At 32.8% G+C, this 163,984-nt stretch carries 133 protein-coding genes and 2 tRNA genes (1 of these 135 running past the window's edge); 55 read left to right on the forward strand and 80 right to left on the reverse strand.

Annotation, left to right across the window (positions count from 1 at the left end):
* Both ACRBBL_RS10075 and ACRBBL_RS10080 read right to left on the reverse strand, forming a co-directional pair.
* Positions 1–651 carry the 5' portion of a hypothetical protein gene (locus ACRBBL_RS10075; RefSeq protein WP_431368917.1) on the reverse strand. It extends 558 nt beyond the left edge of the window, so 651 of the gene's 1,209 nt are visible here — the first part of the coding sequence; the start codon lies at positions 649–651; its stop codon lies off the left edge, out of view.
* Positions 648–3,728: a hypothetical protein gene (locus tag ACRBBL_RS10080; RefSeq protein WP_431368918.1), complete on the reverse strand. Its 3,081-nt coding sequence runs from the start codon at positions 3,726–3,728 to the stop codon at positions 648–650. The genes ACRBBL_RS10075 and ACRBBL_RS10080 overlap by 4 nt, the downstream gene beginning before the upstream one ends.
* A 209-nt stretch (positions 3,729–3,937) precedes the next feature.
* On the opposite strand from ACRBBL_RS10080, the gene ACRBBL_RS10085 reads away from it, so the two are divergent.
* Positions 3,938–5,122 (forward strand): response regulator, encoded by a 1,185-nt coding sequence (locus tag ACRBBL_RS10085; RefSeq protein ID WP_431368919.1) that lies wholly within the window; start codon positions 3,938–3,940, stop codon positions 5,120–5,122.
* An 83-nt stretch (positions 5,123–5,205) separates the two neighbouring features.
* On the forward strand, positions 5,206–5,643 hold the full coding sequence (locus ACRBBL_RS10090) for a glycosyltransferase (RefSeq protein WP_431368920.1): 438 nt from the start codon (positions 5,206–5,208) through the stop codon (positions 5,641–5,643).
* A gap of 282 nt (positions 5,644–5,925) precedes the next feature.
* Here the strand turns inward: ACRBBL_RS10090 and ACRBBL_RS10095 are convergent, their stop codons facing one another.
* Positions 5,926–8,964, reverse strand: coding sequence for an FG-GAP-like repeat-containing protein (locus ACRBBL_RS10095; RefSeq protein ID WP_431368921.1), 3,039 nt, complete (start codon positions 8,962–8,964; stop codon positions 5,926–5,928).
* Positions 8,965–9,034: 70 nt separating this feature from the next.
* Positions 9,035–10,150, reverse strand: a complete 1,116-nt coding sequence (locus ACRBBL_RS10100; RefSeq protein ID WP_431368922.1) for a hypothetical protein — start codon at positions 10,148–10,150, stop codon at positions 9,035–9,037.
* Positions 10,151–10,372: 222 nt separating this feature from the next.
* On the opposite strand from ACRBBL_RS10100, the gene ACRBBL_RS10105 reads away from it, so the two are divergent.
* Positions 10,373–12,004, forward strand: coding sequence for a pentapeptide repeat-containing protein (locus ACRBBL_RS10105; RefSeq protein WP_431368923.1), 1,632 nt, complete (start codon positions 10,373–10,375; stop codon positions 12,002–12,004).
* Here ACRBBL_RS10105 and ACRBBL_RS10110 read toward each other — a convergent pair.
* The 9 genes from ACRBBL_RS10110 to ACRBBL_RS10150 form a co-directional block, all read right to left on the reverse strand.
* Positions 11,993–12,943: an ABC transporter ATP-binding protein gene (locus ACRBBL_RS10110; protein ID WP_431368924.1), complete on the reverse strand. Its 951-nt coding sequence runs from the start codon at positions 12,941–12,943 to the stop codon at positions 11,993–11,995. The genes ACRBBL_RS10105 and ACRBBL_RS10110 overlap by 12 nt on opposite strands.
* A gap of 55 nt (positions 12,944–12,998) precedes the next feature.
* Positions 12,999–13,307, reverse strand: coding sequence for a hypothetical protein (locus ACRBBL_RS10115; protein ID WP_431368925.1), 309 nt, complete (start codon positions 13,305–13,307; stop codon positions 12,999–13,001).
* A 2-nt stretch (positions 13,308–13,309) separates the two neighbouring features.
* Positions 13,310–13,546 (reverse strand): hypothetical protein, encoded by a 237-nt coding sequence (locus tag ACRBBL_RS10120; protein ID WP_431368926.1) that lies wholly within the window; start codon positions 13,544–13,546, stop codon positions 13,310–13,312.
* A gap of 278 nt (positions 13,547–13,824) precedes the next feature.
* A complete protein-coding gene (locus ACRBBL_RS10125; RefSeq protein WP_431368927.1) occupies positions 13,825–15,984 on the reverse strand; it encodes a prolyl oligopeptidase family serine peptidase in 2,160 nt (719 codons plus the stop codon).
* Positions 15,985–16,216: 232 nt separating this feature from the next.
* On the reverse strand, positions 16,217–16,612 hold the full coding sequence (locus tag ACRBBL_RS10130) for a DoxX protein (protein WP_431368928.1): 396 nt from the start codon (positions 16,610–16,612) through the stop codon (positions 16,217–16,219).
* Between the two features lie 174 nt (positions 16,613–16,786).
* On the reverse strand, positions 16,787–17,776 hold the full coding sequence (locus tag ACRBBL_RS10135) for an aspartate-semialdehyde dehydrogenase (RefSeq protein ID WP_431368929.1): 990 nt from the start codon (positions 17,774–17,776) through the stop codon (positions 16,787–16,789).
* 199 nt (positions 17,777–17,975) lie between these two features.
* Positions 17,976–18,386, reverse strand: coding sequence for a large conductance mechanosensitive channel protein MscL (mscL, locus tag ACRBBL_RS10140; protein ID WP_431368930.1), 411 nt, complete (start codon positions 18,384–18,386; stop codon positions 17,976–17,978).
* Positions 18,387–18,471: 85 nt separating this feature from the next.
* The gene (gene alr / locus ACRBBL_RS10145; RefSeq protein WP_431368931.1) at positions 18,472–19,581 is read right to left on the reverse strand and encodes an alanine racemase; all 1,110 of its coding nucleotides are present in this window, start codon (positions 19,579–19,581) and stop codon (positions 18,472–18,474) included.
* An 8-nt stretch (positions 19,582–19,589) separates the two neighbouring features.
* Positions 19,590–20,234, reverse strand: a complete 645-nt coding sequence (locus tag ACRBBL_RS10150) for a thymidine kinase (protein WP_431368932.1) — start codon at positions 20,232–20,234, stop codon at positions 19,590–19,592.
* 103 nt (positions 20,235–20,337) lie between these two features.
* Here ACRBBL_RS10150 and ACRBBL_RS10155 point away from each other — a divergent pair, with 103 nt between their 5' ends.
* Positions 20,338–21,165 (forward strand): hypothetical protein, encoded by an 828-nt coding sequence (locus ACRBBL_RS10155; RefSeq protein WP_431368933.1) that lies wholly within the window; start codon positions 20,338–20,340, stop codon positions 21,163–21,165.
* A 280-nt stretch (positions 21,166–21,445) separates the two neighbouring features.
* On the opposite strand, the gene ACRBBL_RS10160 is transcribed toward ACRBBL_RS10155, so the two are convergent.
* Positions 21,446–25,507 carry a gliding motility-associated C-terminal domain-containing protein gene (locus tag ACRBBL_RS10160; RefSeq protein ID WP_431368934.1) on the reverse strand — a complete coding sequence of 1,354 codons (4,062 nt, stop codon included), beginning with the start codon at positions 25,505–25,507 and terminating at the stop codon, positions 21,446–21,448.
* Positions 25,508–25,642: 135 nt separating this feature from the next.
* Between ACRBBL_RS10160 and rsmI the strand changes: the two genes are divergently transcribed.
* Positions 25,643–26,317, forward strand: a complete 675-nt coding sequence (gene rsmI, locus ACRBBL_RS10165) for a 16S rRNA (cytidine(1402)-2'-O)-methyltransferase (RefSeq protein WP_431369051.1) — start codon at positions 25,643–25,645, stop codon at positions 26,315–26,317.
* Between the two features lie 350 nt (positions 26,318–26,667).
* Here rsmI and ACRBBL_RS10170 read toward each other — a convergent pair whose 3' ends face one another.
* Positions 26,668–27,342, reverse strand: coding sequence for a methyltransferase domain-containing protein (locus ACRBBL_RS10170; RefSeq protein ID WP_431368935.1), 675 nt, complete (start codon positions 27,340–27,342; stop codon positions 26,668–26,670).
* A gap of 158 nt (positions 27,343–27,500) precedes the next feature.
* Between ACRBBL_RS10170 and ACRBBL_RS10175 the strand changes: the two genes are divergently transcribed.
* Together ACRBBL_RS10175 and ACRBBL_RS10180 are read left to right on the forward strand one after the other, a co-directional pair.
* Positions 27,501–30,077, forward strand: coding sequence for a DUF6923 family protein (locus tag ACRBBL_RS10175; RefSeq protein ID WP_431368936.1), 2,577 nt, complete (start codon positions 27,501–27,503; stop codon positions 30,075–30,077).
* A gap of 306 nt (positions 30,078–30,383) precedes the next feature.
* Complete coding sequence (locus ACRBBL_RS10180; RefSeq protein ID WP_431368937.1) at positions 30,384–32,837, forward strand: DUF4114 domain-containing protein; 2,454 nt, start codon at positions 30,384–30,386, stop codon at positions 32,835–32,837.
* 99 nt (positions 32,838–32,936) lie between these two features.
* Here ACRBBL_RS10180 and ACRBBL_RS10185 read toward each other — a convergent pair whose 3' ends face one another.
* The 3 genes from ACRBBL_RS10185 to ACRBBL_RS10195 form a co-directional block, all read right to left on the reverse strand.
* Complete coding sequence (locus ACRBBL_RS10185; protein ID WP_431368938.1) at positions 32,937–34,016, reverse strand: HpaII family restriction endonuclease; 1,080 nt, start codon at positions 34,014–34,016, stop codon at positions 32,937–32,939.
* The gene (locus ACRBBL_RS10190; protein ID WP_431368939.1) at positions 34,013–35,278 is read right to left on the reverse strand and encodes a DNA cytosine methyltransferase; all 1,266 of its coding nucleotides are present in this window, start codon (positions 35,276–35,278) and stop codon (positions 34,013–34,015) included. Before ACRBBL_RS10190 ends, ACRBBL_RS10185 begins: the two co-directional genes overlap by 4 nt.
* Before the next feature lie 156 nt (positions 35,279–35,434).
* Positions 35,435–37,504 carry a tetratricopeptide repeat protein gene (locus tag ACRBBL_RS10195; protein ID WP_431368940.1) on the reverse strand — a complete coding sequence of 690 codons (2,070 nt, stop codon included), beginning with the start codon at positions 37,502–37,504 and terminating at the stop codon, positions 35,435–35,437.
* A gap of 142 nt (positions 37,505–37,646) precedes the next feature.
* On the opposite strand from ACRBBL_RS10195, the gene ACRBBL_RS10200 reads away from it, so the two are divergent.
* The 3 genes from ACRBBL_RS10200 to ACRBBL_RS10210 all read left to right on the forward strand — a co-directional run bounded on the left by ACRBBL_RS10200 (position 37,647) and on the right by ACRBBL_RS10210 (position 40,845).
* Complete coding sequence (locus tag ACRBBL_RS10200; protein WP_431368941.1) at positions 37,647–37,925, forward strand: hypothetical protein; 279 nt, start codon at positions 37,647–37,649, stop codon at positions 37,923–37,925.
* Between the two features lie 66 nt (positions 37,926–37,991).
* A complete protein-coding gene (locus ACRBBL_RS10205; protein ID WP_431368942.1) occupies positions 37,992–39,245 on the forward strand; it encodes a sugar isomerase in 1,254 nt (417 codons plus the stop codon).
* Positions 39,246–39,636: 391 nt separating this feature from the next.
* Positions 39,637–40,845, forward strand: a complete 1,209-nt coding sequence (locus tag ACRBBL_RS10210) for a glycosyltransferase (RefSeq protein WP_431368943.1) — start codon at positions 39,637–39,639, stop codon at positions 40,843–40,845.
* A gap of 289 nt (positions 40,846–41,134) precedes the next feature.
* Here ACRBBL_RS10210 and ACRBBL_RS10215 read toward each other — a convergent pair whose 3' ends face one another.
* The 4 genes from ACRBBL_RS10215 to ACRBBL_RS10230 all read right to left on the reverse strand — a co-directional run bounded on the left by ACRBBL_RS10215 (position 41,135) and on the right by ACRBBL_RS10230 (position 44,912).
* Positions 41,135–41,656 carry a 3'-5' exoribonuclease domain-containing protein gene (locus tag ACRBBL_RS10215; protein ID WP_431368944.1) on the reverse strand — a complete coding sequence of 174 codons (522 nt, stop codon included), beginning with the start codon at positions 41,654–41,656 and terminating at the stop codon, positions 41,135–41,137.
* 279 nt (positions 41,657–41,935) lie between these two features.
* A complete protein-coding gene (locus ACRBBL_RS10220; RefSeq protein ID WP_431368945.1) occupies positions 41,936–43,165 on the reverse strand; it encodes a hypothetical protein in 1,230 nt (409 codons plus the stop codon).
* Between the two features lie 188 nt (positions 43,166–43,353).
* Positions 43,354–43,803 (reverse strand): 3-oxoacyl-ACP synthase, encoded by a 450-nt coding sequence (locus tag ACRBBL_RS10225; RefSeq protein WP_431368946.1) that lies wholly within the window; start codon positions 43,801–43,803, stop codon positions 43,354–43,356.
* Complete coding sequence (locus ACRBBL_RS10230; protein ID WP_431368947.1) at positions 43,800–44,912, reverse strand: NAD(P)/FAD-dependent oxidoreductase; 1,113 nt, start codon at positions 44,910–44,912, stop codon at positions 43,800–43,802. The genes ACRBBL_RS10225 and ACRBBL_RS10230 overlap by 4 nt, the downstream gene beginning before the upstream one ends.
* 242 nt (positions 44,913–45,154) lie before the next feature.
* On the opposite strand from ACRBBL_RS10230, the gene ACRBBL_RS10235 reads away from it, so the two are divergent.
* From ACRBBL_RS10235 to ACRBBL_RS10245, 3 genes are all read left to right on the forward strand, one after another.
* Positions 45,155–45,472: a hypothetical protein gene (locus ACRBBL_RS10235; RefSeq protein ID WP_431368948.1), complete on the forward strand. Its 318-nt coding sequence runs from the start codon at positions 45,155–45,157 to the stop codon at positions 45,470–45,472.
* Positions 45,469–46,311 (forward strand): helix-turn-helix transcriptional regulator, encoded by an 843-nt coding sequence (locus tag ACRBBL_RS10240; protein WP_431368949.1) that lies wholly within the window; start codon positions 45,469–45,471, stop codon positions 46,309–46,311. Before ACRBBL_RS10235 ends, ACRBBL_RS10240 begins: the two co-directional genes overlap by 4 nt.
* An 88-nt stretch (positions 46,312–46,399) precedes the next feature.
* The gene (locus tag ACRBBL_RS10245) at positions 46,400–46,957 is read left to right on the forward strand and encodes a YbhB/YbcL family Raf kinase inhibitor-like protein (RefSeq protein WP_431368950.1); all 558 of its coding nucleotides are present in this window, start codon (positions 46,400–46,402) and stop codon (positions 46,955–46,957) included.
* Positions 46,958–47,067: 110 nt separating this feature from the next.
* On the opposite strand, the gene ACRBBL_RS10250 is transcribed toward ACRBBL_RS10245, so the two are convergent.
* The 7 genes from ACRBBL_RS10250 to pdxA form a co-directional block, all read right to left on the reverse strand.
* Positions 47,068–48,132, reverse strand: a complete 1,065-nt coding sequence (locus ACRBBL_RS10250; protein ID WP_431368951.1) for a hypothetical protein — start codon at positions 48,130–48,132, stop codon at positions 47,068–47,070.
* Between the two features lie 267 nt (positions 48,133–48,399).
* Positions 48,400–49,749, reverse strand: a complete 1,350-nt coding sequence (gene accC / locus ACRBBL_RS10255) for an acetyl-CoA carboxylase biotin carboxylase subunit (protein ID WP_431368952.1) — start codon at positions 49,747–49,749, stop codon at positions 48,400–48,402.
* A gap of 88 nt (positions 49,750–49,837) precedes the next feature.
* Entirely contained in the window at positions 49,838–50,323 is a 486-nt protein-coding gene (gene accB / locus ACRBBL_RS10260) for an acetyl-CoA carboxylase biotin carboxyl carrier protein (protein WP_431368953.1), read from the reverse strand.
* A gap of 20 nt (positions 50,324–50,343) precedes the next feature.
* Positions 50,344–51,342, reverse strand: coding sequence for a beta-ketoacyl-ACP synthase III (locus tag ACRBBL_RS10265; RefSeq protein ID WP_431368954.1), 999 nt, complete (start codon positions 51,340–51,342; stop codon positions 50,344–50,346).
* A gap of 177 nt (positions 51,343–51,519) precedes the next feature.
* Complete coding sequence (gene rpmF, locus ACRBBL_RS10270; protein ID WP_007095829.1) at positions 51,520–51,720, reverse strand: 50S ribosomal protein L32; 201 nt, start codon at positions 51,718–51,720, stop codon at positions 51,520–51,522.
* Between the two features lie 8 nt (positions 51,721–51,728).
* Positions 51,729–52,268 (reverse strand): YceD family protein, encoded by a 540-nt coding sequence (locus tag ACRBBL_RS10275; RefSeq protein WP_431368955.1) that lies wholly within the window; start codon positions 52,266–52,268, stop codon positions 51,729–51,731.
* 74 nt (positions 52,269–52,342) lie between these two features.
* Positions 52,343–53,389 carry a 4-hydroxythreonine-4-phosphate dehydrogenase PdxA gene (pdxA, locus tag ACRBBL_RS10280; RefSeq protein WP_431368956.1) on the reverse strand — a complete coding sequence of 349 codons (1,047 nt, stop codon included), beginning with the start codon at positions 53,387–53,389 and terminating at the stop codon, positions 52,343–52,345.
* Between the two features lie 57 nt (positions 53,390–53,446).
* Here pdxA and ACRBBL_RS10285 point away from each other — a divergent pair, with 57 nt between their 5' ends.
* The 5 genes from ACRBBL_RS10285 (at position 53,447) to ACRBBL_RS10305 (ending at position 63,639) form a co-directional block, all read left to right on the forward strand.
* Complete coding sequence (locus ACRBBL_RS10285; protein WP_431368957.1) at positions 53,447–54,043, forward strand: riboflavin synthase; 597 nt, start codon at positions 53,447–53,449, stop codon at positions 54,041–54,043.
* A gap of 528 nt (positions 54,044–54,571) precedes the next feature.
* Entirely contained in the window at positions 54,572–55,720 is a 1,149-nt protein-coding gene (locus ACRBBL_RS10290) for an efflux RND transporter periplasmic adaptor subunit (RefSeq protein WP_431368958.1), read from the forward strand.
* Positions 55,721–55,723: 3 nt separating this feature from the next.
* Positions 55,724–59,005 carry an efflux RND transporter permease subunit gene (locus tag ACRBBL_RS10295; RefSeq protein ID WP_431368959.1) on the forward strand — a complete coding sequence of 1,094 codons (3,282 nt, stop codon included), beginning with the start codon at positions 55,724–55,726 and terminating at the stop codon, positions 59,003–59,005.
* A complete protein-coding gene (locus ACRBBL_RS10300; protein ID WP_431368960.1) occupies positions 58,995–60,311 on the forward strand; it encodes a TolC family protein in 1,317 nt (438 codons plus the stop codon). Before ACRBBL_RS10295 ends, ACRBBL_RS10300 begins: the two co-directional genes overlap by 11 nt.
* Positions 60,312–60,714: 403 nt before the next feature.
* Positions 60,715–63,639, forward strand: coding sequence for a GEVED domain-containing protein (locus tag ACRBBL_RS10305; protein ID WP_431368961.1), 2,925 nt, complete (start codon positions 60,715–60,717; stop codon positions 63,637–63,639).
* 263 nt (positions 63,640–63,902) lie between these two features.
* Here ACRBBL_RS10305 and ACRBBL_RS10310 read toward each other — a convergent pair whose 3' ends face one another.
* The gene (locus tag ACRBBL_RS10310) at positions 63,903–64,769 is read right to left on the reverse strand and encodes a winged helix-turn-helix domain-containing protein (protein WP_431368962.1); all 867 of its coding nucleotides are present in this window, start codon (positions 64,767–64,769) and stop codon (positions 63,903–63,905) included.
* A gap of 135 nt (positions 64,770–64,904) precedes the next feature.
* On the opposite strand from ACRBBL_RS10310, the gene ACRBBL_RS10315 reads away from it, so the two are divergent.
* Positions 64,905–65,465 carry a YceI family protein gene (locus ACRBBL_RS10315; RefSeq protein ID WP_431368963.1) on the forward strand — a complete coding sequence of 187 codons (561 nt, stop codon included), beginning with the start codon at positions 64,905–64,907 and terminating at the stop codon, positions 65,463–65,465.
* Between the two features lie 32 nt (positions 65,466–65,497).
* Here ACRBBL_RS10315 and ACRBBL_RS10320 read toward each other — a convergent pair whose 3' ends face one another.
* The 18 genes from ACRBBL_RS10320 to mce all read right to left on the reverse strand — a co-directional run bounded on the left by ACRBBL_RS10320 (position 65,498) and on the right by mce (position 83,181).
* Positions 65,498–66,736 (reverse strand): hypothetical protein, encoded by a 1,239-nt coding sequence (locus tag ACRBBL_RS10320; RefSeq protein ID WP_431368964.1) that lies wholly within the window; start codon positions 66,734–66,736, stop codon positions 65,498–65,500.
* A complete protein-coding gene (locus ACRBBL_RS10325; RefSeq protein ID WP_431368965.1) occupies positions 66,737–67,423 on the reverse strand; it encodes a CHAT domain-containing protein in 687 nt (228 codons plus the stop codon).
* A gap of 5 nt (positions 67,424–67,428) precedes the next feature.
* A complete protein-coding gene (locus ACRBBL_RS10330; protein WP_431368966.1) occupies positions 67,429–68,364 on the reverse strand; it encodes a DNA/RNA non-specific endonuclease in 936 nt (311 codons plus the stop codon).
* A 489-nt stretch (positions 68,365–68,853) separates the two neighbouring features.
* Positions 68,854–69,288, reverse strand: a complete 435-nt coding sequence (locus tag ACRBBL_RS10335; protein ID WP_431368967.1) for a JAB domain-containing protein — start codon at positions 69,286–69,288, stop codon at positions 68,854–68,856.
* Positions 69,289–69,357: 69 nt separating this feature from the next.
* The gene (locus ACRBBL_RS10340; RefSeq protein ID WP_431368968.1) at positions 69,358–70,653 is read right to left on the reverse strand and encodes a hypothetical protein; all 1,296 of its coding nucleotides are present in this window, start codon (positions 70,651–70,653) and stop codon (positions 69,358–69,360) included.
* A gap of 132 nt (positions 70,654–70,785) precedes the next feature.
* Positions 70,786–71,901 carry a hypothetical protein gene (locus tag ACRBBL_RS10345; RefSeq protein WP_431368969.1) on the reverse strand — a complete coding sequence of 372 codons (1,116 nt, stop codon included), beginning with the start codon at positions 71,899–71,901 and terminating at the stop codon, positions 70,786–70,788.
* A gap of 2 nt (positions 71,902–71,903) precedes the next feature.
* The gene (locus ACRBBL_RS10350) at positions 71,904–72,509 is read right to left on the reverse strand and encodes a hypothetical protein (RefSeq protein ID WP_431368970.1); all 606 of its coding nucleotides are present in this window, start codon (positions 72,507–72,509) and stop codon (positions 71,904–71,906) included.
* Positions 72,509–74,506: an AAA family ATPase gene (locus ACRBBL_RS10355; RefSeq protein ID WP_431368971.1), complete on the reverse strand. Its 1,998-nt coding sequence runs from the start codon at positions 74,504–74,506 to the stop codon at positions 72,509–72,511. Before ACRBBL_RS10355 ends, ACRBBL_RS10350 begins: the two co-directional genes overlap by 1 nt.
* Positions 74,507–74,665: 159 nt before the next feature.
* Entirely contained in the window at positions 74,666–75,325 is a 660-nt protein-coding gene (locus ACRBBL_RS10360) for an NUMOD1 domain-containing DNA-binding protein (RefSeq protein WP_431368972.1), read from the reverse strand.
* A gap of 45 nt (positions 75,326–75,370) precedes the next feature.
* Positions 75,371–76,807 carry a hypothetical protein gene (locus ACRBBL_RS10365; protein ID WP_431368973.1) on the reverse strand — a complete coding sequence of 479 codons (1,437 nt, stop codon included), beginning with the start codon at positions 76,805–76,807 and terminating at the stop codon, positions 75,371–75,373.
* 462 nt (positions 76,808–77,269) lie between these two features.
* Positions 77,270–77,521, reverse strand: coding sequence for a hypothetical protein (locus ACRBBL_RS10370; protein WP_431368974.1), 252 nt, complete (start codon positions 77,519–77,521; stop codon positions 77,270–77,272).
* A gap of 57 nt (positions 77,522–77,578) precedes the next feature.
* Positions 77,579–78,562 carry a DUF3871 family protein gene (locus ACRBBL_RS10375; RefSeq protein ID WP_431368975.1) on the reverse strand — a complete coding sequence of 328 codons (984 nt, stop codon included), beginning with the start codon at positions 78,560–78,562 and terminating at the stop codon, positions 77,579–77,581.
* Entirely contained in the window at positions 78,543–79,439 is an 897-nt protein-coding gene (locus ACRBBL_RS10380) for an AAA family ATPase (RefSeq protein WP_431368976.1), read from the reverse strand. The genes ACRBBL_RS10375 and ACRBBL_RS10380 overlap by 20 nt, the downstream gene beginning before the upstream one ends.
* A 123-nt stretch (positions 79,440–79,562) precedes the next feature.
* The gene (locus tag ACRBBL_RS10385) at positions 79,563–79,907 is read right to left on the reverse strand and encodes a hypothetical protein (protein WP_431368977.1); all 345 of its coding nucleotides are present in this window, start codon (positions 79,905–79,907) and stop codon (positions 79,563–79,565) included.
* Between the two features lie 191 nt (positions 79,908–80,098).
* The gene (locus ACRBBL_RS10390; protein ID WP_431368978.1) at positions 80,099–81,070 is read right to left on the reverse strand and encodes a hypothetical protein; all 972 of its coding nucleotides are present in this window, start codon (positions 81,068–81,070) and stop codon (positions 80,099–80,101) included.
* Between the two features lie 161 nt (positions 81,071–81,231).
* Complete coding sequence (locus ACRBBL_RS10395) at positions 81,232–82,437, reverse strand: tyrosine-type recombinase/integrase (RefSeq protein WP_431368979.1); 1,206 nt, start codon at positions 82,435–82,437, stop codon at positions 81,232–81,234.
* A 215-nt stretch (positions 82,438–82,652) separates the two neighbouring features.
* Positions 82,653–82,726: transfer RNA gene (locus tag ACRBBL_RS10400), tRNA-Ile, on the reverse strand.
* Positions 82,727–82,779: 53 nt separating this feature from the next.
* Positions 82,780–83,181 carry a methylmalonyl-CoA epimerase gene (mce, locus tag ACRBBL_RS10405; RefSeq protein ID WP_431368980.1) on the reverse strand — a complete coding sequence of 134 codons (402 nt, stop codon included), beginning with the start codon at positions 83,179–83,181 and terminating at the stop codon, positions 82,780–82,782.
* A gap of 179 nt (positions 83,182–83,360) precedes the next feature.
* Between mce and rbfA the strand changes: the two genes are divergently transcribed.
* Both rbfA and ACRBBL_RS10415 read left to right on the forward strand, forming a co-directional pair.
* A complete protein-coding gene (gene rbfA, locus ACRBBL_RS10410; RefSeq protein ID WP_431369052.1) occupies positions 83,361–83,753 on the forward strand; it encodes a 30S ribosome-binding factor RbfA in 393 nt (130 codons plus the stop codon).
* Between the two features lie 33 nt (positions 83,754–83,786).
* Positions 83,787–84,965: an ABC transporter permease gene (locus ACRBBL_RS10415; RefSeq protein ID WP_431368981.1), complete on the forward strand. Its 1,179-nt coding sequence runs from the start codon at positions 83,787–83,789 to the stop codon at positions 84,963–84,965.
* A gap of 205 nt (positions 84,966–85,170) precedes the next feature.
* Here the strand turns inward: ACRBBL_RS10415 and dusB are convergent, their stop codons facing one another.
* Both dusB and ACRBBL_RS10425 read right to left on the reverse strand, forming a co-directional pair.
* A complete protein-coding gene (dusB, locus tag ACRBBL_RS10420; RefSeq protein ID WP_431368982.1) occupies positions 85,171–86,163 on the reverse strand; it encodes a tRNA dihydrouridine synthase DusB in 993 nt (330 codons plus the stop codon).
* Between the two features lie 57 nt (positions 86,164–86,220).
* Positions 86,221–88,626 carry a TonB-dependent receptor domain-containing protein gene (locus ACRBBL_RS10425; protein WP_431368983.1) on the reverse strand — a complete coding sequence of 802 codons (2,406 nt, stop codon included), beginning with the start codon at positions 88,624–88,626 and terminating at the stop codon, positions 86,221–86,223.
* A gap of 157 nt (positions 88,627–88,783) precedes the next feature.
* Here ACRBBL_RS10425 and lepA point away from each other — a divergent pair, with 157 nt between their 5' ends.
* Positions 88,784–90,580 (forward strand): translation elongation factor 4, encoded by a 1,797-nt coding sequence (gene lepA, locus ACRBBL_RS10430; protein ID WP_431368984.1) that lies wholly within the window; start codon positions 88,784–88,786, stop codon positions 90,578–90,580.
* 318 nt (positions 90,581–90,898) lie between these two features.
* On the opposite strand, the gene ACRBBL_RS10435 is transcribed toward lepA, so the two are convergent.
* Together ACRBBL_RS10435 and ACRBBL_RS10440 are read right to left on the reverse strand one after the other, a co-directional pair.
* Positions 90,899–92,743, reverse strand: coding sequence for a cation:proton antiporter (locus ACRBBL_RS10435; RefSeq protein WP_431368985.1), 1,845 nt, complete (start codon positions 92,741–92,743; stop codon positions 90,899–90,901).
* A 77-nt stretch (positions 92,744–92,820) separates the two neighbouring features.
* Positions 92,821–95,238, reverse strand: a complete 2,418-nt coding sequence (locus ACRBBL_RS10440) for a helix-turn-helix domain-containing protein (protein ID WP_431368986.1) — start codon at positions 95,236–95,238, stop codon at positions 92,821–92,823.
* A gap of 220 nt (positions 95,239–95,458) precedes the next feature.
* On the opposite strand from ACRBBL_RS10440, the gene ACRBBL_RS10445 reads away from it, so the two are divergent.
* The 5 genes from ACRBBL_RS10445 (at position 95,459) to ACRBBL_RS10465 (ending at position 103,268) form a co-directional block, all read left to right on the forward strand.
* On the forward strand, positions 95,459–96,364 hold the full coding sequence (locus tag ACRBBL_RS10445) for a universal stress protein (RefSeq protein WP_431368987.1): 906 nt from the start codon (positions 95,459–95,461) through the stop codon (positions 96,362–96,364).
* Positions 96,361–98,649 (forward strand): SulP family inorganic anion transporter, encoded by a 2,289-nt coding sequence (locus ACRBBL_RS10450; protein WP_431368988.1) that lies wholly within the window; start codon positions 96,361–96,363, stop codon positions 98,647–98,649. Before ACRBBL_RS10445 ends, ACRBBL_RS10450 begins: the two co-directional genes overlap by 4 nt.
* A 152-nt stretch (positions 98,650–98,801) precedes the next feature.
* Positions 98,802–99,659: an MBL fold metallo-hydrolase gene (locus tag ACRBBL_RS10455; protein WP_431368989.1), complete on the forward strand. Its 858-nt coding sequence runs from the start codon at positions 98,802–98,804 to the stop codon at positions 99,657–99,659.
* 30 nt (positions 99,660–99,689) lie between these two features.
* On the forward strand, positions 99,690–101,312 hold the full coding sequence (locus tag ACRBBL_RS10460; protein WP_431368990.1) for a S8 family peptidase: 1,623 nt from the start codon (positions 99,690–99,692) through the stop codon (positions 101,310–101,312).
* A 189-nt stretch (positions 101,313–101,501) separates the two neighbouring features.
* Positions 101,502–103,268 carry a M1 family metallopeptidase gene (locus tag ACRBBL_RS10465; RefSeq protein ID WP_431368991.1) on the forward strand — a complete coding sequence of 589 codons (1,767 nt, stop codon included), beginning with the start codon at positions 101,502–101,504 and terminating at the stop codon, positions 103,266–103,268.
* A gap of 75 nt (positions 103,269–103,343) precedes the next feature.
* Here ACRBBL_RS10465 and ACRBBL_RS10470 read toward each other — a convergent pair whose 3' ends face one another.
* Positions 103,344–104,171, reverse strand: coding sequence for a S24 family peptidase (locus tag ACRBBL_RS10470; protein WP_431368992.1), 828 nt, complete (start codon positions 104,169–104,171; stop codon positions 103,344–103,346).
* A 247-nt stretch (positions 104,172–104,418) separates the two neighbouring features.
* Between ACRBBL_RS10470 and ACRBBL_RS10475 the strand changes: the two genes are divergently transcribed.
* From ACRBBL_RS10475 to ACRBBL_RS10500, 6 genes are all read left to right on the forward strand, one after another.
* Positions 104,419–104,574 carry a hypothetical protein gene (locus ACRBBL_RS10475; RefSeq protein WP_405303212.1) on the forward strand — a complete coding sequence of 52 codons (156 nt, stop codon included), beginning with the start codon at positions 104,419–104,421 and terminating at the stop codon, positions 104,572–104,574.
* A 330-nt stretch (positions 104,575–104,904) separates the two neighbouring features.
* Positions 104,905–105,576, forward strand: a complete 672-nt coding sequence (locus ACRBBL_RS10480) for a phage tail protein (protein ID WP_431368993.1) — start codon at positions 104,905–104,907, stop codon at positions 105,574–105,576.
* 88 nt (positions 105,577–105,664) lie between these two features.
* Positions 105,665–106,297, forward strand: coding sequence for a phage tail protein (locus ACRBBL_RS10485; protein WP_431368994.1), 633 nt, complete (start codon positions 105,665–105,667; stop codon positions 106,295–106,297).
* Positions 106,298–106,758: 461 nt separating this feature from the next.
* On the forward strand, positions 106,759–107,193 hold the full coding sequence (locus tag ACRBBL_RS10490) for a TIGR02594 family protein (protein WP_431368995.1): 435 nt from the start codon (positions 106,759–106,761) through the stop codon (positions 107,191–107,193).
* Entirely contained in the window at positions 107,180–107,620 is a 441-nt protein-coding gene (locus ACRBBL_RS10495) for a phage holin family protein (protein WP_431368996.1), read from the forward strand. Before ACRBBL_RS10490 ends, ACRBBL_RS10495 begins: the two co-directional genes overlap by 14 nt.
* The gene (locus ACRBBL_RS10500) at positions 107,617–108,213 is read left to right on the forward strand and encodes a hypothetical protein (RefSeq protein WP_431368997.1); all 597 of its coding nucleotides are present in this window, start codon (positions 107,617–107,619) and stop codon (positions 108,211–108,213) included. The genes ACRBBL_RS10495 and ACRBBL_RS10500 overlap by 4 nt, the downstream gene beginning before the upstream one ends.
* Positions 108,214–108,524: 311 nt before the next feature.
* Here the strand turns inward: ACRBBL_RS10500 and ACRBBL_RS10505 are convergent, their stop codons facing one another.
* Positions 108,525–108,839: a hypothetical protein gene (locus ACRBBL_RS10505; RefSeq protein ID WP_431368998.1), complete on the reverse strand. Its 315-nt coding sequence runs from the start codon at positions 108,837–108,839 to the stop codon at positions 108,525–108,527.
* A gap of 73 nt (positions 108,840–108,912) precedes the next feature.
* Here ACRBBL_RS10505 and rnpA point away from each other — a divergent pair, with 73 nt between their 5' ends.
* Positions 108,913–109,305 (forward strand): ribonuclease P protein component, encoded by a 393-nt coding sequence (rnpA, locus tag ACRBBL_RS10510; RefSeq protein ID WP_431368999.1) that lies wholly within the window; start codon positions 108,913–108,915, stop codon positions 109,303–109,305.
* A gap of 42 nt (positions 109,306–109,347) precedes the next feature.
* On the forward strand, positions 109,348–110,985 hold the full coding sequence (locus ACRBBL_RS10515; protein ID WP_431369000.1) for a S41 family peptidase: 1,638 nt from the start codon (positions 109,348–109,350) through the stop codon (positions 110,983–110,985).
* Here ACRBBL_RS10515 and ACRBBL_RS10520 read toward each other — a convergent pair.
* Both ACRBBL_RS10520 and ACRBBL_RS10525 read right to left on the reverse strand, forming a co-directional pair.
* Positions 110,982–111,272, reverse strand: a complete 291-nt coding sequence (locus ACRBBL_RS10520) for a hypothetical protein (RefSeq protein WP_431369001.1) — start codon at positions 111,270–111,272, stop codon at positions 110,982–110,984. The two genes, ACRBBL_RS10515 and ACRBBL_RS10520, sit on opposite strands and share 4 nt — an antisense overlap.
* Positions 111,273–111,276: 4 nt before the next feature.
* Complete coding sequence (locus tag ACRBBL_RS10525; protein WP_431369002.1) at positions 111,277–111,729, reverse strand: GNAT family N-acetyltransferase; 453 nt, start codon at positions 111,727–111,729, stop codon at positions 111,277–111,279.
* Positions 111,730–112,031: 302 nt separating this feature from the next.
* On the opposite strand from ACRBBL_RS10525, the gene ACRBBL_RS10530 reads away from it, so the two are divergent.
* Positions 112,032–115,412, forward strand: coding sequence for a hypothetical protein (locus ACRBBL_RS10530; RefSeq protein ID WP_431369003.1), 3,381 nt, complete (start codon positions 112,032–112,034; stop codon positions 115,410–115,412).
* A 295-nt stretch (positions 115,413–115,707) separates the two neighbouring features.
* Here the strand turns inward: ACRBBL_RS10530 and ACRBBL_RS10535 are convergent, their stop codons facing one another.
* The 7 genes from ACRBBL_RS10535 to ACRBBL_RS10565 all read right to left on the reverse strand — a co-directional run bounded on the left by ACRBBL_RS10535 (position 115,708) and on the right by ACRBBL_RS10565 (position 121,925).
* Positions 115,708–116,151 carry an SMI1/KNR4 family protein gene (locus ACRBBL_RS10535; RefSeq protein WP_431369004.1) on the reverse strand — a complete coding sequence of 148 codons (444 nt, stop codon included), beginning with the start codon at positions 116,149–116,151 and terminating at the stop codon, positions 115,708–115,710.
* Positions 116,152–116,168: 17 nt separating this feature from the next.
* Positions 116,169–116,615: an SMI1/KNR4 family protein gene (locus ACRBBL_RS10540; RefSeq protein ID WP_431369005.1), complete on the reverse strand. Its 447-nt coding sequence runs from the start codon at positions 116,613–116,615 to the stop codon at positions 116,169–116,171.
* 269 nt (positions 116,616–116,884) lie between these two features.
* Positions 116,885–117,340, reverse strand: coding sequence for an SMI1/KNR4 family protein (locus ACRBBL_RS10545; RefSeq protein ID WP_431369006.1), 456 nt, complete (start codon positions 117,338–117,340; stop codon positions 116,885–116,887).
* A gap of 28 nt (positions 117,341–117,368) precedes the next feature.
* Complete coding sequence (locus ACRBBL_RS10550; RefSeq protein WP_431369007.1) at positions 117,369–117,623, reverse strand: hypothetical protein; 255 nt, start codon at positions 117,621–117,623, stop codon at positions 117,369–117,371.
* Between the two features lie 387 nt (positions 117,624–118,010).
* On the reverse strand, positions 118,011–118,259 hold the full coding sequence (locus ACRBBL_RS10555) for a hypothetical protein (RefSeq protein WP_431369008.1): 249 nt from the start codon (positions 118,257–118,259) through the stop codon (positions 118,011–118,013).
* A 94-nt stretch (positions 118,260–118,353) separates the two neighbouring features.
* On the reverse strand, positions 118,354–118,791 hold the full coding sequence (locus ACRBBL_RS10560) for a hypothetical protein (protein WP_431369009.1): 438 nt from the start codon (positions 118,789–118,791) through the stop codon (positions 118,354–118,356).
* Between the two features lie 5 nt (positions 118,792–118,796).
* Positions 118,797–121,925, reverse strand: coding sequence for a hypothetical protein (locus ACRBBL_RS10565; protein WP_431369010.1), 3,129 nt, complete (start codon positions 121,923–121,925; stop codon positions 118,797–118,799).
* Positions 121,926–122,537: 612 nt separating this feature from the next.
* Between ACRBBL_RS10565 and ACRBBL_RS10570 the strand changes: the two genes are divergently transcribed.
* Both ACRBBL_RS10570 and ACRBBL_RS10575 read left to right on the forward strand, forming a co-directional pair.
* Positions 122,538–122,924 (forward strand): hypothetical protein, encoded by a 387-nt coding sequence (locus ACRBBL_RS10570; protein WP_431369011.1) that lies wholly within the window; start codon positions 122,538–122,540, stop codon positions 122,922–122,924.
* Positions 122,925–122,937: 13 nt separating this feature from the next.
* The gene (locus tag ACRBBL_RS10575) at positions 122,938–123,375 is read left to right on the forward strand and encodes a hypothetical protein (RefSeq protein ID WP_431369012.1); all 438 of its coding nucleotides are present in this window, start codon (positions 122,938–122,940) and stop codon (positions 123,373–123,375) included.
* A gap of 81 nt (positions 123,376–123,456) precedes the next feature.
* Here the strand turns inward: ACRBBL_RS10575 and rpiB are convergent, their stop codons facing one another.
* The 4 genes from rpiB to ACRBBL_RS10595 all read right to left on the reverse strand — a co-directional run bounded on the left by rpiB (position 123,457) and on the right by ACRBBL_RS10595 (position 126,427).
* Positions 123,457–123,891, reverse strand: coding sequence for a ribose 5-phosphate isomerase B (rpiB, locus tag ACRBBL_RS10580; RefSeq protein WP_431369013.1), 435 nt, complete (start codon positions 123,889–123,891; stop codon positions 123,457–123,459).
* A gap of 719 nt (positions 123,892–124,610) precedes the next feature.
* Positions 124,611–124,853, reverse strand: a complete 243-nt coding sequence (locus ACRBBL_RS10585) for a DUF2007 domain-containing protein (protein ID WP_431369014.1) — start codon at positions 124,851–124,853, stop codon at positions 124,611–124,613.
* An 88-nt stretch (positions 124,854–124,941) separates the two neighbouring features.
* Positions 124,942–125,127, reverse strand: coding sequence for a hypothetical protein (locus ACRBBL_RS10590; protein WP_431369015.1), 186 nt, complete (start codon positions 125,125–125,127; stop codon positions 124,942–124,944).
* Between the two features lie 382 nt (positions 125,128–125,509).
* A complete protein-coding gene (locus ACRBBL_RS10595) occupies positions 125,510–126,427 on the reverse strand; it encodes a diacylglycerol/lipid kinase family protein (protein ID WP_431369016.1) in 918 nt (305 codons plus the stop codon).
* A gap of 314 nt (positions 126,428–126,741) precedes the next feature.
* Between ACRBBL_RS10595 and rnr the strand changes: the two genes are divergently transcribed.
* From rnr to ACRBBL_RS10615, 4 genes are all read left to right on the forward strand, one after another.
* The gene (gene rnr, locus ACRBBL_RS10600; RefSeq protein ID WP_431369017.1) at positions 126,742–128,937 is read left to right on the forward strand and encodes a ribonuclease R; all 2,196 of its coding nucleotides are present in this window, start codon (positions 126,742–126,744) and stop codon (positions 128,935–128,937) included.
* Positions 128,938–129,363: 426 nt separating this feature from the next.
* Positions 129,364–129,678, forward strand: coding sequence for a YbjQ family protein (locus tag ACRBBL_RS10605; protein WP_431369018.1), 315 nt, complete (start codon positions 129,364–129,366; stop codon positions 129,676–129,678).
* A 152-nt stretch (positions 129,679–129,830) separates the two neighbouring features.
* Positions 129,831–130,505: a head GIN domain-containing protein gene (locus ACRBBL_RS10610; RefSeq protein ID WP_431369019.1), complete on the forward strand. Its 675-nt coding sequence runs from the start codon at positions 129,831–129,833 to the stop codon at positions 130,503–130,505.
* A 423-nt stretch (positions 130,506–130,928) separates the two neighbouring features.
* Positions 130,929–131,579 carry a LysE family translocator gene (locus ACRBBL_RS10615; protein WP_431369020.1) on the forward strand — a complete coding sequence of 217 codons (651 nt, stop codon included), beginning with the start codon at positions 130,929–130,931 and terminating at the stop codon, positions 131,577–131,579.
* A 63-nt stretch (positions 131,580–131,642) separates the two neighbouring features.
* Here the strand turns inward: ACRBBL_RS10615 and ACRBBL_RS10620 are convergent.
* From ACRBBL_RS10620 to ACRBBL_RS10630, 3 genes are all read right to left on the reverse strand, one after another.
* Positions 131,643–131,713: transfer RNA gene (locus tag ACRBBL_RS10620), tRNA-Cys, on the reverse strand.
* Positions 131,714–131,855: 142 nt separating this feature from the next.
* On the reverse strand, positions 131,856–132,215 hold the full coding sequence (folB, locus tag ACRBBL_RS10625) for a dihydroneopterin aldolase (protein ID WP_431369021.1): 360 nt from the start codon (positions 132,213–132,215) through the stop codon (positions 131,856–131,858).
* 45 nt (positions 132,216–132,260) lie between these two features.
* Complete coding sequence (locus ACRBBL_RS10630; protein WP_431369022.1) at positions 132,261–132,470, reverse strand: zinc ribbon domain-containing protein; 210 nt, start codon at positions 132,468–132,470, stop codon at positions 132,261–132,263.
* 101 nt (positions 132,471–132,571) lie between these two features.
* On the opposite strand from ACRBBL_RS10630, the gene ACRBBL_RS10635 reads away from it, so the two are divergent.
* From ACRBBL_RS10635 to ACRBBL_RS10655, 5 genes are all read left to right on the forward strand, one after another.
* Positions 132,572–133,675, forward strand: coding sequence for a helix-turn-helix domain-containing protein (locus ACRBBL_RS10635; protein ID WP_431369023.1), 1,104 nt, complete (start codon positions 132,572–132,574; stop codon positions 133,673–133,675).
* 93 nt (positions 133,676–133,768) lie between these two features.
* Positions 133,769–134,650, forward strand: coding sequence for a hypothetical protein (locus ACRBBL_RS10640; protein WP_431369024.1), 882 nt, complete (start codon positions 133,769–133,771; stop codon positions 134,648–134,650).
* A 121-nt stretch (positions 134,651–134,771) separates the two neighbouring features.
* The gene (locus ACRBBL_RS10645; protein ID WP_431369025.1) at positions 134,772–135,944 is read left to right on the forward strand and encodes a S41 family peptidase; all 1,173 of its coding nucleotides are present in this window, start codon (positions 134,772–134,774) and stop codon (positions 135,942–135,944) included.
* 144 nt (positions 135,945–136,088) lie between these two features.
* Positions 136,089–138,125: a glutamine--tRNA ligase/YqeY domain fusion protein gene (locus ACRBBL_RS10650; RefSeq protein ID WP_431369026.1), complete on the forward strand. Its 2,037-nt coding sequence runs from the start codon at positions 136,089–136,091 to the stop codon at positions 138,123–138,125.
* Between the two features lie 545 nt (positions 138,126–138,670).
* Positions 138,671–142,303: a S8 family serine peptidase gene (locus ACRBBL_RS10655; RefSeq protein ID WP_431369027.1), complete on the forward strand. Its 3,633-nt coding sequence runs from the start codon at positions 138,671–138,673 to the stop codon at positions 142,301–142,303.
* A gap of 268 nt (positions 142,304–142,571) precedes the next feature.
* On the opposite strand, the gene ACRBBL_RS10660 is transcribed toward ACRBBL_RS10655, so the two are convergent.
* From ACRBBL_RS10660 to ACRBBL_RS10680, 5 genes are all read right to left on the reverse strand, one after another.
* Positions 142,572–143,255, reverse strand: coding sequence for a LytR/AlgR family response regulator transcription factor (locus tag ACRBBL_RS10660; RefSeq protein ID WP_431369028.1), 684 nt, complete (start codon positions 143,253–143,255; stop codon positions 142,572–142,574).
* A complete protein-coding gene (locus ACRBBL_RS10665; RefSeq protein WP_431369029.1) occupies positions 143,243–144,298 on the reverse strand; it encodes a sensor histidine kinase in 1,056 nt (351 codons plus the stop codon). Before ACRBBL_RS10665 ends, ACRBBL_RS10660 begins: the two co-directional genes overlap by 13 nt.
* A 71-nt stretch (positions 144,299–144,369) precedes the next feature.
* The gene (locus ACRBBL_RS10670) at positions 144,370–145,476 is read right to left on the reverse strand and encodes a serine hydrolase domain-containing protein (RefSeq protein ID WP_431369030.1); all 1,107 of its coding nucleotides are present in this window, start codon (positions 145,474–145,476) and stop codon (positions 144,370–144,372) included.
* 261 nt (positions 145,477–145,737) lie between these two features.
* Entirely contained in the window at positions 145,738–146,262 is a 525-nt protein-coding gene (locus tag ACRBBL_RS10675; RefSeq protein WP_431369031.1) for a hypothetical protein, read from the reverse strand.
* Positions 146,263–146,347: 85 nt separating this feature from the next.
* Positions 146,348–147,274 (reverse strand): SPFH domain-containing protein, encoded by a 927-nt coding sequence (locus tag ACRBBL_RS10680; protein WP_431369032.1) that lies wholly within the window; start codon positions 147,272–147,274, stop codon positions 146,348–146,350.
* Between the two features lie 94 nt (positions 147,275–147,368).
* Here ACRBBL_RS10680 and ACRBBL_RS10685 point away from each other — a divergent pair, with 94 nt between their 5' ends.
* Positions 147,369–148,019: a hypothetical protein gene (locus ACRBBL_RS10685; RefSeq protein WP_431369033.1), complete on the forward strand. Its 651-nt coding sequence runs from the start codon at positions 147,369–147,371 to the stop codon at positions 148,017–148,019.
* Between the two features lie 67 nt (positions 148,020–148,086).
* On the opposite strand, the gene ACRBBL_RS10690 is transcribed toward ACRBBL_RS10685, so the two are convergent.
* The 4 genes from ACRBBL_RS10690 to ACRBBL_RS10705 form a co-directional block, all read right to left on the reverse strand.
* Positions 148,087–148,542: an OmpA family protein gene (locus ACRBBL_RS10690; protein WP_431369034.1), complete on the reverse strand. Its 456-nt coding sequence runs from the start codon at positions 148,540–148,542 to the stop codon at positions 148,087–148,089.
* A gap of 1 nt (position 148,543) precedes the next feature.
* Complete coding sequence (gltX, locus tag ACRBBL_RS10695; RefSeq protein WP_431369035.1) at positions 148,544–150,055, reverse strand: glutamate--tRNA ligase; 1,512 nt, start codon at positions 150,053–150,055, stop codon at positions 148,544–148,546.
* Between the two features lie 406 nt (positions 150,056–150,461).
* Positions 150,462–152,411: a T9SS type A sorting domain-containing protein gene (locus tag ACRBBL_RS10700; protein WP_431369036.1), complete on the reverse strand. Its 1,950-nt coding sequence runs from the start codon at positions 152,409–152,411 to the stop codon at positions 150,462–150,464.
* Positions 152,412–152,562: 151 nt separating this feature from the next.
* Positions 152,563–153,603 (reverse strand): alkane 1-monooxygenase, encoded by a 1,041-nt coding sequence (locus ACRBBL_RS10705; RefSeq protein WP_431369037.1) that lies wholly within the window; start codon positions 153,601–153,603, stop codon positions 152,563–152,565.
* A gap of 152 nt (positions 153,604–153,755) precedes the next feature.
* On the opposite strand from ACRBBL_RS10705, the gene ACRBBL_RS10710 reads away from it, so the two are divergent.
* Positions 153,756–154,496: a class I SAM-dependent methyltransferase gene (locus ACRBBL_RS10710; protein WP_431369038.1), complete on the forward strand. Its 741-nt coding sequence runs from the start codon at positions 153,756–153,758 to the stop codon at positions 154,494–154,496.
* Here the strand turns inward: ACRBBL_RS10710 and ACRBBL_RS10715 are convergent.
* Positions 154,493–155,320, reverse strand: a complete 828-nt coding sequence (locus ACRBBL_RS10715; protein WP_431369039.1) for a transporter — start codon at positions 155,318–155,320, stop codon at positions 154,493–154,495. The genes ACRBBL_RS10710 and ACRBBL_RS10715 overlap by 4 nt on opposite strands.
* A 110-nt stretch (positions 155,321–155,430) precedes the next feature.
* Between ACRBBL_RS10715 and ACRBBL_RS10720 the strand changes: the two genes are divergently transcribed.
* The 6 genes from ACRBBL_RS10720 to ACRBBL_RS10745 all read left to right on the forward strand — a co-directional run bounded on the left by ACRBBL_RS10720 (position 155,431) and on the right by ACRBBL_RS10745 (position 163,861).
* Positions 155,431–158,859 carry a DUF4175 family protein gene (locus ACRBBL_RS10720; protein WP_431369040.1) on the forward strand — a complete coding sequence of 1,143 codons (3,429 nt, stop codon included), beginning with the start codon at positions 155,431–155,433 and terminating at the stop codon, positions 158,857–158,859.
* Positions 158,852–159,274 carry an rRNA maturation RNase YbeY gene (ybeY, locus tag ACRBBL_RS10725; protein WP_431369041.1) on the forward strand — a complete coding sequence of 141 codons (423 nt, stop codon included), beginning with the start codon at positions 158,852–158,854 and terminating at the stop codon, positions 159,272–159,274. Before ACRBBL_RS10720 ends, ybeY begins: the two co-directional genes overlap by 8 nt.
* 48 nt (positions 159,275–159,322) lie before the next feature.
* A complete protein-coding gene (gene mnmG, locus ACRBBL_RS10730; protein ID WP_431369042.1) occupies positions 159,323–161,194 on the forward strand; it encodes a tRNA uridine-5-carboxymethylaminomethyl(34) synthesis enzyme MnmG in 1,872 nt (623 codons plus the stop codon).
* A 35-nt stretch (positions 161,195–161,229) separates the two neighbouring features.
* On the forward strand, positions 161,230–162,078 hold the full coding sequence (locus ACRBBL_RS10735; RefSeq protein WP_431369043.1) for a GNAT family N-acetyltransferase: 849 nt from the start codon (positions 161,230–161,232) through the stop codon (positions 162,076–162,078).
* A gap of 110 nt (positions 162,079–162,188) precedes the next feature.
* Positions 162,189–163,031, forward strand: a complete 843-nt coding sequence (locus tag ACRBBL_RS10740) for a class I SAM-dependent methyltransferase (RefSeq protein WP_431369044.1) — start codon at positions 162,189–162,191, stop codon at positions 163,029–163,031.
* A 305-nt stretch (positions 163,032–163,336) separates the two neighbouring features.
* Positions 163,337–163,861, forward strand: coding sequence for an OmpH family outer membrane protein (locus tag ACRBBL_RS10745; RefSeq protein ID WP_431369045.1), 525 nt, complete (start codon positions 163,337–163,339; stop codon positions 163,859–163,861).
* Positions 163,862–163,984 lie beyond the last annotated feature (123 nt).

Raw genomic sequence — 163,984 nt, forward strand, 5'->3', positions numbered from 1 at the left:
TTCAAAATCTGTGGAAATCGCAGGCATCACGTTTACCGTATATTCTTTGGAATTGAGTGCTAAACATTCGGTTGCAAGTAACATTCTGCCACTTTTTGTGGGCGAATAGATATTTTGATACGCAATTAAATTCTTTGTCTGAATGGTTTCTTGTTGCTCGTTTGCCAAAAATTGACGTTTTACAGTGACTTCTGTATTTTCCTTTACAGGATTGTCCAAAGCATCTGTTGGAATTACCACCAACATCGTAAAATCTTTTTCGCCAGCTGCAATACTTGGCGGACCAACATAGGTTTCCATGGATACAGGTTTTGCTTGTGAACGAATGCTGAATGTTCCCGAAAGTGAAGCTGTATTGTGTACTAGTTTCCAGTTGACAATTCCGATTTTGCTGCAAATTTGCGTCGGAATTGTGTATTGTAATTGATTCTCCACAACTTTCGGGGACACCAACGTAGTTCCGTAACTATTTGCGCAATACAATTGAATGGAAGCATCTTGCGTTCCCGAGAATCTCAATACAATGGTTTCACCAGCCGTGAATTCTTGTTGTGTGGTTTCTAACTGAATCGTTTCGGTTGTATTCGCACAGAGTCCATTCGCGCTTGACGCAAATAAAAAAAAGTATAGTATGTATTGTAAGTTCATCATTTTGGATTTCCGATATACGCGTTCATTTCAATTTTTACATAACTATATATTGGATGCGAAATTTTTTGCAACACGTTGTAATTTTTTCTGTTTGATAGTATTTTGGTAGCAATGTCTTCGTTTGGCAAACCATTTACGTAACAATTTTCCATGTCTGTACTAATGATTTGTATGCTGTCGTTTCCTGCTAATTCATAGCTAAATGCTTGTTTTCGCTGTTGACGAATTCCTTTGTCTAAGAATTGATGATCTACCCATAAAATTTCTTGGTTTTCATCATAATACGTAACTAATAATTGTGGAACCGTAATTTCTTGCAATCCGCTATTGAACAGGTTTCCGTTGATGCTTTTTTGATTGATATTTAGATCGCTCAATACCATATTTTTATACAAATCGGAACCTGAAACATTTCCTGCTGCTTGCAAATTGAATTTCGTTGGCTCGTCAGTAAAATTTACAGGTGTAAACTCGTCTGGATTGAAGGTTTCTGGAATGGAATCCTGTGTTTTTGACCATGCAATTCCTTCAAAGTTAATACGGAACGACGTCACTTCTTTCGGCATCAGTTTATGCTTGATATGATACTTTGCATTGTAGGTTGCCAATTCCACATTTTCATCAGTATACAAGGTTCCTTTTAGTACGACATCGGCTGGCACATTGTCTATGTTTTGCACTTCTCCTAAAATCGCATAATGTCCGTTATGCTTCACTAATTTTGCCGAAATGATTTCTAAAACAGGTTGTTTTAATACATCTTCATGATAGGTTTGTTCGGTAGAAATACGTCTTCTTCCATGATTGAAATAGGCTGTTTTATTGTTGGAAAATAATTGATCTGGCGGTAAATCGGCAGTTACCATTTCTGCTTGCAAAAACCATTTCCTCTTATGTTTTACAACTGTTTTATAGTCTGATTTTTCAATTTTTTCTAAAGGTGTAATCCATTTTGTGATGACTTTTAACGTTGCCAAACTATCCGTTTCAGTCTTCATTTCGATTTCTATCGCGTCTAGCTTTGCGTACGAACTTAGTAATCCATCTGTCGATGATATTTCTAACATGTATTGCGCAATGGTTAAGTTATTTTCAGGGTTGATAAAACTGTGTGCTTTTTCAAATTCTTTAAAATCGAGCGCATCATAATACGCTTTTACTACATTTTCTGGTGAACGTTGTGCATCATTTTTGATGTAGAATTGATAGGTGCCAAATGCTAAAATTCCAATCAAAACAATTGCCCAAATATGACTCACTTTTACAATTTTGCTAGAAAATTTCGTGTAGCTTTTGTTGAATTTTAAATATACATCTGAAGCATTTCGCTTTCGCTGGATGTATCTCAGAAAGATAGGCTGAATGTTGAGTAAAAATGCCAGCATTACAGTTAGAAACGGTACAATTCCCCATAACACTTTTTGCCAGGTTGAAACTTCTTCTTTTGGAAGAATCGACGAAAGTGGCGGAACATTCAGTTTTTCCCAAACCATAATTCCGTTTTCTAGTTGTGGTAAGCGTTGCCATCCGCAGAAATAGAGAATTGGATCGTAGAATTTATCGTTTGAGAAGATATATTTTAGATTGTATTTTTCGGGCGTTGTTAAGAATTGTTGCAACGAACCAATTCCGGCAACTCCTTTAAATTTTGAGTTTTCTAAACGTTCTATAGGTCGCGTTGTGAGTTCTGGCAAACGACGTGCTGAATGATAGTTTCCGTCAACCGTTAATGCCTTTGTTTGTGCCGACAACCAAGCCATTTGATCGCCAAAACCTAAAGTAAGGTATCGCCATTGATCGTGATCGTCTTGATTGAGAAAATTCACGATAGGCAACATCTTTATTTTTTGTGGTTGCGATGGTCTGAAATAGCCTAAACTCATTGTAAAAATGGTCATGAAGACAAATAAAGCAGCCAATCCGCCACCGATGATTCTATAGTATATGGTTCCAAATTTTTCTTTGAAAAGTGTTTTTAAATCTGCTTCTGCGAAACGATAGATGAATTCGCCAAAAATTGGTAATGACATGATGGAAGCCCACAATGTGAATCTGTCTAAGGTTAAGATATTGAAAGCAGTTTCACCCAAAATCATGCGTGGAATTGGAGTTGTTCCTCCAGTTCCTAAGACAAATAGTAAGGTGATTGATAAACCAAAAAATAGATAGCGTTTGCTGTAGTATCTATAGAAAATGTATGGTAATAGGAAGAGTAGTATTCCCCAAGGAATTAAGAAGAATACCAATCCTGATGATGTTATTTCTAAAAAGTGATCGCGTGATCCGTGTGGAATTGGCACTTGCGTGATTGGATTGTTTTTGGAGTTAATCCAATAGGGTAAAATACATCCGACAATAATTGCCAACGAAGACATTCCAAATAAAACTATTCGCTTGAAAAGCTTCTTAAAGTTTTTCCAAAAAACCAACAAAGTGATTTCTTTCATGGAAGTTACACTTTCACGAGAAGCATCCATAATGACCATTCCGATTAACGGGAATATGAAAAAGATCATTCCGAAAATTGGTGTTACATGATGTGAGGTTACCGTAACCGCAATCAGCGAAAGCGACGTAAAAAGGTATTTGTATTTCCCTGTTTTTAACCATAGATAAATCTCTGGCAAGGCATGCATCAGCACTGCAATTCCAACAATACTTGGCAATTGTCCAAATATGTGCAAGGTTTCCACAAAAGAAGAGGAGAACACTGCTAGTATAGCCGCATAACCTGCTACTCTTTTGTTTCCTGTGAGGAGCAGCGAAAAACGATATACTCCTGTTATGAATAGTATGACTGCAATGATTGCGACTGTAAATAATCCAAACTTTAAACCACCAATGAACGACAAGGCACCAATAGATTGATGTACTAGCGGCGGATAACTCATTACGGAGAATCCTGTGTACCATTTGTAATTCCAAGGTTCAAACCAACTGTCTGCGTAATGATCGGCAAAGAAAAGATGAATTAATGCATCGTAGGTAGTTTCTATAGTGAAAAAGATAGACGTACCATGAAACACAACTCCGAGAAGTAGTGCTAACAGTAATAATTTATTTGTAGTCTCTTTCATGTTTAAAAATACAGCGTTTTCGATGAAGTAAAGATAAAGTACTGTTTTTTTAATTGGACTGTAGTAAACTTCCGTTCGTCTAAAGAAATTCTCACTTTGGGCATTCTGGCGACTTTTTGCGGTGTTTGTCAACTACTTTTGACCTGTAAGTCATTCGAAAATAACATGAATGCTATTCAAAATAATACTCTAATTAAAAACACTATACGATGAAAATTTTAGCTATTGACGACCAGAAATTAGTTTTGATTCCTTTAGAAAGCAGATTGGCTGAATTAGGATACGAAGTGCTAACCGAAACAAACGCATTGAAGGGAATGGAATTGTACGATTCGTTTCAGCCAGATTTGGTGATTGTAGATATGAATATGCCAACTGTTTCTGGAATGGAAATCGTGGAACACATCCGTAGAGATAAAAAAGATGATACGCCAGTTATGATATTATCTGGAAATACCGATGATGAAATGATTACAAAAGGTTTTGATTTAGGTGTAAACGATTATATGAAGAAACCCTTGAGTTTGAATGAAGTTTGTGCTCGTGTGAAACGATTGATTGGTGTGCCTCTACATGTAGCGGTTACGAATACAAATACTGTGATGATACAGCAACGATGTGTTGGTGTTGTGATTCCTTGTTATAATGAAGCTGAACGTTTGTTGAGTACAGAGTTTACCGATTTTGTAGATCGTAATTCGGGATATCGTTTGTGTTTTGTAAATGATGGAAGTAAAGATGCAACTTTAGAAGTTTTGCACGATTTACAGAAAGGTAGAGAAGATTTTATTACCGTATATGATTGTGAAAAGAACGGTGGAAAAGCAGAAGCTGTTCGTTTGGGAATGCTACACATGGCACAACAAGACGATTTGGATTATATCGGATTTTTGGATGCTGATTTGTCTACCGATTTGGCTGATTTTGACGAGTTGGTTTCTACTATTGAAAACTCTGATTTTAAGATTGTGAGCGGTTCAAGAATTAGTAGAATGGGCGCAAATATTACGAAAGAATCTGCGCGTAAAGTAATTAGTATGACGATTAATTTAATTATCAGAACTATTTTATCGATGAATTTTAAAGACACACAATGTGGTGCGAAGATTTTTCATAAAGATGTGATTCAGTTGGCTTTTGATAAAAAGTTTATCACAAAATGGTTGTTTGATGTAGAAATTTTTATGCGAATGCGTAGACATTTCGGATTGGATAAAGCAAGAGCAATGATGTGCGAGAAGCCTTTAAAACGCTGGATTCATGCAGATGGTTCTAAGTTGTCTATGAAAGATTCTATAAAGATTATTGGTCAGTTAGGACAGATTGCTTGGTCGTATAGAAATAAAAAAAAAGTTTCAACTAATGAAGTAAATACAAATTTTGAAGTTGCTTAATATTTTAAGAAACTCCATTTGATAACAAAATAAGTTTCCCCAGATTTCCCCCTTGGTTCTCCTAAACCCTATAATATAAATACATGATGAAGATTGGAATTTTAATAGTATTCCGTAATGATGAAAGTATAATTGAAGTACAAAAGTTTATAGAATTGCTTACCGAAAAAAATAAGTTAGCGGTTTGTTTTGTAAATAACGGCAGTACAGATGGTACACTCAAATTATTGAAAGAGATTCAAGAAGAAGTTAGTATTCCGATTTCAATTATTGATGTCAAAAAAAGTCGCGGTCATAATGCTGCAATTAAAGCTGGCATTCGCTATTTGACAAGTAAAGACGATTTACCCTATACATTGTGTTTACAAAAATATACTTCACAAGATTTTTCAACGCTAAAGAAGGTATTTCGCATTATAACACAAGAGAAAGGTGTTGTGAAAGATTTGTTTAAAAAAACCAAACGCATGATTCATAAGAATGTGTTTTCGCTAAGTAGTATTTTGGATACTGCTTGTTAGGTGGTTAGACTTCTTAGACGCGTTCCCGCGTAAGTGAGAATCTCTTAGAGTCGCTTTGCTTTTGGGTATTGGATTGTTTGAAATTCTCAACGCCACATCGTAAATTTTTGTAATGAAATGAAGAAAGATTGTATTTCGACTATGCTCAATAGAACTATCGAGAGTTTTCAACTCGCGCTAGTAATCTAAAAGCATAGCGTGTCTAAAGATCTAATTAGTCTTATAAAAAAACTCCAACACTATACTAGCATTGGAGTTTTGTAAAATGTATAAATTTATTTCTTATTGTTTGATGAATTTCTGTGTAAATACTTTTCCATCAGATTCTAAACGTAAGATATAGTTTCCTGTTTGTAAGTTAGAAACATCTATTGAATGTTCTTTTAGTTTTAAGTTTAGTACTCGTTTTCCTTCTATATTAAAGATCGTAGCAATTTTTCCAACTAAGTTTACAGGACTGTTGATGTTCATTATTTTTCCAACTGGATTTGGATGAATAGCAATGCTTTCCAATGTTTCATCAGGAATACTTAAAGTTTGTCCTTCAGTAATGATATGATGTGTATTGATCGTAGGGTTAACAAGATTATCTACTGTTCCCGATGGCCAGTAAATAATAATATTATCAATAGTATCTTCCGTTCCTATCCCAAAGTGTGCATTAAGCGTACTCATAAAACGGAAACCTTCTCCACTACGTACATCACGAATTTGAACTCCAGAAGCTGTATGTACTTCTACTCTAGCTCCAATTCCGTTAATGTTACTTGCAACTCCTGTTGTGGTAATTTTTACCCAATTGTTACTGTTTGTTGTGTTAGTATATAACGTTGTTCCAGAAATTGCATCCATGAATCCATCGTTGTTTAAGTCTCCAAAAGAACCGTTGTTTCCTGATAATACATTATCGTACACTGTAAATGTCATATCTCCATTTCCAAATAGAATACTTCCGTTTGAAGCGATGTCTAAATTTCCATCATTATCAAAATCGTGTGTCGCATTTTCAATTCCTAAGTTGCTTAATGCTGGTAATATTCCTGAAGCAGCAGTAACATTGGTAAATGTACCGTTTCCGTTATTTTGCATTAATTTGTGTGTTCCGTCAGCAGTTGAACTTGCTCCAACAAAAACGTCCATATCTCCATCGTTATCATAATCTCCCCAAGCAGAAGACCATGTTTGTAACGGATCTGCTAAACCTGCAGCAGTGGCTACTTCTGTAAAGTTTCCTGTTCCATCGTTTTGGTGTAATTCGTTAATATTAATTGTACTAGAACCTCCACGACATTTTGCGATAAACATATCCATGTCTCTATCGTTATCATAATCAATCCATACAGAACCATAATTTCCTCCACCTGCAATATCTCCAAGTCCACCTTGGTTAAATACTAGGTTTCCACTTCCATCATTCATATAGTATACATTCGGATCAACATCATGACACACAAAAGCATCTAGGTTTCCATCTTGATCTAAATCAACAAAGTTTGAACGTTGTGAGAATACATATTCTGATCCTGAAATTTCTGTAAATCCAGTTCCAGTATCATTGGCTTTCATAAATGTTACTCCATTTCCTCCACCATATAATAAATCGGTAAATCCATTTTTATCAAAATCGGCAGCGGCCAAACTCCAAGAAGGCGAATTGTCTGCGTTTGTTGTTGTAATATTTGTAGCGGTAGCACTTAAACCACCTGTTGCTTGCTGGTAGAAGATATTTACATTTGTTGTTCCAATAGAAACTACATCGTCTAAAAAGTCGCCATTCATATCAACAGCAGCTCTTTGAGTTCCTGTTGTTGCAACCGTTGATGTAGTAAAGTCCGCTGGCGGTGGTGGCGCTAAGGTTGTAAAGTTTAATGGTCCGCCCCAAATACTAAAGTCTACTCCACAAATTGCTCGAACATACACCTCGTAAGCTGTTGCAGCATTAAGTGAGCTTAGGTTTACACTCGTAGCACTTGCTGCTGTTCCTGCACCTGTTGGAACTCCTGTTCCTGCTGGTTGTATTACATATTCCCAAGCAGTTTCTCCATTGTTAGCCGACCAAGAAACTGTTGCAGAGTCTTGTGTAATTGCAGAAGCATTTAAACTAGAAGGTGCAATACAGAATGATCCGCAAGTTTCTACACGTACAAAATCGATAGACATGTCTCCATGAAAACCTGTTCCTGTTCCTGTATGACTAAATTCTATATAAATTACTTGTCCTAAGTATGTGTCTAAGTTTACTCCAACAGGAACCCAAGCTTCAGATCCGCTTGTTTGTAATTCTCCTGCGAGTGAAAATACGGTTGTAAATGGTCCGGAAGCAGAAGTACCTATTTTTACGTCTAATGATCCCATTTCTGCTCCATAGGCATGTAAATAGAATGACAGTTCAGCACCATCTGTTGCAGTTGATAAGTCAATTGCTGGACTCACTGCAGAAGCTGTTGCAGCTGAATTCCCAGAAGCTTCATAGTTCATGAAGTTTCCTCCACTGAAAGCTGTATTTGGTCCTGTATTATCAGAAGTAGATCCATCTGGAATTTCCCAAGAACCATTTCCGTTATTTAAATCTCCTGTCCATCCAGCAGCTGAGTCAAATTCTTCTGTAAAAATATATGTTGATGATCCTGATCCACAAGTTACACCAGCTGGTCCTGGTGGCGGACAGTTACTTTGTGTCAATGAACTGCTATTTGTACTACAGTTTGCATCTTGATCATTTTGAATAGAAATTATAATATCCGTTGCATTGGCAAAAGGTCCAAATTGAACCGATCCTGCTGCTGACAATGATTGATTTGAACTTCCTTGGTTATCTGAAATTGTTAATGATGTTGCCGATCCTAAATCAGAAACATTAACATCCACTAAAAATCCTCCACTTGTTGCACAATCATCTACAACTGTATAAGCTACTGTTGGATTTGTACAAGTAGCACAGTTTACATCAAAATCCCAATGTACATAACCGTTAGTATCGCAGCCAATTGTTCCATCTGAATTTGCCATAACAGTAATGGTATCTCCACTTGATTGAAACGTTAAGCCTGTTAAGTCTCCATTGTTTCCATAACCATTATATAATTCGGTTCCGTCAGTATCTAAAACGATAAGTTCATCCCAATCGTTTTCTGTTTCTCCAGCGTTAAATGTTACTTGCAAATCTGATCCGTCAGAACTCACAAAAACAAAGCTAGTTGTATCATTAGTTGTATAACAATAGGTCGTATTTACAGCACCCGCGGTACAATCGACCGTAGTTTGAGCTGCTGCAAAAAAGCAAGATGCTAAAAAGCATATTAGTAAAGTAATTTTATTCATAGCTTGGTTGGTTTTTATTTTGCTACAAACCTTTGGATGAATCCGTAGCGTTAGTTTAGTTGATAGTCTTTTATTCACATTCGGTAGTGATTCCATCAATCCATTGTCCTATCATTTCGACAGCTTCTTTGTGGATAATAGTTCTTCCGAGTAATGGCATTCTAAATTCTTCTGCTTCTGTATTGAGTCTGTAATACATTACTGAACGTTCTTTTAGAGAAGGTGTAACAACTTTAATCATTCCTGGAATGGCTTCGTCTGGATCTACACAAATTCCTAAATTATTAGGGTCTCCAGATTCGCTGAAAGCAAAACGTATTGGTCTGTAAGAGCAATGTGATCCTTCTTGATGACAGTGTGCACAATTAATGTCTATATAAGAGCGAACTCGTAATTCGATTGGTTGTGTTTCATCGCTCCACTTTACCACAGTGTTTATTGTTGCAGGTAAGTTGTCTTCTAAATATCCTTCATCAATTAATTTTTGAAGTTGATTTTCAGTTCCATCTGCATAATCATACATGCTATTAAGGTTTTGTGGCTTCATTCCAATAGGAACAGAATCTTCACCACTTTTATGGCAAGTAAAACATTCTACTTCCGAAGGAATTCTGTAATTGGCGCTTTTCATTTCGCCAGCTTCCATAAAATCTACATTGGTAAATGAACCATCGAGACTAAGGGTTGCTTCTGTTTGATCATCATTCCAAACATAATCAGCAAAATACCAATCATCCGCTTTTTTTAACATTAAGCGTGTTTCTATGATTCGTGTAGTATTACCAGGTTGAACGTTATTGTAATAAAATGTTTTTATTAAAAAAGTCCCTACTGGCATATCGATTACCTCAGTATCAGAAGCATACATTGCTTGTACATCACTAGGCATCCAAATAAAACGTTTCTTTTTAGCGTAGTCGGTAAATAGTGTTGAAATAGGCTCATAAGGAATAACGCCTAGTACAGGTGCTTGATCTTTCATATCGCCTTCAAAGAAGCTGTATTCTGAAAGTGTAGCAAATGGAAAAGCATCTATGTCTAACACTACTGGCGAAGTAGGGATTGGCACATAATCATCTTCCATTGAGGTTGGTGGTGTTGTGGGGTCGTTATCATCGCTACCACAAGAAAATAATGCAGCAGAAAACACTGCCAAAATAGCAATTTTACGTAGTCTTTTAATCATGTTTTAGTTTAGTTAGTGTACTAATATAGCAAAAAAAAGAATGTTTCGTTTGATTATTAGCGAGTTACTCATTATATAAGACAACTCAAAGTCCTTTTGTCCTACCTTTTAAGTAGAATTATTTTTGGATAGTTTTAATTTTACAGTAATTTTTATTGTTTGTTGTAAATTTTGCACTACAATTTTCATTTTCTATCTTTAAAATATTGAAAGGCAGTTTTTATGGAAAAAAACAAAGCAAGTTATAATGAACTTGAACAAGAAAATAAGCAGCTCAAAGAACAGTTAAACAATATTGAAAGTTCAAAAAAGTTTCAAAAAAAAGCTGCAAAATGGACACTCAAAAAAGGTGCTGGCGTTTTCTTGGGAAAAGGTTTAAAAGATGCTATAAAGCAAACCTTAACGGAATTCAATACAGAAAAGAAAGTTTCTACAGATACTGCTTCTAATTTAGGCGCACATATTATTTGGCGCTTGACACGCATCGGTATTTTTGCAGTGATTATTGCCATACTTCCTACTTTATTCTTAATTATTCAAACAATCTATTTAGGAAAACAAAATGATAAAATAGACAAACAAAATGAGTTGATTACGAACCAAAATACACGTTTAGAACAACAAACCTATTTGCAAGAAGCTGGACGAAGAAGCTCTTTAGTTTTTCTAACAAATAATGTATTAGACAAAATGGATGATGAGCTTAAAAAAACAAAAAATAAAGATAGAAATCTATCAGATCAATTAATTGGACGTATTGTAGCACTTTCTAAAAGTTTAAAACCCTATAAATATTTAGAAAATGATTCGCTGTCTATGACGGTGAGTCCTGAACGAGGGCAATTGTTGGTTAATTTGACGAAAGCAAAGCTTGGAGAAGAAACTTATGTAAAGATTTTTGAAGATGCTGATTTTTCGTTTTCTGAGCTTTCTGATATGACTTTTGAGGATATTAATTTCGGAGACATTAATTTGTCTAACTCTTTTTTTGATTCAATAATTTTCTCTAAATGTAATTTCAATGAATCCAATTTTTCTAGTTGTACATTTGATAAAACTTATTTCAGACTGTGCTTAGGGTATTATTTGAATTTTGATAATTCATATGCAATTAATTTAGGTTTTAATTTTTCTTTTATAGAATTTATTGATTTGAGTTCCTCTTTAGTAACACAATTATCTTTTCATAATTCGTTCTCAATCAAATTTACTTTCGAGCAATCAATGGGAAGTAATCATGTTATTGATAATTCTTTTATAGGTTTTCTTAATATGGACCCTAAAAGGAAATCACCCTATATGAGATATTCTATAAATCAATATAGAGGAAAAAATAAGGTATTAAAGCCTTCTGACTTTAACAGAACAACATCCCATTTATTTAATAGGTTTAATAATGTAAAACCCAATCAATTTATTATCAAACGCCTTCGTATTAATGAAAATGCTTGTCGGTTTATCAATAATGAGAGCTATAAAAATTTTGGGATAATAGAAGTTTTTAAAAGTAAACCTAATAACTTAGTTGGTAATTGTTTTGCAAATTCCGAAATAATGAAAGTAAAAAATAATAATTTAGGCAATAAGGAATATGTAAATGATGAATTTGAAAAATCAATGAAAATTTTCATGGATATGATTGAAGATGAGAAATTTGAAACTGATTCATATTTTGTGAAAAATTTTTACAAGGATGATTATGAAAACTCTATTTTAAAAATAAAAGAAAAAGCAATAGAGATGATCCAATTCACATCAGAAAAAGATTTTAAAGATTTCATTAATTCTAGAAAGGTATTAAAAAGTCGTTATGAAACTTTCAAAAAAAGCAAACATTACAAATCAGATGAATAAAGATAACCCAACCTCAACACCATTCTCCAACACTTCCAAACTCTCAAAAAATATTACAGCTTCCTCATATTTAGCAAGCACTAAATAATGACTGCCTTTAAAATAACTTTGTTTTACTGTGACTTTGAAATCAGGGTTTTCTGAAACTTTCAGCTGGTGCGGATACACTAAAATGGTTTCTGTTAAAGTTTCCGTGTTTGGGAATAGACTCGCAGGTAATTCATTTACTTCTCCAAATAAAGAAGCTACATATTTGTTTGTTGGATTTTTGTATAACTCTTTAGAGTCGCTTTGCGCGATGAGTTCTCCCTGCTTTAGCACAATGGTAGTATCTGCAAACGAAAGTGCGTCTGTGCGATCGTGTGCAGCTACAATGCAGGTAATGTTTTCTTTCTTAAGATAATTAAACAGATTTCTACGCAACGCATTTTTTCGGAAGTTGTCAATATGACTAAAAGGTTCATCTAACAATAGTACTTCTGGTTCGCGTGCTAAGGCTTTTGCCAATGCGACACGTTGTTGTTGTCCGCCACTGAGTAGTTTTGCTTTTACATTCGCAAACGCAGACATTTCCACCATTTCCAATAGCTCGTTGATGCGTTCCTGTTTTTGTTCAGGATAGAAATTAGATAAATACGTCCCAATGTTTTCTGAAACCGTTGTGTATGGCATTAAGTCAAAATCTTGCGCAACGTATTTCATACGTTCAAAACCTGGTACTAAGTTAAATTTTGGCCCTAGAATTTGTTCATCTTTCCAGAAGATTTCGCCAGCATCTGTATCATATAAACCATAGATAAGTTTGAGTAAGGTACTTTTTCCGCAGCCACTTTCTCCAATAATTGATACATGTGTTCCTTGCGGAATTTCAAAAGAGATATCTTTTAAAATAGGCGTATTCTCCAAATAGGAAAAGGAAACGTGTTGAACTTGAAGCATGGTGTTTTTTTAGAACTGCAAAAATAGGGAGTAAAAAGATAATTTAAGTAATGAACTATTTATTTAATAATTCCTTCAATTTTTCAGGATTCATTCTATTATTAAAAAAAGTAATCAAGTATATTTTATTAGCATCAGCATCTTTTTTGTAGAATAAAGAAACATTTTTATGAATAATTACTTTGTGTATTCTAAGGCTGTGGTTTACGTATGGATAAACAATTTTATTGTTTTGAATCTTTTCTAATAGTTCGTTGGTTAAATTATTAAAGCTTACAAGCTCATTTTTTGTCCATCGTTTAGTAAGGTTTTCAAGAATTTCTATATAGGTAATCTTTGCAAGTTTCGTCCAAATGATTTCCATTTTTATATTCCATACGTTTTACTTATCTCTTCCATTACTTGCTGATGTGTAAACGTGTTTTCATTTTCAATATCTTTTAACCCAGCTTCAATAAATAATTGCTCAACTTCAGAAATAGTATTGTAATCTGAAGAATCAGAAAGTTTATTTTTTAATTCTTTTAACTTAAGAATAATAGTTTCGTCTTTCAGGTTCACCAACCATTCCATTAATTTATATTTTTCCAATTGTACATCCATAATAAAGACTTTATACTCAAAGATACTAATTTTAGATTCCTGTCTACGCAGGAATGACAATATAAAACCGCCAAACTGAATTTCAATTTGGCGGTTTTTCTAAATAAATGATAGTATTCAAAGTATTTCTCAATAGTTCTGCTGAGCTTACCGAAGCACAAATTTGTTTCACAAATTCACTCGAAAAGAAGTTTTTAATTTGAGATCCCGTTTTTCAATGGGATAGTTCAACTTACAATTTTGAGTACGCTTTGCAAACTTCTCAAAATTGAGTTTCACTAGTTCTTAAATTCTTCTAGAACGGCTTTGTTTGGCAATTCGGTAAAGCCCATATTGAATAATGTGAAACCGTACATATCTGCCGTTTGCTCAATAGTTTTTGAAATTGGCGTTCCTGCACCGTGTCCTGCATCTGTTTCAATACGAATAAGTGTAGGATTGCTTCCTGATTGTTTTGCTTGCAATTCTGCTGCAAATTTGAAACTATGTGCTGGTACTACTCTGTCATCATGATCTCCTGTAGTAACCATTGTTGCAGGATACTCAACTCCTTCTTTTACATTGTGTACTGGCGAATATCCTTTTAGATAATCGAACATTTCTTTGTTGTCTTCAGAAGTTCCATAGTCATACGCCCAGCCTGCGCCAGAAGTAAACGTATGGTAACGTAACATGTCTAATACTCCAACTGCTGGTAACGCAACTTTCATTAAATCTGGACGTTGTGTCATGGTTGCACCTACTAGCAATCCGCCATTTGAACCACCACGAATGGCTAAGAAGTCACTTGACGTGTATTTTTCAGCAATTAAATATTCCGCCGCAGCGATAAAATCGTCAAACACATTTTGCTTTTTCATTTTTGTTCCTGCATTGTGCCATTCTTTTCCGTATTCGCCACCACCACGAAGGTTTGCTACAGCGTAAATTCCGCCTTGTTCCATCCAAACTACATTTGCGACACTAAAAGAAGGTGTTAATGAAACGTTGAATCCGCCATATCCATATAGAATTGTTGGATTTTTACCGTTCATTTCAATTCCTTTTTTGTGTGTAATAATCATAGGAACTTTGGTTCCATCTTTAGATTTGTAGAATACTTGTTTGCTTTCGTATTCGTCTGGATTAAAGTCAATTCCTGGTTTTCTGTATACTTTTGACGTTCCATCTTTTGGATTGAATGTATATGTTGTTCCTGGTGTTTTGTAGTTTGAGAATGAAAAATATAATGTTTCATCATCTTTTTCTCCGCTAAATCCGCCAGCACTTCCAACACCAGGTAGTTTTACTTCACGAACTTGTTTTCCATCGTAATCATATTGTATTACTTTTGAAACTGCATCTACCATATATTCTGCAAAGAAATACCCTGAACCAGTTGATACACTTAGTACATTTTTGGTTTCTGGAATAAAATCGACCCAGTTTTCTGGAGCAGGATTAGACGCATCAACAGTAACTACTTTTTGGTTTGGCGCGTTCATATTGGTCATGATATATAGTTTAGAACCTACATTTTCTATGACGTACGAATCTGTATCTGTATTGTCTAAAATAGTAACAGTTTCACTATTAGGATCTGTTAAGTCTTTCATTAACAATTTAGTACCTGATGTTGAAACTCTCGGATAAATGAATAAATAGTTTCCATCTTCTGTAACTCCACCGCCTACATAGCGATGTTTTTCAGCTTCAGTAGCACCATAAATAACCTTGTCATCTTTTTGAGATGTTCCTAGTTTATGGTAATATAATTTGTGTTGATCGGTTTTGGCAGACAATTCACTTCCTTTTGGCTTGTCGTAGCTAGAATAGTAGAAACCATCGTTTTCTTTCCAAGAAATACCCGAGAATTTGATATCTACCAATGTATCTTCAACTACTTCTTTTGAAGCTACATCCATAATAACTATTTTTCGCCAGTCACTTCCACCTTCTGAAATAGCGTAAGCAACAATTTTTTTATTGTCAGAAAAGCTCAATCCGCTTCCCATAGAAACTGTTCCATCTTCTGAGAACTTGTTAGGATCTAAAAAGACTTCTGCTTTTTCGTCTCCTTTTTGTCTGTAGATTACATATTGATTTTGCAGTCCATCATTTTTATAAAAATATTCGTATTCACCTCTTTTTCTTGGCGCACTAATTTTTTCGTAGTTTATTAGTTTTGTGTAACGATTTTTAAGTGCTTCACGAAATGGAATACTATCTAAATAGCCAAAAGTTGTTTTGTTTTGTTCTTTTACCCAAGCTTCTGTTTCTTTAGAGCTATCATCTTCTAGCCAGCGATATGGGTCTTTTACTTCGGTATCAAAATAGGTATCTACAACTTCTTTTTGTTGTGTTTCTGGGTACGTCACTATGATTGATTTTTTTTCAGGTTCTTTCTCGCAAGAGAAAAAGAATATTGCGAGACAACTAATTTTTAGCAATTGTTTCATTTAGTAATTTTTTAGTATTTCTGCGTCATATAAAATTTACAATTTATATTTTCACAGAGGTTGGTTTACTTCAAATTTAGGATAAAAAAAACCACTTCTATCTATTGGAAGCGGTTTTTAACAAAATGCTAAGATTTTTACTCGATAATCGAGATGTGAGTCTGCGGTTTATCTCAATACTATAAGGTGAGTTCTTTCCTAATGGTAAATGAGCTTCTGCCAAAGTAGTTTACTAATAAAACAAAGGTTTAAATTGTGACCAATGTTTATAGATAAGTATAATATTTAATGTAGCAACAACGAGTGCACCAATCATTCCACCAGATAAATCTAAAAAGAAATGAAATAATAAAATGTTTACTGATATTGGAGCCAATAAGATAAGCGCGAAAGGCACCCATTTTTTAAGTATGAGCAATCCACCAATATATACTTCTAATGCACCAACAAAAGGTAAAATGTATCCTGCAGTATCAAGTGAACTCATAAATTCACCTGCTTTTAAAGGTAGTTTGGGAAGCGGTAAAAAACCTGATTCCATAAAAATCATGATAAGTTTATTAGCGCCAAATACAATGAGAATTACCCCTAATACGAAGCGAATAATTTTGGTGAAGTTGGAGTTCATATATGTAGAATTTTGAGTTAGTGTACTATCAAGATATAAAAAAGATAGTGTATTTACCAACTATTTTCGACAACAAGAACTATATCACAGATTTAATAACTTACTTATTTATAGCTGTTTGAAAATATGAAAGGGCACTTCGACTCCGCTCAGTGCCCTTTTATTTTAGTTTTGTTAGACTAATTTATGGTCTACTAAATGTTGTGCAATTTGAACCGCGTTTGTTGCTGCTCCTTTGCGTAGATTATCTGAAACAATCCACATGTTTAAAGAGTTTGGTTGTGAACCATCGCGACGAATTCTTCCTACAAAAACCTCATCTTTTCCTTCTGCATAGATTGGCATTGGATATACATTTGAATCTGGATTGTCTTGTACTACAATTCCTGGTGATTCTTGCAATAGTGTACGAAGTTCATCGACATCAAAGTCGTTTTCAAATTCGACATTTACACTTTCAGAATGTCCACCAACTACAGGAATACGAATTGCTGTGGCAGTAATAGCAATGGCATTATCGTCTAAAATCTTTTTAGTTTCATTTACCAGTTTTACTTCTTCTTTTGTGTATCCGTTTTCTACAAATACATCGCAATGTGGCAATGCATTTCTATGAATTGGATATGGATATGCCATTTCTCCTTTTTCACCTACGTACTCTTGTTCTAATTGACGTACCGCTTTTACACCAGTTCCTGTAATTGACTGATAGGTAGATACTACAATACGTTTGATTTTGTATTTTTTGTGTAATGGAGCCAATGCTACCACCATTTGAATGGTAGAACAGTTTGGATTGGCAATAATTTTATCGTTTGATGTCAGTTGATTTGCATTAATCTCTGGAACAACTAGCTTTTTAGATTGATCCATTCGCCATGCAGATGAATTGTCAATTACTGTAGTACCGACTGCTTCAAATTTTGGTGCCCACTCTAAAGAAGTATTTCCTCCAGCAGAAAACAGAGCAATATCTGGTTTGGCATCAATAGCATCTTGCATACTTACAATAGGATATGCATTTTCTCGATACGTAATTTCTTTTCCAATAGATCTTTCAGAAGCTACTGGGATTAATGTAGTTACAGGAAAGTTTTGTTCTGCTAATACTTTTAGCATTACCGTTCCTACCATTCCTGTTGCGCCTACGACTGCTACTTTCATTGTATTTCTTTTTTGTCTTTTATATATAATGAAACAAACATACTATATGTTTCGAAGTGATTATTTTTGTAAAATTAGGAATAAATACTATGCAAATCTTATAAAGTTTTCCAAATACCAAAAATTTCACAAAAAGTTATATATAACACAAAAGCCACTCTTTTAAAGAGTGGCTTTTTATATTCTATTACTGAAAAAGTTATTTTTTTAATAAGTCTCTTATTTGTGTTAATAACTCTTCTTGAGTTGGTCCTGCTGGAGCAGCTGGAGCTTCTTCTTCTTTCTTCTTTGTTTTGTTATATGCTTTGACGATCAAGAACATAATAAATCCTACAATGATTAAGTTAACAATAGAGTTAATCCATACACCATACGATATTACAGCTGCACCTGCTTCTTTTGCTGCAGCTAAGGTTTCAAATTCCTTATCACCTAAAACTAAGTAAAGGTTTGCAAAGTCTGTTCCGCCTGTAAAATACCCTACAAAAGGCATTACAATGTTGTCAACAAATCCTTTTACAACTCCGCCAATAGCGCCTGCCATAATTACGGCTACTGCAAATTCGATCACATTTCCACCAGTGATAAATTCTTTAAATTCTTTAATCATAATGTTGATTGTTAGTTATTATTGAATCTAAAAGTAGTAAAAAATATGATAGTTTTCAATTTGTTAGAATGAACTATAGGTCAAATTAACGAAGAAATACACGTTTTACTCGTTGAGAAACCGCAGTTAGAATTTCATATGAGATGGTATTTATTTTTGCCGCAAATTCTTCTGCGCTTTGTCCTTCTCCAAAAATAATAACTTCATCACCTTCATTACATCGAATTCCAGTAACATTTATCATTATCATATCCATACATACATTTCCAACAATAGGCGCAGATTTTCCATTAACAAGAACACTGCCTACACCATTTCCAAATTGTCTGCTTATTCCATCCGCATGTCCTAGTGGAATGGTCGCAATCGTAGCATAATCGTCTGCAATAAATGCGCGATTGTAACCAACGCTTTCTCCTTTTTCGATACGATGTATTTGTGAGATGACAGATTTTAATGAAGCAACAGGTTGTAAGTGTTTGTCATATTTTGAATCGTTTCCAAAACCGTACAATCCAATTCCTGTACGAACCATATCAAAATGTGCCTCTGGATAGTTTAAAATTCCAGAAGTATTTGTCATGTGCAACATTGGTTTGTAGTTGAGTCCTTTTTGAAATTTTTCACTAATTTCCTTGAAGAGTTGTATTTGATTTTGAGTGAATTCTTTTTCGTTATGATCTTCCGAAGCAGCTAAATGCGATAATATAGAAGTCACTTTTATTTGCGACAGCGTTTTTAGTTTTTGAATAATGTGTTCTGTATCTGTATGAAAAAAGCCCAATCGGTTTAAACCTGTATTAAACTTTATATGTACAGGATACTCTTTTTTTCCTTGTTTTGCAGCTTCTTTAGCAAATGCAGTAAAAATACGGTCATTATACAAACTTGGTTCTAAATTGTAGGCAATGGCGTGTTTTAAATTTACAATTTGTGGATGCAGTACTAAAATTGGCGTTGTAATTCCTGCAGCTCTTAAGTATGCGCCTTCACGAATGTAGGCTACTGCAAAATAATCAACATTGAGTTCGTCTTGTAGGAACTTAGCAATTTCTATGGCATCACTTCCGTAGCCATACGCTTTAACGACAGCTAAAATTTTAGTTCCAGTTTTGGTTTTTGATTTTAAGAATTCAAAGTTTCGTTGTAGTGCTTTAAAATTAATTTCTAAAACAGATTCTTGATTGTGTAACATTATGGTAGTTAATTGTCAGGTTGTCGTTTAGGAACGATTTCTTCCGCATCATCAACTTCAATCTCCTTCACTGATTCTTTTAGCATTGCTTTATAATAAGCGCCGCGACTTAATGGTTCGTATTCATCAGTTTCTCCTAGCAAGACCAGATCGTCGCTTTTGGATTTTCTAAAACTGTATTGTGCTAGGTTTCCCGTTCGTGTACAAACGGCATGTACTTTTGTAACGTATTCGGCTGTTGCCATAAGCGCTGGCATTGGTCCAAATGGATTCCCTTTAAAATCCATATCCAAACCAGCTACAATAACTCGAATGCCTTTATTGGCTAAGTCGTTGCAAACAGCTATGATACCATCATCAAAAAATTGTGCTTCGTCAATTCCTACAACATCGCAATTATCGGCTAATAATCTTATGTTGGCGGCGGCGGGAACAGGTGTCGAACGAATTTCGTTTGCGTCATGAGAAACTACCATTTCTTCGTCATATCGAATATCGACGGCAGGTTTAAATATCTCCACTTTTTGCTTTGCAAATTGTGCTCTTTTGAGTCTGCGGATCAGTTCTTCTGTTTTTCCAGAGAACATTGAACCACAAATAACTTCAATCCAACCAAATTGTTCTTTATGATTTACTGTATTTTCGAGAAACATTTTGTAATTTTCAAGTCGAAAACGAATTTATACTCGTTTTTGTAAAGGTGGAACAAATTTATTAAAAAAACAAAGGTTATACAACGACATTAGTTTAAAAATTATGAAGAAAAAATTAGAAGGAGATTTAGTAAGTATAGCGCATCGAATCTTAAAATTAAAAGGTAAAGAAGATGTAGTTGCATTACATAAAGAAGCGAAAGAAGTTTTTGAAAAATTGTCGGTACTCCTATTTTTTGAAGAGCAATTCAAGGATTCTGTGCCAGATTATGCCGATTCTTCTTTTTTCCAAACTTTAGAGAATGTGTATAACCATGATAAGGTAGAGCAAAATGCAGAAGATGATGCCATGACACGACACCATTTGGTGAGCGAAGATCCTGAGCAAGACGAATTGGTAGAGCCATTGATGGAAACCATTAAGAATATGGTGGCCGAAATGCCAGAAGACGATGTAGAAGAAGATTCTCTTATACCAGAAGCAACTCCAGAGCCAAAGCGTGAAACTTTGGAAGATATTTTGGCAGATGTATTGCCACAACCAACATTTGTAAAGAGTGAAGAAATTGCGGAAGTAGAAAAACCAGCACCAACACCAAAAGTGGTAGAAACTGTTACAGAAGAAGTAAAAGCTGCTGTAAAAGTAAAAACCAAAACAACAAAAACCGAAACCAAAGCTAAGTCATTAAATGATCGCTTAAATACAGGTATTTCTATTGGATTAAACGATCGTATTGCGTTTACAAAGCATTTGTTTGATGGAAATCAAGAAGATTATAACCGTGTAATTTCTCAATTGAATACGATTGAAAGCGAAACGGAAGCAAAAGCTTTTGTGTACGACATGATTAAGCCTGATTATAATAATTGGACAGGAAAAGAAGAATACGAAACACGTTTTATAGAAATTATTGAGCGCAAGTTTGCGTAGTTTTTTGAAAGGAAGATCCAAGATTTTTGGAGTCTAGAATCAAGACATTTTCTAAATAAAATCTCAATAACTTTTTTCTTTATTTCATTATGAAAAACCACTCGATTTATCGATTTAGAAAGAGATAAAATTTAGTGGTAAAAAAGTAGTGCACAAGAGTAAGAATAATTTAAAATTCAACATTTAGAATTTATCATTATAAAAAATCTAAAAGCGCAGCGATCTAAGAGATTTCCGCTTTTGCGGAAACAAGCCTAAGAGCAAAGCGATCTTTTAAATCCTAATAATTCAAATATACCCAACCAGTTTTTTCAATAGTATTGCCTTGTAATTTGAGTATGTAAAAATACGTTCCTGCTGGTAAACGCTCATTTTTATTGAGCAATACTACATTATGATTGGCTTCACCATTCCAGTTATTTGTATAGTTTCTTACTTTGTATACAATAGTTCCCCAACGATTAAATACAACTAATTCATTGTCCGTATAATTATCTAAACACGCTATTTCCCATACATCATTGATAGAATCATTATTTGGAGAAAAACCATTCGGAATTTCTAAACAATCTGGAAATGTAATTGCTGATGCTATGTTATTAGTTAGGTTTAAATCTGTTGCTGATTGATCTATAATTTGAACAATGTTGTTATAATCGTCACCATCAACAACAGTAACATTCAAGGTTAATGTCGCCGAATCTCCTGCTGTTAAGGTCGTAATTGTCCACAATTGTGTATTAGCATCATACATACCATTACTTGCAATATGTGAGACATATTGATATCCGTTTGGAAGCAATTCTTCTACAACGATATTCGTAGCATTTTCAGTACTGTTATTCGTAATGGTAATGGTAAATTGAATAGATTCTCCAATAGAAGGCATTTCGGTATCTACTACTTTTTCAATTCCTAAATCGATACAAGAAACACTCGTTATTTCAACTATTTCGCGTGCAATTCCAGGACAGTTATTTTCGTTGATGATTTCTATTTCATAAGTTGTATCAGTTGTAATACTTCCTGTTTCAAACGATGTTCCTGTAAATACAATTTGTGTAGGGTTTGATGCTTCATACCAATTATACGTATATGTTGTTGTTGGGTTGTTAATGGTAAGTGTTGTTGTATCACCAACACAAACTTCTACATCATCAATGGCAAGATCAATATCGTTGTGAATTTCAAAAACAGTTACTTGAAGTTGTACTTCGTCATCATCGGCAAGCGAATCGCCTAAATCATCTACATCAAAACTCGTATTCACATCACTATCTAAATCGACAATATTAGTCGCAGTAATTTCTGCAGTAGTTTCATATTGATTGGTACTAGCATCTATATCTAAAATAGTAGCTGTAATCTCTGCGGTGAATGTATTGTTTCCAGCTACGCTAGAAATGACAATTCCCGACAGTTCCCAAATTCCTGTTGCGCTTGTGTACGTTCCACCTGCATTATCTGAAAGATAAGTAAAACCTAAAGGGTTCAAATACTGTTCAACCGCGACATTTTCTGCATCGTCAGGTCCATTATTTGTAATTGTGAGTGTAAATATAGCTTCATCACCTTCGCAATATTCGGTTTGGTTTGGTGTTAATGAAATTTCTAAATCGGCACTTGGCGGAATAGGCAATACATTTAATGTTGCTAAAGCATTTGTTGCATCAATATTATTTAGATTCGAAAAATTAGCAAATTCGTTTGTATATAAATTGCTCGTATCTGAAGTAACTAAAACGGCAAAAATACAATTGGCAACTCCGTCTGGAATCACCAAATTGGCAATTCCCACAAAATCATCATTCGTTAACCCAACAAAATCAGCTGTAGCGCCATTACTTTGTACCCAATACGGATCGCCTGCTAAGACAATTCCCGCTGGTAAATTATCAGTAAAAGAAATTCCCGATTGCCCAATATTCCCAGGAACATTTTCAATGGTAAATGTTAATAAAGAAGTTTCTGTAGCTATAATTTCATCTGGTGTAAATGTTTTAGTCACACTTGGCGATAATACTTGAACACTGGAAATAGAAATATTGGTACTTGGATCTGACTCTGCATTGTTGGCAGGATCAGGCTGTACTTCGGCAATGTTTGTATATGAACCTCCAGAATTGGGTGCCATAACTGGAATTATAATTTGTATGGTAGCATCTGGATCTAGCAATGGAATAATTCCCGAAACTTCATTTGTAGTATTATCAACCATAAATGTAGCAATACAAGTTGCATTTCCACTTGTTACTGTACACGTTGGCGTTCCAGTAATTGTAAAAGCATTGTTTACCGTAGTTGTAAATATAGCATCGGTTGCTGTGGAACTTGTGATACTATTTGTAATATCGACAATCCAATCAAAGTTAGAGTTAACAGGTGTTGTTGCTTGTGATGGATACGTTTGAATAATTAAATCGACACAAGAAGTAAGATAACTAGTTTCTGAATCCGTTTGTGTTGAGTTATCTAAACCAATAATACTGACAGAAGCCGAATTTGTTACTGGTACAACTAAACTTGAACATTGCGGATTCCAATTGACTACAACTTCAAAAGTAACGGAACTATTCGTTGGGAGTATCCAATTTTCAGTTTCTCTAATTTCCCAGAACACCTCATCTATCATTGTTAGTGGAACACCTATGTTGGCATTAGGAATTGGAACACAATTAGCTGTTCCTGTGGTTTCAATGCACGTTACAGACTGTAAAGTTCCTGTTGCAACACTAGTACCTCCATAAACATCTACCAATGCTAAAGGAACTTCATTCGGGTTGTTGTTTGACACCGTAATATGATAGGTAATATCGCCCCAAGGAATGGGGTTTTGATCCGAACTTCCCAGTGGCAATGCAGGACTGACTTGGGTTTTTGTAATAGTTACACTATCTGGGGTAACGCAATCATCCGTTCCCATAGATTGTGGTAATACAATGGTATCGAATTCATTATTATCACCAGGAGCACAATCTACATGTTCTAACATGTTTGCCGTTGTTCTAAAAGGAGAATCAATAACAGTATCTGTTGGGCAATCGGGCTCCATATATTGTACTACCGTTTCAATAATTATAATAGCTCCTGCTGGAATAGGAAAATCTTCTACTTGCCAAAACTGTTCGTCAGTGTCAAAACTAATATCAGCACAGGTGACGCCTCCAGTAGCACTCACACAAGTAATAGAAATAAACTGCCAAGGGATTCCAAGATTTTGTAAGAAGAATTGAATTGTAGTATCTAACGGACCATTATTGGTCAATGTTGTTTGATATGTGACTTGTTGATTCCAATCGGTAAGTGGAGGGCCAGGCACTGGATCTATTTGTTCTGTAGTAATAGAAACATCGGTACATGGACATACTGTAGAATCTAATAAGTCTGTGATTTCAATATTTGACTGATTGGAAGCTGTATTAGCTTCTGTAAGTACAATCTCTGCAAGGCTCTGAACAACTATAAGCTCCGATTCAATACCGCAATCGCCTTCTGTATATTCAAAAACAGCACTAAACGTTAAACTAGACTGTGAAGGGAAAATAATTTCCTGACCGTAGTTGTATGTTGTCGTAATAGGTACTAGAATAAAAGGAATTCCTGGAAGTGGACCAAAATCTGTTGGGCAAAGAACACCATTTGTACTTCCAATGCATTCCAAAGATATTAACTGTAATGTTGCAGAACCATTTACAGAGTTAGATACCAAACCTTGAAGCAGTTGAAAATCATCAATTGGATATTGCGTATTACCATTATTAGTTATGGTAAATTCGAATGTCACTTGATCGCCCCATGCAGAAATTCCGGTTCCTGAAGTTGGATTTACTTGTTGGTACGTAACGGTAAAATCTAACGGAGTATAGGTCACATCCATGGAAATGATAGAAGTATTTCCACTAGGTGAAGTATCAGTTGTTCCAACAGGCGGATCTACTGTAGCTGTTGTAGAAATTCCTCCAGAGAATTTAGGTGCTCTTACTAAAATTCGAATTTGCACGCTTGACGCTGTGGGCAAATTAGGAAGATCGGCTGTAACAATGCCTGTATTTCCATCATATACAAAATTAATAGCGTCAGCTGCGCCACCAACTGCATTAAGACTTTCAATAGTCAACACTACAACACTTGGTGCAAATTGCTGCGAAAATGTAGCATTACTAACATCATTTCCTGAGTTACTTATGGTGGTAACATAGTAGAATTCTTCAAAAAGTACTACATTAGAAATTGGTGTTCCATTAAGGTCAGTAGCTTCAATACTTGCAGATACATCTGTGGTTTGAGCCCATCCAACATAAAAACTAAACAAGCAAAAGACGGTTACGTAAAGTTGTTTCATATTATTATAATGATGGGGGAAATCTAAAAAGGTTGCGTATATATAACAATTAAATCGTAGGAATTAAGACATTTTATGTTGTAATAGTTATTTTTGGATCGAAATGTAACGGAAATTCCAATCGTAAAAATCGTATTGATGAAACTTTATATTGTGCCAACACCTATCGGAAACCTACAAGATATGACTTTTAGAGCTATTGATGTTTTAAAAAGTGTAGATATTATTTTGGCAGAAGATACACGCACGAGCGGAAAGCTGTTGAAACATTTTGAAATTAGTACACACATGCAAAGTCACCACATGCACAACGAGCATAAAACGACTGAAGCTTTGATACAACGCATGAAAGCTGGTGAAACTTTTGCTTTAATTAGCGATGCTGGAACACCTGCAATTTCTGACCCTGGATTTTTACTAACGCGCGAATGCATTGCTAATAATATTCCTGTAGAATGTTTGCCTGGCGCAACCGCTTTTGTGCCTGCATTGGTAAATAGTGGATTGCCAAATGATAAGTTTGTCTTTGAAGGATTTTTACCTGTAAAAAAAGGAAGACAGACACGTTTTAAGCTGCTGGCAGAAGAAACACGTACGATGATTTTTTACGAATCGCCGCACAAACTCGTAAAAACTTTAGGGCATTTCTGTGAATACTTTGGCGAAGACCGACAAGTTTCTGTATCTCGCGAACTCACTAAACTCTACGAAGAAAATATTCGTGGTACTGCAAAAGAAGTCTTAGCTCATTACCAAAACAAACCTCCAAAAGGCGAAATTGTTGTTATTGTTGAAGGGAAAGGGAAATGATTTTTTCTAAAAATCTTTAGCGTTTCAAAATAGATCTCGATACAATTTTTCTTCATTTTATTACGAAAAATCACTCGATCTGACGTTAAGTGAAAGCAAACAAAAAAAGTATCTCAACAAACAAATTGCCACGTCATATTTCCTCCTTTAGATTAACAAACTAAAAACATTCGTGAATTCATGGTTGAAAAAAGAACCAGAATTTCGCCATGCTGAACTGTGTGCTGAGCGCAGTCGAAACACAGTATCACATAAGAGTGAGAAATAATTTAACATTTAACATTTAAAATAAAAAAAAGTCTAAAAGCGTCAGCGGTCTAAAGCATAGCACGTCTAACCTTCTAAGAAGTCTAAAAAACAGTATACAAAGTCGTTACAATAACACCTTTTCCTTTTTTTGGTACGATAGATACTAATTGTTTTGCTTCTTTCACTTTAAAGTCAAACGGAGAAGCCAATACATCTACTCCACTTTGCTTTTTAAGTCGAATGCCTTGTCCAGAAATAATATCTTTATTCGGGATAAAACTTTCATTAGGAATGTGTTCGGTAAGAATTACATATTGATACTTTTCTAACTTTCGTACAATACGCTCAATCTCAGCATTTGATAAATGTTGTAATACTTGTCGCACCAAAGCACAATCGCCAAGCGGCAATTCATCCACTGCAAGATCCAAACACTGAAATTCCAGATTTTCAGCCGTAAACTCTTTTCTATTATGTACAATCAAATCGTTTACAATGTCTACAGCAATATATTTTTGGGTATACGTTACCAATTCTTTCCCAACATTAAAATCGCCACAACCCAAATCGCAAACCACCAGCGGTTTTTCTACGGAAGTCAAAAAAGAACGCACTGCATGCACATACGGATGTACCAGCTCAGGAGCATGTGATCCTTCACCAGAATAAAAATCGGAAGTCGTATTTCCCCAAAGATTCAAGTCGTATACTTGCTCCATTGCATCTTTTGTAGGCCATGGTTTTTTTATCTTTTTAATTGATTTTTCATCCTTCATACAGCACAAATATAAAGATAAGGCTCTAATTATCTTCTATATCTAATTTGGTTAGTCAACAGAAAATTGCATTTCGTCTACAGTTAAACTGATCGCGCCGACGATTAGGATTTTCTCAGTTTTCAGCACATAGATTTGTGACATAAATAAAGAATATCATGAACAGACTACTACTAATCTTAAGCATGCTTACAACAACAATAGTAAGTGCACAAAACGATCCTTTCAATTGTGTATACGATGCTTATTTATTTCAATATAATGATGTGTATTCAATAGATTTAGCATCAGGAAGCTCTTATTTAGTAGCAGAAGATGTTACGCCAGGGAATATAAATGCTGCTGCATATAATCCTACAGATGGATTCATTTGGGGATCGTTAACTTCTCCAGCGAAAACAATTGTACGTATTGGACAAGATTTTCAAACAACTTCTTTTTATGTGGGCGAATTGCCTTCTTCAAATAGATATGTGGGCGATGTAAGTGCTGATGGAGTTTATCACTTGAAAGGTGGCGGAACAACGTATTATAAAATAGATGTAAATCCAGATTCTCCTACATACACACAGCACATAGGAACAGAATCTTTATCGCAAAATATAAATATACATGATTGGGCTTTTAATGCAGTTGATAATATGTTATATACTGTTGAAAAAGGCACTAATAAATTGTATCGAATTGATCCGGCAACAAACAATGTACAATCATTAGGTACTGTACCAATATTATCAGGATTAGATTATACCTATGGTGCTGTATATTTTGATCTTTCAGGACGTTTTTATGTATCTGCTAATCAAACAGGAACTATTTATGTAATTCAAAGTGTACAAGATTTAAACGGTAGTAACGGAATGGTTTCTAATTTGTTTGCTTTTGGACCTTCAAGCGCAAGTAATGATGGAGCACGTTGTCCAACTGCGCCTGTACCACAAGAAATTTGTGACAACGGAATTGATGATGATGGCGATGGTTTAATTGATTGTCAAGATCCTTCATGTTCTGGATATGGCGAATGTGAAGTAATAAGTTATGAATCTTCTGGAGGAAACGAAGGCGGATTGGAAAGCAACGGACGTTTGTCTGATGCTATTAACAAGCGTAATTACAATCGTGCAAAAACAAGCTTTAAATTTGATAGAGCAACTGCACCAAAATTGAGAAAATCACCTTCGTATGCAAAATCAAATTCAAATGGTTTCGAATTACAAGATTTTATTCCTTTAGGCATTATTAGTGAAAACGATGCTATTGAATCTACACCAGCAGATTTGGTAAATATCACAAATGCTACAGAAATTTATTCGGTAGATTATATCAAAAATAATACTTCGGTTGCTTCTATATTGGCACTAAAAACAGAAAATGGTGTGTACGAACACACAAAATATATATGCGATCGTTTGTTGGGCGCAGAATTAATTTCAGTCTCAACAATTTATATTAACGGACAGCAGTTTATTAAATCGCTCATAAAAAATACAGATAATACAGTTGAATTTGTGTTAAGCCTTTCGGCGAAAGTAACAAACGGCGATGCTAACTTTTCTATAGAAAGTCACTGGAATTTAGATAAATACGAAAGCGATGTTACTTTTTACAATTTTCAAATTTGGTCAAATTCTTTAGATGATTTATACCTTTTGGGCGAAGAAGTATTGAACTTACTAAACGTTCAAAAACCAATCTCAGATTATAACAACTCAACACCGCCAACGGTTTTTGTGAGAAAAGGAAAATATGAAAACGGTGCGCTCGATTTAGAGATTGTAAATACAAATGCAACGGCAAATGTAAACTTTGATGCAGGTTTTAGAACTACAGAAACGAGTGAATTCAACAATACAAATTCAACCTTAGACTTGAACGGAAATTACATTACCAACTTGCAAGTACCAACAGGAAACTTGTTTGATATTGGATTTAGAATTGGCGATGGCGTTGCTACTCCAGACGATTTATTTATGTCTGATGGTCCTTGGGGAATTGATGATTCGGAAACAAGTACAAGTGTCGTAAACTATTCGGTTTCTCCAAACGATTTTGAGTTTGATTCAGATGTATTTCCAATAGAAAGAAATGTATCCCTAAACGCAACAACAAGTACGTATTTTGCAGCATACAGAGCCTTAACTCCACGATTTAAAGCAGTTGATCTTACAGATTACAATGCATTTAACTTAACAGCAAGTGGAAATGGAAAACTAGAAATTACGTTTGTAAAAGAAAGCATTACCAATTGGGAAGCACAACACAAAACAATCATTATCCTAACGGATACTGAGCAAGAATTCAACATTCCAATTTCGAGTCTTTCTTCCATAAATAATACCGCTATTGTATTAGATGATGTAGTTACTATTGTATTCACAATGACTTCCGAAAACGGACAAGTAATCTCACGAACAATGAACTTATCTCATGTACACTTTTCTAGCGAAAGTACGTTAAGTGTCGTTGAAATAGAAAACGAAACAAAAAATATCTCGGCAATACCAAATCCGATGATAACACATACAAACATCCTATTTACTGCAAAGCAATCCGAGGACGCGCAGTTATTTGTTTATGACCAAGTAGGCAAGGTAGTTTATTCAATGAAGGTTAGAACTGAAAATGGTCAGAACACAATCCCCCTAAACCGAAATAACCTGCGTCCTGGATTGTATTTTTGTAAAATACAAGGCAAAACTCAAACCTATAAAACCCTAAAACTCGTGGTAAAATAATATTTCTAAGATGGATGGAGATTCCGTTCTTCAACGGAGTTAATTCAACTTACAATTTTGAATTTCATGGTGATTAAATTTGGTTAATGGTAAAAAGGCAAAAGGAGCAATTCTTTTGCCTTTTTTATGTTTCAAAAACAGTATTTAAAATGCTTGAATCACCTTTGTTCATTGACTTTATCAAACATATACAAAATAACTTATCTAAAGAAAATTGCATTTCGTCTACAGTGAATCTGATCGTGCCGACGATTGGATTTTTCGCAGTTTTCAGTCCCTAGATTTGTATTATAAATAAAGAATATTATGAAGAAACTATTACTACTTTTAAGCATATTTGCTACAGCAACTACCATTGCGCAGAGCTATCAATACTTAGGTGAATTTACTTCAAACGGAACACCTTTATATTTAGAAACTCCAGGAGATAATGTCTCGGTAGAAACACAGGAAATGATTAGCAATTCTTTACCTGAAAGTTATCCTGTTCCAGATTACAATCCACATTATATCTCATCAGGTTATGATACCAATTTAAGTATCAATCAAACAGCAGATGTTTGGGTTACTTTTATTAGTGAAGGTGCTGGTTATAGAAATGTATTAGGGTTTTATACATACGATCTTGATAATCCACCAACAACAGCACCAAGTAATGAAGACATTACGATTATCTTTCCAAATGCTTCTGCTTTAGGAAGTGGCGGCGGATTGCAAGTTGGTGACAAGGTAAAAATTGGAACTTTTGAAGCTGGTACAGGAATTGGTTGGGTTTTGTTAGCAAACGCATGGAGCTCAAGTGCTGGTACGGTTGGTACAGGTTTATGGAAACTTTATTCCAACCCAGATTTTAATCCTGAAGCTCAAGAAAATTTACGTTATCATAATGTATTATTGAATGATCCAGATAATGAACGTGTTATCCTCGGTTTTGAAGACATTCGACGCGATTATGGTTCGTGCGACAATGATTTTAACGACGCTATCTTTTATGTAACCGCAAATCCGTATACAGCACTTAAAACCACCAATTATGCCGATGTAGAAAGTGCTTCAAACGTAACCTCAGCCTATGATGGCGGATTGGAAAGTAATGGAAACTTAGCAGGTTTAATTGCACAACGTAACTTAAAAAGAACGCAAGCTGGAAACTCGAAAAATAAGAAACAATTGCAAACTTTTTTCGATAAACAAAATTATGTTACTTTAAACTCAGAGAATAATATAAGTTTAGACTCCTATTTGCCAGATACAGGCATGTTCGGAACGGAAACTCCATACATATCAAGTCCGACTGATTTACTAGGGATTACAAATGCTACTGAAGTATTTGCCTTAGATATGTATCAAGAAAATGCACGTGTTTCGGCAGTTTTAGCAACAGCAACTGAAGGTTCAGTTTATGATCATTCTAAAGTTATTTGTGATCGATTAAATAATTCCTCGTTAGAAGATGTACGAACCGTAATTGTACGAGGTCATCAACTCATAAGTGCCAAAATAGAAAGACCAACAGGCGAAACGGAATATACCTTAAGTTTTTCTGTAAAATTAGGTGATGCAGCCAACGAACTATACAGTTTTTGGAACATTGCGCAGTATCCTGAAGGCGATTATTATAATTTCCAAATTTGGGGAAGTTCTTTCTCGCAAGTATTCACAATTGGTAATCATATTATTGATACGCTTACGCTAGAAAAGCCATTGAACAGTCAGACTGTCGGTGATGTCATTCCGCCTGTATTTGTAAGTTCTGGTTACTATGCAAATGGAAACATTCATTTAAACATCATCAATAAAATAAACGCTACTTCCGTATTGTTTGATGCAAACATGGCTGCTACAGAAGTTTCTGAACGTACTACCATGACGCAAAGTGTAGCTTTAACAGGAAATTGGAATGATTCAATAACCATTGCAACAGGACAATTGTTTGATGTTGGACTTTCCATAAGTACAGACGTTTCTGCTCAGCAAGATGCTTTGTATTTGGCAGATGGACCTTGGGGAATTGATTATCAAGAAGACAATGTAATTGTAACAAATTTTCATGTAGATAATACAACTGTTGAAGATCTTGAAAATACACACGAAATTGAAAGGCAAGCAATGGTTTCTGGGCAAGTACAAGGAACTATCAATCTATTCAGGCATGTATTACCAGGCGATCAAACTTTGGATGTAAGCGAATATGATGCGTTTCAGTTCAATATTACCAACTCGCAACCTATAGAAGTGATTTTATTACAAGAAGGTTTAGACGATTGGAACAACCGTTATCGTGTAACCATTCTAGAAAATAATACTGAAACATTGTATCGCCTTCCATTCAACGAATTTGAAGATGGCAATGGAAATCCAGCAGATATAACCAATGTAAAAACCATCATATTCTCAACACAAGGCGATTATACTAGTTATCTACCCTTTAGCATACAAGTGCATAGCGCACGTTTTGGAATGGAAAACACGCTGGATGTTGCAGAATTTGAAATAGAAGCTGAGGCAAATAAAATGGTAGCGGTGCCAAATCCAATGACAACACAAACAAAAATTCAATTTACAGCAAAGCAATCCGAGGACGTGCAATTGCTAATGTATGACCAAGTAGGTAAGGTAGTTTATACAAAAAAGGTTAAAAGCAACATTGGTCAGAACACGGTTTCCCTAAGCCGAAATAACCTGCGTCCCGGATTGTATTTCTGTAAAATAAATAGCCGTACACAAACCTACAAAACCCTAAAACTCATTATAAAGTAAGATATAGTATTTATTCATGGTAATTTTATTGGTTAATTAAGAAAGGCAAAAGGAGTGATTCTTTTGTCTTTTTGTATAAAAGATAGTTTTGAAAAAAGATTATTTGATAAATCTGATTTGCAAATTGAGTTTAAAATACAATTCTCCATTTTCTTCGTATATCGTTCCAAAATTGTGTCTACTCGAACTTGCCGTTTCTAATTTTGTATTATTGAATAAGTAATCTTCAAATTCATTTTTATTGTAAATATGATAACACAAAACATCTCCGTTTTCTTTTACAATCAAATATCCGCCAGTTGCATCATACTGTCCAGTCCAAACTTTAGAAGGCATCATACCTAATGCAACATCAGTTAAAAATCGTTTTATTTTATATTCATAAAATTTGTGATCGTTAGAAATATCAAATCCTAAAGGGTTTTTAGTATTAATATTTTCTACTAAATCTGAAATGCTTGATTTGTCGCTCGAATAAAATTGATAGACAATTTCAGATAATATTTCAGGGAGTTTACTGTCAATAAGAATTAAATTATTAGCGAATATTTGTCTTTCCGTTTTTATAAATTCTAATTCCCCATTTAATTGTAAAACCTCATTAATTCTATCCATTATTTTACTTCTAGAGTCTATGGAATTTATCATTTCAATTTCTAATTTATCTAGCTTTAAATTAGGGATTTTAAAAATAAAATTTGTTGTTTTACCTGCATTTAGTAGAGTAGAAGGGCTTCCTAATTGGGATTTTATACTAAACCCTAAAGTTGGTTGTTGATTCGTTCTTTGATCATGAACAACTATTGTTATATCAGTTTTTGCTGCTGAACTAGCTTTTAAGGAAAGACAATTTATAGATTGCATGAATGCTTCTATTTCAGGAATAGAAAATGTTCTTTGTTTGTTTATCTTGATTTTATCAAGTAAGAATTTTGCTTTTTGCTTAAACTCGGGAACAGGAATTTTCAATACTTCTTCTCCACCAGAAACAAGTATAATTTCATCTTGAATTGAGTATTCAAAACTTCCATTACTTTCTGTTCTTAAAATACGTAAAATAGGATAAACTATTCCTTCTAATTTTTCAATATCTTTACTTCCAAGAAATAATTGTTTGTCTCCAAGTAATTTGAACAGCGTATAAATTTCACTCCATTCGCCTTTATTTCCTGTAATCATAAAGTTTTAAGTTTTTCTATAATCTTCTTAGCAGTAGCTTGAATTGCTGGAACCGCAACAGAATTACCAAATTGTTTGTATGCTTGAGCATCAGAAACTACAATTTTATAATCATCAGGAAAACCTTGCAATCTTGCCCATTCTCTAGGTGTCATTTTACGAATTCCTTCTTTATTAACTTCTCCCTTTATATGAGTTATTGGTGTAAAATCTTTTAATCTAAAATCGTAAACTAAATTTCTTTCTCTTCCCATTCCACCACAAACAACCGCATTTGCAATTCCATTATTTGGAATAATTTCATAGCCAAACCCATTGCCTTTACTTTCATGTCTTGCTTTATGATTTCGTAAAGTGTTTACATAAGTTTCAGATAAATAATATTTTACAGAAACCGTCTTAGCTTCTAAAATATTTTCAAGTGTTGTTTTTTTCTTTATTGGTTTTGGATATTCAAACTCTGTAACTCCCAAATCTTTTCTAAATCCAACTATAAAAATTCGTTCTCTGTTTTGAGGAACTCCAAATTCCTTTGCATTCATTATTTTCGGATCTGGTACAAAATAACCCAAATCTTCTCTCAAAACATTTAGAATTGTCGCTAAAGTTTTTCCTTTATCATGACTTCTTAAACCTTTTACATTTTCTAAAAATATTGCTTTAGGTTTTTTCTTTTTAATGATTTCCGCTACATCAAAAAATAATGTTCCTCTAGTGTCTTCAAAACCTCCACGTTTTCCTGCAATAGAAAATGCTTGGCAAGGGAAACCCGCACATAAAACATCAAAATCATTTGGAATATAATCTTTAGTTGTCTTTTTAGTAATATCTCCAAATGGGACTTCTCCAAAATTAGCTTTGTAGGTTTGTTTTGAATACTTATCCCACTCGCTTGTAAAAACGCATTTCCCTTTAATATTTTGAAATGCTAATCTAAAACCTCCAATTCCTGCAAATAGATCAATAAATTTAAATTCAGGTTTTTCAGGAGCTGGGAAAGGAATATTTTCTTGTTGAAATATTAAATACTGTAGAGCTTCTTCTGCTACAATGTTTGTGATTTTTTCTTCAGGAAATTTATATTTGAATAAAGTTTTTACATGTTCTAATGCATCTGGTTTATAAGATTTAGAAACTCCGTTCTTATGATTATGTAAGTAATGAGTAAAAGCAGCTTCTGTATCTTTTTTAGATTCAATAACTTTTATTTTGAATTTTTTTTCTCCAAAATCCTCAATTGATATTTTCTCTTTTAGAAGCACTTTTTTTGGTTTGAATTTATTGTTGCAAGTTATGAAAAAAAACCCATTCTACATTAGCAATAAGGTAATACGTGTGATAGTTCTATTTGCTTTTGTTTAGCTAATTTGTTTACTTAAACTAAGTGACTTAATATTATTGTTATAAACAAATTCCTATTACCTAACCTCAACACTCTTCCCATCAAACCACCACTTCAATCGAACACCAACCTCAGTAAACGTAAATCCGGCAGCAGTGGCAGATGCAATATTACTGCGTGTTCCAAAAATATTTACCAAACAACGATCGGAGAATTTATAACCCAATTTCCCTTGAAAACGGTAGGTGCTTTGCGAATCTTGATCCTCAATATATTGCAAACCTGTGGCAGCCGTGAGTTCGTAAAACCATTCGCTTGGTTTTGTAACGTTTTCATCTTTAATTAAGTTTAGGAAAACTTCACCAGCGTTGAATTTCTTTGGACTGAAGTAAATTGTAGGAACTTGATTTTCAAACGTAATATACTGATAATTCACTCCGACTTTTAACGATGGTTTGCTCAAAATGTTATAGTATAACGAAGTGAATAATAAATGCCTAGAATTGTTATCATTCTGAGAAGTATAATAGTATTGCGTAAACCAACCGAGATTGAAATTGGTACTTACATTATAATTTGCGTAGAAGTTGTTTTGCACAATCTCACGATCTAATAAGTCAGCATTGAAACTCTGTATTTCACGCTTGTATCCAATATCTAAGGTTTGTAATTTGAATGGTTTTATATTCAATGACAAGTCTGCCAACAACTGTGTATAATCGTTGGTTTCTGCATTTGCTGATGTAAGTCCAAAGGTTCCTTTAAACGTCATATTTGGCAGCAATTGATATTCCAAACCAGTCGAAATTGCATGCGAAGTTGCTTTGTTATTCGTAACCGTATTATTTGTAGTTCGGTATGTATAATTTCCGAGTAGTTTCAAACGTGTCGAAAACGGAAATTCAACCGCATTTTGCACCGAAAAGGCTTCGTTATCACCATTATCAAAAGTATACGCCGCTTTTCCATCATAAAAAGGCGTAAACTTCGTGTCTAACTCTTTAATAAAGTTGGTGGCATCTTTCTGATTGTTATAAAATGTCAGTGTCTTTTCTGCAGCAGCGATTGCTTCATCATAACGACCTAAAGCTTTTAGCGCATTGGCTTTTCCTAGGTTTCCATCAAACGAAGTAGAATCGTTTACTAAAATCTGATTGTAATCTGCCAAACTCTTTTTAAAGTTACTTTTATACACATTTAAAGTTGCGCGTAAGGCTAAAATCCAGTTTTCGTTTGGTTGTGCTGAAATTAATTCATCAATCAAATTAGTAGCTTTTTTATACTTTTTATTCCAAATTAATGCCTGAATGTATCTTTCTGTGGTTTGTTGAGTAATAGTAGCAGCTATATTTTCGTTCAAACTATCATATGCTAATTGACTTGTTTTCAATGCTAGTTTTTCCTTTCCTTTTAAATGTTCAATCAAAGCCCAACCATTTAACACAATTATTTTATTGGAAACATTTTTTGAACTGTTAAGCAGTGTATCATAAGTTGCTTTTGCTTTATCTAACTCGTCCATAATCAAATACAAATTCGCCAAATTCAACAAGGCATTTGTATCATTCGCAAAAAGCGACAGACATTCTTTTAATACGTTTTCTGCTTCAGCATATTGCTGCGCTTGCTGCTTTGTGTAAGCATGTCCTAAATAGATATACTTTTTTGACGTCATCGCGTTCGGATTTCCAGGAGAAATTTCCAATGCTTTATTGACATACGTTAACGCTTGGTCATATTCCTTTAAGTTCGATAAGGTATTTGCAAAACCTAATAAGGCTGGAAAACTCTTAGCATCTTCCGTTATTAATTTTTGGTAATACGCTTTCGCGAGATTGAACTCTTGGTTCCATAATAAGGATTCGCCGTAATTCAACTTCACCTCAAAATCGTTTGGATAGTCTTTTACTAAATCGGTAAAAATTGTTTTCGCTTCCGCAGCATTGCCATTCAATCCAACTGCGCGACCATAACACAAACGTGCGGTTTTATTTGTTGGATATTCCTTTAAAACTGTTTTAAAGAAGGTTTCTGCTTTTTGATACTTTCCAGTTTCCAAATACGAAAAGCCTTCTTTCATGTTCTGAGAGAAGCAAAAAACACCTATTAATAGGAACGAAAATAATACTGTATATTTTGTGTTCATGATCTTGATTTTAGACAATTGTAAGGTAAGCATAAGCTACCGATCATTCATCGCAAGTAAATTGAATCTCACCGACAACATGCCTATTTTCATAGCATTTCGAAGATATTTGTATCAATATTAATCGCAAAAACCTAAGAAAATGGCTTTACAAATCACACAACAAAACGGGACTTTTTTATTAAATGGAAAGTTAAACTCAACAACAACGAGATCATTTATCATTCACTTCGAATACATTATTGAACAATACCAAAATGTAGTTATAAATATTGATGGCATATCTGAAATTGATCACGATGGTTTGGAAGGAATTAAAACGCTAACAGCAATCGCGCTGAGAAGTCACAAAATGTTTTCGGTAATCGGAAATGGTTGCAAAGATGTATATCAAGATTTTAACTGCTCGCAAGTAGCATAGTTAGTATTGAGTATATAGAAATGAGAAGTGAGATACCTTCTAATTACCTTTTTTTAAAATAATAACATGATCGCAATCGCAAAAAAATTAAAAAGTAACCTTACTACAGCACATATCTTTATGATAAGTGGCATATTGGTGAATGGTGGAAATTATGTCTATAATTTACTATTAGGTCGGTTTTTAGGGCCTGAAAAATTTGCAGATGCTGCCGTATTGGTTACTTTTTTATTGGTATTATCGTTTGTTGCGATGACGTTTCAATTAGTTACAGCTAAATTTTCGGTATTGTTTGAAGCTGCAGTTTTCAAAACTTTTGCGTCCAATATGTACAAGAAATCTGTGATTACTGGAACATTTTTAGGTTTTTTAATTGTGTTGTTTTCGACAGAATTGCAAGTCTTTTTTAAAACCTCATCATCAAGTATGTTTGTCGTTTTCGGATTGGGAATTCCACTTTATTTCATCATGAGTGTCAACAGAGGAATTTTTCAAGGAACACAGCAATTGATATCACTTTCTATCACGTATCAAGCAGAAATGATCAGCCGATTGGGAATTACATTAGCACTTTTATATTTTCTTCAAATCGATGCTGCTTTGTTAGTTTCGTTAGGAATTATTGCTTCTTTTTTATGTGGATTGATTCCTTTTAAATTCAAAAACATTTCTTTAAAAAGTGTAAACGTACTCAACAGGAAACAAAGCAAATTGGTGCGTAACTTTTTTATCATCACCGCTTTTTATGAACTGACTCAAATCATTATTAACAACAGTGATATTTTATTAGTAAAACATTACTTTGAATCGTACGACGCAGGTTTATATGCTTCGTTGGCTTTGATAGGTCGTGTTGTATATTTCGTCGCTTGGATGTTTGTGATGTTGTTATTACCAACCGTTGTAAAACTGAAAAAAGAAGGAAAATCAACAGTTCCTATTTTACTAAAATATGTAACCTATATTGGTGGAATTGCCACTACAATTATTTTGGGTTGTGCATTTTTTCCAGAACAAATTATACACATCTTATTTGGTGAAGAATACCTTTCAATTACGCCATTATTATGGAAGTATGCATTGGCGACAGGAATTTTCGCTATCTCCAATATCTTCGCATATTACTATTTATCATTAGACAAATACATTCCTGTAGTACTTTCTGGAATCTTCGGAATGCTTCAAGTTGTATTGGTTGTTTTCTTTCACGAAAGTTTAACACAAGTTGTACATATTCAAATCATTGCGATGGTTTTGTTACTAGTAGTACAATTGTCTTTTTTCTTCTTTGAGAATCGATTTAGATCGCTTCGCTCTTAGAGCGCTAACAATGTTAGACTTGTTCCCGCGTAGGCGGAAATCTCTTAGACCGCTTCGCTTTTAGATTTTTTCTCACTGTTATGTGATTTTAATTTGTACTAAACAAATATCGAATATTATCTCTTTTATTATTTTTCACAATCGTCAAATCTAGTAGTTTTTGTCATTCCGCATTTATTGCGGAATCTACTTTGAAACACCATAGATTCCTGCCTACGCAGGAATGACATCAGAAAACATCTTGGATCTTGACTCTATATTCTTGAATCATTAAAAAAGATATCTAAACCACCTTTCCTTTCACCGAAACATACTTGCATTTCAGCACAAGTCGTCCATTTTTCAGAGGTTGAAAGTGCACATTTGTACTATAATTAAAAAACTAGATGTCATGAAGTTAGCAATCGTAACCGCATATCCGCCAAGCAAAGTAACCTTAAACGAATACGCATATCACTTAGTAAAGAGCTTTCGCCAGAAGGAAAATATTACGGAAATTATTTTGTTGACAGATGAAACTCCAGAAGCAAAAGATTTGAATTTTTCGGAAGCTGGTTGTAAAGTTACCGTAAAAGAATGCTGGAAGTTTAATAGTTATAAAAATATCTTTTCAGTTACGAAAGCAATCAACCAAACAAAACCCGATGCCGTTTTATTCAACTTGCAATTCATGAAGTTTGGAGACAAAAAAGTAGCTGCCGCTTTAGGCTTGATGCTTCCGTGGATTTGCTCAATGAAGAATATTCCAAACATTGTTTTGTTACACAATATTTTAGAAGAAGTTGATTTAAAAAGTGCAGGATTTACATCAAATAAATTATTACAAAAAGCATATAATTTCATCGGAACAAGCTTGACAAAATTATTACTCAAAGCAGATACAGTTGCTGTAACCATGCAAAAATATGTGAATGTTTTAGAGCAAAAATATGTAGCAGATAATATAACCATGATTCCACACGGAACGTTTGAAATTGCAGAAAAACCAACGTATGATTTACCAGATGGACCATTAAAAGTTATGGCTTTTGGAAAGTTTGGAACCTACAAGAAAGTGGAAACTATGATTGAAGCTGTAGAAAAAGTTCGCAAGACTTCTGGTTTAGATTTAGAAATCGTCATTGCAGGAACCGACAATCCGAATGTACCAGGCTATTTGGCAAACGCACAAGAACAATACAAACATGTTTCTCAGTTAACATTTACAGGCTATGTAGAAGAAGCTGATGTAGCACCATTATTTAATGAAAGTGCCGTTGTGGTATTTCCGTATACAGCTACCACGGGAAGCTCGGGAGTTTTACACCAAGCTGGAAGTTATGGAAAAGCAGTTGTCATGCCAGATTTGGGTGATTTAGCTTTACTTGTAAAAGATGAAGGCTATAGAGGCGAATTTTTTGAACCTGCAAATGTAGATAGCTTGGCAAATGCTATTGAAGCAATTGTAACGAATGATGCGTATCGAATTTCGCTTGGAAAAACGAATTACAAAGCAGCTACTGCATTTCCTATGAAACGAATTACGGATATGTATTTGGAACAGTTTGAAACGATTATGGCTGAGAAAAGTGAAGGTGTCTTGGAATCGCTGCGTTCTTGATTGTTAGACATGCTGCGCTGTTAGATTGCTTTGCTCTTAGACTTGTTCCCGCGTAGACGGAAATCTCTTAGACCGCTACACTATTAGATTTTTCTAAATACTCAATACTATTCCTCAGCTTGTTTGTCGGCACGAGTTGGAAAACTCGCGCTAGCGTTTGGGGACTTTTACAATGTTAAGTTCTAAATGTTGAATTTTAAATTATTTCTTACTCTTGTCTAATACTTTTTTACCACTAAATTTATTTAGAAAACATCTTCAATCTTAAAATCCTGGTTCTAACAAAAACCTACTTCAAACTAATCTTTAAATCCATTTCTTTTTTCATCATTAGCAATACCTCAGCATTTCCCATGGCATCGTCTACAGGATTGTGTGTATGAACGGTTTTGCGTAAGTGTTTCCACTTGGCAAAGGTGTCTTTTTCTAGTCCGCAGTACAAATCGGAAAGTCTTCTGGAAGAATATCCAAACGGATTTTCACCTATGAAATGATGAAAATACCAACAAATAAACATCCAATCGAAACCATTATTATCACTGATAAAAACGGGTCTTCCTTTTGAGTTTTCTTGAATCCACGTTTTAAAATCGGTCATTACAGTTTTTGGTTCGTCAAACTCCAAGGTTTCTTCACGAGAAAATCCAGATATTGCCAATGCTTCTGGATTGAATTGATCCGAAATTGGCTTTAGTTTTCCATAGAATGTTCTATCAAGTGCAGGATCTACCAAAACGGCTCCAAAACAGATCATAGAATAATCGCTAGGAATTGGTCCGTCCGATTCTATATCAACCATTATATAACTCATGTTTCTTTGTTTTTGAGGTGGTAAGATAAGTATTTTAGATCGCTATCGCTGTTAGACTTTTCTCAATATTATTCTAAATTGTTAGATGTTGAATTTTAAATTGTTTTTAGCTTGTTTATCGGCACAATTTTGAAACGTCCTTGCGAGGAGTTTACGACGTGGCAATCTGTTTCTTAAAACAACTGCATCGTCCTACTATACGCAGATTACTTCGCTATCACTCGTAATGACGAATCATAGTTTTAGTTTGGAAACTCACGCTAGCTTGAATCAAAGAAACTACTTCACAACCTCATCAAACTTCACAGATTCCTTTCCATTGGTTACTACAATTTCATAATTTCCTTTTTGCAAACCTATTACACAAACAGAATCTTTTGTGGCAGCTTCCGCAATATCAACAGGAACAGCAGTTTTGATATTTTCTCCTTTTTTGTATGCTAAAATCATTATAGGAAAATCAATTTTAATAGGTTCTAGATCAATATTAACTTGTTGATTTTCATTTGTAAAAAGCCAATTTGGTCTATTATCAATATATGTTGTGTTTGGATGGAAAACGGCAATATCTGACCAAGCTTCTCTACGCGTATATTTAAAAGGTGTATCATTTTTATCAAGCAAAACAGCAGACGTTTTAATGTCAAAAGCTTTCAACATTGGATGATTGTTCTTGGAATTTCCTCTTTCACTATACTTCACTTGATGAATTGTCAGCGGATCAATTCCTGTGTATTCTTTGAGTCTTTCTGCCATCGCTTTTTCCCAAGAACGATGTTTTCCTTCCAATACATGATCAAATCCGCAATGAATTAAAATCTTTGCTTTTGAGTCCTTTTCAAGAATTTTTTGAATGTTTTTTGCTTGCGATATTTCGCGCTGTTTACCATTTACATTGGTTGTTTCTTCATACGGAAGTACTGTAAAACCTAGTGCTAAAGCTGTTCGCACCAATGCTCCAAATTGCGGGTCTTTGATGTAATTTCCTGTTTCTTGGGCAGGATATTTTCTTGTATTTAATTCTGGATCTAAATATTTTCCATTCCCTAAAGCTTCCAACGCTACATATCGATATCCAAGATCATATAACTCTTTTAGCAGAGATTTTGTAAACATTCTATGCGCAGAATTGTGATGTGCTTCGTTGATAATTACGAGTTGATTTTTCGCTGCTTCCGAAACAATAAAATCTTTTGCATTTACAGTTTTATATAGTGCTTTTAGCGAGTCAATTTCTGAAGTTGTATAGTTTTGTTCGCGTCCGCCCATTGCCAAATCCCATTGTAATAACGCATTTTTATAATCTCCTTTTGCGGCATAATTGGCTGCTGAAATTTGATATTTCCACGCTACAGTATCTTTTTCTATTTGTTCTTGAATTTGAGAATTGAATTTATAATCTGTAGAGAATTCTATTTTTTCAATTGTTTTTGGTGCTTCCGAACAACTCCAAAAATTCACCAATAACACAGTTATGAAAAGTAATTTTACACCAATTTTTGAATACATTTTAGTCTTTTTTTTGATTGTATTCAAATATAACTAAATATTTAGTTTTAACTAATTGTTTAGTTTAAAATGTTTTGAGAGTTATTCAAGAAAGTGATTACTTCGTCATGTTTCCTCGTAATGACGTTTCAAAAAAATCCAAAAGTCTAACGATCTAAAAGCGAAGCATGTCTAAGAGCAACGCAAGTCTAAACAATCTTCTCAATCACAAACGATTGATTTCTAAAGCTTATATGATCGCCCACTTTTTTACCCAGCAATAATTTTCCAATTGGTGTATTGGTAGCAATGGCGTAGAACTTTTCGTTGTTTGCAGTAATTTCGCCAACACTTACTGAGATAAAATAATTGGCTTGCGAAGTATAGACAACACTTCCCAAACAACCTTGTGAAACCGTTGATTTTTGATCTACTTTAAATAGAATTTCTTTTACTTTTTGAACTTCCAATAGTTGATTTCCCAACTTTTCACGTTCCAGTTGCAACATTGCGCGACCAGTTTCATGCTTGTCTCCTGCCGAACTTTTGGTTTCCGACAACATGGCTTCTTGAATTCCCGCAAATGTATCTTGAATTGTCGCCTGTCGTTTATTGACAATTTCCAAACATGAATTATATAATGCTTCCTTTACACTCATACCAATTCTGCTAATTCTTTTCCTACCAAACTTCCTATGGCAACGCCCATTCCGCCTAAGCGAACGCCGCAATATACATGATTTGATACTGGTTTTACAATTGCTTTTTTCTGCGATCCAACGCCCATAATTCCGCTCCAGCGATGTTCAATTTCAACAGGTGTTTTGGGCAGAATAGTCGTTTTTAAAATTGCTGAAAGCGTTTGCTGAATGATCTCGGTTTGTGCAAATTCGGTCGTTTCTTCTCCTTTAAAATCGAGATTTCGTCCACCGCCAAATAGAATACGATCATTGATGTTTCTAAAGTAATAATAGCCTTTGTCTAAATGGAAAGTTCCTTTTATATGTAAGTTCGGAATTGGTTTGGTAATCAACACTTGTGCGCGTGCAGGCTTTACTTTTTCCTCCAATAACTGCGATGCAAAACCGTTGGTAGCAATCAGTAGTTTTTTCGTGCGAAAGTCAAAATGATTGGTGTGTACATGTACTGCATTTCCGCTTTCCGTGAAACCATCAACCGTAACAGAATTTAAAATCTGAATGTTGTTTGAAGTTACTTTTTCCAATAAGGAAAACATCATTTTACCTGTATCAATTTGTCCTTCAAACTGATTGAAAATATAGTGATTTTGAATACGTTCAAACTGAAATTTATTAGACACTTCACTAAAGACATTTCCATCAAAAACAGGAAATAACAACTGATTGATTTCATTCTTTTTCGTCAAACACGTTTCATACAATTCCGTATCGTTTTCCGTAAACAATTCATATCCGCCCAAAGCTTGATAATCGATTGTTGCATCGCCCAAAGTTTCACGAAGCAATTGCAAACCATTACAACGTCTTTTTACAAGGTTTAATACTTCTTCTTCCGAATGTGTATTGAGATCATCTAAAATCTCCGAAAGGCTTCCAAAACAGGCAAATCCCGCATTTTTTGTGCTGGCGCCTTGCGGTAGAATTCCTTTTTCTAATATGACGATTTTTGCGTTAGGATATTGCTTTCGGAGTTGCAATGCACAATTAAGTCCCACAATACCGCTTCCCACAATAGTGAAATCGACATTTGTTAACCACGATGTATATTCCCAATAGCTTAGATTCATATATATTTTCAATATTTTTAGCGTTTCAATATAACTAAACGAATACATTTGTTGTAATTGTTTAAGAAAAAGAATCAGAATTTATATAAATTAAATACCTACTCTTATAAATTATGCTACCTGAACATATATTTTTACTGATTTGGATCATACTTGCAGTTTGTCTTATTTCAATATTTTTATTTAATGGCAAGAATACCTTAAAAAAGTTTCCGAAAGTAAAAAAAGTAGAATTTGAATATATGGAAAATTGGGCATCTGGATATGCTACAACATCTTTTAAAAGGAAAACGGAAGGAGCAAGAAATATATTGCGAATTAGAGTTACAAAAAATCAGTTATGGCTTACAACAAATACTTTTATGTCATGGATGGTAGCACAGTTTGATTTGTTACATTTAATACCTATCGACTCATTAAAATCCGTCGAAATTGAAGGGAAAAAAATTTGTATTGAATTTGAGAAATCAGGAAGAATAAAAAAAATAGTATTGATAAGCAGAAGACAACAAGAACTTTATCAGTTGTTAAGTGCTAAATTGAAAATGGAAACCTTATGAACATTTTTACGTTGCCCGATTATTTAACTGCCGAAACAAAACATCCGATTCAGTTGTTTAATTATGAATCGACAACGTCAAATTTTAATAATAAGATCAATCTTACCAAAAACGCCTTTAGCTTTCTGCAAGAAGGTTTTAAAACCATTTCCACAAGTCGCGAACCAATTTCTATTGAAAATGATGCGTTCTTAATTATGAAATCTGGTCATTGTTTGATGACAGAGAATTTGTCTGAAACCCGTAATTTTTATAGAAGTGTGTTATTGTTTTTTTCGGATGAAGTATTGTTTCAATTTATTGAGAAGCATCAAATTACTAATAAACATGTTCCTGCGACAACAGCTGCAAAAGCGTGTGATTATGACGATTTTATAAGATCGTTTGTAAAAAGTTTAGAAGATATATATCAGCTTCCACTGAATGTACAACAACAGCTTTTACAGGTGAAACTAGAGGAAATTTTAGTGTATTTAGTCGCTATCAAAGGTGCTGATTTTTTACTGTTTTTAATTGCATCAAAAGACGATCAAACAAGTCATTTTATCAATGTTGTGGAAAGTAATAAACTGAATAAGTTAACTTTAAAAGAGCTGGCTTTCTTAGCAAATATGAGTGTTTCTACATTTAAACGAGAGTTTGAAAAACACTTTATGCAATCGCCCATTAAATGGTTTCAAAATCAACGATTGGAGCATGCTGCTTTCCTTTTAAAGAACAAAGCCAAACGACCTTCCGACATTTTTGAAGTGATTGGTTATGAGAATTTATCCAACTTTGTACACGCATTTAAAACAAAATTTGGTGTGACTCCAAAACAGTATCAATTGCAAGATTGAGCTTTTAGCACTACTTTTTGAACCAATGGCTTTTTCTTAAAATTGCCTGTCGCCATACATTTGTATCATAATTAATAAACAAAGAATTATGAAAAATACAAACGCATTTTTACTGTTGTTCTTATTGATTGCAACAACAGCATTTGGACAAAAAACATTTACACTAACGAGTAAAGATTTAGGCGGACAAGCTACAAAAGCACAAGAATTTGGTGGTTTCGGTTGTACTGGAAATAACGAATCGCCTCAGTTATCATGGGCAAATGCGCCAGAAGGCACTAAAAGTTTTGCCATTACTATGTACGATCCTGATGCGCCAACAGGTAGCGGATGGTGGCATTGGCTTGTGTTTGATATTCCAGCGAATGTCAATGAATTGGTCACCAATGCAGGAAACGTTTCTCTGAATCTTTCTCCAAAAGGAAGCATTCAAAGTATCACAGATTATGGAAGTGAAGGTTATGGTGGTCCATGTCCGCCAGAAGGTCACGGATTGCACCAATATATTATTACGGTATACGCTTTAAAGACAGATTCGTTAGGATTGACAAAAGATACAAACGCAGCTGTTGTCGGTTATTATTTGTGGAATAATACGCTGGCTAAAGCGAGTATTGTTGCGTATTATCAACGAGAGAAAAAGTAGGCTAAACATACTATGAACTACCGTAATTTTAATGTCAAATCGAGCGCAGTCGAGATTCAAAAGAAAATAAAAAGTTCTTTAGCTTCTCGACTGCGCTTTTAAGTGACAAATTATCTCAGCTTGGTAATACTCGTTACTTTTTTAGTTTTTTTATTAATAGCAACCATTAAATTTGACCAAGTCCAGTATTCGTTATATTCTGAAAATGAATCTTTTGCTCTTGGTGCATTGAATTCATCTTCTAGCATTTTTTGGGTCATTCCAATGATTATTTTACCTTCAAAGATTGACTGACCAAATTTTTTGCCGTATTTCTTAATTAGCTTCTGTTTCCTTTTCTCAGTGTTTTCGGCAACTTCTTCTTTCGTTAAAAAGTCATCCCCAAAAAGAAAGTGTACATTTATATCTGGAAAATATTTGTTTTTGTTTTCACTAGTCATATTGAAAAAGAACGTTTCCAATTTTTGAATTATTTTATAATTTACAAGAGGAATAGTCGCTAGTTCTTTATTTGCTACATCTATACTATGGCTAGTACTGCTGCTAGAATACTGGTGTGGTTTTTTAGGTTTATTATAGTTTTTACCTATCGCTTGTATGTGTTCTTTTAGTTGATACAATTCTTGTTCTGAATACGGCAAACTGTTTACATCTATTGTACTCAACTTTTTATATAGTTTATGGAATTCAAGTTCTGAATAAAAACTATATGCCATTTGCCCTTTGATTTTATTGATGTATTTTGGATTGATATTTTTCTCAGTTTTGAATTTTTCTAATCTTGCTATTGCATCATTAAAAGCGGTTTCGGCTTTTTCAAAATCTCTTAACCAGATAAAATGAAATGGTTTTGACAAATAAATATACCCTACACTACTAATAGCTCTATCTGGATAGTCTATATCGGCATAGCTATTATTAGCCAATGTTACGATAGTATTGTACATATCATCAGTAAAATTTTTATCTAATGCAAGGGTTGTAAACTGAGTTGCCCAAGCTGAAAGCCAATAGTTACTCGTTGGAAAATCTCTGTCTTTTATATAATCTAGAGCTTCTGTATACTTTTCCTTTTTAATCAGCTTATTGTATTTTTTTGTGTTGATTTTCTGTGCGTGTACATTTGTAAATACAAACGATGTAAGCATCATTACTAACAATAATTTTAATTTCATTTTTATAGGTATTAAGGTTTATAGGTTACTTTTTATTATCTGTGGATAAATGTAATTTTTTACATTCCTAAATACTAAAGGTGCTAGTCGGTATTTATAAATACCGAACTATTTCAAGTGTTGTAGCCTATTATCAACGAAAATAAAACGTACTCTTCCTAATGTAATACGCAGATAATGAGATAAATGAAATCAGATTTTTAAAAAAATAAAAAAAGCTCCTTAAAAATTTAAGGAGCTTTTTGCTATATTTAATTTGGTTGAAATTTACTCTGCTTCTTCTTGCATTTCGAAATCTTCCATGAATTTTGTTGTATAATTTCCAGCAACATAATCAGGATGATCCATTAATTGTCTGTGGAAAGGAATCGTCGTTTTAATTCCTTCAATTACGAACTCATCTAAAGCACGTTTCATCTTGTTGATGGCTTCTTCACGTGTTTGCGCTGTTGTAATTAACTTTGCAATCATAGAATCGTAGTTTGGCGGAATTGCATATCCAGCATATACATGTGTATCTAAACGAACTCCGTGTCCTCCTGGTGCGTGTAATGTAGTAATTCTTCCTGGAGAAGGTCTAAAGTTGTTATATGGATCTTCAGCGTTAATTCTACATTCAATAGAGTGTAGGTTTGGCGTATAGTTTTTTCCAGAAATTGGCACACCAGCTGCAACCAAGATTTGCTCGCGAATTAAATCGAAATCAATTACTTGTTCAGTGATTGGGTGTTCTACTTGGATACGAGTGTTCATTTCCATAAAGTAGAAGTTTCTATGCTTATCCACTAAGAATTCTACGGTTCCAGCTCCTTCATACTTAATGAATTCGGCAGCTTTTACAGCAGCTTCTCCCATACGTGTACGCAATTCGTCTGTCATGAATGGAGAAGGTACTTCTTCTGTTAATTTTTGGTGACGACGTTGTACAGAACAATCACGTTCTGACAAGTGACATGCTTTTCCTGAAGAATCTCCAACCACCTGAATTTCGATGTGTCTTGGTTCTTCAATCAATTTTTCCATGTACATGTCATCATTTCCAAAAGCAGCTTTTGATTCTTGTCGAGCAGAATCCCAAGCATCTTTTAAATCTTCTGGTTTCCAAACAGCGCGCATTCCTTTTCCTCCACCACCAGCAGTTGCTTTAAGCATTACAGGATATCCTGTTTCTACTGCGATTTTTTCACATTCAGCAAAGTCGGCAATAATACCTTCACTTCCTGGGACACAAGGAACTCCTGCAGCTTTCATTGTAGATTTTGCAGAGGCTTTGTCTCCCATTCTATCAATCATTTCAGGAGAAGCTCCAATGAATTTGATATCGTGTTCTTCACATATTTTTGAGAATTTGGCGTTTTCAGATAAGAAACCATATCCTGGGTGAATTGCATCTGCATTTGTAATTTCTGCAGCAGCAATAATGTTTGACATTTTTAAATACGATTCGCTACTTGGTGCTGGTCCAATACAAACTGCTTCATCAGCAAATCGTACATGTAGGCTATCTACGTCTGCTTTAGAATATACAGCAACCGTTTTGATACCCATTTCTTTGCAGGTTCTAATAACTCTTAGCGCTATTTCACCTCTATTTGCAACTAATATTTTTTTGAACATCTTTTGAAATTTTAAATTTTGAAATTAAAATCTATACCTTTTTGAGTAGCACAAATTTGGTGTACTTATAAGGTGTATTTAAAATTTCTTAGGATGGATCTACCAAGAATAATGGTTGATCAAACTCTACAGGTGAAGAGTCATCTACTAAGACTTTCACTATTTTTCCTGAAATCTCTGATTCAATTTCATTGAAAAGTTTCATAGCTTCGATCACACATAGTACACTTCCTTCAGAGATAGAATCTCCAACCTCAACAAAAGAAGGTTTGTCTGGAGATGGTTTTCTATAGAATGTTCCAATAATTGGTGATTTTATAGTAACATATTTTGAATCGTCATTTGAAGCAGCCGGCGCATCACTAGCAGCTGGTGCCGCTGGTTGTGCTACAGGAACTGGTGCTGCTTGTTGTGGAATTCCAGCCATTGGAATTTGCTGCACTACAGTTGTCATTTCGCCTTTAGTTTCTCCAGTCTTAATGGTGATTTTTACATCTTCCATTTCAAGTTTAACTTCACTTGCCCCAGATTTGGCTACGAATTTAATTAAGTTTTGAATTTCTTTTAAATCCATGAGATAGGTTTTAGTCGTTTCTAGTTAGAATTATATGCCCATTTAAGGTAAATAGCGCCCCATGTAAATCCACCACCAAAGGCAGCAAAAATAAGGTTATCTCCTTTTTTGAGTTGTTTTTCATAATCATGTAAACACAGGGGTAACGTTCCAGAAGTTGTATTTCCGTAACGTTGAATGTTCATCATAACTTTGCTTTCATCTACGCCCATACGCCTTGCAGTGGCATCAATGATACGTTTGTTGGCTTGGTGAGGCACCAACCATTGTACATCTTCATTCGACAGGTTGTTATCTTCCATTATTTTGGCACTCACATCTGCCATGTTAGATACTGCGAATTTGAATACGGTTTTTCCGTCTTGAAATACGGTATGTTGATTGTTTTTTACTGTTTCTTCAGAAGCTGGTAATATAGAACCACCTGCATCAATTTTTAGGTATTCGCGTCCAATACCGTCACTTCTTAAGTGTTCGTCTTGCAACCCTAATCCTTCTTCATTTGGTTCAAAAAGAATAGCTCCTGCTCCATCTCCAAAGATAATACAAGTTGCACGATCTTTGTAATCGATAATTGAAGACATTTTATCGGCTCCAATTAGCAATACTTTCTTATAGCGTCCAGACTGTATATAACTTGCTGCGGTAGACATTCCATATAGAAAACTAGAACATGCCGCATGCAAATCGTATGCAAATGCGTTTGTTGCGCCTATTTTACTAGCAGTATATACTGCGGTAGAGGCAACAGGCATATCGGGTGTAGCTGTTGCTACAATTACCATATCTATTTCCTTTGGATCTAAGTTTCTCTTTGCAATAAGATCTTGGGCAGCTTTAATTGCCAAAAATGAAGTTCCCGCTCCTTCTTCTTTAAGAATTCTGCGTTCTTTAATACCTGTTCGAGTGGTGATCCACTCATCGTTAGTATCAACCATTGTTTCAAGTATCTTGTTGGTTAATACATAATCAGGAACATACGCTCCTACAGCTGTTATTGCTGCTGTAATTTTGGTCATACCTTAGCGTTGGTTTTTGTTGATTTTTAACAAAAATTCATTCAAAATTAAACGAAATTACTAAAATTCTGTGATAATCTCGGCAAAATATGTCGTTTTTACATTTTTAACAAAAAAAAACGAGCAAATAAAAAACTCTCACGAAAGTGAGAGCTTTTATGACTAAACATCTATGTGTTATGCTAAGTTTTCTTCTGTTGTATTGTCAATCAATACTTTTCCTCTGTAATATAATTTTCCTTCGTGCCAGTGAGCTCTGTGATATAAGTGTGCTTCACCAGTAGTTGGGCACGTAGCGATTTGAGGAACTGATGCTTTGTAATGTGTTCTTCTCTTATCTCTTCTTGTTTTCGAGATTTTTCTCTTAGGATGTGCCATTTTCTATGTTATTTATTATCCGTTAATAGTTTTTTTAATGTATTCCAACGAGGATCTATTTCCTCTTCAGTTTCTTTTTTCTCTGTACCAGGTTGTAATTCTTCTAACTTTTCAAGTATTTCAGATTCCAATGTTCCATCTTCAATACCAGGATGAATTCTTTTTGAAGGAACTGCTAACACAATCATTTCATATATATATTGTGCTACATTGATTTCATATTCTCCATGAGGAACGATTAAAATTTCTTCATTTTCGTCGTTATACTCATTTCCAAACTTTACAATCAAGTCTAAATTTCCTTCAACTGGTTGCTCAAAAGGTTCATTAGTTACATCACAATTTACATTTACCGTACCTGAGGCATTGAACGTTAGCTCAAGCATGGTTGCTTTTTTGTGAAATCCTAATGTTGCTTTTATCGCAGTTTCATTGAATTCATCATATTCAAAAAGTTCAAAGAACGTATTATCAATTTGATAATCAAACTGGTGTTTTCCTTCTTTTAATCCTATAAAAGGAATCGTAAAGTCCTTTAGTACCATCATCTTAAACATCAGTTTCGAGCGTGCAAAGATATAAATTTTTCTTTACCCACGTAAAGTTGTCAACATTTTTTTGTTTATATCTTACTTGGCTGCTTTTTTAAGGGGTTTTTAGCAATCTCTTTATATAAGTTTCTGTTTCTAAAAATCTGTATTCCAGTGAATACTGCTTCTTTGAAAGAGTTATGATCTGCTTTGTTTTTTCCTGCAATTTCATAAGCAGTTCCATGATCGGGCGATGTACGCACTTTATTAAGTCCTGCCGTGAAGTTTACTCCTTGCCCAAATGATAAGGTTTTAAACGGAATAAGTCCTTGATCGTGATACGCTGCCAATATAGCATCAAAGTTTTTGTAATTGCTAGATGCAAAAAAGCTATCGGCTGCATACGGTCCAAACACAAGCTTTCCTTTATTCTTTATTTTTTCTAACGTTGGTTTTAAAACCTCATCATCTTCTACGCCAATAACACCATTATCTCCTACATGCGGGTTTATTCCTAAAACGGCAATTTTTGGCTTAGAAATTCCAAAATCCTGTTTTAAGGTATTATATATAATGTCAACTTTCTTTTCAATGAGTTCTGGTGTAATGGCTGCCGAAACATCTTTTACAGCTACATGATCTGTCAACAATCCAACACGAAGTGTATCATTTACCATTAACATTAAGCTATCACCTTCTAAGGTTTGTCCTAAATAATCTGTATGCCCTGGAAATTTGAAATCTTCCGATTGTACATTATGTTTATTAATAGGTGCTGTAACTAGTACATCAATAGCTCCATCTTTTAGTGCATTGGTAGCTTCGGTGAATGATTTTATAGCAAATTTTCCAACTTCTTCCGATGATTTTCCGTATTCAATATTCACAGCATCTTTTGAAATGTTTACTACATTTATTTTTCCGTCTTGTGCTTTTTCGGCACTTGGAACACCATGAAAGCTCGTATGCACATTGAAATGCTTTTTTTGAAATGATAAAATTTTAGTAGATCCAAAGATAACTGGTGTGCACAATTCTAACATCCTATTATCCTTAAAGGTCTTCAAAATTACCTCTGTTCCGATACCATTTAAGTCACCAACCGAAATTCCTACTTTTATTTTTTCCTCTTTCTTCATTTAAGTAATCAGACTTTTATTTCTTAATTTTACATGCAAATTTAACTAAATTAATAGATGTTTACAGGGATTATTGAAGAATTAGGTGTGATTACACATTTGGAGCGTGAAAAAGAAAACCTCCACATTACGGTTCAAAGCAGTTTAACCAACGAATTAAAAATTGATCAGAGTGTAGCGCACAACGGTGTTTGCTTGACTGTTGTTGATCGAAATCTCGATGAGAACACATACATTGTTACTGCCATTCAGGAAACGTTAGAAAAAACAAATTTAGGAACTTGGCAAGTAAATGATCGTGTCAACTTAGAGCGTGCTATGAAATTGGGCGATCGCTTAGATGGACATATTGTACAAGGTCATGTAGATCAAATTGCAACGTGTACTGCCGTGAAAGAAAGCAACGGAAGTTGGTATTATACCTTCGAATATGATGAGACGCTAAATAATATTACGATTGAAAAAGGTTCTGTTACCGTAAATGGAACAAGCTTGACAGTTGTAAACTCAGAAAAGAATATGTTTTCGGTTGCTATTATCCCATACACATATAGCCATACAGTCTTTCAATATATGAAAGTTGGCTCAATTGTAAATTTGGAATTTGATGTTATCGGTAAGTATGTTGCAAGACTTCAGGGGCTATCGAAGTAATTACTTTTTTACTTTTTTCCGTATACCATACAATAATCCAGCGGCTAGCACACCTACAAGACCAGCATCGATCGGGAATCCCGGTGGAGGAGGTGGTCCAGGTGGCGGAGGTTCAATTTGGGCGTGTGCTGTTGTTAAAAAGGCTACTGCCAATATAACAAAACACAACAGGGACTTTGGGTTTAATTTTGCCATAACGGTGTAAAAGTATAAAATTATAGGGTTTGACAAAATATTTTAGGTTATATCATTGTAAAAATATCTATGAAACGACAAAAAAAAGCGTCGAACGCAGATTTTTACTAGGTTTTTTTGTGCTACTCCTTTAAATAAACTACTCTTGTTTGATTCTAAATTACAATAAAAAATAGATTTACAACATATATTTTCAAGAAGAATTCTACGGTTATTGTCTATCTTATTGATTAAGATTCTAATAGATTCTAAATTTTATTAAGTTTTTTTTAAGAGTTAGAAAGTAAAGTTATGGATAAATTTGCAACTTAACCATCTAAATGATCTCACCAAATGCGAAATATTATACTTTCGATTCTTGGAGCGTTACTTATTGCTGGTGCTTTATATTTTGGAAAAATTATAGCCACTGATAAAAACAAAAAGAAACCTATCCCTAAAAAAATTGTCAAAACAATATATACAGATACAGTTCAAAATAGTACAATTCCTATTATTATTCCTGCAAACGGAAGTTTGGTTGCCAAAAGGCGTGTTGAATTGTATGCAGAAGTACAAGGTATTTTTAAAACCAATAGAAAATTATTCAAACCTGGACAAAAATACCGTCGCGGAGAAACGCTAATTCGTGTAGATGCTGCCGAATATTATGCAAGTGTACAATCGTCAAAAAGTAATTTGTACAATTCAATTGCTGCTATTATGCCCGATTTGCGATTGGATTTTCCAGATATTTATCCGAAATGGCAAAAATACCTAAGTAGTTTTGATTTGAACAAAACCACGCCTACTTTACCTGAAATGACTACCGAAAAAGAAAAGTACTTTATTACAGGACGCAGTATTGTAACTAATTATTATAACGTTAAAAACTTAGAACAACGTTTATCAAAATATACGATTAGTGCACCATTCTCAGGAATTTTAACAGAAGCCTTAGTTACCGAAGGTTCACTAATTCGAAATGGGCAAAAACTAGGTTCGTTTATCGATGATTCAGCATACGAAATGGAAGTCGCATTAAGCAAACAATATGCAAGTCTGCTAAAAGTTGGTGAAAAAGTAGCCTTAAATAATCTTAATGGAACAGAAACATTTTCAGGTACTATTTCCCGTGTCAACGGAAGCATCGATGCTACTACACAAACCATTACAGCCTATATAGAAGTTAAGGACGAAAAACTAAAAGAAGGCATGTATTTAGAAGCCAACTTGAATGCCAAAGACGAAAAAAATGCAATTGAGGTAGACAGAGGTTTGGTATTAGCTAATGATCAAGTATTTATTGTAAGAGATAGTGTGTTGGATGTGATGGATGTTACTCCTGTATATTTCTCCGACACAAAAGCCGTTTTAAAAAATATTCCTAATGGAACAGTTATTTTATCAAAATCAGTTCCTGGTGCTTATGCAGGTATGTTGGTAAAACCATTGACACCTCAAAAGTCAAAAGATACAGTTGCAACCAAAAAAGCAGAGTAAGTCATGAGAAAAATAATTGCTTACTTTATAAAACACAGCGTTGCAGTAAACATTGTTATTGCTTTATTTGTTGTGTTCGGATTTTATGGCGCTTACACTCTAAATTCTTCTTTTTTCCCTCTGGTCGATTCCAAAAATGTAACCATTAACATTACATATCCAGGTGCATCTCCACAAGAAATTGAAGAAGGAATTGTACTCAAAATTGAAGATAATTTAAAAGGATTAAGTGGTGTAGACCGTGTAACTTCTACTTCCAATGAAAATAGCGGAGTAATTAATGTTGAAATTGAAAAAGGAAGAGACATTGATTTTATGCTATTGGAAATAAAAAATGCGGTAGATCGTGTGCCTTCGTTTCCCACAGGCATGGAACCGTTGGTGGTTGCCAAACGAGAAGCCGTGCGTGAAACCATTTCTTTTGCAGTTAGTGGCGACGGAATTCCGTTAGCGACTTTAAAACAAATTGGACGTCAAGTAGAAAATGATTTGCGTGGTATAGATGGTATTTCACAAATTAATATTACTGGATATCCTGATGAAGAAATTGAAATTGCGATTAACGAAGCGAGTTTGCTCGCATACAATTTATCGTTTTCAGAAGTATCAAACGCTATCAATCAAGCGAGTTTAATTACTACTGGTGGAACCATAAAAACAAACGCCGAAGAATATTTAATTCGCGCCAACGCACGTTCCTATTACGCAGATGAATTGTCTAATTTGGTTGTAAAATCAGATGCATCTGGACGAATAATTCGCTTAAAAGATGTGGCTCAAGTACGCGATCAGTTTTCAGAAACGCCAAATGCTAACTATTTTGATGGCAATCTTTCTATCGATATTAGCATCACGAGTACCAATACGGAAGATTTAATTTCTTCCGCAGAAAAAACGAAAGAATATATTTCAACGTTCAATCAAAAATATGACAATGTAAAATTAGATGTTGTTCGCGATTTATCGACAACTTTAGTACAACGTACAGCATTGTTAACAGAAAATGCGGTCATAGGAATGATTCTCGTTCTCATATTTTTATCATTATTCCTCAACACACGTTTGGCATTTTGGGTAGCGTTTGGGTTGCCGGTAGCATTCTTAGGAATGTTTATGTTTGCGGGATATTTCAATATTACAATTAATGTATTGTCCCTTTTCGGGATGATTATTGTAATTGGTATTTTGGTGGATGATGGAATTGTTATCGCAGAAAATATCTATCAACAATACGAAAAAGGAAAATCGCCAGAAGAAGCAGCTATTGATGGTGTCATGGAAGTATTACCTGCCATTATTTCTGCCATTGTTACTACAATATTAGCCTTTTGCATCTTCTTATTTTTAGATGGTAGAATTGGTGACTTTTTTGGTGAAGTTTCTATTGTTGTAATGCTAACATTAATTGTATCATTAGTAGAAGCCTTGATTATTTTACCTGCGCATTTGGCACATTCCAAAGCATTGCGCGCTCAAAGCAAAGAACCAAAAGGCTTATTGCCAAGACTGTTTTCAAAACTACGTTACATTAATACGTTTGGCGATTATATTATGAGTTGGCTGCGCGATAAAGTATACAGTCCAGCATTGCGTTTTTCCTTAAAGCATAAATTCTTAACCTTCTCCTTTTTTATTGTCTTCTTAATCTTGACACAAGCAAGTTTTCAAGGCGGAATTATTAGAGGTGCATTTTTCCCAAGAATTGCCAGTGACCGAATTACCATTACGCTCAATATGCCAAATGGAACCAATGAAAAAGTAACGGACAGCATTATTACCTATATAGAAAGTAAAGCGAAAGAAGTTACCAAAGCAATTAATGATGAGTACATTGGTGAAAATTCCGAAAAATATTTAGTAGAAAATATAATTAAAAGAATTGGACCCGGTTCTTCAACAGCTACTTTACGAGTGAACTTATTACCTGGAGAAGAACGTCCAAACGAAATTACATCCGATTTGGTTTCAAACCGAATTAAAGATGCTGTTGGACCTGTAATTGGTATTGAAAGCTTAGTATATGGAAGCGGTGGAAATTTTGGAGGACTTCCAGTTTCAGTTTCTTTATTGGGGAATAATATTGCCGAACTCAAAGCTGTAAAAACAGAACTCAAAGAAGTACTTAAAAATAATGTCGCGTTAAAAGATGTCACTGATACGGATCCGGCAGGAATAAAAGAAATACGTTTAAAATTGAACGAAAGTGCGTATGCATTAGGTTTAAATCTTAGAACAGTGATGACACAAGTTCGTTCGGCATTTTTTGGAGCGCAGGCACAACGTTTTCAACGCGGGCAAGATGAAATTCGCGTTTGGGTTCGTTATGAAAAACAAAATCGTTCTTCTATCAATAATTTGGACGACATGCGTATCATCACGCCAAGTGGACAACGTGTTCCTTTAAAAGAAATAGCGAGTTACAGCATTGAACGTGGAGAAGTTGCCATAAATCACTTAGAAGGTCGTAGAGAAATTCAAGTTTCCGCAGATATTAAAGACACCAAAAAAACAAGCGCAACAGATGTGATGGCTGAGATTAAAAACGAAATCATGCCAGAAATTTTATCTCGTTATCCAACCGTAACACCATCCTACGAAGGACAAAATAGAGAACGTAACAAATTAATGGATTCGTTAGGACCTGTAGGTCTTACTGTATTGATCTTAATTTACATTGTCATTGCATTTACGTTTAGAAGTTATAGTCAGCCATTATTATTACTCTTATTAATCCCACTTAGTTTACCAGCCGTAGCTTGGGGACATTGGTTTCATGATTTCCCTGTAAATATCCTTTCCATGCTTGGAATTATTGCCTTGATTGGAATTATGGTAAATGACGGACTCGTCTTGATTGGAAAATTCAATAACAATTTACGTGAAGGCTTATCGTTTAATGATGCTTTGTACGAAGCAGGACGCACACGATTTAGAGCAATTTTCCTAACCTCTATTACTACCGTAGCTGGTTTAGCGCCATTAATTCTTGAAAAAAGTAGGCAAGCACAGTTTTTAAAACCAATGGCAATTTCTATTGCATACGGAATTGGTTTTGCAACAATATTGACATTAATTGTTTTGCCAATTTTCTTATCGTTTGGTAATTATGTGAAGCAACAAGGAAAATGGTTGTATTACAATAGAAAAATTACCAAAGAAGAAGTGGAACGTGTGGTACGAGAAAAACGTCACGAAGATCATCTTTTAGATGAAAAACAAAAAAAAGAATTAGCAGCAGAAACTGTATATGTCCTTAACCAACAAAACGAAGCAAATGCAGAATAAAATTTATAGCATCATCATTTTAGTTTTCTTCGGAATGTATATGAATGCGCAAGAAATGCTTACACCAGATGATGCCATTCAACTAACATTGGAACATAATTATGGAATTAAAATTGCCAATAATACGGTAAAAGTAGCCGAAAATAATACGAGTATTTTTAACTCTGGTTATTTGCCAACTGTGACAGGAAGTGCAGGCGCAACCTATAATTTAGACAATACTGAAGCCGAATTTTCTAACGGAAATACAACGATTTTAAATGGTGCCGAAAGTTCGCGTTACAATGCATCTGTAAACCTCAACTATACATTATTTGATGGTTTGGGCAGATTGTACAACTATAAACGACTCAAAGAACAATATCAATTATCTGAGTTGGAAGCACGTGAAACGATTGAAAATACACTGCTTCAACTATTTTCTGTGTATTATTCGGTGGCGCAACTTTCTGAAAATACACAAACCATTAAGGAAACTTTTGAAATTTCGAAAGAGCGTTTAACGCGTTCAGAATATCAATTTGAATATGGTCAAAACACAAAATTAGATGTATTGAATGCTGAAGTTGATATTAATAATGATAGTATCAGCATTGTAAATACAGAACAACAGCTCATCAATGCCAAGCGCGATTTAAATGTAATTTTAGGTAATAAGCTTACGCAAGATTTTAACGTTAATACGGATATTTCGTTTTTGTTTCAGCTTGATAAAGAAGATTTATGGACAAAAACGCAGGCAAACAATGTTTCATTATTGCGAGCAGATAAAAATATTGACATTAGTACTTTGGATGTAAAATCGAATCGATCGCAATATTTACCAACCGTAGGACTAACAGGAAGTTATGGCTGGAACAAAAATAATAATAATGCGGCATCATTTGTAACCGTTTCTACTAATACGGGACTTTCTGGCGGTATCAATTTAACATGGAATCTGTTTGATGGTGGAAGTACGTTAACGCGTGTAAAAAACGCGAAAATTGCTTTGGAAAATCAGCAATTGCAAAAAGAACAGATTTTAATCGATTTGGAACGAAACTTCAACAATGCTTGGGACGATTATAAGAATAAAGTATTGATCTACGAATTGCAGGAAGAAAACATTAAAACGGCGCAAAATAACTTTAGTCGTACCAAAGAGAAGTTCAAAATAGGACAAGTGAATTCTATTGAATTTCGACAAGCACAATTGAACTTATTAAATGCTGAACTGAGTAGAAACCAAGCAAAATACAATGCAAAACTAGCTGAATTGGTGATATTGCAATTGAGTGGAGATTTGTTGAATGTGAAGTTTTGATTCTCAGGTATTAGACTGCTTTGCTAGTTAGAACGTCCTTATTCTTTTTTAAACTGTGTTCAATTTAACATTTTCAACTAAAAGCTTAAATATCAACACTATATAATTAAAAACTATATAAAACCCTGATCATTGGAATAACAACGTTTTTGAAACTAATTGTAAAAGCCTTACTTTTAGCGAAAAATTGTCTAATTTCTAAGGTTTTTGTAGGGTTTTTTCTCGAGTAGCTGTTTTAATAAAAAAATATGCGCATTCGAAAAAAATAATGAATTTATATTCATTGTAATGATAATTCAAATGCCTAAAAATTTTTTAGATTTTTTTTAAAAAATAGTCTCTTAGTTTTTTAAGATAACCATATCTGACATAACAGAGCCTGCCAAATTAAAACCAATATTATATGAAAAAGTTATTACTTGTTCCATTACTTTTATGGACTTCCTTTATTTTTTCGCAAAACAATCCTACTACAATTATTCAAGGTGAGTTTTTAGGAAAAACAATGCCGCTTAGGGACTTTGTATTAAGTCAAGAGCAAACCTACAGGGTAAACGAAATACGTATCGTACCCAACAACTTAAGAGCAAATGAAAAATTGGATCCTACAGGACTTCCATTAGATGGTGTTGATCCATTAAGACAAACTAATGCTGAAAATAGTTATACGGCATCGTATGCTTTAGAAGGAAGTTTTGACGGTATTTCAGTAAATGAAGGTGGTGGTGCTACACCTCCAGATCCTACAGGAGCTGCTGGACCAAATCATTATGTAAATGCTGTAAATTCTGTTGTAAAGATTTTTGACAAATCTGGAAACACATTAGCAGGCCCAACTCCTTTAGGTACATTTTTAGGTAATGGAGCTAACAACGGTGACCCTATTGTAATGTATGATCATCTTGCTGATAGATTTTTTGTAAGTCAGTTTCAAACGTCAAACAACGCTTTAATTATAGGGGTTTCAGATACACCAGATCCGACAGGAGCTTATAACGTATATGAATTTGCTTTAGATGCTTTTCCTGATTATCCTCACTATTCAATATGGCCTGATGGATATTATTTAACTGCAAATAAAAACTCAGGTAATTCAGTATACGTAATAGATAGAGATGTGATGATTAATGGAGGTACAAATCCTCAAATTGTAGGTTTTACACTACCTGGGATCGTTAATAATCCAAATACCGTTTTCAGTCCTGAACCTGCGAACCTTTTAGGAAATATTTATCCTACTGATGTTCCTGGATATATTGTATATCTTCAAGATGATGGATGGAATCCTGGAATAACAAGTGACCATTTAAAAATATGGGAAATTGATATTGATTGGGCCACTCCTGCAAACTCAGTAGTTTCAAATCCAATTGATGTTCCCTTAGCTGCTTTCGATTCTGTATTTGCTCCTTTTGGAACAGGTGATGTTGATCAGCCAGGAACAAATCAAAAAATTGATATGATTGGTGGTGTAATATCATATGCTGCAAATTATAGAAGTTTTGGAACTCATAACTCATGGGTTATAACATTTAACGTAGATGTAGACGGTAATGATACTTCTGGTATACGTTGGATTGAATTAAGAAACAACGATACAGATGGTTGGAGTGTTTATCAAGAAGGTACGTATGCACCTGCAGATGGTCACAGTCGATTTATGGGCTCTGCCGCAATAGATTTACAAGGAAATATTGGATTAGGTTTTAATATTGCTAGTGGTACTTTACCAGTTGGTATTTCGTATACTGGTCGTTTTAGTACAGATCCATTAGGACAAATGAGTGTTGCAGAAACTACAATAGTAGCTGGTACTGGAGTACAAACATTTTCTAACAGATTTGGTGATTATTCGCATCTTACAATGGATCCTGATGGATTTACTTTTTGGCATACAGCCGAATATTTTAGATCTAGTAATACATGGCAATCTCGAATAGCTTCTTTTAGTTTATCTCCTGGTTTTGATAACGATGTAGGAATCATCGCAATTGTTAATCCTGAAAATGGAGGTTTATCAAATGCAGAAACTGTAGAAGTAACTATAAGAAATTTTGGTAACTTAAATCAATCAAACATTCCTGTAGAACTTAGAGTTGATGGTACATTAATAGCTTCAGAAGTATTTACTGGTACAATTGCTTCAGGTGATGTTGCAAATTATACTTTTACACAGACTGCAGATTTATCTAGTTATGGTCAAACGTACACACTAGAAGCAAAAACTACACTTGCTACGGACGAGTTTACATTAAATGATCCGTATAGTAAAGATGTTACTCACTTACGTAACAATGATGTTGGAGTTGTAAATATTAGTTCACCAGTAAGCGGAACTGGTCTTGGAAATGAAACTGTAACTGTTAGCGTTAGAAATTTTGGTGCTAATGCACAAAGTAATGTACCTGTACAATATACTTTAGATGGTGGAGCACCTGTTATTGAAACTATAGCTGCTACAATTAATCCAGAAGAAACAGTTCAGTACACTTTTACGCAAACTGCCGATTTATCAGCTATTAATACGTATTCAATCACAGCTTCTACAACATTGGTTAGTGATGAAGAGCCAAGTAATAACAGTACTACTATAGCAGTTGAAAATATGATTTGTGCACCTTCAGCAAACTGTAGTCTTGGTGATGGTTTAAGATTATTTTCTGTTGCTGAAATAAATAACGCTTCTGCATGTGAAGGTTATGGTGATTTTACAGATCAAATTGCAAGTTTAGAACCAGATACAACATACCCATTAACTGTTACAACAACTTATGGTAATCAATATTTAACTGTTTGGATCGATTTTGATGATAGCAACTCTTTTGAAGTAAGTGAAAAAGTAATTACTGATTATATAATTGGTGCCGGGCAAACTGGTGGTACTTTCACTGAAACTGTAGACTTGGTAATACCTGCTGGTGCAGCTACAGGTACTCATAGAATGAGAGCAAAAACAAATTGGAATGCTGTTGTTCCTGATGATGCATGTGAAGAAACTACGTATGGTGAAACTGAAGATTATACCGCAAGTATTCAAACTTTAAGTGTTGAAGAGTTTGCATTTATCAATAACTCAGATCTTAAAATTATTGAAAAAGGTGAAAATCAATTTGAAGCCGTATTAACTACTTCTTATAGTGGTGATGTATATGCTGCTATATACAATATTAATGGGCAACAACTTAAGTTTAAAGATCTATCTAAGTCATCTATCAATTCTTATGTTGTAAAATTAGATATGTCACAAGCTGCTGCTGGTGTATATACTTTAAAAATAGGAGGAACAAATATAGACTCAAACATAACACAAAAATTTATTGTGAGATAATACTGTTTGAAACGTATTTTTTAACACAATAATACATACCAAAACCATCAATAGGATCTTAAGATTTTATTGATGGTTTTTTCTTTGAGTTAAGTTTAAACAGAAGCTTATAAGAAATCTAATAATCTAAAAGCAAAGCAGTCTAAAAGGCAAAGCCGATTCTAACAATCTAACAATTCAAAAACAAAGCGTGTCTAAAGATCTAAGGAGTCTAAAAGGTGAAGCCACTCTAAAAGCGTAGAGCGTCTAAAAATCTAACAAATCTAACTTCCAAGTTCCAACTTATACCCAACTCCATGTACATTGATGAGTTTGATGCTTTCGTCTTCTTTAAGTTTTTTGCGGAGTTTGGAAATGTAGGTATCTAAGCTTCTTCCCACAATAACACCATTGTCTTCCCAAACTTTCTTTGTCAATTCGTCGCGAGTTACGACTTGATTTAAATTAGCTGCAAATATTTGAAGTAACTCACATTCTTTTTTAGAAAGGTTAATTTCTGTTGCTTGTTTTACTAATTTGTTTTGCGTAGGATAAAAATAAAAACTTCCAATGGCAGAGTGCTCAGGAGTTTCTTTGGGCATTTCCTCTTTTTTTCCCTTTCGGAAGAAGAAAAATTCCATCATCAGAAAACTTATAAAAACCAATCCATATAATATGGTTGAGATCGTAAATATAGAGCTGCTACTAGACGTAAATCGCACTTGAATGGTATAACAGCTTTTTGGTAAATATCTTCCCTTACAAGGAATAATAGTGTTTTCTTCCAACTTACTTATTTCATAACTATAGGCTACTTCTTCATCAACACATTGTAATACCTCAACCAAATAGGTTTTTGGCAATTTAGCGCTAAGGAAACTATCTTCTATAATAGAAACCATTGTGTTGGGTTCAAACGCTAAGTGACTCTTAAAAGAAAGTTCGTATTTAGAAGTTTCTATTTCCTTTATAGGTAAAATTAGTGACGTAGAATCTTTTTCAGATAATAGTAATTTATTGCCCACATCGCGCAGTGCAATTTTTACCTTTTCTGAAAACTTAGTTTTTTCGGTAGTACGTGTTGAAAATATCCAAATACTTAACACTATGATTACCAAAATACTATAAATATATACTCTCTTTTTACTCATAACAGCTGTAAATAACATACAATTTCATGACTTTTTACAAGTGTTGACACTTCTTTTACACTTTTTTGACATTTTTTAGTACGTCTTCAATCTAGTTTTACTTCGAAATTAAAAATAATCATAAAAACAAAACAGATGAAAAAATACATCCTAGTTTTCGCATTCACGATATGTTCAATAACACTATCTAACGCACAAGAACAACTTCCTATCAATACTTCAAAAAGTGAGATAAAATGGTCCTGTGATTATAGTTTCTATTTTAATGGACATTATGGCTTTGTAAATTTTCAAGAAGGTTATTTTATCAAAGCTAACGATAAAATTACGGGCGGACGCTTTATTATTGATCTCAATACCATTATGGCAACCGATATGGAAGCAGAAGGCAACAAAAACCTCACGAAACACTTAAAAGATGCTGACTTTTTTGATGTGAAAAAATATCCAAAAGCAACCTTAGTCATTACTGAAATTACCTATCATGATGCTACACATTTTGAAGCAAAAGCCAATTTAACAATTAAAGGCATTATAAAACCTATAAAGTTTCAGGCAACGCTAAATTATCAAGCAAAAACCATGACAACAAAGTTTAAAATTGATCGTACACGTTGGAGCATTAACTATAATAGTACCATAAAAGATAATGCTATTTCGGATGCTGTAGGTTTTGAAGTGAAATTAAGTTTATAAGGAACTTTTTTTTAAGTGTATAACAATACCGTTTATACTTTATTTAATTGAAATAAGGTCTTAGAAATTATTACTGAAACGTAAATATTGATTAAGCAAACGATGCTAATTAGCAAAATTTGATTTGGGCCACTTTCAAATATGATATAGCTTAAAATAATTGAAATAATGGGCAATGCTGAAAAGAATATTACATTAATTATTAGATACAACCATTTGTTTTTGATTTGATAATCTAATCCAAAAAACAAAGCTTGCCTGTCTTCAATACTAAGAGTACTTAGATTGGACTTCTCCAATTTATGTGATAATAATTTAAGATTAATTGACATGAAATAAAAGTATAATAAAATCCCTAAATTTATTAAACCACCAAATAAAACAATTTGACTTAATGAGATATTAAAGTTTATTATAGGAATTTTAATGTCTTCACCTTCTCCAATATTTTTTATTTTATTTTTTAATAACGCTTCATCTTTTTTAGCTTCTTTATAATTTATGCTAGGATTATTATCTATCGTTTTAGGAAAGTTTTTTATATCCTCTTTACTAACAATTGAAGCTTTAAAGTGATTAAATTTTGTGATTGACGTTAAAAAAGTAAATGAAATGGTGTCCAAATTTTTCACAGACCATTGCAATTTTTTCTTAATGTAATCACTATCAATTTTTAAAACTTCAGTTTTGTCAAAATGCAACATCATAACAGAATTCATCCATGAGTATGTAATTCCTTGTTTAAGACTATCTATATCGATTTTATCTTGAAAGGATTGAACATATACTAAATGCTGAAGTTCTTCCTTGCTAAGCTCATTAAAACTTTTATGGCGCTTATGACTGAATTCCATTTGTCTTAAAGCATTTAAATAATTTGATAAATTTACAGCGGCATAATCAACATAAGATTTCGAATTATTAAAAGTAGGAGTGTCAAATACTTTTTTATTTATAATTTTTAAAGTGAGCATGTTAAAACTACTAACCATGCAAATTAGACTGTAAGGGCCAGCTTGAGTTTCATTATAATCCTGAATAAAAGGTGAATAGCTATTGTATAAAACTTCAAACTTTCCCCAAAGAGAATCATTTGTAGTTTCTAATAATTGGCTATGGCGCTCTTTGTATTGTTCTAAATTACTATTCTGTTTTAGGAAAATAAAGAGTAACGTAATAATAAATATTAAAAGTATAGCACCTACATTAACAATTCTATGTCTTAGGTATTTAATCCTTTCTATATATGTATTTACTGCTAATTTTTCCATTTATTCTATAGTTTTAAGACTAGGTGTCATTACAAAATACAAAAGTCCTATTATTATGATAACCAATAGAATAAAACCAACAAGTTTCCAATTGATATTTGGTGCTACTGGTGCTGATGTTTCTTTAATAATATCTTCTTTGATTATCATTTTAAGTATGTCATCGTCTTCTTCTTGAGATAAACTAATTTCATCTTTAGCGATTTTAAAAGCGGCTTCAAAGCTTTCCCCAGAACTTATAGAGTCATAAAAAGAACTTGAAAAAATCATGGCTTTATCATTTCCTATGGATGTTTTCATACCAATCACACAATGAATATCATTTGAAAAATTTTCAATATCATTCAAACTAAAGCATGCAGATAATACCACGCATTTTAGGTATTTATTATAGTTTGCTAAGAAATCTCCTAATTGTTGAGTGTAGATAGTTTCAGAGTATCCATTTCCATCTTCAAAAACAATAGTATTATCATCATTTCCATGTCCAGAAATATGAAGAATATTTGGTTTATGCCTATTCAAATACCTTCTCATTGTTCTTTTTGTAGAAGCATCTCTTACAATTAATTTATACTTATCTTTTATTGGCTGTGAATCTAAAACATCTTTTATGATATTTATTTCATCTTTTAACCTAAGTTGACGTGTGTCTTTTGGGTTTACTCCTATAAATAAGATTCTCATACGAGTTAGAGTTTTAAATTTTTTATTTTTGGTAAAGTTTCCTCATTTGGATCTTCAGAAATTTGGCTGCTTCTATAATTTACTTCTTCTAAAATTAACCGAACCATTCTATGGTCCTTATAAACATCTTTAGCTTTAGGAAAAGTAAGCAAGGTCAAAGATTCAATAACAGAAACATCTGTTTGATATGTATCTGCATCTTTAAAATCTAAAAAGAAATCATCTTCTCCATCGGAACTTCTAGTGATTTCATAACTAGCATCTACAATACCATTGCTATGAAGCAGATTGGACTGATTTGTTATATAAGCAACTCTAGATAATTCATTATTCTTATTTAGATAATAAACAACTTTCCAAAAAACTCTTGGAATTTTAATTTGTTTACCTTCAACTTTAGTAACAAAATATGGGTCGTTATGGTTAAGAACTGGTCCTGTAAAAACACTTATTTTTAAGTTATTTTTTACACTTTCAGAATGAAGAATATAATTTTCAATCCGTCTCCATATACTTCTATTTAATCTAGCGTGTTGAGGCACTGCGTTAGTAAAAAAGAACGTAGAATCAGCGGCTTTTTTAGCTTCAAATTCATCAATTCCCCATTGTGTATCCTCTCTTTTGGTCATATGTCCTCTATCAAAATCACTTTTTTTTGCATCGTATAATTCATCACCAAATTGATGATTTAGAGGAATTCTATCATCTTTTTTAAAATCGCTTAAGCGGTCTAATTTTTCGATAAATTTTGATCCGTCAATATTAGCGGCAGAATAGTATGGGAATCTTCGGAATGGATTCTGAAAAACGGAATAGTTGGTATACTCTAAACAATAAGTATCTGGATTAAGTCCATTTTCTTCATATTCTATAATTTGTCTTTTAGAAAGGCTTGGAAATTCTATAAACGAACCTTCAATAAAATTTTTCTTAAACCCCATATTTTAATTGATTCGTAATTATAATTATCTGAATTGATTTAAGTTTTACTTACATCAAATAAGAGATGTTTCTAAACAATATTAAAAGTGTTATTAACTTACTGAAATTAGGGAAAGTAACTTTATAAAGTTACAAAAATGTTTCATTTTCTTTCGAAATTATAAAGAAATATTATAAATGAGTTATCGCAAATAGTTTAATCATAGAACAAAAAAAGATCAATGACTGTTACACTTATCAAAGCTTTCGTTTTTGAAAGTATTGTAAAGCTTAAGCTGCTTTCATTGAAAATACATTCGCAACTCATTAATGCTCCGTATAAATTTCTCGCCAAAAACTCTTAAAAACCAAAAAAGCTCCTTAATTTCTTAAGAAGCTTTCAGTTGCAAAAAGTGGTCCCACTTGGGCTCGAACCAAGGACAATACCGTACTAACAATCAAGTATTTATAATAATCATTTAAAAATTGCAACCTTAAAGTATACCTTTTCACAGTAATTTTTCATCAGTGAAACTGAAATAACCACATTTTGTAATAATCAAATGATCTATTAACTGAATGTCTAAATAGTTGCAAGCTTGTTTTAGTCTCTTAGTAATATTTTTATCTGCTCCGCTTGGTTTTAAACCTCCGCTTGGATGATTATGGAGTAGTATAACACCAAAAGCATTACATTTTAAAGCAATACTTACAACTATTTTAATATCGATAATACTACTTGTTCCTCCTCCTTTGGATAACTCATGCATTCCTAAAACAATGTTTGAATTGTTTAGTAATAGTATTTTTACTTCTTCTTGGAACTCAATTGTATCTTGATTCCACTTATCCATTGCCACCTTATAAGTTTGTTGGCTATTGGTAATTTTCACTTTGCAGTTATTCTCATTGGAATAACTTACATTGATTTCTGGTATGTTCATGATTGTTATAAATAAAAAAAGCCCCTTAAAAAAAGGAGCTTCGATTAATGTATTGAATTTTATTAGATATTATTTTGATAGGACTATGACGCTTTCCCTCATATGCCCATTAAGCTTTTGTTGACTACTAGAATTTATTACTCTAGCCATTCTAATTTCTTCTACGTTAAAATTTAAATTTTGTGCAATTTCAGCCAAAATTAAATCTACATTACAAATTTTCTTACCATATGCAGAATTAGAAACATTAATATATGCACGACCTTTATCATTTAGTTTGTTATGTATATCACTTAAAACACCCTCCATATCGTTAAAATATCCCTTTATCATATTAGGTATATTCTGATTCCACAAACTCCCATTTAAGCCCTTTAGATGCTCTAAAAAATCATCTATCTCTCTTATGTTAGGGTAATTAGTATCTGGAAGCTGTATTTGGACATGTGATGTTAATGCGCTTTTTCTAATTTCCCTTTCTCTGTCAAATTTCTTAACATATCCTAATATCCATAACTCCAACCTATACACATCAGTGTAATCTCTTGAGTTTAAATACGGAGGTGAAGTAATGACTAAGTCAAAATCATTATCTTTTAAATCTTTAATCTTGTTTCTAGAATCTCCTTGAAAATAGGTATTGAAGTTATTTATATTTCTTACAGATATTTCATTTGTTCTTATATCAATTAAGATATTATTACATATTTCCAAAAACTTAGCATGAACTTGCTTTCTAGTAAAAGTTCTTTCTTTCCAGTTCTTCCTGTAACTTAAACATTTTCCATTTCTATAAACATTACTAAATGGTATTAATATATTAGCTAAAGCTATTTCAAATAATATACTGTAATAATACTCTTCTTCTTTAAGAGTATGTATCATTTTTAAAATGTCTGCGATTGCATTAGATACATTTTTGTGAAAAATCCACTTGTCTTTACTTTCATCCTCAAAAAAAGTTTTAGATTCTAAAACAGGGAGTTTTATTCTTGATTTACAAGAATCTAGATATAGAACAAATTCACTTGTTAACTTCTGAAATTTAGTACTAGAATAGGAATATAATTTAGCTCTAGCTACGTTATAAAAAAAAGGATTACTTTCTATTGCATAACACTCTATCCCTAAATTTTGGCAACTCAAAGCGGTCGTTCCTATTCCTCCAAAAGGTTCTAAGCACTTATTAATTGTTTCTTGTTGTTCTCCTATAAGTCTTCTAACAAATTCTGACGAATAACCTTCAACAAAAGAATACCAACGATGAGTAGACTGAAATTTATTTGTCCCAAATGAAACTAAATTTGAATATTCTTCACTGTAATCTAAAAGTCTGAACTGGCTATTATTCTTAATTATATTCACTAATTTAACAATCTTACGGAGTCAAAGTTCTAAAAAGAACCATTAATTAAAACTTTCTCAAAGGTAATGTAAATCAATCAAAAAAGGAATTTTATAAAAGCTTATTATTAATTGATTAGAACAACTATTAGGTTAATTAGGGTGTGAGTTTAGAATCTTAAAGTCTTTAATTTTTTTAAACTTTGGATAATATTTTTTTAAGCTTTCATCTAGATTGGTTTCATCAAAACTTTCAACTGTATCAACTGAATTATTTGGTCTTGCATCAAAAACAGCAAGATAGCCTAATTTTATATTCTTATTTTCCTGATATAACTGTCTTATATAATCAACTGATTGTAAAACGGCATTAGGATTTATATCATCTGAAGTATATGATGTTCCTACCTTTTGTCCTAAGGGGTGAATACTAATACCAACCCATTTCACTTCAATTAAATAAAGCTCTCCAAAATCATCATTTATAAATATATCAAGCCTTTTAAAATTTTCCATTATGTACTCTTTACTTAAAACATTGGCTTTTAAATTTCTTTTTAAAAACATACGTAAATCTTCACGAAATCTATCCTCTGGCTTATTTTCTAAAAGTTGAGTATGATCTTTCAAAAATTGTTTGTAGTCATCTTGTGTGGGATCATTTTTTAAATGCTTGCACAATGACCGTTTACTACTATTTGAAACAAAAAATTTAGTGTAAGTATCCCTATCTTTTAAATGTTGACTACGATACTCTTCAAATAATTCTAAAATTTTAGTAATATCTCTTAAGCCATTATAAGAATTTAGAGCATCTGAAGTGAAAAATATGGTTGCCCCTATATCTTTACCATGAATAAAATAATGTACACCTTGAGAACTAATTAAAAAAACACAAAATTCCTTTGACAATTCTAAATAATATCTTCTGGCTTCATTATTGTCTTTCATCTCTCTTCTTTCATGATCAACTAAATCAAAACTCCTATCAAAAAGTAAATGGTTATTAATAACACAAGTATCAGAATCTAATATTGAAAACAATTTATCAGTATAATTTTCAATAATATTTTCAACTTCCTCATATGAAATTAAAAATGCTGTAAAATCTTTCAAAGGTCTGTCATTTTGATATGAAACCAAACTTCTGTGTAGATTCTTAAATTTATCTGTTTCTTGAATCCCATTTTTTGTTCTTATGTATATTTGAGATTCTTTTTCTTTTAAAAACTGTTTAAAAGACTCCTCCTTAAAATTAAATTCCCCCATTCCTATTTCTTTGTAATAATTTTACTGAATACATACTCAAAATATAATTCTAGATACTCTTGCTTACTAATTTCAGAAACATTCTCAAGTGTTTCTTCAAAAGCCGATTTAAAATCATTTAAAACTTTTACAGTTATATTTTCTGGCGAGGTATTTAATTCTTTTTGAGAATTTGTCTCTATTGCTTCTTTATATAAGGGGTCATTTATAGTGAAGCTAAATATTTTACTTTCTCCGTACAATCCAATTATGTAGACAATTATTTTCTGCCACTCAATCTTATTTTCATTTTTGCTAAATTTATAATTTTGGTCTATTAACTTAATATCTCCTTCTTGACTTTCTTCTACTGCCTCTCTTACCTTTAAATCTAATATTGATCTATTTAACAAATCTGAATAAGGTCCTGAAATACTAACTGAAAAATGATAATCTTCATATGGGTTTGTACTATTCTCATTAACGAAAGCATATAATACTTTGGTTAGATAAAACATTCGCTGAATTGATTGCTCTCTTATTGACTTCCAACCTATACTCTTTATAAGTTTCATTAAATCAATAATATCATCATTAGCTCTATATAGCTCTTCTAATTTATTTTGCATTATTTAATTCTTTTTTTAACTTTTTCATAAACAGATTTTAAAGACTCACTTGATTGTTGAATAACAGATTTTTTAGCAATGTCAAGAAGGTTAATAATTGATATTTTATTTTCTGAAAAATCAATTAAGTGATTTAAAAACTCGCTATTGTTTAGATTGGTTGTTATAATAAGTGCATTATCTTTTTCTAAAAACTTTGTAAATACCTTTGCTGCATTTTTCTCATACGAGATATCCAAACTGCTATCAGGTGTCTCTACAATATAAAATGAAGGTTTTGTATAAAAAAATGAAAGAATGCTCATCCTAAAGGAGTGATCAATAAAAAATCTTTGTGATTCTGATAATTCTTCATCATGCCTTCTAATTTTACCATTTATTACAGGGTAAAACCTTTTACCATCTCCTAAATCATCATAAGTCAAGGTACATTTCACACCTAAAAATTCAACAGCAAATTCCGAAAAGAGTTTAGAGAATTTACTTGTCACTTTTGAGACTTGTTTTTCTATTTGTTTAGAAAATTCATTGGCTTTTTCTTTTTCTTCTTTGCTTTTAAGTTGAAATTCTTCTTTTAATTCTTCTAGAGATTCAATTTCATCATAAAAAGCCTGTAGCTTATCTGGATCTTCTTCAGAACCTTCAGATAGTGCAAATTGTAAGTTTCTCAATTCAGATTGAAGATTTCTTTTTTGGTTAGATAACTCCTTAAACTCCTTATCTAATTTTTTGAGAGTTTTATCGATCTTAATTGCTTCTTTTTGAGAGTTTTGAATTTTTGTATGCTCATCTATTAATTCATTATTTATAGATTCAAATTCATTTTTTAAACTTTCATTAGTTATTTGACTTATTTCTTGATTGCATAATATACAATTGTTAGAATGATTTAACTTTTCATCAATGAACTGCTTTTCAACTTCTTTGGTACAAAGTGGGCATACATGATTTGTTTTTATACTTTGATAATATAAGTCATAATTTTTGTGAAGATGTATATATTTGTTCTCAAACAACTTATTTTCAGCAATTTTTTTAGTTTTTTCAAGATTGTCAATTAAAAGACTCAATTCATTTATTTTATTATTTATAATTGAAACTTCTGCTTCAATCTCTTTCCTAAACTTTTGCTTCTTTTTAATTTTCTTATCTAAATTTTGCAGTTCAATTTTAATCTCTAACACTCTAGAATTAATTGATTTAGCATCAACTTCACCTTCTTCATTATTTGCATCCTTTTCAACTTTGTCTAGTACTTTCTTTATTGCTCTAATATCTTCTGAACGATGTCTTGAAACACTATCAAAATATTTTGCTTGCCTGACAGCCTCTTGCCTAGCTTTATCTAACTCTGGTGAGTTAAAGTATTTGTTAAATAATTCGTATTGGACATCTGTTCCCTTATCACCATCATTCCATAAAATTGTTTTATGATCTTCGCCAAAAAATAATATTTCATTGACAAAGAAAATTAAATCATCAAATGGTAATCCTGAAGCCCTTTCAATATCATTTTCATATTTCTTTAGAAGAGAATCTTTCTTTTGGTCTTCATTTAAATTTTCATATTTTACTTGAGTAAGTACATCTCCTTCAACATTATAGTTATTAATTGAGTAGCTATTTAAAGTTATAGTTTCCAAACACCTCTCAACAGAGAATGAGTCATTCTTAATCTTAAAATCAATAGTGACTGTAGCTTTTGATTCGGTCTTTATGACCTCATCTTGCCTGTTCTTATAGTAATTAATTGGATGTAGTGTCCTCTTCTCAATTTTTCTATCCTTGTATGTTCTTGTAAAGTCAAAATCCTTTTTATAATGACCTATAATGGAATACTTAATTAAATTGACAAATGTAGTTTTACCCATTCCATTACCTCCAATTATAAGGTTCACACCATTTATAAAATCATATTCAAAATCTAAACCATTAGGGTAAAGAGTAAAGTTCTTAATTTTTATACTCTTTAAGGTTGGTAAAAAAATATTTCTCATTTTATCTAAACATTAGCCTGAAAGGGCAATTTACAAATAATATAATAATATTAGTCAGTAATATTTATACTAATTGAGGGAATCTAACTATTAATTTTATCTGTATTTGCAAAAAAAGAGAGGCAAAATTACCTCTCTCTTTATTTTTCAAATTATATATTACTTTTTATAGTTCCATCTGTAACCTCCCAAAGATTCTCTTTCTCCCCTACATACTCTTGATATAGAAGTTTTAGAAAGATTATTTTCTCTTGAAGCTTCAGAAACAGAATTATATTTTGCTAATACAGTTCCATCTAATAAACACTTCAAAACTTCCTTCTTCCTAGCGTCCTTTTGAGGCATGAATGGTTCTTTGTATTCATAACTCCAATAAAAACCTTCATACATTTTATTTACACTTAGACAGGCTCTAGAAATGTGCTGTTTTGTAACATTTACTTCTTTTCCTGCATCTTCTAAGCATTCATACTGTCCAAGAAGTTTTCCTGTAGTTATATCGTACTGATAAACTGTTTTTTTAAATCCTCCTCCAGAATCAGTATTGTAACCACTTTCTTTGGAGTCATACTGTAAAATATATACTTTTTCCTTTTGTGCTAATTCATCTGTAGAGTTTGCGGTATCAATTTGCTTCCAAGTGAAAGCATCAGCACCATAAGTGTTGATAGCTTCATGAAATTTATTGAACTCTCCTCTGTTAGCTCGCTCTTGATGATCTAACTTTCTTTGCTCAATGCTATTTGTTGTAGCACCAACATAAGATTCTCCTGTGAACTCATTTTGAGCTTTGTAAATTATGTAATTTTCTTCCTTCATTATATTTTCATTTATCATATTACCTAATATTAAAAATGTTCTTTTTTACCCTATTGAGGTATGAACTTTATGCTTTAAAATTATCCTATTCATTATTTCTGTTACTATATTCTTATCTGAAGCCTTGCAGTAAAGTGCATCATAAACATATAACACATAAATATTTAATCTATTCAGCTCTTTTATTATTGAGCTCATAATATTTACTTCTTTTTTAAATAGCCGCTTTGAGGTTATTTTGTAGCCATATCGCTTTTTATCTTGTATCAAATTTTTAAGCATTGTTTTTTCTCTATTAAAATAATATTGATACAGAGGACTTTTTTTCATATTAGCAACTTTTTTATTAAAAAATGAGAGATGCTCAATTTTAATTTCATTCAAAGGGAAATTCATTTCCTCTGCAACCTTTTGATGTGTTATTTGATACTGAGTACCTCCATAAATGAGCATTGCTATATTAGGGTGCAAAGCTTTAAAGTCTAGTTCTACAGTAGGCTCATCATCAATCTTAATCATTTTTCTTATCCATGACGGCATTAGATTAAAACTATCTACTACTCTTCCTCCAGAACTTTCTTTTCCTATTTTAGGTATCATATATTTATCTCCCGCTAAATACTTATAAAGTTTTATATTTTCTTCTACAAATGAGCGATTCTCCAAATTAGAATAATAGGATTTAGGTTTTTTATTTAAAAGAGTTAATAATTTTCTTTTTTTAGTCCTATATTTTTCTTTGACTAATTTTTTTCCTTGCTTTTCAATATCTTCATCAGTAGGTAAAATAACCTTTGGATATAAAGCTATTAGATTATACCCTATAGGGTTTTTAAGAGCAGTAGCTATATCTTTATTATGTTTTTCTTTTCGCTTTTGAATGTTATTTTCAAACTTGATATTATAAGATTTCAAATTTTGATTTATACTACTTGAATGCAACCTATACTGTTTGGAATAACTATCTTGTTGATAGGAGTCATTTCCATGTTGATTTTTTCTACACTCAATTATTGGCTCAGTAGAATCAGTAGAATAGGATAATGCATCAATAATTCTCTTATATATACGAGTATTATCTTTTCCCTTTTTAAATTGTTCATGCAATATTGTTGAGGATAAGCTTTTCCAATAATCATCTTCATTAAAAACCGTTGAAGTTAGAGTAGATATAAACATAAAACATTTCTCTATTGCAATTTCAATATCTGAGTCTATTGGCTTTAAAACTTTTTTAGGCAACCTTTTAACACGTCTTTTTAATCCTTTAGGGATTTTAATAGTTTTATAGTCTCCAAAAAATATCGGTAAAGTGACATTGTTTTCTTCCTCACTAAAAAGATAGTGACCACTTGTGTCACTAGTAAAATAAGGGTTTTTAGCAGTATCTACTTCCTGAGAGTAATCAGTAACATAATTGATAGTAGATATAGATTGGTTAGTTAGTATAAATTGATTAGATCTAGATATTTCTTTCTTCATCTTCTTTCTTCATATTTTTTGTCATTTAATACATTTAGAGTTAACGTTTTTTTTCTTTATTAACGCCCTAATACGTATTAATATCAGCAACTACCTAACTGATTTGTTAAAAAAAAATTTGAGGATAGTTTAAAATAAATATTAAGAATGGAGAGGCGTTCAAATGACGCTATAATTGAAGTCTTTTTGAATATTCCGCTTGCATTTTCTCTTATCATTTTACTCAAAATCAAATATTAATATACAAAAAATAATTGACATTTCCTAATATATATTGATATATCTTCAATAAAAATGTTAAAAAAATAAGAATAGAGCAATAAATGCATAGGATCAACCTGATTAGAAACAACACATTTTAAAAGTTAGTTGTTCATAATCTAAATTAATTGGAATTTTACTTTTCAAGAGAGTTTTTAAAGAATTAAGCCATCTCAAAATATTATATCAAATTTAATAGTATTAATCAATAAGGATATCAAAGTAATAGTAGAAGTACGCCATTCCTTTTATTATATAAACAGTCTTTAAATCATGAGTGATTTTAACCTCATCTACCATTACTTTTCGTCCTTTTTTTAACATTCCAACATCATGAATCACAGCCACTTTAAACGGGCAAACAAGTAACTTTAATATACTGTTCCAAGTCACAATATAAATCTCCTTAGAATTACTGTATTTCAATAATTCAACTAAGTCTTTGTCACTCATTATTATATATATTTTGATAGTTATTTTTTAGTATGATTTCTACATAATAGCTATGTATTATATTATGATGTAGAAATCTTTCGCCTGATTTTTAAGCTGATTTAGAATGTGAGTTGTGAACTCATGTGAATTACAGTTACGGTTTAAGAAGTTATCTATATAGCTAGATTTAGCAGAATTTGTAAATAGATTATATAAATTCCACAAATTAATTGTGCCATCAGAATTGCATTTAAAAGCATCATCATTGACATAATCTTTTACAATATTGCTTATTTGTGAATCTGTTAGTTTTAATTCAAATAGACTCATTTTATGATTCTTCTCTAAATTATGATACAACTTCATTTTACCAATAAGATGTGCGAATTGATACTCTGAAATATTGTAATTTATAAACTGCTTCATCTGCTCAATATGCTTCTGCTGACTATAATTTTGAAATAGTTTTAAAGTTTTATCTTTTAACTCATTAATACTACTAACTCTTAAATCATTTTTTAATCCATCTGTATTGATGCACAGATTCGTGCAAACCATATTTTTAAAACCAATGAAAATTTTGAATTTCTCAATGCTCTTTTTTGCATATAGATTTTGTTCTGAATAACTACGCACACCACCAATGGTTAACTTTAATTCTTGACCATTTATAACAGTTGCAATGTGTGGAATTTCAATTGTGAAAGCCATTCTTTCCCAATACTGTGTTTTTTCATGATCTAAAAGTTCTTTAACGGGCTTACCAATCGCACTTGGTGTTCTACCTTTAATTTGATGACTAACTCTAATCTCTGGTAATGAAATATCATTGTCTGAATAAACCGATTGCGCAACTGAATGCACAGTATCTATAAACTCAGAATGAGCAATTGTAGATTCTAAATCTTTAGCAAAACTTGGTATAATACAGTCCTTTTCTAAATGTTCTAAACTTACTTTTTCAGTATTGGCTTCTATAAAATTATTTGAAGTATTATTTATTACTTTTGAATGGTCTAAAACCATGTTTTGAATGTTGTTATTGGCTATCAATTCCATTGCTTTCTGTTTTTAATGGGTTTACAATTTCTTTTTGATCAATTAGTTGGCTATCTATAGTCTCTAATTCTTCTTTACGTTTTACTATTAGTGGTTTAATCTCTATTTGAACACTTGAATATTTAGTGTAAATGTGCTTTAAGCCATCTATAGAAGAGCAGCTTTCAATCTCTTTTCTAATTCGCTCTATTGATATACCTTCATTACACCAAGCAAGTAATTTCTTGCCTGTAGAAGCATTTATTACAAATTCTGGTTTATTAGTAAATAAGCCTGTTCTGTCTTTTGATGCTTTAGCTAAATGATTATCATTTATAAGCTCAAAATCTACGGTCAACTCATAGCTATAGCCTTCCCTAGTTATATCTTTTAAACCATGCTTAATAACTTTTGTTTTTCCTGAAGAATCTTTATCCATAGAATAATCCATTTTCTTTCTAACAGTAGTAATAACATGACATTTTGAATTTAAAATTGCATCCAAAAATGCTTGATGTCGAGGAGTCAATTTTGCCCAATCTTGGAATCTACCTCCTAATTGCTCATGGATTTGCAAACAGCCACCTTTTCCATTCCATTCATGAGTGATACTGTCAATAATAATAACTTCAATATTATCAGCATTTTCACACGTTTTAATAGCTTTTATATAGCGTTCTGGACTGAAAGGCTGTATTAAGGGTAAAACATTATAATTTCCTAAATGGGAGTATAAACTAGCGCTTCCATTTTCTGTATCAATTACAGCTATTTTTGACCAATCATTAGTAATTCCGTAAGCTAATAACAATGCACTATAACTCTTACCAAATCCACTTGCTCCACTTAACCCAAGTTTTAATTTTACTTGGTGGCGTTTTGCTTGTTGTAGTTTCATATCTAATTTATTTATAGGTTATATAATTTGAAAAGTGAGACTATATAAATCGCTTATATAGACAAAAAAAGCCCTAACCTAGATGGTTAGAGCTTAAGTATTTTTTTAAGTTAGTTTGATGTTCTAAAACACCTCTTCTGTTTCAACTACATTATTCTTTATAATAGTTTCAGATTCATCTATATACTCATAACGATGTGTAAGTGAAATAACTTCCCCTGTTTCTTCAATTGTATATTCGTATGGTTCTACTTCTACTTTCTGAATACTTCCTGTTAAGTCTGTTCCAATAAGGGATTCACATACAGCTTTATTAAAAGTACACGCTACTCTTGCTGTTCTTGCCGTTAAATAAGTTCTGCCTGTTTCTTGACTCTTTACAGCTTCAACTCCACCTTGAACTATTAACGTACAGAATTCTTTGCTATCATCTGTTTGATAGACTTTAAAATCAATAATTTTTACCATAGTATTATAAATTATTTGGTTAAACGAAGATTGTGGGCTACTAACCCAATTCCTATAAAGAGTGGGGGTGTTTTGTAGGTTCCTCATAAATATGATATTCTCAAATAAAATATTGGGGGGGATGTTTTTTTAAAAGAATACTTTTCCAAATAATAATGAAGTTGACTGAAAAAAATTGAAAAAATTTTACACTAATTTTTCAAAATAGTTCCATCTTCAAATACAATTTTGCTAGGGACAAACAGAATAATTAAATCACTGTAATTATTTTTTAAAGTTGACTCTATGGAACTAGAAACATTTAACCTTAAATCGTGTGGATTACTACTGTAGGTATTTATAGCTCTTATATTCCAATTATCAAGACTAGAAGCTTTTAATGGATTAGGAACTATATTTTGATTCAAAACTGAAGAATTAATATCTGTAGATAAAACATTATCCATGTTTTTGTTGTTAACGTATAATATCCCTTCAAAATATTTTATATTCTTTGATGAGACATTTTTAAATTCAAGATTAAAACCTATTGAATTATCGTAGAAAGTTATTGGTCTTTTAAAATCATATATACATCTTATTATATTATATATTTGATCATCATACTTTAATCTAGTTAGTCTAAGGTTTTCAATTTCTTGATAATATTCATCTGCTAAAAATGTCAATTGATCTAAATCAAAACTCTCATAAAATAAACTATCTAAAACATGGTTATCGAGACCATAATCATTAGTTGTCTTTATTCTCTTTAATCTTTGAGGAGTATACGGGTTGTGGTTATCATTCTTAAGTAAAAAAGCCTTTAGCGTTCCCTTTTCTTCACTATGTTTATTGATATTAGCTAATGATTTATTAGCATTTCTAATTGAAATATTGTTGAAGTATAAATTAAATTTTATTCTTATTGAGTCACTTATAATAATATTTGAATCATCTAAATATTCAAACTTAAATTTATTCTTATTTTGATTTTCCTTTTGACAACTAAAAACTAGTAAACTGATAATAAACATCTTTAAAATAACTCTCATAAAACTTGTTAGTTTAAGCTCTACGAGGTTCCAATAGAATTGTTTATAAATTGATTGAAAAGAAAAAAGGTGTGAACCTCTTGCCTTAGTGTCAGCAAAATCAGAAGTTCCGCCAGAAACTTTAACCATACCAACAGCAAAGAGATAACACACCCATTATGAGTGTGCATCTGCTCTAACTGCTCCTATAGTTAAATATTGAAATCTGGCGGATTCCTGATTAAGGAGACTTTTTAAGCAAACACTTAATTTCTATGTCTTATGATAATTATATCACTTTGTAAATGTAGCTATTTTTTTAATTTATTATTCAATTTGTTCATTTCTTCACTAACTTTCTTTTGTACTATTTTCCCATAATGAGCCTGTGTAATATTCATACTAGAATGTCCTAATAATTCAGATACTATTTCCATTGGCACATCATTATATAACAATACAGTTGTAGCAAAAGTTTTTCTAGCAATATGCGTAGTCAAATTTTTCTCAATTCCTAGAATTGAAGCAATTTCCTTTAGGAAAGAGTTATATTTTTGGTTACTTATTCTTGGAAATACATAATCATCTTCATCATAGTAATTAATAATTTCTAATGCTTTTGGCAGTAACGGAATTGATAAATCTTTCGAGGTTTTAACCCTTTTAGTTTTTATCCATTTATTACCATCAAATCCATTAATAATATGATTGTGTTTTAGATTCATTAATTCTATATATGGTAAGCCTGTATAACAACAGAATACAAATAAATTCTTCACAAACTGAAGTCTAGTTTGACTGAATTTATACTTTTCCAATAAGTCTAATTCATCCTTGGTCAAAAACACTATTTCTTTCTTTACTCTTTTAGCCTTAAATAGCATAAATGGGTCTTTATCCAAATAGTTTTCTGCAACTGCAATTCTAATAGGTTTTCTAAACCTCTGAATTACTTTGTTTATAGTAGCTTGACCTAATTTCCTTTCTGTTTTTAAATAATATTCAAAATCAGTTAAAAATTGTTGTTTCAAATCTTTCAAAGGATAATCTATTGATTTGTATTTCCATTTAATAAAGAATTTCACATCTCTTTTTACGTGTTCAAACTTTTTCCAAGTTTTCTTCTCAATATCAATCCCTACAAGCTTTTCTAGCTTGTTTAAGTAGCGATCAAAGTATTCAACAGTATTGTACTCTTTATTATCTTTTTCGCCTCTGTAAAGCCTGTATATATCATTTACATCAAAAGATTCTTTTTTAACTTGAAGCATTAAAAAAGCCTGATTAAATTTTGTCTTAATCAGGCTTAATTGAGTATTTATTAATTTACTACTTGGATCAGGTGGTTTAACAACTTGTTGCTTACTATTCCAATGTTTAGGATTCACAAATTGTCCTGTGCTAAACGTTTTCCTTTGTTTATTGTATGTTATTCTACAATAAATAGGAGCTTTCTTGTCTTTCCTTATCCTACTCGAAGATAAGATGTATAATATATTTATTTTATGTGTATTCATTGATTTTATAAGTATCTGATATTGTGTTAAATAATATGCAACCTCTAAATTTAAAACTGCAACCTTTTTTGCAACCTCTTTTTAATCATTTCTGAGAAATTACAGAAAAGTATAAGTGCATGTGAAAATTGGCTAAATAACTTGGAAAGATGGCGGTTACGGTAAAATTAGGGCACAAAAAAAGCCTTACATTTCTGTAAAGCTTTTGCAAAAAGTGGTCCCACTTGGGCTCGAACCAAGGACCCTCTGATTATGAGTCAGATGCTCTAACCAGCTGAGCTATGGGACCAATGCGGGTGCAATATTACTATTTTTTTTAATTCCGAAAAAATTTAAATTGCATTAAATTATTTCTTGGCACAACTCTATGAGCGTACCATTGGTTGATTTTGGGTGCAAAAAGACCACTAATTTATTATCTGCCCCTTTTTTAGGCGTTTCGTTTAACACTATAAAACCTTCACTTTTAAGCCGTTCAACCTCAGCGTGAATGTCCGTTACATCAAAAGCAATATGATGTACGCCTTCCCCTTTTTTAGCAATAAACTTCGCAATAGGACTGTCTTCACGAGTAGCTTCTAAAAGTTCTATTTTGCTTTCACCAAGTTGAAAAAAAGATGTTTTTACACCTTCACTTTCTACTTCTTCCATTTTGTAATGTTCTTTGTTGAATAACTTGGCAAATAATTGGTTGGATGCCTCAATGTCTTTGACTGCAATTCCAATATGTTCTATTTTATTCACGTTTTTATGTAATTTAATTGTCAACTACCGTTATAAATTAGCTCTATAAGCATGAAAAATAATATTTTAGACAAGCTTTGAGCAGTTAAATCTCAATTATTGCCTAAAGTTATTGCAATTCAGTAGTAATGTCAACGTTTTGTGGTGTTATTATTATATTTTTGCAGATTATGAGTGATATCGAAAGTAACAGACAGAAAAAAATAGCAGGTGTTTTACAAAAAGATTTGGTAGACATTTTGCAAGGTGCAGCAAGAAGTGGTGGATTAACGAACGTTATTATTTCAGTAACGAAAGTTAATGTTACGGTAGATCTTTCTGTAGCCAAAGTATATTTAAGTATTTTTCCACATAATAAAGGAAAAGAATTGCTAGAAGGAATTCAGTCGAATGCACCTTTAATTAAGCACGATTTAGCGCAGCGTGTTCGACACCAATTACGTAAAGTGCCTAATTTGACGTTTTATGTAGATGATTCTTTGGAATACATTGAAAACATAGAAAAGTCGCTAAAAGGCGAAGAAAACCCAATTGAAGACCCTGATTTATTAGATAAAAGAAAGAAATCCTAGTTGAAATTTCCTTTATACATAGCCAAGCGTTATATGCTCTCTAAGAGTTCGCAAAACGCCATTAATATTATCAACATCGTTACGAGTGTCGTAGTTGTGATTGGTGCATTGGCTTTGTTCATTGTACTATCAGGATTTGCAGGATTAAAAACCTTTAGTTTGTCATTTAGCAATGATTTTGATCCAGATATTAAGATTGAAGCGGCAACCGGAAAGTCTTTTCACGTAAGTGCACAACAACTCAAAGAATTACAAGAAATTCCAGAAATTGTATCGTTTTCCCAAGTGGTAGAAGAACGTGTGGTATTGGGTTTAAAAAACAAACATCATATTGCAAACATTAAAGGTGTTGATCAATACTTTAGAAAGGTCAATGCCATGGACAGTATTATGTTTGTAGGAAATTGGATGGATCCAAATGAATATGATAGTGCCGTTGTAGGTATTGGTATTTCTAGACTTTTAGGCTTGATTGCAGGTGATTATAGTGGTTTGCTCGAAATTATAGTTCCGAAACCAGGCACAAAAAGCATTACAAGCAGTTCTAAAAACCCGTATGAAAAAATAAAAGTTATAACTAGAGGTGTGTATCGTATTAATGAAGATTTAGATGATAAATACGTATTTACCAACCTAGAATTAGCACAAGAATTACTTGAATTTGAAGTAAACCAAATAACCAATATCGAATTTGATTTACTTCCAGAAAGTGATGAAGTTGCTGTAAAAGAAAAAATTTCTAGCGTTTTTAATGATGAAGTTATTATTAAAAATAGAATTGAGCTAAACGATGCATTGTACAAAATGCTGAATACCGAAAATTTAGCGATTTACTTGATTTTTACACTGGTATTGATTCTTGCCTTGTTTAATGTTGTTGGTGCTATTGTCATGATGATTTTAGACAAACGCAGCAATATGAAAACGCTGTTTAGTATGGGAACAACCGTAAAAGATATAAAGCGCATTTTCTTTTATCAAGGAATTATTATTACCACTTTGGGTGGATTGTTAGGAATTATACTTGGCGTGATTGCTGTATATCTACAATTGCAGTTCAAAATATTTTACATTACGTCAACCTTACCCTATCCTGTGGAGTTAGAGTTTATGAATTGCGTAACGGTATTTTTAACCATTACCATTTTGGGCATTATAGCTTCGTACTTAGCAAGTAAAAGAATTACAAAAGACTTTATTGCGAATTCTTAGGTGTTAGACTGCTATCGCTTAGATTCAGCTTTGCCTTTTAGACTTGTTCCTGTGAAGACAGGAATCTTTTAGACTTGCTTCGCTTTTAGATTGTTAGATTTCTTGGAAACGTCATAGCGAACAACGTGAAGCTATCTTTTTCTAAAGTAACGGATTATTTCGTCATGCTGACTCGTAATAACGTATCAAAATAATTCAAAAGGTTTTACACAAATTGATGATCTCCAAACTTCTCGTTTACCTCATCCAATACTTGAAAAACACCTACAGAATCATCGGTAGTGACCAAACGTTGTCTGTATTCTTTAAAATGCGGAATTCCTTTGAAATAGTTTGTATAATGTCGTCTCGTTTCAAACACACCTAAACGTTCACCTTTCCAATCAATAGACATTTGTAAGTGACGGCGTGCTGCATCTATACGTTCCTCCATGGTTGGTTTTGCTAAATGCTTGCCTGTTTCAAAAAAGTGTTTTACTTCTCTAAAAAACCAAGGATACCCAATACTTGCACGACCAATCATTGCGCCATCTAAACCAAATTTATCGCGCATCAACATGGCTTTTTCTGGAGAATCTACATCACCATTTCCAAACACCGGAATGTGCATACGCGGATTGTTTTTCACTTCTGCAATTGGATGCCAGTTGGCTTCTCCTTTATACATTTGTGCACGCGTACGTCCATGAATTGCAATAGAAGCACAACCAACGTCTTGCAAACGTTCGGCAACTTCAACAATTTTGATTGTATTTTCATCCCAACCCAAACGAGTTTTCACCGTTACAGGTAATTTGGTATGTTTTACCATGGCTTCTGTCAAGGAAACCATTAGATCAATATCTTTTAAAATTCCTGCACCTGCGCCTTTGCTAACGACTTTCTTTACAGGACAACCGAAGTTAATGTCTATAATATCAGGATTTGATTTTTCGACAATCTCAACTGACTTTAACATCGAATCTAAGTTTGCACCAAATATTTGAATACCTACAGGGCGTTCCTTTTCGTAAATGTCAAGCTTCATGGTACTTTTCGCAGCATCGCGAATGAGTCCTTCTGAAGAAATAAATTCTGTATACACAACATCTGCGCCTTGTTCCTTGCATAATGCTCGGAATGGCGGATCACTTACATCTTCCATTGGTGCTAATAGCAATGGAAAGTCTGGTAATTCTATGTCTCCTATTTTAACCACAATACGTTATTCTATAAAGATTCGGCAAAGATACATGAAAAATTGTAACGTAGTAAGTTACTCTTTCAAACGTTCTTGCTCAGCAGAAGATTTTGTGCGCTGATTGGTTTGTAGTTTTGTATTTCCGAAGTTGTAACGGAAGCCTAAACGGATGGTTTGTAAATCATAATTTGCACGGTAAAAACTGTTTTGATTAAAATATTGAACAGTGTTTGTAAGTTCTTGACCGTTTAAGATATCATTTACAGTTAAAGAAATCGTAGCTTTTTTGTTCCAAAGTGTTTTACGTAATGATAGATTCAGTGAATTTCTTGAAGAAACCTCTGAAAACCCTAAAACTACTGGTGATAAGTATAAAAAAGAAACATTTGCAGTAAGGCTTTGGTCTTTTAAGAATGTAAAATTATTATCAATCGAAGTATAATTTGCCCATTTTTGTTGCGTTACACGAACATTTTCTGCTGTTGTAAATGTATCTTCATTGTTATAAAAAGATGTAGTGATAGAAGCATCCCAATTATCTAGCACTGAGAAATAAGTAATGAAATCTATTCCATAATATCGATTATTATCTACATTAGAAGGAATGTATTGTAGAATATTATTAACATTATCTTGAATTGTTAGTTGATAAATTTCACTTTTATTGTAAATATAAAAAGCTTCAATAAAAAACTTACTGTTTATTTCTGTTCCTATTTTATAGCTATTAGCAATTGAAGGTTGTAATCGCGGATTCCCCGTTACAAACGAAAAATCGTTAAAATTATATCGGAACGGATTCAAATCATCAAAACTTGGTCGTTGAATTCTTCGACTAAAGTCTGCATAAATATTGACTTTTTCTGATACTTTATGACTGATATACGCCGTTGGAAACAATTCAAAGTAGTTTTGTGTATTTATTTGATTGGTCCCAAGTGAATTTCCTTTTATTTCTGTCTGCTCTCCTCTAAATCCAACTTTCAAGCTCCAATTTTCCCAACTTTTTGCGTAACTAACATATCCTGCATAAATAGATTCATCATACTGAAATGTATCAGAATTGTCGGTATCTAGTATAGAAACTCCATTCTCTATATCAAACTGCCACAAATTACTTTTTGTTTCTATGTTTGCAACTTTTGCTCCTGCTTCAAAATTTGCTGTCTCGCTAATAGGCAATTCATAATCAGCCTGTCCGCTCAAAATATTCGTACGCTGATAGGCATTTGTAGTAAATGCTGTAGAAAAATCAGGATTGTCTACAACTGTATAATCTGTTGAAACATGTTGATCATCTATCTTATCGTAATCTGTATAATGTACATTTGCCGAAAGCTTCTCTCCTTCTTTTTCAAATTGATGTACATAATCTACATTTAAACCTAAATTGTGTTTATCTTGATTAAACCTATTAATTGCTATCAACGAGAAGTCTTCATTCGCCACAGTTTGATCGTCCACAACCGAATTGGTGAATGTATTTCGTTTCCAATACGGCAGATATAGCAAGTTTCCAGAAAAACTTAAGGTATTTTTTGCGTCTAATTCATAATCAATATTTAAATTTAAATTATGCTTATTTGACCATTCATTTCTATTGATAAGCGAATTCCAAATAGACGTAGTGCTTGTATTATCTAAATAATTAATGTGCTCATCATTGTCTCTATTGATCTTTGAGTGCGTATAATTATAGTTTGCAAAAATATTAAACTTCCCGCGCTTGTAAAATTGATTGATTCCTGCATTATAACGCGGAAAAACACCTTGTGTAAAGTTTCCATATACACTTCCATGATACCCTAAAATCAAGTTTTTATCCATCACAATGTTTAAAATTGTGCCACCTTGCGCATCATAACGCGCTGGTGGATTGGTAATTACCTCAACCGATTTTACCGTTTCTGCAGGTGTTCCTTCAAGCAATTGATAAATTTCACTTGCAGAAAGATGTACTTTTCGATCGTTAATATAAACCGTTGGTGTGCTATTTTTAATAGATAACGTATTGTTTACTACAATAACTCCAGGCGTTCTACGCAGTACTTCCCAAGTGTTTTCTTCGGTAAGCGCTGTTCCTTGAATATTGAATACCAAACGGTCAATTTCACGCTTTAGTACAGGTTTTTTATTTGTAATAGTAACTCCATCAAGCGCTTCCATATCTTTTTGAAGTACAATAGTTCCCAAATTCAAGTCTCTTGTTACTTCAATATCTTTACTATATGTTGTATAGCCTAAAAAACTAATGCTTATTGTATAATTTCCTGGAGTAATATTCTCAATTAAAAATGTACCCGAAGTTTCTGAAGAATTTCCTTTAATCACATCGCCGTTTTGAAGTAGTACAGCATTGGCAAAAGAGATTGCCGTTTCCGAATCGGAAGCAATCAATTTACCTGAGACTTGATACGTTTCTTGTCCCAATGCAGTAAAAAATGTAAAAAACACAATTAAACTTGTGATTTTTAGGTTCATGGCTATGGTTTGGTTAATTCGGCGCAAATATATTGATTTTTATTGAACGTAGAAAAAAAGCTACATCTATAATTAAAAAAACTTCGTATCTATATCTAAAACACGTGTATTTACCTAGTAAAAAACTATATTTGCAAATTATTAGCTATAGAGATAAATGAAGCACATTAGAAACTTTTGCATTATTGCACATATTGATCACGGAAAAAGTACATTGGCTGACAGATTGTTAGATTTTACTGGATCTGTAACTGAGCGAGAAAAGCAAGATCAATTATTAGATAGTATGGATTTAGAACGTGAACGTGGAATCACGATTAAATCGCATGCCATTCAAATGGAATATACACATGAAGGACAAGAGTATATTTTAAATTTGATCGATACTCCTGGACACGTAGATTTCTCGTACGAGGTTTCACGATCCATTGCTGCTTGCGAAGGTGCTTTGTTAATTGTTGATGCTGCTCAAAGCATTCAGGCACAAACGATTTCTAATTTATATTTGGCTTTAGAAAACGATCTGGAAATTATTCCAGTATTGAATAAAGTAGATTTACCAAGTGCCAATCCTGAAGAAGTAACCGATGATATTGTTGACTTGTTAGGTTGTGACCCAGAAGAAGTTATTCACGCAAGTGGAAAAACAGGTTTTGGTGTCGACAATATTTTAGAAGCTGTTATTAATCGTATTCCGCACCCAACAGGTGTGTATGACGAACCGTTACAAGCCTTAATTTTTGACTCTGTATACAATCCTTTTCGTGGAGTAGAAACGTATTTTAGAGTCATGAATGGTTCTATAAAAAAAGGACAACTTATCAAGTTTGTAGCAACTGGAAACGAGTACGGTGCCGATGAAGTTGGAACTTTAAAGTTAAATCAAGTTGTAAAGAAAGAAATTAAAACAGGTGATGTTGGATATTTAATCACAGGAATTAAAGATGCTCGTGAAGTAAAAGTTGGTGATACCATTACAGATGCTAAAACCCCAACAACCAATGCTATTGAAGGGTTTGAGGACGTAAAACCTATGGTTTTCGCAGGAATTTACCCTGTAGATACTGAAGATTATGAAGAACTTCGTAATTCAATGGAGAAGCTACAGTTAAATGATGCTTCTTTGGTATTTACACCAGAAAGTTCTGCCGCTTTAGGTTTTGGTTTCCGTTGTGGATTCTTAGGAATGTTACACATGGAAATTATTCAAGAACGTTTGGAGCGTGAGTTCAATATGACTGTAATTACGACAGTTCCTAATGTATCATACCACTCATTTACAAGAAAGAATCCAGACGAAATTGTCATTGTAAATAATCCTTCCGATTTACCTGATCCGTCAAGTTTAGATCGTGTAGAAGAGCCTTATATAAAAGCAACTATTATTACAAAATCTGACTTTGTTGGAAACGTAATGTCATTGTGTATTGAAAAACGTGGTTTAATTACCAATCAAACATATTTAACGACTGAACGTGTTGAGTTGACATTTGATATGCCTTTGGCAGAAATTGTATTTGATTTTTATGATCGATTGAAAACGGTTTCTAAAGGATATGCTTCATTTGACTATTCGCCAATTGGAATGCGTAAATCGAAATTAGTTCGTGTAGATATTTTACTGAACGCACAATCTGTTGATGCACTTTCTGCTTTAATTCATGCAGATAACGCATATAATATTGGTAAAAAGATGTGTGAGAAACTGAAAGAATTAATTCCAAGACAACAGTTTGATATTCCTGTTCAGGCAGCAATTGGAGCTAAAATTATTTCGCGTGAAACGATTAAAGCACTTCGTAAAGATGTAACTGCAAAATGTTACGGTGGTGATATCTCGCGTAAGCGTAAATTATTAGAAAAGCAGAAAAAAGGTAAAAAGCGTATGCGCCAAGTTGGTAATGTAGAAATACCTCAACAAGCGTTTATGGCAGTACTAAAACTGAACGACTAGAAGAAACAAATTATAAATATATAAAAGCGATTGTAAGATGATTACAGTCGCTTTTTTTGTTTTAGTAGAATAGTATTTAGTTGTTAATATTGAGAATTGAGAGGTTTTAAAACGTCATAGCGAACAACGTGAAGCTATCTGCTACTTTTGAAACAGGTTACTCCTAATAATGACGTTTCAAAAAGTCTAAAAATCTAAAAGAGAAGCGCATCTAAGAGATTCCTGCCTACACAGGAACAAGTCTAAAAGCAATGAGCAAAGCAAATAGCGGTCTAACATCTGTGAGCACTTGTGCTGAGCTTGTCAAAGTAAAACGAACTATTTCATTTCCGTTTCTTCTATATCAAACGGTTTCCCTAAGTATACCAGCTTCCAGTTTTCGCCTATTTCATCAACTTCTGTATTGTATGAAGAAATAATTTTAAGCTCTGCATTTTTATCTTTTATGAATAAAGGAATAATGTACTTATCTGTATTTGTAATTTCAATTAAGCTCTTATAATGTGCTTTATCATTAATTACAATTTCTTGAATTGAAGGATATTTTAAAGTCACTTCAGTAAGTGAATTATAATCATCAGTATGTGAAAACAAGCCTTCCTTCGGGTTGTTATTTTCGTCTAGCATTTCCTCTCGTGTTACCAATCGGAATGAGCCGTTTTCTCCAAATTCCTCTCCAAACTTATCAATAGCATACTTATTAATTCCAGAGTTTCCAGTAAGTGCCATTAAATAACCAACATCGTTCAATTCTATATTATCTGTCAATGTATTAGAATAAATATCTGTGCTAATGGCTTCTAAGCCTAGTTCTTTAGCTTTCGCGATATTCGTCTGATTGCTATCAATTAAAACCACATGTCGTCCGTTACTTTCTAAATAATGCCCTAATAATCGTGATACTTTAGAAGCGCCAACAATTAAAATTCCATCCGATTTTGTCAAAAACACACCAACTATTTTAGCAAATAATCGTGCTGTAGTTGCATTGAGTAAAACCGTTCCAAGAACAATCATAAATACCAATGGTGTAATATATTCGGCTCCTTCAACACCTTGTTTTACGAGTTTACTTCCAAATAATGAAGCTATTCCGGCTGCCACAATTCCTCGTGGTCCAACCCAACTTATAAAGAGTTTTTCATTTATGGTTAATTTTGATTTTGTAGTACTCAAGAAAACACCTAATGGTCGTATGACAAACACCACAATCAAAAATAAAACAGCCGTTTCCCAATTATAAAGCAATAGCAAATCGGCCATGTTTATATTTGCTGCCAGAAGTATGAATAATATCGAAATGAGCAATACACTCAGTGATTCTTTAAAGTACAGAATTTCTTTAATGCTTTCCAGTTTTCCATTCCCTAAAACCATTCCCATTACTACAACTGCCAATAATCCTGATTCATGTGCAAACGTATCTGAAGCTACAAAAACTAGTAATACAACAGATAACGTAACTACATTAAGTAAGTAATGTGGTATGAGCTTTTTATTAATGGAGAATGCTAATGCATGTGCAAAGGTAAATCCGAAGGTAGTTCCAAATAAGATGATCTTTCCGAATTCCATCAGTGCAATTTTTGTAAAACCGCTATCGCCTTCTACACTGATAAATTCAAATACCAAAACGGCAACTAAAGCGCCTATTGGATCAATTAAAATTCCTTCCCATTTTAAAACGGTTGAAATGTCTTTTTTTAACGGAATGTTTCGAAGAATCGGCGTAATTACAGTAGGTCCAGTTACAATGATTAATCCAGAAAATAAGAATGATAAATCCCAGCTCAATCCAAACACAAAATGCGCCACAATACCAGCGCCAAAAAATGTAATAGCTGAACCGAGCGTAATCAACTTCGTAATCACAGGACCCACATTTTTAATTTCAGAACGTTTCAGTGTCAATCCACCTTCAAACAAAATAATACTAATGGCTAGTGAAACAAAATAGAACAAGCTGTCTCCTGGAAACAGTCCTTTTTTACCATTCCATATTGGTTCAATCCACTTGGTGCCATCTTCTGAAAAATATTCTGCTGCAATTGGTCCAACTAATAAACCAATTAAAATTAAAGGCAGAATTGCTGGAATTTTAAACTTCCACGCAACCCATTGTGCCAATATTCCTAAAATAATAATTCCCGCTAATTCGAGCATGTATGCTATTTTTTGAGTTGAATTGTAAATTTAATAATTATAAACTTAACCTAAGTTAGATATCGTTATATTAAAAACTATTTCTCTTCACTATATTTTACCAAGATTCGAAGTTCGTTATACGAAAAATGAGCGCCTGCAATTTCTTTAAGTTCATTTAAGCTTTCAAACGTATTTTTTTTGATGATTTCTAGTCCTTTAGCCACTTTTTCTTCTGATAGTATTTCGGTAATATCTATAATTCCTTCGCCAACATAGTGTCCTAAATGCCCAAAAATTGTAGAAGCAGCCAAAGCTCGTTTTTCTGCAATTTCTTCAATGGAGAGACCTTCTTTAAAAAAATCGAACGAAATTTCTTTGGTGTTTTTCTTCTCAACTTCAATAACGACTTCTTCTTGTTTTGGCGTCAAATTATTTTTAGAAGCATACTCATTTATGATTTCTAAAATTTCTTCACCGTATTTTTCTACACGTACTTTGCCCATACCGTGTACTTTTTTGAGTTGTTTAGAAGTACTTGGTAATAATTCGCACATTTCAAATAATGATTTTTGAGTAAATACTTGAAATGGTGGTATATTTTCAGAGCTAGAAATACTCAATCTAAACAATCGTAAGTCTTCAAATAATTCTTCGTGTTTAGTAGAGGTTGCTATTTGTCGTTTTACAACCTTAATTTCCGAAACTTCTAGGATGGAATTTGCGCGTATTTTTAAATAATTCTCTGTTGAAAAGTTGTCTGATAACGCTTCTAAAATTTTAGTTTTAATTGCCAATTTATCTTCTAAATCCTTCAATTGTCTTTCAATATCTTTTGATACGGCTTGATTGTCCGTTGTAAACGTAAACGTACTTAAAACAGTTGCTATATTTTGTTTGGTTTGATCTTTAAAATACGCAATTGCTTTTTTAAAACGCGCTTGAATGGTAGCATCTTGTTCTGGGTTTTCAACTGTTTTTGCTAAAGATTCCAATTGATTTTTGAACGAATTGTTAATCTTCAGTAAAGGAGTAATTCCTTGTTCTTTAATAGTTTTAAGTGGTTGCAGAATATTTCCGGTAAGTGTATTTGTATTTTTGTAATAAATATCGATCAGCCTTTTTATTGGATGCAAAAATGAATAGTAATCAAATACTTCACTCATTAAATCTAACTGATATGCTTTTTTAGCAGCGGTTAAATCAGCTTCGTTTGGCTCGTTTTCTTCTAATTGTTCTGTAAATGTATTTACAGTAGTATCACTAATAATACTCGCGGCTTTTATAGGTGTTTTTAATACTATTCCTTCTAAAGTTTTACATCTACTTAGCGCTACATATGTTTGTCCGTGTGCAAAAGAAGCTTCGGCATCGATAATAGCTTTATCAAACGTTAAACCTTGACTTTTATGAATGGTGATTGCCCACGCCAATCGTAACGGAATCTGCGTATATGTTCCCTCAACAGTATTAGATATTTCTTTTGTTTCTTTATTGAGTGTGTATTTTATGTTTTCCCAAGTTTCATAGGTTGCTTCAATGATATCATCTTCTGAACATTTTACAGTTATTGCATCTTCATCCAAATGAATTACAGTACCGATTTTTCCATTGTAATAACGCTTTTCAAGTGAACTATCATTTTTAATAAACATGACTTGAGTTCCTTCTTTCAGTACTAAATTTTCACTATTTGGATATATTTTTTCATTAAAATCACCCGAAATGTTAGCAACATATTCCCTTTCGTTTGTATCTAAATTGTCTAATTCTTTTTGGTTGATAGCATCTGCACGATTATTATGTGTTGTGAGTGTAATGTAGCCATCTTCTTTTGTGGGATTAAAATCTGGCTGATACTGTTTATTTAAAATTTCAGCGGAAGCGTTAGAAAGTTTATTATTACGAATTTCATTAAGAATCCCTATAAATTTTTGATTTTGCTGTCGATAAATATATTTTAGTTCAATAGCTAATATTGCTGCTTTTTGATACGCAATACTGCTAAAAAAATACGCCGTTTTATAATAGTCTTTCAATAACTGCCATTCATTTGGACGCACCACTGGCGAAAGTTGTTGTAGATCGCCAATTAATAATAATTGTACTCCGCCAAAAGGTTTGGTGTTATTTTTATACCTACGCAATACCTCATCTATACCATCTAAAACATCGGCGCGCACCATACTAATTTCATCAATAATAACAAGATCTAAGGATTTTATAATATCGATTTTGGTTTTGCTAAATTTACGTTGAACTGTAGTGTTTCTACCCGTAGCACTTGGAATAAAAGGTTCAAACGGCAACTGAAAAAATGAGTGAATAGTTACTCCTTTTGCATTAATTGCAGCAACACCTGTTGGCGCTACTACCACTAATCGTTTTAATGATTCCGCCTTTATTTTGTGTAAAAAAGTAGTTTTTCCTGTACCAGCTTTACCCGTTAGAAATAAATTTCTATTCGTTTTTTCTATAAAATTAAATGCTAAGTCTAGTTCTTTGTTGGTTCCCATGAGACATTTCTTGCTTTAAAGGTAAAAAATAGATTGTATAGGTTTGTGTTGCATTTGTACTGCTTTGTTTGACACGCTCTTTAAAAAACTAAATATATAAGAATTCAGTTATATAAAACTTACGTTAATATGTTATTTCAAACAATGAACAAATTTTGATTTATTTTCGGTTAAAAACAAAAAGTTAAGACAAGTTCAATATGATTTTAGCTTAAGACCTATGAAGTTTTCAAAAAAAGCCTATCTTTCAATTCTAATATTTAGAAACTTATCATTTTTGCATCTGAAACCTTTTCACATTATCGGAATTGGGGTTGCTTTTTCTCCTAACTTAAAAGCCAATATTAACGAATCGGCAAGACTAGCATTAAGTTTTGAGGCTACACTTGTTTTAATACACGTTGGCGAAAAATCGGCTCAAAAAGAAAAAGAACTACAAGAAATTTTACAACCTTTTGCGGCACAAAACCTTTCGTATGAGCTTGTATTTAAAACAGGAGATCCTGTCAATGTAATTTTATCAATAAGCGAAGAAAAAAAGGTCGATTTGCTAATTTTAGGAGCTTTACAACGAGAAAACTTTGTAAAATATTATGTAGGTTCTATTGCAAGAAAAATTACACGAAAAGCAAAATGCTCTGTATTATTAATGATTAAACCATCTGTAGAACGAGTTCCTTGTGAACACATTGTTGTGAACGGATTGCAAAATCAAAAAACAGAACAAACAATAGCTTCCGCATTTTATGTAGGACATAATATAGGTGCTGAAAAAATTTCTATTGTAGAAGAAATAAGACAGCAAGAAATTGCCGTTGCTATTGATGACGATAAATCACTTCGAAAAGCAAATTTGAAAAAAGAGCGCATTCGTTTACGTGAAGAAAATCGTATTAAAAAAATTGTGGCAGAAATCCCAGAAGAGCATATTGAAAATATTTCCATAAAATCACAACCTATTTTTGGAAAACGAGGCTATTCAATTGGCCACTACGCACAAGTAGTACGTGCCGATTTATTGGTAATGAATGCAGCTCCCAAGATGACTTTTTGGGATCGTTTGTTTCCCCATGATATCGAACATATTTTAACCGAATTACCAACCGATGTACTAATTATTCAATGACGCCAAAAAAAGATAGCCTTAAAGATTTTATAAAAACATTACCTAAAAATATATTTTCTGGCTTTGTAGTTAGCCTCATCGCACTTCCACTTGGTTTGGGATTGGCAATGGCTAGTAAAGCTCCACCAATTGCTGGTATAATTACTGCCGTTATTGGAGGATTAACAGTATCTATTTTAGGAGGAAGTAATGTCACTATTACTGGACCTGGAAATAGTTTGGTTGGCGTTGTAGCTGGAGCAGTATTGTTTTTTGCAACGCAAACAGGTTTAGAAGGTGAACTTGCTGCCCAACAAGGCTATTTTATCGTATTGGCAGCAATTATTTGCTCAGGAATATTACTATCTATTTTAGGTTTCTTGCGCATGGGAAAGTTAGCCAATTTCTTTCCTTCTTCTGCAATTCAAGGAATGCTAGCTGCAATAGGATTGATAATTTTGGCAAAATCAACACATACCATGTTGGCAAATCAAGATGCAACAGGTGTTTCTTTAGCTATTGGAGATTTTACATTATTTGAAGAAGGCAGTGTTTTAGGGCTTTTGTTTGGAATTCCAAAAACAATTATTGGTGCCTTTTCTTATGACAATCCAGGACTTACTTATGCAGCTATTGCGGGTGTTTTGGGTTTAATTATTATGGTATTTTATTCGAAAATTAGAAATAAATATTTACAACTGATTCCAGCTCCAATGTGGATCGTTATTTTACCAATTCTATTTAGTTATTACTATGAATTGGTTTTACAGCAACCTAATCCAATTGATCCTGGATATATGATTTCCAATATTCCAGATTTTAACGCTATTGTCAACAATTTACCAACCGTAGATTTTAGTCATATTGCAACTCCTGCGTTTTGGTCAATTGTCATTTCGCTTACGCTTATTGCAAGTATAGAATCATTGCTAAGTATAAAAGCTGTAGACAAGCTAGATCCTGAAAAAAGAAGATCTAATGTAAATAGAGATTTAAAAGCCTTAGGTTTGGCTACCGTTGGAAGTGGATTTTTAGGTGGACTGAATGTTGTTACTGTAATAGCGCGTAGTTCTGTAAATGTAAATAATGGTGGAAATAACCGCTCTTCAAACTTCTTTCATGCCTTCTTTTTAATGCTATTTATTGCATTATTTAGTACACAACTAACTCGAATTCCCTTGCCAGCATTAATGGCAATTTTGGTATTTACAGGGTACAAATTAGCCTCTCCAAATGTTGTTAAAAAAATATTTTCTATCGGAAAAGAGCAATTAATTATTTTCTTTGTTACACTCATCATTACACTTAAAGTGGGATTAATTCAAGGAATTCTACTTGGAGTATTGACAACGTTTATTATCCATATTATTATCAATAAAAGTTTTTCATTATTCTTTAGAAATTGGTTAAAACCAAATGTATTAATGTTTAAAGAAGAAGATGGAAATTATTTTGTAAGTGTAAAACATTTCTGCAGCTTTCTTAATTTTTACAAACTAAAAGATAAATTAGACGCAATTCCTGAAGATAAAGATGTAATTGTCGATTTTTCTATGTGTGAGTTTGTAGATCATACCGTGATGGAAAACCTCAACAATTACCAAGAATTATTTGCCAAACGTGGCGGACATTTTGAAGTTATTGGTCTTGATATGCACGGAACAGATTCGGAACATCCTTTTGCACTGCGACGTATTATACCAATTCCTAACTTGCTATCAAATCTTACAAAGCGACAAAAAACAATTGAAGAACTTTCTGTAGATTATGAATTAGTTTACGAATCCAATAAAAATAAAGACATTCACTTTTTAGAAGATTTTCTATTTTTTAGAACCAAACAAATCAACCATACATACAATCAACTTACAGGTGGACATGACTCCATTCGTTTATTCGATTTAGAGTTTTCTGAAGGAGAATTCATTGCCAAAGAAGTAGTGCGTACTACGATGATGTATGTATCTTTACCTGAACTAATTCCAGAGTTCACCTTAGACCGTGAAGGATTTTTAGAAAAAGTATACGGTTTTGCAGGTTTTCAAGATATTCCGATAGACAATCATACCGATTTTTCCAATCGTTTCTATTTATTAGGTGAAGATACTAAAGGAATTCAATCATTTTTTAGCGACGAATTGGTACACTTCTTTGAAAGCAATCCATATTATCATGTAGAATCGAACGGAAAAGCCTTATTAATTTTCGGAAAAGAACGCTTGGCAAACATCAAAGAAATCAAATTCGTTTATGATTTTGGTAAACGTTTAAAACATGTGCTTCATACCGAAGAAGCAACTATATAAAATGAACACTCAATAAGTAATAGAATTACAGAAAAGACTTTTCAACTATAAATCTTCAAAATATAGCGACTCTTTTCTTAATAAAACCTTAACAATTACTCATTTTTGCTTCGGTTTTGTTATTTTGCGAGATAAAATTAGAAATAACCTTTATGAAGCTGTATCCAATTGCTGCTGGAAACTTTAAATTAGATGGTGGCGCCATGTTTGGCGTAGTTCCAAAATCCTTATGGCAACGTACCAATCCAGCAGACGCTAATAATATGATCGATATTGCTGCGCGTTGCTTGTTGATTGAAGATGGAGATCGACTCATTTTAGTTGATACAGGCATGGGAAACAAGCAAACGGACAAGTTTTATGGTTATTATCACCTTTGGGGCGATGATTCTATTGAAAAATCACTCAAAAAATACGGTTTCCATAAAGATGATATTACAGATGTGTTTATGACGCATTTACACTTTGACCATTGCGGCGGAAGCATTCAATGGAATAAAGATAAAACTGGTTATGAACCTGCGTTTAAAAATGCACGTTTTTGGAGCAATGAAAATCACTGGCAATGGGCAACAATTCCTAACAGACGTGAAAAAGCTTCATTTCTAAAAGAAAACATCATTCCGATGCAAGAAAGTGGTCACCTCAACTTTATTGCACAACCAACACTAGATATTTTACAAAAATCGGCACTTGGTTTTGATGTCTTTTTTGCAAACGGTCATACCGAAAAACAGATGATTCCTATGATTCATTACAAAGGAAAAACGATTTGTTTTATGGCAGATTTACTACCAACGGTTGGACATTTACCAATTCCTTTTGTTATGGGGTATGACACAAGACCTTTATTAACTTTAGACGAAAAAGAAAAATTTCTAAAAATGGCAGCAGATAATAATTTTTATCTCTTCCTTGAACATGATGCACATCATGAAATCATCACAGTAAAACACACAGAAAAAGGCGTACGGCTCAATGAAGTACATACCTGTAACGATATATTTTAAACCCACATTTACACATTAAAAACTAAAATAATGAAATTTATAAAACCCTCAATTTTTGCTGCATCGCTGCTCGTTTTAGCAGGTTGTGGTAGCACAACAGCTCCCATTTTATCAACTCCTATTGAAAACATAGATACAACGCCTTTAAAAGAGCGTTCGCTTACTAAAGAAGAACTCAAATCTTGGGGACACAAAGATTTAGTTGCAGATACCATTCCTGGAATGAGTGTTGACAAAGCATACGCAGAAATCATTAAAGGAAGAAAAGGGAAGAAAGTCCTTGTTGCCGTTTTAGACTCTGGAATTGATATTGATCATGAAGATTTAGATGGTGTTATATGGACCAATTCAAAGGAAATTGCAAACAACGGAAAAGACGATGATAACAACGGATATATAGATGATATTCACGGTTGGAACTTTTTAGGTGATGCGTATGATGAAAATCTAGAAAAAACACGTATTGCAAAAAAAGGAACAAGTCATCCTGATTATGCAGCAGCAAAGGCTGAAATTGATGAAGAATATCAAGAAGCTGTTGGTATGAAAACACAGATGGATCAAATTGCTTCACGTATAATAAATGCCAATGCAGCATTTAAGAAATACTTTAAAAAGGATAATTATACTTTAAAAGAAATTAATGCCATTGAAGCACCCGATGAAGCTTTAGGAGAACATATTTTTATTGCAAAACGTATTTTAAGTAGTGGTCGATTTGAAAACTTAAATGAAGTTGAAGAAGAAATTAAAGATAATATTGAATCTATTACAGAACGTTTAAACTATCATTTAAATACAAACTTTAATGGTAGAACTACTGGCGATGATCCATATGACATTACAGATACTAACTATGGAAACGGAAATGTAAAGCATGTTAAGAAAAGTGAAGCACACGGAACACACGTAGCCGGAATTATCGCTGCTGAGCGTAATAACGGAGTCGGAATGAATGGTGTTGCAAATAATGTAGAAATTATGGCAGTACGTATGGTTCCTAATGGTGATGAATATGATAAAGATGTTGCCTTAGCTATTCGTTATGCGGTAGATAATGGTGCACAAATTATCAATGGAAGTTTTGGTAAATATTTTTCTCAAAACAACGAATGGGTTCGTGATGCAATCGCTTACGCCGGAAAAAACAATGTGCTTGTTATAAAAGCAGCTGGAAATGAAAACATAAACTTAGACACTAAAGCTGTATATCCAAACGATCAAACACCTACTGGAACAGAAGTATCTGATACGTTTTTAACAGTTGGTGCATTACAGAACAAATACGGTTCGCAAATGGTCGCTGGATATTCTAACTACGGACAAACCAATGTAGATGTTTTTGCACCAGGATCTGCTATTTATTCAACTTTTCCAGAAAACGAATACAAATCTATCGGAGGAACTTCAATGGCTGCTCCAGGAGTTGCAGGAGTTGCAGCATTAATCATGTCTCAATATCCAAAACTAACAGCTGCACAAGTAAAGCAAATTATTATGCAGTCGGGTCTTTCTATAAACAGAGATGTTGTAATAGATCAGTCAAAAGAAGCAATGCCATTTTCGCAAGGATCAAAAACTGGTAAAATAGTAAACGCATACAATGCACTTATTTTAGCTGATAAAGTAAGCAGAGGGAAAGTAAAGTTGTAATCATCAACTATAAATTCTAAAAAATAAATAGATGAAACCGACTTATTAAGAAAACAGGTTATCGTTTTTAATAATAAAGGTTCCATGTGACTATTGAAAAATAATACATACGAACACATGAAAATTTTTAGTAAACTAAGTATACTGCTCTTTCTGGCTGTTGTGGCATGCAAACCTCAACAAGAAACTATGAGTGGAGGAAAAAATAACACTTCTTATAGTGCCTCATCTACCTATTGGCAACAAAAGGTAAACTATGAGATGGAAATAGATATGAATGTTGATACGTATCAATATACAGGAACGCAGAAATTAGTGTATACTAATAATTCTCCTGATGTATTAAACAAAGTATACTATCATTTATATTTTAATGCGTTTCAACCTGGAAGTGAAATGGATGTGCGTTCTAGAACTATTGCCGATCCAGATGGAAGAGTTGGTAGTCGTATAAGCAAGCTTTCTGATTCAGAAATTGGCTTTATAAAAGTGAATTCTTTAACGCAAAACGGAAAGAAACTAACACATACTACAGAAGGTACTATTTTAGAAGTTACCTTGGCAAAACCTATTTTACCTGGCGCTTCTGCTACGTTTGATATGAATTTTAAAGGACAAGTTCCTGTGCAAATTCGTCGTTCTGGTAGAAACAATAGTGAAGGTGTTGCTTTGTCAATGACACAATGGTATCCAAAAATGGCCGAATACGATTTTGAAGGTTGGCATACACCACCATATATAGCTAGAGAATTTCATGGAGTTTGGGGAGATTTTGATGTAAAAATTAAGATTGATAAAAACTACGTTATTGGTGGAACTGGATATTTACAAAACCCTAACGAAATTGGTCATGGATATGAAACAGGAACTGTAAAAAGACCTGCAGGAGATAAGCTTACATGGCATTTTAAAGCACCAAACGTACATGACTTTACTTGGGCTTCCGATCCAGATTTTGTACACGATACGCACAAAGGAGCAAATGATGTAACCTTACACTTTTTGTATAAAAACGATCCAGCAATTAAAGAAAACTGGAAAAAATTACAAGGAAAAACCGCAGAGATGCTTGTATATTTTAATAAATATGTTGGACAATATCCGTACAAGCAATATTCAGTAATTCAAGGTGGAGATGGCGGAATGGAGTATGCAATGTGTACTTTAATTACAGGAAAAAGAAGTTTAAATAGTCTTATTGGTGTAACTTCACATGAGTTGGCACATACATGGTTTCAGTTTTTATTAGCAACCAACGAGTCTAAACATGAATGGATGGATGAAGGGTTTACTACCTATATTTCTAACCGTTGTATGAATTATATTATGGGTTCTAATAGAGAAAATCCAAACAAAGGTTCCTATGGTTCATATTTTAGACTAGTAAAATCTGGAAAGGAACAGCCACTTACTACACATGCAGATCGTTATGAATATAATGGAGCTTATGGAGCTTCTGCATATAGTAAAGGAGCTCTTTTCTTGGCACAGTTAGAATATGTAATTGGTAAAGAAAATGTAGAAAAAACACTTAGAAAATACTTTGACGATTTCAAGTTTAAACATCCAACACCAAACGATATAAAAAGAACTGCTGAAAAAGTATCAGGAATTCATTTAGATTGGTATTTAACGGATTGGGCACAAACAACCAATACAATCGATTACGGAGTGAAAGAAATCAACGGAAACAAGGTTATTTTAGAGCGTATTGGATTAATGCCAATGCCAATAGATGTTACTGTGAATTATGCTGATGGTTCTAGTGAAGAATTTTACATTCCGTTGCGTATGATGCGTGGTGAAAAACCATCTACAGCTACTAAAAAAGAAGATTGGGCTTGGGCATATCCAACCTATACTTTAGAAACAAGCAAAACGGTTAAAAGTGTAGTAATTGATCCGTCTGAATTGATGGCTGATATTAATAGAGAAAATAATGTTGCGCGACAGTAATCAGTGCAATTTTTAGAAATAAAAAAGCGAGATCATAAAAGTATGATCTCGCTTTTTTTATGAATCATATATGTTTTAATTTTTCTGTCGGAGTGCGTTTTCTAATAGTACAATCTTACTTTCTAAATCGTGTAGCCTATCGTAAACATCTACAGGTTCTGGCATTTGTTTAGAAGCAAACATTGTTACATACCAAACTTCCATAATTTCTTCTGCATTGATTGTATATGTTGGATAGTTTCCATCTTTATTATCAGACTTTAAAATAAGCTTTCCGCGTTCTTCTATTCTATTAATAACACGCTTTAACACAATTCCGTCATTACGACTCACAATAACGTACACACGTCCATCTTTTACGTCGTTTAAATCCTCTACATACTTTCCAAAAACTAAATCGCCATCAAAAAATGTACGTACCATAGAGTTTCCTTGTACTTCAAAACAACGATACGTTCCGTTTGTTAGATGCGGCATGCTAAACGAAGGCAGGGTTTCTATATAACCTGCATCTCCATAACCGTCTAAATAACCTGCTCTCGCTTTTATAGGTACATACACTACATTTTCTTCTCCTTCTTGGTTTACAGCGACTACTTGCGGAATTCCAGCATATGTTTGAAACTCTTTCGTTTCAGATTTAAACATCTGTGAGTTCATACCAAATAAATAATCGGGATTGATATCAAATTCTTTAATAATACTTGTTAATAAATCATAGCCTGGTTTGGTCCTTTTTCTTGACCCATCAGGTTGTGGTCTACCATTCGTAATACTATCTATAGTTGTGCTAGTCACACCAATTCGTTTGGAAAATGAATTATTATTAAGACGAAAATGATCAATGATCTGTTTTATTTTTTCATGTATTCCTTCCATAATCTCTCTAAATAATTTAAACATTTTACAAAATATTTCTGTTTTATGTTTGAAATAATCTGTAATTTGTTTATATTTGTACTGTAATTTGTTGCTAATATATGAATTATTATTGAAAATCAAACATTTGTGAGGATAAATGTCGGTTTTATTCTTCATAAATACATAAAAAGCGACAAAATATAGACTGACGGTTACGTATTTGGACACTAAAAGTCACATACGATTTTAAAAGATAGAATAGATAATAACACCTTATAATACAGCGACCATGAAACGAAGCAAAGAGCTATTAAACAAAAGAAAAAAATTCATTCACAACTACGTAGAAGACAATTCTGCAAAACAAATGAAAGTAATCATCAACGAATTGGTTGATAAACTGTTCATTTCAGAAAAGACGATATACAATATTTTAAAACAGTAATTAGCTAGTCACTCAACGCTCATTAAAATATGTATATCTGGAAAGCTCCTTTTATTTGCCAAAAAAGGAGTTTTCCTTCTCAACAATATGAATGCATCTTGCAGTGAATACAGTTATTGTTACATGAAAATAAATTCTTAGGGGTTAATCATTATTATTCATAACTACAATACGTATTCAAAAAATCCCTTCATGTAAGGGATTTTTTTGTTACTAATTAAACCACTAGTTCTAAAGGTGTTAAAAATCTATTTTGTAGGCTTATTCCTTATTTTATTCGTAAATTGAAAGTAATGTACTTCATTTTTATAAACCATAATACTTTTTATCATGAAACAATCAATACAAGCACTAAAATCATATTTTGAAACAGGAGACAGACCTACAGAAACTCAGTTTGCAAACTTAATCGACAGTTTAGCAACGCCAATGATTGGAGAAATTAAAACGGTAAGTTTTGCAGCTGTTCCTTTAGGTTGGGCAAAATGTGATGGACAATTACTAAATATTGCAGATTATGAAACTTTATTCAGTTTAATAGGTACTACATACGGCGGTGATGGTACAACAACTTTTGCCTTACCTAATTTACAAGACAGAACCATGATTCATAACAGTTCAAACTTTACTATAGGTCAAACTGGAGGAACTGCAGAAAACACGCTTACGGAAAGTCAATTACCAGGGCATAATCATGGTGTTGGAACTTTAACAGCTTCACATACCTTAACAGGAACAGTACTTGTAAATGAAGAAGATGGTGAAACAAATGATCCTCAAACAAGGAATTTTGGTTTAACAGATCCAGATACTAATAATAATTACAACTCTTCATCAAATACTACAACAATGGCTGCAAACAATGTAAGCGTTAGCGGAAACATCTCACTTTCTGGAAATACAGCTTCCACAGGAAACGCAACTCCTGTAAATAATATGCAGCCTTATTTGGTTGTAAATACAATTATTGCTTTAGAAGGAATTGATCCTTTAGCGAGTTAAAAAAGTATAATTTGTAAGTTTAAACTTTAATTTATTTGTAAATTGAAAGAATTATACTTCATTTTATTAACCGTAATACTTTTTTATCATGCAACAATCAGTACAAACATTAAAATCTTGTCTATCAAATTTAGTAGACAGTTTAGCACTTCCAATGATTGGAGAAATCAAAACCATTAGTTTTTCTACAGTTCCAAATGGCTGGGCAAAGTGCGATGGACAATTATTAAATATTTTAGACTACGGAACTTTATTTGGTCTAATAGGAACTACGTATGGTGGCGATGGAGTTACAACCTTTGCTTTGCCAAATTTACAGGGAAAAACCGTGATTCATAACGATGTAAATTATGCACTTGGTCAAACTGGAGGAACTAGCGAAAATACACTTACAGTAAATCAATTACCTACACACAGTCATGGTGTTGGAACCTTAGCTGCTTCACATACACTTAAAGGAACAGTACTTGTAAACGAAGAAGACGGTGAGTCTGATGATCCTAATGGAAGAAATTTTGGTGTAAGTACTTCCGATACTCCTTATAATGCTAGTACAAATGATAAATTAATGGCAGCTAATAATGTACAAATTAACGGAAATATTTCACTTTCGGGAACTACAGCTTCTACAGGAAATGGAATGCCTGTAAATAATGTGCAACCTTATTTGGCATTAAATACAATTATTGCTTTGGAAGGAATTGATCCATCTACAATTTGATTACTAAAATAATACTATAAAACTCTTCATAAAATCCCTTGTTCTAAGGGGTTTTATTTTCTTCTTATTTTGAGTAAAACACCTCATCATCCACTCAAAAATAGCGATTCAAACAAAAAACAGAAAAAACAATAATTATTTTGTAATATGTTTGTTTTATATTGTAATATGTTTTATATTTGTACTCGCTTTTCTAATGAACTGTGCATCATTTTGTACGATTCGTATTTTAAAAAACACTGTTGAGAAGAATCTTATACGCTTGCAAACCCTATTCTGGTTAAGAAACATAAAAAAATAGTTGCATAAGTTACAAGTTTTTTTATTCTCAAATTAAATTCCAACATTTTCATGAATATATTAATCATGCGCTGACAATTGCAGTTGCAAAAGGCGATTGTTTGCAATTTTTTTAGACAATGTACATAGCATTGTCACTTAATTACTAAAAGTTAAAAACTATGAACTTAATTCAAAAAGCATTATCACAATATGGAGTAACAGAAGTTGATGGTAAAGCAGATAATCCCCAAATTATTAGATATTTTGAAGTATTAGGATTCAATAGCAGCAAATTACACGATGAAACAGCTTGGTGTAGTGCATTTGTAAATTGGGTTTCTAAAACGGAAAACTATTCATACAGTGGAAAATTAAATGCTAGAAGTTGGTTAAATGTTGGTGAATCTACCGCATTACCTACACAAGGAGACGTTGTTGTATTATGGCGTGAATCTCCTAGTAGTTGGAAAGGACATGTCGGTTTTTTTGTAAAACAAACAAAGCGATATGTATACATTTTAGGAGGCAATCAGAACAATAAAGTTTCTATTAAAGCTTATCCTAAAAACAGAGTTTTAGATTACAGAAAACTATCGAAAAATGGAGAAAATTAAGCCTTACTTATTTTGGCTATTTGCTCTTATTGCGCCTATTGTTTCTGTAATGCTCACCGTTGCTTTTCTAATTATTGTAGATTTTATTACAGGAACCTACGCAGCAATTAAGAAAAATATCCCTATTACTAGCGAACGCATTGGTAATACAATTTCAAAATTTTTTATCTATAATTTGGTGGTTATTTCTGCCTTTTTATTAGAAAAATATATTGTAAAAGAAATTCCGTTTATGCGGATTATTGCTGGATTTATAGCTATAGCTGAAATAAAATCCATCATGGAAAATTTTAACGAAATCTATGGTATAAACCCTTTTAAAGCTTTGGTTAATTTAATCAAAAAAAAGTCTTTTGAAGATTTAGAAGAAACCATAGATGTTCTTGTAAACAACAAAGAGCAAGATCAAAAAATTCAAAAAAAATGAAACAAACATTAGAAACATTAAAATCATATTTTGAAACAGGCGACAAACCAACACAAACAGAATATGAAAACTTATTGGACAGTTTAATACATGTAAATCAGGTTCCTGTCCAGGTTCATACTGTAGAAGCATCTTCCGATTATGGAAGTGCAGCGTACAGTCCTACTCATCCATTTCGAAATATTGTACGTTTAAAATCAGGGTTTACAAATTATCACTGGCTAAGTGAGTCTGGACAAACTACCAATCAACGCCTTTGTATATATTTTGCAAATCCATGTAGTATCTCAAGATTTAATTATATAAATGCTGGACAAAATGCAACAGCAAAAGGTGGTATTAAAACCTGTAGAATGTATGGTATGACCTCAAAAATGATGTATGATACTACACATGGAACAATAGTTCCTGAAATGACCGATGTATTATACAGTGGAGACTTAGAACAATATACAGAAAGCCAGTTTGATGAAGGCGGCGTTAGTGTTGAGATTCCAAAAACACAGAAGATTTACGGAATCATTTTAGACATGGACAATAAACATACTGGAGAAGCATATATTGGATTAAAAGCAATGAGTTTTTATCAATAATTATTTCTTATTTGATGTAAACTGTATTATTCTAAATATACAATAAATAAAAAATCATCTAGAGCCTTTGCATAAAAACAGAGGCTCTTTTTAGCTTATATTATCATGAAAAAAATACAAATATCTACAGACCGAATATTACTAATTATCATCCTTATGTTACTTTGGTATAGCACTTTAATAAAAGCGTGCGAAAGTGACGTTGACATCAGTTTGCAACCAAATGTAACTATGGTAAATGATAAAATTTATACTATGGAGATAAATAACTCAGGAAGAAAAAGCAATATAAAGGCGATTAGTACTAGCTATTAAATCAAAAATACAATTGCAATAATTAATGCGATCAATATAAATTTTAATAAAAGAATAGTCTTATCCGATTTGTGAAACAACGTATTAATTTCTGTCTCAGTTTCTTCAGTTTCCTTCTCTTTCAAGCATTCATTTACATGTTCTACATACGGAAGATCTTTTTCATGAAAAAAATACTCTGTAAACTTAGAGTCAGGAATTTCCCTTTTTACAAAATGAATTTGCTGTTTCTTTAATGCATTATCAAAGAAATCTTCAGCTTTTTCATTTGTAAACAATTTAAAATAACGTTCTAATTTTACTTTCTTCATTTATGGTCCGTGTACAATAAAGATAGTAAATACAATCTTATTTTCTATTTTTACCGAGATTCAAAAAATATTTATGAATTATCGTTTTCCAAAAGAAGAAAAATTAAAAAGCAAAAAGTGTATTGAACTCCTTTTTAACGAAGGAAGTTCAGTTTCTAAGTTTCCACTAAAACTCATTTATGTTGCAACAGATTTGCCTAAAGATGTCCAAATTCAAGCAGGTGTTTCTGTAACTAAAAGGCGTTTTAAAAAAGCTGTAACACGCAATCGTATCAAAAGATTAATGCGAGAAGCCTATCGTTTACACAAAAATGACGTTTTTAACAGAATATCAACATCCTATGCTTTTATGTTTTTGTATATTGGAAAACAAGAACCAACTTTTGAAGAAATAGAAAAATCAATGGTTCGTTTGTTGGAAAAATTTATTGAAAAAACTGACGCAACAAACACACTTGAAAACTAGGTATATATAAGCTACTTTACTAGCTATTAATGAAGTATAAAGATGAAGAAACTATTCAAAAAACGAGTTATCATTCCTATATTGGCAATCACACTTTTATTTGGTGCCGTAGGTTTTAAAAGTGATTTCTTTGAAATTGCAAAGCAAATTGAAATATTCACAACCATGTTTAAACAATTAAACATGAATTATGTAGATGAAACAAATCCAGCTGAATTGATGGATGATGCCATCAAAGAAATGCTGAATGACCTAGATCCGTATACCAAATTCTATAACGAACAAGATGTAGAAGCTGCAAAAATTAGAAATGCTGGTGAATATTCAGGAATTGGTGCTTCTGTTCGTAGAAACAAAAATAAAATTACCATCATTGAACCGTATAAAGACTATCCTGCAGATAAAGCTGGATTAAAAGCTGGTGATGAAATTGTAAAAATTGGCGATATTGTTATTGCTAGTTTTAAAGAAGATACAGGCGAATTGTTAAAAGGTGCTGCCAATAGTAAAGTGAAAATTGTATACAAACGTCAAGGAAAAGAATATACAACTGAGCTAACTCGAACTAAAATTGAAGTAGATGCGGTTCCTTTTTATAAAATGATCGATGACAAAACTGGTTATATTGTATTGGCTAAATTCAACAAAAAAGCAAGTGCTCAAACCAAAGACGCATTGGAAAGATTAAAAGAAGAAGGTGCAGAACGAATTGTATTAGACTTGCGTGGAAACCCTGGAGGATTACTAAGAGAATCAATTGCAATTGTGAATCTATTTGTACCTAAAGGCGAAGTAATTGTGACCACAAAATCAAAAGTTAAAAAATACAACAGAACTTATAAAACGAAAAAGAAACCTGTAGATACAGAAATTCCGTTAGTAGTTTTAGTCAATGGAAAAAGTGCTTCTGCAAGTGAGATTGTTTCTGGAGCATTACAAGATTTAGACAGAGCAGTTGTAATTGGCGCGCGTAGTTTTGGAAAAGGTTTGGTACAACAACCTAAAAAACTAACGTACGGAACACAATTAAAAGTTACAATTTCAAGATATTATACACCTTCTGGTCGTTGTATTCAAGCTTTAGATTATTGGAATAGAGATGCCAATGGAAACGCTGTAAGAACTGGTGAAGATGATTACAATGCTTTTAAAACGAAAAAAGGAAGAACGGTTTATGATGGTGGTGGAATCAATCCAGATATTGAAATTTCTTCACAAAAAACAAGTGACTTTACAAGATCATTAATCGGAAACTTAGCTATTTTCAATTATGCAACTGAGTTTTACAATCAAAATTCATTTGCTTCTATGAATGATTTTTCTAGTGATAATATAAACTACGATGCTTTCAAAAAAAGTGTGGCGGCTTCTGGTGTAGATTATTACGAAACGAACACAGAAAAAGAACTCAAAAAAATCATGAGCACAAAAGAAGCAGCCGATTTTGGTAACAATGTTTCTAAAGAATATGATGATTTATTAGCTTCTATCAAACAAAGCAAATTAGATGCTTTAGACACGTATAAGTCGCAAATTGAAGTAGAACTTCAAAACGAAATTTTAAAGCGTTATTTCTATCGTGAAGGCTTATATGAGTATCAATTAACACATGATAAAGCTATAAAAGAAGCAACTGCTTTATTAGCAAATAAAAGCAAATACGACGGTATTTTAAACTAAGAATTTAGATTCCAATTAAAATTCAATGATCTACAATTTGGGCACGTAGTGTATTCGTCTTCATTAAGAGATTTTTGACAACGATGGCACACTTTGTATTTCGGGTTTATATGACTTATAACAAACTTTGCATCTTTAAGAGAAATAGCATGCAAAGTCCTAATTGCATTTATGGCTTGCAAAGGAGAGTCTGCATTTAATTTTTGTAACTTTTTCTTTTCTTCAAATGAAAAATCAGGAATTTTAAACGTTTCTCTTGGGTTACATCGTTGGCAATATATTTCCATAAGTTTATCCATTTCTAGTCATAGCAATATGAGGAATTTCATCTTCTAAATATCCATCTCCTACTTGTGAAAATCCGTGCGATTCATAAAATTTTTGTAAATATGTTTGCGCAGAAATTTTAATATTTCGTGTATTATAATGTTCTTGAATGGCAGCAATAGCAGCTTTTACAATTATATGACCATATCCAAATGCACGAGCATTTTTTGCTACTACTACTCTACCAAAACTGGCTTCGTTCTCAAAATATTCGCCTGCATTAAAAAGCCGTATATACGCTACAATCTTTCCATGCTCATCACTACCAATTACATGCAATGCTTTTCTATCTTTTCCATCAACATCCTGATACACACAATTTTGCTCTACCACAAAAACTTCACTTCGTAATTGTAGTATATCATACAATTCATCAATAGAAAGTTTATCAAACGATTTTACAGTTACTGTTAGCATAAGTTTTGGAAATCAATTAGTTATAAATAAACACAAACATTTTACAAAAAATAATGTAAAATGTTTATATTATTATTGTAATATGTTGTATATTTGCATTAATATTTAAGCATAAAGCTACGAAATAAAGTAATAATAGCTTAAAATATGGGTATTTTTAATTTCTTTCGAATAAATTCAAACATTTGATTGAATTATAAGTAGAATGAAAATTAGTTTTTAATCGTACAAAAGTTGAGTACTGTCATTAGAAAAGCGGAAACAGTTTATTCAAATACACTTAAACGATTAAAATCTAAAAGATGAAACAAAACATCAAAAATACATTGTACAGATTTGTAACAATGCGTGCTCCCGAATTGATTGGAGATGAAACAAAAGCATTAGGGTTTGTACAATTTCCTGAAAGTGAAACAAGTGCTTTTATAGCACCTGCTGCACAAGCAGCAACACCTGAAGCTAAAAAACAAGCTATTGAAACTGCTGTTGCTGGATATACGCCAACATATGCTTCAAAAAAAGATTTAAAAGCAGCAAATACATATTTATACGACTTTGCTACTTGGCTTACAAGTAATAGAACAAAATTTTCGTTAGAAGAAATTACAGCTAAAATTGATGCTTTCTATTTACCACAAAGCACTATTCCAAATATGGTTGAAATTTGGGATGATTTACATTATACTATTTTAACTGCTGGCGATTCATATCTAAGAGACTTATTGTTATCTTATATTGTTGCTGATTTCTTTTTAACAAACCGCGACAAAGTTGAGCGTACTGCTGAAAATTTACAAAAAGTAGCACAAGCCAGAGTTATTGTTGACAAAAACTTATTCAATTATGAAGTTTCATCAACTGAACCAAGAACGCCAAAAACTGCCGAAAAACACTTCAAAAAAGAAGTAAATGCAGTCGCAGCAAGACAAAACTTGGTAGAATTAGAAGCTGTTGCTAAGGAAGTTGCTAACGCAAGAAGTATTTATGATTCAGACAATACAAAAGCAAAAGCAGCCTATCAAAAAACCTATGATGCTTCTGTACGTGCTGCCTATGATGCAGCTACTGTAACAGAAAGAGTTGTGACAGATCCAGATTCTGGAGAAACTTCGGTTGTAAAAGAATATACCAACTTAGTTGTTCCTGATTATAATTTTTTACCAACTGATGAATTAGACAAAACAGTTTTAGCAAGTCGCTTAAGTCTTCCTGCATTACAAGTTGTAAATGATTTTGAAGCACAAAACAATGCAACTACTTTACAAGAAATTGAAGATGCTATTGCAAATGAAATTCAAACAAATACCGATGAGGTTTTTGAAAACACAAATTTCGAACAATCGCAAGTAGTAATTCCTGGTGGAATTTCAGTACCAGTATCTACCGACGCAAACCTTGCTCCTTTTTCGTACAGCTTATGTCCAAGACAAAAAATTGGAAGTTCATTATATAACTTATTATTGACAATCAATGTTCCAAATGCTTCCTATGATGTTGTGAGGACTTTTATCGAATCTGGAAACGAAATTTTTACAGATTTTACAGATTTTAACTTAGGTTCAAAAATTTCATTAGTTTTATGTAGTGAAGGTATTGATTTAAGTCAAACTTCAGAAATTGATTTGGAAATTGAATTTTCTAATGGAGAAATCTATGATGATAATGTTACAGATATTGTACCCAAAAAATGTAAATTAGGTCAATTGCAACCGGCTACTTTAGGACCTCCAACAATCGACGAAGCTCCAGTAACCTTTGGAATTCAGCGTTTGGGAATTGCTGATTACCGTAAAGTAGAGCAAGAGGTTTGCTGTTATGTACCAGGAGAGGTTTCACACATTGAAAACATCATGGCGCGTGAATACAAATCGAAAGATGTAAGACGTACGCGTCGTCAAGAAACAACAAACACTTCTTCTAGCGAAACTGAAAGAGAAAACCTAACAGAAACTACTTCAACAGATCGTTTCGAAATGAATCAAGAAATTGCTTCTATTAATTCGCAAAATCAATCTGTAAATGCTAGTGCTGGCTTACATTGGGGTAATAAATCTGGTAGTTTTGGTGGAAATGCTAGCGCAAGTTTTGCAACTAATACTTCTTCAGAAGATTCTGAAAATCAAGCTATTTCACATGCTAAAGAGTTAACTGAAAGAGCGTTGGATAGAGTAGTTCAAAAAGTACGTGAAGAGCGTGTTACAAAAATTGTAGAAGAATACTCAGAAACTACCTCTCACGGATTTGACAATCGAACTGGAGACAAACACGTTTCGGGCGTATATCGTTGGGTTGATAAAGTATACGAAAACAAATTACTGAATTATGGAAAACGTTTAATGTACGAATTCATGATTCCGGAGCCAGCTTCTTTTCACGACTTAGCAATTCAGATGTCAAGTGAAGAAGATGTCTTAGTAAAACCTGTAGATCCAAGAACGGCTTCTTTCCAAAAGATGAAAGATCATAAAGCAGTTACTGCAACGACCTACAAACATTGGGCAGCTATTTACAATGCTGAGGTTTCTGAACCGCCAGTAGAAAATATGTATGTTGGAAAAGCATTTTCGTATAAAGCCACTGAAATCATGGACGATCGCTATGAACGATATGGTGAAAATGAAGAAGTTACCATTCCAGAAGGATATTACACTACCTATGCAAAAGCATATTGGGAAGATAGTTCTGATGGATACACTCCAAATGCGACTAAAATTATTGTTGGAAGTGAAAAAATAGCAACCAAAGGTGTTCTATTTAGCATTCCTAAACACGTAGAATCAATTCCTGTATCATTTTCTTCTTTAGGACATTTATCTGGAAACTCTACCGTAAGTATTAAGGTTCAAATTTTACCTGAAACTAAAGAAAGATGGCAAATTGAAACCTTCAATACAATTATTGAAGCGTATGAAGAGCGTATGACAGAATACAATGAAAAACTGGCTGCTCAAAAAGAAATGAAGAATCAAAAAGTGGATATCAATCCAGGGTTCTTCAGAGAAATTGAAAAGACAGTCTTACGTAAAAACTGTATCACGTACTTACTTGGTCATGAAAATTTAGGGAAAGATTTAGTCAATAACAGACAATCTGTAACTGAAATTACAGCCCAATATTCAAATGCTTCTTTAGATGATTATGCTGCAAAAGTAAAATTCTTTGAGCAAGCTTTTGAATGGGATATTATGAGTTATTATTTCTATCCTTTCTACTGGGCAAACAAAGAAAAATGGGGAGAGTTATACCAAATTCAAAACAACGATCCATTATTCAAAGCTTTCTTACAAAGTGGAATGGCACGTGTAATTATTACCGTTCGTCCAGGATTTGAAGAAATGGTAAACTGGTATATTGCTACAGGACAAATTTGGAATGGTGGACAAGTACCAACACTTGACGATGAAGAATTTGTATCTATTATCGATGAATTACGTAATCCTGAAAGTGAAGTAGAAGAAACATGGGAAACTCGTGTACCAACTTCATTAACAGTGATTCAAGCAGGTTCCATCGGATTGAATGTTGAAGGATTGCCATGTAATGATGAATGTAACGATTGGTTACGATTTGACACTGACGGAAACCCAATTTCCGACAATCCAATTGTACAAAGCAACGAGCTTGTTGGAGGTACTGAAGATGGCGTTGGAAGCGATGTTGTTGGAGATACTCCCGTACTATAATGACTCATTAATCACAGATTTTTAGTAGAAAAAGTCGTCCCGAATTTGATTTGGGACGGCTTTTCTTATATCTTGTTTTAACAAATATTGAAATGAAAAAAATTAATCTTGATTAGTGATATCTGATATAGAAACTGTTTCTTTCATCATTTTTGATGTGTTGCAAAAAGAAATTTAAAACTAAGTTTTTAATCGATTAGAATCATAAATTTCTCCAAAATCATAAACCAAAAAAACCTCGCTAACAAAAAAGTAAGTTAGCGAGGTTTTTTATTATTGAATACTAAAAGAATTTCTATTCATCCAAATCTTCATCAATTAAATAGCTCACAAATTCTGTCCATGAATTTGCTATTTTCTGTGGCTCACCATAACTAAACATGTGGTAAATGCTTCCAAATTCTCCAGAAGCTAATGACATCATTAAAATACCACCGGAAGATGCACCAATATCTATACCTTTTGGAATATATCGCGCGCCACCTCTACTAGCTTGCTCATCTAATGACCCCTCTCCATTATCTAAATAATTAAAGTTATACAAATGAATATCTTCACTCACCAAAACATCTGCACTATCTGCATCAAATATAACGTAATCACCTTCGGGTGAACCTCCATTATACGTAAGTATATGAGTGCGATAATCTCTAGGTAAGTTTATCTTTAAAGCCTCTTCAAAAGTTATAAGCCAATTCTCTAGCACTCCTTCTTCTAGGTCTCTATATTTAACTCGCATTTTAAATTTCATAGTATCTAATCTTCATCAATTAAATAGCTCACAAATTCTGTCCATGAATTTGCTATTTTCTGTGGCTCACCATAACTAAACATATGGTAAATGCTTCCAAATTCTCCAGAAGCTAATGACATTATTAAAACTCCAGCAGATGAATAACCAATATCTATTCCTTTAGTAATTAAGTCACTTCCGCCCCATTCTGCTTGTTCCTCTAATTCACTTTCTCCATTATCTAGTTCATCAAAACTTTGAACATGAATGTCTTCATCTACTAAAATTCCTGCACTATCAGCATCAAATATAACATAATCTCCTACTGGGAAACCTCCATTATATTTGAGCATGTGATTACGATAATCTTTTGGCAAGCGTATTTTCAAAGTATTTTCAAACGCTGCAAGCCAATTTTCTAAGACTCCTTCTTCTAAGTCTTCGTATTTTGTACTTATTTTAAATTCCATCTTATTTATTTTATTAAATCTAGTATTATTTAAAAGATACCAAAATTACCCATATGAGATAAAGACGCCTTGTGCAATGGTCTATGCACTTAATTCAAAGCTACCTTTAGTTTGTTTTGAGACATCATCCATATGATGTAGTGTAAGTTCTAAATTCTCACTGAGAATACAACAATGATTTTAAATCGTAAACAAAAAAAACTCACTAACGAAAAGAAAGTTAGTGAGTTTTTTTTACACTCTTAAATTATCAAATACTAAAAGAATTTCTATTCATCCAAATCTTCATCAATTAAATAGCTCACAAATTCTGTCCATGAATTTGCTATTTTCTGTGGCTCACCATAACTAAACATGTGATAAATACTTCCAAAACCACCTGTAGCTAAAGACATCATTAAAATGCCTCCATATGTAGAACCAATATCAATTCCCTTTGGAATATAATCAGTTCCGCCCCAACGCGCCTGCATATCTAATGAGCCTTCACCATTATCCAAATATTTGAAAGACTTTATAATAATTGTTTCATCTACTAAAACATCAGCTATGTCTTCATCAAAAACGGCATAATTTTCTTTTATAGGTACTCCCCCATTATATCTAAGCATATGGGTACGATAATCTTCTGGTAAACGGATTTCCATAGTTTCTTCAAACGCTACCAACCAGCTTTCTATAACACCTTCTTCTAAATTTTCTGGGATGTCTGATTCAAATTTCATTTTTCTTTCTAATCCAATATATTATCATTTAAAATAACTTTCCATCTCTCTTAAGTTTTGATAATCTACGTCTTTCCTCTTTTCTAGCTTTTTCCTCTGGGGTTAAAAAATCCCATTCTAATTGATCTATTTGTTTATAAATATCATGTGCTTCCTCATAAACATGTTTATTTTCTTCAACATATCTTTGTAACTCTTCAGATGTTTTAAATTCTTTAGATGTAATTATTGTTAATTCTTTTAGTCTTTCCTTTAACTTAATTAATTCTTCTTTCTCGGTCATGTTTTTATTACTCTTTTAATATTATTTGTGTAAATTCTTTAAAAGACCATATTTCAAATTTTGCTTTTTTTACGTATTTACTATAAATGTATGCAAGATCATTACTATAATCAAGTACATCTTTTGTGATTTTTTAATAGATTGGAATTATAAATTTATCAAAAGTAATACACCAAATGATTTTAAATCGTAAACCAAAAAACCTCACTAACAAAAAAGTTAATGAGGTTTTTTGATTCTTGAATTATTGAATACTAAATGATTTTAAAAACTCTTTTTTATATTTTAGTTATTGTGAGTTTTGATTTTTCACTTTAATTAATTCATTTAAAAATTTAGTATAACTACCGCGGTTGTAATCCTTTTAAAGCAGTATCAACTAAGATATCAATATTCTTTGTATGCTTTAGGGAATAGATTTCCATTATTGATTAATAATTCAAATTCTTCAATTTTTTCTATACTTAAACCACGATCCCTACTAAGTGTTTTAAGGGGCTTTGGATTCTCTTGCATTTTTATTAAAAATTCTATTTCCATTTGATTAAGTAAGTCTAGTAGATCTTGTATAGATTCGTCTCCATGAATTATAAATTTAACTTTTTTTCTTAAGCTTTCTATAATATCAACAAACATAATAAGTTCTCTTTGACAAGAAAATATAAACGTTTTGGATAGTAAACTTTTCTATGAATTTGCTAGAGAGATTTTTCCAGAATTTTTTCCTACTTTACTCTTTTCGTTCTAAATATTTTTTTACCCAGCTATAATCAGTACCGTCTATAAAGCCCATATGATAATAATGTAGACTTTTTAAATTATTTCTTACCTTTCTTTTTGTGAGAACTTTTCTATCAGATGAAACAGTCATATCAAAATCTATATCTTCAGTTGGGTTGTAGTTCTCAATACAATTATAATATATAATATCTTTATAAGTTGCATCCAACTCTTTTCCATTATTATAAGTTAAAAATGTGAGATGCACACCATTTTCTGGAACATCATACAATTCTATTTCACATATAGGAAACTTAATATTTACATAATCTTTATCATATCCTTCATACACTTCATAAGGTGCAGGCCAAGTAAATTCACCCATTATTTCTTTTACCATCGATACTGTTATATAACTTTTTGGTATGTAATTTTCTTCATTATTCATAATTTTTAATTTTTAATTTTTATAGCAATATCGCCTTCTATTTTATATCCGTTTTGCAACATATAGTCTACTTCTCGTCCAAAGATAGTTTTTACTTTTTCCCCATCTAATCCAGTTGCAAATTCATTTATATCATCTAGCCAAACATAAATAGATTTTTCGGCTTTAGGATCAGAAACAAAACGCACATCATCTCCACGTTCTATAATATCATCTAACCAAGGTTTATTTGCTTGATTCCAAAAATCATTCGTAACATTTTGCCAATATAATTTTGGGTTGCTTAATTCTAAATGCTTCCATTTATCTTTTATTTTAAACCAAATAGGAGATGATAATAAATCTGTACCACCGATGTTTATACCTTGCTTCCATAAATCTTTTATTTTAAATCCTAGTTTCTTAATTTCTCTTACATCATTCAATAAACCTGTTATAGCAACTGTAGCATCTTTTTTCAAAAGAATCTTAGAGCTTCCATAAATTTTCTTAAAGTTTTTCCCAATTAATTCAAGTTCTTTTCCTTTAGTAAACTTAGCAATAATTTTTCCTTTGGAAAGAATACTTTGTGTTTTACTAAATCCTTTTATCACATTATTAAACGCCTCATCAACTTTATTAATATTTTTACCACCTCGTCTTCCTTTGCTAGCCCCTTTGTTAAGGTTTTCACTCATAGCATTAAAGAAGCCTTTTACATCCTCTAATTTACTTGCTAAAAAGCCTTTGCCATTATGTGTAACTAAATAACCACTATTGACTATAGCGTATTGAGGATCTAAACGATTTATACCTAAATATCTTAAAAATTCATCTCCAAAATCATCCAAAGTTTTGAGTGTATCTTCGGTAAATTTCAGTATTTGCACACCTGCGGCTTTAATATCTTTAGCAATAGCACCCGCCAATAGTTTAAATTCTTCGGCTACAATATATTTTACGCCTTCTAATTGTCCTAATAACAAATGACCCAGTTGTTTAAATTCAGGTTCTGGGAGACCTCCTATTTTTTTAACTTCATTTCCTGTGGGTTTATTGGTTTTATTCGTCTTATTGCTAGATCCTGCAGGTTTATCAGCATTTTTTAGCAATTTATCAGCTTCTCCTAAAGCACGTTTTGCAGAAGCTGAGAGACGCTTGGCAATTCCAACGGCGACATCTGTACCCAAACTGGCAAATTCCATCCACATAAATACACTAGCCAAACTTTCTCCAAATTCAGTCTTTCTAAGCTCCGTCGCTTTGAGAATAATATTTGCCGTACCTGCTGTAACTTCCATGACACCTACTGCAGAGCGTGTAATAACAAATGCTTTTTGAGCAGTTGTAGTCGCTTTAGTTAAAGCTGACAAAATTCGAAACGAACGCCATGCTGGACCCAAGCCAACAGCTACTGAAATAACATCGCCTACATATTCAGCCGTCAAGGTGACATTTTCCCAAAAAGTAACATCACTATGTGCAAATAAAGTAAAGGCAGGAATCAAATTAATTTGATCTAACTTTTTACCTGTAAAAGAAAAGCCTTCATTTGCTGCATTAGAGATAGCTATAAGATCATACGGATGATATACATATGTTTTTTCAGTATCATCTTGAGTGGTAACTTTAACTTCGATATAATCATTTTCTTTCCATGTAAAATTGGTGTTTTCATAATTAAAACTCCAACTTGTGCCCGAAGTATAGCCACAAACAATCGGATTAATGTATTCATCTCCGTTTTTATAAAATTTTCTATTACCAGGATCTGAATACGATGATTTGTTCCATTCATCTAATAACAAATAGATAAATCTTGAAAAGCTAGAGGTGTTTAATTTGTCATATAATTTAGAGAAGTAACTAGAACCGTCATTAGTTTTCTTTTTGAGTAACGTATTTAAGAAAACATCTGCAGTTTCTCCTTTTTTTCGAAGTGCGCCTAAAAGAATCAACATCACATCTTCTTCGTTAAGTCCAATATTATCAAGATTTTGCTCTAAAGCTTTCCCAACAATTTCCCATAAAACTTCTGCACTCATATATTCTAGGAAAATATCAGACGTATAATACAAAACTTCTAAAGCGTCTTCGACATTGCTTCCTCTCCATGGAATTTCATCCTCTACCATTTGTAAATATTTTGACAAAAAGTAGCTTCTAATATTCGTAAAACTATCTTCAATATAGTTAGATATGGATCGATTAGTACCATTAACACCTAACAAAGCTAAATAAGAAGCAGTTTCAGTAATATTGTCAGTAATACTATCAAGACTCAACACACCTTCCTTAAATACAGTTTGGTATAGAAATTCCATCATCGTACCCAAATAATTAAATGTTAACTGAAGATAAATTTCACTGTTTTTAAAAGAAGATTTTGTAAATCTTTCGTCGGCTTTTCTATAAGAGAGTACGTATCTACCTTGTCTATAATATATATCTGGTAAAATAAAAACATCCCCTGTTTTTTGAGTATTCTTGATAGTTACCTGCCGATTCTTTATATTTCTTTTGTACGCATCATCACTGAAAAACAAAAAACGCCACAAAGCATCCAAACCACTGTCTGCATACCCTTCATGATCCACATAATCAAGACTGTAATCAGATCCCGTTTTTATTTCTGGGATGTCTGCTGGATTGAAAAAGAATTTATCTTGAAATAGAAATGTTTTATCTAACGAATAATTAATGACGACTCTGTTAGTATTACTTAAATAATAATATCGACCTTTATCATGAATCATCGGAATAGTAATTATTTCACTTTCATCCAACGCAATCCACTGGGATAAATCAGCATAGTTTTTATACCTAACTATCTCTTGACCTTGATCATTAGTATACTGGTGACGTTGGTAATATTGAAGACTTTCTGGAGTATTGTTATCATCCACAACACGGAGGTAGATATTTTTTTGATAGATTCTCCAAGATACCGACAGTGGCCAAACTAATTTTGAAGGTTCAATATCGATAAAGTTAGGCTCAGGCTCCATATTATCGTCTTCAGTTATATTGAGCTCATTAGTACTATCATAATTTTGATCTATCAACAAAACTGATACGGTGGTATTAGCTTTTTCGGCTTCCCGCTCTCTTCTTCTTATGTTTAAATAATCCACCAAGGATTGTATATCTGCCATAAAAAAATTGTTTTTTTGAGATTGTTTTTAGTAATCTCTTGTGATTAATAATTTTTGATTTTTTGGTATGATGATACTGGCAATAGACAATCTGTTGTAGAGAAACACAGATCAACTAATGCTTTGATTGAGGTTATTTTTGCAGTAAAGAATCACAAAGATTATTGTGAATTGTTTAATCAAAAAAACATGATCATACAGTTAAATAAGGTTGTAACATATTTAGTAGAATATCAGATTTTAATAGGGTCGATGATTTCTGTTTTGCATACAGCACAAACTACCGTCAATTCATCAGTCAACTACTTCAGGGAAAGCCCACGAAGCATTGAGAGGAAAAAACAAATACATTTCGCCGAAAGTGTCGGAGCATTTAAATCTCGATTATTGAGTAAAATCTATTTAATATTACTGAACAATTACACAGCAAAAAAAGTGATTTTTTTTGTTTTTTTACTCCTAATTTTAAAATGGCTCCTGTAGTTTCAGTAATATGTTTGTATTTATAAAAACGATTGTATATTTAACATATAATCCTGGTTTGAAAAATAAAAATGAAAGATTTAAAACTAGAAAAAGTCAGTAAAAAAATAAGCCAAACAGAATTAAAAAATGTTAAAATATAAATTTTACAAATGGGCTCCTTCAACAAATGAGTATTTGAAGGTAAAAATAGAAAAACCATATGATTACCTCAGTATGATATTTGAAGGTAATGAAACTAGTAATCAAATCCAGAATCATATTAACAAAATCAAAAATGTACTGAATGGAAATCCAGATATTGACTACAGTATAGAAAATCAATCTGGGTTTATAGGGTACGCATTCGCACCAGATGATACAGAAACAGAATATCCAGAAGGAGGTTTTCAGGTATTTGATTTTTTTACTGCCGATAAAAAAGGTAATACAAAAGAATTATTCATAATATCTTTACAAGAAATATTAAATTTTCTTGAAGATTTTAATATTTTTTTGATTAAAAATAATAGATGATATATCTTCAATAATGCAAGAAGAAAAATTATACATACCAAAAAGTTATTTAACGGTACAAATAGTACGCGATGTTATGGCTGAATTTGAATGGCCAGTTTCGTATGAATTAATTGATGAAACAGAAGATTGGAGATCAGTTATAATAAAATTTGAAAACTGTGAAATTGAGTTAACAGAAGTTCCTGGTGAAGGAATACATCTTGAGTTTTTAAGTTTTAATAATGGAAAAAAATTAAATGCTAAATATGGAGAAATTATTCAATATATAGAAAATTATAATCCAAGAGAACATCTTGATTTAGAACGTAAAAGATATAATGATCGCATCCTTCATACAATTTCTGCAGTTCGTAATAAAATGAAAAACCTACAATACTATCACATGGATTTTATTACTGGTACAAATTATTCTTGGGCAGAAAAATATCTAAAAGACAAGAAGAAGTAAATAATTATAAAACCAAAAACCCGCTAACTCAAAAAGTCAGCGGGTTTTTTATATCTCTTAAATTTAGAATAATTAGAAAGCTTAACTACAAGCAATCTTCTCTACTCTACGTTGGTGTCTTCCACCTTCAAATTCAGTTTCTAAAAATGTATCAACCATTGCAATGGCTTGTGGTAACGAAGTAAAACGCGCAGGAATACTCAAAATATTAGCGTCGTTATGTTGCCTGGCAAGCGCTACAATCTCTTTGGTCCAACAAAGTGCTGCACGTACCTTTTGATGTTTATTTGCAGTCATTGCAGCTCCATTTCCGCTTCCGCAGATAATAATTCCGAAAGCTACTTTTTCGTTTTCCACATCAGTAGCAACTGGATGAATAAAATCAGGATAATCGACACTATCATCTGTGTTGGTTCCGTAGTTTTGAATTGCATATCCTTTTGCTTCCAAATGTGCAGAAATTGCATTCTTATAGTCGGTTCCGGCGTGATCGTTCCCGATGGCAATAGTTTTCATATATAATTGTGTTGTGTTTGTTGAAAACAAAGGTATGAATAGACTTTTGAACAACCGAAAAAAGTCAATGTTAATTTCATTTTACAATAGCTTAACACTGAGTTTATTATAAGTTCACATCAATTGTTAATATCTAGCGGTTAAAAACTAAGAAGAAAATTTTGTAGCTTCAGAATAATTTACAATACAAACAAAAATTACTGTTATCCAATTTATTTAGCACTTCTTTTTAGAAAACTTATTAAAAGTCGCTTTCTTGATTGTTAACAATAATTCACCAACTTTTTATCAAAAATAACCTGTGTATAAAGGTTGTTAATAACTGTTGATAACCTAGCTAATGATTCTTATATAGAACAAGTTATCCTTTTCATAAGTTGTTCATCAAATTCGATAAGAAACAAATCCTATAAAAATCTTCAAAAGTTTTGCTAACTATTCACAAGCTATAATAACCATCATTATTTTTTTTAAATTTATAAAAGAAAGAAATATATATATTATTAATGTTTATAACATTTAAGTTGAATTGATCTTTTTTAAGTGAAAATAGAGACTTAAATCTTCTATTTTTTTTCTTCTAAAAAAGTTAGCTTTCGCTAGAAAAAAAGAAGTAAGATTTGAGAACTAAGAGTCAAATTGCCTTTTAAGAATCTTTATAGTTTCAAAGTGTTTCTAAAAATATGCAATCTAAAATTGTAAATCAACAATCGTATATCTCAAACAATCCTCAAATGCGATTGCTTGCCGTAAAAATCGTCTAAAACTTGTTTGGTAAGGTCAACATCGTTTTGATGGACTTTCAACGAAATACCACCAATTGCGTTCGAATAGAAAGGGAATACACTCAACATCATGTCGTTTTCAAACACGTATTTAATTCCTCTGTGATCAAGGACAACGCGTAAAACGGCATATTCATACGAATACGTAAATGTAGCTACAGTTACAAAGTTGAGCATAAGCTGATAAAATTCATATTAAAATATTGAGAAAAACACTGAAGTATTAACATCTCAATTATCGAGTAATGTACTAAAAATAAGAAAATTAGTTTAAATAATACGTGTCAATTGCCGCATTTTTTATAGAATCATTAGGAACTTCTACAGCTCTAATATCATCTCTAAAATTGTTTTTAGTTTTTAAAGAAGAATTGATATAACTACCAAACGAGAAGAGACCGATCAAAAAGATCGATACAAATAGTAGAATAACTTTATACACTCGTTTCATGGTTGATGAAGCTAAATTTAGATTTGGCTCTTATACTATAGACGAGAGAAAAATGAATATGTTACACTTTTTTTAAGATTTCTTTAACTTTTTTTTAGAAAATGGATTTCTAAGCGTTACTTCGAGTAACAAATCTGTGATTTGGTGTATAGAAAATTACCTTGAAAATAAAAAAATAATATAGGTTTTAAAGCAGATCTCGATACAAAAAATGTTCTCATATTTTCCACTCGATCAGACGATTTGTTTTCTTATAGGTTTATAAGTTAAAGAGTTTAGCTGTGCAGTAATTTAAAATAACAAGTTTCCACAAACGTCACTTCGAGTGGTTTTTCGTAATAAAATGAAGAAAAATTGTATCGAGAAGTACTTTGAAAATAATTTATTTAGGAACCACAAATTGCAACGCTTTTGGTAAAATCTCAGCTGTAAATCCGCCAGTTCCAATCAATTCGCCATCTGCTTGAATGTATACTTCTTTCTGAGAAGTTTCAATAGTAATCAAATTGGTTTTAAACGTTTCTACTTCTTTATGATTCACAATTTTTCCATTAAACAAACCTGCAACATTTCGTACTAAAGTCCAAAAAGTAAAATGTTTAGCTACCGAAATATCAAACAATCCATCAGCTGTAGCTGCATCTTTAGTCAATTGCATTCCGCCACCAGAATACTGACAAATTCCAACAATTGTTAACAACGACTTGCTAGTTAATTTCTTCTCAACACTTTTAATAGTAAATTCAGATAATTTATAACGTATCAATCCTAAAACAGTAGAAACCAAAAAAGAAGCAGCGCCTAAAAATTTTAATCGTTCGTTGCGTTTTACCACATAACCATCAAAACCCAATCCGGCAACATTGTTAAAAAACACAGTAGTATCAACATTCAACAATGAAAGCTTTCCAATATCTTGAAAAATAGTATGTTCTTCTTTAATAATTTGAATTGCTTTGGTTATATTCTTTGGAATTTTATAGGTTTTTACCCAATCATTTCCAGTTCCTAAAGGAATTACACCTAATTTTATTTCTGATAAAGAAACAATTTTTTGTTCCATCAAACCATTTACAATATGATGTAAAGTACCATCGCCACCAATACTTACAAATTTTCGATATCCATTTTTTAAACCTTGAATCACGAGCTCGTATTCATGTTGAGGTTTTGTTGTAAATTCAAAATCGAAAGGAATTTGTAAAGCTTCAAAAGTAGCTGTAATTTTTCTCCATTTTCGTTTTCCTGAGAAGCTTCCAGAAGTCGGATTCACAATCAAAAACCATTTATCTTTACACATACATAACACGAATTTAATGCGTTGCAAAATACGAATTGTAAAATATTTGTATATTTGCATCAGAATTTTTTAATACTTCTCTCCTACTCGTTGTGTTTAATAAGAAATCGTTAATTTCTAAAACAGCAACATTCCTGACAGAATTAATTTGTACTTTTCAAGAGTTAAAAAACGCTAAACTTAGAATAGTTACATCTCGATTATAGAGTAAAATTCAATAAAAAGCAATTTCGGTATGCTTTTTTCATAATCAATAAAATAATAATAATAACAAACCGAAATATACACGAAATCGTGTAAAACAGAATGATATAATGACAAGAAAGAAAAAAAAGAAATCGCACAAGATTCCAAATCTAACAGATGCGATCCTTCAAATATTTAAAAAATCTTCCAACAAAGTTTATAACTACAAACAAATAGCTTCCAAACTAAATATTACAGATACAAGTGGAAGAAATCAAATTATAAAAACACTCAAAAAACTCAAAGCAAAACAAAAAATTGAGGAAGTTGATCGTGGAAAATACCGTGTTGTAGGAAGTACAGAATATTATACAGGAATTGTAGATATGACGTCACGTGGACAAGGATATGTAATTTGTGAAGATTTTGAAGAAGATATTTTTGTGCCAAGTCACAAAATAAACAGAGCTTTAGATGGTGATGAAGTTGAAGTATATGTATACAAACGCAGAAGAAACAATCGTCCAGAAGGAGAAATTACAAACATTGTAAAACGTAAAAAAACAGAATTTGTGGGTGTATTACAAATGCAAAAAAACTTTGCTTTTGTGGTGGTTTCCAATCAAAAAATGTATACGGATATCTTTGTTCCAAAAAATAAAATAAATCATGCACAAAATGGTGATAAAGTAGTTGTAGAAATTGAAGATTGGCCTGCTAGAGCAGATTCTCCTTTCGGAAATATAATACAAGTACTTGGAAAACCAGGGGAACACAATACTGAAATCCATTCGATCTTAGCCGAATATGGATTGCCGTATGAATTTCCAGAACATGTAGAACGATCTGCAAACAAACTAGATACATCAATTCAAGAAGATGAAATCAAAAAACGTAGAGACATGCGCGATGTGCTTACGTTTACTATTGATCCAAAAACTGCCAAAGATTTTGATGATGCATTATCGTTTCAAACGCTAGAAAATGGAAACTATGAAATAGGAATTCACATTGCTGATGTTTCACACTATGTAAAACCTGGAACTGTACTTGATGATGAAGCGTACGATCGTGCAACTTCGGTATACTTAGTAGATCGTGTGGTACCAATGTTACCAGAAATACTCTCAAACGGAGCGTGTTCATTACGACCAAATGAAGAAAAATATACCTTCTCAGCAGTCTTTGAAATCAACAAGAAAGCAGAAGTATTAAATCAATGGTTTGGACGAACGGTTACGTATTCCGACAAGCGATTTGCGTATGAAGAAGCACAAGTAATTATTGAAACCAAAGGAAACGAAATTCCTGCAGATATTTCACTCTCAGGAGAAGCATATACAGTAAGTGATGCTATTGTAGAAGCCACTTTAAAACTAGACGAATTAGCCAAAATCATGCGCGGAAAACGTATGCGTCAAGGTGCAATATCGTTTGACAAAGTAGAAGTTCGTTTCAACTTAGATGAAAACAGCAATCCTGAAGGTGTCTATTTCAAAACGCAAAAAGATGCCAACAAACTCATTGAAGAGTTCATGTTGCTAGCCAACAGAAAAGTGGCGGCATTTATTGGAAAACAAGAACCAGAAAAAACGTTTGTATATCGTATTCATGACGAACCAGATGTTGATAAACTTGCTAATTTACAGACTATTATATCTCGATTTGGATATGCGTTAAATCTAAAATCAAGAAAAACGACCACAAGTTCTTTAAACCAATTACTAGAAGATGTAAAAGGAAAAGGAGAACAAAACATGGTAGATACGCTTGCAATTCGAAGCATGAGTAAAGCAAAATATACCACAAATAACATTGGTCATTACGGATTAGCGTTCGATTACTATTCGCACTTTACATCGCCAATTCGTCGTTATCCAGATGTCATGGTACATCGTTTACTGCAATATTATTTAGATGGCGGAAAATCTGCAAATGCAGAAGAATACGAAGAAAAATGTGAGCATTCATCCAAAATGGAAGCCTTAGCAGCAAGTGCAGAACGTGATTCTATCAAGTATATGCAAATCAAATTCATGCAAGATCACAAAGACGAAGAATTTGTAGGAGTTATTTCAGGTGTGACCGAATGGGGAATTTACGTAGAAATCATTGCCAACAAATGTGAAGGAATGGTTCGTATTCGCGAAATAAAAGACGATTATTACAACTTTGATGAAAAGCAATATGCCTTAGTTGGAGAAGTAACCAAAAACATATATCAACTTGGTGATGAAGTCGTTGTAAAAGTAAAAAATACAGACTTAGTAAAACGTCACTTAGATTTCGATCTTATCGGAAAACGTGTTGAGGTAGAAGCGTAAAATTTGGGCGTTCCCACAACAAAAAAAATAAACCCGCATATTCAGGAAACTCGAAATGCGGGTTTACTTTTTTCATTGCGGTCAGGCTATCCGCTATATCTTTTATCTTGTTTTCAATATAAAGTTGTCACATCGAGCGCAGTCGAGATGCTTTTAGTGTTACAAATTTACTTAAATCAACGATAAAAGGATGCCGCTTCTATCCTTAACGCGAAAAAAAGTACTGAGATTTTTCTAAGTACATTCAGTATTTCATAATCAATATCAATAAAATTTAAAATCTATTTCTCTTATAACAAATAAGGGCGTCTCAATACTCACTACTAAAATCTCATCACTATATTTTTGTAACATTTTTCAAAAACACATACTAACGTTTCAAACAATCACAAATCAACAATCTAACATCGTAAATCCAAAATCAATATGATCTTCACTACAACAGACAGTTTTCAAAACAGAGAAATCACAGAATACTTAGGCTTAGTTTCAGGAATGACATACAATGTAAACTACAGTTACAAAGGCATGTCGTTCAAAGACATGTTCAACATGAAAAAATACTATTCACAAATAGAAGGCGCTATAGAAGAAGTAAAAGAAAAAACATTTCAAAAGCTAAGTGACAATGCAGCAAAACTATCTGCAGATGGTGTAGTAGGTATTGATGTAGATATGGAAATAAGTGCTGGCGGCGCAGTGATGATAAGCATTACAGGAACGGCTGTAAAATTGAAATAAAAAGGTTTTCTTTTTTTTAAATATGTTAAATATATATAGTTATAAATTACTGTAAAACCATAATTCACAAAGAATTACACAAAAATTAAATAAAAACTGTAACAAAACGTTTTCTATATACTCTTTACATACAAACAATAAAACCAAGTGTTATGAAACATATATTCTCAATCATTCTTTTTGCAGTTGCATTCTCAGTAACTGCCCAACAAAAGCCAATAGAAAAAAATGTAGGTGATTTTAAAGAAGTAAAAGTATTTGACTTAATAGAAATCAACTTAATCAAATCAGACGAAAATAAGGTCGTTATTACAGGTGCTGATACAGAAGATGTAGAAATTGTAAATAAGCGCGGAAAACTAAAGATACGCATGAAATTCGATCGAAGTTTCGATGGTTCACGCACGTTTGTAGAAGTATATTACAAAGATGTCGATATCATTGATGCTAACGAAGGTGCTATTATTGTTGCCAATGAAACAATAACGCAACCATATTTAAAACTAAAAGCACAAGAAGGCGGAAAAATTATTGCCAACTTAGAAGTAGATAATTTAGAATCAAAAGCAGTTTCTGGAGGAATTATTGAAGCATCAGGAAAAGTAAAACACCAAGAAATTACATTGAATACAGGAGGAATTTACGAAGGAAAAAAACTCATCACAGAACAAACAAAAGTAAAAGTGAGTGCTGGCGGAGAAGCATATATTTCAGCTTCTGTACTTGCAGATGCCAAAGTAAGAGCTGGTGGATATATTGAAATTCACGGTGATCCTGAAACGATTAAAAAAGACAAAGTCTTCGGAGGAAAAATAAAAGTAAAATAGATTCGCATTCTATAATACCATTTCATCAATCAATCTTAAAACGTCTAAACTGCCATTTAGACGTTTTTTTAGTGAAACCCATTATTGAAAAGCATAGCGCATTCAATAATGCTGGTTGAACTAATGCTGCTGCACAGCGGTATCTTTTCCTTTTATACATAAATGATTCTCACATTTAATAACTTTTAAACGAACCCAATAGTCGAGAAGCGAAGCGCACACAAAACTGTAAGTTGAACTAAATATCTAAGAATAAAGAACGACTATTAGAGATCTCAAAAAGATAGCAACAGCAGTTATAAAAGTTGAAAAATGACAAAAAAAATAGCAAAAAAGAAAGCTAATGAAAATAAAGTAAAAAAAATTATACCAGAAATGGAATATAAAAAGCCGTAATTGCATCACTTTTACTACTTTTGTTATATGGTTGACGGACTACATTACGCAGTTTTATACGGATTATTTTTATCGTTTGTCGCTATTGGACCTATATTTTTCCTTTTACTTGAAATAAGCATAACCAAAGGATTTAGAAGTGCCTTAGCATTCGATTTTGGAGCTATTTTCGCAGATATTGTTTTTATCTTTTTTGCGTATTATAGTACTTCAAGTCTTATTGAAAAAATAAAAGACGACCCTAATTTAATCATCTTCGGAGGTTTAATTCTTTGTGCGTATGGAGTTATTTCTTATATAAAAACAGCCAAGTCTTTTCGGAAAATAGTGCGTGAACATTATAGTGTTGATACTAACAACAAAAAGAATTTTATAGGCTTATTTATAAAAGGGTTCTTTTTAAACTTCATTAACTTTGGTGTATTGGCTGGTTGGATTGTAGCAATTGCAACTGCAACTAAATTCACTGGTGGAACCAAATTAGGAATGTTCATTTTTGTAGCTACAATTTTAGTAACCTTATTGGTTATGGATATTACAAAAATTATGTTAGCTAAAAAATTAAAAAACAAAATGACACCTCGTTTTATCTTTAAAGCAAAAAAATGGGTGAGCATTATCATTATTGTTTTTGGAGCAATAATGATTGTAAAAGGATTTTATTCAAGAATAGTGTAAGACAATATAAAAATAGAGATATAAAAAAAACCTTCTGATTATCAGAAGGTTTTCTTTTTTTAGAGGCGTCGAGCGGATTCGAACCGCTGTACAAGGTTTTGCAGACCTCTGCCTAGCCACTCGGCCACGACGCCATTATTGATGCAAATTTAACCAAATTTACATTTTATGCAACAAAAAAGAAACATTAAATAACTCGAATCACTGATAAGAAAACCCTACAGATTTTTAATTCTTTCTTTTTCTGAACAATACATAAGATTTTATGTATAAAAATTATGCGCGTTTTGAAGTCATTTCAATAGTAACCATTTCAACATTGCCACCAATAGGCGGGTTTATTTTAGACACTTCAACGGTAGCTTCATTAACAATAGCTATTTCATCAAAAATTCTATCTAAAACACGTTTAGCTACATGTTCTAATAATTTTGAACGAATTGCCATTTCTTCTTTTACAATTTTATTAATGTGAACATAATCAACAGTATCTTGTAAATCATCACTCGTTGCAGAAGGTTGTAAATCTGCTTTTACAGCAACATCTACACGATAATCGCTTCCTATTTTACTTTCTTCAACCAAACAACCATGAAAGGCATATACACGAATATTGGTAACTCTGATAATTCCCATAAATTCTATTTTAAGAATGCAAAAATAAGTTATTAATATTAAATTTTAACCAGTGAATAAATCAAAGATGTTGCTTAATGCACTTGTTTTTGCTTTATAAAATTCTGTGTAGGAACAGCGCTCACAACTTACAGAACTAAATTTTGCACTTTGTACATCAAAGATTTTTGACCAGCGTCCGCCAGTTGCACGCATCTCTCCTACTGTATACGTTCTATTATTACATTTTGGACATCTATAATTTGAATGCTGCATAAATTTTTGTTAAGGTTATACGATATGTTTTTATATCAAGTTAGTATAGAACTTACTAATATCGTTACAGACAAATAATTTTATATATAGTATTTTAGCGTATGCAAATAGAACTTTCTTTATTTTCTATATTAGACATATTAACTGCTTCTACAGCGTTAATGTTAGGATTATTATTCTTTACAATTAAATCAGAAAATAGAAAAGCAAATATATTTTTAGGGCTATTTTTATGGAGTATAGCAATTCAATTAATCAACGGAATTGTATTTGAATATTATGAAGAAGAAGATATCGAAACTACTTTTTATATCTTGGATCCAATATTATTTATCCTTCTCTTTTTATTTTTCTATCTAAATACAACTATCAATCAATCAATTAATAAGTGGTATTATTTGTTATTCATTCCAGGAATTATACAGAATATTTTAATCAATAGTAGCGTATTAAGAGAGATTGAAGAAAGGTTTGAAGATTTTATTTTACTGTTCTATTTCTTTGAAATACTATTATTGATTTATGTCTTTAAAATACTAAAAAATCATAAAAAGAGAATTAGTAATTTTTATTCTGAATTGGAATTTAAATCACTTTCCTGGCTAAAAAGTATTCTCATCGCAATTTTATTATTTCATCTAATTTTAATTGTTGAAGGAATTACTGGCGTGGAAGAAGCAGAAAATGAATTGTGGGAAGGTATTTTTCAAATCTCAGCAATTTCTTTACTATTCTTCACCGTATATTGGATTGGATATAATGGTTTTTCACAACCAGAATTATTCAAACAATATCTATTTCAAAGAGAAGATATAGACCCGAAATTAGAAACAAAAGAAGAAGATTCTTCTAATGAACTTCAAGAAAAATTCAACAAAATTCAAACAATTATTTCAGAAGAAAAACTATATACCGATTCAAAATTAAATCTCCGAACACTTTCCATAGCATTAGATATAAAAGAAAAAGAACTTTCCAAAATGATAAATCAGTGTACAGAATCTAACTTTTATCAATTCATTAATAACTTTCGTGTACTAGAATTTAAAAGATTGCTTCAATCTCCAAAAGCAAAGCAATTATCTATTTTAGGTCTTTCGCAAGAAGCAGGTTTTTCTTCAAAATCAACGTTTTACAGTACATTCAAAAATGCTGAAGGAATGACTCCAAAACAGTATGAACTATCCCTTAAAAAGTCCGAATAGACGCAGCTGGACTAGTTGAACTGCATAAAGTATAAGCTTGGACGTTAATTTGTTGTGTCAAAAACACACAATTAATTAAATACGTTATAATTTATGAAAAGAGTATATCCAATTATGCTAGGACTTTTAGCAACAATCACAATAAGTTGCATTTCTTGTTCAAATGATGACAATACCATTACAACAACACCGACAACTCCAACACCTTCAGGGATAAACCCAGGAACCGATCCAAACTTTACCATTGTTGCAAACAGTGACGCTGGCTTTGCAAGTTTTAATAGAAAAGTAGAGGTTTTTGGCATTGATATTTATGCAGTAGCTGCTGTTGAAGATGCCAAATTATTACATGCTGCTAATGTAATGGCACAATACTTAGATAATAATGAAGATGGTGTGGTAGATGATCAATTAGTGATTGATAAAATGGTAGAAAACAGAGCTTTTTTAGTAATGTGGGCTACTGAAAATGATTTAAATATTAATCCACCAGCTGGAAGAATTGGACAAGATCTTGGAAATGATGAAACGAACCCTTCGTTTGTATCAGGAGGAAGAACTGGACAGTTTGATGCCTCTTTAGAAGAAGTTTTACACATTATCAATAATGCAGGTCATTCGTTTGCATATCCAAGTGCGTTTGGACAAAATGCAGGTTCAGATTTAGCAAATGCCATGGATATTGCCAGAGGCGGGCAATTTATGACCATTCCAAATCCATATCCAGATGGTGCATGGTATACATATGATGATGCAACGTGCGATTATGCCTCTTGTCAAACGATAGAATATCTATACTGGGCATTAACTTCTATGTTAGGAGCGCAAGAAAATAGACTGAACGAAATAGGTCATGAATGGAAATTAAATACAAATGCATTAGTACAAAGTACGGATACAGCAATTTTTACCTTGCTAAGCAATCCTACTTATAAAATGCCTACGGTATTACCAGACGGAACATACAGACACTAATAAAATTAAAAAGCGTTGTAAGCTGTTGTTTTTATAAACAAAATAGAATATAAAGTCTCCATTAAACTTTGTTAAATGTTAAAGAATAACAGCTTTACAACCACTAAAAAAATACTGAAAAATGAAAAAAATAAACGGCATAACAATATTATTCCTAGGGCTTTTCTTTATGATAAGTTCTTGTAGCAATGATGACAACACAGTACAAACAACAACAAGTTCTGAAACAACTGAACAACAAAAAGTATTCAAAGAATTTTGGGATATTTACGATAGACATTACCCACTAATGCATCGAAAAAATATTGATTGGCAAATAGTTTATGATACATATTATCCACAAATAACAGCAACAACGACAGATTCTCAATTGTTAGGAATTTTTCAAACCATCATGGGAACTATTATAAAAGACGGACATTCTAGTCTAACGTTTAATAATACGCAAGAAGCAGGTTTTGAACCAGCATTCAATGAAAATATTGAAAATATGATCCAAAACAACATTGCTAGCAAAGTGAATATTGTAGCTAGTAGTGTAAACAATCCGTATATCTCTTATGGAACACTAGTAAGCAATTCAAACATTGGATATATCAATTCTAAAAACTTCGAACCTGTAAATGAAAATGATAGTGAATTCAACAACTTTAAAGCTATTGTAGATGAAGCTTTAACAGCATTACAAAACAAAAATGGAATTATCATAGATGTTCGAACAAATGGTGGCGGACAAGGTCCTTTTGCATATTATTTAGCTGGAAGATTCTTTGCAAACAATACTCCAATAGAATTGATAAGGCAACGTATAAAAACGACCACAGGAAGTACAACGGCTTCATTAGGAAATTGGGCAACAACTGAATTTGAAGGCTATGCAGATGCTAGAGTGGAAGGTGGATATGTAGCAGGAGTTTTCCCTGAAGACAACACCATAACTGCTTCAGGAACGTTTCAGTATACAAATAAAATAGCCGTTTTAACATCAAGAGGAACTGCAAGTGCTGCTGAATATTTTACAGGAGCTATGAAAACACAAAACCATGTAAAAACGATTGGCGATACTACGTTCGGAATCTTTGCAGGAAGTGACATATTTACACTAACCAATGGCAGTGGAAAATGGAGAACTAGAGTATCGACACACGATGTTGAAATCATGTATAACAATACATTTCAATCTTTTGAAGGCATTGGTATTACTCCAGATGAACCTATAATTCCAACAACTACTCAAGTAAATGCAGGAAATGATGTTCATATAGAAGCTGCTATAAATTATATTATAAATTAATACAGCAATATTTACCAGCCAAGATGATTTGTTTATTAATTATGTTTAAGAACCTTTCCTGCCAATAGCAAGAAAGGTTTTTTTAGTATATATTCACTTTAATTCGCTAATTTTGCGGCTTTAAATGTTGAAATAAATACTCCTATGACGGAAGAAACAAAATCACTCAATTTTATTGAGCATATCATTGAGGAAGATTTGGCCAATGGAATGTCTGCAAACAATTTACGTTTCCGATTTCCACCTGAGCCAAACGGGTATTTGCATATCGGACACACCAAAGCTATTGGAATTAGTTTCGGTTTGGGCGAAAAGTACAATGCACCTGTAAATCTTCGTTTCGATGATACAAATCCTGCCAAAGAAGAGCAGGAATATGTAGACGCGATTAAAAAAGATATTTCTTGGCTTGGTTATCAATGGGCTAACGAATGCTACTCTTCCGATTATTTTCAACAATTATACGATTGGACAGTTCAATTAATCAAAGAAGGTAAAGCCTATGTAGATTCGCAATCTTCAGAAGAAATGGCGAAACAAAAAGGAACGCCAACAGAAGTAGGAACCAATAGTCCGTTTAGAGACAGAAGTCCAGAAGAAAATTTAGACTTATTCCAACGCATGAAAAATGGCGAATTTAAAGCTGGAACACATGTATTGCGCGCTAAAATTGATATGGAAGATCCAAACATGTTAATGCGTGATCCATTGATGTACAGAATTTTATACGCACATCATCATAGAACTGGAAACGAATGGTGTATTTACCCAATGTATGATTGGACACATGGAGAAAGTGATTACATTGAACAAATTTCACACTCATTATGTTCCTTAGAATTTAAACCACATAGAAAACTCTATAATTGGTTCAAAGAGAACGTATTTGAATACAGTAAAGAACAATATCCATTTCAACCAAAACAACGTGAATTTGCACGCTTAAACCTAAGTTACACCATAATGAGTAAACGTAAATTACTCAAACTGGTAGAAGAAAACTTAGTTTCTGGTTGGGACGATCCACGAATGCCTACTATTTCTGGCTTACGCCGAAGAGGTTATACGCCAGCAGCTATCCGAAAGTTTGTAGATACAGTTGGTGTTGCTAAGCGCGAAAATGTAATCGATGTATCGCTGTTAGAATTTTGCATTCGTGAAGATTTAAACAAAACGGCCAATCGTGTCATGGCAGTTTTAAACCCTGTTAAATTAGTCATTACCAATTATCCAGAAGGAAAAGTGGAAATGCTTGAAGCAGAAAACAATCCAGAAGATGCTAATTCAGGAAACCATGAAGTTCCTTTCTCAAGAGAATTATACATTGAACGTGAGGATTTCAAAGAAGATGCAAGCAGTAAGTTTTTTAGACTAACTCTTGGAAAAGAAGTACGTCTTAAAAATGCATACATTATCAAAGGAGAAAGTGTGGTAAAAGATGCAGATGGAAATATCACAGAAATTCACTGTACACATGACACTGATAGTTTAAGCGGAAGCGGAACAGAAGCTAGTGTACGTAAAGTAAAAGGTACATTACATTGGGTTTCTATTGCACATGCAATGCAAGCTGAGGTTCGTGTATACGATCGTTTGTTCTCTGATGAAGCACCAGATAGCCACAAAGACAAAGACTTTATGGAATTTGTAAACCCAGATTCACTCAAAGTGGTAAATGCCTTTGTAGAACCGTATTTAAAAGAAGCAAAAATTGGAGATCGTTTTCAATTTCAACGTTTGGGATACTTTTGTATAGATGAAGATACAAGCGATGAAAAATTGATTTTCAACAAAACGGTAGGTTTACGCGATACTTGGGCGAAGCAAAAGCCAAAACCACAGCAAAATCAACCAAAACAGCAACAAAACCAGCAACAATCAACGAGACCAGCGATAGAAGAAATAAAGAAATTAGGTAAAAAATATACCAATCTTCCAGAAGAAAAACAGCAACTTACAAAAGCTAAAATTCAAGAATTAGCTATGAAAGTTCCGTATGAAGATTTAGAACCTTTATTTGCGACGGCAGCTAAGAAAGCTGGAACGCGAATTGCGGCTATGATTACCTTAGGTGTTTTGTTGAAAAAAGGACAAGAACGCAATGGAAACATTGATGAATTCATAGAAAAAGCATTAAATGACAAGAACGAATTGTTGGTAGCAGAAGCACAACAAGTATAATATAAAATTCAAATAATAATTTTAAAAAGACTGTACGTTAGTATGGTCTTTTTTTATGCGATATAATAACTTAAAATAGATTTTTGCATAACAATAACCTTCACTTCTACTCTATTTTTAACACAAATAATCACAAAACACACCTGGAATGTGATATACAAATTCAGTTAAAAACGATTAAAGACAATGTTTTCATTTATACAGTAAATTAATTCTTAATAAATAGTGAAGACACCTAAGTAATAAAAAAACATTCAAAAAAATGTGGTGACTCCTAGTTTAAAAGAAAATCAAGTGAAATAGAAGCTAAAAATCATGAAACTCTTTCAAATAAAAAGCGCATGATTAAGAAAATAAATAATGCTAATAACCTAAAATTGATATAGATAAAACAGGCTTATCCTCAAAAATGTTAACATTTTTTTGCTAACTTATCATTATATTGCCTGCTAATTACATTTTTCACAAAAAATTATCATCAATATAATGTTGATAATGCACGAAAAAATATTTAGACCCTATACTAAACATAATTAAAAATTGTTATGAAAAAAATTACTCTAGCAAAGAGCTTCCCAAGCTCTTTTATGCTTATGTTAATAGCAGTAATCTTCTTGAATTGTACGGTAGCATCTGCTCAAAGTACAATATACTTCCAAGATGAGGTGATTACAATGCCAAATAACATAGCTTCATTTAATTGGGATTCAATGCCTGAAACTGCAAAATATAATAATGGATACTTTGCTTGGGCACATTTTAGTCAAACACCAACACAGGATATTCAAGATCAGTTTGCACAAAGAAACCTTAAACTTATTGAGTATTTCCCTCATCAAACGTATTTAGTGTATTTGCCAGAAAACACACAAATTTCGTACTTACAACAATCAGGAATTGTTTCTATCATTCCAATAGAGAACAACTTTAAAAAATCAACAGACATTAAGCTTAATAACATTGGCGATCATGCGATGGAAGGAAACAATATCGTTGTGATGTTAGAGTATTATGACTTTATTGATAGGAGTTATGTACAAAGAGAACTTTCAAAAATAAACGCTGTTGTTGTTAAGAAAGCTTATGGAAACAGGAACCATTTAGAAGTGGCTATTCCACAAAACCAAATGGATGCTGTGGTATCAAAGTCATTTGTAAAATGGGTAGAATTAATTCCAGAAGCACCAGTATTTCAAGATCTTAGAGGTAGAAGCTTACATAGATCTTCAAACTTGGACACACAAACACCAACAGGAAGAAACTATACAGGAGCCGGAATTGGACTGTTAGTTCGTGATGACGGAGTTGTAGGACGACATATTGACTTTCAGGGAAGACTTGAAAACCCAATTACAGCAAATGGTGGTACGCATGCTGATGGAGTTTCTGGAATTATGACAGGAGCTGGAAATTTGGATCCAACAAATAGAGGAATGGCTGTGGGAAGTGACTTTTATACAACTGATGCAATTAATGATATTACTGCACTTTCATTTACGGACAACGCAACTGTTACACTCGTTAATAATGGAGATGTACAAATTACTAACAACTCTTACGGAACAGGTTGTAATGATGGTTATGATGGCTTAGGAAGAGCAGTTGATCAATTTGCAGAAAATAACCAAACGGTTTTACACGTATTCGCTGCTGGAAACTCAGGAGCTGATAACTGCGGATATGGAGCAGGAGCAGGATGGGGAAACATTGGTGGAGGAGCTAATGAATCGAAAAATACAATTGCAACAGCAAATACGTTTTTTAACGGACAGTTAGTAGGCTCAAGTAGTAGAGGACCTGCAGCTGATGGACGTATAAAACCAGATATTAGTGCACACGGTCAAGGTCAAATATCTACAACAGAAGATAACGGATATCAATCATTTGGTGGTACATCGGGAGCATCACCAGGAATTGCTGGAGTTGCTGCTCAGTTATACGAAGCATATACTATTTTAAATGGTGGCGCATTACCAGAATCGGCATTAATCAAAGCTGCATTGTTAAATACGGCAACTGACTATGGAAATACTGGACCTGACTTTAGTTTTGGTTGGGGAATGATAAACGGATTAAGAGCTGCAATGCTTCTTGAAGAAGGACGTTACTTAGATAGTTCAATTTCACAAGGAGGAAGTAACGATCATTCTATTACAGTGCCTGCAAATACAAGCGAAGTTCGTTTTATGGTATATTGGAACGATGCACCAGCGGCAGCAAATGCTTCACCAGCATTGGTAAACGATTTAGATTTAATAGTAACTGACCCAGGTAGTACAACACACCAACCTTGGATTTTAGATACAACGCCAAATGCTGCATTCTTAAACACTCCTGCAACTACAGGAACTGATCGATTAAACAATGTAGAGCAAGTTTTAATCTCGAACCCAGCAGCAGGAACTTACAACATTAATATTGCAGGATTCAACGTTCCTATGGGACCTCAAAAATATTATATAGTATATGAAATTATTACTGACGGAATTACATTAACATACCCAATTGGTGGTGAAAAATTAATTGCAGGAGCTCAAACAATTGTTCATTGGGATTCAAAAAATGCAGTAAATAATAATCAAATAGAACTTTCTGAAGATAATGGAGCTACTTGGACAAGCTTAGCAACATTACCACCAACATTAAGAAATTATACATGGAATGTTCCTAATAACTTAGCTTCTGGAGAATGTTTACTAAGAATTACGAATGGTACATTTACAGACCAATCAACAGCTTTTTCTGCAGTAAGAAGAGTTTCAGGAGTAGGTATTTCACAAGTATGTCCAGACGAAACAACAATAACTTGGACAGCGGTTTCAGGCGCAACTTCGTATGATGTATACATATTAGGAGAAAAATATATGGAAGTAGTAGAAACTTCAACTACAAATTCAGCAACAATTGTAATTCCAGAGCCATTAGACCCACTTTGGGTATCAGTAACTGCCAAAGGTGGAAATGGATGGGAATCAGAACGATCTAACGCTGTAACTGTGAACCAAGGAAACGGTGGATTATTTGGTTGTCCATTAGCTAAAGATTTAGCAGTAACAACGATTCATAATACAGAAAGTGATTTTGATAAACTTTGTAATACAGATCCAATTATTATTTCTGCAGATTTAGATAATCAAGGTACAGACCCACAGTCTAACTTTACAGTTTCATATCAAGTAGGTTCAGAACCAATAGTTAATGAAACTTATACAGCGACATTGGCTGTAGGAGCATTAGATACGTATGTTTTTACAACTCCAGCTACTTTAACGACAAACGGAGATACTACATTGCGTGTATGGACTTCATTAGCAGGTGATGAGTTTGCAAATAATAATGAACAAACATTTAACTTTAATGCACTCATAAGTGGGACTGCCATAAACTTCCATGAAGATTTTGAAACAGTTAGTGTAATACCTGAAGAGTGGACTATTAGAAATTTTGATAATGCACTTACTTGGATTTCAGCAACAAATATTACTGGAATCGATGGAAATCCTACACAAGCGATTTTTGTAGATGCATTCAATTATAATGGTGCAATAGGGCAACAAGATTGGTTAATAACTGAATATTTTGATCTAACTTCTGTTACAGATGCTACCTTAATGTTTGATTTATCTAAAGCACAATTTAATGCTACACAACAAGACGATTTACGTATTGATATTTCTACCGATTGTGGAGCAACGTATACACAAATCTATTTTAAAGATGCAGCAGATTTAGCAACAGTTCCAAATACAACAAATCAATGGATACCAACAGCTGCTTCACATTGGAGAACAGAAACGGTTAATTTAGATGCATATATAGGAAACAATATTTTATTAAGATTTGCACATGTTAATGGTTTTGGTAACTCTACTTATATTGATAATATTAAAGTAGAAACAACATTATCAGTAGGTGAAAATACATTAGAAAGAGCAATTTCTATGTATCCAAATCCAGCAAAAAGTAATGTAGATGTCGTAATTAATACTACAATTGGAAATACGTACGAAATTGAATTGCTAAATAGCATCGGACAAACAATTACAAAAACTAAAGAAACACGTTTTAATGCAAGAGCACAACAAAAACTAGATGTTTCTAAATACGGAACAGGATTATACTTTGTAAAAATTACTGTAGGAAATCAAACCGTAACAAAAAAGTTGATTGTAAACTAAAAGAGAAACACCAATCCAACCATAATAAAAGATCCTGAGAATAATTGCATTCTCGGGATTTTTTTTTGCTTGAAAATCAAGTATAAATTTTAATGATGTATTCCTGAAAAATGATCTAAAATATTTATTAAAAACAAGCTTCTTAGAAGCGTTTTTACGAACATAAAATAAACTTGAAACTACTTTGTTTATTTGATAAAGAACTATGCTGAAAACCACCTAAAAATAGAAAACAGTGAAGTTGAGGTGAACTTTGTGCAAATCTTATCTAAGAATTCAAAATTTGCTGTAAAACCTCCTTTTTCAGTCGTACACTAATCGGAATTTTATGCGTGCCAATTAAAATTTGATTTCCTGTAATTTCAGAAACTTGTGCTTTGGAAACCAAATACGATTTATGTGTTTGTATAAAAAACTGATTTGGCAATTCATCTCGCAATTGTTTCAAAGTTGTGTGTGTAATAATAGTTTCAGAAGTCGTTACAATTTTCACATAATTCTGCATCGCTTCTACAAATAGAATTTCATCGATCTTAATTTTTTTGAGCGATTTATCACTCTTCACAAAAAAGACTTCTTCATCTTCGGTCGTTTTAGTCAAACGATAGGCTTTATTCACAGCTTGCAAAAAACGTTCAAACGAAATGGGTTTTACTAAATAATCAATTACTTCATACGAAAAACTCTCTAATGCATATTGTGGATACGCAGTTGTCATCACTACGAGTGGAGAAGAGGTTAAACTTTTCAACCAATCCAATCCAGATACAATAGGCATATTAATATCCAGAAACATTAAATCTACAGTTTGTTTATGTAAAATTTCATTTGCTTGCAATGCATTTTTACACACGCCAACTACATTCAAAAAGGAAATATCATTGCAATAGGTTTGCAAGCCTTTTCGAGCTAATGGTTCATCGTCAATAATAATACAGTTTAGTACTTGCATGAAATATCAATAATTAAATCTACATGATAAAAAGTAGGTTTTTCTGTAATAGTTAATGTATGTTTTTTAGGATATAAAAGCGCCAATCTTCGTTGTACATTTTGCAAACCAACGCCGCCAACTGCTATTTGTTGTACTGTTGTATCGGTAGTATTTTTTACGGATAAAACTATTTTTTGCTCCGATTCTTTGATGTCAATTACAATGCTATTTTTTTCAGCTTCATCATGATGACTAATATGTTTGAAGGCATTTTCAATAAATGGAGTCAGCAACAATGGCGCAATTTTTAACGAAGCATGTTCATAATTGATGGTATGTTCTAATGAAATATCGTCGCCTTTTCGAATGGCTTCCAAACGGATATACTGCAACACATAATCTAGTTCTTTCTCTAACGGAATAAACGCTTCACTACTTTCATACAATTGATAACGCAACAAATCTGAAAATTGTACCAACGTATCTTTTGCTAAGGTATTATTACTACCAATTAAATGATACACACTATTAATTCCGTTAAATAAAAAGTGCGGATTTAACTGTGCTTTTAAATACTTCAATTCAGTTTGATGTGTCTCTTTTAATAACTCTTGTTTGGCGCGTTCTGCATTTCGGTATTCAAACAAAAAGCGATACAAAAACCCAAAAGCACTATATAAAATGTGAAAAAATAAATTCTGAATAGATACTGCAAAAGTCACAAGTAACAAAGATGTTCCAGGAGCAAGCAAATTATAATGTGAAGCAACTCTGGCATCTAAGTAACTTTCCACAAAAGTGATTCCCAACAACAAAAGCAATGAATAACTCCAAAACTTCAACTTTTTACGTTTGATAAAAAAAGCAGGAACCAACCAAAAAACTTGAACATAACACAAAAACGCGTTAAAAAACATTCCATAACTATACACAACACCAAGCGAGCCTGAATCATTATCAAATCCCATCCAAGTCAAATTCCCTTTGGTGACGTATAAATAATTCACGATCCAAAAAGCAAGATGTCCTAAAATTAATATGTATAGTTTTATTTTTGACATGGTCTTAAAAATAATATGAAACGTCATTCTGAATCAAGTTCAGTTTGACGAACTTTTGACTTTTAAAAAAGCTACAAAAGCTCAATCAAAGTAAAACATAAATTATCAATTTTTGGATTTTGCGGACTAAAAGCAGAAACATTTGTTAAAAGCATAACGGCTTTTTTATTTTTTTTATCAATAATCATACAGGATGAATATCCGCCAGTTCCACCATTGTGAAACAATACTGTTTTCCCTTCTTTTGTAATAATATGCCAACCCAAACCTACTTGAACCATTTCGTTTACGTCGATAGTTGCTTGTTGAGGTAAATTATAAACAGCATCTTCTTTAAAGTTCTTACGGATAAATTTCGCCATATCAACTACATTCGATTTCATTCCACCAGCACCAACAAGTGCATCTGTAAAATCCCAATTGGAATTTTCTGTACCATCAGCTTTCAAACCTTTGACTAATTGAGATTGATCTACTTTTGATAAAAGAGTAGTGGTATTGTTCATTTTCAACGGTTTCAAAATCTGTTCTTGCAACAAATCTTCGTATGACTTCTTTGTTTTTTCTGTTAAAATATACCCTAACAATCCTACGCCTAAGTTAGAATACGCACTTACTTTTCCAGGAGTATTATCTAAAGTTATTTCACTTTTCAAATACGAATGCAACATGTCAACGGTATATTTTTTATATGGATTAGCCATGTTTTCTTGTAATAGCGGAAAGATGTTTTTTGGCAATCTTGGCAAACCTGAAGAATGATTGGAAAGCATTTTCAAGCTAATTTCGTTCGTTTTTTCGGGTGATTTTTCTATCGGAAATGGCAATACATCTACCAACTTATCATTCAGTTGAAGATTTCCTGCTTTAATTTGATGAGATAATAGGAGAGAAGTAAAGACTTTTGTATTGGAGCCAATTTCAAAAATCCCTGTTTTATTGTCAATACTTTGTAATGTATCGTTCTTGCGAATAACTCCAATATAATTTGTTTTTTCTCCATCAATCAAAGCGATAGAAAGTTGGGTATTATTTGGAAAAAACTCACTGTTTTCTGCAATGACTTTTCGTATTTCAGAAGACATCGTTGAAGCATCAATAGCGTTCACGACCTTTTCTTGCGAAAGCAATACTTGTGTACTTAGAAAAATAAGGAGTAAAAAAAATGTTCGTTTCATGATGATTGTTTTTTTGATACTTCAAAATAACCACATAAAACGAACACTATATAATTCGTTTGACGAACGTATACAAGTTTTTGATGAACGTCAGTGAAACTAAACTTTTGAGAAGCTTGTATTGAACTTGATTCAATATCTAGGACGCACTCAAAGTTGTAAGTTGAACTGATTCTAATACAAATCAGGATCTTATTAAATGAATTTTCAATTGTTATGAGATTCTGAATCAAGTTCAGGATGACGCCTTCTAATAAACTTTTATTCTTTAATATCTTTCATCTCTATAGTATTCTCAGGAATATCCAAAGAAGTCTTAAAATCTGGGAAATACGCAATAATTGTACCTGTATCTTTCATTTCTTTGGCTTCTACAAAGGTCCACTTTTTAGTAGCCTCATTATAAAAACCTAACATATAACTTGTTGAAGTAATACGCTTACCGTTCATTTTCATTACGTTGTAATTTTCTACATAACAACGATATTCTCCTTGTTCTTTTACAACATCAGAAACCGATTTCGTTTCTGCAATTTCATACGCAAAACCGTTGGCTTTCATTTGTGAAAATGTTGTTTTTAAGTATTCTTCCATGACATCTGCACCGCCAGCAGCATTTAAAATGTTTGGATGTGTATAGGTGAGTAAGGTTTTAAAGTCTTCTTTTAAAGTTGCATTACAAGCTGCTTGCGCATCTTTCATTGCACTTGATTTTAGTGCTTTTATATCTTGTGAAAATACCTGTGTAGCACAAAATACAAATAGGAGTAAAGTGATTTTTTTCATGTTGATGGAGTGTTATATTTTTTAATATAATGCAAAAAACCCAAAATCGTGCCATTTTGGGTTTTTATATAAAAAGTGAGTTTAATTATTCACTTTTCTTTTTTGAGTTTTTCATTGCTTCACCAATTTGATTACTTGCGGTAAAACTAGCAACCATATCGTTTAACATATTGCTTCCTGCTTGTGGTGAGTTTGGTAGTAAAATTAAATTACTATTTGTTTCCTGACCAATAGCTTGTAGCGTATCATAATGTTGTGTTACTACAATTAAGGCTGAAGCTTCTTGCGAGTTGATTCCAACTTTGTTCAATACTTCTACAGATTCTTCCAAACCACGTGCAATTTCACGACGCTGATCGGCAATACCTTGACCTTGTAAACGCTTGCTTTCTGCTTCTGCTTTTGCTTTTTCAACGATTAAAATACGTTGTGCATCACCTTCATACTGTGCAGCCGTTTTTTCTCTATCAGCAGCATTAATACGGTTCATGGCAGCTTTTACTTGCGCATCAGGATCAATATCAGTTACTAAGGTTTTAATAATGTCATATCCATATTCCATCATAGCATCGTTTAATTCTGCTTTTACGGCAATGGCAATATCATCTTTCTTTACGAATACATCATCCAATTTCATTTTTGGAACTTCGGCACGAACTACATCAAATACATACGATGTAATTTGATCGTGCGGATAATCTAACTTATAAAAAGCATCGTATACTTTGTCTCTAATAACTTTATATTGAACAGATACTTTTAATCGAACAAATACATCATCTAATGTTTTTGTTTCAATGATAACGTCTAATTGCTGAATCTTTAAACTTAACTTTCCAGCAATTCTATCCATCAGTGGAATTTTTAATTGTAATCCCGATTGACGAATGCTGTTAAAGCGACCAAAACGTTCTACAACCGCAGCTGTTTGTTGCTTTACAATAAAAAATGTTCCGAGAAGAATAATAACAACGAGTACTCCTGCAACAACGTAGTATGGATTTATTGGCATAATTTGTAGTTTTAAAATGTTAGTATATAAAAATAATTTTTTTTGAGTAAAAAAAGGATACTTTTGAGAACTTTAAATTTAAAGCAACCCTCAAATGCAAAAACCTACTTACTTTATATTAGTTGTCATTACACTACTTTTTGTTACAAATTCTTTTTCTCAAGGTCGTTATGACAGTTACAATCGTCTCGGAATTTCAGCAGGATTTCATCAATTTGATATTCGTACAAATGACCTTGTAACCACAAAATCAACAGGATTTCAAGGCGGATTGTCTACACGTGGAACCGTTGGAAGGCATTTTGATACGGTGTATTTTTTATATCTTAACTTTCATGAAATGAATGTGTTAGGTCGTGAAAACTTACTAGCTACAAATCAAGAAATTCCGTTTAGCTTACTAGCCGCAAAAGTTGGTGTGTTGGGAAGTTATAAAATTAGTGAAAAGCATTTTAGTGTAGAATTTGGTCCAGCATTTCAATTTTCAGATAAATTTGAAATAGATAGTACGTTTGAAGATTACATTTTACAAGGATACGATACATTTACTGCCAAAGATGCACGGCAAACATCACGCATGAATCTTATGGGAATTATAGGATTTTCGGCAGGATTTCAATCATTTAAAGTCTCAGTGCAATACGAATATGGATTTTCCAACGTTTTAAGTAAACTGACAGTTGACAATAAAAAATTAAAAGGAAATATAGAACAGTTGAGTGTTTTAGCCACTTTCTATTTGTAAGTAACACAAAAAAAGAGCGCCGATAAGCGCTCTTTTTACTTTTGTATATTATTTGCAGAACTTGATTTTATATCTTGATCGCAACAATTTCAATTCTTCTATTCATTTTTCGCCCATCTCTAGTTTTGTTAGAAGCTATTGGTTGCAATTCTCCATAACCTTTGGCTGTTAAACGAGACTGTTTACAACCTTGTGCTACTAAAAGTTCCTTTATTTTTTCAGCTCTTTTTTGTGATAATGCTAGATTTAAATCTTTTGCTCCAACAGAATCAGTGTGACCAGAGATTATAAAAGAAAAATGATCAGAATTCTTTTTTATGACTTCACTTATTGCTTTAATTACTTCATCATAATTTTCAATTAGTTCATTTGTGCCACTTTTGAAAATTAATTTTTTTGTGTGTTCAACAAAAGATCCAAAATCATCCATAATAATTTCTGGAGTAATTCTCTCTGAGATTACATTTTGATTTGTCTTACACGAAATGAAACATATAAAAATGATGAATAGTATCTTTTTCATATTACAACATACCAATCACCTTCTCAATACGCTTGATGGTTTCTTGCTTTCCAATCATAAACATAATCTGAAATAAATCGGGTCCGCTTAATGCGCCAGCTAATGCAAAACGTAATGGTTGCATTACTTTCCCAAAACCAATTTCGTTGCTTGTTATCCAACCTTTAATATTGGTTTGCAAGCTTTCTACGCTATAATCTTCTGTAGCATTGATAATTTCTACTAGTTTGTTTAAAATGTCTCCTGTGCCTTCTTTTAATGCCTTTTTCTGTGCTTTTGCATCATATTCTGTTGGCGCCACAAAGAAGAAGTGACTCAAATTCCATAAATCTTTGGTAAATGAAGCTCTTTCTTTAATCAATTCGACAACCATTTCAATATAACTTACGTCAATATCAGCCAATTCAGCTTGACTTTCTTTAAAAGCAATTGCCAAACTTTCGTTAGATTTTAGCTGCATGTATTGTTGGTTGAGCCATTTCATTTTGTCAATATCAAATCGTGCACCAGCTTTGTTGATTCGTTCCAAATCAAAATCTTGAATCAATTGATCTAAACTAAATATTTCTTGCTCTGTTCCAGGGTTCCATCCTAAAAATGCTAAGAAATTGATCAATGCATCTTCAAAGTATCCATCTTCACGGAAACCTTCGAATGTTTCTCCTGTTTTCGTATCATCCCACTTTAGTGGAAATACAGGGAAACCAAACTTCGCACCATCGCGTTTTCCTAATTTTCCTTTTCCTGTTGGTCTTAAGATTAATGGCAAATGTGCAAAAACAGGCGCTTCCCATTCAAACGAACGGTATAATAAATAATGTAATGCTAACGAAGGCAACCATTCTTCTCCACGAATTACATGTGTAATTTCCATTAAATGATCGTCTACAATATTTGCTAAATGATAGGTTGGCATTCCATCACTTTTATATAAAACTTTATCATCTAAAATATTGGTATCAATCTTTACATCACCACGAACTACATCTTTTAAATGCAAGGTTTCATCTTGTGGCGATTTGTAACGAATTACATACGGTTCACCAGCGTCTAACTTTGCGTTTACTTCTTCCGCCGAAAGCGATAAAGAGTTTGAAAGCTCTAAACGATTGTGCCAATTATAGATAAATGTTTTTTTCTCTGCTTCTAGTTCTTTTCTAATTGCATCTAAAGATTCAGCAGTATCAAAAGCGTAATATGCATCTCCTTTTTCAACCAACTGATCTGCATATTGTTTGTACAAATGCTTGCGTTCACTTTGTCTGTACGGACCAAATCCGCCATCTTTTCCAATACCTTCATCAAATGGAATTCCGCACCATTCCAATGCTTCTATGATATATTCTTCTGCGCCTTCTACAAATCGGTTTTGATCTGTATCTTCAATACGTAATACAAAATCACCGCCATGTTTTTTGGCGAATAAGTAATTAAATAAGGCAGTTCTAACGCCTCCAATGTGTAGCGGTCCTGTAGGACTTGGTGCAAAACGAACACGAACTTTTTTAGTCATAGATTTTAAGTAAATGGTTATAAAGTGCAAATGTAATATTATTTTCTTTTAAAATTGTCTGTGTAAAGAGCAGTTACTTTTAGATTAGAAAAAAAGAAAATACATGCATTAGCGCATTTTAAATCTCGATTATCGAGTAAAGGTGAAACCCTCAAAATTTTAATTTTGAGGGTTTCGGTTAATCAGCAAGTTGAGAAAAAATGCTACTTTTTACTATAATTCAGTGTAATCTTTAAGTTTGAAGTCTTTAATCTCAAATGTCAAATGTCAAATCGAGCATTATTAATATTCAAATATTTTTGAATTGAAAATACCTAGCGAAGCTATCGAGATTCAATGTAAATCATAGTATTACGAAGCTTTTCGACTGTGTTCGAAGTGACAAGTTATGATTGTTAAATTTATACTATTTCTTAATGAACTTTTCTGTGTGCTTTATACCTGATTCTGTTGTTACCGTTAAGAAATACATGTTGTCGCTTAATTGTGATACATCAATTTCTGAAACTTCAATAGCTTTGCTTTGTACCAATTTCCCTGTGATGTCTGTAATTTGATATGCAACAATTGGTTCGTCACTATTAAATCGTAATACATCTGAAGTTGGATTTGGAAACATGTTAAAGTTAATTAAGTCAGCTTCTTCTCTTCCAAGTGTTCCACCGTGTGTTTCTCCGATTACGAATAAGGAACGTAAATGATCTTTCACTTCTGGTGTAAATACATTTAATGTTGTACCAGAATCACTATTTAATGTGCTTAATGTTATTTGGTATGACCAAGCTTCATCGTAGCAACTATCACAACAAGAAGGAACGTACAATCCAATTACATATAATTTGTTGTGTTCAAAGTTATAGTTAGGGAAGTTAGTTGTAAGTCCCCAAACTGGATTTGCAGAGGTTGGTAATTGATTGTTGAATCCACCCATATTACTAGACCATGCAAACGTATCTGGAACCATATTGATAAAATCTACTGGATCTGTGAATGGGAAAGAAGAATATTCTAACTCATATACAAACCATGTATATTGATATCCACCATTTTGTTCTGTACATATATCACCTACAAGTAAAGCATCATCAGTAGTGTCAATACTATTTATAGATCCTGTTAATTGTTGCGGGTTTCCTTGGTGTAATACACTAATGTTAAGGTTTTGATCTAGTTTTGCTTGTAATGAAATATCGTCAATTGCTAAGTCATTTCCATCGCCTAAACCATCTTCTTTTAAGTGAATTTTAATGTCTAATATATCTTGCTCACCTTCAAAGCATTCTGAAATTTGTTGCCAGTCACAAGGATCGTCACTGTTGGTATCAATGGTAATCCAATCGTATAATTGACCGTTTACTTCCAAACGAATTTCTGGTTTAATGTTAAACGTACATTGTGGTAAATCTTTAAAATTTGCACAAAACTTATATGTTTTTTCAAAATCGATTTGAATGCTTTGTTCCCAAATAACACTGGATGTTCCAGCAGGTTGTGTAGTACGACCGTTTACCAATAGAAAATCTGTGTTGTTACTGTATTGTTCAGGATCTGCACATGCAGAATGATCTGTAACAGTTGTTCCAAAAATACTAGCATCGTTTGAAACATTGTAAGCACCAGGATATAAACTTGCGTCTTCTGTATAATCGCTGTTAAATCCGTTAGCTCCGTTTTCAAAGTTTCCATTTTCTACCAAGTTGTCACCTTCGCAACAAAATGCGCCTTCATTGTTTGGCTCTCCTGTTTGAATATCACAGTCTTGAATACAAATATTATCATATCCATATTCTTCTGTAGGGCTTGAAGTTAAGTCTAAGTAAAAACGAATTCCATCAATGTTGCTTAATAACGTATTCCAATCGTCACACTCTAGTCCGGCAGACATTACCCATTCTCCGTTTGCGTTAGAAGGTAATGTAGTTCCTTCACAAATTTCAATTGGTGCACATACATGTACCCAACCGCCATCTTCAACAGTTTGTACAGTTGCTACAAAAGTTGCTGCTGCTGTAGGACTCGTTGGTGATCCGCTATAAATAATTAATCTTGGAGATAAAGGTTCGCCTAAACCACCATCTTCAATTACTTGAAAATCCCAGCATAAACACTGTCCGTTGTACTCGCGCCAATCGCCACCATAATCTACGTCATTGTAAATGTATGAGGAACCAGAAGCATCATACGAATGTAAAAAGAAGTCATCAGAGTTTCCGCTTGGTCCTAAAGGATCTGCTGTATTTGCGCCAGCAGCAACGCCATTCCAATTCGAGATATCCTGATCGTTAAAATCTTCACAGAATTGTGCAAAGCTTACTCCATAAAAAAGGAGCAAACATAAAGTAATCATGTTTTTCATAATGTAAAATGTTTAAGTTTCTATTAAATTGTTTCAAAGCAAAGATGCGCCAGTGTAAAACAATAGGGTAGAAGCAAAGCACTAAGATTGTAGAAGTGTTTTGCCTTCAGAAAATAGTATAGAAAAACCGTAAGCGTTACAGGAAAAACACTTAAGAAATCATTTCACTTGGTATGCGTTTATTCATCACTTTAAACCATAAAGGCGGAATTAAAGCTAGTACCATAGAGGTTGGATAGCCAAAAGGCATTTGCGGACTTTTCTCGTGACAATCTAAGAGTTGATACTTTTTAGAAGCTTTGTAATGATGGTCGCTATGGCGTGTGAGTTCATACAAAACAATACGTCCAATAGTGTGATTGGAATTCCAAGAGTGAATTTCACGCACACGTTCGTAACGTCCAGAAGCTAATTTTTTTCTTAATAATCCGTAGTGTTCTATATAATTAATGGTTTCTAATAATATAAAACTTACAACTGCACTTGCAGCGGCAAAAACAAAGGTGAGTGTTCCTAAGAAATAGAAAATAATTATCAAATAGGAAATCTGCAGTAGCGTAAACCAAAACATATTATTTTTAAATGATAGGAATGAAAATTTTCCACGTTGCCGTAAGTTTCTTTGAATTTTCCATGCGTTTATATATTGTCGAACTGTTGAGGTAAACCAAAATGAATACACAACTTGATTGTATCTTGCCGTTGCCGGATCTTCTTTGGTTGCAGCATGTAAATGATGTCCAAAATTATGCTCTACAAAAAAATGCATATACATGGATGGAAGCAGTAAAACTTTTGCCATAATTTGCTCATACTGTGTTTGTCTATGACCAAGTTCATGAGCTACATTAATTCCGTTGGAACCTAATACAATTCCTGTAGAAAAGATCAATCCAACGAGTTCGTAGGTTGCATACATTCCTGTAGAAACATTTAATAATGTGATAATTAACAATCCAAAAACGATAGGGATATTTAAATACAGCAACCAATCAAAAATTGGGTTTGCTGCTTTTTCTTCAATTTCAGTTTCGGATAAGTTTTTGGTACTTTGAGAAAAAATCAATTCCATAATCGGAATCATTCCAAAGGCATATATTGGCGTTAAAAATGTATAATATCCTCTTAAGTATAAAGCCAGCACAGCAACTAATGGCGTAGAAAAAGCTGCCAAATATTTCAAGTCTTTCATGATTCAATTCCAATTCAGGGTTTTTTAAAAATACTACTTTTTTTGCTGACATTTTCATAGATTCCTTTACTTTTAACCCAGAAGCTATTTTCATATACTTAAAATGATTTAGTTTAATTCCTTATTATATTTACATTCGTTACAAATCAGCAATGACTATTTTAAAGAAAATAAAAAAAACACTTTTTACACCAAAAATAAAACAAGTTCAAGAAGATGTATTCATTCAACGACTCAGAAGCCTTGTAATTGGTGAAGGAATGTTGCATAAAGGCAATATTTATTTAATGGATTATGCGTTGAAAAATATGCCTGCTAATGGAGTGGTTATAGAGATTGGTTCGTATGGCGGATTATCTACGAATTTGATGCTTCATCTGTTACAAAAAAATGATCGTGTTGAAAAATTAATCAATTGTGATCCATGGATGTATGAAGGTTTTGCAGACAGACATGGAACTATATCCGATACTATTGACGGACGTAAAGATATCTCGCGAGAAGCGTATTCTACATACATGAAAAATAACTTTATCAATAGTGTACAATTTTTACACAAAAACAATTTGCCACATTCTTTTCAGTTAACTTCTGATGCATTCTTTATTGAATACGACAAAAAAATAACTACCAAAGATATTTTTAACCAAACCGTTCAATTAGGGACAAAAATATCGTTTGCCTATATTGACGGCAATCATGCTTATGAGTACGTAAAAAGAGATTTTGAGAATGTAGACAAGCATTTAATGAACTCAGGATTTATTCTATTTGATGATTCAATGGACGATTCTCCGTTTGGAAGCACGACGTTTATGAAAGAAATGAAACAGTATAAAAACTATAAATTGATAGACAAAAACCCAAATTATCTTTTTCAAAAGCTAGCTTAAAACTTATGATACAAACCAACAGTTATTGCTGCTTGTTTTGCTACATTGTTTCCAGAAAAAGCACCACCAAAACTTAAAATTCCACCAAACGATTTATTGATTTCTCCAACAGCTTTCAATCCGAACGCACCATATTCTTGGTTATTCACATACAAAGCAGTTGCTGCATTTGATAAAGGTAAATTTACGTCGCCATCATTAAAAGAACTCACAATATCGACAAACCCAATCAGCCATATTTTTGAATGTACTTTGGTTCCTATTTCACCACCAATTTTAAAATTACTGCTGTAATCGTTTGTTTTTAAATCAATTCCCGTAAAAGCTTGCACGTAAAATTTATCAAAACTTCGTCCAATATTAATAGTAGGAGTAAAGCTCCAAGCATCTTGTCCTGTACGAATTCCAGAAGCAGTTTCAAAAGTTCCTGTATTTGCTTCTACATTTAACTGCCCAGAAATAATCCATTTCTTATTATAAAATCGATGTCTTAATCCTATAGAAACATTTCCAAAAGCTGACTTAGAATCTTCCGTAATAAAAGCACTTCCATTCACAACATCGCCTGTACTAATGAATTTTATAGGAAGATTTACAATCAGTGTCGTTTTATTAGATATTCCGTATTCTCCATACAATTGTAGTGTATTGTCGGTAATTTCTCGATCGGTTTGATAATCAGGATCACCAAAAATTTCATCGTAATTTGAAATGGTTGTAAACGAAAGTTGTGTATAAAACTTTCCTTTTTCTTGTGTCCAAGGACTTTGTGCGAGTAAAAATTGCACACTCAAAATGGCAATAATTGTATATATGTTTTTCATAATTAGCTTGTTTATGAAGGCTTAGTAGTAACTTTTTCTAAAATCTTACAGAATGTTTAACAAGTCTCATATACTATTAATTGTGTAAATATGTTACTTTTATAAGTTATATGATGAATGCATACGAACAAATACAAAAGAAACTAAGTCAGTTTGTAACCAAATATTACACAAACGAACTTATCAAAGGAGCGATATTATTTTTTAGCATCGGTCTCTTATATTTTATAATCACCTTATTGGTGGAACATTTTCTATGGTTATCTACAGGAGCAAGAACCGCTTTATTTTGGATTTTTATTCTGGTGGAGTTGTCGCTTTTCGCGAAATTCATTGTGCTACCATTAACAAAACTGTTCAAACTTCAGAAAGGAATCAGTTTCAAAGAAGCGTCTACAATTATCGGGGATCATTTCCCAGAAGTAAACGATAAACTATTGAACGTATTGCAATTGTCTGAAACGTCTCAGGAATCTGAATTGTTGTTAGCAAGTATCGAACAAAAATCGGAAGAATTACAACCCATACCGTTTCAAGTAGCCATCAACTTTAAGAAAAATATCAAATACGCTAAGTATGCCATCTTACCATTAGCCATTGTATTATTTGTGTGGATTTCTGGAAACAGCTCGCTATTTAGCAAAAGTTATGAGCGTGTTGTAAACTATCAAACAAATTATGAACCGCCAGCACCATTTCAATTCATTGTAGTAAATGACAGTTTGCAAGCTATTGAAAATCAAGCATACAAATTGCAAGTACAAACACTCGGTGACGTTATTCCTGAAGAAGTACAAATAGCATTAGGAGACGAAACGTATTTTCTTCAAAACAAAGGTGTCGGAACGTTCGAATATACATTTACACAACCAAAAGAAGCAACAACTTTTACGCTAACGGCAAACGAAGTCACTTCAAAACCATATACGTTGAATGTGGTAAAAGTACCTTCGTTAGTCAACTTCCAAATGGTATTGGATTATCCTGCGTATACGAAACGTAAAGATGAGGTTTTAAAAAGTACAGGGAATGCTACCATTCCAGAAGGAACAAAAATTACATGGGAAGCCAAAGCGAAACAAACTGAGAAACTTGAATTAATTTCAAAAGACAGCACGTATACGTTTGGTAAAGAAGCAGATGACTTCAAATTAGAACAAAAAATATATCAAAGACTTGATTATCAAATAAGTACAAGTAATTCTGAACTTAAAAACTATGAAAACTTAGGTTTCAACATCAATGTAATTAAAGATGAATATCCTAAGATGGATTTACAGTCAAAACGTGATACGGTTGATCAACGGACACTATATTTCTTAGGGCAAGTTTCAGACGATTACGGATTAAGAAAATTACAACTTGTATACTATCCATCGGAAAGTGCTGCAAACAAATTCAAGGAAAACATTCCAATCAGTACATCAAATATTGATCAATTTCAATACACATTTCCTGGCAATCTAGAATTGGCAAAAGGCGTGAATTATGAATTTTATTTTCAGCTAACAGATAACGATGGAATTCGCGGAGGAAAAAGTGTAAAGAGCGAAATATTTAACTACCGTAAATTGACGGATACAGAATTGCAAACAGAGCAATTGCAACAGCAAAATGAAACGATCAAAGATTTAGACAAGTCTTTAGAGAAGCTTCAAAAGCAACAAGACGAACTCAAAAAGATTTCGCAAAATCAAAAAGAGAAAAGTGAACTGAATTTCAACGATCGCAAAAAGCTTGAAAAATTCTTGCAACGACAAGAACAGAGCGATCAAATGATGGAGAAGTTTTCTAAGCAATTGCAGCAAAACTTAGAAGATTTCCAAAAGGAAGAAACACAAGAAGATCAAGACAAAGAGTTGTTGAAAGAACGTTTAGAGCGTCAGCAAAAAGAATTGGAGAAGAATGAAAAGCTAATGGAAGAACTAAAAAAGTTAGCTGAAAAAATTAGTGAAGAAGAACTCCAGGAAAAACTTGAAGAGCTAGGAAAGCAACAACAAAACAGTAAAAAGAATCTACAGCAAATTTTAGAACTAACAAAGCGTTATTACGTAACTAAAAAAGCTGAAAAAATTCAAAAGGAATTAGGTGAACTTGCTAAAGAACAAGAAGAACTTTCTAAGAAAGATGGCGAGGAAAACACAAAGAAAAAGCAAGAAGAGCTGAATAAGAAATTCGAAGATTTGCAAAAGGAAATGGACGAATTAGACAAAGAAAACAATGCGCTTAAAAAACCATTGGATCTAGAGCGTAACCAAAATGACGAAGAAGATGTAAAGAAAGAACAGCAAGATGCAACGGACGATCTTGAAAAAAGTGAAGAGTCACCAAGCGAACAGCAAAAAAGTGAACAGCAAAAGAGCGCGAAACAAAAACAAAAGAAAGCAGCTCAAAAAATGCAACGCATGAGCAAAAGTATGCAAACTGCTATGCAAATGAGTGGGCAAGAAAGCATAAAAGAAGATGCCGAAATGTTGCGTCAAATTCTAGACAATCTCGTTTTATTCTCTTTTGATGAAGAAAATCTAATGAAAGCTTTTGAGGAAATTGACAATTCAAATGCAGGATATGCCGGAAAGTTAAAGCGTCAAAAAGAACTGCGAAAAATGTTTGAGCATGTAGATGATAGTTTGTTTGCTTTGTCTTTGAGACAGCCTACAATCTCGGAACGAATAAATGGAGAAATCACAGAAATCTATTATAACATTGACAAATCTTTAGAGCAATTGGCGGAGAATAATGTCTACAGAGGTGTTGCGGCACAACAGTATGCATTAACAGCTACAAACAAGCTTGCAGATTTCCTTAGCGGTGCTTTAGATAACATGAACCAAAGTATGGGATCTGGGCAAGGGCAAGGTTCTTCTGGAGTTGGAAAAAGCGGGCAAAACCAAGGTCAAGGAAAAGGGTTTCAATTGCCAGACATTATTCAATCTCAAGATGAATTGAATAAGCAAATGAAGAAAGGAATGAAGAAGCAAGAAGGTCAAGGAAAAGATGGCAAAGGCGGCAAAGAAGGAGGAAAGGAAGAAGGTGATAAAGGCAAAGGCGGTAAAGACGGGAAAAATGGTGAAAACGGTCAGCAAGGTGGCGGATCGGGTAGTGGAGATGAAAACGAATCTGGTAAACTGTACGACATATTTAAACAACAACAAGCGTTGCGAAATCAACTCGAACAACAATTGCAGGACAAGTACGGAGAAAAAATCAACAATCCAGAAGCTAAAGAATTGCTAAAACAAATGGAACAAGTGGAGACTGAATTGCTTGAAAAAGGATTCAATGACGAAACCATGAAAAAGATGATTGAGCTTAAATACCAATTGCAAAAATTGGACAAAGCTGCTTTCGAACAGGAGAAAGAAAGCAAACGTGAATCTACCACAAATCGCAAAGATTTCAACAATACTACAAATGAAAAAATGCCTGATGTTAGACAGTATTTCAATCAAATTGAGATATTAAACAGACAAGTATTACCTTTGCGGAATAATTACAAAAAGAAAGTACAAGAGTATTTCAAGAAAAAGGATGATTAGTTTTCATTATGAAACCCAATTTGAACTTCCAAACGAAGCACAAATTGAACAATGGATTAGCAAGGTAATTGCTTCAGAAGACAAACGTGAAGGAGATATTAATTATATCTTTTGTAATGATGAATACCTTCATAAATTGAATGTTGAGTTTTTAAATCATGACACGCTTACGGACATTATTAGCTTTGACAATTCTGTTGGAAGTGAATTGCACGGAGATATATTTATCTCTGTAGAACGTGTAGCTGACAACGCAAAAGATTTTGGCGTTTCTACTGATGAAGAATTGCGTCGCGTAATGGTTCATGGCGTATTGCATTATTGTGGATACAAAGACAAGACAGACGCAGATCAAGCAAAAATGACGGAGAAAGAAAACGAAAAACTTCAAATGTTCCACGTGGAACACTCTTAAGTATCTAGTACAAAAACTGAAAAAGAAACCGAATTCAATCGTTAAGATATGTTTAATACGGAATATGATGTTATCGTAGTTGGCGCTGGTCATGCAGGATCTGAAGCTGCTGCTGCTGCTGCGAATATGGGAAGCAAAACCTTGCTCGTTACGATGAACTTACAGAACATTGCGCAGATGTCTTGTAATCCCGCTATGGGCGGAATTGCCAAAGGACAAATTGTTCGTGAAATTGATGCACTTGGAGGGTATAGCGGAATTGTAACTGACAACTCTGCTATTCAGTTTAAGATGTTGAACAAGTCCAAAGGACCAGCAATGTGGTCGCCACGTGCACAAAGTGATCGTATGCGTTTTGCAGAAGAATGGCGTTTGATGTTAGAGCGAACAATGAACCTAGATTTCTATCAGGAAATGGTTCGTGGTTTAATCATTGAAAATGGAAAAATAAAAGGTGTAAAAACCTCTTTAGGATTAGAAATAAAAGCAAAAACTGTTGTACTAACTAATGGAACTTTCCTTAACGGATTGATCCATATTGGTGATAAAAACTTTGGTGGAGGAAGAGCAGGAGAAAGAGCCGCAACTGGAATTACAGAAGAACTATTGGAACTCGGTTTTGAATCGGGAAGAATGAAAACTGGAACACCTCCAAGAGTAGATGGAAGATCGTTAGATTATTCTAAAATGATTATTCAACCTGGTGATGAAATACCTGATAAATTCTCATATTTAAAATCGACAAAACCTTTAGAAAATCAGCGTGCCTGCCACATGACATATACGTCTCCAGAAGTACACAATTTACTGCGAGAAGGTTTTGATAGATCACCAATGTTTAATGGTAGAATTAAATCGCTAGGACCAAGATATTGTCCTTCGATAGAAGATAAAATTAATCGATTTGCAGATAAGGATCGTCACCAATTATTTGTAGAACCTGAAGGCTGGAATACAGTTGAAGTGTATGTAAATGGGTTTTCAACTTCACTTCCAGAAGACGTACAATTTAAGGCATTAAGTTCTGTGGCTGGTTTTGAAAATGTAAAGTTTTTTAGACCTGGTTATGCTATCGAATATGACTACTTTCCACCAACACAATTAAAGCATACACTTGAAACTAAAATTGTAGATGGATTGTTCTTTGCAGGACAAATTAACGGAACTACTGGATATGAAGAAGCAGCTTCACAAGGATTAATGGCAGGAATAAATGCAGCACTTCAAGTACAGGAAAAGGAATCATTTATACTTAAAAGAAACGAAGCTTATATTGGAGTTCTAATTGATGATTTAATCACGAAAGGAACAGAAGAACCATACAGAATGTTTACGTCTCGTGCGGAATATAGAACGCTACTTAGACAAGATAATGCAGACTTTAGATTGACACCAGTTGGACACAAATTAGGTTTGGCCAGTGAAGAACGTTTGCGTGCTATGGAACATAAGAAAACTAACTCTGATGCGTTTATCCAATTCTTTAAAGATACAAGTGTAAAGCCAGATGAAATCAATCCGATTTTAGAAGCTAAGAACTCTTCTAAAGTGAAGCAACAAGATAAGATGTTTAAGATATTTGCGCGTCCAAATATTAGCATGGATGACATGAAACAAGTTGCTTCTGTGTCAAACTTTATTAATGAGCATAGCTTGGAAAAAGATGTTTTAGAACAGACAGAAGTTCAAGTAAAATATGCTGGATATATCAACAAAGAAAAAAGCAATGCAGATAAATTAAATAACCTAGAGCGTGTAAAAATCCCAACAGATTTTAAGTATGATGGATTAACAAATCTATCTTTAGAAGCACGTCAAAAGTTGTCTAAAATTCGTCCTGTAAACTTATCACAGGCTTCTCGAATCAGTGGAGTTTCTCCAAGTGATATAAGTGTCATGTTAGTGTATTTAAATAGATAAAAATTTTAAGTGTTCCACGTGGAACAATTCTTCCAATGGAAATAAAATCATTAGAAAATACTCCAATCCGCGAGATCGTTTTAACCTTGAATTTTGCATTCTCAGATTACTTCGTTCCGATCAATTTTACTGAAGAATATGTAAATGAAAGATGGACAGCTTCAGGAGTAGATTACAGTTTGTCATTTGGTGTTTTTGATAAAGATAAATTGGTTGGTTTTATTATTCATGCAATTAATAATTACGGAGAAACTAAAGTTGCATACAATGCTTCTACAGGAGTAATTCCATCACACAGAAGACAAGGTTTGCTTACCAAACTATATTCAAAAGCAATTACAGCTTTGCAGATAAATGGAATTCAAAAAAGCACTTTGGAATGCATAACTAAAAACGAACGTGCAATTTTAGCATATCAAAAAGTTGGATTTACTATTGACCGACAGTATAAGTTATATAAATTCGATTGGAAACAAATTGAAATCAAATCTGAATTTGAAGTTAACGTCAATACTGATTTTTTGTTTGATGATTTTAAACAATTACAAAACTATTTTCCATCTATAGAAAATCAAGATCATTGTTTAGAAAAGTATAAAGAGAATTTAATTTCAATTGCAGTTTTTGATGCAGAAGAAATAGTAGCGTATTTAATTTTTCATAAAAATTCTAAAAGAATTCATAGACTAGGAGCAAAGGATAATAATTGGAATATTTTTGGTGAAATTTTATTTTCAGGTTTGCCAACAGGAAATTATAATATTATAAATGTTGATACTGTAAATTCAACTATTCATGATTTTTTCAAAAAAATGAATTTTGATAATTATATCGATCAATATGATATGAGTTTTGATTTCGACTCCGCTCAATCAAAATTTTAAAAAGTGTCATTTCGATCGCAGTCGAGAAAACTTTATTCCAATTCATAATCAATAATAACTAATTGTTCCACGTGGAACAATTCAATATAAAATTTAGAAGTAATACAAAAATGGAGAACATCACGGTAAAAGATCATTCTGTTTCGGGCGAAGAATTTCAATTGGTTTTTGATGAAGCTTTGGAAATGTATAAAACCGAACCGCAACCAAGTTTGGAAACCTTAGCTTCCTATTATGAAAGCGAAGATTATATTTCACATACCGATGCCAAGAGAAACCTATTTGAAAAAATATATCATTGGGTTCGTTCGTATATGCTTTCTAAAAAAATGTCTATTGTTGATACGCATACAAAAAGTGACGCTAAAAAAGTGTTGGACATTGGTTGTGGTACAGGAGACTTTTTAGCAATGGCCAAAAAGTACAAATGGGAAATTGCAGGAATTGAACCTGATGCACAAGCGCGAAAAATTGCTACTGAAAAAACAGGAATAGAAATTCATACGAATGATTGGCTTTCAGAAATTGCCGATGATAGTTTTGACGCTGTAACAATGTGGCACGTTTTAGAACACGTTCCAGATTTGTCAGCACAGATTCAAACTTTAAAAAGAATCATCAAACCCAACGGAAGTATCTTTATTGCGGTTCCTAATTTTAAAAGTCACGATGCAACACATTACAAAGAACTTTGGGCGGCGTATGATGTTCCTCGACACTTATGGCATTTCTCTCAAAAATCAATCAAATCACTTTTTGGAAAAGAAAACATGAAAGTAGTAAAAATCTTACCAATGAAGTTTGATGCTTATTATGTGAGTTTACTTTCCGAAAAACACAAAACTGGAAAAATGAATCCGATCAAAGGATTTTACAGAGGATTTGTATCAAACTTTAAGGCGATCTCTTCTTCGGAGTATTCTTCACTCATTTACGTCATAAAGAACAACTAAAAATGCATTTTAAGCTGTTTTAAGCATGGTTTATAGTTAAACCTATGCAATGTGATGGCTATTTTGTGAAACGATTTAAAACACATAAGAAAAAAGGCGACTTTTGATAAATGTTGTTTATGATATAATTTAGAACCATAAATTATATTTATGCTGTCGTTTTTCGTGAAAAATCATCTAAACTTCACAATTTTGTTATGTAAACTTTATTTCTATTTTTGCGGGAACGAAAATGACACAAACGGAAAGATGTCGATTTGTCAATTTTCATAAAAAGGATAGATAACAACAAAAAAAGTATACAAATGAAAAAACTACTTGTTTTAGGAATTGCTGTTTTGGCATTTTATTCATGTGAGAAATCTGCAAAAATCGGTTTTGTAGACAATTCTGAGTTAATCAAAGAATACGAAGAGAAAAAAGAAATGGAAGCGGCTTTTAAAACTCGCATCGAAGGTTTTAACAAAAGAAAAGATAGCTTGTCGCAAATGTTCAATTTAGAATACAAACAAGCACAAGAAAAAGCGGCAAAAGCATCTCCAAAACAACAACAAGAATTATCGGTTCAAATTCAGCAATTAGGAGAGCGTTTGGATCAGCAAATTAAAATTGAGCAAAACCGTATTTCTGAAGAAAGTAGAACTGAAAACGATTCTATTCTAGGTAGATTAAAAAAATTCGTAGCAGCTTACGGAGAAAAAAACGGATATGACTTTATCATGGGTAAAAATGAGTTTACTGGAAACTTATACTATGGTAAAAAAAACTATGACATTACGAAAGAAGTACTAGATGCGTTAAACAAAGACTACGCAGCAAAGAAAAAGTAATACAAACTACATACAAGATTCAACAAAAAGACTTTCGAAAGAAGGTCTTTTTTTTTAGATAGATTGTTAGACATGCTTTGCTCTTAGATAGTTGGGCGCGCTTCGCTTTAGATATTTTAGGAG

The organism is Kordia sp. (genome assembly GCF_050633145.1).
Classification (GTDB): domain Bacteria; phylum Bacteroidota; class Bacteroidia; order Flavobacteriales; family Flavobacteriaceae; genus Kordia.

Excerpts from the sequence above, each read along its gene's own strand:
- ACRBBL_RS10080 (WP_431368918.1), bottom strand. The coding sequence starts at position 3,728 with ATGAAAGAGACTACAAATAAATTATTACTGTTAGCACTACTTCTCGGA.
- ACRBBL_RS10085 (WP_431368919.1), top strand. The coding sequence starts at position 3,938 with ATGAAAATTTTAGCTATTGACGACCAGAAATTAGTTTTGATTCCTTTA.
- ACRBBL_RS10090 (WP_431368920.1), top strand. The coding sequence starts at position 5,206 with ATGATGAAGATTGGAATTTTAATAGTATTCCGTAATGATGAAAGTATA.
- ACRBBL_RS10095 (WP_431368921.1), bottom strand. The coding sequence starts at position 8,964 with ATGAATAAAATTACTTTACTAATATGCTTTTTAGCATCTTGCTTTTTT.
- ACRBBL_RS10100 (WP_431368922.1), bottom strand. The coding sequence starts at position 10,150 with ATGATTAAAAGACTACGTAAAATTGCTATTTTGGCAGTGTTTTCTGCT.
- ACRBBL_RS10105 (WP_431368923.1), top strand. The coding sequence starts at position 10,373 with ATGGAAAAAAACAAAGCAAGTTATAATGAACTTGAACAAGAAAATAAG.
- ACRBBL_RS10110 (WP_431368924.1), bottom strand. The coding sequence starts at position 12,943 with ATGCTTCAAGTTCAACACGTTTCCTTTTCCTATTTGGAGAATACGCCT.
- ACRBBL_RS10115 (WP_431368925.1), bottom strand. The coding sequence starts at position 13,307 with ATGGAAATCATTTGGACGAAACTTGCAAAGATTACCTATATAGAAATT.
- ACRBBL_RS10120 (WP_431368926.1), bottom strand. The coding sequence starts at position 13,546 with ATGGATGTACAATTGGAAAAATATAAATTAATGGAATGGTTGGTGAAC.
- ACRBBL_RS10125 (WP_431368927.1), bottom strand. The coding sequence starts at position 15,984 with ATGAAACAATTGCTAAAAATTAGTTGTCTCGCAATATTCTTTTTCTCT.
- ACRBBL_RS10130 (WP_431368928.1), bottom strand. The coding sequence starts at position 16,612 with ATGAACTCCAACTTCACCAAAATTATTCGCTTCGTATTAGGGGTAATT.
- ACRBBL_RS10135 (WP_431368929.1), bottom strand. The coding sequence starts at position 17,776 with ATGAAAGTAGCAGTCGTAGGCGCAACAGGAATGGTAGGAACGGTAATG.
- mscL (WP_431368930.1), bottom strand. The coding sequence starts at position 18,386 with ATGATTAAAGAATTTAAAGAATTTATCACTGGTGGAAATGTGATCGAA.
- alr (WP_431368931.1), bottom strand. The coding sequence starts at position 19,581 with ATGTTACACAATCAAGAATCTGTTTTAGAAATTAATTTTAAAGCACTA.
- ACRBBL_RS10150 (WP_431368932.1), bottom strand. The coding sequence starts at position 20,234 with ATGTTTCTCGAAAATACAGTAAATCATAAAGAACAATTTGGTTGGATT.
- ACRBBL_RS10155 (WP_431368933.1), top strand. The coding sequence starts at position 20,338 with ATGAAGAAAAAATTAGAAGGAGATTTAGTAAGTATAGCGCATCGAATC.
- ACRBBL_RS10160 (WP_431368934.1), bottom strand. The coding sequence starts at position 25,507 with ATGAAACAACTTTACGTAACCGTCTTTTGCTTGTTTAGTTTTTATGTT.
- ACRBBL_RS10170 (WP_431368935.1), bottom strand. The coding sequence starts at position 27,342 with ATGAAGGATGAAAAATCAATTAAAAAGATAAAAAAACCATGGCCTACA.
- ACRBBL_RS10175 (WP_431368936.1), top strand. The coding sequence starts at position 27,501 with ATGAACAGACTACTACTAATCTTAAGCATGCTTACAACAACAATAGTA.
- ACRBBL_RS10180 (WP_431368937.1), top strand. The coding sequence starts at position 30,384 with ATGAAGAAACTATTACTACTTTTAAGCATATTTGCTACAGCAACTACC.
- ACRBBL_RS10185 (WP_431368938.1), bottom strand. The coding sequence starts at position 34,016 with ATGATTACAGGAAATAAAGGCGAATGGAGTGAAATTTATACGCTGTTC.
- ACRBBL_RS10195 (WP_431368940.1), bottom strand. The coding sequence starts at position 37,504 with ATGAACACAAAATATACAGTATTATTTTCGTTCCTATTAATAGGTGTT.
- ACRBBL_RS10200 (WP_431368941.1), top strand. The coding sequence starts at position 37,647 with ATGGCTTTACAAATCACACAACAAAACGGGACTTTTTTATTAAATGGA.
- ACRBBL_RS10205 (WP_431368942.1), top strand. The coding sequence starts at position 37,992 with ATGATCGCAATCGCAAAAAAATTAAAAAGTAACCTTACTACAGCACAT.
- ACRBBL_RS10210 (WP_431368943.1), top strand. The coding sequence starts at position 39,637 with ATGAAGTTAGCAATCGTAACCGCATATCCGCCAAGCAAAGTAACCTTA.
- ACRBBL_RS10215 (WP_431368944.1), bottom strand. The coding sequence starts at position 41,656 with ATGAGTTATATAATGGTTGATATAGAATCGGACGGACCAATTCCTAGC.
- ACRBBL_RS10220 (WP_431368945.1), bottom strand. The coding sequence starts at position 43,165 with ATGTATTCAAAAATTGGTGTAAAATTACTTTTCATAACTGTGTTATTG.
- ACRBBL_RS10225 (WP_431368946.1), bottom strand. The coding sequence starts at position 43,803 with ATGAGTGTAAAGGAAGCATTATATAATTCATGTTTGGAAATTGTCAAT.
- ACRBBL_RS10230 (WP_431368947.1), bottom strand. The coding sequence starts at position 44,912 with ATGAATCTAAGCTATTGGGAATATACATCGTGGTTAACAAATGTCGAT.
- ACRBBL_RS10235 (WP_431368948.1), top strand. The coding sequence starts at position 45,155 with ATGGAAAATTGGGCATCTGGATATGCTACAACATCTTTTAAAAGGAAA.
- ACRBBL_RS10240 (WP_431368949.1), top strand. The coding sequence starts at position 45,469 with ATGAACATTTTTACGTTGCCCGATTATTTAACTGCCGAAACAAAACAT.
- ACRBBL_RS10245 (WP_431368950.1), top strand. The coding sequence starts at position 46,400 with ATGAAAAATACAAACGCATTTTTACTGTTGTTCTTATTGATTGCAACA.
- ACRBBL_RS10250 (WP_431368951.1), bottom strand. The coding sequence starts at position 48,132 with ATGAAATTAAAATTATTGTTAGTAATGATGCTTACATCGTTTGTATTT.
- accC (WP_431368952.1), bottom strand. The coding sequence starts at position 49,749 with ATGTTCAAAAAAATATTAGTTGCAAATAGAGGTGAAATAGCGCTAAGA.
- accB (WP_431368953.1), bottom strand. The coding sequence starts at position 50,323 with ATGGATTTAAAAGAAATTCAAAACTTAATTAAATTCGTAGCCAAATCT.
- ACRBBL_RS10265 (WP_431368954.1), bottom strand. The coding sequence starts at position 51,342 with ATGACCAAAATTACAGCAGCAATAACAGCTGTAGGAGCGTATGTTCCT.
- rpmF (WP_007095829.1), bottom strand. The coding sequence starts at position 51,720 with ATGGCACATCCTAAGAGAAAAATCTCGAAAACAAGAAGAGATAAGAGA.
- ACRBBL_RS10275 (WP_431368955.1), bottom strand. The coding sequence starts at position 52,268 with ATGATGGTACTAAAGGACTTTACGATTCCTTTTATAGGATTAAAAGAA.
- pdxA (WP_431368956.1), bottom strand. The coding sequence starts at position 53,389 with ATGAAGAAAGAGGAAAAAATAAAAGTAGGAATTTCGGTTGGTGACTTA.
- ACRBBL_RS10285 (WP_431368957.1), top strand. The coding sequence starts at position 53,447 with ATGTTTACAGGGATTATTGAAGAATTAGGTGTGATTACACATTTGGAG.
- ACRBBL_RS10290 (WP_431368958.1), top strand. The coding sequence starts at position 54,572 with ATGCGAAATATTATACTTTCGATTCTTGGAGCGTTACTTATTGCTGGT.
- ACRBBL_RS10295 (WP_431368959.1), top strand. The coding sequence starts at position 55,724 with ATGAGAAAAATAATTGCTTACTTTATAAAACACAGCGTTGCAGTAAAC.
- ACRBBL_RS10300 (WP_431368960.1), top strand. The coding sequence starts at position 58,995 with ATGCAGAATAAAATTTATAGCATCATCATTTTAGTTTTCTTCGGAATG.
- ACRBBL_RS10305 (WP_431368961.1), top strand. The coding sequence starts at position 60,715 with ATGAAAAAGTTATTACTTGTTCCATTACTTTTATGGACTTCCTTTATT.
- ACRBBL_RS10310 (WP_431368962.1), bottom strand. The coding sequence starts at position 64,769 with ATGAGTAAAAAGAGAGTATATATTTATAGTATTTTGGTAATCATAGTG.
- ACRBBL_RS10315 (WP_431368963.1), top strand. The coding sequence starts at position 64,905 with ATGAAAAAATACATCCTAGTTTTCGCATTCACGATATGTTCAATAACA.
- ACRBBL_RS10320 (WP_431368964.1), bottom strand. The coding sequence starts at position 66,736 with ATGGAAAAATTAGCAGTAAATACATATATAGAAAGGATTAAATACCTA.
- ACRBBL_RS10325 (WP_431368965.1), bottom strand. The coding sequence starts at position 67,423 with ATGAGAATCTTATTTATAGGAGTAAACCCAAAAGACACACGTCAACTT.
- ACRBBL_RS10330 (WP_431368966.1), bottom strand. The coding sequence starts at position 68,364 with ATGGGGTTTAAGAAAAATTTTATTGAAGGTTCGTTTATAGAATTTCCA.
- ACRBBL_RS10335 (WP_431368967.1), bottom strand. The coding sequence starts at position 69,288 with ATGAACATACCAGAAATCAATGTAAGTTATTCCAATGAGAATAACTGC.
- ACRBBL_RS10345 (WP_431368969.1), bottom strand. The coding sequence starts at position 71,901 with ATGGGGGAATTTAATTTTAAGGAGGAGTCTTTTAAACAGTTTTTAAAA.
- ACRBBL_RS10350 (WP_431368970.1), bottom strand. The coding sequence starts at position 72,509 with ATGCAAAATAAATTAGAAGAGCTATATAGAGCTAATGATGATATTATT.
- ACRBBL_RS10355 (WP_431368971.1), bottom strand. The coding sequence starts at position 74,506 with ATGAGAAATATTTTTTTACCAACCTTAAAGAGTATAAAAATTAAGAAC.
- ACRBBL_RS10360 (WP_431368972.1), bottom strand. The coding sequence starts at position 75,325 with ATGAAGGAAGAAAATTACATAATTTACAAAGCTCAAAATGAGTTCACA.
- ACRBBL_RS10365 (WP_431368973.1), bottom strand. The coding sequence starts at position 76,807 with ATGAAGAAAGAAATATCTAGATCTAATCAATTTATACTAACTAACCAA.
- ACRBBL_RS10370 (WP_431368974.1), bottom strand. The coding sequence starts at position 77,521 with ATGAGTGACAAAGACTTAGTTGAATTATTGAAATACAGTAATTCTAAG.
- ACRBBL_RS10375 (WP_431368975.1), bottom strand. The coding sequence starts at position 78,562 with ATGGAATTGATAGCCAATAACAACATTCAAAACATGGTTTTAGACCAT.
- ACRBBL_RS10380 (WP_431368976.1), bottom strand. The coding sequence starts at position 79,439 with ATGAAACTACAACAAGCAAAACGCCACCAAGTAAAATTAAAACTTGGG.
- ACRBBL_RS10385 (WP_431368977.1), bottom strand. The coding sequence starts at position 79,907 with ATGGTAAAAATTATTGATTTTAAAGTCTATCAAACAGATGATAGCAAA.
- ACRBBL_RS10390 (WP_431368978.1), bottom strand. The coding sequence starts at position 81,070 with ATGGTTAAAGTTTCTGGCGGAACTTCTGATTTTGCTGACACTAAGGCA.
- ACRBBL_RS10395 (WP_431368979.1), bottom strand. The coding sequence starts at position 82,437 with ATGAATACACATAAAATAAATATATTATACATCTTATCTTCGAGTAGG.
- ACRBBL_RS10415 (WP_431368981.1), top strand. The coding sequence starts at position 83,787 with ATGCTCTCTAAGAGTTCGCAAAACGCCATTAATATTATCAACATCGTT.
- ACRBBL_RS10425 (WP_431368983.1), bottom strand. The coding sequence starts at position 88,626 with ATGAACCTAAAAATCACAAGTTTAATTGTGTTTTTTACATTTTTTACT.
- lepA (WP_431368984.1), top strand. The coding sequence starts at position 88,784 with ATGAAGCACATTAGAAACTTTTGCATTATTGCACATATTGATCACGGA.
- ACRBBL_RS10435 (WP_431368985.1), bottom strand. The coding sequence starts at position 92,743 with ATGCTCGAATTAGCGGGAATTATTATTTTAGGAATATTGGCACAATGG.
- ACRBBL_RS10440 (WP_431368986.1), bottom strand. The coding sequence starts at position 95,238 with ATGGGAACCAACAAAGAACTAGACTTAGCATTTAATTTTATAGAAAAA.
- ACRBBL_RS10445 (WP_431368987.1), top strand. The coding sequence starts at position 95,459 with ATGAAGTTTTCAAAAAAAGCCTATCTTTCAATTCTAATATTTAGAAAC.
- ACRBBL_RS10450 (WP_431368988.1), top strand. The coding sequence starts at position 96,361 with ATGACGCCAAAAAAAGATAGCCTTAAAGATTTTATAAAAACATTACCT.
- ACRBBL_RS10455 (WP_431368989.1), top strand. The coding sequence starts at position 98,802 with ATGAAGCTGTATCCAATTGCTGCTGGAAACTTTAAATTAGATGGTGGC.
- ACRBBL_RS10460 (WP_431368990.1), top strand. The coding sequence starts at position 99,690 with ATGAAATTTATAAAACCCTCAATTTTTGCTGCATCGCTGCTCGTTTTA.
- ACRBBL_RS10465 (WP_431368991.1), top strand. The coding sequence starts at position 101,502 with ATGAGTGGAGGAAAAAATAACACTTCTTATAGTGCCTCATCTACCTAT.
- ACRBBL_RS10470 (WP_431368992.1), bottom strand. The coding sequence starts at position 104,171 with ATGTTTAAATTATTTAGAGAGATTATGGAAGGAATACATGAAAAAATA.
- ACRBBL_RS10475 (WP_405303212.1), top strand. The coding sequence starts at position 104,419 with ATGAAACGAAGCAAAGAGCTATTAAACAAAAGAAAAAAATTCATTCAC.
- ACRBBL_RS10480 (WP_431368993.1), top strand. The coding sequence starts at position 104,905 with ATGAAACAATCAATACAAGCACTAAAATCATATTTTGAAACAGGAGAC.
- ACRBBL_RS10485 (WP_431368994.1), top strand. The coding sequence starts at position 105,665 with ATGCAACAATCAGTACAAACATTAAAATCTTGTCTATCAAATTTAGTA.
- ACRBBL_RS10490 (WP_431368995.1), top strand. The coding sequence starts at position 106,759 with ATGAACTTAATTCAAAAAGCATTATCACAATATGGAGTAACAGAAGTT.
- ACRBBL_RS10495 (WP_431368996.1), top strand. The coding sequence starts at position 107,180 with ATGGAGAAAATTAAGCCTTACTTATTTTGGCTATTTGCTCTTATTGCG.
- ACRBBL_RS10500 (WP_431368997.1), top strand. The coding sequence starts at position 107,617 with ATGAAACAAACATTAGAAACATTAAAATCATATTTTGAAACAGGCGAC.
- ACRBBL_RS10505 (WP_431368998.1), bottom strand. The coding sequence starts at position 108,839 with ATGAAGAAAGTAAAATTAGAACGTTATTTTAAATTGTTTACAAATGAA.
- rnpA (WP_431368999.1), top strand. The coding sequence starts at position 108,913 with ATGAATTATCGTTTTCCAAAAGAAGAAAAATTAAAAAGCAAAAAGTGT.
- ACRBBL_RS10515 (WP_431369000.1), top strand. The coding sequence starts at position 109,348 with ATGAAGAAACTATTCAAAAAACGAGTTATCATTCCTATATTGGCAATC.
- ACRBBL_RS10520 (WP_431369001.1), bottom strand. The coding sequence starts at position 111,272 with ATGGAAATATATTGCCAACGATGTAACCCAAGAGAAACGTTTAAAATT.
- ACRBBL_RS10525 (WP_431369002.1), bottom strand. The coding sequence starts at position 111,729 with ATGCTAACAGTAACTGTAAAATCGTTTGATAAACTTTCTATTGATGAA.
- ACRBBL_RS10530 (WP_431369003.1), top strand. The coding sequence starts at position 112,032 with ATGAAACAAAACATCAAAAATACATTGTACAGATTTGTAACAATGCGT.
- ACRBBL_RS10535 (WP_431369004.1), bottom strand. The coding sequence starts at position 116,151 with ATGCGAGTTAAATATAGAGACCTAGAAGAAGGAGTGCTAGAGAATTGG.
- ACRBBL_RS10540 (WP_431369005.1), bottom strand. The coding sequence starts at position 116,615 with ATGGAATTTAAAATAAGTACAAAATACGAAGACTTAGAAGAAGGAGTC.
- ACRBBL_RS10545 (WP_431369006.1), bottom strand. The coding sequence starts at position 117,340 with ATGAAATTTGAATCAGACATCCCAGAAAATTTAGAAGAAGGTGTTATA.
- ACRBBL_RS10550 (WP_431369007.1), bottom strand. The coding sequence starts at position 117,623 with ATGACCGAGAAAGAAGAATTAATTAAGTTAAAGGAAAGACTAAAAGAA.
- ACRBBL_RS10555 (WP_431369008.1), bottom strand. The coding sequence starts at position 118,259 with ATGTTTGTTGATATTATAGAAAGCTTAAGAAAAAAAGTTAAATTTATA.
- ACRBBL_RS10560 (WP_431369009.1), bottom strand. The coding sequence starts at position 118,791 with ATGAATAATGAAGAAAATTACATACCAAAAAGTTATATAACAGTATCG.
- ACRBBL_RS10565 (WP_431369010.1), bottom strand. The coding sequence starts at position 121,925 with ATGGCAGATATACAATCCTTGGTGGATTATTTAAACATAAGAAGAAGA.
- ACRBBL_RS10570 (WP_431369011.1), top strand. The coding sequence starts at position 122,538 with ATGTTAAAATATAAATTTTACAAATGGGCTCCTTCAACAAATGAGTAT.
- ACRBBL_RS10575 (WP_431369012.1), top strand. The coding sequence starts at position 122,938 with ATGCAAGAAGAAAAATTATACATACCAAAAAGTTATTTAACGGTACAA.
- rpiB (WP_431369013.1), bottom strand. The coding sequence starts at position 123,891 with ATGAAAACTATTGCCATCGGGAACGATCACGCCGGAACCGACTATAAG.
- ACRBBL_RS10585 (WP_431369014.1), bottom strand. The coding sequence starts at position 124,853 with ATGCTCAACTTTGTAACTGTAGCTACATTTACGTATTCGTATGAATAT.
- ACRBBL_RS10590 (WP_431369015.1), bottom strand. The coding sequence starts at position 125,127 with ATGAAACGAGTGTATAAAGTTATTCTACTATTTGTATCGATCTTTTTG.
- ACRBBL_RS10595 (WP_431369016.1), bottom strand. The coding sequence starts at position 126,427 with ATGTGTAAAGATAAATGGTTTTTGATTGTGAATCCGACTTCTGGAAGC.
- rnr (WP_431369017.1), top strand. The coding sequence starts at position 126,742 with ATGACAAGAAAGAAAAAAAAGAAATCGCACAAGATTCCAAATCTAACA.
- ACRBBL_RS10605 (WP_431369018.1), top strand. The coding sequence starts at position 129,364 with ATGATCTTCACTACAACAGACAGTTTTCAAAACAGAGAAATCACAGAA.
- ACRBBL_RS10610 (WP_431369019.1), top strand. The coding sequence starts at position 129,831 with ATGAAACATATATTCTCAATCATTCTTTTTGCAGTTGCATTCTCAGTA.
- ACRBBL_RS10615 (WP_431369020.1), top strand. The coding sequence starts at position 130,929 with ATGGTTGACGGACTACATTACGCAGTTTTATACGGATTATTTTTATCG.
- folB (WP_431369021.1), bottom strand. The coding sequence starts at position 132,215 with ATGGGAATTATCAGAGTTACCAATATTCGTGTATATGCCTTTCATGGT.
- ACRBBL_RS10630 (WP_431369022.1), bottom strand. The coding sequence starts at position 132,470 with ATGCAGCATTCAAATTATAGATGTCCAAAATGTAATAATAGAACGTAT.
- ACRBBL_RS10635 (WP_431369023.1), top strand. The coding sequence starts at position 132,572 with ATGCAAATAGAACTTTCTTTATTTTCTATATTAGACATATTAACTGCT.
- ACRBBL_RS10640 (WP_431369024.1), top strand. The coding sequence starts at position 133,769 with ATGAAAAGAGTATATCCAATTATGCTAGGACTTTTAGCAACAATCACA.
- ACRBBL_RS10645 (WP_431369025.1), top strand. The coding sequence starts at position 134,772 with ATGAAAAAAATAAACGGCATAACAATATTATTCCTAGGGCTTTTCTTT.
- ACRBBL_RS10650 (WP_431369026.1), top strand. The coding sequence starts at position 136,089 with ATGACGGAAGAAACAAAATCACTCAATTTTATTGAGCATATCATTGAG.
- ACRBBL_RS10655 (WP_431369027.1), top strand. The coding sequence starts at position 138,671 with ATGAAAAAAATTACTCTAGCAAAGAGCTTCCCAAGCTCTTTTATGCTT.
- ACRBBL_RS10660 (WP_431369028.1), bottom strand. The coding sequence starts at position 143,255 with ATGCAAGTACTAAACTGTATTATTATTGACGATGAACCATTAGCTCGA.
- ACRBBL_RS10665 (WP_431369029.1), bottom strand. The coding sequence starts at position 144,298 with ATGTCAAAAATAAAACTATACATATTAATTTTAGGACATCTTGCTTTT.
- ACRBBL_RS10670 (WP_431369030.1), bottom strand. The coding sequence starts at position 145,476 with ATGAAACGAACATTTTTTTTACTCCTTATTTTTCTAAGTACACAAGTA.
- ACRBBL_RS10675 (WP_431369031.1), bottom strand. The coding sequence starts at position 146,262 with ATGAAAAAAATCACTTTACTCCTATTTGTATTTTGTGCTACACAGGTA.
- ACRBBL_RS10680 (WP_431369032.1), bottom strand. The coding sequence starts at position 147,274 with ATGCCAATAAATCCATACTACGTTGTTGCAGGAGTACTCGTTGTTATT.
- ACRBBL_RS10685 (WP_431369033.1), top strand. The coding sequence starts at position 147,369 with ATGCAAAAACCTACTTACTTTATATTAGTTGTCATTACACTACTTTTT.
- ACRBBL_RS10690 (WP_431369034.1), bottom strand. The coding sequence starts at position 148,542 with ATGAAAAAGATACTATTCATCATTTTTATATGTTTCATTTCGTGTAAG.
- gltX (WP_431369035.1), bottom strand. The coding sequence starts at position 150,055 with ATGACTAAAAAAGTTCGTGTTCGTTTTGCACCAAGTCCTACAGGACCG.
- ACRBBL_RS10700 (WP_431369036.1), bottom strand. The coding sequence starts at position 152,411 with ATGAAAAACATGATTACTTTATGTTTGCTCCTTTTTTATGGAGTAAGC.
- ACRBBL_RS10705 (WP_431369037.1), bottom strand. The coding sequence starts at position 153,603 with ATGAAAGACTTGAAATATTTGGCAGCTTTTTCTACGCCATTAGTTGCT.
- ACRBBL_RS10710 (WP_431369038.1), top strand. The coding sequence starts at position 153,756 with ATGACTATTTTAAAGAAAATAAAAAAAACACTTTTTACACCAAAAATA.
- ACRBBL_RS10715 (WP_431369039.1), bottom strand. The coding sequence starts at position 155,320 with ATGAAAAACATATATACAATTATTGCCATTTTGAGTGTGCAATTTTTA.
- ACRBBL_RS10720 (WP_431369040.1), top strand. The coding sequence starts at position 155,431 with ATGATGAATGCATACGAACAAATACAAAAGAAACTAAGTCAGTTTGTA.
- ybeY (WP_431369041.1), top strand. The coding sequence starts at position 158,852 with ATGATTAGTTTTCATTATGAAACCCAATTTGAACTTCCAAACGAAGCA.
- mnmG (WP_431369042.1), top strand. The coding sequence starts at position 159,323 with ATGTTTAATACGGAATATGATGTTATCGTAGTTGGCGCTGGTCATGCA.
- ACRBBL_RS10735 (WP_431369043.1), top strand. The coding sequence starts at position 161,230 with ATGGAAATAAAATCATTAGAAAATACTCCAATCCGCGAGATCGTTTTA.
- ACRBBL_RS10740 (WP_431369044.1), top strand. The coding sequence starts at position 162,189 with ATGGAGAACATCACGGTAAAAGATCATTCTGTTTCGGGCGAAGAATTT.
- ACRBBL_RS10745 (WP_431369045.1), top strand. The coding sequence starts at position 163,337 with ATGAAAAAACTACTTGTTTTAGGAATTGCTGTTTTGGCATTTTATTCA.